148 protein-coding genes, 2 tRNA genes, 1 pseudogene and 2 riboswitches (1 of these 153 only partly in view) are annotated in these 170755 nt (G+C 66.9%); of the genes and pseudogenes, 40 read left to right on the top strand and 111 right to left on the bottom strand.

Annotation, left to right across the window (positions count from 1 at the left end):
- From PV761_RS01755 to PV761_RS01730, 6 genes are all read right to left on the bottom strand, one after another.
- The coding region (locus tag PV761_RS01755; protein WP_347893831.1) for a transposase at positions 1-1046 on the bottom strand (1046 nt) is incomplete at its 3' end.
- A gap of 70 nt (positions 1047-1116) precedes the next feature.
- On the bottom strand, positions 1117-1572 hold the full coding sequence (locus PV761_RS01750) for a molybdenum cofactor biosynthesis protein MoaE (protein WP_028271957.1): 456 nt from the start codon (positions 1570-1572) through the stop codon (positions 1117-1119).
- Positions 1562-2086, bottom strand: coding sequence for a MogA/MoaB family molybdenum cofactor biosynthesis protein (locus PV761_RS01745; protein ID WP_055798383.1), 525 nt, complete (start codon positions 2084-2086; stop codon positions 1562-1564). The genes PV761_RS01750 and PV761_RS01745 overlap by 11 nt, the downstream gene beginning before the upstream one ends.
- Positions 2083-2577 (bottom strand): cyclic pyranopterin monophosphate synthase MoaC, encoded by a 495-nt coding sequence (gene moaC, locus PV761_RS01740; RefSeq protein ID WP_347893828.1) that lies wholly within the window; start codon positions 2575-2577, stop codon positions 2083-2085. The genes PV761_RS01745 and moaC overlap by 4 nt, the downstream gene beginning before the upstream one ends.
- A complete protein-coding gene (gene glp, locus PV761_RS01735; RefSeq protein WP_347893827.1) occupies positions 2565-3794 on the bottom strand; it encodes a gephyrin-like molybdotransferase Glp in 1230 nt (409 codons plus the stop codon). The genes moaC and glp overlap by 13 nt, the downstream gene beginning before the upstream one ends.
- A 137-nt stretch (positions 3795-3931) precedes the next feature.
- Entirely contained in the window at positions 3932-5518 is a 1587-nt protein-coding gene (locus PV761_RS01730) for a molybdopterin-dependent oxidoreductase (protein ID WP_347893876.1), read from the bottom strand.
- Between the two features lie 174 nt (positions 5519-5692).
- Between PV761_RS01730 and moaA the strand changes: the two genes are divergently transcribed.
- Together moaA and PV761_RS01720 are read left to right on the top strand one after the other, a co-directional pair.
- Positions 5693-6814: a GTP 3',8-cyclase MoaA gene (gene moaA, locus PV761_RS01725; RefSeq protein ID WP_028271962.1), complete on the top strand. Its 1122-nt coding sequence runs from the start codon at positions 5693-5695 to the stop codon at positions 6812-6814.
- Positions 6815-6818: 4 nt separating this feature from the next.
- Positions 6819-7085 carry a MoaD/ThiS family protein gene (locus PV761_RS01720; protein WP_055798396.1) on the top strand — a complete coding sequence of 89 codons (267 nt, stop codon included), beginning with the start codon at positions 6819-6821 and terminating at the stop codon, positions 7083-7085.
- A gap of 11 nt (positions 7086-7096) precedes the next feature.
- On the opposite strand, the gene PV761_RS01715 is transcribed toward PV761_RS01720, so the two are convergent.
- Positions 7097-7900 (bottom strand): LuxR C-terminal-related transcriptional regulator, encoded by an 804-nt coding sequence (locus PV761_RS01715; RefSeq protein ID WP_347893825.1) that lies wholly within the window; start codon positions 7898-7900, stop codon positions 7097-7099.
- 29 nt (positions 7901-7929) lie between these two features.
- A complete protein-coding gene (locus tag PV761_RS01710; RefSeq protein ID WP_347893823.1) occupies positions 7930-8214 on the bottom strand; it encodes a hypothetical protein in 285 nt (94 codons plus the stop codon).
- Positions 8215-8330: 116 nt separating this feature from the next.
- Between PV761_RS01710 and PV761_RS01705 the strand changes: the two genes are divergently transcribed.
- Positions 8331-8612 (top strand): hypothetical protein, encoded by a 282-nt coding sequence (locus PV761_RS01705; protein ID WP_347893874.1) that lies wholly within the window; start codon positions 8331-8333, stop codon positions 8610-8612.
- Between the two features lie 16 nt (positions 8613-8628).
- On the opposite strand, the gene PV761_RS01700 is transcribed toward PV761_RS01705, so the two are convergent.
- The 7 genes from PV761_RS01700 to PV761_RS01670 all read right to left on the bottom strand — a co-directional run bounded on the left by PV761_RS01700 (position 8629) and on the right by PV761_RS01670 (position 16762).
- Positions 8629-9090, bottom strand: coding sequence for a DUF1579 domain-containing protein (locus PV761_RS01700; RefSeq protein ID WP_347893821.1), 462 nt, complete (start codon positions 9088-9090; stop codon positions 8629-8631).
- A gap of 71 nt (positions 9091-9161) precedes the next feature.
- The gene (locus tag PV761_RS01695; RefSeq protein WP_028271967.1) at positions 9162-10505 is read right to left on the bottom strand and encodes a pitrilysin family protein; all 1344 of its coding nucleotides are present in this window, start codon (positions 10503-10505) and stop codon (positions 9162-9164) included.
- A gap of 190 nt (positions 10506-10695) precedes the next feature.
- Positions 10696-12936, bottom strand: coding sequence for a polyribonucleotide nucleotidyltransferase (locus PV761_RS01690; protein ID WP_347893872.1), 2241 nt, complete (start codon positions 12934-12936; stop codon positions 10696-10698).
- A 246-nt stretch (positions 12937-13182) separates the two neighbouring features.
- On the bottom strand, positions 13183-13452 hold the full coding sequence (rpsO, locus tag PV761_RS01685) for a 30S ribosomal protein S15 (protein ID WP_028271969.1): 270 nt from the start codon (positions 13450-13452) through the stop codon (positions 13183-13185).
- 201 nt (positions 13453-13653) lie between these two features.
- Positions 13654-14898, bottom strand: coding sequence for a kynureninase (gene kynU / locus PV761_RS01680; RefSeq protein ID WP_347893819.1), 1245 nt, complete (start codon positions 14896-14898; stop codon positions 13654-13656).
- Positions 14895-15749, bottom strand: a complete 855-nt coding sequence (gene kynA / locus PV761_RS01675; protein ID WP_028271971.1) for a tryptophan 2,3-dioxygenase — start codon at positions 15747-15749, stop codon at positions 14895-14897. Before kynA ends, kynU begins: the two co-directional genes overlap by 4 nt.
- Before the next feature lie 29 nt (positions 15750-15778).
- Complete coding sequence (locus PV761_RS01670) at positions 15779-16762, bottom strand: bifunctional riboflavin kinase/FAD synthetase (protein WP_028271972.1); 984 nt, start codon at positions 16760-16762, stop codon at positions 15779-15781.
- A gap of 245 nt (positions 16763-17007) precedes the next feature.
- Here PV761_RS01670 and PV761_RS01665 point away from each other — a divergent pair, with 245 nt between their 5' ends.
- Positions 17008-17832 (top strand): DUF937 domain-containing protein, encoded by an 825-nt coding sequence (locus PV761_RS01665; RefSeq protein ID WP_347893816.1) that lies wholly within the window; start codon positions 17008-17010, stop codon positions 17830-17832.
- Between the two features lie 61 nt (positions 17833-17893).
- On the opposite strand, the gene PV761_RS01660 is transcribed toward PV761_RS01665, so the two are convergent.
- From PV761_RS01660 to truB, 5 genes are all read right to left on the bottom strand, one after another.
- Positions 17894-18481 carry an adenylate kinase gene (locus PV761_RS01660; protein ID WP_347893814.1) on the bottom strand — a complete coding sequence of 196 codons (588 nt, stop codon included), beginning with the start codon at positions 18479-18481 and terminating at the stop codon, positions 17894-17896.
- Between the two features lie 285 nt (positions 18482-18766).
- Positions 18767-20473 (bottom strand): DUF222 domain-containing protein, encoded by a 1707-nt coding sequence (locus tag PV761_RS01655; protein ID WP_347893812.1) that lies wholly within the window; start codon positions 20471-20473, stop codon positions 18767-18769.
- 44 nt (positions 20474-20517) lie between these two features.
- Positions 20518-20994, bottom strand: a complete 477-nt coding sequence (locus PV761_RS01650; protein ID WP_347893810.1) for a hypothetical protein — start codon at positions 20992-20994, stop codon at positions 20518-20520.
- 18 nt (positions 20995-21012) lie between these two features.
- Entirely contained in the window at positions 21013-21366 is a 354-nt protein-coding gene (locus PV761_RS01645; RefSeq protein ID WP_347893808.1) for a hypothetical protein, read from the bottom strand.
- 1 nt (position 21367) lies between these two features.
- A complete protein-coding gene (gene truB / locus PV761_RS01640; RefSeq protein ID WP_347893806.1) occupies positions 21368-22303 on the bottom strand; it encodes a tRNA pseudouridine(55) synthase TruB in 936 nt (311 codons plus the stop codon).
- A 99-nt stretch (positions 22304-22402) separates the two neighbouring features.
- Here truB and PV761_RS01635 point away from each other — a divergent pair, with 99 nt between their 5' ends.
- Together PV761_RS01635 and PV761_RS01630 are read left to right on the top strand one after the other, a co-directional pair.
- Positions 22403-23557 (top strand): aminotransferase class I/II-fold pyridoxal phosphate-dependent enzyme, encoded by a 1155-nt coding sequence (locus PV761_RS01635; protein WP_347893804.1) that lies wholly within the window; start codon positions 22403-22405, stop codon positions 23555-23557.
- Between the two features lie 149 nt (positions 23558-23706).
- Positions 23707-23916, top strand: a complete 210-nt coding sequence (locus PV761_RS01630; protein WP_028272182.1) for a hypothetical protein — start codon at positions 23707-23709, stop codon at positions 23914-23916.
- A gap of 39 nt (positions 23917-23955) precedes the next feature.
- On the opposite strand, the gene PV761_RS01625 is transcribed toward PV761_RS01630, so the two are convergent.
- The 3 genes from PV761_RS01625 to PV761_RS01615 all read right to left on the bottom strand — a co-directional run bounded on the left by PV761_RS01625 (position 23956) and on the right by PV761_RS01615 (position 25420).
- Positions 23956-24294 carry a CU044_2847 family protein gene (locus PV761_RS01625; protein WP_028272181.1) on the bottom strand — a complete coding sequence of 113 codons (339 nt, stop codon included), beginning with the start codon at positions 24292-24294 and terminating at the stop codon, positions 23956-23958.
- Positions 24295-24377: 83 nt separating this feature from the next.
- Positions 24378-24815 carry a thioredoxin gene (gene trxA / locus PV761_RS01620; protein ID WP_156372287.1) on the bottom strand — a complete coding sequence of 146 codons (438 nt, stop codon included), beginning with the start codon at positions 24813-24815 and terminating at the stop codon, positions 24378-24380.
- A gap of 119 nt (positions 24816-24934) precedes the next feature.
- Positions 24935-25420, bottom strand: coding sequence for a nucleoside deaminase (locus PV761_RS01615; RefSeq protein WP_347893800.1), 486 nt, complete (start codon positions 25418-25420; stop codon positions 24935-24937).
- A gap of 205 nt (positions 25421-25625) precedes the next feature.
- Here PV761_RS01615 and PV761_RS01610 point away from each other — a divergent pair, with 205 nt between their 5' ends.
- On the top strand, positions 25626-26741 hold the full coding sequence (locus PV761_RS01610) for a ScyD/ScyE family protein (protein WP_347893798.1): 1116 nt from the start codon (positions 25626-25628) through the stop codon (positions 26739-26741).
- Positions 26742-26809: 68 nt separating this feature from the next.
- Here the strand turns inward: PV761_RS01610 and rbfA are convergent, their stop codons facing one another.
- The 5 genes from rbfA to rimP all read right to left on the bottom strand — a co-directional run bounded on the left by rbfA (position 26810) and on the right by rimP (position 32775).
- The gene (gene rbfA, locus PV761_RS01605) at positions 26810-27319 is read right to left on the bottom strand and encodes a 30S ribosome-binding factor RbfA (protein WP_028272177.1); all 510 of its coding nucleotides are present in this window, start codon (positions 27317-27319) and stop codon (positions 26810-26812) included.
- Between the two features lie 240 nt (positions 27320-27559).
- Positions 27560-30466 (bottom strand): translation initiation factor IF-2, encoded by a 2907-nt coding sequence (gene infB / locus PV761_RS01600; RefSeq protein WP_347893796.1) that lies wholly within the window; start codon positions 30464-30466, stop codon positions 27560-27562.
- A gap of 152 nt (positions 30467-30618) precedes the next feature.
- Entirely contained in the window at positions 30619-30960 is a 342-nt protein-coding gene (locus PV761_RS01595; protein WP_347893794.1) for a YlxR family protein, read from the bottom strand.
- A gap of 217 nt (positions 30961-31177) precedes the next feature.
- A complete protein-coding gene (nusA, locus tag PV761_RS01590; protein WP_028272174.1) occupies positions 31178-32158 on the bottom strand; it encodes a transcription termination factor NusA in 981 nt (326 codons plus the stop codon).
- Positions 32158-32775, bottom strand: a complete 618-nt coding sequence (rimP, locus tag PV761_RS01585; RefSeq protein WP_347893792.1) for a ribosome maturation factor RimP — start codon at positions 32773-32775, stop codon at positions 32158-32160. Before rimP ends, nusA begins: the two co-directional genes overlap by 1 nt.
- 105 nt (positions 32776-32880) lie before the next feature.
- Here rimP and PV761_RS01580 point away from each other — a divergent pair, with 105 nt between their 5' ends.
- The 3 genes from PV761_RS01580 (at position 32881) to PV761_RS01570 (ending at position 35964) form a co-directional block, all read left to right on the top strand.
- Positions 32881-34098 carry a ferritin-like domain-containing protein gene (locus PV761_RS01580; protein ID WP_347893790.1) on the top strand — a complete coding sequence of 406 codons (1218 nt, stop codon included), beginning with the start codon at positions 32881-32883 and terminating at the stop codon, positions 34096-34098.
- An 83-nt stretch (positions 34099-34181) separates the two neighbouring features.
- Entirely contained in the window at positions 34182-34913 is a 732-nt protein-coding gene (locus PV761_RS01575) for a VIT family protein (RefSeq protein WP_055798464.1), read from the top strand.
- Positions 34914-34956: 43 nt separating this feature from the next.
- Positions 34957-35964 carry an aminoglycoside phosphotransferase family protein gene (locus PV761_RS01570; protein ID WP_347893787.1) on the top strand — a complete coding sequence of 336 codons (1008 nt, stop codon included), beginning with the start codon at positions 34957-34959 and terminating at the stop codon, positions 35962-35964.
- 26 nt (positions 35965-35990) lie between these two features.
- Here the strand turns inward: PV761_RS01570 and PV761_RS01565 are convergent.
- The 12 genes and pseudogenes from PV761_RS01565 to dxr all read right to left on the bottom strand — a co-directional run bounded on the left by PV761_RS01565 (position 35991) and on the right by dxr (position 47402).
- Positions 35991-37443: pseudogene (locus PV761_RS01565) on the bottom strand (pyridoxal-dependent decarboxylase).
- 66 nt (positions 37444-37509) lie between these two features.
- The gene (locus PV761_RS01560; RefSeq protein WP_347893785.1) at positions 37510-38304 is read right to left on the bottom strand and encodes a TSUP family transporter; all 795 of its coding nucleotides are present in this window, start codon (positions 38302-38304) and stop codon (positions 37510-37512) included.
- An 18-nt stretch (positions 38305-38322) separates the two neighbouring features.
- Positions 38323-40134, bottom strand: a complete 1812-nt coding sequence (locus PV761_RS01555; protein ID WP_347893783.1) for a proline--tRNA ligase — start codon at positions 40132-40134, stop codon at positions 38323-38325.
- A 451-nt stretch (positions 40135-40585) separates the two neighbouring features.
- Positions 40586-40813, bottom strand: a complete 228-nt coding sequence (locus PV761_RS01550) for a hypothetical protein (RefSeq protein WP_347893781.1) — start codon at positions 40811-40813, stop codon at positions 40586-40588.
- The gene (locus PV761_RS01545) at positions 40788-41084 is read right to left on the bottom strand and encodes a hypothetical protein (protein ID WP_347893779.1); all 297 of its coding nucleotides are present in this window, start codon (positions 41082-41084) and stop codon (positions 40788-40790) included. Before PV761_RS01545 ends, PV761_RS01550 begins: the two co-directional genes overlap by 26 nt.
- 40 nt (positions 41085-41124) lie before the next feature.
- A complete protein-coding gene (locus tag PV761_RS01540) occupies positions 41125-42012 on the bottom strand; it encodes a GNAT family N-acetyltransferase (RefSeq protein ID WP_028272165.1) in 888 nt (295 codons plus the stop codon).
- Positions 41975-43141: a flavodoxin-dependent (E)-4-hydroxy-3-methylbut-2-enyl-diphosphate synthase gene (gene ispG / locus PV761_RS01535; protein ID WP_028272164.1), complete on the bottom strand. Its 1167-nt coding sequence runs from the start codon at positions 43139-43141 to the stop codon at positions 41975-41977. Before ispG ends, PV761_RS01540 begins: the two co-directional genes overlap by 38 nt.
- A 50-nt stretch (positions 43142-43191) precedes the next feature.
- Entirely contained in the window at positions 43192-43485 is a 294-nt protein-coding gene (locus tag PV761_RS01530; RefSeq protein WP_028272163.1) for a YciI family protein, read from the bottom strand.
- A gap of 42 nt (positions 43486-43527) precedes the next feature.
- Positions 43528-44091, bottom strand: a complete 564-nt coding sequence (locus tag PV761_RS01525; protein ID WP_347893776.1) for a hypothetical protein — start codon at positions 44089-44091, stop codon at positions 43528-43530.
- Positions 44088-44762: a MarR family transcriptional regulator gene (locus tag PV761_RS01520; protein ID WP_347893774.1), complete on the bottom strand. Its 675-nt coding sequence runs from the start codon at positions 44760-44762 to the stop codon at positions 44088-44090. Before PV761_RS01520 ends, PV761_RS01525 begins: the two co-directional genes overlap by 4 nt.
- A gap of 105 nt (positions 44763-44867) precedes the next feature.
- Positions 44868-46199, bottom strand: a complete 1332-nt coding sequence (locus tag PV761_RS01515) for a site-2 protease family protein (protein WP_028272160.1) — start codon at positions 46197-46199, stop codon at positions 44868-44870.
- Between the two features lie 18 nt (positions 46200-46217).
- A complete protein-coding gene (dxr, locus tag PV761_RS01510) occupies positions 46218-47402 on the bottom strand; it encodes a 1-deoxy-D-xylulose-5-phosphate reductoisomerase (protein ID WP_347893772.1) in 1185 nt (394 codons plus the stop codon).
- 105 nt (positions 47403-47507) lie between these two features.
- Here dxr and PV761_RS01505 point away from each other — a divergent pair, with 105 nt between their 5' ends.
- On the top strand, positions 47508-48974 hold the full coding sequence (locus tag PV761_RS01505) for a lipase maturation factor family protein (protein WP_347893770.1): 1467 nt from the start codon (positions 47508-47510) through the stop codon (positions 48972-48974).
- Here the strand turns inward: PV761_RS01505 and PV761_RS01500 are convergent.
- Together PV761_RS01500 and PV761_RS01495 are read right to left on the bottom strand one after the other, a co-directional pair.
- Entirely contained in the window at positions 48966-49652 is a 687-nt protein-coding gene (locus PV761_RS01500; RefSeq protein ID WP_347893768.1) for a response regulator, read from the bottom strand. The two genes, PV761_RS01505 and PV761_RS01500, sit on opposite strands and share 9 nt — an antisense overlap.
- The gene (locus PV761_RS01495) at positions 49649-51271 is read right to left on the bottom strand and encodes a sensor histidine kinase (protein WP_347893869.1); all 1623 of its coding nucleotides are present in this window, start codon (positions 51269-51271) and stop codon (positions 49649-49651) included. The genes PV761_RS01500 and PV761_RS01495 overlap by 4 nt, the downstream gene beginning before the upstream one ends.
- Positions 51272-51538: 267 nt before the next feature.
- On the opposite strand from PV761_RS01495, the gene PV761_RS01490 reads away from it, so the two are divergent.
- The 4 genes from PV761_RS01490 to PV761_RS01475 all read left to right on the top strand — a co-directional run bounded on the left by PV761_RS01490 (position 51539) and on the right by PV761_RS01475 (position 55075).
- On the top strand, positions 51539-52546 hold the full coding sequence (locus PV761_RS01490) for a tripartite tricarboxylate transporter substrate-binding protein (RefSeq protein ID WP_028272156.1): 1008 nt from the start codon (positions 51539-51541) through the stop codon (positions 52544-52546).
- Entirely contained in the window at positions 52543-53055 is a 513-nt protein-coding gene (locus PV761_RS01485; RefSeq protein WP_347893766.1) for a tripartite tricarboxylate transporter TctB family protein, read from the top strand. The genes PV761_RS01490 and PV761_RS01485 overlap by 4 nt, the downstream gene beginning before the upstream one ends.
- Entirely contained in the window at positions 53055-54593 is a 1539-nt protein-coding gene (locus PV761_RS01480) for a tripartite tricarboxylate transporter permease (protein WP_028272154.1), read from the top strand. The genes PV761_RS01485 and PV761_RS01480 overlap by 1 nt, the downstream gene beginning before the upstream one ends.
- A gap of 89 nt (positions 54594-54682) precedes the next feature.
- Positions 54683-55075 carry a universal stress protein gene (locus PV761_RS01475; protein ID WP_347893764.1) on the top strand — a complete coding sequence of 131 codons (393 nt, stop codon included), beginning with the start codon at positions 54683-54685 and terminating at the stop codon, positions 55073-55075.
- A gap of 103 nt (positions 55076-55178) precedes the next feature.
- Here PV761_RS01475 and PV761_RS01470 read toward each other — a convergent pair whose 3' ends face one another.
- From PV761_RS01470 to PV761_RS01440, 7 genes are all read right to left on the bottom strand, one after another.
- The gene (locus PV761_RS01470) at positions 55179-56012 is read right to left on the bottom strand and encodes a CoA ester lyase (protein ID WP_347893762.1); all 834 of its coding nucleotides are present in this window, start codon (positions 56010-56012) and stop codon (positions 55179-55181) included.
- 2 nt (positions 56013-56014) lie between these two features.
- Positions 56015-56572: a MaoC family dehydratase gene (locus PV761_RS01465; RefSeq protein ID WP_028272151.1), complete on the bottom strand. Its 558-nt coding sequence runs from the start codon at positions 56570-56572 to the stop codon at positions 56015-56017.
- The gene (locus PV761_RS01460; protein ID WP_028272150.1) at positions 56569-57336 is read right to left on the bottom strand and encodes a CoA transferase subunit B; all 768 of its coding nucleotides are present in this window, start codon (positions 57334-57336) and stop codon (positions 56569-56571) included. Before PV761_RS01460 ends, PV761_RS01465 begins: the two co-directional genes overlap by 4 nt.
- Positions 57337-57338: 2 nt before the next feature.
- Positions 57339-58139 (bottom strand): CoA transferase subunit A, encoded by an 801-nt coding sequence (locus PV761_RS01455; RefSeq protein WP_028272149.1) that lies wholly within the window; start codon positions 58137-58139, stop codon positions 57339-57341.
- Between the two features lie 61 nt (positions 58140-58200).
- Positions 58201-59364, bottom strand: a complete 1164-nt coding sequence (locus PV761_RS01450) for an acyl-CoA dehydrogenase family protein (RefSeq protein ID WP_028272148.1) — start codon at positions 59362-59364, stop codon at positions 58201-58203.
- Between the two features lie 67 nt (positions 59365-59431).
- Positions 59432-61678: a biotin carboxylase N-terminal domain-containing protein gene (locus PV761_RS01445; RefSeq protein WP_347893759.1), complete on the bottom strand. Its 2247-nt coding sequence runs from the start codon at positions 61676-61678 to the stop codon at positions 59432-59434.
- 5 nt (positions 61679-61683) lie between these two features.
- Positions 61684-63291 (bottom strand): carboxyl transferase domain-containing protein, encoded by a 1608-nt coding sequence (locus PV761_RS01440; RefSeq protein WP_347893757.1) that lies wholly within the window; start codon positions 63289-63291, stop codon positions 61684-61686.
- A gap of 215 nt (positions 63292-63506) precedes the next feature.
- Between PV761_RS01440 and PV761_RS01435 the strand changes: the two genes are divergently transcribed.
- Positions 63507-64115: a TetR/AcrR family transcriptional regulator gene (locus PV761_RS01435; protein ID WP_051629016.1), complete on the top strand. Its 609-nt coding sequence runs from the start codon at positions 63507-63509 to the stop codon at positions 64113-64115.
- A gap of 89 nt (positions 64116-64204) precedes the next feature.
- Here the strand turns inward: PV761_RS01435 and PV761_RS01430 are convergent, their stop codons facing one another.
- The 3 genes from PV761_RS01430 to pdhA are packed head-to-tail and all read right to left on the bottom strand — an operon-like array spanning position 64205 to position 67772.
- Entirely contained in the window at positions 64205-65587 is a 1383-nt protein-coding gene (locus tag PV761_RS01430) for a dihydrolipoamide acetyltransferase family protein (protein WP_347893755.1), read from the bottom strand.
- Complete coding sequence (locus PV761_RS01425; protein ID WP_028272144.1) at positions 65584-66594, bottom strand: alpha-ketoacid dehydrogenase subunit beta; 1011 nt, start codon at positions 66592-66594, stop codon at positions 65584-65586. Before PV761_RS01425 ends, PV761_RS01430 begins: the two co-directional genes overlap by 4 nt.
- Positions 66594-67772, bottom strand: coding sequence for a pyruvate dehydrogenase (acetyl-transferring) E1 component subunit alpha (gene pdhA / locus PV761_RS01420; RefSeq protein WP_347893752.1), 1179 nt, complete (start codon positions 67770-67772; stop codon positions 66594-66596). The genes PV761_RS01425 and pdhA overlap by 1 nt, the downstream gene beginning before the upstream one ends.
- A 196-nt stretch (positions 67773-67968) precedes the next feature.
- Between pdhA and PV761_RS01415 the strand changes: the two genes are divergently transcribed.
- Together PV761_RS01415 and PV761_RS01410 are read left to right on the top strand one after the other, a co-directional pair.
- Positions 67969-68442: an Lrp/AsnC family transcriptional regulator gene (locus PV761_RS01415; protein WP_347893750.1), complete on the top strand. Its 474-nt coding sequence runs from the start codon at positions 67969-67971 to the stop codon at positions 68440-68442.
- A gap of 405 nt (positions 68443-68847) precedes the next feature.
- Complete coding sequence (locus tag PV761_RS01410) at positions 68848-69411, top strand: hypothetical protein (protein ID WP_347893748.1); 564 nt, start codon at positions 68848-68850, stop codon at positions 69409-69411.
- A 96-nt stretch (positions 69412-69507) separates the two neighbouring features.
- On the opposite strand, the gene PV761_RS01405 is transcribed toward PV761_RS01410, so the two are convergent.
- Both PV761_RS01405 and PV761_RS01400 read right to left on the bottom strand, forming a co-directional pair.
- A complete protein-coding gene (locus PV761_RS01405) occupies positions 69508-71127 on the bottom strand; it encodes a cation acetate symporter (protein WP_028272140.1) in 1620 nt (539 codons plus the stop codon).
- Entirely contained in the window at positions 71124-71504 is a 381-nt protein-coding gene (locus tag PV761_RS01400) for a DUF485 domain-containing protein (RefSeq protein WP_028272139.1), read from the bottom strand. The genes PV761_RS01405 and PV761_RS01400 overlap by 4 nt, the downstream gene beginning before the upstream one ends.
- A gap of 199 nt (positions 71505-71703) precedes the next feature.
- Between PV761_RS01400 and PV761_RS01395 the strand changes: the two genes are divergently transcribed.
- Genes PV761_RS01395 through PV761_RS01380 form a run of 4 tightly spaced genes read left to right on the top strand, consistent with a single transcriptional unit; the run spans position 71704 to position 75527 of the window.
- Positions 71704-72921, top strand: coding sequence for a histidine kinase (locus PV761_RS01395; protein WP_028272138.1), 1218 nt, complete (start codon positions 71704-71706; stop codon positions 72919-72921).
- Between the two features lie 35 nt (positions 72922-72956).
- Positions 72957-73676, top strand: coding sequence for a LytTR family DNA-binding domain-containing protein (locus PV761_RS01390; RefSeq protein ID WP_028272137.1), 720 nt, complete (start codon positions 72957-72959; stop codon positions 73674-73676).
- The gene (locus tag PV761_RS01385; RefSeq protein WP_347893745.1) at positions 73673-74023 is read left to right on the top strand and encodes a hypothetical protein; all 351 of its coding nucleotides are present in this window, start codon (positions 73673-73675) and stop codon (positions 74021-74023) included. Before PV761_RS01390 ends, PV761_RS01385 begins: the two co-directional genes overlap by 4 nt.
- Positions 74024-74030: 7 nt before the next feature.
- On the top strand, positions 74031-75527 hold the full coding sequence (locus PV761_RS01380) for a cation acetate symporter (protein WP_028272135.1): 1497 nt from the start codon (positions 74031-74033) through the stop codon (positions 75525-75527).
- Positions 75528-75555: 28 nt separating this feature from the next.
- Here the strand turns inward: PV761_RS01380 and PV761_RS01375 are convergent, their stop codons facing one another.
- The 6 genes from PV761_RS01375 to rpsB all read right to left on the bottom strand — a co-directional run bounded on the left by PV761_RS01375 (position 75556) and on the right by rpsB (position 80524).
- Positions 75556-76140 (bottom strand): DivIVA domain-containing protein, encoded by a 585-nt coding sequence (locus tag PV761_RS01375; RefSeq protein WP_028272134.1) that lies wholly within the window; start codon positions 76138-76140, stop codon positions 75556-75558.
- Between the two features lie 77 nt (positions 76141-76217).
- Positions 76218-77138 (bottom strand): phosphatidate cytidylyltransferase, encoded by a 921-nt coding sequence (locus tag PV761_RS01370; protein WP_028272133.1) that lies wholly within the window; start codon positions 77136-77138, stop codon positions 76218-76220.
- Entirely contained in the window at positions 77138-77695 is a 558-nt protein-coding gene (gene frr, locus PV761_RS01365; protein WP_028272132.1) for a ribosome recycling factor, read from the bottom strand. Before frr ends, PV761_RS01370 begins: the two co-directional genes overlap by 1 nt.
- Positions 77696-77803: 108 nt before the next feature.
- A complete protein-coding gene (gene pyrH / locus PV761_RS01360; protein WP_028272131.1) occupies positions 77804-78541 on the bottom strand; it encodes a UMP kinase in 738 nt (245 codons plus the stop codon).
- Positions 78542-78689: 148 nt separating this feature from the next.
- A complete protein-coding gene (gene tsf, locus PV761_RS01355; RefSeq protein ID WP_028272130.1) occupies positions 78690-79526 on the bottom strand; it encodes a translation elongation factor Ts in 837 nt (278 codons plus the stop codon).
- Positions 79527-79654: 128 nt separating this feature from the next.
- Positions 79655-80524 (bottom strand): 30S ribosomal protein S2, encoded by an 870-nt coding sequence (gene rpsB / locus PV761_RS01350; RefSeq protein ID WP_028272129.1) that lies wholly within the window; start codon positions 80522-80524, stop codon positions 79655-79657.
- A gap of 446 nt (positions 80525-80970) precedes the next feature.
- Here rpsB and PV761_RS01345 point away from each other — a divergent pair, with 446 nt between their 5' ends.
- Positions 80971-81543 (top strand): M23 family metallopeptidase, encoded by a 573-nt coding sequence (locus PV761_RS01345; protein ID WP_347893741.1) that lies wholly within the window; start codon positions 80971-80973, stop codon positions 81541-81543.
- 41 nt (positions 81544-81584) lie between these two features.
- On the opposite strand, the gene PV761_RS01340 is transcribed toward PV761_RS01345, so the two are convergent.
- From PV761_RS01340 to PV761_RS01315, 6 genes are all read right to left on the bottom strand, one after another.
- Positions 81585-82775, bottom strand: coding sequence for an acyl-CoA dehydrogenase family protein (locus PV761_RS01340; RefSeq protein ID WP_028272127.1), 1191 nt, complete (start codon positions 82773-82775; stop codon positions 81585-81587).
- A gap of 167 nt (positions 82776-82942) precedes the next feature.
- Positions 82943-83016, bottom strand: a tRNA-Ile gene (locus PV761_RS01335).
- A 136-nt stretch (positions 83017-83152) separates the two neighbouring features.
- Positions 83153-84349, bottom strand: a complete 1197-nt coding sequence (locus PV761_RS01330) for a glycosyltransferase (protein WP_347893739.1) — start codon at positions 84347-84349, stop codon at positions 83153-83155.
- Positions 84350-84457: 108 nt separating this feature from the next.
- Positions 84458-85363, bottom strand: a complete 906-nt coding sequence (locus PV761_RS01325; RefSeq protein ID WP_347893737.1) for a DMT family transporter — start codon at positions 85361-85363, stop codon at positions 84458-84460.
- Positions 85363-85986, bottom strand: a complete 624-nt coding sequence (locus PV761_RS01320; protein WP_347893735.1) for a CDP-alcohol phosphatidyltransferase family protein — start codon at positions 85984-85986, stop codon at positions 85363-85365. Before PV761_RS01320 ends, PV761_RS01325 begins: the two co-directional genes overlap by 1 nt.
- Before the next feature lie 51 nt (positions 85987-86037).
- On the bottom strand, positions 86038-86895 hold the full coding sequence (locus tag PV761_RS01315; protein WP_347893733.1) for a phage holin family protein: 858 nt from the start codon (positions 86893-86895) through the stop codon (positions 86038-86040).
- Positions 86896-87079: 184 nt separating this feature from the next.
- Between PV761_RS01315 and PV761_RS01310 the strand changes: the two genes are divergently transcribed.
- From PV761_RS01310 to PV761_RS01300, 3 genes are all read left to right on the top strand, one after another.
- On the top strand, positions 87080-88303 hold the full coding sequence (locus PV761_RS01310; protein WP_028272122.1) for a multidrug effflux MFS transporter: 1224 nt from the start codon (positions 87080-87082) through the stop codon (positions 88301-88303).
- Positions 88304-88353: 50 nt separating this feature from the next.
- Positions 88354-88533, top strand: coding sequence for a hypothetical protein (locus tag PV761_RS01305; protein WP_347893731.1), 180 nt, complete (start codon positions 88354-88356; stop codon positions 88531-88533).
- An 89-nt stretch (positions 88534-88622) separates the two neighbouring features.
- Complete coding sequence (locus tag PV761_RS01300) at positions 88623-89036, top strand: hypothetical protein (RefSeq protein WP_028272120.1); 414 nt, start codon at positions 88623-88625, stop codon at positions 89034-89036.
- Positions 89037-89095: 59 nt separating this feature from the next.
- On the opposite strand, the gene PV761_RS01295 is transcribed toward PV761_RS01300, so the two are convergent.
- From PV761_RS01295 to PV761_RS01270, 6 genes are all read right to left on the bottom strand, one after another.
- A tRNA-Asn gene (locus PV761_RS01295) sits at positions 89096-89168 on the bottom strand.
- Between the two features lie 68 nt (positions 89169-89236).
- A complete protein-coding gene (gene dnaG, locus PV761_RS01290) occupies positions 89237-91192 on the bottom strand; it encodes a DNA primase (protein WP_347893728.1) in 1956 nt (651 codons plus the stop codon).
- Between the two features lie 16 nt (positions 91193-91208).
- The gene (locus PV761_RS01285; protein ID WP_028272534.1) at positions 91209-92498 is read right to left on the bottom strand and encodes a deoxyguanosinetriphosphate triphosphohydrolase; all 1290 of its coding nucleotides are present in this window, start codon (positions 92496-92498) and stop codon (positions 91209-91211) included.
- A complete protein-coding gene (gene dusB / locus PV761_RS01280; RefSeq protein ID WP_347893726.1) occupies positions 92491-93672 on the bottom strand; it encodes a tRNA dihydrouridine synthase DusB in 1182 nt (393 codons plus the stop codon). The genes PV761_RS01285 and dusB overlap by 8 nt, the downstream gene beginning before the upstream one ends.
- 97 nt (positions 93673-93769) lie before the next feature.
- Positions 93770-95248, bottom strand: coding sequence for a YibE/F family protein (locus PV761_RS01275; protein ID WP_347893724.1), 1479 nt, complete (start codon positions 95246-95248; stop codon positions 93770-93772).
- A 26-nt stretch (positions 95249-95274) separates the two neighbouring features.
- On the bottom strand, positions 95275-96648 hold the full coding sequence (locus PV761_RS01270) for an FAD-binding oxidoreductase (protein ID WP_347893722.1): 1374 nt from the start codon (positions 96646-96648) through the stop codon (positions 95275-95277).
- A gap of 247 nt (positions 96649-96895) precedes the next feature.
- On the opposite strand from PV761_RS01270, the gene PV761_RS01265 reads away from it, so the two are divergent.
- Genes PV761_RS01265 through PV761_RS01250 form a run of 4 tightly spaced genes read left to right on the top strand, consistent with a single transcriptional unit; the run spans position 96896 to position 100587 of the window.
- The gene (locus PV761_RS01265; RefSeq protein WP_347893720.1) at positions 96896-97630 is read left to right on the top strand and encodes an alpha/beta hydrolase; all 735 of its coding nucleotides are present in this window, start codon (positions 96896-96898) and stop codon (positions 97628-97630) included.
- Positions 97631-97632: 2 nt separating this feature from the next.
- Complete coding sequence (locus PV761_RS01260) at positions 97633-98457, top strand: DUF1295 domain-containing protein (protein ID WP_028272538.1); 825 nt, start codon at positions 97633-97635, stop codon at positions 98455-98457.
- Between the two features lies 1 nt (position 98458).
- Positions 98459-99289 carry a lysophospholipid acyltransferase family protein gene (locus tag PV761_RS01255; protein WP_347893717.1) on the top strand — a complete coding sequence of 277 codons (831 nt, stop codon included), beginning with the start codon at positions 98459-98461 and terminating at the stop codon, positions 99287-99289.
- Between the two features lie 11 nt (positions 99290-99300).
- A complete protein-coding gene (locus PV761_RS01250; RefSeq protein ID WP_347893866.1) occupies positions 99301-100587 on the top strand; it encodes a TIGR00366 family protein in 1287 nt (428 codons plus the stop codon).
- Between the two features lie 74 nt (positions 100588-100661).
- Here the strand turns inward: PV761_RS01250 and PV761_RS01245 are convergent, their stop codons facing one another.
- The 3 genes from PV761_RS01245 to PV761_RS01235 all read right to left on the bottom strand — a co-directional run bounded on the left by PV761_RS01245 (position 100662) and on the right by PV761_RS01235 (position 104183).
- A complete protein-coding gene (locus tag PV761_RS01245) occupies positions 100662-101669 on the bottom strand; it encodes a GNAT family N-acetyltransferase (protein ID WP_347893715.1) in 1008 nt (335 codons plus the stop codon).
- 2 nt (positions 101670-101671) lie between these two features.
- Positions 101672-103057, bottom strand: a complete 1386-nt coding sequence (locus PV761_RS01240) for a glycine--tRNA ligase (protein ID WP_347893713.1) — start codon at positions 103055-103057, stop codon at positions 101672-101674.
- Positions 103058-103181: 124 nt separating this feature from the next.
- Positions 103182-104183, bottom strand: coding sequence for a DMT family transporter (locus tag PV761_RS01235; protein ID WP_347893711.1), 1002 nt, complete (start codon positions 104181-104183; stop codon positions 103182-103184).
- A gap of 33 nt (positions 104184-104216) precedes the next feature.
- Here PV761_RS01235 and PV761_RS01230 point away from each other — a divergent pair, with 33 nt between their 5' ends.
- On the top strand, positions 104217-104453 hold the full coding sequence (locus PV761_RS01230) for an RNA-binding S4 domain-containing protein (RefSeq protein WP_028272543.1): 237 nt from the start codon (positions 104217-104219) through the stop codon (positions 104451-104453).
- Between the two features lie 16 nt (positions 104454-104469).
- On the opposite strand, the gene PV761_RS01225 is transcribed toward PV761_RS01230, so the two are convergent.
- Entirely contained in the window at positions 104470-105120 is a 651-nt protein-coding gene (locus tag PV761_RS01225) for an alpha/beta fold hydrolase (protein WP_347893709.1), read from the bottom strand.
- Between the two features lie 149 nt (positions 105121-105269).
- Here PV761_RS01225 and PV761_RS01220 point away from each other — a divergent pair, with 149 nt between their 5' ends.
- The 3 genes from PV761_RS01220 to PV761_RS01210 all read left to right on the top strand — a co-directional run bounded on the left by PV761_RS01220 (position 105270) and on the right by PV761_RS01210 (position 107918).
- Positions 105270-106076 carry an SGNH/GDSL hydrolase family protein gene (locus PV761_RS01220; RefSeq protein WP_347893864.1) on the top strand — a complete coding sequence of 269 codons (807 nt, stop codon included), beginning with the start codon at positions 105270-105272 and terminating at the stop codon, positions 106074-106076.
- Positions 106077-106082: 6 nt separating this feature from the next.
- The gene (locus tag PV761_RS01215) at positions 106083-107210 is read left to right on the top strand and encodes a winged helix DNA-binding domain-containing protein (protein ID WP_347893707.1); all 1128 of its coding nucleotides are present in this window, start codon (positions 106083-106085) and stop codon (positions 107208-107210) included.
- Between the two features lie 135 nt (positions 107211-107345).
- Positions 107346-107918 carry a hypothetical protein gene (locus tag PV761_RS01210; RefSeq protein ID WP_347893705.1) on the top strand — a complete coding sequence of 191 codons (573 nt, stop codon included), beginning with the start codon at positions 107346-107348 and terminating at the stop codon, positions 107916-107918.
- A 56-nt stretch (positions 107919-107974) separates the two neighbouring features.
- On the opposite strand, the gene PV761_RS01205 is transcribed toward PV761_RS01210, so the two are convergent.
- The 4 genes from PV761_RS01205 to mmsB all read right to left on the bottom strand — a co-directional run bounded on the left by PV761_RS01205 (position 107975) and on the right by mmsB (position 112726).
- Positions 107975-109285 carry a DUF222 domain-containing protein gene (locus tag PV761_RS01205; RefSeq protein ID WP_347893862.1) on the bottom strand — a complete coding sequence of 437 codons (1311 nt, stop codon included), beginning with the start codon at positions 109283-109285 and terminating at the stop codon, positions 107975-107977.
- Positions 109286-109363: 78 nt separating this feature from the next.
- Positions 109364-110260, bottom strand: coding sequence for a hypothetical protein (locus tag PV761_RS01200; protein WP_347893703.1), 897 nt, complete (start codon positions 110258-110260; stop codon positions 109364-109366).
- Positions 110261-110308: 48 nt separating this feature from the next.
- On the bottom strand, positions 110309-111793 hold the full coding sequence (locus PV761_RS01195) for a CoA-acylating methylmalonate-semialdehyde dehydrogenase (protein WP_028272550.1): 1485 nt from the start codon (positions 111791-111793) through the stop codon (positions 110309-110311).
- 30 nt (positions 111794-111823) lie between these two features.
- Positions 111824-112726, bottom strand: a complete 903-nt coding sequence (gene mmsB / locus PV761_RS01190; RefSeq protein WP_347893700.1) for a 3-hydroxyisobutyrate dehydrogenase — start codon at positions 112724-112726, stop codon at positions 111824-111826.
- 171 nt (positions 112727-112897) lie between these two features.
- Here mmsB and PV761_RS01185 point away from each other — a divergent pair, with 171 nt between their 5' ends.
- A complete protein-coding gene (locus tag PV761_RS01185) occupies positions 112898-113797 on the top strand; it encodes a LysR family transcriptional regulator (RefSeq protein ID WP_347893860.1) in 900 nt (299 codons plus the stop codon).
- Positions 113798-113817: 20 nt separating this feature from the next.
- Here PV761_RS01185 and PV761_RS01180 read toward each other — a convergent pair whose 3' ends face one another.
- From PV761_RS01180 to PV761_RS01165, 4 genes are all read right to left on the bottom strand, one after another.
- Entirely contained in the window at positions 113818-114936 is a 1119-nt protein-coding gene (locus PV761_RS01180; RefSeq protein ID WP_347893698.1) for a zinc-dependent alcohol dehydrogenase family protein, read from the bottom strand.
- Positions 114937-114941: 5 nt separating this feature from the next.
- Positions 114942-116336, bottom strand: coding sequence for an MFS transporter (locus PV761_RS01175; RefSeq protein ID WP_347893696.1), 1395 nt, complete (start codon positions 116334-116336; stop codon positions 114942-114944).
- A 194-nt stretch (positions 116337-116530) separates the two neighbouring features.
- The gene (locus PV761_RS01170) at positions 116531-117745 is read right to left on the bottom strand and encodes a homoserine O-acetyltransferase (protein ID WP_347893694.1); all 1215 of its coding nucleotides are present in this window, start codon (positions 117743-117745) and stop codon (positions 116531-116533) included.
- Positions 117746-117757: 12 nt separating this feature from the next.
- Positions 117758-117873: riboswitch (SAM riboswitch) on the bottom strand.
- Between the two features lie 91 nt (positions 117874-117964).
- Positions 117965-119281 carry a bifunctional o-acetylhomoserine/o-acetylserine sulfhydrylase gene (locus PV761_RS01165; protein ID WP_347893692.1) on the bottom strand — a complete coding sequence of 439 codons (1317 nt, stop codon included), beginning with the start codon at positions 119279-119281 and terminating at the stop codon, positions 117965-117967.
- A 74-nt stretch (positions 119282-119355) separates the two neighbouring features.
- Positions 119356-119471: riboswitch (SAM riboswitch) on the bottom strand.
- Positions 119472-119631: 160 nt separating this feature from the next.
- On the opposite strand from PV761_RS01165, the gene PV761_RS01160 reads away from it, so the two are divergent.
- A complete protein-coding gene (locus tag PV761_RS01160) occupies positions 119632-120270 on the top strand; it encodes a VOC family protein (RefSeq protein ID WP_028272557.1) in 639 nt (212 codons plus the stop codon).
- 150 nt (positions 120271-120420) lie between these two features.
- Here PV761_RS01160 and PV761_RS01155 read toward each other — a convergent pair whose 3' ends face one another.
- The gene (locus tag PV761_RS01155; protein ID WP_347893689.1) at positions 120421-121188 is read right to left on the bottom strand and encodes a type II CAAX endopeptidase family protein; all 768 of its coding nucleotides are present in this window, start codon (positions 121186-121188) and stop codon (positions 120421-120423) included.
- An 85-nt stretch (positions 121189-121273) separates the two neighbouring features.
- Here PV761_RS01155 and PV761_RS01150 point away from each other — a divergent pair, with 85 nt between their 5' ends.
- Positions 121274-121954 (top strand): histidine phosphatase family protein, encoded by a 681-nt coding sequence (locus PV761_RS01150; protein WP_028272559.1) that lies wholly within the window; start codon positions 121274-121276, stop codon positions 121952-121954.
- Positions 121955-121960: 6 nt separating this feature from the next.
- Here the strand turns inward: PV761_RS01150 and hutI are convergent, their stop codons facing one another.
- Genes hutI through tdh form a run of 4 tightly spaced genes read right to left on the bottom strand, consistent with a single transcriptional unit; the run spans position 121961 to position 126671 of the window.
- Positions 121961-123181 (bottom strand): imidazolonepropionase, encoded by a 1221-nt coding sequence (gene hutI / locus PV761_RS01145; protein ID WP_347893687.1) that lies wholly within the window; start codon positions 123179-123181, stop codon positions 121961-121963.
- Positions 123182-123192: 11 nt separating this feature from the next.
- Entirely contained in the window at positions 123193-124320 is a 1128-nt protein-coding gene (locus tag PV761_RS01140) for an FAD-dependent oxidoreductase (protein ID WP_028272561.1), read from the bottom strand.
- A 40-nt stretch (positions 124321-124360) separates the two neighbouring features.
- Entirely contained in the window at positions 124361-125569 is a 1209-nt protein-coding gene (locus PV761_RS01135; RefSeq protein ID WP_347893684.1) for a glycine C-acetyltransferase, read from the bottom strand.
- Positions 125570-125624: 55 nt separating this feature from the next.
- The gene (tdh, locus tag PV761_RS01130; RefSeq protein ID WP_028272563.1) at positions 125625-126671 is read right to left on the bottom strand and encodes an L-threonine 3-dehydrogenase; all 1047 of its coding nucleotides are present in this window, start codon (positions 126669-126671) and stop codon (positions 125625-125627) included.
- A gap of 146 nt (positions 126672-126817) precedes the next feature.
- Between tdh and PV761_RS01125 the strand changes: the two genes are divergently transcribed.
- A complete protein-coding gene (locus PV761_RS01125; protein ID WP_028272564.1) occupies positions 126818-127726 on the top strand; it encodes a LysR family transcriptional regulator in 909 nt (302 codons plus the stop codon).
- A 100-nt stretch (positions 127727-127826) separates the two neighbouring features.
- Here PV761_RS01125 and gatB read toward each other — a convergent pair whose 3' ends face one another.
- The 4 genes from gatB to PV761_RS01105 all read right to left on the bottom strand — a co-directional run bounded on the left by gatB (position 127827) and on the right by PV761_RS01105 (position 132873).
- Positions 127827-129335 (bottom strand): Asp-tRNA(Asn)/Glu-tRNA(Gln) amidotransferase subunit GatB, encoded by a 1509-nt coding sequence (gene gatB / locus PV761_RS01120; protein WP_347893681.1) that lies wholly within the window; start codon positions 129333-129335, stop codon positions 127827-127829.
- Complete coding sequence (gatA, locus tag PV761_RS01115) at positions 129335-130891, bottom strand: Asp-tRNA(Asn)/Glu-tRNA(Gln) amidotransferase subunit GatA (RefSeq protein WP_347893679.1); 1557 nt, start codon at positions 130889-130891, stop codon at positions 129335-129337. The genes gatB and gatA overlap by 1 nt, the downstream gene beginning before the upstream one ends.
- A gap of 3 nt (positions 130892-130894) precedes the next feature.
- A complete protein-coding gene (gatC, locus tag PV761_RS01110; protein WP_028272567.1) occupies positions 130895-131191 on the bottom strand; it encodes an Asp-tRNA(Asn)/Glu-tRNA(Gln) amidotransferase subunit GatC in 297 nt (98 codons plus the stop codon).
- 176 nt (positions 131192-131367) lie between these two features.
- The gene (locus PV761_RS01105; protein WP_347893676.1) at positions 131368-132873 is read right to left on the bottom strand and encodes a CitMHS family transporter; all 1506 of its coding nucleotides are present in this window, start codon (positions 132871-132873) and stop codon (positions 131368-131370) included.
- Positions 132874-133050: 177 nt separating this feature from the next.
- Between PV761_RS01105 and PV761_RS01100 the strand changes: the two genes are divergently transcribed.
- Positions 133051-134847: an ATP-binding protein gene (locus PV761_RS01100; RefSeq protein WP_347893674.1), complete on the top strand. Its 1797-nt coding sequence runs from the start codon at positions 133051-133053 to the stop codon at positions 134845-134847.
- Positions 134840-135502, top strand: coding sequence for a response regulator (locus PV761_RS01095; RefSeq protein ID WP_347893672.1), 663 nt, complete (start codon positions 134840-134842; stop codon positions 135500-135502). The genes PV761_RS01100 and PV761_RS01095 overlap by 8 nt, the downstream gene beginning before the upstream one ends.
- A gap of 123 nt (positions 135503-135625) precedes the next feature.
- On the opposite strand, the gene PV761_RS01090 is transcribed toward PV761_RS01095, so the two are convergent.
- The 18 genes from PV761_RS01090 to PV761_RS01005 all read right to left on the bottom strand — a co-directional run.
- Positions 135626-136009, bottom strand: a complete 384-nt coding sequence (locus PV761_RS01090) for a RidA family protein (RefSeq protein ID WP_347893670.1) — start codon at positions 136007-136009, stop codon at positions 135626-135628.
- Positions 136010-136056: 47 nt separating this feature from the next.
- Positions 136057-136560 carry a GNAT family N-acetyltransferase gene (locus PV761_RS01085; RefSeq protein WP_347893668.1) on the bottom strand — a complete coding sequence of 168 codons (504 nt, stop codon included), beginning with the start codon at positions 136558-136560 and terminating at the stop codon, positions 136057-136059.
- Positions 136561-136662: 102 nt separating this feature from the next.
- Positions 136663-137475 carry an inositol monophosphatase family protein gene (locus tag PV761_RS01080; RefSeq protein ID WP_347893666.1) on the bottom strand — a complete coding sequence of 271 codons (813 nt, stop codon included), beginning with the start codon at positions 137473-137475 and terminating at the stop codon, positions 136663-136665.
- Positions 137472-139772, bottom strand: a complete 2301-nt coding sequence (gene ligA / locus PV761_RS01075) for an NAD-dependent DNA ligase LigA (protein ID WP_347893664.1) — start codon at positions 139770-139772, stop codon at positions 137472-137474. The genes PV761_RS01080 and ligA overlap by 4 nt, the downstream gene beginning before the upstream one ends.
- A 112-nt stretch (positions 139773-139884) precedes the next feature.
- Positions 139885-140148: a hypothetical protein gene (locus PV761_RS01070; protein WP_028271394.1), complete on the bottom strand. Its 264-nt coding sequence runs from the start codon at positions 140146-140148 to the stop codon at positions 139885-139887.
- Positions 140149-140309: 161 nt separating this feature from the next.
- Positions 140310-144791, bottom strand: coding sequence for an FtsK/SpoIIIE domain-containing protein (locus tag PV761_RS01065; RefSeq protein WP_347893662.1), 4482 nt, complete (start codon positions 144789-144791; stop codon positions 140310-140312).
- Complete coding sequence (locus PV761_RS01060; RefSeq protein WP_347893660.1) at positions 144788-145492, bottom strand: hypothetical protein; 705 nt, start codon at positions 145490-145492, stop codon at positions 144788-144790. The genes PV761_RS01065 and PV761_RS01060 overlap by 4 nt, the downstream gene beginning before the upstream one ends.
- Positions 145493-145525: 33 nt before the next feature.
- Positions 145526-147211 carry a serine/threonine-protein kinase gene (locus PV761_RS01055; protein WP_347893658.1) on the bottom strand — a complete coding sequence of 562 codons (1686 nt, stop codon included), beginning with the start codon at positions 147209-147211 and terminating at the stop codon, positions 145526-145528.
- On the bottom strand, positions 147208-148998 hold the full coding sequence (locus tag PV761_RS01050; RefSeq protein WP_347893656.1) for an FHA domain-containing protein: 1791 nt from the start codon (positions 148996-148998) through the stop codon (positions 147208-147210). Before PV761_RS01050 ends, PV761_RS01055 begins: the two co-directional genes overlap by 4 nt.
- Complete coding sequence (locus PV761_RS01045; RefSeq protein WP_347893654.1) at positions 148952-149992, bottom strand: protein phosphatase 2C domain-containing protein; 1041 nt, start codon at positions 149990-149992, stop codon at positions 148952-148954. Before PV761_RS01045 ends, PV761_RS01050 begins: the two co-directional genes overlap by 47 nt.
- Positions 149989-151752, bottom strand: a complete 1764-nt coding sequence (locus PV761_RS01040) for an RDD family protein (RefSeq protein WP_347893652.1) — start codon at positions 151750-151752, stop codon at positions 149989-149991. The genes PV761_RS01045 and PV761_RS01040 overlap by 4 nt, the downstream gene beginning before the upstream one ends.
- A complete protein-coding gene (locus tag PV761_RS01035; RefSeq protein ID WP_347893650.1) occupies positions 151749-154307 on the bottom strand; it encodes a transglutaminase domain-containing protein in 2559 nt (852 codons plus the stop codon). The genes PV761_RS01040 and PV761_RS01035 overlap by 4 nt, the downstream gene beginning before the upstream one ends.
- On the bottom strand, positions 154304-155635 hold the full coding sequence (locus tag PV761_RS01030) for a DUF58 domain-containing protein (protein WP_347893648.1): 1332 nt from the start codon (positions 155633-155635) through the stop codon (positions 154304-154306). The genes PV761_RS01035 and PV761_RS01030 overlap by 4 nt, the downstream gene beginning before the upstream one ends.
- Before the next feature lie 52 nt (positions 155636-155687).
- A complete protein-coding gene (locus tag PV761_RS01025; RefSeq protein ID WP_028272888.1) occupies positions 155688-156659 on the bottom strand; it encodes a MoxR family ATPase in 972 nt (323 codons plus the stop codon).
- 100 nt (positions 156660-156759) lie between these two features.
- Positions 156760-162864, bottom strand: coding sequence for an Ig-like domain-containing protein (locus PV761_RS01020; protein WP_347893646.1), 6105 nt, complete (start codon positions 162862-162864; stop codon positions 156760-156762).
- A gap of 157 nt (positions 162865-163021) precedes the next feature.
- Positions 163022-169174, bottom strand: a complete 6153-nt coding sequence (locus PV761_RS01015; protein WP_347893644.1) for an Ig-like domain-containing protein — start codon at positions 169172-169174, stop codon at positions 163022-163024.
- Between the two features lie 168 nt (positions 169175-169342).
- Positions 169343-170683, bottom strand: a complete 1341-nt coding sequence (locus tag PV761_RS01010; protein ID WP_347893858.1) for an adenylate/guanylate cyclase domain-containing protein — start codon at positions 170681-170683, stop codon at positions 169343-169345.
- A 55-nt stretch (positions 170684-170738) separates the two neighbouring features.
- Positions 170739-170755: the final stretch of a PH domain-containing protein gene (locus tag PV761_RS01005; RefSeq protein ID WP_347893642.1), read on the bottom strand. 610 nt of this gene lie beyond the right edge of the window; the window shows 17 of its 627 coding nt (coding positions 611-627); its start codon lies beyond the right edge, outside the window — the gene reads right to left on this strand; the stop codon is at positions 170739-170741.

Genomic DNA, 170755 nt, shown 5'->3' with positions numbered 1-170755 from the left:
TAGGCCGAGTCGGCCAGGACGTCCACCCTGGTGCCGGTGATCGTGGGATCCATGCCGATCAGCCGGGCACCGACGGCTCCGTCGCTGTTCTCCGGTCCGGAGGCCTTGGTCAGCTCACCGGCGGTGATCAGCCCGGTGTCGGGTTCGATGACGATGTGTGCCTTGTAACCGTCCTGCTGCCGGGACCGGGTCTTATGCGCGTGCCGGGTGTCGGGGTCCACGGTGGAGATGAGCCGGTCCGGGGCGACCTTGCGGGCGATCCGCCACCGACCGTCGGTCCCGTCGGAGCCCTCGGCCGGTTCCACGTCCTGCCCGGCAACGAGGGCCAGCAACGCGTATGCATCGGCACCCTTGCACTCCAGGGTTTCGGGATCAACCGCGGCCAGCAGCGCCAGCGCGTCGGTGACCAGCGCCGAAACCAGCCCGTCTTTTGCGTCCTGGTCGCCCCATTCGATGTCCGGTTTGCCGGTGCGCGTGTAGTCATACCCCGCAGCGTGGGCGCTCAGCAGTTCCTGGCCGCCGGGGACGTCACGGCCGAAGCGGCGGATCCCCGCGATCAGCTGCGTGATGGTGTCCTGCCTCGCGACCGCGTCGTCCAGGACCGTCGAATCAACAGCCCGCCGGCGCTTGCCTTTCAGGACTCCGGTTTCGGCGACGACTTCGGCGATGGCTTCCATGATCCGGTGCGGGTCCCCGGAACCGGCCAGACGCTTGCGCCAGTACGTCAGCGTGCTCGGGTGGAACGCGGTATCGGTCAGCCCGTACCCGCACGCGGCCTTCCAGCGCAGATCGAAGGTCAAAGCCTCTGCGGTTTCCCGATCAGAGAGCCCCTGCAATGCCTGCAACACCAGCACTGACCCGATGACCGGCGCCGGAACCGAAGGCCGGCCCCGCCGCGACGGGAACAGGTCCTCCATCATCGAATCCGGAAACAGGCGCCCCCGATGCTTGGCCAGAAAAGCAAAGACGCTGCCCGGAGCCAACAGCTCTCCGGCCAGCGCCTCCACATCCAAAAACCCGCGTTGCGCGTCCTCACGTCCCTGCATAAGACCAGTCTTAACCACCAGGCCCACCAGTCCAGTCGACGCGCCCACCCACGACTAATTCAGCAGACTCCTAGGCCCCGGCCCCGACCCATTCGACGGTCCCGTCGCTGAAGAACTGTTCCTTCCAGATGGGCACCTCCGCCTTGATCCGGTCAACGAGCTCCGAGCACACGTCGAACGCCTGGCCGCGGTGCGAGGCGGACACGGCGCACACCAGTGCGGGGTCGCCGATTTCCAGCATGCCCACCCGGTGCGCGGCCCAGATCCGCACTGTTTCGCCGCCGTCGCCCGCGTGTTCGGCCACCAGCCGGGCAACGACGTCGGCCATCACCTGGTGGGCGGTGGGATGCGCACTGTAGCTGAGCCGCTCAACGGGCTTGCCGCCGTCGTGGTTCCTGACCACTCCGCTGAAGCTGACCACGGCGCCCGCCGTGTCCGATTCCACAGCGGCGATAGCCTGCGCCACGGAGATGGGCTCCGCGCTCAACACGGCGTTCACGATCTCGAATCCGGTTTCAGTGCTCATGGCTGCCTTCCAGTTGGTCGCACAGGTGGGTGATGACCGGATCAAGCACGCCCAGGCCGTCCATGACGCCCTTGGGTGATCCGGGAAGATTAACGATGAACGTCCGACCCGCCGCGCCCGCGTGTCCGCGGCTCAGCATCGCCATGGGCGTCTTGGCCAGGCCGGCCTGCCGGATACCCTCCATGATCCCCGGAATCTCGCGGTCCAGCAGGGGCACCGTCATCTCAGGGGTCAGGTCATCGGGGCTGAGTCCGGTCCCGCCGCTGGTGATAATGACCGCGGGGTGCTGCGTGAGGAGGGCGCGCAGCGCGGCGCCCACGGGCTCGCCGTCGGGCACCACCATGGCCGGGAACGTTTCGAAGCCGTGCTCCGTCAGCCAGTCGGTGATCACCGGACCGGTTTCGTCGCGGTAGATGCCCGCAGCGGCCCGGTTGGAGGCAATCACGACGCCGGCCTTCCGGCCGGTGGCCTCTCCGTGGCGGTGCGGTTCGGGCTGCTGTCCAAAGCTGCTCATGCTGTCCAGTCCCCGCTCTTGCCGCCGCTTTTGGCCAGCACCCTGATATCGGTCAAGGCGGCGTGCTTGTCCACTGCCTTGATCATGTCGTAGACGCTCAGTGCCGCCACCGATGCTGCTGTGAGGGCTTCCATTTCGACGCCGGTGACGCCCCGTGTCTTGACGGTGGCCAGCACCAGGACCGAATCGCGGCCCAGTTCAAAGTCAACGGTGACCTTGGAGATGGGCAGCGGATGGCACAGCGGGATAAGCTCGGGGGTCTTCTTCGCGGCCATGATTCCTGCGACGCGGGCCACCGCCAAAGCGTCGCCCTTCGGCAGGTCGCCCGCGCCCAGGAGGGCGAGCACCTCCGCGGTGGTGCGGACCGTGGCGGTGGCTGTGGCCTCCCGCGTGGTCTCGGCCTTGCCGGAAACATCAACCATCTGCGCTGTTCCGTCACGGCGCAGATGCGTCAGCCCGGCAGCATTGTCTTCAGTGTTCACAGCGTCCATACTTCCACTTCTGCGCCCGCGGCGAGCGCAGAAGTCCCCACCGGGACATGGATGAGGGCGTTGGAGCTGGCGAGGGCATGGACCAGGTGCGATCCTGCGCCGCCTTCCAGCCGGACCGTGCCGTCCGGCAGGAGGGTTCCGCGCCGGACCTGGTGCTTGCCCGCGGGTGACTCCACCGGCTCCGCCAGCCGGGCCCGGACGGCTGGCCTCGGCGCCGGCGCCCCGAACAATGAGCTGAGGACCGGACGGAGGAATATCTCGAAGGAGACCAGGCAGCTGACCGGGTTACCCGGGAAGCCGATGAACGGAACCCCGTCGAACCGCCCGATTCCCTGCGGGCCGCCGGGCTGCATGGCCACATGTAGGAATTCCACGTCCTGGTCCGCCGTGGCCTGCCGGACCACTTCGTAGGCGCCCTTGCTGACGCCGCCAGTGGTGACGATCAGGTCCACGTGGGGGGCGCGCTCCCGCAGCATGGCGGCGAGTTCCTCCGGACTGTCTGTTGAGATCGCTGCCCGCTGGACATCCAGCCCGGCCTGGCTCATGGCTGCTTCCAGGAGCGTGCCGTTGGCGTCGTAGATCTTGCCGGGTGCCAGCCGGCCGCCGGGTTCCACCACTTCGTCCCCCGTGGTGGCGAGGAGCACTTTCAGCTTCCGGTGCACGCTGACCCCGGTGACGCCCAGTGCCGCCAGGAGCCCCAGCTGGCCCGGGCCCAGGAACGTTCCGCCGGCGAGCGCCAGCTCCCCTGAGCGGATATCGCTGCCCGCGTTCCGGACGTAGGTGCCCGGCTCCGTTGCCGGCAGCCGGACCGTGGCCGCCGTTCCGGGGTCCGGGAAGGAATCGGGAACGGCCCTCTCAATGGGCACGACGGCGTCGGCTCCGGGGGGAATCATGGCGCCGGTCATGATGGGGGCGGCCGTGCCCGGCTCCAGGGCGGCCGCGGTGGCACCGGCCGGGATGGGCGCCACCACCGTGAGGTTCGCCCCGCCGTCGGCAATGTCACTGCTGCGGACGGCAAAGCCGTCCATCTGGGAGTTGTCGAACGGCGGCAGGTCCACGGGAGCGGGGATATCCGCAGCCAGCCCGCGCCCCAGCGCCGCCAGGAGCGGCAGTTCTTCGGTTCGGCCGGTTCCGGGGAGGTGGGCCAGCAGTTCCCGCACGGTGTCGCGGTGGGCCTCCACAGTGCGGGCCTGATGCCCGTCGTCGGTGCGGTGCATGCGTTCCTTACCTTGGTCCGGGCGTTGTTGTCGGGTTCACTGCGTTGTCGGGTTCACTGCGTTGTCGGGTTCACTGCGGCGTCGGGTTCACAGCGGCGTTCCGCCGCTGCGGTCGTTCCCGCGAAACGTTCGGCCCGTTACGGCGTCACGTCAACTCTAATGGTGTGGAATCCGGTGGCGCCGTCCGGAGCCACCCGGGCACGGTCTTCGATCTGCGGTGCACCGTTCAGGTCCGTGGCCCGGACCTGGATCTCGTACTGCCCGGGCGTCAGGGGCACCGACAGCTGCCACTGGTACCACGTGTCCCGGGATATGCCGGGCGCAAGTTCCACCGCCTGCCAGGGGCCGCGGTTGACGCGAAGTTCCACCTTGCCGATGCCGGTGTGCTGGGCCCACGCGACGCCGCCGAAGGCCACCGTTCCGGCACGAACCGGGCGGCCGGAGCGCGGAACGTCGATGCGCGAGGACGTCTTGATGGGTCCGCGTTCGCTCCAGCCGCGGGGCGTCCAATAGCCGACGTCGTCAGCGAACCTGGTCACCTTGAGCTCAGTGAGCCACTTGGTGGCGGAAACGTAGCCGTACAGGCCCGGCACCACAAGCCGCACCGGGAAGCCGTGCTCAAGAGGCAGCGGCTCGCCGTTCATCCCGACGGCGATCAAGGCATCGCGGTCATCGGTGAGGACCTCCAGCGGTGTGCCGGCCGTCCAGCCGTCCTTGCTTCGGGACAGCACCATGTCCGCACCGCTCCGCGGCCCTGCCATGGCCAGCAGTTCGCGGACCGGCCATCCCAGCCACAGCGCATTGCCGATCAGGTCACCGCCCACTTCGTTGGAGACGCAGGCGATGGTCACGTGGCGTTCAATCATGGGCTTGGACAGCAGCGTGGCGAAATCCAGTTCAATCTCCCGTTCCACCATGCCCGTGACCTTGAGGACCCAGGAGTCGGGGTCCACTGCCGGAACCGTGAGGGCGGTGTCGATCCGGTAGAAGTCCCGGTTGGGAGTCACCAGCGGACTGATGCCGTCAAGGTTCAGCGCAGCGCCCGCCGGAACCGGCGGAGCCGGAGACGCGGCGGCCGGCAGGGCAAGCTTGCTGCGGAATTCGCTGACTCCGGCAGCGGCTCCTCGCAACGCTGCGGCAAGCCCTCCGCCAACGGCCGCGACGACGGCCCCTCCGCCAAGTGCTTGCAGGAACCGGCGCCGGCCGGCCTGGGCAGGTGACGCCGCGGCGGCTGAAGGCGCTGGCGCGGCCGCTGAAGGCGCTGGCACGGCGACTGAAGCCGCGTCCCAGTCGCGAAGGCGCGACATCAGCCACCGGAGCACCAGGATTGCGGCTGCCGCGGCAAGCAGGGGCAGCACCATGGCGTTGCCGGACGCCTGGGCGCGGCCCAGTACCGCCACGAGGCCCACAACGCCAAAGATGGAGATGACCGCAAACCCGGCGTAGCGGCGGCGCCATTCCAGGAGGCCGGCCAGTGCAGCCAGCGCCGCAATGGCCAGCCCCATGCCGACGAGCAGCGCCAACTTGTCCGCGGTGCCGAACGCCGAGACCGCCCAGTCCTTGACGGCTGGCGGAACGGCGTCGATCACGGCACCGCCAACGGCCGTCATGGGCGACAGCGCCGGGCTCACGAGGGCCGCCACAAGCTCGCCGACCACCACTCCCGCGGCCACGGCCACAACACCGGCGGCAGCGGCCCACCTTGCCGCGGCTGTTGCCGGCATGCCCGCCGGGAGCCGGACTGTTGCCGACTGGGACTTGTTCACTACTCCAGCATAGGTTCGGGGCACTCGCGCGGGGCGCCTTTTCCGGCTTCAGTGGCGATCCGCCGGGATTCCGTGAGATCCGCCGGTGTCACGGGCGTGATGGTTGGCCCCAACGTGGCGTAGCCTGAATTTATGAGTGTTCAGCTTGGTATGCCGCAACCCCGGGAGGGGGCAGGTTCGGATCCGGTAGTGCCGTCGCGGCCGGCGGGCACGCCTGCGGGCCTCATGGACCGCTACGGACGCCGCGCCACGGACATGAGGCTGTCCCTGACGGACAAATGCAATCTGCGCTGCACCTATTGCATGCCGGCCGAAGGCCTCGAGTGGCTGGCCAAGCAGGCCGTGATGTCCGCCGAGGAAATCGTCAGGATAGTACGGATCGGCGTCGACCTGCTGGGCGTGCGCGAACTGCGCCTCACCGGCGGCGAACCCCTGGTCCGGGCGGACCTGCTCGACATCATTTCCGCCCTGCGCAAGGCCCACCCGCAGCTGCCGATTTCCATGACCACGAACGCCGTCGGCCTGGACAAGAAGGCAGCGGGGCTGAAAGCCGCCGGACTTTCCCGGATCAACGTTTCGCTGGATTCCCTGCACGAGGAAACGTTCACCAAACTGACCCGCAGGCCCTTCCTGGACAAGGTCCTCGCCGGCGTGGATGCCGCGTGGGCCGCCGGACTCGGTCCCGTGAAGCTCAACGCCGTGCTGATGCGGGGAATCAACGACGCCGAATCCCCGTCCCTGCTGGCCTGGGCGCTGGACCGCGGGTACGAACTCCGCTTCATTGAACAAATGCCGCTGGACGCCGACCACGGGTGGACCCGCCGGAACATGGTCACTGCCGCCGAAATCCGCGAACTCCTGTCCGTCGATTATGTGCTCAGCGCCGATCCCAGGGACCGAGACGGCGCCCCGGCCGAACGCTTCGAGGTACGACGCCGGACGCCGGGATCCGCTGACGCAACCGGCCCCGTGCTGGGCACGGTGGGAATCATCGCCTCTGTGACCGAGCCGTTCTGCTCGGACTGCAAGCGCACCCGGATCACGGCCGAGGGCAAGATCATGAGCTGCCTGTTCTCACGCGAAGAATTCGATCTGCTGGGGCTGCTGCGCGAGGGCGCCACTGACCAGCAGCTCGCCGAACGCTGGCAGGACGCCATGTGGCTCAAGCCCAAGGCCCACGGCATGGACCACGTCGGACTGGACGCCCCGGACTTTGTCCAGCCGGACCGCAGCATGAGCGCCATCGGAGGCTGAGGCATTGAACGTACGTTACTTCGCTGCCGCGCGCGCGGCGGCAGGGGTGGAAGAGGAACGCTTTGAGCTTCCGGCCGGCTCCACCATGGAATCGCTGTTAAGCGCCGTGCTCGACGTCGACCGGCCGGCTCCGCCCGCCGGCACGCCTCCCCTTGGGAGGCTTCTTTCGCGAAGCAGTTTCCTGCTCAACGAAGTGGCCGTCCGCGACCGGTCCGTGGTCCTGGGACCGGACGACGTGGTGGACGTGCTTCCGCCGTTTGCCGGCGGGTAGGGATTCGGCGGTTAGGGTTTCGGCGGCCCGACGTGACGGCCGTGTTCGGTGCCGAGGGCCAAAGCCAGCAAGGAGTTCCTGCTCCGTACCCCGCATGCCGCAAAAACCAGTTTGAACTGGTCCTGCACCGTGTACGGGCTGATGCCCAGGGCTGCTGCCAACGCCGCAGTGTCCAGTCCGCCCGCGGCGAGCTCAAGAATGCTGCGCTGCCGCGGCGTCAGGCCAAAGCACCGGGCGAAGACGTCGAGCCTCTCCCCTGCCGGGCACTCCTGGATGGTCACAGCCAGCCTCGCTGCCGGATCTGTTCCGGCATCCAGGCGGAATGACCGCAGGACAGCCCACCGGCCCAGGCCGATCGGGACGCTGGCGGACGCCGCGTGGGAGTCCACCCCGGCCTCGACGGCCTGGAGTTGGGCCGCCACGTTGTAGACCTCGGCCGGTATGGCCTCGTAAGGGCTGGGCCCCGGCTGCAACAGGCCAAGCCAGTCGCCGGCCGAGGCGCTTCGGCTTGTTGCGGTCAGCTCGGTGTCCAGTGTGAGCACCGCTTGTTGGGGCAGCCCGAACGTCGGCGGCGGGTCGCGGCGGGTCTGGGCATCCCGCCGCATCTGCGCTGCCCTGCTTCGCCGCAGGCCCGCCGCGATGACGGGCGCCGCCGCTGCCAGGTGCATCGTTTCGCGTTCGGTGAATGGTCCGTCGTCGGCCGTCCGCCACAGGTCGAGCCAGCCCCAGCAGCCGTGGCCGTCGGCGAACACCGTGGACAGGACATCCGCTACGCCGTACCGGCGGAGGACACCGTTCCACAGCGGGCTTCGCACCGGGTCTCCCCCGGTTGCCGTTCGCAGCGTCACTGCAGCCCGCCGCCCGCCAGCAGCGACGTCCAGCGGCCTGGTGCCGTTATGTACTTCAGCCTGATCAGGGCGGGCAGTTCCTGCGGGCAGGGAATGCGCGCCATCGGTGAGATGCCGGTGCAGGACCCGGGGTCGGTCAGGGGCCATGCAAACCACCTGAACGGAACGATGCTGCCCAGCTCGGCCAAGAGCGCTGCCCGCAAGCCGTGGTCCTCCAAGGACTCACGGCAGAGCCCGCCGATTCTGTCCAGGCTCCGGCTCACCGCCCAATTCGTGGTCATGGAAACAGTATGGCCCGCGGACCCGCCCAGAATTCTGGGATACCGAGCTCCGACCGGCCGGGCCTAGCGTGAAGCATCCCTAACCACGGGACAGCCAACCGGAAGGAGAGTCTGTGATGTACACCCTGCAGATAGAGCACGGAATCAAGGATTTTAGCCTGTGGAAGACGGCTTTCGACCGGGATCCGGTAAACCGCGCGGCTTCGGGCGTGACCGCGCACCGGATCAGCCGGCCGGTGGACGATCCACACTACGTAGTGGTTGAGCTTGATCTGGGGAGCCGGGAGCAGGCCGAGGCCCTGCTGGCCAGCCTTCAGCAAAAGGTGTGGAATTCCCCCGCGGCGGCCCCCGCCCTCCAAGGTGCTCCGAAAACCCGCATCCTGGAGTCAGCAGGCTGAGGCTACCGGAGGGGCCTCAAGTGCGGCGGCATACGGAGGTCATGAAAGGAGTGAAGGCCGCGGCTTCCGCAAGGCGGACTTCGGAAGTGTGCGTCAGCACGCCGTCGTCCACCCGAAAGGTGTGCCGGGACGTGTCCCGTCCGTTGCGGCGCTCCACGGTGAGTACTCCGTTGTGCAGGCTGCAGCGCGTCGGGGCTTCCCGCGGCAGTCCCACGCTGTCCACGTGGTACCAGACAGTGTCCGGGTGGTCGGCGTCCATGGTGAACATGCCATGCCGCTCGAAACGGATCCCGTCATCTTCCGTGTGGCGGTAGCTTTGCAGCACCGCATACCCGCCGGCAGCCGTGGCGAAGGTCAATTCAGCAGCTGCTGTCCGTGCAGGCTTTCGTTGCGTCGCCTCGATGCGTGTGGTCCCGGTCCAATGCCCGAGGAAAGCGTGCAGCTCTTGCTGTGCAGTCCCCGGGTGCAGCCGGTCCATAGTTCCTCCAGTGTGGCCCCGGCTTCATCATCACGCCCGCGCGTGGACTTGTCCAGTTTCAGGGGCCCGGCCTAGAGGCCGAAGGTTTCGCCTTCTTCGAACGGACCCACGACCGTTACCGTCCGGGGCGCTGCAGCCAGTTCCCGCGCCAGCTCGCGCACCTGTTCCACGGTGACGCTCTTGATCTGCCGGAGCGTCTCCTCGATGTCCTGGTATTCGCCGGACACGAGCTCGGCCCGTCCCAGCCTGGACATCCGCGATCCGGTGTCCTCGAGCGCCAGGACGATCCCGCCGCAGAGCTGGCCCACGGCCTTCTTGAGTTCGTCGTCGGAAATGCCGTGCTCTGCCAGCTTGTCCAGTTCGGCGCCCAGGAGCTCAATCACCTGGCGGACCTTCGACGGTGTGCACCCCGCATACATGCCGAAGTAGCCGGCATCGGCGTAAGACGATGCAAAGGAGTATGTGGAATACACCAGGCCGCGCTTCTCGCGAACCTCCTGGAAAAGCCGGGAGGACATGCCGCCGCCCAGCACCGCATTGAGCACGCTCATGACATAGCGGCGGCCGTCCGTGGCAACGATCGTGGGGCACCCCATGATGATGTTCGCCTGCTCAACGGGCCGCTTCACCACATGGAGTCCGGCCGTGCCGGTAATTTCGGCCCGATCGGTGGAGCGCCGTTCTACGGGAGCGGCACCGGGCTCCAGCGCCCAGCCCGCCTGCTGGAGCGCTTCCACCACAAGTCCGCAGACGACGTCGTGGTCCAGTCCGCCGGCGGCGGTGATGACCAGCTCGTCCGGACGGTAGTAGCGGCGGTAGTGGTCCCAGACGGAATCGCGGGCAACGGCCCGGATGGCTTCCGGGGTCCCGCCAATCGGGCGTCCCAGCGGGTGGGTTCCCAACACCGCCGCGACGAAATGCTCGTGGGCGACGTCCGTGGGGTCGTCGCTGTCCATTGCGATTTCCTCAAGGATGACGTCCCGCTCCTGCTCCATCTCCTGCGGATCCAGGACAGCGCCGGTGATCATGTCCGCGATGACGTCGATGGCCATCGGCAGGTCAGTGTCCAGGACCCGGGCGAAGTAGCACGTGCTTTCCTTCGCCGTGGCGGCGTTGGACTCCCCGCCCACCTCGTCGAAGGCGGAGGCGATTTCCAGGGCGGTGCGCCGCCGGGTGCCCTTGAACAGCAGGTGCTCCAGGAAGTGGGTGGAACCGTGCTGGCCGTGGGCTTCGTCCCGCGAACCCACGCCCACCCAGAAACCGATGGTCGCGGAGCGCTGGCCGGGCATTGCCTCCGTCAGTACACGCACACCGCCGGGGAGCACGGACCGGCGAACAACGGACCCGCCGTCGGCTCCGTGGATCAGGGTGTCTCCGGGATGGTTCTGCACCAGCGGCAGGGGTACGACAGTCATCAAGGCCTTTCAGGAAAACGGTGCCAAATCTGCCTGCCATCGTACCAGCGGACCACTCGCCCGGAACCTCATGGAGGGGCGCGGTGCGGACGGGCCCGGTTTTACGAGGCGGGGCGGCTTAACGGCGGCGGGGCCGGTGGATGATCCACCGGCCCCGCCGTCGTGCTTGAACTACGAAGTGCGTTGCAGACTACTCTGCGGCTGCCTCGACGGTCTCAGCGCTTTCAGCGCCTTCTTCCTCGGCGATAACCGGGGACAGGGACAGCTTTCCGCGGTCGTCGATCTTGGTGATTTCGACCTGGATCTTCTGGCCCACGGAGACGACGTCCTCGACGTTGTCCACGCGCTTGCCCCCGGCGATCTTGCGCAGCTCGGAGATGTGCAGCAGGCCGTCCTTGCCCGGGGTGAGGGAAATGAAGGCACCGAAGGTGGTGGTCTTGACGACCGTGCCCAGGTAGCGCTCGCCGATTTCCGGAACCTGCGGGTTGGCGATGGCGTTGATCGCGGAGCGTGCGGCGTCGGCGGACGGGCCGTTGGTGGCTCCGATGTACACGGTGCCGTCGTCCTCGATGGAGATGTCCGCGCCGGTATCTTCCTGGATCTGGTTGATCATCTTGCCCTTGGGCCCAATGACCTCGCCGATCTTGTCCACGGGGATCTTGACCGCGATGACACGCGGAGCGAACTCGGAGAGCTCGTCCGGGGTGTCGATCGCGGAGTTGATGACCTCGAGGATGTGCAGGCGGGCTTCGCGTGCCTGCTTCAGGGCGGCGGCCAGAACGGAGGCCGGGATGCCGTCGAGCTTCGTGTCCAGCTGGATGGCCGTGACGAATTCGGAGGTACCGGCAACCTTGAAGTCCATGTCACCGAAAGCATCTTCGGCGCCCAGGATGTCCGTGAGTGCTGCGTAACGGGTCTGGCCGTCAACCTGGTCGGAAACCAGGCCCATGGCGATGCCGGCAACGGCAGCCTTCAGCGGCACACCGGCGTTGAGCATCGACAGCGTGGAGGCGCAGACGGAACCCATCGACGTCGAACCGTTGGAGCTGAGGGCTTCAGACACCTGGCGGATGGCGTAGGGGAATTCCTCGCGGGACGGCAGCACGGGCACGAGCGCGCGCTCGGCCAGGGCGCCGTGACCGATTTCGCGGCGCTTGGGCGAGCCCACGCGGCCGGTCTCACCGGTGGAGTACGGCGGGAAGTTGTAGTTGTGCATGTAGCGCTTGCGCGTTACCGGCGACAGCGAGTCGATCTGCTGTTCCATCTTCAGCATGTTCAGCGTGGTGACACCCATGATCTGGGTTTCGCCGCGCTCGAAGATAGCCGAACCGTGAACGCGGGGCAGAACCTCGACCTCGGCGGTGAGCTGGCGGATGTCCGTCAGGCCGCGGCCGTCGATGCGGATCTGGTCCTTCAGGATGCGCTGGCGCACAACGTGCTTGGTCACCGAGCGGAACGCCGCGGACAGTTCCTTCTCGCGTCCCTCGAACTGGCCGGCGAGCGAAGAGGTGACTTCGTCCTTGAGCTCGTCCGAAGCGGTGTCGCGCTCCTGCTTGTCAGCGATCTGGAAGACAGCAGCAAGCTTCTCAGCAGCGGCAGCCTCAACAGCGGCGTAGACGTCGTCCTCGTAGTCGAGGAAGACCGGGAATTCGACGGTCGGCTTGGCGGCGCGGGCAGCCAGGTCGGCCTGGGCGTCGCAGAGTGCCTTGATAAACGGCTTGGCAGCCTCGAGGCCCTCGGAAACAACCTCTTCGGTGGGAGCGGTGGCGCCCTGTTCCTTGATGAGGTTCCAGGAGTTGTCGGTCGCTTCGGCTTCAACCATCATGATGGCGACGTCGTCACCGGCAATGCGGCCGGCTACAACCATGTTGAATACGGAGTTCTCGAGCTGCGAGTGCTTCGGGAACGCAACCCACTGCGAGCCCTGCTCGTCAGCCACGAGGGCAACGCGGACGCCGCCGATCGGGCCGGAGAACGGCAGGCCGGAGAGCTGGGTGGACATGGACGAGGCGTTGATGGCCACGACGTCGTAGAGCTCGTCCGGGTTGATCGCCAGGACGGTGACGACGATCTGGACCTCGTTGCGCAGGCCCTTGATGAAGGCCGGACGCAGCGGGCGGTCCATGAGACGGCAAGCCAGAATGGCTTCGGTGGACGGGCGGCCTTCGCGGCGGAAGAACGAACCCGGGATGCGGCCGGCGGCGTACATACGCTCTTCGACGTCAACGGTCAGCGGGAAGAAGTCGAAACCTTCACGCGGGTGCTTGCCGGCGGTGGTTGCGGACAGCAGCGCGGTGTCTTCGTCGATGTACACCATGGCTGCGCCGGCTGCCTGCTTGGCAAGACGGCCGGTTTCGAAGCGGATTACACGCTTGCCAAAGCGGCCATTGTCAATGACGGCTTCTGAGAACTGGATTTCGGGACCCTCCAAGAGAGTCACCTCCGTTTCTTGGTTAACGGAAGTCCAGCCGCATCAACCCAGTCCAGCATCTGTCTACTGGCCTGCACTGCACCCGGTCATCGATCGAGACCCACGGGCCGGGCTTCACTCTTCGAAGCCGTTCCCGGGAATCACTACCGAGGACCGCGAATGCGTGATGCGGTTGATCCTCCTGTTTAGTTTTTGTACTGCAGGAGGCGGCCCGTCCGGGTGGGATGGGCCGCCCCTTAGAGCTGACTAGCGGCGCAGGCCGAGGCGCTCGATGAGCGCACGGTAGCGTGCAATGTCAGTGTTCTTGAGGTAGGTGAGCATACGCTTGCGACGGCCAACCATGGCCAGCAGACCGCGCTGGGTGTGGAAGTCGTGCTTGTGCTCCTTCATGTGCTCAGTGAGATCCTTGATCCGCTGAGTCAGGACTGCAACCTGGACCTCCGGTGAACCGGTGTCGCCTTCGGACGTTGCGAAATCCTTGATGATGGACTGCTTTACAGCGGCGTCAAGTGCCACAATAACTCCTAGAGATGTGCCGTGAGGCCCGAATCAGTAATTCACTGCCGGGTGTGCCTGCGCGGAAATCCCCGCAAATTCGGGGATTCCATTACATGACAAGAGCCAGCCGCCACGGACTGCAGCCGGATCCAACGTTTAGTTTACCGGCCCGGCCGCAATCTTGTCGAAACCTGCCCCGCGGCCGCCTACGGCGGCCCCTTACGCGCGCGCCAGCAGATCGCGGATCGCGGCAACGCCGCGGTAGACCTCCGTGAAGGATGTACTCAGCGGCGACAGCCCGATGCGGATGCCTTGCGGAGCGCGGAAGTCCGGGATGACGTCCTGGGCCCAGAGCTCTGCGGTCATTTGGCGGAAGTCCGGGTGGTCCACAGTGATGTGGCTCCCCCGCTGCTCCGCCTCCCGCGGCGTGGCCAGCTGCACGCCGGCAGGAGCCAGCCACGCATCATGGAGTTCGAGGGCATACGCCGTCAGCTTCCGGGACTTTTCCCGCAACGCGGACATGCCGGCCTCTTCGATCAGGTCCAGGGTGCCGCGCATGGCGATCATGCCGAAAATTGCCGGCGTTCCGCTGAGGAATCCGCGGATCCCCGGAGCCGGCTCATAGCCGGCGGCCATTTCGAAGGCATCCTTGCGGCCCATCCATCCCCAGATCGGCTGGCTCAACCCGGGCAGGTGGCGGGCGTTGATGTACGCGAAGGCCGGGGAGCCCGGCCCGCCGTTGAGGTACTTGTACGTGCAGCCGGCGGCGAAGTCGACGCCGGCGGCGTCGAGCTCGATCTCCACCGACCCCGCCGAATGGCACAGGTCCCACACCACCAGCGCGCCGGCGTCGTGCACTGCAGCGGTGATGGCCGGCAGGTCGGCGAGGTAGCCGGAGCGGTAGGCGATCTGGCTCAGGACCACGACGGCGGTGGACGGCCCTGTTGCCTCCCGCACCTGGTCAATGCTTACGCCGGCGGCGGGATCGGCGTCGATCCAACGCAGCGTCAGTCCTTCTTCGCGGGCGATGCCTTCCAGGAGGTAGCGGTCAGTCGGAAAGTTGTCCGTGTCCAGCACGATTTCGGTTCTGGCGGGGTCCTTGACGGCGGAGAGGGCTGCGCGGACCAGCTTGTAGAGGACAACGGTGGTGGAGTCGGCGATGATGGTCTGCCCGGGAGCCGCTCCAAGCACCGCCCGGCCAAGCTGGTCGCCGATGGCTTCCGGCAGGGCGAGCCATTCCTCGTCCCAGCCGCGGATCAGCCGGCCGCCCCAGTTCTCCTGGATAAAGGCGCTGATGTCCGCGACGGTCCGCTTGAGCGGGCGGCCCAGTGAGTTTCCGTCCAGGTAGGACAGGTCGGTGTCGGTTCCGACGAAGTGGTCGCGGTAGCCGGCCAGCGGGTCCGCGGCATCAAGTTCGACGGCGCGCTGCAGCAGGGCGTCTTGGGTCCCGTGAACCGTGCTCATTGGCCGATCTCCGTCCGGACGGCGAAAAGTTCGGGGAAGAAGGTCAGTTCCAGGGCCTTTTGCAGGAACGCGGCGCCGCTGGAGCCGCCGGTGCCCGACTTCATGCCGATGGTCCGTTGCACCGTCCGCAAATGCCGGAACCGCCACAGCTGGAAGTTGTCTTCCAGGTCCACGAGTTCCTCGCATGCCTCGTACGCGCCCCAGTTGTCCGCCGCGTTTTCGTAGATGTGCTTGAACACGGGGACGAGTTCGGGGCAGAATTCGTGGGCTTTGGTGACGTCGCGTTCCAGCAGGGATGCAGGAATGGCGAAGCCCTGGCGGTTGAGGTACGCCAGGAATTCGTCATAGATGCTGGGCGCTTCAAGGACGTGGCGCAGCTGCTCGTGGGCCTCGGGATCGGATTCGAACACGGGAAGCATCTTGCGGTTTTTGTTGCCGAGGACGAACTCCACCGCCCGGTACTGGCTGGACTGGAATCCGGAGGAGTTGCCCAGGAAACCGCGGAACTGCGAATACTCGGTGGGCGTCAGCGTGGCCAGCACGGACCATTGCTCAGTCAGGGTCTTCTGGATGTGCTTGACGCGCGCAATCGCCTTGAGGGCGGAGCCGAGGTCGTCGCTGCGGAGCCAGGCCGCGGCGCTGCGCAGCTCGTGAAGGACCAGCTTCAGCCACAGTTCGGTGGTCTGGTGCTGGATGATGAAGAGCAGTTCGTCGTGGTGCTCCGGATCGCTGACCGGCTGCTGCGCACTGAGCAGTGTGGGGAGCTGCAAGTACGACGCGTAGCTCATCCGTGAACTGAAATCCCGGACGATGTCCTTTTCCAGTTTCCTCGTGTTCTTCTCAACGGACACAGCGGTGCCTTCCTTGCCAGTGACTGGGGTCAGCGCCGGAACAGGATGTCGTGGGCCTGGACGACGTCCAGGCGCATCTGTTCGACGAGCGCTTCCGGCCCACGGTACGCCACCATGCCCCGCAGCCGTGCCGCGAACTCCACCACTACTGTCTGGCCGTACAGATCGAAGTTCTCAACCGGTTCTTCCGGGCGGTCGATGACGTGTGCCTCGACCTGCCGGCTGACGCCGTCGAACGTGGGGTTGGAACCCACAGAGATGGCAGCCGGCCATCTCGTGCCGGCCTGGTCCACGAGCCAGCCGGCGTAGATGCCGTCGGCCGGGATGTAGCCGCTGGCTTCGGAGGCCAGGTTGGCGGTGGGGAAACCCAGCGCACGGCCGCGGGCGGCACCGTGGACCACTTCGCCGCGCATCCGGTGCGGGCGGCCCAGCACGGCAGCCGCCGTGGTGACGTCTCCGTCCCGCAGCGCCTCACGCACCCAGGTGGACGAGCAACGGCGGTCCTCACCGCCGTCGTCGTGGATGGGGAACCCTTCGGAGCCGAACTCACTGATGACCTGCACGGTAAAGCCGAACTTCTCCCCCAGTTCCTGCATGGTGGACAGGTCGCCGGAGTTGCCGCGGCCAAAGCGGGCGTCATGGCCGATCACCACATGGCTGGCCTTGAGGCTGTCGACTAGGACCCCGGAGACAAATTCTTCAGGTGTCAGGCTGGCGAGCTCCAGGGAGTATTTCATGACCAGGACGGCATCCAACCCCAGCTCGCCGAGGGCAACGAGCTTGTCCTCGAGGCCCATGATGAGCTCCGGTGCGGACTCGGGCCGGTGCACCTGTGCCGGGTGGGGGTCAAATGTCACTGCGACAGCGCGCGCGCCGTTGAGGCGGGCCGTGCGGATCAGCTGGGAAAGTACCTGCTGGTGCCCGCGGTGTACGCCGTCGAAATTGCCGAACGTGACAACGGTAGGGCCGAAGTCCGCGGGGACCTCGGACGGATCGTTCCAGATGTGGACCATCAACCTCGCCTTTTACTGCCTGCCATTGACTCGTCCGAAAACCGCGCCGGGCCCGGAACTCTCCTAGATTACCCGCATTTGCCTGTGCTAACTGACGCCGATGCCGGCCCCGGCTTCCGCCGCCCCGTCCTTTTCCTTCCCCGGCCTCCCGCCCGGGACTAGGATGCAAGGGCAGCATCCGGCGACGCAACTGCGCGCCGCAGCCAACGATGCCCGCGCTGCCCGCCGGGCTGAAGGAGAGTCCTATGACTGACATCCGCGAGATTTTGGAACAGATTCCTGTTGACCAGATTGCCGGATTGCTTGGCACGGACCGGGAGTCCGCCCAGGCCGCCGTGGAGGCCGCGGTGCCCACCCTCCTTGCGGGCATGCAGAGCAACGCACAGGCGCCGGAGGGTGCAGCCTCCCTGGAGTCGGCACTGGCCCAGCACCAGGACGGGCTCATTGCCGGCGGTGTGGACGTTTCGCAGGTGGACACGTCCGACGGCGAGAAGATTGTCAGCCACGTTTTCGGCGGCCAGCAGGACCAAGTGGCCAGCCAGCTCGCAGGGACAGCCAACCTGGGCGGCGTTGGCGGAGACCTCGTCCGGAAACTCCTGCCCATTCTCGCGCCGATCGTGATGTCCTACCTCGCCAACAAGATCCTCGGCGGACGGAATGCGGGTGGCGTTGCGGGCGGCGACTCTTCCGGCAGCACTGGCGGACCCGGGGGCATCGATCTCGGCGGCATTCTGGGTGGCATTCTTGGCGGCGCTTCGCAGGGCGGCGCCGCGGGCCAGGGCGGACTCGGCGACATCCTTGGGGGCATTTTCGGCGGAGGCGCCCAAGGCGGGCAGCAGTCCAGCAATGCGGTAGTACCGGAGACCGTCAACGACTCGGCCCCGCAGGCTCCGACGGGTCCGCTGGGGCAGCCGATCCAGCAGGGCGGTGCGCCCGTTCCGGGCGAGTTGATCGACGTCGACCTCCCCGGTGAGCGCACCCAGGACCAGACCGGAGAGCGCGCGGAGGAGCGAAAGAACGACGACGGCGGGCTCGGCGGGCTGTTGGGCGGGCTCTTCGGGAAGAAATAGCCTGGCGGCCTGATGCTCCCGCACCATCGTGGTGCGGGAGCATGATCGTGCCTGGTCCGGGTTAGGGCCGGGCGGATTCTCCGGTGGCATCCACGGGCCCTGACGTGGCTGTTGCCACCTGTATCAGCCAGTTGTCCAGTTCCCTGGGCTTGCGAAACACCAGCACCGGCGGCATGTCCGGATCGGCCTGCCATGCCCTGAAGACCCGCTTTTTCCTGGCAAATGAGTTGAAATGCCAGTAGAAGATCGAGTCTTTCGCAAAGAGCCTCGCCAGCGTTTCTACGTTTCCATTGCAGACGGGCTGCCTGGTGACGACTCGACGGACCGAGCGGCGGATCAGCCTGCCAAGCGACAGCCACCGGGGGTAGTCCAGGGCAACAACTAGTTCCGCCCGGGGTACCACGATGTCGCGCCAAACGCCGTAGGCGCTGTCCAGGACCCAGGAATCGCGGGCCGCCACGTCCGTTGCGATCTCGCGTTGCTGTTCGACGCTTCGCTGCTGCCAGCCGGGAAGCCAGCCGATGTCGTCGTCGGCGGAAACCTCCGGGAGCCCGGAAGCAGCGGCATAAGCGTGGGCGGCCGAAGACTTGCCGCTACCCGTAACGCCGTAGAACAGGACCCGGGCTGGAATTGGCGGAATGGATTTCACGGGCTGCTCCCCCTATTTTGCTCGGCACTCGGCCGTCCGTTGACGCCGGCGCACCGCGATTTGCCACGATAGCACCCGGCTGAATCAGCCGCCGTCGGAGAATGCCCCGACCTGCTGCTGCAAACCTCGTCGGTCTGGCGCGCGCAATTTCGGACGACGCCACCATCTGCTACGTACAGGACATCCTGGTCCACCCGACAGTTCAAGGTTCCGGTGCCGGCCGGGCGGCGGGCCAGTGCAGCCGTCATGGGATCTCGACAGCGCGTGGTTTGATGCGCTGTCGCCTCACTCGAGTCGGAAGTACGTGTTTCGTCGTGGGACCTGTCGGGGGTCGATGTGGGGTGGCGGGATGAACCAGGGGATCCCGGTTTTGACCTGGATCTGCCACTGTTCCTTGTGGATCAGGTGGTGGTGGTGACTGCAGAGCAGGGTGCCGTTCTCTGCGCTGGTGGTTCCGCCGTGGGACCAGTGGGTGATGTGGTGGGCTTCGCACCAGGGTGCGGGGATGGTGCAGCCCGGGAACGCGCAGCCCTGATCGCGGGCGGTGAGTGCTTTGCGGATGTGGGGCGGGAAGACGCGGGTGGTGCGGCCGATGTCGAGGATGCGTCCCTGGCCGCCGAGGAGGACGGGGATGATGTCGGCGTCGCAGGCGATCTTCCGGACGGTGGCGGCGGTGACGGGGCCGGTGAACGTGAAGGAGCCCGTGCCCGGGATGCCGGTGCCGTGTTCGAGGTTCTCCAGCCGGGCCAGGAGGTCGCGGTAGTCGATGGTGACCATGACCTGGGGCCGGAGCCCGCCCGCGGCAGGAAGCCCGCCCGTGGTCAAGCCGGCTTTGACCGCGCCGACGAGGCCGTCCAGGAGCTGCTGCGGCCGGGTCCGCTGGTCCAGATCATCCAAGGCGCCGGTGCTGTTGTCGCCGGCGCTGCCCTCATCTGGTTGTGTGCGGGGGTTGGTGGCGATATTCATCGCCGTCAGCAGGTATTCGGATTGCTCGGTGGTGGCGAGGATTTCCATTCGCTGGAGTCCGCGGCGGGGCTGTTTGATGAAGACACCCTGGCGTTGGCGGAGTTCGGTGTCGGTGGGTTCGGATCCGTCCTGGTCGATCGCCTCTGTCCATTGCCGGGCGACGCGGGCGACGAAGTCGGTGTCGTTCTCTACTGCGGCTCGGGTGAGTGCGTGTTCCATCCGGCCGGTAACTTCCGTATCGGCGTGGTGGGCGGCCCGGTCCAGGGCGAGCGTGATGATGGTCGCGGACCGCGAGGCCACGGTCCCGGAGGCCAGAGCCTCGGCGAGCTCGGGCCGTTCCGGTGGTTGGGGGTGCCCGGTGATGCCGGTCCGGGGCAGGACCGCCTCGGCCAGGGCGAGCCGGCGGCTGGCTTCTCCGGCACCGATCCGCAGCCGGGCACGGAGGAACTCGGTGGTGTTGCGGCAGCCGTCATCCGCAGGGTCCGGTTCTGTGGACAGGTTCGGAGCTTCGTTCCGCACGGCCGTCTCGGCAGCCTGGCTGGTGTCGGTTTGGCTGGTGTCGGTTTGGCTGGTGTCCGTTTCACTGGTGGCCCAGCCGATCGGGCCGTGCACGGCGGTTGCTTCGCCCCACCCGGTGGTCCAGCCTCCCGTAGAACTCGAGCCAGCCCGCGCAGCCGCAGAGGCCTCCCGCCGGGTCCGGTCCACGGACCCGGCCGCAAGCACTTGCAGGTATTCCGTCGTCCGGGCGATACCCTCGACAATCGCCGCGAAGTCGGCAGCTTCGCGGAAGCCCATCCCCGCAGCGTCGGTGAGCGCCGTCGAACTCAAAGCACCCAGCAGCGCAAGGATCCGGGCGACATCACCGGACCCGCCGCCGTCGGACGCTAACGCCTGAGAAGGCTGCGCTCCGGCGGGCAGGCTGCGCAGGCCCGGACCGGAAGAGAACCGGACAGCAGAAGCGGCGGCGGGCAATGCCGCCCGCCGCAATGCCCCTCCTGCCACTGTGAGTTCCCCCAAGACCTCCATGGGATGACTCTGCCGCGAGGGTCCGACAATTTACGGCCGCTGAGTCAGGCGGACCGTGACCCTGCAGACTGTGAACTAACTGACGCCCGCCGCCTGTACAGCCACACAAGGCCAAGGATGGGAAGCAGCAGCGGGACAAATGCGTAACCACGGCCGAAGAGGGACCAGACGGTCTCGTGCGGGAAGTTGACGGAGTCGAAAATGCTGAGCGCTCCGACCACCACCACGCCAATCAGTTCCACGAGGACGGCCGCCACGGACACCTTGAACCACGTCCTGCCCGGCCTCGCCAGGGAGATCGTGGCGACGACATAGACGAGTGCCGCGAACGCCGAGAGCAGGTACGCAAGGGGCGCCTCGTTGAACTTGGTGAGAATCTGGTAGCCGGCGCGCGCCGTGGCGGAGATGGCGAACACTGCGTAGACGGCGATCAGCAGCCGCCCGGGCCCGGTGTTCCGGGTGTCCTTGGACTGGGCCTTTGGTGCCGCGTCGGTCTTGTTGACGGGGGTTTGCGGAGTCACGTCTTGTGCTTCTTCCACTCAGTACCAGATCTGGTTCATGCGGGCGGCCATGACAAGGGCTGTGACGCCCACGGCAGCCAGGACAAAGTTGCTCCACCGGGTGCGTTCCAGGATGGACCAGTACACGGCGCCAACGGGCAGGATCAGCGCAGTGATCAAATAGCCCCAGAATTCCCAGGGTTCCCCGGCCATCTGTTCTCCCGACGAAACGCGGACGATGGAGCCGACAAGGTAAACCAGGAGTGCCAGTTCGACGGCGGCCACGGACAGGATGGTGGCGTCGTTCGGTGCTTTGTTCATGATCCCCGCCACGGCGCAGATGATCGTGGACAGCAGGCCGACGGCCAGGATGATGTAAAAGTACGCGTCCACGCTACTTGGCCCGCTCGCCGCTGCCGGGCCGTTCGTTGCTCGGGGCAAAGACGAGCACCGGCTTGGCGTAGCCGCCGGCGTCCGCCAGCAGGGCCACCAGCGAGCCGTCGGGCGCGAAAGCGGCGGCGGGATTGTCGGCGGTAGCAGCGTCCGGCGTTCCGGCTGCCGCGCCCGCGGCTATCCGCCGGCCGAAGGAGATTTCAGTGGCTTCATCCTCGCTGAGCTCCCGGTTCGGCATGAGCGCCCGCGCCGCCCGGGACATCTCCAGGACTTCCAGTTCCTCTGCCAGCTGCTCGAGTGTCCGGGCCTGGTCCAGCGTGTAGGGGCCAACCTGGGTCCGTCGCAGCGCCGTCAGGTGGCCTCCCGTCCCGAGCGCGTCACCCAGGTCGCGCGCCAGGGCCCGGATGTAGGTTCCGGACGAGCACTCCACGGTGACGTCCACGTCGAGGACCTCGCCTTCGCGCTCCGGGCGGACCGAATGGACATCGAAACGGTGGATGGTCACGGGCCGTGCAGCGAGCTTCACGTCTTCGCCGGACCGGACCCGGGCATACGCGCGTTCCCCGTCGACTTTGATGGCGCTCACGCTGCTGGGCACCTGCTGGATCTCGCCGGTGAGTGCTGCGACGCCGGCCCGGATGGCTTCCTCGGTGACCGCCGCGGCAGATTGGCTGCTGACCACCTCGCCTTCGGCGTCGTCCGTCACTGTCGATTCGCCCAGGCGGATGGTGGCTGTGTACGTCTTTGATGTGCCCACGATGTACGTCAACAGCCGCGTGGCCTTGTTGATCCCGAGGACCAGGACACCCGTGGCCATGGGATCCAGCGTGCCGGCATGCCCCACTTTCCGGGTACCGGCCAGCCGCCGCATCCGTCCAACCACATCGTGGCTGGTCCATCCTTGCGGCTTGTCAACTATCACCAGTCCAGAAAGCACGCCTCCCAGTATATCCGCGCCCGCGGCGCTCCCATTTCGCACGACGGCGGGCGGCCGGGTCCCGCGGGCGGCCGGCAGCGGGCCGTTAGGATGGCAGACATGCCCGAGCTTGCCGCCCACGTCCACGACTTCCCCGTCAACCAGATCCGCGAGATCACCGAGGCCGCATGGGCCACCCCCGGAGCCATCGTGCTGAGCATCGGCGAACCAGGCTTCGCCGTCCCCCGCCACGTCCTGGAGGCCGGCATGGCATGCCTGGACCGCGACGAAACCAACTACACGCCGAATGCCGGAATCCCCGCCCTCCGCGAGGCATTCGCCGCGAGGTTCCGTGAGCACAACGGCGTGGAGGTCGGGTCCGAACGTGTCTACGTCGTGGACGGTGCACAGCAGGGCCTCCACTTCGCCATGAGCCTGCTGCTTTCCCCCGGCGACGAAATCCTGATCCCCAATCCGGGCTACCCCACCTTCGCCATGACCAGCCGGCTGCTGCACGCTGTCCCCGTGCGCTACCCGCTGTACCCGGAACACGATTTCCAGCCGAGGATCGAGGACATCGAGGCCCTCATCACGCCGCAGACCAAGGTGCTGATCCTGAACTCGCCGTCCAACCCGCTGGGCGCGGTGCTGGGCGGCGACCTCACCCGCGGCCTCGTTGACATGGCGCGGCGCCACGACCTCTGGATCATCTCCGACGAATGCTATGAGGCATTCACCTACGATGTCCCCCATGTCAGCCCCGCCCGGTTCGACAGCGACATCCCCGGGGAGGCGCGGGTCTTCACTTCGTTGACGCTCTCCAAGACCTACGGACTGACGGGGCTGCGGATCGGCGCGCTCATTTGCCCGCCCGGGCTGGAGCGGAAGATGAACAATGTGATGGAGTCGATCGTTTCCTGCGTCGCCTCTCCGTCCCAGTACGCCGCGCTCGCCGCGCTTGAGGGGCCGCAGGACTACGTGGGCCATGCGCACGCCCACTACCGGGCCAACCGGGACGCAGCCTCGGCAGTGCTGGCATCCAAGGGCATTCCGTTCCTTTCGGCGCAGGGTGCGTTCTACCTTTGGGCGGATGTATCCCACGTCAGCGGCGGCGATGTGCGGTCCTGGGTCCGAAAGTTCCTCGCCGACGCCGGGGTTTCCTTCGCACCCGGCACGGCCTTCGGTTCCATCGGCGAAGGCTGGATCCGGATTGCGCTCTGCGGCGCGCAGGCTGAACTCGTGGAGGGCCTTGGCCGCTTGCCGTCCAGGGCCTGACACCCCCACGTCCAAGGACTGACGCCCCGCGTGCTGCGGCCGAACCGCGAGTCCCGCGGGAACAGCGTCCAAGTGGGGCAATGAGTCCCTAGTGCGAACGCTGTCCGCGCTTTAGTCTGACCGGAGGGGCAGCACCGGAGAGGAACATCATGTGGTGGCAGGACCTGCTGTGGGGCTTCTGGAACGGTTTTACGGCGTGGATCGTGCTCATCGCGCACGTTTTCGGCGCATGGGCTGAGTTCCCCTTCTACAACAACGCGAGGGCCGGCAACTGGTACGACTTCGGTTTCCTGCTGGGCATGGGATCGCCGCTTCTCGGCGGCCTGGGGGCGCGCGGCGGCCGCCGGTCGCGGACATAGCCGCGGACAAAGTTCGATACACCTGGGCCGCAGGGGCCTTTAGTATTCGATTTCCTCCTCGGGCGGCGCCTGCTCGGGCGTCCATGACATCCTGACGATGAAGTGGGCCTCGGCAACGTTCCTGGCGATGATGGCCCCTGCCGCTCCCGCCAATTTCACGCCGAACTGAAGTTCCAGATGTTCCGGCGCCAGGTCCGCCAGGACGTCCGCGGCGGCTTTTGCTGCCGGCCGGATGGCCGCGAGGGCATCCTCAAGCCTGCGCCCGGTGTCCTGGATCCCCTGGTCGTCCCGCGAAGGGTGTTCCACTCCGAAGCTGCTTTCCTCTGCTTCGACGAGGACCATGCCGGATCCGACTTCGTAGCGCAGTATCTCTGTCATGGCTTCCTCCGTGTGCCGAATATGGTTGCGAGAATGTGCTGCAGATTGCTGAGCAACGACTGGGGCCGGGACCGGAGCGCTGCTCAGCTCAGCGTGGACGAAAGCGCGTGCTCCAGCCAGGTCCGCAGGGCCGGCGCCGGCGCGGCGCCCGCCTGCCGGGCAATCACCATTCCGCTGACAATCACCATCAGCGTGGGGATGGCCTGGACTGCGAACCTCGCGGAGAGCCCGGGAGCCTTATCCACGTCCACTTTGACCAGTTTGATCCGGCCTGCCTTCTCCGTTGCCAGCTGGTCCAGGACGGGGCTGACCAACTTGCAGGGGCCGCACCACTCGGCCCAGAAGTCGATCAGGGCAGGCACGGTGGACTGCTCGGCGATGTGTTTGAAGTCAGCGTCGCCGGCGTCGACAATCCATGGCAGGTCGTGGCGGCAGTTGCCGCAGCGCGGACGGCCGGGAGCAGCTGCCGGGATCCTGTTTGTCTTCCCGCAGCCGGGGCACCTGATGAGTCGCGGTTCCACTGCGCCGCGCTGCCTTCCAGCCGCACCTGAGGTCATGGCTTAATCGGACGCCTGCCGACCATTGCCGGATAGAGTCGAAGGTCCCGCCGCTCCAGCAGGCCGGAACCCCCACGCCGAGGTCAGTATTCAGTGCGGTCCGGGTTGTCCCGCCACGCGTCAAAAGGGACGTTCGACGTCGGGACATCGGTTTGGCTGACCGGCATCAGTTCCGGGCGGGTGCCGTCAAAATATTCGTAGAACAGGGCGTCGTCGAACCCGGCAGCCGCGGCACCGTGCCTGTCCGCGGCAAAATACACGCGGCCGATCCGCGCCCACAACGCGGCCGCGAGGCACAGCGGACAAGGCTCGCAGCTTGCGTAGAGCACCGCCCCGCTGAGATCGAAGTTGGCGGATTCTGCCGCCGCCGTGCGGATGGCAACAACCTCGGCATGTGCAGTGGGGTCGTTATCCCGGGTGACCCTGTTGACGCCAAAATGGCTTTTTCCGTCCGCGGTGACCACCAGCGCACCGAACGGTCCGCCGCCGTCGGCCACATTCTGAACGGCGAGGTTGATGGCCTGGCCCAGGAAATCCTGGATATCGGCGGCTGAAGGTTGGGCATCCATGCTCCGATCATAGCCAGCCGGCCTGTTTTTCCGGTGAGCCGGACCCGGCAGTTTGCGTGACCATCGACGGGACCATCGACGGGGGCATCGACGGCGCCGAACACCCGGAATTAGAATATGGGCAGTGGGGGGCGGCCGTTCATTGCGGTAGCCAATCCGTGGTCTCAAGGCTCTTGATATTCATCAAAGGCCATTGGAGAGAACCATGAGAAATCAACGTCGGGTGATTGCGTCCGCGGCAGCTATCGCCGTGCTCCTGGCGCCCGCCACTGCGGCCAGCGCCGCGCCAGCCGAGCGGACCCCCGTAGTCCTCGCGGGCGGACTAGTGGGTCCCCTGCACGTCAACGCCGACCGGGGCGGCTCGGTCATTGTCAGCGAGGAATTCGCCGGCCGCCTGACCCGGGTTCTCGCCGACGGCAGCAAGTCCACCGTCTACTCGGCTCCTGACTGGGACGTGGCGGGCACCGCGGAGCGCCGGTCCACACTGTACCTGCTGGAAAGCCAGGGCGCGGGCCCGATGGACGACCGGCCGCTGGCAGGCCACATCCGGGCCATCAGCGATGACGGTACGCAGTGGACATTCGGGGACTTCGCTTCCTTGGAGTCGAACGAAAACGCCGACGGCGGGACCCGCTACGGTTTCCGCAACCTGCCGGCTGAGTGCGCCGCGCAGCTGCCCGCAGGCATGCCGCCCGCCTCGTACACAGGCGACGTGGATTCCCATCCGTACTCGATCGCCCTGTCCGGCCGCACGGCCTATGTGGCCGATGCGGGAGCCAACAGCGTGGTCTCCGTGGACCTCCGTTCAGGTGACACGGAAACCGTCGCCGTCCTGCCGCCCCAGCCCTACCGGATCACCGCGGAGGTTGCGGCTGCACTGCAACTGCCGGACTGTGTTGTGGGACGGACGTATGCATTTGAACCCGTGCCCACGGACGTGGCAGTCGGGCCCGACGGGTGGCTCTACGTCACCACGCTTCCCGGCGGACCGGAGGATCCGCGGCTTGGAGCACGCGGGTCCGTCTACAAGGTCAACCCGGACAACGGCAGGGTTAGGCTATTCGCCGACGACGTGCTCTCCCCCACCGGGCTGGCATTTGACGACGACGGCGACATCTACGTCGCGTCGCTGTTCGGCGACGGCGTGCTCAGGATTAGCGGCGACGACGGGCAGCGAACTGTCCTGACAGGCAAGCTCACGGCCGACGTCTCCATCAGGGATGACAAGCTGTACGCAAGCACGGATGCCCTCCCGGCGCCGAACCAGGCGCCCGACGGCAAACTGGTGTCCATTGACTTGGACGGCCACTCCCGCCACTGAGGCCGCTCCCTGGACACAAAAGTGGCCGGACCCCTTCCGGGTCCGGCCACAATCATGCATGCGACGTCCTACTTGTTGCCGTCTTCGTTGATTTCTTCGTCGTCGATGAGGTCTTCGTCCTCTTCGTCGAAGTCGTCCTCGTCGATTTCGACATCCTCGGGAATGTCGCTCTTGTAAGGATCGGCGTCGCCGGCGTGCTTGGCGCTGGCAGCCAGGGCGGCAACCTCGGCGTCGCGCTTCTTGGCGGCACGGAGCAGTTCTTCGAGGTTGGAGGCATTCACCGGAATCTGGTCAGCCACGAACTCGAGGGTGGGAGTCAGCCGGACCGTGATGTTGCGGCCCACTTCCTGCCGGAGAACGCCCTTGGCCTTCTCCAGGCCCTTGGCGGCATCCGCGTGCGCCACTTCATCCCCGAAGACGGTGTAGTAGATCGTGGCGTGCTGCAGGTCATTGGTGACGCGCGAATCGGTCACGGTGACGCCCTCCAGACGGGGATCCTTCACCCTCCGGCCCAGCGCCTCCGCAACAACAACCTTAATCCGCTGCGCCAACTTGGCAGCCCGTGCGGGATCAGCCATTTCCACTCCTAAAAATTTTGGATGTACGACGACGCCTGTTGGGCGGGGTCGCTCGTTTCAGTTTTCTGCCACGCACTACGGCGAGTCAACGACGGACTCCCGTTGGAATTTTTCCGGCGGCCTGGGAGTGGCATCGGGCCTGCCGAAGCTGGGCGGCAATGGATCGCAGATCCGTTGCCGCCCAGCGTAGGGGCGGGGCCGCCGGAAAAATTCCAACGGCCCCGCCAGCGAAGCAACACGTTAGACGCGCGGCTTCTCGCGCATCTCGAAGGTCTCGATGATGTCGCCTTCGTTGATGTCGTTGTACGAGCCAAGGCCGATACCACACTCGAAGTCCGTGCGGACCTCGGTTGCGTCGTCCTTGAAGCGCTTGAGCGTCTCAACGGTGAGGTTGTCGCCGATGATCTTGCCGTCGCGGCTGATGCGGGCCTTCGTGTTGCGTCGGATAACACCCGAGCGAACGATGGAACCGGCAATGTTGCCGAACTTGGAGGAACGGAACACTTCGCGGACCTCGGCGGTGCCAAGCTGGACCTCTTCGTACTCCGGCTTGAGCATGCCCTTGAGGGCCAGCTCGATGTCATCGATTGCTGCGTAGATGACGGAGTAGAAGCGCATGTCCACGCCTTCGCGGTCTGCCAGTTCGGCAACACGCTCGGCGGGCTTGACGTTGAAGCCGATGATGACGGCGCTGTCGACCGTTGCCAGGTTGACGTCGTTCTGCGTGATCGCACCGACACCGCGGTGGATAACGCGGAGCTGGACACCTTCGCCGACGTCGATCTTGAGCAGCGCGTCTTCGAGGGCTTCCACGGCACCGGACACGTCACCCTTGAGGATGAGGTTGAGGGTGTCGATCTTGCCTTCGGCGACGGCCTGGTCGAAGTCTTCCAGGCTGATGCGCTTGCGGCGCTTGGCCAGGGCGGCGTTGCGGTCGGCTGCTTCACGCTTCTCGGCGATCTGGCGGGCGGTGCGCTCGTCAGCGGTCACGAAGAAGGTGTCGCCTGCACGCGGGACGTTGGACAGACCCAGCACCTGCACGGGGCGGGACGGGCCGGCCTCGGTCAGGACGCTGCCGTCGTCGTCGAACATCGCACGGACGCGGCCGTGGGCCGTGCCTGCCACGATGGTGTCGCCGACGTGCAGCGTACCGGACTGGACCAGGACGGTGGCCACGGAACCGCGGCCCTTGTCCAGGTTGGCTTCGATCGCGATACCGCGGGCGTCCTTGTTCGGGTTGGCGCGCATGTCCAGGGCAGCGTCTGCGGTGAGCAGGACTGCCTCGAGCAGCTCGTCGATGTTGAGGTTCTGGCGGGCAGAGACCTCCACGAACATGGTGTCGCCACCGTATTCCTCGGGAACCAGTCCGTACTCGGTCAGCTGGCCGCGGACCTTGTCCGGGTTGGCGCCTTCCTTGTCGATCTTGTTCACAGCCACGACGATCGGCACGTTGGCCGCCTGTGCGTGGTTGAGGGCCTCAACGGTCTGCGGCATCACGCCGTCGTCCGCTGCGACCACCAGGATGGCGATGTCGGTGACCTTCGCACCACGGGCACGCATGGCGGTGAACGCCTCGTGGCCCGGAGTATCGATGAAGGTGATCTTGCGTTCGATGCCTTCGTGGTCGGTGGTGATCTGGTAAGCACCGATGTGCTGCGTGATGCCGCCGTGTTCGCCCGCGACAACGTCGGAGTTACGGATGGCATCCAGCAGGCGGGTCTTACCGTGGTCAACGTGACCCATGACGGTGACAACCGGAGGACGTGCCTCCAGTACTTCGTCGCCTTCGGCTTCCAGCTCTGCGTCGAAGTCGATGTCGAACGTGCTGAGCAGCTCGCGCTCCTCGTCCTCCGGGGACACGACCTGGAGCTTGTAGCCAAGCTCCTCGCCCAGCAGGGCGAAGGTCTCTTCATCCAGCGACTGCGTGGCCGTGGCCATTTCGCCGAGGTGGAAGAGCACGGTCACCAGTGCAGCGGGGTTCGCCTCGATCTTGTCGGCAAAGTCCGTGATGGACGAGCCGCGACGGAGCCGGACAACGGTGTTGCCGTCGCCGCGGGGCACGCTTACGCCACCCAGCGACGGAGCACTCATCTGCTCGAGTTCCTGACGCTTGGCACGCTTCGACTTGCGCTGCTTGCCACGGCCTGCGCCGCCCTTACCGAAGGCACCCTGGGTGCCACCGCGACCGCGGCCGCCCTTGCCGAAGCCACCGCCGGCCGGAGCACCGCCACCGGCACCCGGAGCACCACCGGTACCCGGTGCGCCGCCCGGGCGTCCGGGGCCGCGGCCACCGCCGCCGGGACGGCCTGCACCAGCGGGTGCGGGACGTTCGGTGCGGTTAGGCATCATGCCCGGAGTAGGACGGTTTCCGCCGCCTGCACCGGGACGTGCGCCGGGAGCACCGGCCGGACGCGGAGCGCCGGGACGTGCACCCTGGGTGCCGCCGGGACGCGGAGCACCCGGACGGGGTCCACCTGCACCGGCTGCCGGACGCGGGCCGCCGGGGCGTTCGCCCTCGGTGCGGCTTCCGCCCGGACGTGGCATTCCCTGGGAAGGCGCGAACGGGTTGTTGCCCGGACGCGGCGGACGTTCGTTGTCGCCGCCGCGGCCCCGGGGCATGCCCTGGGACGTGGCGAAGGGGTTGTTGCCGGGACGGGGACCGCCCGGACGCGGTGCCGAACCGCCCTGGCCGCCGGAGCGCGCCGGGGCCGCGGGAGCTTCAGCCTTGGGGGCCGGGCGTGCGCCGGGCTTAGCACCGGTGGACGGTGCCGCCGGGGCTGCCGGCGCAGCTGCTGCTGGAGCCGGGGCTGCGGGGGCAGGGGCTGCAGCGGGAGCAGGCGCCGACGGGGCCGGGGCTGCGGCCGGAGCTTCAGCCTTGGGTTCCGGAGCCTTCGGAGCTGCCGGGCCCGGCGCGGGGGCCGGACGGGAAGCCGAGGGGCTGGCGGGCGCCTTGGGCGCTGCAGCGGGAGCTTCGGACTTCGAAGCGCCGGCGGCGGGGTAGGCGTTGCGGAGTTTCCTCACAACGGGGGCCTCAATGGTGGAAGAGGCGGAGCGAACGAATTCGCCCAGTTCCTGCAGTTTGGTTACTGCATCTTTGGAAGTAATACCGAGCTCTTTAGCAAGCTCATGTACGCGGACCTTGGCCACATTTCTCCTGTCTCGGTCCGCACCGAGCCAGGCACGAACCGTCTACTTCTTACTGCGGACCTCCGCCGCGAGTGCAGCTGAAAGGTCCATTGCAGAGCGCAACAAAGTTGTCATCGTTGCGCACTCATCGCTGGGAACTCATCGGGTTTCCATCAGTTTTCTGACCCGCTTTCAGGTTGGACGGTTGTTGCTGCGGCCACCGGAATGTCCACGGCTTGCGTGCCTGCCGTTATCCGGCGTTCGACGGCGGCAATTCCGGTGGTGCCCGGGAGGGCACGTCCGAACGCACGCCGCTTTATAGCCAGCGCCAGGCACGTTTCGCTGGAGTGCAGCCAAGCACCCCGGCCAGCCATCCGGCGTCGTTCGTCCACCACGACAGCGGCGGAACCGCTGCCTTCGGCGACGAGCCGGAGTAGCTCAGACCGCGGACCCTTCTTCCGGCATCCGATGCAGGTACGCTGCGGCTGATCCTCAAGGTGTTGCGTGTGCGCCACGGTGAGTATCTTCCTGCCCTTACAAATCTGCCGCCCCGAACCCGCCCGCCGGTGCTGCGCCCCAAAGGAACGCAGGTTCTGCGGGCACGCTCAAGGCGCACGGATACCGGCCATAAGGCACGGTCAATGTCTATTCTAGCCCCTCAGGTGCCCCGGCCCCGAAACGACGGGTCGAAACCGGGCGGGACAGTCCGAGGGTGCCCTCCGCAACGGCGGGCTAGTTTTCGCGCTGAACCGCGGCGTCGGAGACGATGTCGATCCGCCAGCCGGTGAGCTTGGCGGCCAGGCGGGCGTTCTGGCCCTCCTTGCCGATGGCAAGCGACAGCTGGTAGTCCGGCACCACCACACGTGCGGAGCGGGTCGCTTCATCCGTGATGGTGACGGAATTCACCCTCGACGGCGACAATGCGCTGGCAATGAAGCTGGCCGGATCCTCGCTGAAGTCAACGATGTCGATCTTTTCGTCGTTGAGCTCGGTCATGACGGCCCGGACACGCGAGCCCATTTCACCGATGCAGGCACCCTTGGCATTGATGCCGGGGATGTTGGCCTTGACAGCGATCTTGGTGCGGTGCCCGGCTTCGCGGGCGAGTGCCACGATCTCCACCGAACGGTCGGCGATCTCCGGAACTTCCAGCTCGAAGAGTTTCCGGACCAGTCCGGGGTGCGAGCGGGACAACGTGATGGACGGACCCTTGGTGCCGCGGTGCACGTCGATGACGAAGGCGCGAAGCCTGTTTCCGTGAATGTACTTCTCGCCGGGCACCTGTTCGGGCGGGGGCAGCAGCGCCTCCACCGTTCCAAGGTTCACCTGGATCATGTGCGGGTTGTTGCCCTGCTGGATGGTGCCGGCAACAAGTTCGCCCTCGCGGCCCTTGAACTCGCCCAGGACGTTGTCGTCCTCGACGTCGCGCAGCCGCTGCAGGATGATCTGGCGTGCCGTGCTCGCAGCGATGCGGCCGAACCCGGCCGGGGTGTCCTCGAACTCACCGATGGGGGCGCCGTCGTCGTCGATTTCGGTTGCCCAGATGGTCACGTGTCCGCTCTTGCGGTCCAGCTCTGCGCGGGCCTTCTCGAAGGCTCCCGGAGACTTGTGGTACGCCACCAGCAGCGCCTGCTCGATGGTCGGAATCAGGAGGTCCAGCGGGATTTCACGCTCACGCTCCAGAAGTCTCAGTGCGCTCATGTCAATATCCATCAGGCCTCCTCAGAAGGTCCATTGTTTTCATCTTCCAGACCGACCTCATCGAGGTGGCTGAACTCTATCTCGACTTTTCCATTGCGGATCCTGTCGAAAGGAATCTTCTCCGGTTCGCCCTGCTTGGGCTTCATGCCCTTCTTGGCGGCGATCTCCGGTATCAGTGTCACGCCGTCCTCATCAACGGACTGGATCCTGCCGGTCAGGTTCTCGCCCTGGATGACGTTCACCTTCACCATGCGGCCGCGGGCACGGTGCCAGTGGCGCGGTTCGGTGAGGGGCCGTCCCACGCCGGGCGAGGAAACCTCGAGGTCGTAGGGGCGGCTGTCGTAGCTGGGGTCGCTGTCCAGGATGCCGGAGAGCTCCTTGGAAATCTCCGCAATAACGTCAAGGCTTACTCCGCCGGTCTCCTCCTGCGGCAGGTCCACCACTACGTGGACCACACGGTTTGCACCGGCAACCTGAATGGATACGTCCTCCAGGTAAAGCCGGTTTGCCTGGACCGAGGGTTCCAGCAGCGCCCGGACGCGCTCGGCTTCCGGGTTGTGCACGGATTCGGCCTCAGCCTTGCCCGTCCCGGTCCGGTCTGATGAAGTCGTGGCTTCTGCATTACTCACGATGCCGGCCGCCTCCCGCTAGATGATGTTGTGTGTACTAGCGTAGCCATTTTATGGCCACCGTGGTGCACTCGCTTGCTGCCGGGCATGACAACATGGTCTGTTGTGAAAGACGACACCAAGGAAAAACCCCGGCCGGCACACTATTTCCGGTACGGCATCCTGGCGTCGTTGGCCATACTGGTCATCAGCCTGGGGCTGGCGCTGACACCCGGCCCTCCGCAGGAGGCGCCGGAACCCGCGTTTTCCGAACGGGCACGGACCGCCGCGCTTACCGAAACGATGCAGCTGCGCCTTGCCGGAAGAAAAATGGCTGACTCCTTTTCCGGCGCCGAGCGCCAGGCCCTGCTGCGCACTGTGACTTTGCTGACAACCCAGGCGAGGGCGCTGACCGGGACCGATCCGGAACCGTATGCGTCGGCCACGGGTGCTGCATCCGCATCGGGAGCCGGCACAGCCACCGCAACTCCGGCGGCGCAGGCCGAGGCGGCTGATTCCCCCGCAGCACTCGTTGCCGCGTTGTCCGCCAGCGGCAGGCAGCGCCTCGAAGATGCGGCAGCGTCCGACGGCGGGATGGCACGGCTGCTTGCCGCCGTCGGCACCGCGCAGGTTCTTCAGGCGACCTCGCTGGCACCGGCGCTGGGGGCAGCCGCCCCTGCGGCGCCGGAGTCCCCCGCCGCTTCACCGACAGCCGCTTCACTGGCAACCGCTTCACCGACAGCCGCGCCGGCGGCCCCGTCATCGGCAACCGCCTCGCCTGCAGCTGACGGTTCCTGCCCGCCAGCTTCCACCGAGTCCGGTCCGGCTGATGGATCGGCTGAAGGATCAGCCACCCCGAAGACAGCACTGGCGATGACCGTCAAGACCGAGGCCGAAACGGTCTACGGCTACCAGGTGGCGCTTGCCCGCCTCGACGGAGCCGCCGCCGGCTCGGCGTCGGAGCTGCTGGCCCGGCATGAATCGGTGCTTGCTCAAGCCGAGGCCCTCAGCCGCGCCCTGTGCGTGGACATTCCGCCGCGGGAGGCCGGGTACACCCTTGGCCCCTCGTTCCTCGCATCCCCCGCCGCCGGGCTGGGAAGCCTTGAAGCAGGAACGCTTCCGGTATACGGGGACCTTGTGGCGTTGAGCGGCGGGAGCACGCGGCAATGGGCCATTTCCGGCCTCCTCGCAGCCGCCAACCGCGCCGTACTGTGGGGCTCCGACCCCGGTCCCCTGCCGGGCATCGTGGTGGATACAGCGCAACTTCCGGAGCTCCCCCAGGAAAGCCCGTCGCAGGAAACGACCGCGCCGGGGGCGTCAACTGTGCCGTCGGACGCCGGATAGAACCCGCCTCACCCTAAGCGTGCCTTACCTTTCTTAGCCTTGTATTACTGGCAGGCCGCGGTGGCCGATGGTTTGCTATACGCATGGACATCGCGGGAGCAGCAACGCAGCATGAAAACGAGCCGCACCACAACGACATCGCCCATCGCCTGAACTGGCTGCGTGCCGGAGTTCTGGGCGCTAACGACGGCATCGTCTCCGTCGCGGCAATCGTGGTGGGCGTGGCAGGCGTCACCACGGACTCCGGCCCTATCCTGATCGCCGGTGCGGCCGGCGTCGTGGGTGGCGCGATCTCGATGGCGCTGGGCGAATACGTGTCCGTCAGCAGCCAGAAGGACAGCCAGCAGGCGCTCATCGAAAAAGAAAGACGCGAACTGGCCGAACAGCCCGAGGAGGAGCTCGAGGAGCTCGCCGCCATTTACCAGGGCAAGGGCCTCAGTGCCGCCACTGCCCGCACGGTGGCTGAGGAACTGACCGCCCACGACGCCCTTGGCGCGCACCTTTCCGCCGAACTCCACATCGATGAGACCGACATCGTCAGCCCGTGGCATGCCGCCTTCGCGTCAGCCATCGCGTTCCTGATCGGAGCGATCCTGCCCATGTTGGCAATCCTGCTGCCGCCGGAGGAGATCCGGGTCCCCTTGACGTTCGTGGCAGTGCTGGTGGCCCTGGCATTGACCGGTGCCCTCGGAGCATGGATCGGCGGAGGCTCGAAGTCGAAGGCTGCGTTCAGGGTGGTGCTCGGCGGTGCACTGGCCCTCATCGCGACCTTCGGGATCGGCAACCTGCTGGGTGCCAGCGGCGTGGTCGCCTGACCTTCCGCGTTCTGCCGGCGGCCCAGCAGTTACGCTGGATCCGATGAAAGCACCCGTCGATGTCCCCATCCCGCCTGACCTGAGCCGCCGGTACGGCAGGACAAGCGGCGGACGCGCCTGGCTGGGTTCGCTCCAGGGACTGATTTGCGGACGCCTGGAGCGGTGGCACCTTGAGGTGGATCTGGCGCCCGGTGAGCTGCCATGGAACGGCCACGGAGCCGTGGTTGTCCCGGTAACCCGGAGAGGCGCCCCCGCTGTCCTCAAGGTTGCCTACCCGCACGACGAAGCCCGGGTGGAGCGTTTCGCCCTCCGGCTGTGGGACGGTAACGGCGCGGTGCGGCTCCTGGAATCCGACGCCGGGACGTGTTCCATGCTGTTGGAACGGCTGGACGCCTGCCGCTCCCTCGAGGAGGTACCGCTCGACACGGCCGCAGGCGTCTGGGGCGGGCTGACACGGCAGTTGAGCCTGAGGCCGGACCATCGCCCGGAGTGGCAGGAATTCGACCATGTGGCGGCCCGCGCCGAGCAGTGGAGCGATGATCTTCCGGCGGACTGGGAGCAGCTCGGCCGGCCATTTCCGCGCTGGCTGCTGGAGGCTGCGCTGGAAGTTTGCCAGACGCGCGGAGCCGTGGGCCGCCGTGCCGGCACCGACGTACTGGTCAACACGGACTTCCATTACCTGAACATCCTGGCCCGGCCGCAGGGCGGTTTTGCGGCAATCGACCCGCAGCCGATGATCGGCGAAGCAGAGTTCTCCGTAGCCCCGCTCTTGTGGAACCGCATCCGGGACCTCTCCCGGTCTGATCCGCGGCGGGGACTACTGGCGAGGTGCCGCGACTTCAGCGACGCGGCCGGGATGGATGCCGAGGCCGCCAGGCAGTGGAGCCTTGCCCGCGAAGTTGAGAACGCCTTGTCCTATGCTTCGCGCCCCCACCACGGCGGCGATCTGGCCCGTTCGCTCTGGGTGGCCAGCACGCTGGCCGGACGCACCCTCGACGGATTGCCCGCTGCGCATGACCTTCCGGCGCCGGGTGAAGCCGGACCGGGCTAAGCAACCGGGGGACCTAGCGGCCGGGCCTAGCCGCGAACTGCTGCCAGCGCTTTCCGCACGGCCGCGACGGCTGCCTCGACGTCGGCGTCGTCCGTTGTCCAGTTGCTCACAGAAAGACGCAGGATATCCCGCCCCTGCCAGCGGGAACCGGACATCCACACCAGCCCGTCCTCGATGATCCGGGCCGTCACGGCCCGCGTGGTGGCGTCATCGCCGAAGGCCAGCGAGACCTGTGTGTAGACGACGTCGTTAAGTATTTCCACGCCGTCCAGCGCCGACAGTTGCTCCGCCAGCTGCGAAGCGCGGCTCGCCAGATTGCGCACCTGCGCCGCAACGCCATCCCGGCCAAGGGACTTCAGCGCCGCCCACACGGGAACGCCGCGCGCACGGCGGGAGAGTTCCGGGACGGTCTGGAAGGGATCTGCGGCCGCGCCGGCATCCCGGATGATGTAACTGGGGTCGACGCTCATGGCGGCCTCAAGCGCCTCCGTGTCCCGCACAGCCACGATGCCGCAGTCGTAGGGCACGTTGAGTGTCTTGTGAGCATCGGTTGCCCACGAGTCAGCAAGGTGGAGGCCTGCGGTCAGGGCGGCAAGTTCCGGCACCGCAGCCGCCCAGAGTCCGAAAGCCCCGTCAACGTGCACCCAGGCGCCATGTGCCTTCGCGACGGTGATTGCCTGGAGGAACGGATCGAACGCGCCGGAATGCACATTCCCGGCCTGCAGGCACACAATCGGCGGGGCGGCGGCTGACAGGGCGGTGCCGTCCGATGCCGGGACCAGGGCGCGGTCCAGGGCGGCGCGGTCCAGTGCGGCGCGGTCCAGGGCGCAGTCCAGCTCCGCCGGATCCATGCGGCCCTCCCGGTCCGAAGGCACCACGATGGGGCTTCCCAGGCCCAGGTACCGCAAGGCGAGATCGATCGAGTCATGGCGTTCCTGGCCGACTATGCAGCGCAGTGCCGGTGCGCCGGCAAGGCCACCGGTGTTGACGTCCCAGCCGGCCTTCTCCAGGACGCGCCAGCGGGCGGCGGACAGGCCGGCGAAGTTGGCCATGGTCGCGCCGGTGACAAAACCGACGTCGGCCGTTTCCGGCAAGCCCAGCAGCTCCAGGAACCAGTGCCCGGCTGCGGCCTCGAGGGCCGCCGTGGCGGGCGTGGCGGCACGGAGCATGGAGCTCTGGTCCCAGGCACTGACCAGCCAGTCCGCAGCCAGGGCGGCGGGCAGGGTGCCGCCGATGACCCAGCCGAAAAAACGGCCCGATGGCATGGCCATCAGGCCGGGTTCCGCCTCGGCCGCGAGATAGTCGATCACTTCTTCTGCCGGCATGCCGGCCCGGGGCAGGGGGACCGAAGACGGCCTCCAGCTCCCCTGCCGTGGCCCGGGGCCCTACCCGGCGGGTCTGCTGGCTTGCCAGCCATTCACGGGCGTGCCCGGCTGCTGCGTCCAAGGCGTCGCGGAAAGGCTCGTCCCCTGTTGACATAGGAGCATGGTACGCCCGCGCCCCTCCCGGCCGGGAGGGTCTTTCGCATCCCCGTCGGCTAGCCTGCTAGGCGAAGGTGTCCTGCCAGATGTCGAAGCCGAGCTTGAGGATGAGGGCGCCGACGACGGCGAGGAAAACGTTGCGGATGAAGGTGCTGCCCTGCTTCACCGCGGTCCGCGCCCCGAGGTAGCCACCCGCCATGTTGGCGAGTCCCAGCACCAGCCCCACGCCCCAGAGCAGCGAGCCGTGCGGCAGGAAAAAGATCAGGGCACCGGCATTGGTGGCCATGTTCACGATCTTTGCCTTGGCGCTGGCCTCGAGGAACGCGTAGCCCATCGCGGACACCAGCGCGATGATCAGGAATGAACCCGTCCCTGGCCCGATCACGCCGTCGTAGAATCCGATGGCCGCTCCGATGAGGCAGGCCACCACGTAGTGGGTCCGGCCGTCGTGGCGGAGCGAGGTCAGGTCGCCGATGTTGGGTTTGAACGCCGTAAACAGCGCGACGGCCACGAGCGCCGCCACGATGATGGGCTTGAAGACGCTCGCCGGCAGGGTGGCGGCCAGCACCGCGCCGCCGAAGCTCCCGGCCAGCGCAATGACTGCCATGGGTATGGCGGTCCGCAGGTCCGGCCTGACCCGCCGGTAGTACGTCACGGCGCTGGTGGTGGTCCCGAAAATGGAACCCATTTTGTTGGTGGCGAGAGCCTGGACCGGGCTGATGCCCGGCACCAGCAGCAGCGCCGGGAGCTGGATCAGTCCCCCGCCGCCCACCACTGCGTCAATCCACCCTGCGGCGAAGCCCGCCACGATGATGAGGATCAGCGTGGCGGGCTCCAGCGACTCGAATCCCGAGATCACTCCTTCAGCCGTGCAGGGTTACTTGCTGCGGACGGCGTTGACCACATAGTCAACGGCCTTCTCCACGGCCACGTTCTCCGCCTCACCGCTGCGGCGGTCCTTGATCTCCACAACGCCGTCCGCCAGTCCGCGGCCAACAGCCAGGATGGTGGGCACTCCGACGAGCTCCGCATCGCCGAACTTGACGCCCGGGGAAACCTTGGGGCGGTCGTCGTAGATGACCTCGAGGCCTGCGGCTTCAAGCTCGAGTGAGAGCTTCTCGGCCGCCGCGAAGATTTCCTCGCCCCGGCCCACAGCCACGACGTGGACATCAGCGGGAGCGACAGCGCGGGGCCAGACCAGGCCCTTGGCATCGTGGTTGGATTCGGCCAGGGCCGCGACGGCGCGGGTAACGCCGACGCCGTAGGAACCCATGGTGACCACCACCTGCTTGCCGTTCTGGTCCAGGACCTTCAGTTCAAGGGCCTCTGCGTACTTGCGGCCGAGCTGGAAGATGTGGCCCATCTCGATGCCGCGGGCGGTCTCCAGCGGTCCGGATCCGTCCGGGGCCTCGTCGCCGGCACGCACTTCGGTGCACTCGATCACGCCATCCCAGCCGAAGTCGCGGCCGGCTACGAGGCCGAAGACGTGCTTTCCGGCCATGTTGGCGCCGGTGACCCAGGCGGTGCCGCTGACCACGCGGGGATCCACCAGGTACAGGAGCTTGGCGGCACCTTCGAGTCCGAGGAGCGGTGCGCTCAGCGACATGCCGGGGCCCAGGTAGCCGCGGACGATCAGGGGGTTGCGGGCAAGGTCTTCCTCGCCGGCGGCCTCAACGGTGATCTCGCCGGCGACCGGCAGGTAGGCGCCGATGTTGGCCTCTACCCGCTTCAGGTCGACGCCGCGGTCACCGGGCACGCCGATGACGACGATCTGCCGCTCCCCGGTGGGAAGGGTGATGGCGAGGACGACGTTCTTCAGCGTGTCAGCGGCCGTCCAGGCGCCGCCGTCGTTCTCGTCGCGGGGAACCAGCTGGTTGGCTGCGTCCACGAGCGTGTCGATGGTGGGAGTGTTCGGGGTGTTCCGGATCTCTGCGGCAGGCGCGTTGGTGAAGTCGATCGCCGCGGGCACCACGGTGGTCACGGCCTCCACGTTGGCCGCGTAGCCGCCGGCGGAGCGCACAAACGTGTCTTCGCCGATCTCGGTGGGGTGCAGGAACTCCTCGCTCCGGGAGCCGCCCATGGCACCTGCCGTGGCGGCCACCGGAACCACTTCAAGGCCGAGGCGCTCGAAGATCTTCAGGTAGGCGGCGCGGTGTGCGTTGTAGCTCGCGTCCAGGCCGGCGTCGTCGACGTCGAACGAGTAGGAGTCCTTCATGATGAACTCGCGGCCGCGCAGCAGGCCGGCGCGCGGCCGGGCCTCATCGCGGTACTTGTTCTGGATCTGGTAGATGCTCAGCGGAAGGTCCTTGTACGAGGAGTACAGGTCCTTGACCAGCAGGGTGAACATTTCCTCGTGCGTGGGCGCCAGGAGGTAGTCCCCGCCCTTGCGGTCCTTGAGCCGGAAAATGCCCTCGCCGTACTCGGTCCACCGGTTGGTGGCCTCGTAGGGCTCCTTGGGCAGGAGTGCCGGGAAGTGGACTTCCTGGGCGCCGATGGCGGTCATTTCCTCGCGGATGACTTTCTCCACTTTGCGCAGCACGCTCAGGCCAAGCGGCAGCCAGGTGTAGATGCCCGGCGCTGCCCTGCGGATATACCCGGCACGGACCAGGAGCCGGTGGCTCGCCACCTCGGCATCGGCGGGATCTTCGCGCAGGGTGCGCAGGAACAGCTTGGATAGTCGAAGGACCACGGGTAGGAATCCGTTTCTTGGGAGGTGCCTGTTCAGATGACGGGCGGGGCAAATTCGTCTGGGTACTAATCTACCGTGGCGCGGCGGGTGCCGGGTTCCCGGCCGCCGGGCACCGGAGCCCATGCCCCCTCGTGTTCCCGCGCATTCCCGCACCGGACGGAGAAGAGCCACGCCAGAACTGAAAGGAAGCCCCTGGCCGTTGCTGGCTGGTCATCCTGTTTTGGCGTGGCTCTTACGGCCCGTCGGACCCAGAAGTCCGGAGGAAGCGCTAGGCGTGCCTGCTGGGAAGGTCAACGTCCAGTGCCATCTGCTGATTTCCCCCTGAGACCGCACGCACCCCATCGGCGCGGCTAGGAAGAACCTATGTGATTCACGGCACCATTACAAGAGTCGTCACGCAGTTTTCGACAGTTGACTCTGTGTTACCGCATTCTCCCCGGCGGCCGTTCGGCTAGTCGATCAGGGCGGCTGCCTGGTCCAGCATGGCTTCCGCGGCCGCGAGGTCGGACTCCGTAACGCCGGTCCCTGTGGCCTGCGCCGAGATCAGGACTCCGCCCTTGACGGCGAAGGCCATCACGGTGCTCTGGGTTCCGCCTGTAGGCAAGGTGACGTCCGTTTGCATGGCAATCGCGCCGTCGGTGCCGGCACCGCTGTCAAGCCGGGTGGTCTCGGCTGTCATGGACATTCCCTGCCTGCGAGACCTTGTCGGCAGGCAAGACGGAGAGGGGTACGCTGCCTGAGTCCTTCACGGCTCCGGCGATCTCCGCGAGTTCCTCGGAGGTCAGCATGGTGAATGCCGCTTCCGTTGGCGTGGGGCTGGGGGTGACAGATGCGGCGGACGTTTCCGGGGACGCCCCGGCGCCAGCAGGGGCGGCAGGACCGCCGCAGGCGGACAGGCCAAGCACCAGGAGGGCAGAAGCCCCGAAAAAGCGCACAACGGACGTATTCATTTATCCCCCAATAAGTTCGAACGCCGGCCGTTGGGGCCAGCTAGAACAGAACTGTAGCGAAGGTGCCCACCTGGTGGAAGCCCACCCGCTCGTAGGTGGCCCGTGCCCGGGCGTTGTAGTCGTTGACATACAGGCTGGTGATGGGCGCCAGTTTCTGCGCCAGCATAACGACGGCGGCCATGTAGCCGGCGCTGAGTCCGAGGCCGCGGAAGGAGGGGTTCATCCAGACGCCCTGGACCTGGGTCACCTCAGGGGTGACGGCGCCGAGTTCGGCCTTGAACATGACCTGGCCGTCCCCATCGAGGTGGACAAGGGAATGGCCCTGCCTGATGAGGCCTTCCACGCGCCTGCTGTAAAACTCGCGGCCGCCCAGGAACGGCGAATATCCCACTTCTTCTTCGAACATGGCGGCGCAGGCGGGCAGGATCCTGTCGAAGTCGGCGAGCTGGCCGACACCCAGCTCCGTGTTGGCGGGCACGCCGGGCGGGCCTGCGATGGTCATCAGCGGCTGGTCCGCGCGAACCTCGTGCGCCGGTTGCCCCAGCTGTTCCAGCTGTTCATGCATGGCCAGGACCGTTTCGGCGGGGCCGAAGATGGAAGCGAACCGGCGGCCGGAGCGTTGTGCGTGCTCGGCCACGAGCCCGGCAAGGTCCGGGTCAAGCTGCACCGGAACGAGGTTCGCTCCGGCCCAGCACGCACCCACCAGGGTGTCGCCGTCGAACACGCCAAAGATGCTGGCCCCACCCATGGTGGGCGCGGCTGTTCCCGTGGCCGCCAGGTGGGACAGGATGAAGACGTTGGCTACAACGTCCCTCCTGGCCAACTCCCGCAGCGTGGCAGTGTCCGGACCGGACAGGACCCGGATTGAGATACCGGATCCTGCGGTCTCCCTACGAGACGCTAACCACGGGGCTACCCTTGACAGCATCTTCGCCATCGGCCTCCCCCATCTCTTCAGCGATTCTCATGGCCTCTTCGATCAGTGTCTCAACAATTTCGCTCTCGGGGACAGTCTTGATGACCTCGCCCTTCACAAAGATCTGTCCCTTGCCGTTGCCCGAGGCGACGCCCAGGTCAGCTTCGCGGGCCTCGCCCGGTCCGTTGACGACGCAGCCCATCACGGCAACACGCAGCGGGATCTCCATCCCTTCCAGGCCGGCCGTGACCTGCTCGGCCAACGTGTACACATCCACCTGGGCGCGGCCGCAGGAGGGGCAGGAAACAATTTCGAGCTTGCGGGGACGCAGGTTCAGCGACTGCAGGATCTGGTTGCCCACCTTGATTTCCTCGACCGGAGGAGCCGAAAGGGAAACACGGATGGTGTCGCCGATTCCCCGGGACAGGAGGGCGCCGAAGGCCGTGGCGGACTTGATGGTGCCCTGGAAGGCAGGCCCGGCTTCGGTGACGCCCAGGTGAAGGGGCCAGTCGCCCTGCTCGGCCAGCATCTCGTACGCGGCAACCATGATCACGGGGTCGTTGTGCTTCACGGAGATCTTGAAGTCGTGGAAGCCGTGCTCCTCGAACAGCGATGCCTCCCAGACAGCCGACTCCACCAAAGCCTCGGGAGTTGCCTTGCCGTACTTCTTGAGGATTCCGGGCTCCAGCGATCCGGCATTGACGCCGATCCGGATGGACGTGCCGTGGTCCTTGGCGGCACGGGCAATTTCCTTGACCTGGTCATCGAACTTGCGGATATTGCCGGGGTTGACGCGAACCGCCGCGCAACCCGCTTCGATGGCGGCGAAGACGTACTTGGGCTGGAAGTGGATGTCCGCGATGACGGGGATCTGGGACTTCCGCGCGATGATCGGCAGCGCCTCGGCGTCGTCCGCTGACGGGCAGGCCACGCGCACGATGTCGCAGCCCGAGGCCGTCAGCTCAGCAATCTGCTGCAGCGTGGCGTTGATGTCCGTGGTGGGCGTGGTGGTCATCGACTGCACGCTGATGGGCGAATCCGAGCCGACGCCCACCGAGCCCACCTTGATCTGGCGGGTTTTCCTGCGCGGTGCGAGGACGGGTGGCGGTGCTGACGGCATTCCCAGGCTGACCGAGGTCACGTGGACTCCTATTTAGGTCGAAGTATCGATGGTGGGGTGGTTCCGGCGGGTTAAGCGGCGTGCTCGGCCAGCAGGCCGGTCACCGGGTTCCATTCCGTGGTGCGCGTGCCCGCAATGACCTGGGCGGCAGCGAAAGGATCCTGCTTGAGGATCCCGTTCAGCGCGTTTTCGTCGGCGGCCTTGAAGATCAGCAGGGCACCGGCTCCGTCGCCGTAAGGCCCGCTGGCCAGGAGTGCGCCTTCACCGGCAAGGGCAGCGGTCCATTCCCGGTGTGCCGGGCGGGCGGCGTTCCGTGCTTCGGTGGACTCGGCGGCGTATACGTACTCAACAGCAAAAACAGTCATACGGATACCCTATCGCCCTGCCCGCCGGAGTATGTATCCGGTTCAGCTAAGGAAGAGGATCTTGACGAGGGCAGCGACTCCGGCGGCCCACAGCATGGATGACAGCGTTCCGATGATGAACCTCTCTGCAGCAACAGGGGTCTCTTTCAGTTCCGCGAAGCGCCCCAGACCCTTGATGGCCACGACGTAGGCGATCGCCACGGGCTGCCCCGTCAGGATGGCCAGGCACACAGCCAGCCGTTCTAGGACGCCGATGATGGCTCCTCCGCGCAGGATCCGGGTGGTTGGTGCCGGCGGAGCGCCCGTCGCTGCGGGCACCTTTCCGGCAGCGTCTGCGGCCACGTCTCCGGCTACGGTGATCTCGCCGTCGACGGCTTCCCGGCCCGCTGATTCACTGTCCGCGGCGGCCCGGTCCACTGTGGCATCGGCGGCGGGGTCGTTGGCAGCTTCGTCGGCGGCACGGTCCCGGGCGGCGCGGTCTTCTGCCGCCGTGGCCGCGTCCGCCTTGTCGTCGATGGTCCGGGCCAACCGGAACACCAGCGCGGTGACAGGCCAGCCGGCGAAACCAGCCGTCAGCAGGGCGAGGGTAATCCAGAGGGCGTTCACCTGTTTCCTTCCAGCACGGCGTCATGGGCCACGGCCACGAGCATCTCTGCGGCGGGCCTCGCCGCCCATTCTTCCTGCCAGCCGGACCTCAGGACGGCGCGGCTCACCGACTGCTCCGTGATTCCGAGTTTTGCTGCGGCGAGCTTCTGGCTGCCGTGCCTGACTGACGCGTCCTGCTGCAGTGCGCGGAGGGTGTCCACCACTTTCCACTGGGCCTCCGTGCGGTCCTGCACCAGCCGGCCAATCAGCCGGAGGACTGCCTCGGCGTTCGCGCAGGCCCTGATGCCGGTTCCTGCCTCCGGGGGCGCCGCACCGCCGCGGCGCAGCCCGCCGGGAACCACGGACAAGGGAACATGGGCGGCGGCGGACTTGGCTTTTTCCACTGCCAGCCGGGCGGCGACGAACGCCGCACCCGATCCTTCCCGCGGGCTGGCCGGCAACGGGAGGTCAACTGCCCCCACTCCGATTCCCACGTACCACTGGCCGCTGCGCAGGCAATGAAGGGCGATGTCCACCACTTCCGCAGGCTTTTCCACCACCCCCTGGACTTCGTCGCCGACGGAACGTTCGAACCGGCCGGCGGTGGACTTCCGGTGGAGCTCGGCAAGCAGGCCGGGAACGCGGTCCCTGTCCCCGGTGCTGCCGCGCTGGTCGATGGTGAGAACGTACATACCGCAAACATAATCGACTGATTTCCAAACATCAATCTTTTTCGGCTGATTTACTAATATCAGTCAAAAAGAGCTGATTATGAAATCCAAGCCGGAATGGGCTGATTAGCCAAACAGGTTGACGGGCTTGACGATGTCCGCGTAGATCAGGAGGGCACTCATGCCCATCAGCAGGGCAGCCACGACGTAGGTCACGGGCAGGAGCTTGGCGATATCGAACGCCCCGGGGTCCGGCCGGCCGAACAGCTTGGCCAGCCGCCGTCGGGCTCCTTCATACAGCGCACCGGCAACATGGCCGCCGTCCAAGGGCAGCAGCGGGACCAGGTTGAACACCGCGAGCGCGAAGTTCAGTCCGGCCAGCAATCCCACCAGGGCGGCCAGCCTGGACTGCAGCGGAACCTGCTCCATGGCGGCAACTTCACCGGCCACGCGGCCCACACCAACAACGCTGATGGGCCCGTTGGGATCGCGGGGCTCTTCGCTGAAGGCCGCTTTGGCAACGCCCACCACCCGCGCGGGGAGGTTCAGGACGACGCCGGCAACCTGCTGGATGTTTTCCCCCGCCATGGGCAGCACGGACGACGCCGGCTGGGCCACCAGGGCGGTCTGGGCACCGATCCCCAGGAAACCGACTTCCTGGTACTGCAGGGTCCCGTTCGAATCGGCGGCCTGCCGCCCGTCGGCGCCGATGACCGGCCGCGCCGAGAGCACCGGCGTCACGGTGGTGGTGACGGGCGAACCGTCGCGTACCACCGTGATGCTGACTTCCCGTCCCGCGGAGGCGCGGATCCAGCCTGTCAGTTCCTCCCAGCTGGTCACCGCCTTGCCGTCGAACGAGGTGATGGTGTCATTGGGCTTGAGCTGCGCCGCAGCTGCTGGAGTGAGCTTGCAGTCGGCGGAATCCGGGTCCACCGTTTCCCCGGCCTTGACCTGGCATTTGGAGACGTCCGCGATGGTGGTGGTGGGGGTGCTGATCCCGAAGCCCATCAGGAGCACGGCCGTCAGCGCCACGCCGATCAGCAGGTTCATGGCAGGGCCGCCCAGCATCACGATGACCTTCTTCCACACCGGCAGCCGGTAAAAGACCCGCTTCTCATCGCCGGGTCCCACTTCCTCGTGGGCCATGGAGCGCGCCTCGGTGGCGAGGGTCTGGAACATGCCGGTGCTGGAGGGACGCACCGTGCCGTCGTCCTTGTTTGGCGGGTACATGCCGATCATGGACACGTAGCCGCCCAGCGGGATCGCCTTGATGCCGTACTCGGTCTCCCCCTTGCGCTTGGACCACAGGGTGGGGCCGAAGCCGATCATGTACTTGGTGACCCGCACCTTGAACAGCTTGGCCGGCACGAGGTGGCCCACCTCGTGCAGCGCGATGGAGACGGCGATGCCGATCGCCACAAAGACGACACCGAGGATAAAGAGAATGACGGGACTCATGCTGAGATCTGCTGCTTCCTAGAGACTGCTCACTGCTAAACGTTCGTGGGTGCGCGCTCGTGCCCACGCTTCAGCATCCAGTACGGACTCCACTGTCAGCCCGGAAGATCCTGGGTGTTCGCTGAGCACCGCTTCGATGGTATCCACAATGTCGGTAAACCGGATCCGGCCGGCGTGGAAGGCCATCACGGCCTCTTCATTGGCGGCGTTGAACACGGCCGGGTAGGTGCTCCCCTGCTTGGCGGCGTCCTTGGCCAGGCCAACGGCGGGGAATGCTTCAGTGTCCAGTGGTTCAAACGTCCAGCTGGTTGCCTGGGTCCAGTCGCACGCCGCGGCTGCCTTCGGCACCCGGTCCGGCCAGCCCAGCCCGAGGGCGATGGGAAGGCGCATGTCCGGCGGCGAGGCCTGGGCGATGATGGAGCCGTCCACGAACTGCACCATGGAATGGACCACGGACTGCGGATGCACCACCACGTCGATGCGGTCCAGCGGGATGTCGAACAGCAGGTGCGCCTCGATCACCTCGAGGCCCTTGTTCACCAGGCTGGCGGAGTTGGTGGTGACCATCAGGCCCATGTCCCAGGTGGGGTGCGCCAGGGCATCCTGCGGCGAGACGTTGTGGAGCTCCTCGCGGGTCCTGCCGCGGAAGGGTCCGCCGGAGGCCGTCAGGATGAGCCGGTCCACCTCGTCGGCTGTCCCGGACCGGAGGCACTGCGCGATGGCCGAATGCTCTGAATCGACCGGGACGATCTGGCCTTCCCGGGCGGCAGCCTTCACGAGGGCGCCGCCCACGATCAGCGACTCCTTGTTGGCAAGCGCCAGCGTGGCGCCGGACTTCAAGGCCGCCAGCGTTGGCGCCAGGCCGATCGAGCCGGTGATGCCGTTGAGCACCACGTCGGCCCCGATTTCCGCAATCCTGGTGGAGGCGTCCGGGCCGGTGATGATCTCCGGGCGGTAGCCGGTCACCCCGGCCGCGCGGGCGGCGTCGTCGATCAGGCCCTGCAAGGCGGACGCATCGCCGCTGGCCGTACCGACGGCCCCGGCCTTCGTATGGACCGCCTGGCGGGCAAGGAGGTCCAGGTTCCCGCCGCCTGCACTCAGTGCCACAACCTCGAAAAGGTGCGGGGCGCCGTCGACGACGTCAATCGCCTGGGTGCCGATGGAACCGGTGGATCCGAGGAGAACGATTCTGCGTGGCTGCATCCGTTAAGTATCCCGCACGCAGGCCGTCCCGCCGCCGCCGGACGCTCCGGCGGGCAGGTACCGGGGGTCATTGACGCCGTGCGCGGCAGGCGTAACGTGAACAGCGTGGAGTGGGCCGCATGGTTCGACGCGCCGGAGTATGAATTTGCCCGGCAGGTGCTGCAGCGCGGCGTCGCGACGATCTTCCTTGTGGCGTTCCTCTCCTGCCGCAACCAGTTCCCGGCGCTGCTCGGCGAGCGCGGGCTGCTCCCGGTCCCCGACTACCTGGACAGCTTCCGGCGGCGCCGCCGGCCCAGCCTGTTCCTGTGGCGCTACTCGGACCGCCTCCTGCGGCTCGTCTGCTGGTGCGGCATGGCCGTTTCGGCCACGCTCGTCCTGGGACTTCCGCAGCTGGGACCGCCCTGGCTGCCGATGATCGCCTTCCTGGCACTGTGGCTGCTGTACATGTCGATAGTCAACGTGGGACAGACCTTTTACGGTTTCGGCTGGGAGATGCTGCTCCTGGAGGCCGGCTTCACGGTGGCCTTCCTTGGCTCGGACCAGACACCGCCGCCCCGGACCATCCTGATCCTGCTGGTGTGGCTGCTGTTCCGGCTCGAGTTCGGCGCCGGCATGATCAAAATCCGCGGCGGCAGCGAGTGGCGCGACCTGACCGCCCTGTACTACCACCATGAGACCCAGCCGATGCCCGGTCCGTTGAGCCGGCAGGCGCACCTCCTCCCCAGGCCCCTGCACCGGATAGAGGTCCTGGGCAATCACTTCGCGCAGCTGGTGGTGCCGTTCTTCCTCTTCGCCCCGCAACCGCTGGCCGGCATCGCCGCGGGCATCATCATCTTCACCCAGCTGTGGCTCGTGGCCAGTGGAAACTTCGCCTGGCTGAACTGGATGGCAATCCTGCTGGCCTTCGCCGCAGTGAGCGATCCGGTGGCGCACGCCGTGCTCCCCGTCATTCCGCTGGACTGGCACACCTACGGTGCCGCCGACGGCGGGGCGCGGACCCCGGTGTGGTGGCTCGCCGTCGTGCTTGCCGTGACGGTGCTTCTGCTGGTGCTCAGCTACTGGCCGGTCCGGAACCTGCTCCAGCACCGGCAGCTGATGAACGCCAGCTTCAACCGGTGGCAGCTGGTCAACACCTACGGGGCGTTCGGCACGGTGACCAAACTGCGGATCGAGATTGTGGTGGAAGGCACGCTGGACAACGAACCGGACGACGGTTCAGACTGGCGCGAGTACGGTTTCCGCGGGAAGCCGGGCGATGTCCGCCGGCTGCCGCGCCAGTGGGCTCCGTACCACCTCCGGCTGGACTGGCTGATGTGGTTCCTGCCCCTGCGCACCGTCCACGAGGAGTGGTTCTACGCCTTCCTGGCCAAGCTGCTCGAAGCCGATGGAGCCGTCCTGCGGCTCCTGCGCAAGGACCCGTTCGACGGCGCCCGCCCGCGTTGGGTGCGCGTCCACAGCTACCTGTACCGCTTCGCGACCCGGGCGGAATACCGCGAAACGGGCCAGCGATGGATCAGGACCCTGCTCTACGAGGCCATTCCGCCGCTGTCCCTGCCGCCGGGGTCACGCTGACTTGAGTGCGTAACGGCGCTCCGGACGGCCGGCACCGTACTTGAGGCGGACCTCGACCCTCGCCTCGTCGTGGAGGTATTCCAGATACCGGCGGGCGCTGACCCGCGATGTGCCCAGCAGGTCCGCGACTTCGGCGGCCGAAAAGTCCGCCCCGGCGGACTCGAGCACAGCGACCACACGGCTGAGGGTTTCCGGGCTGCAGCCCTTGGGCAGGCGCGGTTCCGTCCGTTCGGCGCGTTCCGCGCTTTCCAGCCCGAAGACCCGGTTGACGTCGGATTGCTCGGCCACGTCCTTGGACAGGTCGAGTCCCTGGTAGGCGCTGCGGTAGTGCTCCAGCCGTTCCTGCAGGTCCGCCTGCGAAAAAGGTTTGATCAGGTAGTGGACAATCCCGCCACGCAGGGCGCGGCGGACGGTCTCCACCTCGCGGGCGGCGCTGATCACCAGCACGTCCAGTTCCGGCGCCGCTTCCCGCAGCCTGGCCATGAGGTCCAGGCCGTTGATGTCGGGCAGGTGGATGTCCAGGAGGACCAGGTCGGGCTGCAGCCGGGCGGTCTCCGCCATGGCCTGGGCTCCGGTGTGCGCAACTCCGACGACGGCGAATCCCGGCGTGCGCTGGATGAACCCGGCGTGGACTTTGGCCACCATAAAGTCGTCGTCGACGATCAGGACGTTGATCATGGCCGGGCCACCCTTCCCGTAGCCGGCACCCCTTGTGCGGGCGTCCGTTTCAGCGGCGCCCGCTTGAGCCGTGCGGTAAAGACGGCCCCGCCGTCGTTGGCCACAGTGAGCTCGCCTCCGCTTCGTCGGCAGACAACACGAGAGAGGGCCAGGCCAAAGCCCCTGCCGCCGGCCGGGCCGGGTTTCTTGGTGCTGAACCCCTGCCGGAAGATCTCATCGGCAGCTGCCCCGTCGATGCCCGGGCCGGTGTCCCGGACCGTCACCACCACTTCCTCGGGAGTGTCCTCAACGCGGACCCGGACGGCCCCTTCGGCGACTCCTGTGACGGCGTCGAGCGCGTTGTCCACGAGGTTCCCCACCACGGTGGCCAGGTCCCGGGAAAGCTCATCGCCCACCGGCGCCAGCACCGAACCGGGATCCAGCTGCAACGGCACACCACGCTCAGCTGCGAGGCTGGATTTGGCGATCAGCAGGGCGGCGAGCGCCGGGTCCTGGATGCGGCTGGTCACGTCGTCGTTGAGGCGTGTCCGGTCCACGGTGACGCCGTTGACGAACTGCACCACGGAATCGTACTCGCCGATCTGGATCAGGCCCGAGATCACGTGCAGCTGGTTGGCGAATTCGTGGGCCTGCGCCCGGAGCGTGTCCGTGGCAGTACGCGTTGCCCCGAGCTCGCGTTCCAGGGATGAGAGCTCCGTCCGGTCGCGCAAGGTGGCAACCGAACCCATCACGCGGCCCCTGGACCGGATGGGCACCCGGTTGAGCACCACGAGGCGCTCCCCCACCAGCACCATCTGGTCCTGTCCGGGCTGCTCACCTGTCAGCACTTCCTTGAGCGCAGGTTCAACGGGCAGGCCGGCAAGGTCCTTGCCCACGCAGTCCGCGGGCAGGCCCAGCAGCGCCCGGGCACTGTCGTTGGCCACCGTGATCCGGCCGTGGAGGTCCAGCGCCACCACCCCCTCCTTCAGTCCGTGCAGCATCGCCTCGCGGTTCTCCACCAGGCCCGAGATTTCGCTGGGCTCCATGCCAAGGGTCTGCCGTTTGACCCTGCGGGCCAGCAGCAGGGAGCCGGCAACCCCCAGGACGCTGGCCACTCCAAGGTAGGTCAGCAGGTTGGGCACCGCATCCCCCAGCCGCTCCCACGTGGACGGGTAGTTCCGGCTGATGGACGCGATGCCGATCATTTTCCCGGAATCATCAAGGACCGGTACGTGGGCCGAAAGGACCGGGGTGGCTGTTCCGCCCACGACGCCCGTCCAGGCGCGGCCCTCCATCACCCTGCTCGGGCCAAGTTCCAGCGGACGGCCGAGAAGTCCGGGATCGGACGACGCCACCACGGTACGGTCAGTCCGGGCGAGCGCCACCTGCGCGGACCCGGAAACGGTGCGGACCGACTCCGCGACCGCGGACAGGGCCGCACTGCCGCGCGGTTCGGCGGAGGGAAGCAACGCCCTGACGGCGGGATTGCTGCCCAGCGCTTCAGCGGCGGACAGTGCACGGCGCCCCTCGATCCGCTCAAACGCTGCTGCGGACTGGGCGAGGGAGATCGCGACGACGGCGACGAGGACGGCCAGGACAATCAGCAGCTGGAGGACCAGATATTGCCCGGCGAGGGACATTCCTCTTCGTCGAGTCACTGTGGTTCTTTCCTCTGGTGGGTGGGTACCGGAACTATACCCCAGCGCGCCCTGCCGGGCGGATGCACGGCCCGCTCCGCCGTGAGACTGGCAGGAGCTCCGGTTGAGCGCCGGAAACGTGAACGAAATGAACTTAACTTTCTCTGCGTACACAAGAGTGATGCCGCTCACTTCCGCACCTAGCATCAAATGCACCAGTCAGTTTTGCTGACCAGCTTGACCAAGAACTTTACTGAGAAGAGGAACACCATGCGCCAGATCCGCGCATTGCGCATTGCCGCCGTCGCCGCCGGCATCGCCCTGATGGCCACCGGTTGCGGTGCCACCGGCAAGAGCTCCACGAGCGGCAGCTCCAGCGCTGCCGCCGGCCCCGTCACCGGGCTGCAGATCCTCGTCCCCAACACGCCCGGCGGCGGCTATGACACCACCGCCCGTGCAGCCGCGAAGGTTCTCGACGACGAGAAGATCGCCACCAACACCGAAGTCTTCAACCTCGCCGGCGCCGGCGGAACCGTGGGCCTGGCCCGCGTGGTCAACGAAAAGGGCAACGGCGACCTCACCATGCTGATGGGCCTGGGCGTGGTGGGCGCCAGCTACACCAACAAGTCAGCATCGAAGCTGACGGACACCACTCCGCTGGCCAAGCTCATTGAAGAGCCCGGCGCCATCATGGTCAGCAAGGACTCGCCGTACAAAACCATCGACGACCTTGTGAAGGCCTGGAAGGCCGATCCCGGCTCCATCGCTGTCGGCGGCGGCTCCTCCCCCGGCGGCCCCGACCACCTGCTGCCCATGCAGCTCGCAGGCGCAGTGGGAATCGACGCCACCAAGGTCAACTTCGTTTCCTACGACGGCGGCGGAGACCTTCTCCCGGCCATCCTCGGCAACAAGCTCGGCTTCGCGGCCTCCGGCGCCGGTGAGTACCTCAAGCAGATTGAATCGGGCGAAGTCCGTGTGCTCGCCACCAGCGGCGCGGAGCGGCTGGACGGCGTTGACGCCCCCACGTTGAAGGAATCCAACATCGACCTGGTGTTCACCAACTGGCGCGGCATCGTTGCCCCTCCGGGAATCAGCGACGCCGACAAGGCAACCCTCATCGCAGCCCTCGAGAAGATGCACGGTACCGAGGCCTGGAAGGAGACGCTGAAGACGCACAGCTGGACCGACGCTTTCGTCACCGGTGACGAATTCAAGACCTTCCTGACGGAGCAGGACAAGCGGGTGGCGGACGTCCTCACGAAGCTTGGCCTGGCGTGAGCTCTTCACCAACGCTGGCCTCACGGCTCAAAGGCCGCTCCGAGCTGGGGGTCGCCCTCCTGCTCGGGGCGGCCGGGGTGATGGTGTTCCTCGACGCCAACGGCCTGGCGACACCCTATTCCAAGTCGGACCCCGTGGGTCCCAGGACGGTCCCCTTCATCGTGGCCGGCCTGCTCATCGTCTGCGCCGTGCTCCTGGCAGTGAACGTGCTGCGCGGCGGCAAGGGCGAGGCGGAAGGCGGCGAGGACGTTGACCTGGCCCACCCCGCCGACTGGAAGACGGTACTCCCCCTGGTGGGCGCCTTCATCGCGAATATCCTGCTCATCGACTGGGCCGGCTGGGTGATCTCCGGAACCGTGCTGTTCTGGGGCAGCGTGTGGGCCCTCGGCGGACGGCACTACGTCCGTGACGGCCTCATCTCCCTGGCCCTGTCCATCCTGACCTTCTACGGCTTTTTCCTGGGCCTCGGCATCGCACTGCCCGCCGGCCTGCTGGAAGGGATTCTCTAATGGACGTCTTCTCCTCCCTCATGGATGGTTTCGCCACCGCGCTGACCCCCATGAATTTCCTCTACGCCGTCATCGGCGTGGTCCTCGGTACGGCCGTGGGTGTCCTCCCGGGCCTCGGCCCCGCAATGACCGTGGCCCTGTTGCTCCCGGTCACGTATGCCTTGGAGCCCACCAGCGCCTTCATCATGTTCGCGGGCATCTACTACGGCGGCATGTACGGCGGCTCCACCACGTCCATCCTGCTCAACACGCCCGGTGAGTCTTCGTCGGTGGTCACCGCCATCGAAGGCAACAAGATGGCAAAGGCCGGCAGGGCGGCCCAGGCTTTGGCCACCGCCGCCATCGGTTCATTTGTGGCCGGCACCATCGGCACCACGCTGCTCGCCGTCTGCGCGCCGATCGTGGTCCAGTTCGCCGTCAGCCTGGGCTCCCCCAGCTACTTCGCGATCATGGTGCTCGCCCTGCTGGCCGTCACCGCCGTGCTGGGTTCCTCCCGGTTGCGCGGTTTCGCGGCCCTGGGCCTGGGCCTGGCGATCGGCCTGGTGGGCATGGATTCGGTCACCGGCCAGCAACGCCTCACCTTCGGCATGCCGCTCCTGGCGGACGGCCTGGACATCGTGGTGGTGGCCGTGGCCATCTTCGCCGTCGGTGAAGCCCTGTGGGTGGCCGCGCACCTGCGCCGCACGCCCCTGCACGTCATTCCGGTGGGACGCCCGTGGATGGGCAAGCAGGACTGGAAGCGGTCCTGGAAGCCGTGGCTCCGCGGTACAGCCTTCGGCTTCCCGTTCGGAGCACTCCCAGCCGGCGGCGCCGAGATCCCCACGTTCCTCTCCTACGTCACGGAAAAAAGGCTCTCCAAGCACCCGGAGGAATTCGGCCACGGCGCCATCGAAGGAGTTGCCGGGCCGGAAGCAGCGAACAACGCCGCGGCTGCGGGCACGCTGACCCCCATGCTCGCCCTGGGCCTGCCCACCAACGCGACTGCCGCCGTCATGCTGGCAGCATTCACGTCCTACGGCATCCAGCCCGGTCCGCAGCTGTTCGCGAGCCAGGGACCGCTGGTCTGGGCACTGATTGCCAGCCTGTTCATCGGCAACCTGCTGCTCCTGATCATCAACCTTCCGCTGGCGCCGCTGTGGGCGAAGCTCCTCCAGCTCCCGCGGCCGTACCTGTACGCCGGGATCCTGTTCTTCGCCACGCTGGGCGCCTACTCGGTGAACCTGCAGGCGTTCGACCTGGTCATCCTGCTGGTGCTTGGTGCGCTGGGCTTCATGATGAGGCGCTTCGGACTCCCCGTGTTGCCGCTGATCCTGGGCGTAATCCTGGGGCCGCGGCTCGAGGGGCAGCTCCGCAAGACCCTCCAGCTCAGCGCCGGCAATCCGGCCGGGCTGTGGAGCGAGCCGATCGCCGTCGGCATCTACGTCATCGTGGCAGTCATCCTCCTCTGGCCGCTGCTGATGCGGCTCTGGCGCAAGGCCCGCCCGGGGCGCCGCCCGCTGCTTCCCGCCAACTCCGGCGCAGCCGACTACAGCGACTGAACAAGTACAGCGACTGAACAGCCGCCGGGCGTTTTGCCCGCCCCTTACCCGCACTCAGCAGAACCATCCAGCAGAAACAAGGAGCAACCATGACGATCGTGGTGGGATACGTCCCGACCCCCGAGGGCGAAGCGGCGCTGGCCCAGGCCATCGCCGAGGCGCGGAAGAGCAACAGCAGGCTGCTGGTCATCAACTCGTCCAAGGGTGATGCGCTGGTGGATAACCGCTACGCCCAGGAGCCCGAGATCCAGAGCATCGAGGAGCGGCTCGCGACGCAGGGCATTGACCACGTGATCAAGCAGCCGGTCCGCGGGCACGATGCGGCCGCGGAGGTACTGGACGCCGCGGAGGAGCACAACGCCGACCTGATTGTGATCGGGCTGCGCCGCCGCACCCCGGTGGGCAAACTGATCCTGGGGAGCACGTCCCAGCGGATCCTGCTCGAGGCGGACTGCCCGGTGCTGGCGGTGAAAGCCGGCTAGCACCCTGCGGCTCTATCGGGCCGGAGCATCATAGAAAGCCACAGGCCGGGAGTCCAACGACTCCCGGCCTGTGGCTTTGCGCTTTGCGCTTTGCGGGGCGTTCCTAGCGGACGGCGCGCCGCAGGGTGGATTCCGCGTGCTTCAGGATGGGGCCGTCGATCATTTTTCCGTTGAACTGGAACACGCCGCTCCCGGCGGCGGCGGCGGCCTCGAGGAGTTCCTTGGCGGCTGCGACGTCGGATTCCGCGGGAGCGTAGGTGCCCCGGACCACGGCAACCTGGCTGGGGTGGATGCAGGCCTTGGACCCGAACCCCGAGGCGACGGCGTCGCGTGACTCGGCTGCCAGCCCGTCCAGGTCCGGAATGTTGACGTACACCGCGTCGATGGCCTCCTTGCCGAAGGCCCCCGCTGCGAGCAGCACTGTTGACCTGGCGTGCAGCGCCACTGCCCGGTACCCGCCGTCGTCGTTCCTGCTGGAGGTACCGCCGAGCGATGCGAGCAGGTCCTCGGCACCCCACATCAGGCCCACCACGTTGGGTTCGGCGGCGATGGCGGCGGCGTTGATGATTCCGGCGGCCGTCTCGCAGAGCGCAATCACGCTGTAGCCCTCCAGCGCCTTAAGCTGGCCGGCGTTCTCGGCCTTGGCGAGCATCACATGCCGGTACGGGGTGTGCTTAAGGCAGTGCAGGTCCTTTTCGAACTCCTCCGTGCCCGCCGGGTTGATCCGGATGATCGTCCGGCTGGGATCCAGTTCCGGAACGTCGCCGGTGGCGCCGAGCTGGGCGAGGATGGCGCCGCGGGCGCGCTGCTTGTCGGCAGGGGCGACGGCGTCTTCCAGGTCCACGATCACGGCGTCGGAACGCTCTGCGGCCTTTTGGTAGCGCTCGGGACGGTCGGCAGGGCAGAAGAGCAGGGCGGGACCCATCAGGAAAGTCATGCTTAGATTGTCCTCTTTTCGGCGGCTTCGTGCGCCTCGCGCGTCCACATCAGGCAGCTGCGCGAGGCCAGCGCCACCACCACGCCGTCCTGGTTCCGGCCGGTGTGCCGCATGGTCACGATTCCCTGCCCGGGACGGGACGAGGACAGGCGTTTGCCGGTGATGACCGTCTCCGTGTACAGGGTGTCGCCGTGGTACAGCGGGTGCGGGAACGAGACGTCGGTCAGTCCCAGCTGGGCAATGATGGTTCCCTGGGTCAGCTGCGGGACGGACTGCCCCACCACGGTGGCCAGCGTAAACATCGAGTTCATCAGCCGCTGCCCGAACGGCTGCCCGGCGCTCCAGGCGGCGTCGAGGTGCAGGGCCTGGGTGTTCATGGTCATCGTGGTGAAGAGGACGTTGTCCGTCTCGGTCACCGTCCGGCCCGGGCGGTGCGCGTAGACCACCCCTTCTTCCAGCTCCTCGAAGTAGAGGCCCCGCTGTTCGACGACGCGCGGGCCGGCGGTGGTTGAGCCCGTCGAAGCCTCCTCAGCACTCTGTTCCGGCTCAGCACTTGTCATACGGTCAGTTCCTGGTCTTCTTCGAAGAGTTCCGCCCCCGTGGCCGCGGCGACTTCCTCGGCTGTCACGTTGGGGGCCAGTTCGCGCAGCACCAGGCGGGAGGAACCGCCTTCGGTGACGACGTCGATCACGGCGAGGTCGGTGATGATCCGGTCCACGCACCCCTTGCCGGTCAGCGGCAGCGTGCACTGCTGGACGATCTTGGGCTTGCCGCTGCGGTCCACGTGCTCCATCATCACGATCACACGCTTGGCCCCGAACACCAGGTCCATGGCGCCGCCCATGCCCTTGACCATCTTGCCCGGGATCATCCAGTTGGCCAGGTCGCCGTTCTGCGCCACTTCCATGGCGCCGAGCACTGCCACATCCACATGGCCGCCGCGGATCATGCCGAAGGAGGTCGCGGAGTCGAAGAACGCGGCCCCCTTGTTCACGGTGACGGTTTCCTTGCCGGCGTTGATCAGGTCCGGGTCCACCTGGTCCTCCGCGGGATACGGCCCCACGCCCAGAATGCCGTTTTCCGAGTGCAGGACCACTTCGATACCCGCCGGAATGTAGTTGGGGATCAGTGTGGGCATCCCGATGCCCAGGTTGACGTACTGCCCGTTGTGGAGTTCGCGGGCCACCCGGGCGGCCAGTTCGTTGCGTGTCCAGCCTTTCGTTTCGGGGCTGGTGCCCTCGGGATGTCCGACGGCGGACGGCCGGTACTCGTGGCGGACGGCTTCGGGGCGGGGCGGGGCGCCCGGCGTGTTGATCGATTCCACGGTTATGCTCCTGCCTGCTCTGCTACCTGTTTTGGTGCGCCGGCGGCGCCGGCGGACACTGCGACCGTCCGCTTTTCGATGCGCTTCTCGCCCTGCGGTGCGAGGACAACCCGCTGGACGAAGATCCCGGGAACGTGGACGTGTTCGGGATCCAGTTCGCCCGGCTCCACCAGTTCCTCCACCTCGGCGATGGTGATCCGGCCGGCCATGGCGCACAGCGGGTTGAAGTTCATGGCCGTGGCGTGGAAAACGAGGTTTCCGTGCCGGTCGCCCTTCCAGGCGTGGACGAGTCCGAAATCCGGGGTGAGCGACTCCTCCAGCACATAGTCCGCGCCGTTGAACGTGCGGACTTCCTTGGGCGCGGAGGCGATCGCGATGCTGCCGTCGGCGTCGTACTTCTGCGGCAGGCCGCCGTCGGACACCTGGGTTCCGACGCCGGCGGGCGTGTAGAACGCCGGGATGCCGGCGCCGCCGGCGCGCAGTTTCTCCGCGAGCGTCCCCTGCGGGGTCAGCACCACCTCGAGTTCGCCGGAGAGGTACTGGCGGGCGAACTCCTTGTTTTCCCCGACATAGGAGCTGACGGTGCGGCGGATCCTGCCGTCCTTCAGCAGGATGCCCAGCCCCCAGTCGTCAACCCCGCAGTTGTTACTGACGGTTTCCAGGTCCGTGGTCCCGTGCCGGTGGAGGGCATCGATCAGTGCAACCGGGATGCCGCACAGCCCGAAGCCTCCGACGGCGAGCGAGGCGCCGTCGGGGATATCGGCAACCGCGGCCTCGGCACTGGCAACAACCTTGTCAATCATCATCGATCCTTCCTGGTTACACGCGCTGGTTCGGGCCCCTGGTGGCTCCCCGACGGGGAAGCTAAAGGCCGAGTTCGCGGGCGATCAGCATCAGCTGGACCTCCGTGGTGCCCTCGCCGACCTCAAGGATCTTGGAGTCGCGGTAGTGGCGCGCCACGGTGAATTCGTTGATGAAGCCATAGCCGCCGAACACCTGGGTGGCGTCCCGCGCGTTGTCCATGGCTGCCTCGCCTGCGACCATCTTAGCGATGGCCGCCTGCGTCTTGAACGGCTTCCCGGCAAGCATCCGTGCCGCGGCGTCGTAGTAGGCAAGCCGTGCCGTGTGGGCCCGGGCTTCCATGCGGGCGATCTTGAATGCGATGGCCTGGTACTTGCCGATGTTCTGCCCGAACGCGCTGCGTTCCTTCGCGTATTTCACCGACAGGTCCACGCAGCCCTGGGCCGCTCCCGTGGCCAGGGCGGCGATGGCGATGCGGCCCTCGTCCAGGATGGACAGGAAGTTCGCGTAGCCGCGGCCCTGCTCGCCGAGGAGGTTCGCCTCCGGCACGTGGACGTCCTTGAGCGTGAGCGGGTGGGTGTCGGAGGCATTCCAGCCCACCTTGTTGTACGCCTTCTCCGCTTTGAATCCGGGTGTGCTGGTGGGCACCAGGATGGTGGAGATTTCCTTCTTGATGCTGCCGTCCCCGCGCTCGTGTTTTGCGGTGACGGCCGTGACTGTGACCAGCTTGGTGATGTCCGTACCGGAGTTGGTGATGAACTCCTTGTTGCCGTTGATGATCCACTCACCCCCTTCGAGCCGGGCTGTGGTCTTCGTTCCGCCCGCGTCGGAACCGGCTTCGGGTTCCGTCAGGCCGAAGCCGGCGAGCGCCTGGCCCGAGGCCAGCGACGGCAGCCACTCCTCCTTCTGGGCGTCGGTGCCGAAGCGGTACACGGGCATGGCACCCAGTGAAACTCCGGCTTCCAGCGTGATGGCCACGGACTGGTCCACCCGCCCCAGCTGCTCCAGGGCCAGGGCGAGGGCAAAGTAGTCCCCGCCCATGCCGCCGAATTCTTCCGGGAAGGGGAGGCCGAAGAGCCCCATGTCCGCCATCTGCTTGACGACTTCGTACGGGAAGCTGTGTTCCTCGTCGTGTTTGGCGGACACCGGCGCCACCACTTCGTCGGCGAATTCGCGGACGGTGTTGCTGAGGTCCTGGTATTCCTCGCTGAGCTCAAAATCAGCCATGTTGGGACTTCCTTGTCTGAACTGTGAATCGGGTCTGTTTGATGTATTTGGTGTTGAAGCGGGGGTGCTAGTCCGCCGCGCCCATGGCGATGACGGATTCCTCCACCGCGTCCTCGGCTGCGTTCTCCGCCGTAGGCAGTTCGGCGGGGTGGACCGTGGCAAGCACCTGGTCTGCCTTGACCAGGTCACCGGACCTGGCGCTGATGTGGACCGTGCCGTCGAGGGGCGCCACGAGCTGGTGCTCCATCTTCATCGCCTCCACCGAGACCAGGACCTGGCCGGCCTGCACGGTGTCGCCGTTGCTGACGGAGACGGACACCACGGTGCCCGGCATCGGCGAGCGCACCGCCGGATCAGCCGCGCCTTCCTCGCGTTCGATCGCCGCCAGAACCCGTGCCAGCCGGGTTTCGCGGGTGAGGATTTCCAGGCGGCAGGACCAGCCCTCGTTGCCGAGGAAGACTTCCGACAGGACGCGGGGATCGGGCTCGAGCCAGCTCTGGGCGGGCTGACCGGTGTGCACCGGTACAAGCCCATACCTGCTGACTTCGCCGTTGAGGGTGAGCACCGGACGTTGGCGACCCGGGTACTGGAGGAGGGCCGTGAGCTGCGGCCCTCCGTTCACGCGCACAGCGGCAGGTTCCCCTGCCGCAGGCCGGCTCACCTCCACCGTGGCGACGCCGCCGTCGGAGGTTCCCAGACTGATCCGCCGCGGCGCCGATTCGCCGATTCGCCAACCGTTGCGGCGCCGCCACGGGCCGGCCGCAGGTCCGCTCCGGAGCTGTTCTTCCGCCTGGTCCAGGGCGTACAAGGCGGCGACAATAAGTTCGGCGTCGCCCGCGCGCCGGAAGCTGAAGTCCGGCATCTTGCGTTCGATCAGGCCGGTGTCGAGGCGCCCGGCGCGGACGTCGGCGTCGTTGATGAGCAGGCGCAGGTATTCGACGTTGGTGTCGATGCCCAGTGCCGTGTAGTCGGCAAGCGCGCGGTCCAGGGTGTCCAGGGCGGCAGTGCGGTCCTGCCCCCACGCGATGACCTTGGAAACCATGGGGTCGTAGCTGGAGGAGATCTCCAGCCCCTCCAACAGGGCCGAGTCCACCCGGATGCGGCCACCTGCTGTCTCGACTTCGTTGCGGGCGGGGGCGCTGGGGCGCTGCCTTGGGCCCGGCACTTCGTCGAGCTGCAGCACAGTCCCGGTGGACGGCAGGAAGTTCCGTTCCGGGATTTCGGCGTAGACGCGCGCCTCCACCGAGTGTCCGTTGAGAACGACGTCGGACTGGCGGACGGTGAGTTCCTCGCCGGCGGCGATGCGCACCTGCCATTCGACCAGGTCGATTCCGGTGACCATTTCGGTGACCGGGTGCTCCACCTGCAGTCGCGTGTTCATCTCCATAAAGAAGAACTCGTCCGGCGCGTTGTCCGAGACCAGGAACTCGACGGTGCCGGCACCGCTGTAGTGGACACTGCGGGCCGCGTTGCAGGCTGCCTCGCCGATCCGCGCACGGACGGCGGCGCCCTCGGGGAGGGATTCCAGGAGCGGCGAGGGGGCTTCCTCGATGACCTTCTGGTGGCGGCGCTGCAGGGAGCACTCGCGCTCCCCCAGGTGGATGACGTTGCCATGGTTGTCCGCGAGGACCTGCACCTCGATGTGGCGCGGCGTGGTCACGAGACGTTCCAGGAACAGGGTGTCGTCACCGAAAGCGCTGGCTGCGACCCGGCGGGCGGTGGCCAGGGTGGCTTCCAGGTCCTCGGGGCGCTCCACGATGTGCATGCCCTTGCCGCCGCCGCCTGCGGACGGCTTGATCAGCAGCGGGAAGCCCACTCCGGCGGCGGCGTCGATCAGCTGCGCGTCAGTCATGCCCGGCTCGGCGATGCCCGGAACCACGGGCACGCCGTAGCCGGACACGTGGTTCTTGGACCGGATCTTGTCCCCCATGACGTTGAGGGATTCAACGCCGGGGCCGATGAAGGTAATGCCCGCCTTCTCCAGGGCGCGGGCGAAGTCGACGTTCTCGCTGAGGAAGCCGTAGCCCGGGTGCACGGCATCTGCTCCGCTCTCGCGGCAGGCCTGGATGATCGCATCGATCTTGAGGTAGCTCTCGGCTGCCGCGGCAGGGCCAATGCGCACGGCGGCGTCGGCTTCGCGCACGTGGCGGGCACCGGCGTCGGCGTCGCTGTAGACGGCCACCGAACGGATTCCGAGGGCGCGGAGGGTGCGGATCACACGGCAGGCGATCTCGCCGCGGTTGGCGACGAGGACGGTGCCGAAGAGCGGCTTCGCGGCCGGCGCCGGCTGCTGGGGAATTGAAGGAGTAGTCATGGCTGTCACATCCGGAAAAGGCCGAAGGAGGTCTCCGGCAGCGGGGTGCGGGAGACGACGTCGAGCGCCAGTCCCAGGACGGTGCGGGTGTCCGCGGGGTCGATGACGCCGTCATCCCAGAGGCGCGCGGTGGAGTAATACGGGCTGCCCTGGTCCTCGTACTGCTGCTTGATCGGGGCCTTGAAGGCTTCCTCGTCCTCGGCCGACCATTCCTCGCCGCGGGCCTCGTACTGGTCGCGTTTGACGGTGGCGAGGACGCCGGAGGCCTGGTTGCCGCCCATCACGGAGATCCGCGACGCCGGCCACATCCAGAGGAACCGCGGCGAATAGGCGCGTCCGCACATGGAGTAGTTGCCTGCACCGAAGGAGCCGCCGATCACCACTGTCAGCTTGGGCACGCGTGCCGTGGCGACGGCGGTGACCATCTTGGCGCCGTTCTTGGCGATGCCGCCCTGTTCATAGTCCTTGCCCACCATGAAGCCGGAGAGGTTCTGCAGGAAGACCAGCGGGATGCCCCGCTGGTCGCAGAGCTCGATGAAGTGGGCGCCCTTGAGCGAGGACTCGCTGAACAGCACGCCATTGTTGGCCACGATGCCCACCGGGTGTCCGTGCAGCTTGGCGAAACCGGTGACCAGGGTGGTGCCGTAGTTCTTCTTGAATTCGTGGAAACGGCTGCCGTCCACCAGCCGCGCGATCACCTCGCGTACGTCGTATTGGGCGTTCACGTCGGTGGGGACGGTTCCGTAGAGCTCGTCCGGGTCAGCCGCGGGCTCGACGGAGGTGTCCACGTCCCAGACAGGGGCGGCCGGCTTCGGCAGGGTGGAGACAATGTCACGGACGATCTGGAGGGCGTGCTCATCGTTCTCGGCCAGGTGGTCGGTGACGCCGGAGATCTTCGAGTGCACGTCGCCGCCGCCGAGTTCCTCCGCCGTGACGATTTCGCCGATCGCGGCTTTCACCAGCGGCGGACCGCCCAGGAAGATGGTGCCCTGGTTGCGGACGATCACGGTTTCGTCGCTCATCGCGGGGACGTAGGCGCCGCCGGCGGTGCAGGAGCCCATCACGGAGGCAATCTGCGGGATTTTGGCCGCGGACATCTTCGCCTGGTTGAAGAAGATCCGGCCGAAGTGCTCCTTGTCCGGGAAGACCTCGTCCTGCTTGGGCAGGAACGCGCCGCCGGAGTCCACGAGGTAGATGCAGGGCAGCCGGTTCTCCAGCGCGATCTCCTGTGCCCGGAGATGCTTCTTCACGGTCATCGGGTAGTAGGTTCCGCCCTTGACGGTGGCGTCATTGGAAATGACCAGCACCTGGCGGCCGTGCACCAGGCCGATCCCGGCAATAACCCCCGCGCCCGGGGAATCGTCGTTGTACATGCCGTTCGCCGCGAGCGGCGCGATTTCCAGGAAGGGGCTGCCGTCGTCGAGCAGCTGGTCGATGCGCTCGCGGGGCAGCAGCTTGCCACGGGCAACGTGGCGTTCCCGGGACTTCTCCGGGCCGCCGAGCGCTGCTGTGGCGAGGCGTTCCTTCAGTTCGCGGGCCAGCCCCAGCTGGGCCTCGCGGTTCGCGGCGTAGGCGGCGCTGCCGGTGTCCACCAGGCTGGCGATTGTCTCCATTGACTGCTTCCGTTCCCGGACGCCCGGCAAGGCCGTCCTGAGCGATTCGGTTAGTACCGCATAACTGAGATTTAGGTTAGTCTCTATTAACTGTGATGTCCAACACGCGCCCGCATTGCTAGGATTTGCAGTTCCAAGGAGGAAATGTGCCGATCATCGAGCGCGGTCCCGGCAGCCCGGCGGGCGAGCGGGTCCAAACAACCCAGAACAGCCAAATGACCCAAAGGAGCCAGGCAAAGGAAAGCCGGCGGCAGGCGCTGCTGTCCTCCGCTGCCACCCTTTTTGCCGTCAACGGCTTCAACCGCGTTTCACTGGAGGACCTGGGTGCCGCGGCAGGGGTCAGCGGTCCCGCCGTCTACCGCCATTTCGCGGGCAAGCAGGCGGTCCTCGGGGCACTGTTGCTCAGCGTGAGCCAGGAACTGCTGGACGGCGGCCGCCGGGTGGTTGCAGACGCCGGTGATCCCGCCGCGGCACTGGCCCGCCTGGTGCAGTTCCATGTGGACTTCGCCCTGAGCAATCCCGACGTCATCCGGGTCCAGGACCGCGACTTCAGCAACCTCTCCGACGACGACCAGGCCGAGGTCCGCACCCTGCAGCGCAACTACGTGGAGCTGTGGGTTGAGGTGCTGCAGGCACTGCACACGGGCACCGATACCGCCGAACTCCGGATGCGCGCGCACGCCGCCTTCGGCCTTATCAACTCGACACCGCATTCGGTCCGCAGCCATGGCCGGCGGGTCGCGGTCAAGTCGGCCCGCCCCCTGCTGGAAAGCATGGCCCTCGCCGCCCTGCTGGTGGCGGCGACGCCTCAGCCGCTCAGCTGACAGCCGCAGAATCAAACTGCCGGCCGCCGCTTCCGTTCGGAAGGGGCGGCCGGCAGTTTTGCTGGCGTCGGTTTGCCGAGGTCGGCAGACTAGACCATGGCCAGGACCATGCCCGGGTCCGCCAGGATTGCCCCGATATCCGCCAGAAAGCGTGACCCCTGTTCGCCGTCGACCAGCCTGTGGTCGAAGGACAGGCTCAGGGTCATGACCTGGCGGAGGGCCACTTCATCCTTGTATTCCCAGGGCATCTTCCGCACGGCGCCCATGGCGAGGATGGCCGCTTCGCCCGGGTTGAGGATCGGCGTGCCGGCATCGATGCCGAAAACTCCGATGTTCGTGATGGAGACGGTGCCGCCGGAGAGCTCGGCCGGGCTGGTCTTGCCCGCGCGGGCGGTCTCGGTCAGCGCCGTGAGCGCCGTGGACAGCTCAGTCAGGGACATCCGGTCGGCGTCCTTGATGTTCGGCACGGTCAGTCCCCGGGGGGTGGCCGCGGCGATGCCAAGGTTCACGTAGTTGAACTGCACGATCTCCTGGTTCGCTTCGTCCCACCGCGAATTCAGCGACGGCTGGCGGCGGAGGGCAATCAGCAGCGCCTTGGCCACGAGCGTCAGCGGTGTCAGCTTGAAGCCTTCAAAGGCCCGGCTTGCCTTGAGCCGCGCCAGCAGCTCCATGGTGGGCGTGACGTCGACGGTCAGGAATTCCGTGGCGTGCGGTGCCGTGAAAGCACTCGACACCATCGCCGCGGCCGTGAGCTTGCGGACCCCCTTGATCGGCGTCCGCGTTTCGCGCCCGCCCGCGGCGGCGGTTCCCTCTCCCGCTCCGGCCAGGGCCCGGGCAGCCGCAGGGAGGTCTCCCCCGCCAACGAAGTTCCGCACGTCGTCGCGTGTGATCAGCCCGCCGGTGCCGGTGCCGGTCACTGCCGTGAGCTCTACGCCAAGGTCCTTGGCGAGTTTCCGAACCGGCGGCGTGGACCGCGGGCGTTCGGCAGGGGCCGGCGTTTCGACCCGCTCAACCACCGGCGCAGCCGGGGTCCGGGTTTCGACCGGTTCAACCACCGGGGCAGCCGGGGCCGCGGTTTCGACCGGCGCAGCGAACGCACGGGCGCGCCGTGCCGGACGGCCGGAACTTTCGACGACGGCGCCGTACCCCACGAGGTTGGGTTCCCGTTTGGCGGCTCCGGCCGGAGCCTGGCCGCCGCCGGTGGACGGCCCGCCGTCGTCACCTTCAACCTCGAAGGAAACGATCGGCTTACCTACTTCCACCACGGTTCCCGGCTGTTCGTGGAGGGCGGTGATCACACCGGCGAACGGTGACGGCAGTTCAACGACGGCCTTGGCCGTTTCCACTTCAGCAATGACCTGGTTCAACTCCACGGTATCGCCCACAGCCACTTTCCAGCTGAGGATTTCCGATTCCGTCAGCCCTTCGCCGAGGTCCGGGAGCCTGAATTCCTTGATCATGGCGGCGCTCATCCTTCCAGCCCGCTGAGTGAGTTGGGACGGCCCAGGGCACGGTCCACACCGTCAAGGATTCTGTCCAGACCCGGAAGATGATGCATTTCAAGTTTCGAATACGGGTACGGGACGTCGAAGCCGGTGATCCGGACCGGGGCAGCTTCGAGGTGGTAGAAGCAGCGTTCGGTGATGCTTGCGGCCAGTTCAGCACCGAGCCCGCCGGACTGCCCGGCCTCGTGCGTAATCACCAGCCGTCCCGTCTTCCGCACCGAGGCCTCCAGCGTGGCGAAGTCCACGGGCGCCAGCGAGCGCAGGTCGATGACCTCAATCGACACGCCTTCGTCGGCAGCGGCCAGGGCGGCGTCCTTGGCAGTCTTGACCAGCGGACCGTAGGCGACGAGCGTGACGTCCTTGCCCTCGGTCACCACACGGGCCTTCTCCATCGACAGCGCGGTGGCGGGATCGATCGACTCATCCACTTCGCCCTTGTCGTGGTAGCGGCGCTTCGGCTCGAAGAACAGCACGGGATCGTCGCTGGCAATCGCCTGCTGGATCATGGTGTAGGCATCCTGCGGGTTGGAGACGCTGACCACGCGGAGGCCGGACGTGTGGGTGAAGTACGCCTCCGGCGACTCGGAGTGGTGCTCCGGGGAACCGATGCCGCCGCCAAAGGGGACGCGCACGGTGATGGGCATCTTGACGTGGCCCTGCGTACGGTAGTGGAGCTTGGCCACCTGGGACACGATCTGGTCGAACGCCGGATAGATGAACCCGTCAAACTGGATTTCCACCACCGGCCGGTAGCCGCGGTAGGCAAGGCCGACGGCGGTGCCCATGATGGCGGACTCGGCGAGCGGGGTGTCCACCACGCGGTGCTTGCCGAAGTCCTTCTGCAGACCGTCGGTCACGCGGAACACGCCGCCGAGCGTGCCTATGTCCTCGCCCATCAGGATGACCTTGGGGTCGTTTTCGAGGGACTTGCGGAGGCCGGAGTTAATTGCCCGGGCAAAGGTCATCTGGGTCATCAGCGAGCACCTTCTTCAGAGTTGGCACCCTCGGGATCGCCGAAGGAAGCCAGGTAACGGGAGTAGTGGTCCTCCTGGCGGTCCAGCCAGGAGTTGGGGGTGCTGTAGACGTGCTTGAAGATGTCCATCGGTTGGGGATCCGGCATGTTGATGCAACCGGCCCGCAGCTCCCGGGCAACGGCGTCGGCCTTGGCAGCCACCTGGGCCTCGAGCTGCTCGGTCAGGAGTCCCTTGCGTTCCAGCAGGCCCTTCACCCGGGCAATCGGGTCCTTGGCCGCCCAGTCTTCCAGTTCGTTGGCATCCCGGTAACGGGTGGGGTCGTCGGCAGTCGTGTGCGGACCCATCCGGTAGGTGACCGCTTCAATGAACGTCGGGCCGCCGCCGTGGCGTGCCCGTTCGATTGCCTCGCGGGTGGCCGCCATCACCGCAAGCACGTCGTTGCCATCAACCTGGACGCTGGGAATCCCGAACCCGGAAGCACGGTCGGCGATCCTGATGTGGGACTGCAGGCGGACCGGCTCGGAAATGGCCCAGTGGTTGTTCTGGCAGAAGAAGATCACCGGGGACTGGAAGCTGGCGGCGAAGACCATGGCCTCGTTGACGTCACCCTCGCTGGTGGCGCCGTCGCCGAAGTACGTGATGGCCACGGAGTCTGCGCCGTCATTTTGGATGCCCATGGCGTAGCCGGTGGCATGAAGGGTCTGGGCTCCGATGATGATCTGCGGAGTGGCCATGTTGACGGTGTACGGATCCCAGCCCGACGACGCGTTGCCCCGCCACACCGTGAGGATGTCGGCCAGGTCCACGCCGCGGCAGTAAGCGACACCGTTCTCGCGGTAGCTGGAAAACACGAAGTCATCGTCGCGGAGAGCCCTCGCGGAACCGACCTGGGAGGCCTCCTGCCCCAGGAGCGGCGGCCACAGGCCGAGCTCCCCCTGCCGCTGGAGGGCGGTGGCTTCGGTATCGATCCGCCGGATGACCACCATGTCCTCATAGAGGGAACCCAGCTGCTCATCAGTGACATCCCGGACCCAGGCGTCGTATTGCGGATGGCTGACGCGTTCACCCCCCGGGGTGATGAGTTGGACCCGGCTCTCGCCCGTCCCGCTGTGATGTCCTGCACTGTTGTCCGGGCCACCGGCGGCGTTGCCGCCCTGACCCAACTCGTCTGTAAACACAGTTGCACGCAACCTTCATACGTCGTGTCACCGGCGCTCAGGAAACTCGTGATCCCCGTGCACGCCAGCCGCCCGGGCGCCGTTGCCCCGGATAATTGTGACGATACTCACAATGCTCATTGGGTACAACCACCATAGATAATACTGAGCAGAATGCACTGCCCGTGCGGTATCCGTCGTGCTAATCTTGCGCATTATGCAAGCTTTGGATGGCACCGACACGCGACTCCTTTCCGCCCTCGCCAAGGACCCGAAGCGGACAGTGGTGGCTCTGGCCCAGAAGCTCGGGCTCTCGCGCAACACCGTGCAGGCCCGGCTGGCCCAGCTGGAGAAGAAGCACGTCTTCCTGTCCTTCGAACGGCGCATCAGTCCGGCCGCACTTGGATACCCGCTGATGGCGTTCATCTCCGTCCATGTGCAGCAGCAGAAACTGGGCCAGCTGGCGGTGGATCTCGCCGGCGTCCCGGAAATCCTGGAAGGCTACGGACTGACAGGTTCGGCCGACCTCCTGCTGCGGGTGGTGGCGCTGGACGCCGAGGACCTCTTCCGGATCAACGGCAAGATCCTGGCCTGTGAAGGAGTGGACCGGACGGACACCGCCCTCGCCATGGGAGAGCTGATCCCCTTCCGGGTCCAGCCGCTGCTCGAGCGGGGCTACGCCGAGGGGTAACGCGCGCCCGGGCTATGGGCGCGGGGCTATAGGCTGGGTGCAGTTGAATGAATCGCGGCCGTGAACGGCCCGTGCAATCAGGCAGTGGCCAGGCCGGCTGCCGGAAAGCCTTGATCTTGAGCAATCCTCAGGAACCGTACCAGCCTGCCGAACCGGGCCCCGGCGGGGGCCGTCGGCGGCAGCAGCCGCCTCCCGTCCCGCCGCGCGCCGCGCCGCAACAAGGCACCCCGCAGCCGGGCGTCCCCCAACCGGAAGTTCCCGGACAGCCGCCCCTTCCGCCGCATGAACCCTCCGGCCACCAGCCGCCCGCTCCCCATTTCGGGACTCCGCACTACGGGACTCCCGACTACGGGCAGCCGCAGCACGGACAGCCACAGTACGGACCGCCGCCGTCCACGGATCCGCTTGCCGGGCACCCGCAATTACGGAACTGCGCAGTACGGAACGCCGCAGGGCGGGCATCCGCAGTACCAAGGCTCCCCGTACGGCGCCCCTGCCGTCCCCGGGCCTTACGGCGCCCACGGCCAGCAGCCGCCGGCGAGGAACCGCAGGAAACTGTGGATCATCCTGGGCATCGTCGGCGGAGTCGTGCTCCTCGCCGTCGTGGGGGTGGCGCTGCTGGTAAACCTCGTGGGCGGCGCCACTGCCAAGGCCAAAGGGCTGGCGGACGATTTTACGCAGCTCGTCATCGCCGGTGACACCGATGCCGCCTACGACGACTTCCTCGACCCGGCCCTCCAGGACAAGCTCTCGAAGGAAGAATTCGCGGCCGGCGTCCAAAGCCTCGAGCGGGACGGTACCTGCAAACCGAGCTACAACGACCTCAAGGTCAGCACGGAAAACGGCAATAACGCTGCCGACGTCGCCGGGGTCATCAGCTGCGACGGCAAGGAAGTGGATCTGGCCTACCGCTTCGACGGCAACAAGGACATGAAGATGATCAACATCAAACTCCGGCCTAAGGCCTGATCCCCGGGTTTCAGACACAAAACAAGGTTCAGACACAAAAACAGGAGCTCCCGCGGTTTTCGCGGAAGCTCCTGTTTTCGTTTCAACCCGCAGGGGCTAGTGGTCCACGGCCTTCTCGGCACCTACGCCGGTCAGGGAGCGCACTTCCATTTCGGCCTGCTTGGTGGTGTCTTCCAGCTTCTTGTCCAGCACCGAACCGAGCCAGCCCAGGAAGAACGCGAGCGGGATGGAGACGATGCCGGGGTTGCTCAGCGGGAAGATCGCGAAGTTGGCGCCCGGGATCATGGACGTCTTGGCACCCGAGACCACCGGCGACAGGGCAATCAGGATGATCGCCGAGCCCAGCCCGCCGTACATGCTCCAGATTGCGCCCTGGGTGGTGAACTTGCGCCAGAACAGCGAGTACACGATGGTGGGCAGGTTCGCCGATGCCGCTACCGCGAAGGCGAGGGCCACAAGGAACGCCACGTTCTGGCCGTTGGCGAAGATGCCGCCGGCAATGGCCAGGAGCCCGATGACCACCACGGTGCGCCGCGCCACCTTGACCTCGGTGTCGGCGTCGGCCTTCCCCTTGGCGATAACGCTGGCGTAGATGTCGTGGGCAAACGATGCCGCCGCCGTGATGGTGAGGCCTGCGACGACGGCCAGGATGGTGGCGAAGGCCACCGCGGAGATGAAGCCGAGCAGCAGCGGCCCGCCGAGGTGGAACGCCAGCAGCGGTGCGGCCGAATTCACGCCGCCCGGGGCAGCCTTGATGGTGTCAGCGCCGACCAGTGCCGCAGCGCCGTAGCCCAGGACAAGGGTGAACAGGTAGAACAGGCCGATCAGCCAGATGGACCAGACCACGGACTTGCGGGCTTCCTTGGCGGTGGGAACCGTGTAGAAGCGCATCAGGACGTGGGGCAGGGCCGCGGTTCCGAGCACGAGGGCCAGGCCCAGGGACATGAAGTCAAGCTTGGAGGTTTCGGTCTTGCCGTACTGCAGGCCGGGGTTGAGGACGTTCGGGTTCCCGGAGGTTTCCACCGCGCCGCCCAGGAGGTCGGAGAGGTTGAAGCCGTAGATGGCGAGGACCCAGAACGTCATGACGGCCGCACCGGCAATCAGGAGCATGGCCTTGATGATCTGGACCCAGGTGGTGCCCTTCATGCCGCCGATCAGGACGTACATGATCATCAGGGCGCCGACGACGATAATCACCAGGGCCTGCCCGCCCCAGTCGCTGATGCCGAGGAGCAGGGAGATCAGGCTGCCGGCGCCGGCCATCTGCGCCAGGAGGTAGAAGAAGCAGACCGCGAGGGTGGAGATGGCTGCCGCGATGCGCACGGGGCGCTGCTTGAGGCGGAAGGAGAGGACGTCGGCCATGGTGAACTTGCCCGTGTTGCGGAGCAGCTCGGCGACCAGCAGCAGGGCGACCAGCCAGGCGACCAGGAAGCCGATGGAGTACATAAAACCGTCGTAGCCGTTGATGGCGATCGCGCCGGTGATGCCCAGGAACGAGGCGGCGGAGAGGTAGTCGCCGGCGATGGCGGTGCCGTTCTGCGGGCCGGTAAACGAACGTCCGGCGGCGTAGTAGTCCGCCGCCGTCTTGTTGTTGCGGCTGGCCTTGATCACGATGATCATGGTGACGGCCACGAACAGGCCGAAGATGCCCATGTTCAGCAGGGTGGTTTCCTTGAGGTCCGCAACGTCCACGGCTGCGGGAATCATAAGCGTCATTTGGTTACCCCGCTGATTTTGTTGCCTTCCTTATCGAACTCGTGGCCCTCGATTTCGTGGCGGATTTCTGCCGCGATGGGATCGAGCCGCCGGTTGGAGTAGCTCACGTACCAGCCCGTGATGGCGAACGTGGAAACGAACTGCAGCAGGCCCAGGATCAGCCCGATGTTGATGTTGCCCCAGACTTTCGTGGACATGAAGCCGACCGCATAGTCGGCCAGGAGGACGTATGCGAAATACCAGAGCAGGAACGCAACGGCCATCGGAAAGACAAAGCTGCGGTGACGCTTGCGCAGTTCCTGGAACTGCTTGGTCGACTGGACTTGCTTGAAGTCCACGGACGCCGCTGCGTCCGGAGTTGGGGCATCGTTACCCATCATTCCTCCTCATTGAGACTTGCCGTCCACACCTGCTGCCCCTGTCCCCCACAGACAGTCCCAGCCAATGTGACTGCAATCACTGTGCCCCGTGACGGTGCTTACATTCCAGAGAAGCCCGCGGGGCCGTCGCTCAGCGGTCCTGATGCTGCGCCAAACGGTGCACCGCGGCTACGCCGGGCAGGCTACGCTGGGCACCATGCCGGACTCCCCGTTGTTCACCGCCGCCGCGATCGCCGTGATCGCCATGGCGATCGCCGTCGTCGTCGGAGTGGGCCTGAAGGTCCTCCGGTCCTTCCGGGAGCTCGGCACCGACGCGGAACGGGCCACCTACAAGACCCTGCACGCGGCCTCCCGGGCCGGCCAGCACCTGCGCACCGGCCTGAACCCTGCGGGCGCGGCGAAAGCGAGCAAGCAGCTCCGCAGCATCCTGGGCTGCGATGCCCTGGCCATCACCGACACCTCGGGGGTGCTCGCCTGGGACGGCGCCGCCGAAGAACTGAAACCGTCCCTGATGGGCCTCGCCGCCAAGGTGCTTGACGGCGGCCACACGGCGGTGATCCCGGCGGGTGAGCTGCAGATGCTCGCCGGCGACACCGCCTCCGGCCCGATCACGCCCGACGTCGAACGCGCAGTGGTGATTGCCCCCATCAAGGCCGGCGCGCGCGTGGTGGGCGTTGTGGCGGCTTTTGCGCCGTCCGCAGGGGCCGGCCTGGTCAGGGCCACCGGCGAAGTGGCCGACTGGGTGGCTGCCCAGGTTGAACTCGCCGAACTCGATGCCTCCCGCACCCTCCTGATGGAGGCCGAGGTCCGGGCCCTCCGCGCCCAGATCAGCCCGCACTTCATCTACAACTCCCTGAACGCCATCGCGTCCTTCATCAACACCGACCCCGTGCGGGCCAGGGAACTGGTGGTGGAATTCGCCGACTTCACCCGCTACTCCTTCCGCCGCCACGGGGACTTCACCACCCTCGCCGAAGAGCTCCGCTGCATCGACCGCTACCTGCTGCTGGAACGCGCCCGGTTCGGCGACCGCGTGCAGGTAAGCCTGCGGATCGCCCCCGAGGTGCTGAGTACCGTGATCCCGTTCCTCAGCCTGCAGCCCCTCGTCGAAAACGCGGTCCGGCACGGTCTGGAGGCCAAGGAGGGTCCGGGCCACATCACCATTGCGGCGAACGATTCCGGGGCGTTCGCGGAAGTAACCATCGAGGACGACGGCGTGGGGATGGATCCCGAACAGCTGCGGTCCATGCTGGCCGGGCACAGCGACGGGGACCATGTGGGGCTGCGGAACGTGGACGCCCGGCTCCGCCAGGTCTACGGCGAAGACAACGGCCTGGTCATCGAAACGGCACCCGGGGAGGGAACCCTGATCACCATGCGCGTGCCCAAGTCGCAGCCCCACCATGATGCGTGAAAGCGCCATCCGGCACACAGGGATAATCTAGAACCATGATTAACGTCCTCGTCGCTGACGACGAGCTGCCCGCCGTAGAGGAACTGGCGTTCCTGCTTGGCCGGGACGACCGGATCGGGGCCATCCACCGTGCGTCTTCCGGCGCCGAGGCCCTCCGTGTGCTCGATGCCGAGACGGTGGACGCGGTGTTCCTGGACATCCACATGCCCGCCCTGTCCGGCCTGGACATTGCCCGGGCCATCTCCCGAAGCAGCAAGCCCCCGGCGGTGGTCTTCGTGACCGCGGACGAGGACTGCGCGCTGGAAGCGTTCGAACTCGCCGCCGTCGACTACCTGCTGAAGCCCGTGCGCGCCGAGCGCCTGGCCAGGTCGGTGGGCCGCATCAGTGAACTCATGAAGGACGGCGCCGCAACGCCGGAAATGATCACGGTGGACCTCGGCGGCACCACCCGGATGATCCGGCGCGACGACGTCACGTACGTCCAGGCCCAGGGCGACTACGCCCGGCTGCACACGGCGGACGCCAGCTACCTGATCCGTGTCCCGCTGGCCGACCTGGAACAGCAGTGGGCGGAGGCCGGCTTCCTCCGCACGCACCGGTCCTACCTCATTGCGCTCAATCACGTCAGCCACATGAAGCTTGCCGCCGCCCGGCCCACGGTCACCGTGGCAGGTGCCGAACTGCCGATCAGCCGCCGCCACCTGCCGTCGGTCCGGGAGAAACTTGAAGCCACCCGGATCCGGCCGCAGGCATGACCCGCGTCAAGGTGACGGCGCCGCGCTCCGAGGCCAAACCGGTGATGGACTCCCGCGTGGCCGCCGAGGAATCCGACGTGGGCCAGGTGTTCGTCCGGTCCCTGATCCGCTCCCAGCTGCGCCTGTCCCTTGTGGTGGCCGCCGGCTTCCTGCTGATCCTGCTGGCTTTTCCCCTCATGCTGGGGCTGGTGCCGGGCCTCGCGGAGGCCACCATCGCAGGCATCCCCTTCAGCTGGTTACTCCTGGGTGCCGGGATCTACCCCGTGATCGGCCTCAGCGCGTGGCTCTACATCCGGTCGGCCAGCCGCAACGAGGCCCGGTACCGGGACCTGGCGGAGGACAGGTGAGGCGGCGGTGAACCCGGTGGTGGGCATCGCGGCGCTGGTTGGTGTTTCCGTGGCCACCGCCGTCATCGGGTTTTACGGATTGCGGATTTCACGCACCACCGGCGACTTCTACGTGGCGTCCCGGACGGTCCGGCCCTGGTGGAATGCGTCCGCGATCGGCGGCGAGTACCTCTCTGCCGCGAGCTTCCTGGGTGTGGCGGGACTGGTCCTGCTGTCCGGTACCGATGCGCTTTGGTTTCCCATCGGTTACACCGCGGGATACCTGATGCTGCTGCTCTTCGTTGCCGCTCCGCTGCGGCGATCAGGCGCCTATACGCTCCCGGACTTTACCGAGGTGCGGCTGGATTCCCGGGCGGTCCGCCGCGTGACCAGCCTGGTGGTTGTGGTGGTGGGCTGGCTTTACATTGTGCCTCAGCTCCACGGCGCCGCCCTGACGATCCGCATCACCACCGGACTGCCGTCCTGGGTGGGGTCCGTGGCGGTCGTCATTGTGGTGTGCCTGACGGTGGTGGCGGGCGGGATGCGTTCCATCACTTTTGTGCAGGCTTTCCAGTACTGGCTGAAGCTCACAGCCCTGGCGGTGCCCATTGTGTTCATCGCCCTCGTGCTGGCGGGCAACGGGACACCGGCCCTGGCCGAAGCCAACACGAACCCCACCGGGCTGGCCCCCAACGGGCCCTACCAGAACATCTCGCTGCTGGTGGCGCTGCTCTTTGGCACGCTTGGTCTGCCGCACGTCCTGGTGCGGTTCTACACCAACCCGGACGGGCAGTCGGCCCGCCGCACCACGTTGATCGTGCTGGGGCTGCTCTCCGTGTTCTATCTCTTTCCCACCGCGTACGGTCTGCTCGGGCGGATGTTCGCCCCGGGACTGGCCCAGGGCGAACGCTCCGATGCGCTGGTCCTGCTCCTGCCCGGCCGCCTGATCGGCGGCCCGGCCGGGGACATGCTCTCAGCACTCGTGGTGGCGGGAGCGTTCGCGGCGTTTCTGTCCACCACCTCGGGGCTGGTGGTCTCGCTCGCAGGCGTCATCAGCCAGGATGTCCTGGGCGGGAGCGTCCGCGGCTTCCGCCTGGCCGCGCTGATTTCGGCGACCGTTCCCCTGGGCTTTGCCTTTATGACCGATTCCCTGGCCCTGGCCGGCAGCGTGGGCCTCGTCTTCGCGTTCACGGCCTCAACAATCTGCCCCGCCCTGTTGCTGGGGATCTGGTGGCGCGGCCTCACGGACGCAGGAGCGATCGCCGGGATGGTGACCGGCGGCGTGCTGTGCGGCGGCGCCCTGGTTGCGGGCGCCCTGTCCGGTCCGGCGGCGTCCGGCGCCGCGATGCCGCAGTGGCTTGCACAGCCGGCGGCCTGGACAGTCCCGGCGGCGTTCGCCGTGATGGTCCTGGTCTCCCGTGCCACGAAGGGCCGCGTGCCGAGGACGCTCACGAAGGTGATGACCAGGCTCCACACGCCGGAACGACCGCTGGCCACCGAACGGCAGGGACACTCAGACCGCTAAGGACGTTGCGGGCCGCCAGGAGAAGCTGTCAGTCGATGGCTGCCATGAGTTCGACCACGCGGTCCAGGAACGCGTCCACCTGGGTTTCTTCGTAGCCGTCCTTGCCCTTGGCCTGACGGAAGACCGCGCGGCGGACATTGTCGACGCTGAGCGGCTGGTCCGCCTCGAGGTAGCCGATGAGGTCATGGCACAGGTTGTCCACGTCCACGGTGTTGTAGCTCCGGCCCCGGCTGCCTGCGGGCCGGCGGAAGCGCTCACCGTCGCGACGGTGCAGCCTGCCCCGCAGCAGCCCGGACAGCTTGCCGATTTCGCGGAGCCAGGCCTCCTCGCCGCGGGCGCCGATGAGCTCGTCCCGCTCCCGCCGTGCGAAGGCGTCCTCCAGGCGGTCCAGGGCCGCGTCCACACCGGCCGCGGCGTAGCCGCCCTTGACAGGATCGAAGCAGACAGCCCGGACGTCGGCGCTCTTGATGGCCTGGCCGGCCGCTCCCGGATTCTCGAACGAAACCCGCGCCCGCTGGAGGAACTCATCCACCTGCTTGGCGTTGTAGCCGTATTCATTCCGCTGCACGCGGTCAAATGACGCAGGTATCTGCCGTTGAATGTCCACTGTCACTTTGCTTCCTTCAGTGCTGTTCAGCTGTTTTGCTCCGCACCAGTCTAAGGTGCGGATCTGTTGCCGGGCAGGATGCCTCAGGCTCCCGAAACAGCTGTGAACAGGATAAACGCTGCCGGCGAGGCGAAGACGATTGAGTCCAGGCGGTCCATCACGCCGCCGTGGCCGGGCAGGATGCTGCTCATGTCCTTGATGCCGAGTTCCCGTTTGACCATGGATTCGGAGAGGTCGCCGATGGTGGCCGCGGCCACCATGCCCACGGCCAGCACCACGCCGACCCACCAGGGCTTGTCCAGCAGGAAAATGCAGGCCAGGACACCCACGGCAATGGCGCCGGCGATGGATCCGGCGAACCCTTCCCACGATTTCTTGGGGCTGATCTTGGGCGCCATGGGGTGCTTCCCGAAGGACGCGCCGACAAGGTAGCCGAAGGTGTCGTTGGAAACGACCAGCAGGAGCATGGTGGCGATCTGCCACGCGCCGGCCGGAATCACGCCGCCCGGCCACAGGCCCACCGGCGTCACGCTGCCCACCCCGTGCAGCGGCAGGATTGCGAAGCTGATGAAGAACGGCACCCAGGCGAGCGTAAAGACGCCGGCAAAGATGCTGCGGGCCGATCCGGCGGCGCTCTCAATGGTCCGCCACAGCAGGACCGCCACGCTGCTGGCCAACAGCGCAAACAGCAGGCTCTCCAGACCGCCGAAGTAGGCGGCCAGCGGCATTCCCACCGTGCCCACCATCACTGGAACGATGGGCAGGCGGGTACCGCTTACTTCAAGGGCACGGAAGATCTCCCAGACACCGAACACCGCGAAGGTGGTGGTGACCAGCACAAATCCGAGCGGCAGGAACAGGAGACCCCCCAAGACGGCGAAAAGCATTGCGAGACCCACCACGGTGGCGGCCGGAAGATTCCTGCCGGCCTTGGGCGTTGGGTTGGAGCGCTGCTTCCCCCGGGCCCGGACCCTGGGTCCGGGCGCCTGCTGTGCCTGATCCATCAGACCTCGAGCAGCTCGGCTTCCTTGCGCTTGAGCAGGTCGTCGATGCCGTCAACGTGCGATTTGGTCATGGCGTCGAGTTCCTTCTCGCCGCGCGCTCCCTCGTCCTCGCCTGCTTCGCCGTCCTTGACCAGCTTGTCCAGGGTTTCCTTGGCCTTGCGGCGGATGTTCCGGATGGACACCTTGGCGTCCTCGCCCTTTGCCTTGACGATTTTGACGTATTCCTTGCGGCGTTCCTTGGTCAGCTCCGGAATGGTGATCCGGATGACGTTGCCGTCGTTGGACGGGTTGGCGCCCACCTCGGAGTCGCTGAGGGCCCGCTCGATGTCGCGGAGGGCCGTCTTGTCGAACGGGGTGATCAGGATGGTCCGCGCGTCGGGAACGGCGAACGATGCCAGCTGCTGCAGCGGGGTGGGTGAACCGTAGTAGTCCACCAGCACCCGGTTGTAGAGTCCTGGCGTGGCGCGGCCGGTCCGGATCGAGGCGAAGTCTTCCTTGGCTACCTCGACTGCCTTGTCCATCTTGTCCCCGGCTTCGAGCAAGGTCTCTTCGATCACGGTCTCTCCTCAGAAATTGGTGCATTCCGGCTGGCCGGAATGCACGGTTCGTTCCGTCTTTGCGGCCCGCCCTGCGGGCCGGCCTTCCTCAAATCATCCTAGCTGTTGCTAGGGGGTGACTACGGTGCCCAGCTGCTCTCCGCGGATCGCCCGGGTCACGTTGCCTTCGCCTTCCATGCCGAACACCACCATGGTGAGGTTGTTGTCCTTGCACATGGTCATGGCGGTCTGGTCCATCACGCGGATATCGCGGCGCAGGGCGTCGTCGTAGCTCAGCCGGTCCAGCTTTTCAGCGCCCGGATCCTTCTTGGGGTCGGCGGTGTAGACGCCGTCCACTCCGCTCTTTGCCATCAGGACGACGTCGGCGTGGACTTCCAGCGCACGCTGGGCAGCCACGGTGTCTGTGGAGAAGTACGGCAGCCCGGCACCGGCGCCGAAAATCACGACGCGGCCCTTTTCCATGTGGCGGATGGCGCGGCGCGGGATATAGGCCTCGGCCACCTGGCCCATGGTGATGGCGCTCTGCACGCGGGTCTCTACGCCGGCCTGTTCCAGGAAGTCCTGCAGGGCGAGGCAGTTCATCACGGTACCCAGCATGCCCATGTAGTCGGCGCGGGACCGGTCCATGCCGCTCTGGGACAGTTCGGCGCCGCGGAAGAAGTTACCGCCGCCCACAACGATTGCAACCTCGACGTCGGGTACTGCTGCGGCGATCTGCTTGGCGACCCCGCGGACGGTGTCCGGGTCCACGCCCAGCTTTCCGCCGCCGAAGACCTCGCCGGAGAGTTTCAGGAGGACGCGACGCCGGCTCTTCTCTGACTGGACAGAATTGTTGACGGTTTCCATGGTGCCTTCCCGTAAATGAGCTCTGAGCTAGGTTATCGTGCCGGATGGCCAAAGGTGTCATTCCCCCCGGCCATAGGTGCAGCCCTTAAGGCAGCGGTTGCATGCAAAAGGGGCGGCCACCGAAGTGACCACCCCTTTGCGTGCCTAACTAGGAACCGACGCGGAAACGCGTGAACGCGGTGCCCTTGACGCCGGCCTCTTCGAGGACCTGCGCGACAGACTTCTTGGCATCCTTGGCGAATGCCTGGTCGAGGAGGACCTCGCCCTTGTAGAAGCCCGTAACACGGCCTTCCACAATCTTGGTCATTGCAGCCTCGGGCTTGCCTTCAGCCTTGGCCGTTTCCTCGGCGATGCGACGCTCGGATTCGACGAGCTCGGCCGGAACATCCTCGCGGGAGAGGTAGTTCGGGGACATCGCGGCGATGTGGACGGCGACGTCGTGCGCTGCGGTGGCGGCGGCTTCGCCTTCACCGTCGACAGCGAACAGGACGCCGACCTGGGCCGGGAGGTCCTTGGAGGTCTTGTGCAGGTAAGCGTCGACCGTTGCACCCTCGATACGGGAGATACGGCGGACAACAACCTTTTCGCCCAGGATGGCGCCTTCTTCGACGACAACCTCGGACAGCGGCTTGCCGTCAACGTCGGTGGCCAGCAGGGTTTCGAGGTCGGCAGCGCCGGACTCGACTGCAACGGCCAGGACCTTGTCGGCGAGCTGGATGAACTTGTCAGCCTTGGCAACGAAGTCGGTCTCGCAGTTGACTTCGATCATCACGCCGACGCCCCCGGCGACCTTTGCAGCAACCAGGCCTTCGGCGGTGGAGCGGCCTTCACGCTTGGTAGCGCCCTTCAGGCCCTTGATGCGGATGATCTCGATGGCCTTCTCGGCGTCACCGTTGGCTTCGTCAAGAGCCTTCTTGACATCCATCATGCCGGCGCCAGTGCGCTCACGCAGAGCCTTGATATCAGCGGCAGTGTAGTTCGCCATGTGAACCCCTCTGTCTAGAAATTTTATGTGGTGTACGGACTGACAGGACGGCAGCTCACCGAGTGAGCGGCCATCCTGTCAGCAGTTCCGGCGCTGCTGGCAGCACCGGGAGTCCGGATTTATTTGTCTTACTTGTCCGCGTCTGCGGCGGGAGCCTCGGCAGCGGCCGGGGCTTCCTCGGCAGCCGGAGCAGCAGCTTCTGCGGCGGCCGGAGCGGCAGCCTCTTCAGCCTTGCTGCCTTCGAGGAGCTCGCGCTCCCACTCGGCCAGCGGCTCTTCCGGTGCTTCCGTGGTACCGGTTGCGCGCTGGTTGCGGGCGATCAGGCCCTCAGCAACGGCGTCGGCAACAACGCGGGTCAGCAGGTTGACGGAGCGGATGGCGTCGTCGTTGCCCGGGATCGGGAAGTCGACTTCGTCCGGATCGCAGTTGGTGTCCAGGATGGCAACAACCGGGATGTTCAGCTTCTTGGCCTCGTCAACGGCGAGGTGTTCCTTCTTGGTGTCCACGATCCAGAGCACGGACGGTGCCTTGGTCAGGTTGCGGATACCGCCAAGGTTGGTTTCCAGCTTGGTGAGTTCACGGCGAAGGAGCAGCAGTTCCTTCTTGGTGTAAGCGGAACCGGCGACGTCGTCGAAGTCGATCTCTTCGAGTTCCTTCATGCGCTGGATGCGCTTGGAGACCGTCTGGAAGTTGGTCAGCATACCGCCGAGCCAACGCTGGTTGACGTACGGCTGGCCAACGCGGGTGGCCTGCTCGGCGATGGATTCCTGAGCCTGCTTCTTGGTGCCGACGAAGAGAACGGTGCCGCCGTGTGCAACGGTGGCCTTCACGAACTCGTAGGCACGGTCGATGTAGGACAGTGACTGCTGCAGGTCAATGATGTAGATGCCGTTGCGCTCCGTGAAGATGAATCGCTTCATCTTCGGGTTCCAACGACGGGTCTGGTGTCCAAAGTGGACGCCGCTGTCAAGCAGCTGGCGCATAGTTACGACGGGCATGCCGACGCTCCTTCCGGCAGGTCATTCATGAGAGAGCCCCTGGCTCTCTTACCCTGCCAATAGTTGACGGTTGATTAGCTTCGCCCGGGATGGGCATTGCTCCTGGCATCCACTGCGCTTCCCATCCGGGCCTAGGCACGGACCGCAGGAGGCACAGTCCCCCGCAGCAGAAGTTTCAGGCTTCGTCTGTGGAGGGCTGGATACGCGTAGTCAGCCACTGCTCCCCCACACCTCTGAATGAGACGTGCTGACTAAACGGCGTTGAGGACCAAGCGACCAAAAGTGGCTTGAACCGCTAGCCGGGCATAGTTGAGGGCACAGCAAACTGCTCCGTCAAGTGTACTACAGCAGCTCCCCCGAATCTGACCAATTCCGGGACCGCGGCCTTGTCCACATAGCGGTGGAAACCCCTTCCTGCCGCAGCATCGGGATAACAGGCTGGAGGCATGAAATTCCGAGCCATCACGGCCGCCGCCCTGCTCTCCGTCTCGGCCATCACACCCTCCGCCGGCGCAGCGGGCACAATTGGCGCACCGGGCACAGTTGGCGCAGGGGTCATGCCTGCCGCAGCCGCCGCCGGCACCGCCGCCCCCGGCACCTGGGACTGGCCTTTGGCACCCAGGCCGGCCGTACTCCGCGCGTTCGATCCCCCGGACAAGCCGTGGTTGAGCGGGCACCGCGGGGTGGACCTGCAGGCAGCGGCCGACGGCGGCCCGGTCACCGCTCCGGAGTCCGGAACCGTCAGCTTCGTGGGCGTCGTGGTGGACCGGCCCGTGATCACCATCGATCACGGCAACGGCCTGCGCAGCAGTTTCGAGCCCGTCGAAAGCAGCCTGGCGGCCGGGGCCGCGGTGTCGAAGGGCGACGTCGTCGGGACGGTGGTGCAGGGACACTGCGCGTCACTGCCCTGCATTCACTGGGGAGTGCGGCGGGGCGAGGAGTACCTCAACCCGCTCTCCCTGGTGACAGACCTGCGGCCCTCCATCCTGCTTCCCGTTGGTGGAGGGGGCTCAGGATGAAGGGCCGCGGCGGACCAGCGGCGGGCGGCCGCCCGGACCGGCTACACGATTGCCGAGATCCCCGTGATTGCACGACCCGTCACCAGCGTGTTGATCTCATGCGTGCCCTCGTAGGAGTAGATCGCTTCGGCGTCGGAGAAGATCTTGGCCATCTCGAAGTCCGTGACGATGCCGTTGCCGCCGAGGAGGCTGCGGCCGATCGCCACGCTTTCGCGCATCCGTGCCGTGGTGAAGGCCTTGGCCAGGGCCGACTGCTCATCCCTCGCCTCGCCGGCGTCTTCAAGCTGGGAGAGGCGGACCATCATGCCCATGGAGCTGACAGCGTTGCCAAGAATCTGCACGAGCTGGTTCTGGACGAGTTGGAAGGATGCGATCGGACGGCCGAACTGGCTTCGTTCCACGGCGTAACGGCGGGCGACGTCGAAGGCGGCGAGCTGCTGGCCCACCGCCTGCCAGGCCACGGCGAGGCGGGTCACCTTCAGGACCTTGTTGGTGTCCCGGAAGCTGTTGGCGTTGGCAAGCTTGAAGAAGTCCGGCACCACGACGTTTTCGAGTGTGATGTCGGCGTTCTGGACGGTGCGCAGCGAGATCTTGTTTTCAATCTTGGTGGCGCTGTAGCCCTCGGTGGTGGTGTCGACGAGGAAGCCCTTGACCTGGTTGTCCGCGAGGTCGCGGGCGTAGATGACCACCCAGTCGGAGAACGTGGCGTTGCCGATCCAGCGCTTGGCGCCGTTGAGGATCCAGCTGTCGCCCTCGCGGCGCGCCGTGGTGCGCGTGCCGCCGGCAACATCGGAACCGCCCAGCGGTTCAGTGAGACCGAAGGCGCCGATCTTCTTCAGCGAGTAGATGTCCGGCAGCCAGGCTTCCTGCTGTTCCTGTGAAGCGAGGGCCTCGATGGAGCCGGTGAAGAGTCCGTCGTGCACACCCAGGAAGGTGGCGATGGAAGTGTCAGCGCGGGTGGCCTCTGCGTGCAGGATCCCGGCGAAGAGGTTGGAGTAGCCCTGGCGCCTGACGGGGCTGACGAGGTCGATCTCGGCAAGCTTGGGGATCAGGTCCATCGGGAATTCGGCCCGGTTCCAGCAGTCAACGGCGATCGGCTTGACCTCGCGGGCCAGGAACTCCCGGACCTCGGCCAGCCGGTCCTGCTCCTTGCCGCTGAGCAGCTGCTCAAACGCGAAGAAGTCGCCATCGGCGTACGGCAGGTTGTTGATGTCGATTGCAGCTTTGGACATGTTGTTCCTTCACGTGTGATCAGCAGCGACCACGGGCGCGGACGTCGCACCGGCGGCTAAGTTACTCACGAGTAACCTACCGCAGGACGAGGTGCCGGGCAAGCGCAGGACAGCAAAAAGGGAGCCGCGGCCGATGTCATCGCATCGGCCACGGCTCCCAGTGGAGGTAGGGCTACTCGGACTTGAACCGAGGACCTTAGGATTATGAGTCCCGCGCTCTAACCAGCTGAGCTATAGCCCCGTGCGCCCCGCGGACTGGCGGCTCCGCAGGGAGCCTCCGCAGTTCCGGGGCAAAAACACTCTAGCAATAGTAGCGGCCTGATTTGCGCACCGGCCTTCCGGCGGCCGGCGGCGCAGCGGGATGACCCATCCGGGGATTACACCACTTTGTCGTCGTAGGTGGCCCCGCGGTAGAGGTCTTCAAACGTCTGAAGGGTCCCCTGGATGCTGTGCGGCTCCACCATGCAGCGGCTGGCCTTGCCCATCGCCGCAAGGTCCTCGGCCGGGAGCTCCAGCACCCGGGTGATCTTCGCGGCGAGGTCGTCGCTGTCGTTGGGCGTGAAGAGGTAGCCGTTCTCACCGTCGCGCACCAGGTGCGGCAGCGCCATGGCGTCCGCCAGCAGCACCGGTGTTGATGCCGACATGGCTTCCAGGGTGACCAAGGACTGGAGCTCGGCGGTTCCCGGCATGCAGAACAGGTCTGCCTTGATGTAGGCCTCGCGCAGTTCGTCGTCGCTGGCCAGGCCCAGGAACTTCACCCGCGGTTCCAGCCCGAGCCGTGCCACCTGGGCTTCCAGGGCAGCGCGGACCTCGCCTCCGCCGACGATCTCCAAGTGGACGTTCAACTCGGCAGGAGTCTTCGCCACGGCATCGATCAGGACGTTGACGTGCTTCTCCTCGGCAAGGCGGCCTGCGAACAGCACGGTGGGGTGCGGGTGGCGCTCCATCACCTCGCCCTCCCGGAGTTCATAAGCGGCCGAATCGATGCCGTTGGAGAGCGGCAGGACCTTGCGCAGGAAGGCGTGCTGGTGCATGGCCTTGGCGGCAAGCGGCGTCGGCGTCGTGACGACGTCGGCCCGGCCCATGACCTTGCCCATGTCCTTCCAGGAGATGCGCCCGACGATGTCCTTGAACCACTGCGGAAACGGCAGGAAGGGGTTCAGGTTCTCCGGCATGAAGTGGTTGGTGGCCACGATCCGCACTCCGCGCCGTTCGGCTTCGTAGAGCACGTGTTCGCCGATCATGTAGTGGCTCTGGATGTGCACGACGTCCGGCTTGACGCGGTCAAACAGGAGGCTGATCTCCTTCTTGATCTCCCAGGGGAACGTGATTCGGAAATACTCGTGCGTGGGAACTGAGTGCGAGCGGATCCGGTGCACGGTGCCCTCGGTGCGGAACTCGGTGAAGCTCTTGCCCTTGTCCGGCCGGCACGCGAGCACATGGACGTCGTGTCCCCGTGCCGTCATGCCCTTGGCCAGGCGGTATCCGAATTGAGCGGCTCCGTTGACGTGGGGCGGGTAGGTGTCCGCAGCAATCAAGATGGTGAGTGGTTGCTGGCTGTCGGGCATGGTCACGTGGAGAGCTCCTGGTGGTCACGGTGCGGTCAGCGCTGGCTGTGGCGGCCGGCTGTCCCTCGGCGCAGTAGCGCCGGGACTTCTGGTGAAGTCTGGGTATCACCCGCCCTAAGACACCCGCCCTGCGGCCTTGCGCGCGTCCTTCTTGCGCTTGGTCACTTCGGGATGGTGCCGCGAGAGGGCGATTACCCCCACGATAGCAAGGGAAGCGGCCGCCCCCATGGCAATCGCCAGCACGGCGTGGACATCGGGCCGCAGTTCGCCGAGGATGGCGATGCCGATGGCGATGCCGACGATGGGGTCGATGACCGTCAGCCCGGCGATGACAAGATCCGGCGGGCCGCCGGAGTACGCCGACTGGACGAACCATGAGCCCAGCCCGCCCGCCGCGGCGATCGCCACCACCGAATACCACTGCACGTTGAGCAGGGCCAGCCCGTTCGGGTCGAGCAGGTGCTTGCCGATGATGCGGGTCAGCACTGCCACGAAACCGAACAGCACTCCGGCCCCGAGGATGTAGATGAAGGCGCTCATCCGGTGTTTGAACACCAGGGCCAGCGTGCCGAAGAGGCCCACCGCAAAGGTGAGCAAAAGCACAATGGTGAGTTCGTCATCGAAACTTACGCGATGATTTTCCTGGGTCACGTTAACCGCCAGCAGGACGAATGCGGCCGAGCCGGTGACGCACGCCGAGATGGCCACTACGGTGGCCCGGTTGATGCTTAGTCCCTGATCCTTGGCATTGACGATAGTGGTGATCACCAGGGCGATGGCCCCGATCGGCTGCACCACAGTCAGGGGCGCCGACACGAGGGCGACGGCGTTCATGGCCATGCCGGCGCACAGCAGCAACAGCCCGAAAACCCACCGCGGATTGCGGATCAGCCGCAGGAGACCGTGCGAGCTGAGCGCAAGGCCTCCGGTGTCCGCCTTGACGGCGCTGCCCTGGCGCTGCGCACCGATGGCCAGGCAAAATGCGCCCAGCACCGCCAGGAAGACGGCGAGCCAGACCATCAGCCGCGTCCGCCGTCGTTCGAGATCCTGAGCCGGCCCTTACGGATGATGGCGCGGAAATAGGTGTAGCCGGCCACCCAGTGGCCGAGCAGTCCCAGGCCGAGGAAGATCCATGCCGCCACGAAGTAGACGTCATTCAGCGGGACGGGAAGTTTGGCGAGCACCAGCAACGGGGTGCCCACCAGGAGCAGCGCAGTACGGATCTTTCCGATCCGGCTGACCGGGAGGTCCGGGTGGCTGTGGAAGTAGTACAGCGAAACGGCCATCAGGATGGCGTCCGGGACCACCAATGCGGTCAGGTACCACCATTCCACGAGGTGGGCGATCACCAGGGTGACGGCCACGGCAATGAGCGCCATCCGGTCGGCAATCGGATCCATGATCCGGCCCAGCCTGGAGGTCTGGTTGAAGCGGCGGGCGATATACCCGTCCACCCAGTCGGTGCTGCCCATGACCACCAGCACGATCGTGGCCAGGGCGTACTCCTTTGGCCCCAGGACCAGCCAGATGAAGAGGGGCACACCCATGAAGCGGACCACCGTCAGGATGTTCGGGATGGTGAAGACGGCGTCACTGTCTACGTGTCGCTGGCCCGGACGCGCACCTGCATTAATGAACTTCATCCCCCACCTCCTTCCCTTCCGCTATGGCTACCTGGGCAGTGCCGGTAAGTCCTAGCCCTTGAGGAGCTTGCGGAGAAGGACGGCCAGGACGGCGGCCGATGCGACCAGGGCAGCCAGCGGCTTCCAGCGGGTTCCAAGCTCGCTCTCGCCGGCGCGGTTCAGGAGGCTGGAAGCAGAGCGGCTGAGGGATTCAGCCTGGTGGCCCGCGCGTTCCTTGCCGGCTTTCAGCTGCACTTCGGCGGCACCCAGCAGGAGCTGGGCCTGGGTCTTGACGTCAATCTCCTCGCCGAGCTCGTCGCGGACGCCCGTGAGGTGCCGGCGGCGCTTGTCGAGGCGGCTCTTCAGTTCAGCTTCGGTGGGGGCGGGACCAAGGTCCGGCTTTGCCGCTTCCTTGGCTTCCTTCTCCGCCTTCTCCCGGGCTGCCTTCGCTTCCTTGGCGGCCTTGGCAGCCTTGGCCTCGTCGGAGGCCGGATCCAGGACGGCCGGGTTGAATTCCGAGCCTTCCTTGACGATGCCGAGATCGTGCTTGAGGCCGCGGATCGTCTCCTCGGGCACCAGCGGCATGGCCTTCTTGAATTTGCGCATTCCGATCAGGGCTCCGATGAGGGCGATGACAAGGAACACGGCGCACACCAGGAGGGCTGCAAGCCAGGCCGGCATGATGGTGGCGAGCCCCATGATGGCCGCCACGATGAGCCCGGTGACGAGGAAGGCGAGGAACACCAGTGCGACGGCGAAAAACGCTGCAGCCACCCCGACCTGGATGCCCTTGCGCTTGATCTCGATCTTCGCGAGCGCGATTTCGTCGTTGAGCTGCCGTGGTGCCAGCTTGGCAACAAGCCTCAGAGTTTTGGGCAGCGCCGCAATACTCAGTCCGCCTGTTGTCCGGCCGCTGTGTCGTCCGCTCATCGATCCCGCCTAACTGGTTCCATCTTTGATTCGGATTCCGGTGGATTCCGGGGGCCTGCGCGGCTTCACACACTCCCCGTTGTCAAAACTATCATTCAGCTTCGGCACCTCCTTCGGGTAATAAGCCGTGGCGCGCCCTCCAACGCTGTAAAAGTATGATCCAAGGGCCCTAGGATTGGTCCCTGTGAGCATTCCCGCCAATCCGGGCGACTCCCTGAGCCGCAACCGGAAACTCCTGTACATCCTCCTGCTCGGCGCCCTGACGGCACTGGGCCCTTTTACGATCGACCTCTACCTGCCTGCCTTTCCGGCGCTGGAGGCGAGCCTCGGGGTGTCGGAGGCGGAAGTCCAGCTCACGCTGACCGGCACCACCATCGGCTTCGCCCTGGGACAGCTGGTAGTCGGGCCGCTGAGCGACAAGTTCGGCCGGAGGCTCCCGCTGATCCTTGCCACCGCGTTGCACATCACCGCCTCGCTCGGCGCGGCGCTGTCCACGGACCTTGCCACGCTGGGACTCTTCCGCGTGCTGATGGGCATCGGTGCGGCCGGCGGCGGCGTGGTGGCCATGGCCATGGTGCGGGACCTCTTCACCGGGTACGCCATGGTGCGGATGTTCTCCCGGATGGCTCTGGTCAACGGCCTGGCTCCGATCCTGGCGCCCGTGATCGGCTCCCAGCTGCTGCTGATCATGCCGTGGCCGGGCATTTTCTATTTCCTGGCCGGCTACGGCACGCTGGTGATTATTGCCGCCATCCTCCTGGTGCGCGAAACGCTCCCCCGCGAGCTCCGGGGCACGTCCGGCCTGACGGCGGGCCAGCGCTACAAGCTGCTCTTTTCGGACCGGATCTTCGTGGGCCTGCTGCTGCTGGGCGGCATGAACTTCGCCGGCCTGTTCGCCTACCTGTCCGCGTCCCCGTTCCTGTTCCAGGACGTCTACGGGTTCACACCCCAGCAGTACGGCCTGCTCTTCGGCATCAATTCGCTGGGCATCGTGGCCGGCGTGCAGACCAGCTCCCGGGTGATCCGGCGCGTGCCGCCGCAATGGATCCTGGCTTGTTCGACGGCGTGGATGTTCGTGATGGCCGTGCTGATCGTTATTTTCGACCAGCTCGGCTTCGGGCTCTGGGGCGTGATGGTGCCGCTCTGGTTCTACATCCTCGGCACCGGCTTCACGTTCCCGTGCGTCCAGGTCCTGGCATTGTCCAAGCACGGCGCCCAGGCCGGAACCGCGGCGTCACTGCTGGGAGCGGCAACGTTCATGATGGCCGGCATCGTGTCCCCCGTGGTGGGCTGGTTCGGCGACATCTCGGCGACCGTCATGGGCGGGGTCCAGGCCACGAGCATCCTGCTGGCAGCGGCTGCCCTGTGGCTGGTGGTACGCCCGCGCACGGTGCCCTCGATCCACTGAGCTCTCGCCATCCACCGAGTGCCCCCGATCCACCCCGGTAGGCTGGAACCATGGCCAAGAGACCGCACCGCAACCGCAGGGGACTGTTCCTCGGCGCGGTGATCGGCGGCGTCGCCGGTTACTTCGCCGGCCGGGCGATGGGGAACCCGGCAATGGGCATCAGCCTGGGGGCGATCGCCGGCTCCGCGCTGCTCTTCCGGGTCAACCCCGGTCCGTGGAACCGGCCCTGACGAACGCCCCGGCGGGCAATCTCCTCCAGAGGCAGGGCACGGGCTGAGTGGCCCTGTTCCGGCAATTGCCCGCGCGATAAAGTTGTTCTGTGCCCGATTGGCAGAAGCATCACCCGCCCCTTCCGGCCACATGGCAGCGTTGCGACGACGCCGGCATCCTGCCCCTGTGGTGGGAACGGCTATGCTCCCAGACAAGCCCGCAGTCGGCAGCGCTGTATGCCGCCGGGCTCTTCACGGAGGACCGGCGCCGCCCCATCGCCCAGTGGTTCAACCCGGCGTTCAACGCCGCGCTCCTGGTGGCCCCTGAGACATCCCCTGAATGGCCTGTGCAGCGGTTTGGCATCTTCTACGCCCCGCCCAACAGCGGCTTCACCAGGGTGCACTCAGCGCCGCACGAATGGCACCCGCGCGAGCCGCGGAAGTCACCCACCGAGGACGAGGCCTTCCGGGCCGCCATCGCAGAGGCGGAACGCTTCCTGCAGGTGGAGATGGACTTCGTCTGACTAACCCGCACTAAAAAAGGCCCCGCAGCCGGCTGTTCGCCGGCCGCGGGGCCTGTCCGCTCCTCCTGCTGGACTTGAACCAGCAACCCTTCGATTAACAGTCGAATGCTCTGCCAATTGAGCTAAGGAGGAATGAAGCGGGTACTAGCCTAGCAAGCCCCCGTCAGGAAGTGAAATCGGGAAGCGGGGCCGAGACGAAGCTAGGCATCGGAACGCAGTGAACGGCGCTCCATTTCCAGCATCATCAGTTCCCGGTTCAGCCGCTGGAACTCCTCCGGGTGCGCCGAGGCATCCAGCCTCTGCAGCTGCCCCATCTTGTCCGCCTTGACCCTGGTGATCTGCAGTTCGAACAGCCGGGCCAGGATGTCACGGCAGTACCTGAGCACGCCTTCCGCGTTGCTTGCCGGCAGCGGCACCACCGCCAGCTCGGAGACCAGCGGGCGGAGCGGCTCCGGCACCTCGTTCATCACCTGCTCCACCCAGCGCACCGGATCGCCGGTCAGCCCGGGCCCGGAGGCGCGCATGGCGTCGTGGACGGCCTGGTAGGCGGGGGTCCTGAACCCCGCGGCACTGAACCGGTCCCAGGTCCCGCCAGCAAGCATGGAGGGCTCCTGAAGCGCCACCTCCAGCGCCTGCCGCTCCATGGAAGCCACAGGGTCCCGGGGGTCCGGCCGGTTGAAGGACGGCACCACGCCCGACGCCGGGAGCTCGGCAATGCCCGGCGCGGCACCCTGGGCGGGGCGTCCGGGCTGCCCGGCGGACAGCCCGGTTCCGGCACCGGCGCGCTGCGGCCCCGCGCCGTTGCCGGCTGGCGTTTCGCCCTGGGCGGCACGTTTGGCAGCCACGGCCACTGCGCGGCTGACCTCTTCCACGGGCATGCCCAGCCAGCCTGCCAGCTCGCGTGCGTAGGCGGGGCGGATGCCCGCGTCCCGGATCTGGGCCACCACCGGAGCGGACTCCCGGAGCGCGGCAATGCGGCCTTCCACCGTGTCCAGGTTGTGCCGCTTCAGCGTTGCCCTGATGGCGAATTCGAACAGCGGACGGCGGCTGCTGATCAGGTCCCGCACCGCTGAGTCACCCCGGGCCTGCCGCAGGTCGCACGGGTCCGCGCCGGTGGGTTCAACGGCGACGTAGGTCTGCGCGACGAATCTCTGGTCTTCCTCGAAGGCGCGGAGGGCGGCCTTCTGGCCGGCGGCGTCGCCGTCGAACGTGAAGATGACCTCTCCCCCGGTGCCGTCGTCGGACAGCAGCCGCCGGGCGATCTTGATATGGTCGGCGCCGAACGCGGTACCGCAGGTGGCCACCGCCGTCGTAATTCCGGACAGGTGGCAGGCCATGACGTCGGTGTACCCCTCCACCACCACCAACTGCCGATCCTTGGCGATGTTCCGCTTGGCGAGGTCGATGCCGTAGAGCACCTGGGATTTCTTGTAGAGCGTGGTTTCCGGAGTGTTGAGGTACTTGGGGCCCTGGTCGTCCTCGTAGAGCTTCCGGGCGCCGAAGCCGATAGTGTCGCCGGCGATGTCGCGGATGGGCCAGATCAGGCGGCCGCGGAAGCGGTCGTAGATTCCCCGGTTGCCTTCAGAGAACATGCCTGTGAGTTTCAGCTCACCGTCCGTGTAACCGCGGCCGCGGAGGTGCTTGAGCAGCGCGTCCCAGCCCTGCGGGGCGTAGCCCACACCGAACTGTTCGGAGGCGGCACGGTCGAAGCCGCGGCCGTGGAGGAAGTTGCGGCCCTCGGCGGCCCCGGGGGTCAGCAGCTGGGCGCGGAAGAACTCGTCAGCCACCTTGTGGGCGTCCAGGAGGCGCTGGCGTTTGCCCACTTCCTCGCGGTTGGGACCCGTGCCGCCGTCTTCGTAGCGGAGTTCGAAGCCGATCCGGGCGGCCAGCTTTTCCACGGCCTCATGGAACGAGGTGTGGTCCAGTTTTTGGACGAAGGAGATGACGTCGCCGTCTTCTCCGCAGCCGAAGCAGTGGTACCTGCCCACCTGGGGGCGCACAGTGAACGACGGCGAGCGCTCGTCGTGGAAGGGGCACAGGCCCTTGAACGATCCCAGCCCGGCGCCCTTGAGCGTGACGTAGCCGTCGACCACTTCCTTGATGTCCGTGCGCTGGCGTACTTCGTCAATATCTTCGCGTTTAATCAGCCCGGCCACAGAGCCATCCTAGTCCTTACCAAAGGGATGGCAGGCTGCCCACCAACCGCTCGTACATGGCCAGCGCGGATCCGTCGGTGAGCGAGGCGACCTGGTCGATGACGACGCGAAGGCGGGCGCCGTCGTCGGGTGCGTCCCTCCAGTCAGCGGCGAACATCGGTTCCAGGTGGCGGTCTCCGGTGGCGTTCAGCGCCGTCACCAGGGCATGCAGGACCTCGCGCTGGCGTTCGTAGATGGGCTGGCGGTGCTCGGTGGTCATCACGAAGGTGGTGGCCAGGCCCTTCATGACTGCGATTTCCATCACGGTATCGTCCGGCACCATCAGCTCGGCGTTGTACCGGGTCAGGTCTTCGGGGCCGTAGACGGCCCGCGTGGTCTCCAGGGCGCTCTGGCAGAACCTGCCGATCAGCTGGCTGGTCATGTTCTTCAGTGCGGCCATCGCCTTACGGCTGCCGTCGGCTTCGCGCACCCAAACGTCGGTGGCCTCGAGCCGGGCCAGGGCGGCGTCGATGGCGGCGGGGTCGTTGTGCGGCAGGTACCACTGCTTGGCGTATCCCACCACGCGGGCGCGGTGGTCCGGGTTGTCCATCCAGCGCAGCTGGAAGTGGCCCGCGACGATGGCGTCCTCGACGTCGTGGACCGAGTAGGAGATGTCGTCCGCGAGGTCCATCACCTGGGCTTCGAGGCATGACCTGCGCTCCGGCGCGCCCTGGCGGATCCAGTCGAAGATGGGCAGGTCGTCCTCGTATGCGCCGAACTTGCTGGTCCGCTGGCCGTGGATCACCGGGGCGTTCAGCGCGGACCACGGATACTTGGCTGCGGCGTCGAGGCTGGCCCGGGTCAGGTTGAGCCCGGCCGGGGTTCCGTCCGCGGCCAGGACCTTGGGTTCCAGCCGGGTCAGCAGCCGGAGGGTCTGGGCGTTGCCTTCAAAGCCGCCGATGGCGTGGGCCATCTCGTTCAGGGCGGATTCACCGTTGTGCCCGAAGGGCGGGTGGCCGAGGTCGTGGCTGAGGCAGGCGGTGTCCACGACGTCAGGGTCGCAGCCCAGCGTCCGGCCCAGTTCGCGGCCCACCTGGGCCACTTCCAGGCTGTGCGTCAGCCGGGTCCGGACGAAGTCGTCAGTGTCCGGGGCAACCACCTGGGTCTTGGCGCCGAGCCGGCGCAGCGCGGACGAGTGCAGGACCCGTGCACGGTCCCGTTCGAAGTCGGAGCGGTAGGTGGTTTTGGGCGGTTCCTCCACCCAGCGGGCGGAGTCGTGGGCTTCGTAGCCTGGCAGCACGGGCGCGGTGGTCCGGGTTTCAGCCACCTGAGACGTCCAGTTCCGCAGCGGCGATGTCGCGCGTCTGCTCGGCGTCCATCTGCCGGCTTACCAGCCAGTCCTTGGGCAGCGCGGGCTTCTTCGGGGAACCGGCACGTCCGCGCGGCCCCTCCGCATCGACGCCGGGGTACGGGGAGTCCTGATCCAGCTCGGCCAGCGTTTCGCGAAGGACCTGCAGGCTGGTCACCAGGGCCAGCCGCGTCCGCAGTTCGCTGCCCACGACATATCCCTTGAAGTACCAGGCCATGTGCTTGCGGATTTCGCGGAGTGCTTTGCCTTCATCGTTGCCAAAGGTTTCGACCATAAGCTCAGCATGGCGGTACACGCCTTCGGCGACCTGCCGCAGGTTGGGCTTGTGGCGCTTGTCGCTGCCTTCGAACGCGGCCTGCAGGTCGCCGAAGAGCCACGGGCGTCCCTGGCAGCCGCGGCCCACCACCACGCCGTCCACGCCGGTCTCGCGGACCATGCGGACCGCGTCCTCGGCGGACCAGATATCACCGTTGCCCAGCACCGGAATGTCCGGCAGCGCCTCGCGCAGCCGGGCGATGGCGGACCAGTCGGCCTGGCCGGAGTAGAACTGGGAGGCCGTGCGGCCGTGGAGTGCGACGGCGGCGACGCCCGAATCGCGGGCAATCCGGCCGGCGTCGAGGTACGTCAGGTGGTCCTCATCGATGCCCTTGCGCATCTTGATGGTCAGCGGGACGCCGCCCTTGGAGGCCTCCTTCACCGCGGTCTGCACGATCGAGGTAAAGAGGTCGATCTTCCACGGCAGGGCGGAGCCGCCGCCGCGGCGGGTCACCTTGGGCACGGGGCAGCCGAAGTTGAGGTCGATGTGGTCCGCCCGGTCCTCCTCGACGAGCATGCGGACGGCCTGGCCCACAGTCACGGGGTCAACGCCGTAGAGCTGGACGGAGCGGACCTTCTCGTCGGGGTCGTGGGAGATGATGCGCAGTGATTCGGGGGTGCGCTCCACGAGGGCACGCGAGGTGACCATCTCCGCGACGTACATGCCGCCGCCGTACTCACGGCACAAACGGCGGAAGGCGGAGTTGGTGATGCCCGCCATGGGAGCCAGGATCACAGGGGTGTCCACCGTGATGGGGCCCAGCTTCAGGGGCGGGAGTTCCAGCTTGGGGGCGGGAGGCGTTGCTACAACAGTCACCCGTTCATTGTCTCAAAGCCGGGCAAATCGTCTCAAAGCCGGCCAAACCGGCGAGCCGGCGGCCGAAAACACGGGTTAAGTTGCAGTCCTCCCCCTGCTACTCCCCTTCCGCGGCCCGCCGTGCCCGCCGGCTGCCGGGCAGGGGATCCCGGGAGCTGTCCCGGGCTTCAGGGGTGCCGGCCGCGCGCGTCCGGCCGCTGCGGGAGAACGCCGTTGCCGCCGCCAGCGCGCCGGTGTCCCCGACGTCGTCGGGCGCTACGGGTGCCCGTCCGGAAGAGGTGCGGCCTGTTTCCGGGACGGACGCCTGCCTAATCCCGGTGGCCTTGACCACCAGCACCGCGATCAGCGTGGTGACGGGGATGGCCAGCACCAGGCCCACGGACCCGACGAGGGTCCGGATGACTTCCTCGGACAGTTCGGCGCTGGTCAGTGCTTCGCCGAGCGGACGGTCGTACAGCATCACGATGATCAGGATGGGCAGGGCGGCGCCCGCGTAGGCGAAGGCGATGGTGTAGACGGTGGAGGCGATGTGGTCGCGGCCGATCCGCATGGCTGACGAGAAGAGCTGGCGGGCGCTGGTCTCCGGCGCGAGTTCGTACAGTTCCCACACCGCGGACGACTGGGTGATGGTGACGTCGTTCAGCACGCCAAGTCCGGAAATGATCAGCCCGCACAGGATGATGCCGGAAATGGAGATGTTGTCCGAGATGTTCGCCAGCGTGGCGGCGTCATGGCTGCCCACGCCCGCCAGGTTGGCCGCGTCCGTGGCCGAGGCAGCGAGGAGCGCCGTGATGCCCAGGCCGAACATGGTGCCCAGCAACGCCGTGGAGGTGCGGGCCGAGAAGCCGTGGGCGAAGTAGAGGACGCCGATCATGATCACAGTCGATCCCACCAGGGCCAGCAGCAGGGGCGGCTTCCCTTCCACCAGCCCGGGCAGCATGAACGTCACCAGCACCCCGTAGGCTCCCACGAGGCCGATCAGCGCCCGCAGACCGCGCCAGCGCGCCACGGCGATCACCACCACCGCGTAGAGGACGGCCAGCAGGATGATCGGCAGGGTGCGGACGAAGTCCACGAAGATGTAGGCCGGTGCTCCGCCCTGGCCCGCCGATGCGCCCTGCGCGTTGGACAGGTTCAGGTATCGGATGTCGTCACCCACCTTGACGCCGTGGGACTTCACCACGTCCGGGTTGATCACCACCTTGACCGGGTTGCCGCCCTTGTCCGGCTCGGTAAAGGCGAAGGTGCACTCGCTCCCCTGCGGGGCGGCGTCCTGGCCCGTGCCGGGCTGTGCGGTGGCGTTTTGGCCTGCGCTTCCCTGGATGCAGCTTTCCACCACCACCCGCTGGATGTTGCCGGTGTCGAACGTCACGCCCGGGGCTGCCGCATACGGGCTGGCGAGCTTCAGGTCCTCCTTGTTCCCGGACGGCCACATCATGGCCATGGCCGCCAGGGTCAGGAGCGTCAGCGGAATCAATACCGCCGCGAGGAGCCAGTTTGCCCGTTTGCGGGCAGCGAGGGCCCCGGGTGTCGGATCCGAATGATCTGTGTGACCGTGGGAATGTCCGGCACCCATCAGCAGTAAAACCTCATGCCTGCACTTTATTGGGGCTTGATGTTCTGGTTGACACGGAACAGGTTCCCCGGATCGTATTTGCCCTTGATCTCCTGCAAGCGGCCGTAATTGGGTCCATAGTTTTCCGCGACCTTCGACAAGTCATCGCCGTCCATGAAGTTGATGTAGCCCGCAGTCTCGGAGTAGGGCTGCAGCGCCGCCGCGAAGTCCCGCACCCAGGCGATGTTCGCCTCGCTTTCGGCAGGGTCCGCCCAATGGCACGCAATGACCGGGGAGAACCTGGCATTCCGGTTGGGGAAGGCTGTGTCCGCAATCCCCACATCGTGCACGGCTCCGTCAATCGGATAGATGTGCACTGCGGTCTGCACGCTGGGCACCCGTTTTCCGAACTCCGCATGGGCGTTGATGGCGCCGTCGTTGAGTTCCGTGAGGAAGGCCGCCTTCCAGTAGGCGAGCAGCCCCTTGGGATACATTCCGTCAAAGGCAGAATTCAGGGCCGGGTAGGGCATCGGCCCCACCATGGACCCCGCTACCGGCGCGGCATCGAGGAACGGCTGCCAGCGGGCCGGTCCTTCCGCCGGGTCGCCTGTCCACATACCCACGACGATGCAGACCGGCTTCCCGTGCCACTCCTCGGGAAGGAACGGAACCGGCGGTCCCTGGTGGAAGGCGAGGAAAGCGCCGAACTCGCGTGGGGCCGCCGCGATGTTCTCGCGGTAGAACTTCGCTACGGTTTCGGCGTGCTCCAGCGGGTAGATGATGATGCCGGCGTGGACCATATCCACGGGATGCAGGCGGAATTCCAGGGACGTCACGACGCCGAAGTTCCCGCTGCCCCCGCGCAGCGCCCAGAAAAGATCCTCGTTCTGGGTTTCACTGGCCGTGAGGAACTTCCCGTCCGCCGTGACGACGTCGGCGGAGAGGAGGTTGTCACAGCTGAGGCCGTATTTCCGGTCCAGGTAGCCGATCCCTCCGCCGAGGGTCAGCCCCGATACGCCGGTTGAACCGACGATGCCGCCGGTGGTGGCCAGCCCGAAGGCGTGGGTGGCGTGGTTGAAGTCGGCCCACGTCGCGCCGGCCTCGGTCCTGGCCGTGTTGCCGGCCGGATCGACCCGGACGCCCCTGGTGGCGGAAAAGTCGACGACCACTGCATCGTCCGCCGTGCCAAACCCGGGCCCGCTGTGCCCGCCGCCCCGGATGGCGACGGGCATGCCGTTGTCCCTGGCGTAGTTGACGGCAGCGATGACGTCCGCCACCTGGGACACCCGCACCACGGCAGCGGGGCGCTTGTCGATCATTCCGTTGTGGACGGCGCGGGCATTGTCGTAGTCCGCGTCATCCGGTGTGACCACTTGCCCGCGAACCTGTTCCCGCAGGGCATCGAGCGATGTTGCGTTCATTTCCAGTACCGCCGATCCTCTTCGACCTCGGATCCGGCCGCCCACTTCGCATCCCATCGGGCTAACGACCGGAGCTTACGCGTCCGGCCTACTCCTCTCGGCAGGCGCCGTCAAGGGATTTCAGGAGCGCCCGCAATCTTCCGGCCCGGCGGCTCCGAATGCCCATTGTGATCCCATAAGGGCCGGTTGGAAGGATCGCCGGGACCCTTGGGTTTATAAATGTAGGACGAGGAGTCTGGAGGCCCGCATGGGTAATCGCAGGAATGACCAAGGCAACAACAAGCCCGTACTAACGGTGCGCGAGGCGGCGGGCGTTACCCGCGGCGTGGCCCTGGTCCTGCACGGCGGCCGTTCGCACAGCTATGAGCCGGTGGAAGCCCGCCACCTGAGCCCTGCCCGCATGGTGCCCTTCGCCAAGCATCTGCACCGCGCCGGCGGCAGCCACGGACTGGCCGTCTGGACGTTGCGGAACAGCGTGCGCGGCTGGAACGGCGCGGACATGTCACCGCTGCAGGATGCCCGCTGGGCGCTGGCCCGGATCCACGCGCAGCACCCCGGAGTGCCCGTCTACCTCCTGGGGCACTCGATGGGCGGACTCACCGCCATCTGCGCGGCCGACGATCCCCAGGTGGGTGCCGTAGTGGCCCTGGCCCCCTGGCTGAGCGCCGAGACACCGGCCGAAAACGTGGCCGGCCGCAGGGTGCTGATTGTCCACGGTTCCCGGGACCGCTGGACCAGCCCGGCCCAATCGCTGAAATTTGCGCGGCGGGCAGCGGATCTGGCCGACGAGATGCGCTACGTCTCCTTGGCCGGGGCAGGCCATTTCATGTTCCGCAAGGTTCGGCTGTGGCACACACTGGCAACCGGCTTCGTCCTCAAGTCGTTCGCGGAAAACACCGGTATGGAACTCGAAGGCGATACGGCACGCTTGGATACCTTGCTGCCCGCCGGCGCCGCCCACGGCATTCCGGTGGTGTTGTGACCATGGCCGGATTTCCCGTCAACGAATTCCTGGCCAGCCTGCCCTGGACGGCGCTGGCCGTGGCGGGTGTCCTGGCGGTAACCTTCGCCGTGGCCGTGGCGCAGAGGCGGCACTCCGTCATGGACGTGGCCTGGGGACCCGGCTTCGTTGCCGTCGCCCTGGCCTCGTGGCTGCTGTCCGCCGGAACAGGCGACGACGGCAGGCGCCTCCTGCTGTTGCTGCTGACGGGCGTCTGGGGCCTCCGCCTCGGAACCCACATCGGCTGGCGCGCCCGTGGCGGCCATGAAGATCCCCGTTACGAGGCAATGCTGGGCGATGCCCCGGGCTCCCGCGATGTGTACGCACTGCGCCGTGTCTACCTTCCCCAGGGCCTTGTGATGTTCTTCGTGTCCCTGACGGTTCAGGTGGGGATGTTCGCCACCGGCGCCGTGGGCTGGGTTGCCCTCCTCGGTGTGCTGCTGTGGGTCATCGGCTTCGTGTTCGAAACGGTGGGTGACTGGCAACTCGCACAGTTCAAGAAGAACCCGTCCAACAAGGGAACAGTGCTCAAGACGGGACTGTGGCGGTACACCCGGCACCCCAACTACTTCGGCGACGCCGCCGTCTGGACCGGCCTGTTCCTGGTTGCCGCTGACTCCTGGCCCGGAATCCTGACCATCCTGTCCCCGGCCCTGATGGTCTGGGCGCTCGCGGGCAAGACCGGGAAGCCGCTCACGGAGAAGGCGATGTCCGCCCGGCCGGGCTACAAGGAATACGTCGAGTCGACGTCGGGCTTTATCCCATGGCCGCCTCGCCGTTCGGCTGGCGGTCAGCCGGGCAGGCGCTGAAATGGCCTGGCGGCCGCAGCCCAATGACCGCTTCTACCGTTTCATCGTAGGGACCGGACTGGCGCTGCGCCGGTTCTTCCGGATACGCGTCATCGTCACGGGCCGGGAACACCTGCCGCCGCCGGGGCCCCTCAACGGTCCGTCGCGCCAGGTGGTGCCGGGTGAGGGAGCCGTCGTCGCCATCACCCATTTCGGCTACCTCGATTTTGCTTTCGCCGAGATGCTCCTGTGGAACCACAACCGGGCCGAGCTGCGCTACCTGGTGACCCAGGGCGCGGCCGACCACTGGCTCGCCGGTCCGGCCATCAGCGCTGCCGGGCATGTGGTGGTTCCGTACGGTTCGGGCAGCGGCGCGTATGACGCCGCCGTCGCGAAACTACACGCGGGCGAGTACATCGCCGTCCTTCCCGAGGCGGGCGTCAGCCGCAGCTTCACGGTCCGCGACTGCAAAACCGGAGCCGTCAGGATGGCGGCGGAAGCCGGCGTGCCGATCATTCCCGTTTCGGTGTGGGGAGCGCACCGGCTGATGACCCGCCGCCACGGGTTCTCACCGCTTCGCGCCTGGCGCGCGCCCGTCCGGATCCACGTGGGCGAGCCCCTGCTGCCGGGGGATTTGCCCGATCCCGTCCGTGACGCCCAGCCTGCCACCGAACGGTTGCGGAGCATCCTGCAGGCCGGAATCGACGCCGCCATTGCGGACTTTCCGCTCGCGCCCCGGCCCGGCGCCTGGTGGATGCCGGCGCACTTGGGCGGCGGTGCTCCCACCGACGCCGAACGCCAGCGGCTGGATAAGGCGGAGGGTCCCCGGCGCGCGGGTGGGCGGCGCGCTTAGGCAGGCTCGCGATCGGCGCCTCACCGCAATCCATCGCCGATTCCTTCGGCAACGGATTCTGGGACCTCACAGCATTCACGCTGCAGATGTCCATGGTGGTCCTCACCGGCTACGTGGTGGCCACCTCTCCCCCGGTGGCCAAGCTCATCGACCGGCTCGCGCTGGTCCCGTCCACCGCCCGGACCGCCGTGAGCTTCGTGGCGATGCTGTCGATGTCCGTGTCCTTCCTGAACTGGGGCCTTAGCCTGATCTTTGGCGGCCTGCTGGCGCGTGCCATCGCGCGGCGCAAGGATCTGTCCGTGGACTACCGGGCGCTCGGTGCGGCCGCCTTCATGGGCCTGGGCGCCGTGTGGGCGCTGGGGCTGTCATCGTCGGCCGCCCAGTTGCAGGCGACCGCAGCTTCCCTGCCGCCTGCCCTCCTCAAGATCACCGGGGTCCTGGATTTCGGCACCACCATCTTCACCTGGCAGTCACTGCTCACCCTGGCCATCCTCATGGCGCTGACCACGGTGATCGCCCATTTCTCGGCTCCGCGCGGCGCGGCGGTGCGCACGGCCGCGGATCTCGGTGTGGACCTCGACGACGAACCCAGCGAACCCGAGCCGCGGTCCCGGCCCGGGGAATGGCTGGAATACAGCGTGATCCTGCCGGTCCTGGCGGGGATCCTGACATTGGGCTGGCTGGTCTCCCAGTTCCTCACGAAGCCGTTCCTGACGGTGGTCAGCAGCCTCAACGGCTACCTGCTCGTGTTCCTCATCCTGGGCCTGGTGCTGCACCGGACCCCGCGGAACTTCCTGCAGCCAGTGACCAAAGCGGTTCCGGCGACCGCAGGCATCCTGGTGCAGTTTCCGCTCTACGCAGCCATGGCCGCCATCCTCACGAAGGCCACCGGCCACGGGGGCATGTCATTGTCGGCACATTTGGCCGAATTCTTCTCGGACATCGGCGGCGGCGGTGCGTTCGCCGTCGTCATTGCCCTCTACACGGCCCTGCTGGGACTGTTCGTGCCCTCCGGCGGCGGGAAGTGGCTCGTGGAGGCGCCGTACGTGATGCAGGCGGCGACGGATGTGAACATGAACCTGGGCTGGACCGTCCAGATCTACAACATCGCCGAGGCGCTGCCCAACCTGATCAACCCGTTCTTCATGCTGCCGCTGCTCGCCGTGCTCAAACTGCGGGCCCGTGACCTGGTGGGCTTCACGTTCCTGCAGTTCGTGTTCCACCTGCCCGTGGTGCTCCTGCTGGTGTGGCTGCTGGGAATGACGTTCGACTTCGTTCCTCCGGTGATCCCCAAGTAGCTGGCCTTAAACCACATTGACCCGCAGCTGACGCCGATTTCGACGGCGCCCGCTGCGGGTCAGTTGGTTGGTGCCTAGGCGGGGTCGGAAACCACCAGGGTTTCGCTGCCCCGGAGGCTGGCCGTGCCGCTCTCCAGCAAAGGCTCGACGACGGCACGCAGGGCAGTCATCGAATCGTCCAGTTCCAGCACCACGGGGTGCTGGAACGCGATGAGCGCCAGCAGGTCCCGGATCGCGGCCCGGGCTTCATCGTCGGACAGCTTCGGATCGTGGCCGACGAACACATCCGTGGGCTGGCCCGACGCGGACCCCTCGCCGCCCGCCGCGCTCTCCCCGCCGGGGACAAGTTCCGCGTAGCTGATGGCGAAGGCCTCGAGCCGTCCCTTCCTGCTGGCCGGGACGCCTTGGCCGAAGGCGCTGGCCTTCGGTGCCCGGAGCACGATCGCGCCGTGCGCCCCGCTGAGTTCGTCGAGGAACAGCCGTTGCACGGTGCCGATGCTGAGCTCGCCGGGGCTGTCCCAGGTGTGGACGGCCGTGTAGTAGCGGCCCACCACGTCGCTGAGCTCCACCGAACCGGTGGCGAGGTCCTCGATCTGTTCGGACGCCGCGGCCTCCGAACCGTCGCCGAAGACCGGCAGCTTGAGCGCCCCCGGTGCCACCACGACCAGGCGTGAACGCTGGATCGGCACCAGGCCGGCAGCTTCGGCGAACGCGGCGCCGGGCGTGCCCGGCTCCACCTTGGTCCGCAGCCTGGAAACGCCCGACGGCGCCTGGCCGGTTTCGTGCCGGAGCATGGTCAGCAGGGTGGAGCCAACGCCGGCGCGGCGGTGGTCCTTTGCGACCTCGATGTACATCCAGAGGCGTTCGGGGTGCAGCGATGCTTCGTGGACCACTGCCGCCGCGACCGGGATGGCCACGCCGTCCACGACGTCCTCGGCCACGATGCAGCGGCGCCACGGGGAGTTGCCCGAGGGCGCGAGCGTGCCGCGGAACTGCCGTGCCTGTTCGGTCTCCGGGCCGCCCCAGAGTTCGAGCAGGGCAAGGTCGTCGCCCTCGCGCCATTCGCGGTATTCGATGGCCATGCTCAGGCGCCGATCAGCCGCGCGGCCAGGTAGCCCTCCACATTGTCCAGGGAGACCCGTTCCTGGCTCATGGTGTCGCGTTCGCGGATGGTCACGGCCTGGTCCTCGAGGGTGTCGAAGTCCACGGTGATGCAGAACGGGGTGCCGATTTCGTCCTGGCGACGGTAACGGCGGCCGATGGCGCCGGCGTCGTCGAAGTCGATGTTCCAGTTCTTGCGCAGCTGGGTGCCCAGGGCCTTGGCCTTCGGGGACAGGTCCTCGTTGCGGCTCAGCGGCAGCACTGCGGCCTTGACGGGGGCCAGGCGCGGGTCCAGCTTGAGCACGGTGCGGACGTCCACGCCGCCCTTGGCGTTGGGGGCCTCATCCTCGGTGTAAGCGTCGATGAGGAACGCCATGAAGGAGCGGGTCAGGCCGGCGGCGGGTTCGATCACGTACGGGGTGTAGCGCTCGTTGGTGGCCTGGTTGAAGTAGCTCAGGTCGTGGCCGGAAGCCTTGGAGTGCGTGGAGAGGTCGAAGTCCGTGCGGTTGGCGATGCCTTCAAGCTCGCCCCACTCGGAGCCCTGGAAGCCGAAGCGGTATTCGATGTCCGTGGTGCCCTTGGAGTAGTGGCTCAGCTTCTCCAGCGGGTGCTCGAAGAAACGCAGGTTCTCGGCTTTGAGGCCCAGGCCGGTGTACCAGTCCATGCGTTCCTTCATCCAGTACTGGTGCCACTGCTCGTCCGTGCCCGGCTCGACGAAGAATTCCATTTCCATCTGCTCGAACTCACGGGTGCGGAAGATGAAGTTTCCGGGCGTGATCTCGTTGCGGAAGGACTTGCCGATCTGGCCGATGCCGAACGGCGGCTTCTTCCGGGAGGTGGTGAGCACGTTGTTGAAGTTCACGAAGATGCCCTGCGCGGTTTCCGGGCGCAGGTAGTGCATGCCTTCCTCGCTGGCCACCGGGCCGAGGAAGGTCTTGAGCAGGCCGGAGAATTCCTGGGGCTCGGTCCATTCGCCGCGGGTGCCGCAGTTGGCGCAGGCGATGTCCTTCAGGCCGTTTTCGGCCGGACGGCCCTTCTTTTCCTCGTACTCTTCTTCGAGGTGGTCGGCGCGGTAGCGCTTGTGGCAGGAGAGGCACTCCACCAGTGGATCGGAGAAGACCTCCACGTGGCCGGAGGCTTCCCAGACCTGGCGGGGCAGGATCACGGAAGAGTCCAGGCCCACTACGTCCTCGCGGCCGCGGACTACCGACTGCCACCACTGGCGCTTGATGTTTTCCTTCAGCTCGGCGCCGAGGGGCCCGTAGTCCCAGGCAGAACGGGAGCCACCATAGATTTCACCGGCCTGGAAAACGAAGCCCCTCCTCTTGGAGAGGGAGATGACCTGGTCGAGAACGGATTTTGCTGCCATGGGGAACTCCAATTTCTACAGGGCCGCTGGGTGCGGTCCGCGCGGTTTCTAGGCCCCTGTACCCGGCTGGTTGCCGGGCGGGGCGGTACGAAGGAAAGATGTGCAGGAAGCTGCGTGTCCTAGCCTACCGGCCCGGGTGCCGCTTGAGGGCGCCGCGCGGCCACGGAAGGGTGGCCAGGACGATCGCACCGAGGGTCAGGACGGTGCCGAGGATCGTGGGCAGGGCCACCACCGTGCCGGGCGCGGGAAAGGCGAGGTCCAGGCCCAGTGACCCCAGCAACTGGCCCGCGATCATGCCCAGCCCGGTGACCAGGACCCCCAGGCTTCGGACCAGCAGTGCGCCCAGCCCGATGAACGCGCAGCCCATGGGACCGCCGAGGTAGTACCACCATTCGGCCGGCAGCCCGTTGCCGGGCCCGGCGACCGCCAGCTTGATCAGCAGGGCCAGCCACAACACCGTGGCGCCGGAGATGAAGTTCACCAAGGTGGCCGCGATGGGGGTGCCGTAGTGCACCGTGGCCGTCCCGTTCATGGCCTGCTGGAAGCTCATCAGGAACCCGGCGATAACGGGCAGGAGCACCGGGAGGAGCAGCTGCGCCGGGTCGGTGCCGGCGCCACCGGAGCCGGTGCCGGAACCCCCGAACCGCGGGGACACGGCCCACGCGACGGCGGCGATGGTCAGCACTGTGCCGATGACGCGGATGGCGGTGACGGACTTCTTGCCGGCGGGGCCGATCCCGAGCCGGTCCACGAGCAGCCCGCTGAGCGTCTGCCCGGTGACGGTGGCTACCGTAAACAGCGCCACGCCCAGCAGGCCAACGGTGAAGGTCTGCGCGAACACAAAGAACGCGCCGATGCCGCCGGCCATTACGTAGATCGGGGGAAACCGGCGTTCCCGGACCGCAGGAAGGATCTGGGCGAGCCCGCGGCGTCCCCGCGGCAGGACCAGCGAGACCAGGACCATCACGATCAGTCCGGTGGTGAAACTCACTACCGCGGCGGCAATGCCGTCATCCAGCCGGGCGCCCAGTGCGCCGTTGATCCGGCCCTGGACGGGGATGGCGAGTCCGGCGGCTACGGCAATCGGCAGTCCTGCAAGGAGGGGCAGACGGGGTGCATGGGTCACTGGATTCACCTTACGTCAGGCATCATTGCTTGTATGAGCAACCCGGAAATCGAAGACATCCCCATCCGCGACGACATGATCCGCCTGGGCCAGCTCCTGAAGCTGGCCAGCCTCGTGGAGGACGGCGTTGAGGCCACGGAGCTGATCAAGAACGGACTGGTCAAGGTCAACGGCGACATCGACGACCGCCGCGGCCGGCAGCTTCACCACGGCGACACGGTCACCGTGAACGGCCGGACCGTGCGGATTCTGACTCCCGCCGGTTCCTAGCCGTTACTGCGCTGGACTACTTCTTCAGCACCTCGTGGGTGAGGAACTCTGAAACGTGGCCGATCTCCTGCTGGTTGATCCCGTGCCACATCCCTGTGTAGAGGACCTTCGTCAGCTTCACGTGCTTCCGCACCCAGCCCATGGTGTATTCGATCTTGTCCTGGGTGATGACGGGGTCCTGCTGGTCGCGGCCCCAGAACAGCGGGACGCTGCCGTCCAGTTCGTCGTCCCGGAACGTCGGGTCCCCTCCGGCGTTCACTGCAAAGCCGGAAAGCCCGACGACGGCGGCGAAGTCCGCCGGGCGCTGCCTCAGCAGCGTGGTGGCCATCGCCATTCCCATGGAGAACCCGAGCAACGTGACGGACGGGTGGTCACCTTTGACGCCGTCGAGCCAGTCCAGCACAAAGGCGGAGGCGTCCTTAACCGCGTCGAGTGAATAGTCGGCGGAGTCCGTCAGCGGGAACCAGGTGAACCCCGGGCCCATGGCGATGGGGGCGCGGACCGACGCCACCGCGAAATCGCCGGGCAACAGATCCGCAAGGCTGAGCAGGTCCTGTTCGTTGGCACCGTAGCCGTGCAGCAGGACCAGGAGTGGCTTACCCGAGCGCTCATCGTCAGGAGTGGACCACAGGACAACAGGGGCAGTGGAAACGTCGGATTCAGTCATGGGTTCCATTCTTGCAGTTACCTCCGGGTAACAACCTACGGTGGCGTAGCTTGTTACCTACGAGGCAGGATGGAAGCGTGAGCGAAACTGAAGCCATTCCGAACCCGCAGGACACTGTTGATAGCCACCCCTGGGGCCGCTACGTTGCCATGGGCGATTCCTTTACCGAGGGCATCGGCGACCCGGAACCGGGAAGTCCCGGAGGGCACCGTGGCTGGGCGGACCGCGTGGCCGAGGAACTGAGCCGCGGGCACAGCGATTTTGCCTACGCCAACCTTGCCGTGCGGGGACGGCTCCTGGAACAGATCGTGGACCAGCAACTGGCACCGTGCCTGGCCCTCAAGCCGGACCTGGTAACCCTCTCGGCCGGCGGCAACGACCTCATCCGGCCCGGCGGCGACCCTGATGCGCTGGCTGAAAAGCTGGACTCTGTGGTGCATATCCTCAGCCTGGGCGGCGCCACCGTGGTGTTGTTCAACGGCCCGGACACCGGTTCGTCCGTCCTGGGCAGGGTCCGCAGCAAGATCGCCATCTACAACGAAAACCTTCGCACTGTGGCCGCCCGGCACGATGCCGTCATCGCGGACATGTGGTCGCTCCGCCAGCTCAGCGATCCGCAGATGTGGGACCAGGACCGCCTGCACTTCTCGCCGTTGGGCCACCACACCATAGCGGCGATGGTGCTCGATTCACTGAACATCCAGCACACCCTGGAGCCGCTCTCCCCCAAGCCCCTCCCCCAGCGCAGCTGGCGGGAGGCGCGGTCCGGCGACCTGGTGTGGGCACGCGAATACTTCGTTCCGTGGGTTGTCCGCCGGCTCCGGCACCAGTCATCCGGGGACGGCATCACGGCCAAGCGCCCCACGCCAGGCCCCGTCTTCGGGCCCGGAATGCCGCTGGGCTCGGGCGAGGCAGCGGGACTAGGGGCGGCGGGACTCGAGTCCGACCGGAAGTAGGCGCAGGTGGACGCTGACGACGTCGTCAGGCTGCGGCTCAGCCAGCAGCAGCTCCGCCGTCCCGGCGCGGTTTCCGCCGAGGCTGCGCTGAAGAACCTCCTCGCCGTCCAGGCGCAGGAGTTCCCGTACGCCCGCTGGTCGCTGGCGCAGCGCACGGCAGGAGCCTCTGCTGCCGACGTCGAACAGGCAGTGGCCGACGGCCGGATCCTCCGGACCCATATCCTCCGGCCCACCTGGCATTTTGTGCACCGGGACGACCTTCGCTGGCTGCTGATGCTCTCGGCGCCCCGGCTGCACCAGGGTAACGGGGGCATGTATCGCCAGACCGGCATCGACGCCGAAGCCGCATCCCGAAGCGCCCGGATCCTGGCCGCAGCCGTTGCCGGCGGCGCCCACAAAACCCGTGAGCAGCTCGCCCTCGAACTGCAGCGCCACGGATTCCCGGCCAAAGGCCTGGGGCTCGCCTACCTGATTATGCACGCCGAGATCAGTGGTGTCCTGACCAGCGGCATACCCGTGCGCAGCACCGGCGGCGCGCTCAAGCAGACCTACGCGCTCTTCGACGAACGTGTTCCGGCAACAGCCGGCGGCCACGATGACCGCTCCGAGGCGCTGGCCGAACTTGTCCGCCGGTATTTCCTCAGCCGCGGTCCGGCCACGGTCAAGGACTGTGCCAACTGGTCCGGGCTCACAGTGACTGATGTCCGGCTGGGGCTGGGCCTGGTGCTGGAGGCCGATCCCGGAGTCCTCACCGCTTCGGCACTGGACGGGCTGGAGTTCTACTTCAGTTCCGCCGCGCCCGGGCCTGCTGCGATACCCGCGGCTGGTGCGGAGCCCGGAGACGAGCCCAGGATCGACCTGATCCAGTGCTACGACGAATACGTCATGGGCTATTCGCGGTCACGGTATTTCCTGGGCGGCACCGCCCCCGCCCTGCCTGAGCGCGACACGCCCATGCATGTGGTGCTGGGCGACGGCCGAATGATCGGTTCGTGGCGCCATGACCTGGCCGGCGGACGCTGTGAGCTGGATATCCGCACCCGCTCCGATCCCGGCCGGGCCGGCAATCGTGCGATCGATAAAGCTGTTGCCGCGTACGGACGGTTCCTGGGCATGCCCGCCGTACGGAAATGATCAGACGGATCCGACAGGACGGAAATTGATCGGACGGCCATGAACGGATGGCAATGCTCAGACGGCAATGCTCAGACAGGGCAGGTTGGCTGCCGGGGGTTAAACTGAAGGGACACTTCTGAGAGGCCCTCCACTGTGAGCAACGTGTTCTTCTGGATCATCATCCTGTCGTTCCTGATTCCCTTCGCCATGCGTATGTACCGGAAGTCCGTCCGGGGCAGGAACCGGAACCAGGATTACGGACAGTACCCGGGCCAGTTCCCCGGGCAGTTCCCGAACCAGTTTCCTGGCCAGCAGCCGGGCCGGCCCAACAACCAGCCGCGTGACGGCTACACCCAGCAGGACTACTTCGGCGGCGGCTTCCGGCAGCTCGGCGGCGGCGGTCAGCAGCCCCCGCTCGACCAGCCGTACCAGAACCCCGGCTATCCGGCTCAGGATTTCCAGAACCCCGGCTACCCTGCCCCCGGCGGCCAGAACAATGGCTATCCTGCCCCCGGCGGCCCCGGACAGGTGCCGTACGAGGACAGCCCCGAGTATCCGGCCAACCAGTCACGCCAGCAGCCGTCCGCCCCGGTTACTCCCCCGCCGCCGTCGGCCCCTCAGGGTTTCCGCGCGCGGAAACTGGCGGAGCTTGACCAGCAGTACAGCAACGGCGAAATCGCCATGGAGGAATACATGACCCGGCGTGACGAGATCATGAAGGGTTAGCCGCCCCTTCCCGTTACCTCCCGGCGCTGACGTTTCCCTTCGGGCCGCCGGTTCCCTCAAGCAGCCTGTCCTCCGGCAGCCAGCGAGCCCCCTGGCCGGGAGCGTTTGAGAATCTTGGCGCGGTGAAGCAGCTGGCGTCGGTTCGTAGGCGGCGATGTCCCGCCAAAGGCCGTCCCGGGCGGCGATGTCCCGCCCAACGCTGTCCCGGGCAGTGGAGGCGCCGTGGATTGGTAGCTGTGCCCGGTCGGAGTATGGATTTCAAGCGTGTGCCGAGGACCTGGCCGTGGTTCTGCGTGCCAGCCTGGCGACTCCTTGGTGTGGTTGCAGGATTCGCAGAGCCCGCTGCCGTTGCCAAGGCTCGTGGGCCCGCCGTGCTGCCATGCGACGATGTGGTCGTGGTGGCGGATCGGCGCATCGCAGTAAGGCATGCGGCAGGTGCCATCGCGTGCCTGGATGAAGCGGAGGAGACCGGCAGGGAAGAGCCTTGCCCGGGAATCCATGGCAAGCAACTCTCCAGTGCACGGGGCGGTGTAGAGCCGCCGCAGCCAAACGTTCAACGGCCGGTCACGGTCGTGGCTCAGGCCCTGAGCCTGGCTCATGCCCTGGCCCTGGTCCTGGTCCTGGTCCTGGACACAGATCTCCCTGGCCCACCCGGCGGGGACCACACCGTGGCCCGGAAGCCTCGCCGGTTCGCTGTCGCCCTGGAACAGGGTGCAGTCGGTCATGATGAGCTGCATTTCAATCCCCGCGATCCCGCCCGCTGTCCCCGTGATGCGTTCGACCAGGTCATCAGCCATGATTTGTCCGCGGGACCGGCTGTCTCCCGCCGAGCGCTGCGCATCGGCCTGCCGGGTAAGCGCTGTATGAACGGCCACGCCGGCGGTGACCGGGAGCAGGGCGGTCAGGTACGTCATGGTGTCCGGTGCAGGGCGAAGGCTCACATGCCGGTCCGCCACGGCCCGGCGGGCACGATTCACCACGGAGTGGGGGTCCAGCCGATACGCCGCCGTCCGGGCTGCCGCGATAATGGCCCGGTCACCCGCGCCCGCAAGGGTCCCAATATCTGCGGCAAGTTCTTCGTCGACGGCGCACCGGTCCGCCGCGGACAAACAGGCAGTCTCCTTCACCAGCAGCGTGGCGCGCCACTCATTGATCTGGCCGGTGCGCAGGGCCGTGAGGGTGTGGGGCATCTCCGTGACCAGGGCCTTCGCCAGTCCAAGCAGCCGGCCGCCGCGGGCCGGAGATTCACGGCGGGCCAAAGCGATCTCAGCCGCGACGCCTTTGCCCAGTTCATCAGCAGGCAGCCCGGACTCAGCCTGCGCACGGCGCTGCTGGACATCGAACGCCACCGAGGAGCGGGCCTGCATCGAGGCCAAGCTGAAAGTCTGGCAGTGACCTCCGACGAAAAGCGGCGGGCGCACCGGCGCCAGGCGTGCGCACTGGTGTTAGAGGATGCTGGCGAGCTCGTCGGGGACGAACAGGTGGACGTCTTCACCGTCGTGGCCGGAAATCGGTTGCACACTGGAGCCATCCCACCAGTACAGCAGCGGGCTGAGCGCGGAGGGGTGCTGGGCCTGCATCAGCCCGGTGACCCGGAGCATGGCCGAGATGTCGTTGATGGTGGTGGCCTCGGTGACCAGATGCAGGCACAGGATATTGGTCGCCGGGATGCTGAGCAGTGCGCCGAGTGGTCCGGGCTTGTATCCGAGCAACTCCACGAATTTGTCCGGGTAGGCCAGCCATGAGGCCTGGTAGACCGATTCGGTCTCGAAAACCAGAAACGATCCGTCGTCAAAACGCATCTCTTCCGCGTGCCCTGGACCGTCTGCGATCAGGTTCCTCAACGCAGCGTCCCACACGATGCCGGCCCCGCCGGCGGCCTCCACCTTGGTTGATGCCACGTAGGTGACGGACTCCGGGGAGTCCAGTGCCACGAGCAGCGGGACCATCGCGACGTCGCGGGCGTAGGCGTACAGGGAAGGATCACTCTGTTGTGAGTGTGCAAGCACTCCCGGGGATATGAACTTCGGGTACACCCGGCCGAGGATTTCCTCGGGCGCTATGTCCGAACGTCCCGCCGCGTCCCCGATGACTGCGCCGAAGTGCTGCTCGACCATGCCCGGCCACTCGCGTTCAGGCAGCTGCGCGGCCTTTCGTCCAACAGCAAACAGCCCGTACTGGTGGTTGTGCGATGCGGCCAGATGGTCCCCGGCCGCTTCGGCGGAATCGCCGAGGCGGCCGAGGGCGGCGACGGACAGGTCACGCAGTCTGTCAGCCTGCTTGATGCTCAGTTCAGGCAGGTACGGATCGGCGCTGCGGGACTTGCGGGAGAACAGGCTCATGGGTGCGTCTCATCTCGAAGAAAGTGACGGTGACCGTCAGGGACTGCGCTAGTCCACCTGCGGGAAGCCCAGGTCGATCACCGACGTCGAGGGATCCGGCCAGCGTGTGGTTACCACTTTTCCGCGGGTGTAGAAGCGGATGCTGTCCGGGCCGTACATGTGCGTGTCGCCGAACAGCGAGTTCTTCCAGCCGCCGAACGAGAACGTCCCCACCGGTACCGGAATGGGCACGTTGATGCCCACCATACCGGCCTCGACGTCGAACTCGAACTGGCGCGCCGCGCCGCCGTCGCGCGTGAAGATAGCCACGCCGTTGCCGAACTCGTTGTCGTTCACCAGCTTGACGGCGTCGCTGTAGCTGTCCGCGCGGACCACCGACAGCACGGGCCCGAAGATTTCGTCGTCGTACACCTTCATACCCGGCTTGACGTGGTCCACGAGGCTGACCCCGATGAAGAAGCCGTCCGAGTCAAAGGCCTGCTCGCGCCCGTCCACCACAACCGTGGCGCCTTCCTCGGCTGCCCCGGCCACGTAGGACGCGACCCTGTCCCGGTGTTCCTTCGTGATGAGTGGACCCATCTGCGACGCCGGGTCTGTGCCCGGACCGATCCTGAGGTCCGCCATGCGCGTGGAAATGGCCTTCACCAGGTCGTCGGCAATGCTGCCCACCGCCACCAGCACGGACACCGCCATGCACCGTTCCCCCGCCGAGCCGTAGGCCGCTGACACGGCGGCGTCGGCTGCCATGTCCAAGTCCGCGTCCGGCAGGACAACCATGTGGTTCTTGGCGCCGCCCAGTGCCTGGACGCGCTTGCCGTGGTCCGCCGCACGCTTGTAGATGGACTGCGCGATCGGAGTGGACCCGACAAAGCTGACAGCCTTGACGCCGGGGTGTTCCAGCAGGACGTCCACGGCTTCCTTGTCGCCGTGGACGACATTGAGGACGCCGGGTGGCAGTCCCGCCTCCGCGAATACCTGGGCGATGAAAACAGCCGACGACGGGTCCTTCTCGCTGGGCTTGAGGAGGACGGTGTTGCCGCAGGCGAGCGCACTGCCGATCATCCACAACGGCACCATGGCCGGGAAGTTGAACGGGGTGATGCAGGCGACCACGCCGACCGGCTGGCGCACTGAGTGGACGTCCACGCCGCTGGAAACCTGCTCCGAGCGTTCGCCCTTGAGCATGTGGGAGAGCCCGGTGGCGAATTCGATGTTTTCGAGGCCCCGGGAGATCTCGCCTTCGGCATCGGAAAGTACCTTGCCGTGCTCGCTGGTGAGGATGGCGGCCAGCTCGGATTTCCGCTGCGTGAGGAGTTCGCGGACCCTGAAGAAGATGTTGGTGCGCTTGGCCAGGCTCGTGGCCCGCCAGCCCGGCAGGGCGGCCTGGGCGGCAGCGATGGCCTCCTCCACGCGTGCGGCCGATGCGAGGGCAACCTCTTTGTCCTGTGCTCCGGTGGCGGGGTTGAAGACGGGGCCGAAGCGCTCGGCGTCGCTGATCAGGGCACCGTTGATGAAGTGCGGAATGCGTTCCATGGAAAGTCCTATTCGTGAAGCAGGCTGCGGTTAGTTGGAGGTCTCGAACGAGCCGTCGACGAGTTTGATGATCATGGAGCAGTCCTTGCCGGACTGCCCGGAGTCGATGAGTCGCTGGAAGAGCGTCTGCACGTGCTCGCCGATTTCCAGCGGAGTGCCGGTGTCCCGGGCGGCGCTGATGGCCAGGCCGATGTCCTTGTTCGCCAGTTCGGTGGTGAACGTCGGCGCGAAGTCGTTGTTGGAGGCAGCTGTGGGAACGACGCCGGCCACCGGGTACCAGGTCCGCAGCGCCCAGCTGTCGCCGGAGGACACCGAGGCAATGTCCCAGAAGACCTGCTTGTCCAGGCCGAGGCGGTCGGCGAGTACTGCACCTTCGGCGGTGGAGGCGAGGTTGATGAAGAGCATCAGGTTGTTGCAGATCTTCGCAGCCTGCCCCGTGGTGGCGCCGCCGGTGGGAATGATGTTGGCGGCCATGGGACGGATGTATTCGGTGGCGTCGGCCACGGCGCCCGCCTCGCCGCCGATCATGAAGGTCAGCGTCCCTGCCTTCGCGCCGCTCATCCCGCCCGAGACCGGGGCGTCCACGAAGCGGAAGCCGGCGGCAGCGGCGGCGTCGTGCAATGCCTGGGCGGAGGCGATATCGATGGTGGACGAATCCACCAGCAGGGTCCTGGTGTCGGCATGGGCCAGGACGCCGTCCTCGCCCAGGTAGACGGCACGGGCATGCTCGCCCTTCGGCAGCATGGTGAAGACGACGTCGGCGCCGTCCACGGCCGCGGCGATGCTGGCCACGGGCTTCACGCCGGCTGCTTCGGCAGCCGCCACCGCCTCGGGATTGAGGTCGAACCCGCGGACGTCGTGACCGGCCTTAGCCAGGTTTGCCGACATGGACCCACCCATGTTTCCGAGACCGATCCAGGCGATAACTGCCATGGCGAAAGCTCCTTTGCTTCGTGTACCAGCCCAATTGCTGGAAGTTCCGTGTCCACCATCACACCCTGTTACAGTGCAATCAAGGGGAAAAAATACAGACGGTATGTGCATTGATGCACACACCTCCGAACAGCCGTTCCGCAGATTGAGGGTGGAAGTGAAAAAGTGGATTTGAACCGGCTGCCGAGTCCGGATGACCTGCTGATCCTGCTGACGGTGGCCAGGCTGGGCCGGTTCAACGCGGTGGCGGAAACCCTGGGCACAACGCACACCACCATTTCCCGGCGGGTCATGGCGCTGGACAAGCAGCTGGGCGGACGGACGCTGGAGCGCAGCCCGCACGGCTGGGAACTGACCGAACTGGGCAGCCAGGCCGTTGCCGCCGCCGAGGCGATCGAGGCAACGCTCGGCTCCCTGACCGGCGCCCTCAGCGACGGCGAAGATTCGTTGTCCGGCCTGGTCAGGATCAGCACCTCCGACGGCTTCGGGGCGGAATTCGTGGCGCCGGCACTGGTCCGCCTGCAGCAGGACAATCCGCTGCTGAATGTGGAGATGCTCAGCGCCACCCGCAAGGTCAGCCAGAACCGTTCCGGCGTGGACCTGGAGGTGGTGGTGGGCCGGATGGAGGTCACCACCATGCAGCCTGTGTTCCTCACGAACTACTTCCTGCGCCTCTACGCGAGTCCGGGCTACGTCCGGTCCCGCGGATTGCCGGCCGCCCTCGACGACATCAGGGCACACGGCTTTGTTTCCTACGTCGAGTCGGCGCTGCAGGTGGCGGAGCTGGGGCACCGGTCTTCGCAGCTGCCCGCTCCGAAATCCAGCTTCCAGGCCACCAGCGTCTTCGCCCAGGTGGAGGCGGTCCGCTGCGGCGCGGGCATCGGCCTGTTGCCGAACTTCATGGTGGCGGACAACCCGGACTTTGTTCCGGTGCTGCCTGAGCTGTTCCAGCGGCAGCTTCCCATCTGGGCGGTGGCCCGTCCGGAGTCACTGCGCTCCGCGTCCGTCCGGGCGGTGGTGGAAGCGCTCAAAGCGGAGGTGTCAGGCCGCCAGGACATCCTGGCAGCCTGACAGCGGGCCCTGGCATTTAGCTACGCCTGGAACAGCCGGCGAACCACTTTCCCGGCCGCCAGGGCATCGAGGCCCTCGTTGATTTCCGCGAGCGGCCGCGTGTCCGTGTGGAGCAGTTCCACCGGGAGCCGCCCGGCGCGCCAGTGGTCAAGATACAGCGGAATGTCGCGCTCCGGCACGGCATCCCCCATGTACGAACCGAGAAGCCGCTTCCCCGCACCGGCGAACTGGAGCGCTCCCACGGTCAGCTCCGCTGAGGGCTTGGGCAGCCCGACCGAGACGACGGCGCCGCCGCGGGTGACGAGGTCCAGGCACGAGCCGATCACCCCCGGGGAGCCCACCGCCTCAACGGCGACGTCCACGCCGTCGCCGGTCGCCTCAGCGACCAGGCGCGCCGCGTCGTCGGGAGTTCCCACTGCCGTCGCACCGCAGTCCAGGGCCAGCTGATGCTTGCCCTCGTTGGGGTCGATGGCAATGACCGAGGCAGCACCGGCCAGGGACGCCGCCATCACGGCGGACAGCCCGACGGCTCCGAGACCGAAGACGGCCACCGACTGACCGGCGGTGACCGCCGCGGTGTTCAGCACAGCGCCCATGCCGGTAAGCACGGCGCAGCCGAACATGGCCGCGACGGTGTCCGGGACGTCGTCGCCGATCACCACGACGGATTCACGCGCCACCACTGCGTAGTCAGCAAAGGCGGATACCCCGAGGTGGTGGTTGATCCGCTCCCCCGACGGTGTCCGCAGCAGAGCCTCCCCGTGCAGCAGGTCACCCGAGCCGTTGACCTCGGCGGCACGGTGGCACAGGGCCGGGCGGCCGGAGCGGCACGCGCGGCAGTCGCCGCAGCTGGGGACAAAGACGAGCACCACATCGTCCCCCGCCGAGACGCCCGCCACTCCCTCGCCGACTGCCACGACCCGGCCCACGGCCTCATGCCCCAGCGCCATGGGCAGCGGCCGTACCCGGGATCCGTCCACCACCGACAGATCCGAATGGCACAGGCTGGAGTAGGTGATGGCCACACCGAGTTCGCCGGCGCGGGGTTCGGGCCGCTCAAGTTCCTCCACCACGAGCGGGCGGACTTCCGTATAGCTGGTGCCCGCAGGGACAGCGGCGTAAAGGACTGCTGCTCGCATCGAAACTACTTCCTGGCGGAGACTTTGGACGCGGCCAGCAGGTCCGCCGTGCCCTGCGCGTCGGCAGCGTCGACATCATGCAGTGAAATTCCCCGGGTTTCCTTGAGGAAGTACACCGCCACCAGCGTTACCAGGCAGGCGCCCAGCAGGTAGAACGCCACCGGGACTGAGGACTTGAAGTTGCTCAGCAGCGCCGTGGCGATGATCGGGGCCAGGGAGCCGGCAACGATCGAGGTGACCTGGTACCCGAGTGACACGCCGGAGTAGCGCATCCGGGTGGGGAACATTTCAGCCATGATCGCCGGCTGGCCGGCGTACATCAGTGCGTGGAACAGGAGTCCGATGGTGATGGCGGCGAGGATGACGAGGTCATTCTTGGTGTCCATCATCGGGAAGGCGAAGAAGCCCCAGGTGCCGCCGAGGATGGCGCCGGCCATGTAGACGGGCTTGCGGCCGAAGGCATCCGAAAGCTTGCCGACCATCGGCACGGTGCAGAAGTGGATGAAGTGCGCCACCAGCAGGAGCAGGAGGATCCTGGACGTGTCGGTCTGGACTACAACCTTCAGGTAGGTGATGGAGAACGTGACCACGAGGTAGTAAAGGATGTTTTCCGCAAACCGCAGGCCCATGGCGGTGAAGACACCGCGCGGGTACCGGCGGAACACCTCGGCCACGCCGTAGCCCTTGTTCTCAACGACCACTTCCTTGCGTGCCTCGAGGAAGATGGGGGCATCCTGGACCTTGGTCCGGATGTAGTAGCCCACGATCACGATCACTGCGGACAGCCAGAAGGCGACGCGCCAGCCCCAGCCGAGGAAGTCGGCCGAGGACAGCGTGGAGGACAGCGTGAACAGCACGCCGGTGGCGAGCAGGTTGCCCAGGGGCACGGCGGACTGCGGCCAGCTGGACCAGAATCCACGGGACTTGCTGGGGCTGTGTTCAGCCACGAGCAGCACGGCGCCGCCCCATTCCCCGCCGACGGCGAAGCCCTGAACAAACCGCAGGAACACCAGCAGGGCGGGAGCCCAGTAGCCGATCTGCGCGAAGGTGGGGAGGCAGCCCATCGCAAAGGTGGAGACGCCCACCAGGATGATGCTCAGCTGGAGCAGCTGCTTGCGGCCGAACTTGTCACCGAAGTGGCCAAAAACGATGCCGCCGATGGGACGGGCAACGAAGCCCACCGCGTACGTGACGAAGGCGGCAATGATCCCGTCCAGCTCCGTGCCGGAATTGGGGAAGAACATCTTGCCGAAAACCAGTGTTGCCGCCGAGGCGTAGAGGAAGAACTCATACCACTCAACAACAGTGCCGGCCATCGAGGCCGTCACTACCTTCTTCAGGCCGGAGGCCTTGACGTCAGTCTCATCTACGCGCCTTGCGGCGGAGTCTTGCGTGCTCATTTGTGAACTCCTTCGGCGTCTCCGTCGACGCCATGTGGACCATTCCGTAGCGGCCGCGTGTGATGTGCACCACCAACGCGCGCCGGTCCCCTAGAGTATGGACTCACATTGCCGCAGGCTCAACGCCATTTTCTGCAGGACTGCTCTGCAAAAATGCACATTGGGCCAGCGGGCGATATGCGAAGAAGCGCGGCCTAGGCGAAGAAGTTCTGCCGCAACTGCGTGCTGAGCTGGCCGATCTCGGTCAGGAAGCCGTCATGGCCGATGGGCGCTTCGATGACGTGCACGGGCACATCCCCCGGGAGCGCCGCCGCGAGTTCATAGGACTGCGCCGGAAAATACAGCCGGTCCGTATTCACGGCGGCTATAAAGAACTCGGCCGTGGCCCGTGCCAACGCGTCCTTGAGCGGACCGCGCCCGCGGCCCACGTCGTGGCTCATGAGCGCTTCGGTGATGGCGATGTAGCTGTTGGCATCGAAGCGCCGGACCAGCTTGGTGCCCTGGTGGTCGAGGTAGCTCTCCACCTGGTAGCGGCCGCGGCCCCCCAGCGACACCGCTTCGAGCGGGCTCTCGCTGCTCTGCGCGTTGCGGCCGAACCGGGTCTCCAGCTCGTACGCGGACCGGTACGTGATGTGGGCTATCCTGCGCGCCAGGGCCAGGCCGGCTTCCGGCTCCGGGCCGCCGTAGTAATCGCCGTCGTTGAAGTTGACGTCCTGGCGGATGGCGAGGGTCTGGGCCTGGGCAAAGGCGATCTGCTCGGCCGTGCTGCTGGCGCCGATGGATATCACGGCACAGCGCCGGACGCGGTCCGGGTAGCTCACGGCCCATTCCAGCGCCCGGGCTCCGCCCAGGGAGCCGCCCAACACCGCGTACCAGCTCTCGATCCCCAGTGCATCCGCCAGCCGGGACTCGGCCGCCGTCGTGTCCCGCAGGGTCACCAGGGGGAAGCGCGAACCCCAGGGCTTGCCGTCCGGGGCCGGGGTGGACGGGCCGGTGGAGCCATAGCAGCCGCCCACGATGTTAATGGAGACCACGAAGTACTTGTCCGTATCAACGGGGGCGCCGGGGCCGGCCAGCTGCTCCCACCAGCCTTCCTCGTCGCTGGCACCCCTGGTGACGTGCGTGGTGCCGGTGAGGGCGTGCTGCACCAGCACGGCGTTGGAACGGTCCGCGTTCAGCGTGCCCCACGTTTCGTAGGCGAGCGTCACGTCCGGAAGAAAGCCGCCGGCCTCCAGTTCCAGCCCGCCAACGCTGAGGAACTTGACGGTGCCGTCAGGGGCGTTGGTGTCCACTGTGTTGATATCTGTCCGGGTTCCCGCCGTGCCGGCGCCTGTGCTCTTATCCGCGTTCTTTTCCACTCCGTGGACATTTGTTTCGGGTACACCGCTGCGGGTGACGGCAATCGTCATCTGAGGACCTCTTCTTCGCGCTTGCCCGCCGCCAACTGGCCGGCAGGCCAGGTCTTCACCCGGGGCACCCCGCCGCGAAAGGAGGGTTGCCGGCCAGCAAGCCGGGGCTGTCGCTGGCACTCATGACCTTCAAAGAGTCTACGAAATGCGTCGCCGCAATGGCTAAGAATGTGACATCAATATGACTCCCGGCGTCGCGGACGCCGGGAGTCATAGTCCTCAGTCGCCTTTGGCGGCGCGGAAACCGGCATCCAGGTCGGCGATGATGTCGTCGATGTGCTCCAGCCCCACCGAGAGGCGGACCAGGCCGGGGGTCACGCCGGCAACGGCCTGCTGCTCCGCCGTCAACTGGCTGTGCGTGGTCGACGCCGGATGGATGACCAGGGAGCGCACGTCGCCGATGTTTGCCACGTGGGAGTGCAACTCCAGGGCGTCCACGAACCGCTTGCCCGCCTCGGCCCCGCCGGCGATGTTGAAGGACACGATCGCACCGGTGCCCTTGGGTCCGTACTTGCGGCCGCGCTCGTACCAGGGGCTGGACGGCAGGCCCGCATAGGCGACGGATTCGACGTCGTCCCTGGACTCCAGCCACTCGGCGACGGTCACCGCGTTGGCCACGTGCCGTTCCACGCGCAGGCTCAGGGTTTCCAGCCCCTGGGCGATGAGGAAGGCGTTGAACGGGGATACCGCCGAACCGAGGTCGCGCAGCAACTGGACGCGGGCCTTGAGGATGTAGGACAGGTTCGCGCCCAGGGCACCGCCCGCCCCGAGGTCGCGGGCGTAGACAAGGCCGTTGTAGGTGGGGTCCGGCGTGTTAAAGCCCGGGAATTTCTCCGGGTCCTTTCCGAAGTCGAAGTTGCCGGAGTCCACGATCACTCCGGCGATGGCGCTGCCGTGCCCGCCGAGGTACTTCGTGGCCGAGTGGACCACGATGTCGGCACCCCATTCCAGCGGCCGGATGAGGTACGGCGTGGACAAGGTGTTGTCCACGATCAGCGGGACGCCGGCCTCGTGGGCAACGCGGGACACGCCTTCGATGTCCAGGACATCCTGGCGCGGATTGGAGACCACCTCGGCGAAGAAGAGCTTGGTGTTCGGCCGGACGGCATCCTTCCACTGCTGGAGGTTGTCCGGATCCTCGACGAACGTCACGGAGATGCCGAACTTCTTCAGGGTGTGGGCCAGCAGGTTATAGGTTCCGCCATAGAGGCTGGGGCTGGCCACCACATGGTCGCCGACTTCGGCCACGTTGAGGATGGCGAAGGTTTCGGCAGCCTGGCCCGAGCTGAGCAGCAGCGCCGCCAGGCCACCTTCCAGGCTGGCAACGCGCTGTTCCACCGCATCCTGGGTGGGGTTGCCGATGCGGGTGTAAATGGGCGCCAGTTCGGCCAGCGCGAAGCGGTTGGCGGCGCTTTCGGCGCTCGGAAACACGAACGACGTCGTCTGGTAGATGGGCAGTGCCCGGGCACCGGTGGCGCTGTCCGGCACCTGGCCGGCGTGGATCTGGCGGGTTTCGAATGACCATGCGTTGGACATCTGGGAGCTCCTTCTAAGGAAGGGCACCTCGGCCGTGCCGGACATGCCGTACTGGACATGCCCTGGCAGGACTGGTGCCGCGCTTGCCGCCCGGCGGTTGCCGGCAGGCCAGGTCTTCACCCGGGGCACCCCACCGCGGAACGAGGGTTGCCGGCCAGCAAGCCGGGGCTCGATGCTGGCGCTCATGACCTGGGCCCAGTCTAGGAAGGGCGGATCGCCTGTGAACAGCTTTGTGACGAAGGACGTCAGCGGCGTGATTTCACGGGCCTTGTGCGGGTCCGCGATGACATCCCATCTTGGTTAGGCCACCCTTAGCTGAGAGCTCCATCACAAAGTGCCAAGATGAGGGCATGCGCATGGATCACGTCTCTTACGCCTGTGAACAAGATGGCTTGGCTGCCACCACCGAACGTATTGCAACCGCCCTCGGCGTCGAAGCCGTGAAGGGCGGGGTACACCCCCGTTTTGGCACCCGCAACATGATTATCCCGCTCGCCGGGCACAAGTATCTGGAGGTGGTGGAGGTCCTGGACCACCCGGCCTCCGACAAGGCTCCGTTCGGGCAGGCTGTCCGGGCACGCTCCGCAGCCGGCGGCGGCTGGATGGGCTGGTGCGTCGAAGTGGACGACCTGGCACCGTTCGAAGAACGCCTCGGCCGCTCGGCTGTCAACGGCAACCGCAAGTTCCCCGACGGCCGCGAACTTGTCTGGAAGCAGATCGGCATCCTGGGCCTCATTGCAGACCCGCAGGTTCCGTACATGCTTAAGTGGGAAGGCGACCCGGAACTTCACCCGTCCAACGCCTACCCAAGCAACGTTAAGATGTCCAGCCTCACCATCGCCGGCTCGGCCGAACGCGTCACGGAATGGCTCGGCCAACCGGTGGAGAAGCCCCTGGAGGATGTGGCCGTTGAATGGGTCGCCCCGAAGGGAACACCCGGAATCCTCTCGGTCACCTTCGAGACCGCTTCCGGGGCAGTAACCATCTGAGCCTGTTCCACAAGGTGGTCCCCCAAGGGACCACCCGGCAGCCTGCTGCCCCCGATCTTCGGCCGCTATCAGCGGGTGCCAACGACGCCACCCACCGATAGCGGCCGAATCCTTTTAACCCGGCCGGTTCGGCTAACCCGGCCCGATCGGCTAACCCAGCCCGATCGCCTTGCCGAACAGGCTGAAACCGACGAACGCAACGATGTCCAGCAGCGCATGGGCGATCACCAGCGGCATCACGCGGCGCGTCTTCGTGTAGATCCAGGCGAACACGACGCCCATGACGGCGTTGCCGATGAACGGGCCGAAGCCCTGGTAGAGGTGGTAGCTGCCGCGGAGCATGGAACTGGCGAAGATGGCCAGCGGCATGCTCCAGCCGAACTTCCCGAGCCGGTCCAGCAGGTAGCCCACCACAATGACTTCCTCGACGATCCCGTGCCGCACTGCGGAGAGGATCAGCACGGGAATGGTCCACCAGTAGGCATCCAGCGCGCTGGGGATGATGGCGGTGGTGATGCCCAGGGCCCGGCCGGCCGCGTACAGCCCCAGGGACGGGATGCCGATCAGCGCTGCCAGGCCCAGCCCCTGCAACAGGTCCTTCCCCGGTCGGACGAAGTTGAAGCCGAGTTTGCGGAACGCCGAAGCGCCGGACTCCCCCGCCCCCCGGTGTTCAGTGAGGAAATAGATGACCAGGACCACCGGCACCAGGGCGAACAGAATGTCCAGCAGCTGGTAGGTCAGGTCGAAGTATTCGCGGCTGCTCTGCGAGCGGTTGAGGGTGGACGTACCTTCCGCCAGGGGCGCCCGCGTCAGCTTGTCGAGCAGCTGCACCACCGAATACACGGCGGACTGCCCCAGCGACAGACCCAGGACAATCCAGACTTCGATCCGCAGACGACGGCGGGAGGGAACCAGCATGTTCCTATCTTGCCTGCACTTGCTGGTTCTTTCCTGTCCGCCGCCTCCCTGAAGCCCTGCGGCCCGGGGCCTATGCTAGGAATTTATGAGCGCGCCCGACAAAATCATCATGATCCGGCACGGCCAGTCCGCCGCCAACGCCGACACCTCCATCTACAACAGGGTGCCGGATTACCGGATACCGCTCACGGAACTCGGCGTGGCACAGGCGCAGGCCGCTGGCGAGCAGATCCGCCGGGAGCTGGACGGGCAGCAGGTGTGCGTTTACGTCTCGCCCTACCTCCGGGCCTACCAGACCCTCGAGGCGCTCAACCTGGGCCCGCTCATTGAACGGGTCATCGAGGAGCCCCGGCTCCGGGAGCAGGACTGGGCGAACTTCCAGATCGCCGGGGACATCGAGGACCAGAAGGAACTCCGCAACGCGTACGGCCATTTCTTCTACCGGTTCCGTGAAGGCGAATCCGGCTCGGATGTCTACGACCGGATCTCCTCCTTCATGGAAACCCTGCACCGGCACTGGGCCAGGCCGGACTACGCCCCCAACGCGCTCTTCGTGACGCACGGGCTCACCATGCGGCTGTTCTGCATGCGCTGGTTCCACTGGTCCGTGGAGTATTTTGAGTCACTGAACAACCCGGACAACGCCGAAGTGCGGACCCTGGTGCGCACCCGCGTGGGCAAGTATGAACTGGACCAGCCGTTCAGCCAGTGGGTGGACCGCCGGGTGGATGAAACCGTCCTGGATGCGCCGCCGATGGTCTTCTGAGGCACCCTAGCGGGCGCGGACGCCCGCACGCCAGACGGCGTGGGTCAGCGGGATGCCCGGCCGGTAGGCCAGGTGGGTGGCTGACGGGGCGTTCAGCAGGTGCAGGTCCGCACGGTGGCCGACGGCGATCGACCCCACCGCCCGTTCGCCGTCGACGTCGTTCCCCACCTCCCGGTGCAGCGCCAGCGCGCCGCCGTATGTGGCGGCGCGGACGGCCTCGTGGACGCTCAGCCGCATCTGCAGCACTGCGGTGGTGACACAGAACGCCATGGAGCTGGTGTAGGAGGTGCCGGGGTTGCAGTTGGAGGCCAGGGCCACCGGCACGCCGGCGTCGAGCAGTTCGCGGCCGGGAGCCAGCGGCTGGCGGGTGGAGAGGTCGCAGGCCGGCAGGCACGTGGCCACGGTCCCCCTGCCGCCGGCGGCGAGCCCGCTGCCCGCGCCCTGCCACCTGTACCAACTGCCCGCCAGAGCGTCCACGTCCGCGTCCGACAAATAGTTCACGTGGTCCACGCTCGCCGCCCCGAACTCCACTGCCAGCTGCACGCCGGGTCCTTCACCGAGCTGGTTGCCGTGGACGCGCAGCCCCAGTCCCGCTTCCTTGCAGGCCTGCAGCACGCGGCGCGACTGTCCTTCGTTGAACGCCCCCTGCTCGCAGAACACGTCCGCCCAGCTGACGTAGGGGCGGACGGCAGCCAGCATGGGTCCGCACACCAGGTCGGTGTAGGCGTCGGCATCGGCGCCGGCAGGGACCAGATGGGCGCCGAGGTAGGTCACTTCGTCAGCCACGGTGGAGGCGATGCGCGCACTGCGCGCCTCGTTCTCCACGTCCAGGCCGTAGCCGGTCTTGGTTTCCAGGTAGGTGGTTCCCTGCGAGACCGCTTCCGCCACGCGTCCCAGGGCCAGCCGGGTGAGGTCGAAGTCGCCCGTTTCCCGGGTGGCGCCCGTGGTCACGGCAATGCCGCCGGCGCTGTAGCTCTCGCCGGCCATCCGCGCCTCGAACTCGGCGGTGCGGTCACCGGCGAAGATCAGGTGCGTGTGCGAATCCACCCAGCCCGGGAGCAGGGCGCGGCCTCCGGCGTCCACGGAATCGTCAGCGGCCGGGGCCGCCGACGACGGTCCGATCCAGGAGATGCGCTCCCCCTCGATCACCACGGCGGCATCCTTGAGGACGCGGTGCTCCGCGTCCTGGGTCATCAGCTCGGCAATGTTGGTGATGAGGGTGCTCATGAGTCCATTCTTCAGTGCCGGATGGACCAGCGGGTCGCGGCCAGGGCCGCCGCTGTCCGGGATGCCGGACTGAGCCCGGCTTCCTCGCCCCAGGCACGCTGACCCACGGACGGGCCGGCCAGGATCAGCTCCGCAGCCAGTTCCGCGATGCCGGACGACGTCTGGAAACCGTAGCCGCCCTGCCCGGCGAGCCAGAAGAATCCGGTGGCTTCGGCGTCGAACCCCACTACCGGGACGCCGTCGGCGGCTTCCGTTCGCAGGCCGGTCCACGCGGACTTCACGTTCCTGATGCCCAGCGTGGTCACCGCATTGAGCCGCGACACCAGCGCCTCGACGTCGCCCGGGTAGGGCTTGGCGTCCTCGGGGCCGCTCGGCACGGATTCCGACGGCGAAATCAGTACGTCGTCGCCTTCCTTCCGGAAGTAGAACGATTCGTCCGCCGCCGCCACCATGGGGCAGGACTCCGGGAGGGAACGTTCGACGTCGACAATCGCCGCCGTGCGGCGGTACGGCTGGAGGCCGAGCTTCTCCACGCCGCTGATCACGGCCAGTTCATCGGCCCAGGCACCGGCGGCATTGACGACTACGCCGGCCTCGAAGGCTTCCTGGCCGGCCCCGAGCTCCCAGCCGGAACCCAGCCGCTGTGCGGAATGGACCTTGGCGCCGGTGATGATGTCCACACCGCCCGCCTCGGCCCGCTGCCGGTGGTCCTCCAGCAGCACCGGCGCGTTGCAGGCGAACGAACCGGTGTCCAGGCCGGCCGCAGTGAAGAATCCGGGATCCAGTACGGGGCACAGCGCCAGGGCCTCGTCATGGGAGATCCGGTGCATGTGGCCGCTGGCTTCTTCCCGGACCGAGTCCTCGTCGCCGATCAGCATGAAGCTGCGCGGCGACAGGACTGGAACCTGCAGTTCCGCGTCCCGCGCCGCGATCAGTCCAAGGGTGCGGAGGGTCAGCTCCTGCACCACCACCGGGCCGTAGCTGGGGATCAGTTGCCGGGCCGAACGGGCCGACGTGTGATACGCCAGGGACTGTTCGGCCTCCACGAGCGCCACGCTGCATTTACCGGCCAGGGCGGAGGCCAGGGACAGCCCGGCAATGCCGCCGCCCACAATCACCACATCGTAATTTGCTGACATGACTACATCCTTGCACCCGTCAGGACGTCACGTCAGTACCTCAGGCTCCCACCGCGTCGCGGCTGTCCACGAACGCCCTGACGCACGCCTCCACATCCTCGGCGCTGTGCGCTGCGGAGAGCTGGACCCGGATCCGGGCTGCCCCCTTGGGCACCACGGGATAGCTGAAGGCGGTGACGAACACGCCGTGCTGGAGCATCCGGTCCGCCACCTCCGCCGCCATCACGGCGTCCCCGAACATCACCGGCACAATCGCGTGCTCGCCGGCCAGAAGCTCAAAACCTTCTTCCGTCATACGGGTCCGGAACAGCTCGGCGTTGGCGAACAGCGTGGAACGCAGCTCGGCGGAGTTCTCCACGAGGTCCAGTGCCTTCAGCGTCGCTGCGACGATGGCCGGCGCGAGCGAGTTGGAGAACAGGTAGGGGCGCGCCTTCTGCCGGAGCATGGCCACCACTTCGGCGCGGCCGGAGACGTAGCCGCCGGAGGCGCCGCCCAGTGCCTTGCCGAACGTGCCGGTGTAGATGTCCACCCGGTGGCCCACGCCGGCGTGCTCGGGGGTGCCCGCGCCGGTGGATCCCATGAAGCCCACGGCGTGCGAATCGTCCACCATCACCAGCGCGTCGTACTTCTCGGCCAGGTTGCAGATGGCTTCGAGCGGGGCCAGGTAACCGTCCATGGAGAACACGCCGTCCGTCACGATGATCTTGCGGCGGGCCGGCTTCTCCTGCGTGGTGGCCTCGATCAGTTTCGCTTCCAGGTCCGCCATGTCGCGGTTGGCGTAACGGAACCGCTGGGCCTTGCAGAGCCGGATGCCGTCGATGATGGACGCGTGGTTCAGGGCGTCCGAGATGATGGCATCCTCCGCCCCGAAGAGGGACTCGAACACACCGCCGTTGGCATCGAAGCAGCTGGAGAACAGTATGGTGTCCTCGGTGCCCAGGAACCTGGAGACGCGGGCCTCGAGTGCCAGGTGCAGGTCCTGGGTGCCGCAGATGAAGCGCACGCTGGCCATGCCGAAGCCGCGCTCGTCCATGGCTGCCTTGGCAGTGGCGATGATGTCCGGGTGGTCCGCCAGGCCCAGGTAGTTGTTGGCGCAGAAGTTGAGCACGTTGGCCCCGGCTTCGCCGATCTGGCCGGCCGTGATGTGGCTGGCCTGCGGCGAGTCGATGTGGCGTTCGGTCTTGAACAGGCCTGCGGTGCGGATCTCGTCCAGCTCGTTCTGCAGCTGGTCCTTGATGGCTGAATACATGGGGGTTGCTCCTCAGCTGGGTGAATTCGTGGGTTGTAGCGCCGGGCGGTGCGGGCTAGAAGACGGTCCAGTCGAGGACCACTTTGCCACCCACACCGGCGCGGGCAATCTCGAAGCCCTTCTCCCAGTCCGTGGCGGGCAGGGTGTCCGTGACCACCGCCGAGATGTTGGCGTGCAGCACCGGGTTGGAGGACAGCATGGCGCTCATCGCGTACCAGGTCTCGAACATTTCCCGGCCGTAGATGCCCTTCATGGTCAGCATATGCGTGACCACCTTGCCCCAGTCGATATCAATGGACTGGCTCGGCAGGCCCAGCATCGCAATCCGGCCGCCGTGGTTCATGTTGTCGATCATCTCCGGCAGGGCGGTGGGGTGGCCGGACATTTCCATGCCGATGTCGAAGCCTTCGCGCATGCCCAGTTCGCGCTGGGCGTCCTTGACCCGCATCTTCGAGACGTCGATGGCGAGGTCCACGCCCAGCTGGCGGGCCAGCTCCAGGCGCGGGGCGGAGACGTCGGTGATGGCGATTTTCCGGGCTCCGGCATGGCGGGCGACGGCGATGGCCATGAGGCCGATGGGCCCTGCGCCCGTGATCAGCACGTCCTCGCCCACGAGCGGGAAGCTCAGGGCCGTGTGGACGGCGTTGCCGAAGGGATCGAAGATGGCGCCCAGTTCGGGGGTGACGGAGGGATCCTGGTGGACCCAGACGTTGGTCTCGGGGATCACCACGTATTCGGCGAAGGCGCCGTCACGCTGGACGCCGACGCTCACGGTGTGGATGCACATCTGCCGCCGGCCGGCGCGGCAGTTCCGGCAGATGCCGCAGACAATGTGCCCTTCGCCGGAGACCCGGTTTCCTACCTTGACGTCGCGGACGTCCTCGCCGATTTCCACTACTTCGCCGTAGAACTCGTGGCCGGCGATCAGGGGCGCCTCGATCATGCCCTGTGCCCAGGCGTCCCAGGACTGGATATGAAGGTCCGTGCCGCAGATCCCGGTGGTCATCACGCGGATCTTTACGTCGCCCGGGCCGGTTTCCGGCTCGGGGCGGTCCACCAGCTCAAATCCGGCGTGTGCGCCGGCTTTGTACAGAGCCTTCATTGGCTTCCTAACTCTCGGTGTTGCGTCGTGCGGTGCCCGCGGTGTGTCCGGGCTGGCTCCCTTCATTAGAACCACAAAGAAGCATTAGCACAACCGAATTCTTCTCAATCGACGATTTAGGTTTCGCTAAGCAATAGACTCGGGGCATGGAAATCCATCAGCTGGAAATGCTCCGGGAACTCGGCGCCCTTGGCAGCGTCAAAGCGGTGGCCGAAACGCTCCTGGTCACCCCGTCCGCCGTATCCCAGCAACTGGCTGCACTCCAGCGCAGCGTGGACGTGCCGCTGACCCGCAAGGAGGGCAGGAACCTGGTGCTGACCGAAGCCGGCCAGGCACTGGCCGACGCCGGTGCCGCCGTCGTCAGCGCGATGGCCGATGCGCGGATGGCGATCGGGGCATACCACGGTTCCACGGTGGCGCCGGTGACGGTGAGCGGTTTCCACAGCGCCGGGCAGGCGCTGTTCGCTCCACTGGCACGGCTGCTCGACTCGCCGGACAAGCCACGAGTGCTGCTCTCCGACGAGGACGTCGCCCAGCAGGACTTCCCCGCATTGACCGCCCGGTATGACCTCGTCCTGGCGCACCGCATGGACCACAGCCCCCGGTGGCCGGAGGAACGGGTGGCCGTCATCCCGCTCGCGCACGAGCCGCTGGACGTGGCGCTATCCGCCGGGCACCGGCTGGCGGGCAAGGAAACGCTCACGGCGCACGACGTCGTCGGCGAACCGTGGGTGACCAGCCACACCGGCTACTCCCCCGCGGACGTGCTGTCCGCCGTCGCCGCCGTGTCCAGCAGGGAACTGAACATCGTCCACCGGATCAACGACTACTCCACCGTGGCCGGGCTGGTGGCCACGGGCAGCGTGATCGGGCTGCTGCCCCGGCACACCGCGCGGCCTGTGTTGAACCCGGAAATCGTGCTGCGGCCGCTGCAGGGCATCAGCACCCGGCGCCGGATCGACATCCTGGCCAGGCCGGAAAACCTCAAGCGAACCTCGGTGATGATGGTGTGCGAGGCCCTGGAGGACATCATGGCCGGGCTGGTCTCCCCGTAGCCTCGGCCCTCCCCTTAAACCCCAACTGGGTCGCAGTAGATGTCGTTATGAGCGTTCTAAACGACATTAACTGCGACCCAGTTGGGTTAAATCAGGGAACTTAGCCTTCGACGCCGAGGCGCTCCAGGATCAGCTCCTTGACGCGGCCGGCGTCGGCCTGGCCGCGGGTGGCCTTCATGACGGCACCAACAATGGCACCGATCGCCTGCAGCTTGCCGCCGCGGATCTTGTCCGCGACGCCGGGCTGCGCAGCGAGGGCAGCGTCGATGGCTTCGAGGAGGGGCCCGTCGTCGGAGACCACGGCCAGGCCGCGCTTCTCCACGATCTCCGCCGGGGTGCCTTCGCCGGCGAGCACGCCGTCGAGCACTTCGGCGGCCATCTTGTTGTTGATCTTGCCGGCCTCCACCATGTGGTTCAGTTCCACGATGGTTTCGGGCTTGACGCCCAGCTGGCCGGGGTCGACGTCGGCGTTCTTGGCGCGCCCCACGATCTCGCCCATCCACCATTTGCGGGCCACGGTGGCCGTGGCGCCGGCGGCGATGGTTTCCTCGATCTCATCCATGACGCCGGCGTTGACCACGTCGCGGAATTCCAGGTCCGAATAGCCCCAGTCGGCCTGCAGGCGCTTGCGGCGCTCGGCCGGTGGCTCGGGCAGGGTGGCGCGCAGTTCCTCCACCCATTCACGGGAAGCCACAATCGGAACCAGGTCCGGCTCCGGGAAGTAGCGGTAGTCGTCGGCGTCGGACTTGGCCCGGCCCGACGTCGTCGAGCGGGTGTCCTCGTGCCAGTGGCGCGTTTCCTGGATGACCGGCTCACCGGAGTCCAGGACGGCGGCGTGCCGCTGGATTTCGTAGCGGACGGCGTGTTCGACGGCGCGCAGCGAGTTGACGTTCTTGGTTTCCGAGCGGATGCCGAAGCGTTCGCGGCCGTGCGGGCGCAGCGACACGTTGGCGTCGCAGCGGACGTTGCCGCGCTCCATCTTCGCGTCCGAAACTCCGAGGTTCTTGACGATCTCGCGGACCGCGGCGACGTAGGCCTTGGCCAGTTCCGGGGCACGGCTGCCCGCGCCCTGGATCGGCTTGGTGACGATTTCCACCAGCGGAACGCCGGAGCGGTTGTAGTCCACCAGGGAGTAGTCCGCGCCCTGGATGCGGCCTGCGGATCCGCCCATGTGGGTCAGCTTGCCGGCGTCCTCTTCCATGTGGGCGCGTTCGATTTCGACGCGGAACACGGTGCCGTCGGAGAGTTCAATGTCCAGGTAGCCGTCGTACGCGATGGGCTCGTCGTACTGCGAGGTCTGGAAGTTCTTCGGGGTGTCCGGGTAGAAGTAGTTCTTCCGGGCGAAGCGGCAGGTCTCGGCGATCTTGCAGTTGAGCGCCAGGCCGATCTTGATGGAGGACTCGATCGCGGTCTTGTTCACCACAGGCAGCACACCCGGCATGCCGAGGTCCACCTCGTTGACGTTCGTGTTGGGCTCGTCGCCGAAGACGTTCGGGGCGGAGGAGAACATCTTGGTCTTGGTGTTGAGCTCCACGTGGACCTCGAACCCCAGGACGGGATCGTACTTCTCCATGGCCTCTTCGAAGCTCAGGGTTGCGTCAGTGCTCATTATTTTGCCTCCTGGGTTTCGATCGAAGCGGCCAACTCCGGGGCCTGGGCCAGCAGCGGGCCGCCCCACTGCGCCTCGAGCAGCGATTCAAGCACCGCACCCACGCGGTACAGGCGCGCGTCCTGGCGGGCAGGGGCCAGGAGCTGGATGCCGACGGGAAGCCCGTCCTCATCCGCCAGGCCGCCCGGCAGGGACAGTCCCGGGACGCCGGCCATGTTGGCCGGAATGGTGGCGACGTCGTTCAGGTACATGGCCAGAGGGTCGTTCAGCTTCTCACCGAGCTTGAAGGCCGTGGTGGGGGCCGTCGGGGAAATCAGCACGTCGGCCTGGGCGAACGCAGCCTCGAAGTCACGCTGGATCAGGGTGCGGACCTTCTGGGCCGAACCGTAGTAGGCGTCGTAGTACCCGGCGCTGAGCGCGTAGGTGCCCAGGATGATGCGGCGCTTCACTTCGTCGCCGAAGCCTGCGGCGCGGGTGGCGCCCATGACGCGTTCGATGGTGAGCGGCGCGTCCTTGGGCAGCACGCGCAGGCCGTACCGGACGCCGTCGAACTTTGCCAGGTTGGAGGAAGCCTCCGAAGGCATGATCAGGTAGTAGGCGCCCAGCGCGTACTTGAAGTTGGGGCAGGACACCTCAACGATTTCCGCGCCGGCCTGCTTGAGCAGTTCGAGCGATTCGTTGAAGCGGTTCTCCACACCGGCCTGGTAGCCCTCGCCGTGGAGTTCCTTGATGATGCCGATCTTCATGCCGTCCACGTTGCCCGTCCGTGCGGCGGCTACGAGGTCCTCCAGCGGGTCCGGCAGGGAGGTGGAGTCGTGCGGATCGTGGCCGCCGATGACCTGGTGCAGGAGGGCCGAGTCCAGCACGGTGCGGGAGACCGGGCCGATCTGGTCCAGCGAGGAGGCCATGGCGATGGCGCCGTAGCGGGACACGCTGCCGTAGGTGGGTTTGACGCCCACGGTGCCGGTGACGGCGCCGGGCTGGCGGATGGATCCGCCGGTGTCCGTGCCGAGGGCCAGGGGCGATTCGAAAGCGGCGACGGCGGCAGCGGAGCCGCCGCCCGAGCCGCCCGGGATCCGGTCCAGGTCCCACGGGTTGCGGGTGGGGCCGTAGGCGGAGTGTTCCGTGGAGGACCCCATGGCGAACTCGTCCAGGTTGGTCTTGCCCAGGATGGGCATCTTGGCGTCGCGGAGGCGCTTGACCACCGTGGCGTCGTACGGGCTGTGCCAGCCTTCGAGGATCTTGGAGCCCGCCGTGGTGGGCTGGCCGACGGTGACGATGAGGTCCTTGACGGCGATGGGCACGCCGGCGAGTTCATGGAGCTCTTCGGCTGCCGCGCCGCCGGCGGCGCGGATGGCGTCCACCTCTGCGGCGACGGCGAGCGCCTCCTCGGTGTTGACGTGCAGGAAGGCGTGGACGCCCCGCGGTCCGCCGTCAACCGCTGCGATGCGGTCCAGGTAGGCCTGGGTGACTTCTACGGAAGTGACCTCGCCGGCCGCGAGCTTTTCGGCGAGCGCGGCGGCGGAGAGGCGGATCAGAACGTTGTTCTCAGTCATGTATCAGTCCTCATCCAGGATGGCCGGAACCTTGAAGCGGCCTTCGTATGCGTCAGGGGCGCCGCTCAGGGACTGCTCGGCTGTGAAGGTGTGGCCCACAACGTCCTCGCGGAACACATTCGTCAGCGGAATCGGGTGGGACGTGGCCGGGACATCATCACCGGCGGCTTCACTTACGGACTTCACTGAATCGACGATAACGGCGAGTTCGCCGGCCATCCGGTCCAGCTCTTCAGCACTCATCTCGATGTGCGCGAGACGCGCGAGATGCGCGACGTCGTCGCGGTTGATCGCAGCCATGGATCTCCCCTGCAATGTAGTTTTGGTTTCCCCCATAGTCTACGTTGCAACAGTGTGCCCGCCTGACGACCCCCAGCGGGCGTCAGACGGGCAACACTGACCTGCGGCCCTGCCGCAAGAAGCCAGGCTGCAAGAAGCCAGGCTGCAAGCAGCCGGCAGCCGCAGGCAGCTTTACCCTAGCCGATGCCGATGGCTCCCGTCAGCATTCCAATACCGAGCATTACGAGGGAGACGACGGCGCTGCGCCACAGCACCTTTTTGTGGTGGTCCCCCAGGTCCACCTTGGCCAGGGAAACCAGGAGCAGGATTGCCGGGACCAGCGGGCTCTGCATGTGGAACGGCTGGCCGGTGATGGAGGCACGCGCCATCTCGGCGGCACTGATGCCGTAGTGCGCGGCCGTCTCGCTCAGCACGGGCAGTACGCCGAAGTAGAAGGCATCGTTGCTCATGAAGAACGTCATGGGGATGCTCAGTACACCGGTGATGACTGCCATGAGCGGTCCCATGTCAGAGGGGATGATCTGCACGAGCCACGCGGACATCGCCTCAACCATTCCGGTGCCGGTCAGGACACCGGTCAGGACGGCGGCGGCCATGACCATGCTGACCACGGCCACGATGGACTGTGCGTGGGCCACGAGCTGGGCACCCTGGTCCTTGACGTGCGGGAAGTTGACCAGCAGGGCGATGGCCGAGCCCACCATGAACACGTAAGGCAGGGGCACGAGGTCGGCGATGAGCATGCCCATAACGGCGACGGTGAGGCCCAGGTTGAACCACTGCAGCTTGGGGCGCAGGGTCTTGCGGTTCGGATCCAGGGCGGTGCCCGCCATCGCGGAATCGCGGTCGTCCGCAGTGCTGTCCAGCAGGGTTTCGGTGCGTTCGAGGACAGCCACGCCCGTGGATGGCGCCGAACCTCCGACGGCGGGGCCGCCCGTTGCGGGAACGGAGCCGGAACCCCTGCGTCCGCGGCCGGTTCCGGAAGCGCCGGCGGTGCTGCCGCCGTCGAACCCTTCAGCGGTGAACGGCTCTGCCGTAGACGGCGTTCCCCAGATTTCGGGCTGGGTGGCGCGGAGGCGGTTGCGTTCCTGCAGGCCCAGCACCCAGGCGAAGACCAGGACGACGGCGAGGCCGCCGATCAGCGACGGAATCATGGGGACGAAGACGTCATTGACGTCGATCTTGAGGGCGCTGGCGGCGCGGGCGGTGGGCCCGCCCCACGGGACGATGTTCATGGTGCCGTTGGCGAGGCCGGCGACGCAGGTGAGGACCACGGGGCTCATCTTCAGCCGGAGGTAGATGGGCAGCATCGCCGCGGTGGTGAGGATGAAGGTGGTGGAGCCGTCGCCGTCCAGGGACACTGCGGCGGCCAGGAGTGCGGTGCCCAGGACCACCTTGGCGGGGTCGTTGCCCAGCTTGCGAAGGATGAACCGCACCAGCGGGTCGAACAGCCCGACGTCGATCATCAGGCCGAAGTAGATGATGGCGAACATCAGCAGCGCGGCGGTGGACGTCATGGACTTCATGGAGTCCAGCACCATGTCCCCGATGCCCAGTCCGGCCCCGGCAAACAGCCCGAAGACGGTGGGGACGATGATCAGCGCCAGCACTGGCGTCAACTTCTTCGTCATGATCAGCACCATGAATACCGCGATCATGGCGAATCCAAGTAATACCAGCACGGCCGGCTCCTTTGTCAGTCAATGGCACCACTCCGGTGTGATGCGCACTACAGACGTTAGAGTGGCCCGCGTCACGGCCGTGCCTTTGGCTCAATTGATTGGCATACTGCTTATTGGGAGCATTTTGCTCATTTAGCTCAGCAGCTCCGCTCCGTCACAAAACCCCTCAGGAGGGCAATGAAGCGTCCGGCACCGAGGCAGCCCCTGCGGTTTTCCACCCAGACCCTGCTGCTTCAGCTCGGGGTGGTTCTGCTCGTTGTGCTGCTCAGCGGCGCCGTGCATGCGTGGCTCACCTACGAGCGGCTGGGCCGGGAAGCCGAAAACCAGGCGCTCACCCTGGCCCGCACGGTCGCCTCGGATCCCGCGGTCCGCCGCGAGGTCCAGGCCATCAGCCGCGAGGCGGGCACTCCCCCGGCGCCGGTGCTGCTGGCCGGCCCCCTGATGGCGGTGGCCGAGGGGGCCCGGACCCGCACCGGGGCGTTGTTTGTGGTGATTACGGATGAAACCGGCCTGCGGCTCGCCCACCCGGACGCCGAACGGCTCGGCGAAAAAGTCAGCACGGATCCCTCCGAAGCCCTCTCGGGCAAAGAAGTAACCACCCGGAACACCGGAACGCTGGGACCCTCGGCAGGGGCCAAGGTACCGGTCTTCGCGCCGGACTCGGACACCGTGGTGGGCGAGGTCAGCGTGGGGTATTCCACCGAGAACGTGGTCCAGAGCCTGGCCCGCGACATCACGCCCATTGCGCTGACGGCCGCCGGCTCGCTGCTGGCCGGAATCCTGGCCTCCTTCCTGCTGCGCCGCCGCCTGCAGCGGCTGACGCTCGGCCTGGAACCGGAGGAGATCAGCACGCTGGTCCACGACCAGGTGGCCGTCCTCCAGGGCGTTGACGACGGCGTGATCGGCGTCTCGGCCGATGGCAGGATCAGCGTCTTCAACGCCGCCGCACAGAGGCTCCTGGGACAGCCGGACCTTGCCGGCACGCCGTGGAAGCAGGCTCCGGTGCCGCAGCAGCTGAAGGCGCTGACGCTGCCGGACGCGGCCGAGGCCGACGCCGTCGAAGTCATCGCCGGTGCCCGCGTCCTGGTGGCCAGCGCCCGCAAGGCGCTGCACCGGCAGGAAGACCTGGGCTGGGTGGTGATGCTCCGCGACCGCACCGAGCTGCAGCACCTGACGCGCCAGCTGGATGCCGTGGGAACCATGTCCACGGCGCTGCGGGCGCAGCGCCACGAATTCGCCAACCAGCTGCACACCATTGCCGGGTTCATGAGCATCGGGCAGCACCAGCAGGCCCGCGACTACCTGGCGCGCCTGGCGGCCACCGGTCCTCTGAAGTTCCCGGTGGACCAGGCCGAACTGCTCCAGGACCCGTACCTGCAGGCCTTCGTCGGTGCCAAGGGCGTCGAGGCGGACGAACGCGGCGTGACGCTGCGCATCGGCCCGGAAACCCTGGTGCGCGGCCAGGTCACCGAGCCGCAGGACGTCACCACGGTGCTGGGGAACCTGATCGACAACGCTGTGAACGCCGCCGTCGCCGGCTCCGCGGCGGAGCGCTGGGTGGAAGTGGAACTGCTGGACGAACCGGGGCCCGACGGCGGCACGCTGCATATCGTCGTCGCGGACTCCGGCGACGGCCTGGCCGCTGTCCCGCCTGGCGGGGCGGGCTCGCCAAGCGGAACCGGGGCGGGCGCCGCCGTGGCGGACGCGGTGTTCGCCGAGGGATTCACGACGGCGGCACGGCCGGCCCGTGCCGGCGGCGGGCAGGGACTGGGGCTGGCCCTCGCCCGGCAGCTCGCGCGGCGGCGCGGCGGGGACGTTCGGGTCCTGGAAACCGGCTCCCCCGGCGGCCCGGGCGCCGTATTTATGGCGACGCTGCCGCGGACCACCGCCGACTCGTCCGGGCCGGGGACCGGGACAGGGCCAGTGGCAGGAACCGCGACCAAGAACACAGTTGGAGAGGACAACCATGCCTGAAGATCTCAGGGTGCTGATTGTGGATGACGATTTCCACGTCGCCAAGCTGCACGCTGCCTACGTGGATTCGGTGGCGGGTTTCATGGCCCTCCCGCCCGCGGGGTCGGCGTCGCTGGCGCTGCAGGCCATCCACAGCCTGCGCCCCGACCTGGTGCTGCTGGATGTGTACCTGCCGGACGCGTCCGGCCTTGACCTGCTCGGGCAGCTGGATGTGGACACCATGATCCTGAGTGCGGCGTCGGACGCGGCGTCACTTCGGGTGGCGTTCCGCCGCGGCGCCCTGGGCTACCTGCTGAAGCCGTTCACGGCCGAGTCCCTGTCGCAGCAGCTCCGCTCCTATGCCCGGTACCGGCGGATCCTGGCCCAGCCGGGTGCGCTGGACCAGGACACGGTGGAACGCGCCAAACGCTCGCTGATCCCGGGGGACGTCACCCCGTCCACCAAGCCGCGCTCCGCCACCGAGGCGGCAGTGCTCGAATCGCTGGAACCCGGTGAGCAGTACTCGGCGGCCGAAGTGGCCGGACGCGTCGGGGTGTCCCGGGCCACCGCCCAGCGGTACCTGTCCTCGCTGGCCGACGACGGCGCCGTCGACATCCAGCTGCGCTACGGAACCACCGGCCGCCCGGAACACCGCTACGGACTGCCCGCCAAATAATTCCCCGACGCGGCACGTTAACCGCCGAATGCCGCAAGGCGGAACAGGCATCCGGAAGCGTGCGTCTAAGCGAGGGACCAGCGAGCACGCGGAGGATGTCGGTTCCGCCTTGCGGGGAGCTGGCTAGCTGGCGCTCTTCTGGGCCACGAGTTCGATTTCGACGAGCATTTCGGGGTCGAGGAACGGCAGCACATGGACCAGGGACAGCGTGGGGCGGATCTCGCCGAACACTTCACCGTGCGCGCGGCCGGCGTCTTCCCACTTGCTGATGTCCGTCAGGTACAGCTTGGACTGCACGACGTTCTCGTAAGCAAACCCGGCTTCTGCCAGGACGGCGCCAAGCTTTTCAAGGATGAACTTTGTCTGGGTGTAGAAGTCCTCGCCCACGATGCCGTTGTCGCCGCTCGCCGCAGTGGCGGAAATGTACAGGGTGTTGTCCACCTGGACGGCCCGGGAATAGCCGAGGGTCTGCTCCCATGAGGAGCCGGAGCCGAATGTCTTGCGCATGGGTGTGCCTTTCGATGGTGCCTGGAGTCGGCACCACTTTAGGGCGCCTACACGTCGAGCCGGTAAACCAGCAGCTTTATGTCGGTGTCCGACACGAACCAGTCGCGTTCGGGAACGCGCTGGAAGCCTGTTTTCCGGTACAGCCCGTGGGCGCTTTCCCAGGTGCGGCCGGTGGTCAGCGCCACGGCCTTGACCCCGTCCAGTGACTTCGCATGCGCAATGATCGCCTCGACCATGGCCTTGCCGGCGCCGCTGCGCTGCACCGACGGATCCACCACCAGCATGCGGAATTCGAGTTCGTCCGGCAGGGCGATGTCCGCAAACGGTTCACCGGCGACGGCGAGAGTCACCGAACCGACGATGCGCCCCGCCCGCTCGGCTACCCAGATGGTGGCCTGCCGTGCCCGTGTGGCGACATCCTGGATCTGCTGCATGTACGGGTGGTCGGCACTCGCGAAGTAGCCCGCGGCGAGGTAGGCGTCCCGTGTAATGCGGGCCACGGCGTCGAAATCTGCCGGGACGGCCGGGCGAATGAGGATCTGCGAATGCACTTATCCATGGTAGTCGCCGGCAACACCCGGGCCGCCCGAAAAGGCCCTTTCCGTGACTGAACTATCAGTATGCGCGGAACGGGGCCCCTCACGGCGGGTGGCTCAGAGCGGGAACTTGCCCGACAGCTCAAGGGTCCCGGCGCACGTCCACGCCGCGAGGCGTTCATCGTCCGACGGTCCGCCGTCCAGGGGACTCGTGAGGCGCGGCCGGCGGACCCAGCATCCGGCCTCCTCGGCGATGAGCGCACCGGCCGAAAAGTCGTGCTCGTTGAGCCCGCGTTCGCCGAAGGCATCGTGGGTTCCGTCGGCCACAAGGCACAGGTCCAGCGCAGCCGAGCCCAGCCGGCGGATGTCGGCGAAACCCTCCATGAACCCGCCGAGGGCCTCGGCCTGTTCGGCACGGATGCCGGGATCGTAGCTGAAACCGGTCGCCAGGATTTGACCCGCACGGCCCGGAACGGGACCCGTGAGCTGGGTCCGCTGCCCTCGCTCCTCCAGCCACGCCCCTCCGCCGCGCGAGGCGTAGTAGACGCGGCCCAGTGCCGGGGCATTCACGACGCCGGCCAGCCAGGTGCCGTCGGGATCGGCCACCGCCACTGAGGTGCCGTAGTAGACGATGTTTCGGATGAAGTTGGTGGTGCCGTCCAGCGGGTCGATGGACCAGCGGTATCCGCTGGGATTGGCCCGGCTGAGGGTGCCGTGTTCCTCGCCGGTGACTGTGTCCAGCGGCCTGACGCGGTTGATCACCTCGCGCACGGCGTTCTCGGCGGCGACGTCGAAGGCCGTGACCCAGTCCCCGGAGGCTCCCTTGTTGCTGACGTCCAGGGCTTCGGCGTTGCGGGTGGCGAGCACGGCGGCCCCGGCGGCGGCAGCCGCCTTTGCCACCGCCAGCAGGTCGGCGGGGGTGATGCTCATTCCGACGGCGCTTCCTGGTGGTCTTCCGCTGCGCCGGTGTTGTGGGCCTCATCCGACGCGTCGTCGGCACCTTCCGGGCCAGCGGGGCCGTTCGCCAGGAGCGCGCGGAAGCCGTCCTCGTCCAGCACCGGCACACCGAGCTGCTCGGCCTTGTCCAGTTTTGTGCCGGCGTTCTCGCCCGCCACGACGTAGCTGGTGTTCTTGGAGACGGATCCGGCGGCCTTGCCGCCACGGATGAGGATGGCTTCCTTGGCCTCGTCCCGGCTGAAGCCTTCAAGGCTTCCGGTCACAACGATCGTGAGGCCTTCCAACGTACGCGGAGTGGATTCGTCCTGCTCATCCGCCATCCGCACACCGTCTTCGGCCCAGCTGTCCACAATTTCACGGTGCCAGTCCTCGGCGAACCACTCCTTCAGGGCAGCGGCGATCACCGGACCCACACCGTCGACGTGGGCGAGGTCCTCCTCCGAGGCCTGCCGGATGGCGTCCATCGAGCCGAAGGCCGTGGCGAGCGCCCGTGACGCCCGGGGCCCGACGTGCCGGATGGACAGCGCAACAAGGACGCGCCACAGCGGCTGGGTCTTGGCCTTCTCCAGTTCGCTGAAGAGTTTTTCCGTAGTGGCTGTGGGCTTGGACGGCGACTTGGCCGTGCCCTTGCTGTAGAAGTACGGCACGAGTTCGAATTCCCCGGTGGCCACGCCCTTGGACCGCTTCTCGCGGCGGATCCGGACGTCGGCCAGGTCTTCTCGGGTGAGCCGGAAGAGCGTGGCTTCGCTCGTCAGCGGCGGCGTTTCGGGTTCGGCCGGCTGGGTCAGGGCTATCGCGGCTTCCCAGCCCAGGGCCTCGATGTCGAAGGCACCGCGGCTGGCAACGTGGAAGACGCGTTCGCGCAGCTGGGCAGGGCAGGACCGCGAGTTGGGGCAGCGGATGTCCACGTCGCCCTCTTTCCCGGGGGCGAGCGGAGTCCCGCAGGACGGGCACTCGGTGGGCATGACAAAATCCCGCACCGGCGGGTCCTGCTGGTCCCTGAGCGCAAGCACCGGGCCCACGATCTCCGGGATGACGTCCCCGGCCTTCCGGAGGACCACGATGTCGCCGATTTTCACGCCCTTGGCTTTGACGACGTCCTGGTTGTGCAGGGTTGCCATTCCCACGGTGGATCCGGCCACCTTGACCGGTTCCATGATGCCGAAAGGGGTGACCCGGCCGGTGCGGCCCACGTTGACTGCGATGTCCAGGAGCTTGGTGTGCACTTCCTCCGGCGGGTACTTGTAGGCCACAGCCCAGCGCGGCACCCTTGAGGTGTACCCGAGCGCGCGCTGCGTGGCGAAGTCGTCCACCTTGACCACGATGCCGTCGATCTCATGCGTGAGGCTGTGCCGCTTGTCGCCGTAGCGTTTGATGAAGTCGAGCACTTCCTTGAGGCTGCCGAGAACCTCGAAGTACGGGCTGGTGGGGAGGCCCCACTCGGCGAGCTGGCGGTAGGTGTCCGACTGGCTGACGGTATCCAGCCCCTCCCGGGCGCCGATGCCGTGCACGTACATGCGCAGCGGGCGCTTGGCGGTTTCTGCCGGGTCCTTCTGCCGGAGCGAGCCGGCGGCGGCGTTGCGCGGGTTGGCCAGCGGCGCCTTGCCCGCCTCGATCAGCGCTTCGTTGAATTCGGCAAAGGCCTTGGAGGGGATGAACACCTCGCCACGAACCTCCATCTCAGCCGGGTAGTTCCCGCCGGTCAGCTGCTGCGGGATCTCCTTGATGGTCAGCACATTGTGGGTGATGTCCTCGCCGGTGTAGCCGTCTCCCCGCGTGGCTGCGCGGACCAGCTTGCCGTCGCGGTAGAGCAGGTTCACTGCCAGTCCGTCGATCTTGAGTTCGGTGAGCCAGGCGGGTCCGGCCGTGCCGTTTCCGAGTTTGGCGACGGATGCTTCCGCCTTGGCGATCCAGGCTTCGAGTTCCTCGAGGGAAAAGACGTCCTCGAGGCTGTACATCCGCTGCAGGTGTTCGACGGCGGTAAAGGCGGCGGACACTTCGCCGCCCACCTCCTGGGTGGGCGAATCGTTGGCCACCAGCTCCGGGTGCATGGCTTCCAGGGTTTCGAGGCGCCGGAAGAGTTCGTCGAAGTCAGCGTCCGAAATGATGGGCGCGTCCTCCTGGTAGTACGCGAAGCGGTGCTTGCGGACCTCTTCGACCAGGTTTTCGTATTCCTCGCGCACTGCGCCGGAGGGGACTTTTTCCTGCCCTGTACCTGCCGCGGTGGTGTCCTGCGTTTCCGTGTCTGCTGCCGTGTTCCCTGTGCTCACAGACCTATCCTGCCTTAGATCGCCGACAATGTCTGGCTCCCGGCGCGCAGAAGCCCCGGACGCAATGGTGCGTCCGGGGCCTCTCTTCGGGCGTTACAAGGGCCGGGCGTTCCTAGCGCGAAGCCTCTTCCTGCTGGGCGGCGTTCTTGGTTGCCTGCTTGCCGGCTTCCTCCAGCGCCTGCGCCACCTTGGCCAGCGCCGTCACGTGCGAACCGGACCATTCGCTGCGGAACTTCTCCGCGTCCGGGCCCTTCCAGTCCGTGCCGTTGAGAGCCTTCGTCAGCAGGGACTTCTGCTTCTCAAGCTCCGACGAACCAGCCTGAAGCTTGGTTCCGAGCGCCTTGAGCTGAACAATGTCTGCACCCCAAATAGCCATTAGTTTTCTCCTTCAGTCAACGGATCCGATCCGATCGGCATCCCCAGCGGCCCCCGGCTCATCCGGAAGATCCATTACCTAGAAACTATCCCGCGGCCGACGCTCCGTCGATGGGCACCGCTCCCCATGCACCGCTCCCCATACGGCACTTGCCGTGCCGCTCACCTCGCCGCTCCGGCCCGGCTCAGGTCCGGATCGGCCTGGCTGCGGTTTTCCGGCGGCAGCGCAATCTGCAGCTTGCGGACCTTGCCGCGGCCCACAATGTAGCCGCGGCCCGGGATGAAGTCGGAACTGATCTTGCCCAGCGATGTGCTGAGCAGGCTGTCGCCCTCGATGTCGCCCGGGTTGATCAGCAGTCCGCGCCGGCCGGATTTGAACGGCTGCGACAGTGACCACGCCGAGGACCAGGTGGAGGTCTCGGACTCGCCCACCACCCACTGGTCGGCCTTGATGGACGTAGTGACCAGCTGCTCGATGCCGGACTCGGCGCCCGTGTCAGTGAACTCGGTCAGGCCTTCGATGAAGATGGCAAGCCGGCCCGGGTTCTCCGAGGAGTGGTCCACCAGCGCGTCGATAGCCTCTTCGACGTCGTCAGCGCCCACAAGCGTCCGGTTCCAGACCTTCAGCGATGCGACGGCGGACCTGCGGGAGCCGATGTAGATCAGCTCGGTACCGGGGTTGGACCGGCGCAGCGCATAGGCCATGGTGACCAGTGCCACCGTGCGGCCGGCACCCGGCGGACCCGCCACGAGCAGCGGTCCCTTCGCCATGATTTCGGCCGGCTGGAGGGTCTCGTCGTCCACACCGATGACCGGCAGGTCCGGGCTTCCGGCGGGAAGGATGTCCAGGTCCACCTGCTCGGGCAGGCGTTCGATCTGGGGCGCCTTCTCCACCCCCTGGCGCAGCATGGCGTCGCTGAGCTTGTGGACTTCGCGGGCCTGGAGGGCCAGGTTCGAGTCGCCGCCGAGCACGGCAAGCTGGACCTCGTGCGTTCCCAGCAGGCCGCGGCCCGGGGGCGAAGCCTGGTTCAGGACGTCCTTGGGCACGTCCAGCGAAATGTAGTCGTCTTCGGAGGAGAGCCGCAGGACCAGGCGCCGCTGGATGGAAGCCAGCAACGACGCCGGGACGGAGTTGGGGCGGTCACCGGTGACAACCAGGTGGATGCCCAGCGGCCGTCCATCCGTTGCCAGCTGCAGGAAAATGTCCCACAGGGCGGACAGGCGGCTGTATTCGTAGGCCTCGCGGAAGCTGGACATGCCGTCCACCAGGATGAAGATCCGTTTCTCGTCCGGATCGTTGGCCAGCTTGCGGTATTCCACGATGGTGGAGGCCCGGACGTCGGCGTAGCGGGCGGCGCGGTCGTCTGCCACATCGCGCAGCCACCGCAGCAGCCTGCTCACGCGTTCGACGTCGTCTCCGTTGATGATCTCGCCCACATGCGGGAGTCCGTCGAGCATCTTCAGCCCCGAGGAACCGCAGTCGATGCCGTAGACGTGGACCGGGCCTCCGCGCGGGGTGACCGCAGCAGCGATGGCGATGCCCCGCAGGGCGGCTGACTTGCCCGAGCCGCCCGTTCCGTAGATCGCCATGTTGCCGTCTTTGTCCGGCTCGTAGAAGACGGTGGGCTGGTCCTGGCGGGCGGGGTCGTCCGCCACGCCCAGGAGGAGGCGCTCGTCCGTCCTCGGATTGGGGAGCTTGGAGAAATCGTAGGTCTTGGCCAGCTCGTTGAGCCACGGTTTCCGCGGCGGAGCGATGGAAAGCACCTCCGCTGCCTTGATGATGTTCGCCGTCATGCGGGCGATGTCGTTAGGCCCGGCAGGCTCCTCCCGCACCGGCTTCTCAGGCGCCGGTGCGGCCCAGCTGGGTCCCGAGCCGAAGGCCATCTCCACAATGTCGATCTGCGGGGTCTGCGGCTTGTCCGTGGTCCAGCCGCCCGCGTAGCCGGTCTGGAAGCCCTGGATCCGGCCGGGCCCGGTCTTGGCGGCGCCGCGGCCCGGGATCGACGGGTCGAAGTAGGCCGCGGTGGGTACGCCGAGGATGTCCGTGGCGTCGTCCTCGTCGGCCATGCGCAGGGCAACCCGGAGGTTGGTGTTGGCGCGCAGGCTTTCCTTGATCACGCCGGCGGGCCGCTGGGTGGCAAGGATCAGGTGCAGGCCAAGCGACCGGCCGCGGGCGGCAACATCCACCACGCCGTCCACGAACTCCGGGACTTCGGTGGCCAGGGCGGCAAATTCGTCCACGATGATGATGAGGTAGGGCGGAGCTTCGGGGTCCGCCTCCCGCTGGAGGCCCAGCAGGTCCTTGGCCTTCTTCCGGTTGAGCAGGTGCTCCCGGTAGTGCAGCTCCGCCCGCAGGGACGTCAGCGCACGGCGCACCAGGTGCTGGGAGAGGTCCGTCACCAGGCCCACGGTGTGGGGCAGGTGCAGGCAGTCGGCGAAGGCGGCACCGCCCTTGTAGTCGACGAACAGGAAGCTCACGCGGTCCGGGCTGTAGGCGGCGGCCATGCCCATCACCCAGGACTGCAGGAATTCGGACTTTCCGGCGCCGGTGGTGCCTCCCACCAGCGCGTGCGGCCCCTCGTTCTTCAGGTCCAGGTACAGCGGTTCGATGCCTTTGGATCCCACCAGGGCACGGAGCGTGCCGTTGTCCTTGCGGTTTGCGACAGCGGTGGCGTGGACGGAGTTGTTCTCTTTCCAGCGGTCCGCCACCGCCTGGGGGTTGTCCATGAAGTCCTTGCCGATCAGGCTCACGTAGGACACCGCGCGGGGAAGGTCGGAGTCGTCGTCCACGGGTTTGCCCACGTCGATCACGGGAGACAGCATCCGGGCCAGCTGGGCGGCCAGTTCGGCGTCGAGGCTTTCGCAGCTCACCGGGTACGTGTGCCGGCCAAGCCGGACCTGGCCGGTGGTGGTTCCGTGGTCGCCGTCCACCACCATGAAGTCGCGGCACGCGGCCGGGAGGGACTGGACGCTGGTGGCCACCCACATGACGTGGACACCCGAATCCGGGCCGCGTTCCACCAGCCGGGTCAGGCGTCCGCGGTCAACGGGAGCGTCGTCTTCGACGATGACCAGGACGGAGGGCAGCACGGGTCCGGGGATGTCGCCGTCCTCTCCCTTGATGCCGGGCCGCGGCACGGGACGCGGTGTCCGGGCGCCTGCTTCGCGCTGGTCGATGAGGTCCTCGAGCCGGGCCAGCAGCGAGGAGCCGCCGGCCGGTCCGGCCGCGAGGTGGTCGCCGCTGAGCGGGCTGTGGCCGGAGCCGACGTGCGGCAGCCACTGAAGCCAGTTCCAGCGTTCCCTCGATTTGGCCGACGTGATGGCTGTGACCACCACTTCGGCGGGGGAATGAAGCCCCACAGTCTGCAGGACCATGCCACGGGCAACGTCGTCCACGAGGCCGCGTGAACCTGCGAGCCCGAAGGCGCCGGCGGAGCGGAGCTGGGAGACGACGGGAACGCCTTCAATGTCCCGGAACTGTTTGAGGCAGGCCTGGATTTCCTGCATGTACTCGGCTTCGGTTTCGTTGTTGCCGGGCTCTTCGAACGGGATGCGGGACGGCGCGGTCCCCAGCCCGAAGCGCAGGCCCAGGAACCCGTTGTGCTCCGGCCGGTGCGTCCAGAGCAGCGGTCCGAGCTTGTAGATGGAATCCACGGTGTCGCTGACGGAGGGTGCTTCCTGGAGGCGCACGGACCGTTCGATGTGCTGGAGCTCGGTGATGTCCTTGCGGAAAGCCGCCATGGCTTCGCGGAACTGCTTGAGCTGTTCCTTGCGTTCCCGCTTGCTTTGCATCTTTTGGTCCACGTAGTGGCCGATGATGAACAGCGGCATCATCATCATGAAGAGCACGGACAAAATGTTGCTCGTGACGGCGAACAGGATGGCGCCCATCATAAGCGGCGCGATCAGCATGATGTAGGGGAACGGGTGGTGCTCCTGGCGCTTGGGCCCGGCCGGCAGCACCCGCTTGGGCGGGGCGAAGCGCGGCACCACGCGGGGCGAGCGGTTGAAGTCCACCAAGGGCGACGTCGGCGCGCCGCCGTGGTGGCCAAGGCCCACCACGGAGACGGTCGTGTCGCCCAGGGTCACCGTGTCTGAGGAGTTCAGTGTTGCCCGGGTGACCGGCAGCCCGTCCATGATCAGGCCGTTGGCGGAATTCGTGTCCACGATTTCCACGGTCTCCCCCACCGTGACGCGGGCATGCCGCTTGGAGGTCATGGGGTCCGAGAGCCGGATATCGACGTCCCGGTCCCGGCCGATGTAACTGGTGCCGGTGGGCAGCGAAAATTCCTGCCCGACGTCGGGCCCGGACAACACCCGGAGCGTCGCAGCGGCGGGTCCGCGGTTGGCGCCCGGTGCCGCAAACTGCTCGCTGACCTGGGTCAGCGAAACTATGGACCCGGGCCGGAGCCCCGATTCCAGCAGGTTGTCCGTGCGGTTGAGGATGTTGCCGCGCATCCCGCCGGCCACGAAGGCTTCATCGATGCAGAGCGACAGGTTCTCCGGCGGCCGGGTGCCCCGGCGTTCCGGATCGGCGGCCCACAGCTGGGTGGCGATGTCCGCCACAGTTGCCAGGCCGTCCACGGTTACGGCGAGGTCTTTGGCGTCGGCCGGGTCCCGGCGCAGTGTCAGGCGGATTTTCACCCTTCGTCGACCCCCCTCATTTTTTCGATCAGGTACAGGTCGTCAGCGGTCACAAGGTGCGACGTCACGGCGTGTTCGACCAGCCGCGCGCGCCGGTTGGTGGCCAGCTTGCCGCCGCCGCCGCGGAGGCCGGCGACGCCGACGCGGTCCAGTTTGTCGCACACGTTATCCAGCTTTCTGTTGAACCGGGTCAGTGCCCAGCCCAGGGTCTTGGCGGCAGACGCCGATGACGGGATGGCACTGAACCCTGTGCCGTCCCGCCGCAGCATGGGCTCGGCCAGGGCAACGATCAGCGCCTTTTGGGAGTCGGTGAAGACGACCGGTCCGATGGTTGTATCCCCGCCGCTCTCGTCTTCGGGGGCCTCCTGCCGGAACGAGGGCGTCTTGAGGTGGACGGCAAACTCGTAGGTGGTGGGGCCTGCGGTGAAAATTACGTTGGTCTGGCTGAAGACGAGGGGGATGCGGGCGCCGGGCGAGAGCCAGGCCTGCATCCCGCCGGTTCCGTCCGCCACCGTCGCCGAGAGCATGCTGCCCACATTGCTGAGCCACCAGATGCCGTCGTAGCGGGCGATCTGGAGGAACCGCCGGTGCAGGTACGGGTTATCGTCGACTTCCAGGTCGCCCTCGCGTCCGATGCTGAAGACGTCCTCGTCCGACGGCTCGTACCATTCGCCACAGAAATCTACTGCTAGATCCCCCATATTCCGTGCCTCCTCAAAGGGCAATGCTTACTATCACTGGGCACACTCATACGACGCGTCGTCTCCCATGGGAGATGCCGACCCATCGCTGCGCACGATCATCACCCAGATGCAGGCAAATTTCCCCGGGCCGGGAGTAACCTCCGCCTCCGGTGTTTTGGTGGCCTGGAAACCCTCCCCCGGCGCAGAGGTCGACATTTGCCACTTGTAGCTGTCCCCGGGTCTGGGGTCCGGGTTGGTCCACGTGAACCGGGCTTTCCCCGATTCCGTGAACTTACCGACGAGGTTGGTCACGTTCGGAACAGAGCCGTCACCCAAGGCGTCCGGCGGTGGCGCAGAAACCTTCTCCGTGGGTTTAACAACCGGCTCCGGACGGGACGCCCCCAGCACCAGCCCCAGGATCACAGCGACGACGAGGACCGCGCCGCCGGCCACCGCCAGCCAGAGGTTGCGCTTGCTGTGGTCAACCGGAGCTTCCGCGGACGCTTCCTGCACGGCCTGCGGCCTGTTGACCGTGGCGGCGATGTCGGCGTCGCCAGGTCCGCCGGGCCGCGACTCCGTCGCGACGCTCCCCCGCAGCATGGTGCCCTGCGACCAGTCATCGTGCTGCTCCGGGCGGGCCCCCTGTCCGGGGACAGGGCCGGGGACCGGGCTGGGTGCCGGACCGCGGGCGGGACCAGCGACCGGTGCCGCAGGCACGACGGGCGTAAACGCGGAAGGAGCCGCCGGACGCACCCGCGCCGGGAACGTCGGGGCGTGTCCTGTCTGGTCGGGGTCCACGGAGGCGATGCTCCGGACCCGGGTCTCTTCGAAGCCGTCGTCCGGGTGGCTGTCCTCGGCGTGGGCGTCCTCCAGGACCTCGAAGGGGGTGACGGACAGGTTCAGTTCCGCCTGGATCCGCTGCAACGCCAACGCGAAGGCATGGGCCGAGGAGTATCTGGACGCGGCCGACTTGGCCATCGACGTGGACAGCGCCAGCTCCAGCGATTCGGGAACATCCGCCCGCCCCAGCCGCGGCACGGGCGAGTTGGTAATCCGGGAGATCAGTTCACGCTGGGAGTTGTCGGCCCCCGGCAGCACGAACGGCGACCGTCCGGCCAGCAAGGTGTAGAGCGTCGCACCCAGGGCCCAGACGTCCACCATCACGCCGTCCACCGGGCCGTCCCGGAACTGTTCGGGCGGGGACCACGGAATCGACAGCCCGGCGTCTTCGTCGGTGTCGCTGCCGAGGGTGCCGGAAATGCCGAAGTCGGTCAGCGCCGGACGGTTGTAATCGGTCACCAGGATGTTGGCCGGCTTGATGTCCCGGTGGGCAATGCCGGCACGGTGGGCGGTCTCGACGGCGGACGCCACCTGGATCCCGACGGCCAGGACTTCGTCCACGCTGAACCGCTGCCGGCGGTAGCGGACGTCCAGGCTGGGCCGGGAGCAGTACTCCATGGCCAGGTAGGAGTGTCCGTCCTCGGTGACCTCGGCTTCGAAAATGGTCACAATGTACGGGTGCGAGGACAGCTGGGCCATGAGGTTCGCTTCGGATTCAAAGCGTCGCCGGGCACCTTCGGTCTTCAGGTCCGACAGGAGTACCTTGACGGCCACCTTTCGCCGCGGCCTGTCCTGCTCATAGAGGTAGACGTCGGAGAACCCGCCCGAACCGAGCAGGCTGACATACGTGAAGCCGGGAATCGGCGGCGGCGGGGCTACGGGCCGCTTGGAACTCATAGAATCTCCTCGAACCGCAGCGACACATCATCGCCGAGTTCTGCAATATCACCGTCAAGAAGGATGGCCATCTCGTTCTGGGCAAGCCGCCTTGGCGGCTGGCCTTCCCGGACCAGGACTGTTCCGTTGGTGGCCTTGAGGTCGCACAGCATCACATGCCAGCCTTCCAGCCGGACCTCAATATGCGACCGGGAAATGTCGCCGCTGGGGCTTGCCACCTGGACGAGCCGGGGCATGCCGCCGCCCTGGACACGGGACACCGAGGGCTGCCGGCCGATCACGAGTGACTGGTCCAGGTCGATCAGTTCGCCGGTGGACACCCGGACGCGGCCCAGCCGCGGCCGCCGGACCTGCACGGCGTCGGACGCCAGCGCCATGCCGCAGCCGGCGCACTGCGAATGCGTCGGCGGGTTGGCGTGGCCCTGCGGGCAGACGCGGGCCAGGACCATGGGGCCGGTGGCCGGGTCACTTCCGCCGGGCGCGCCCTGCAGTTGGGGGGTGGTCCCGAGTCCGGCGAGGTCGCTCTTCATGATCGTTTCGCCGTCGTGGTCGCCTTCCGGCACCGGAGGCACTGCCGACGGGCTGCCCCAGTCGGGCATGTCACCGGACAGGGGTGAAGCGGATGCGGGAGCGAACGACGGCGGCCCGGACGGCCGCGCGGGCTGCTCACCGCCGGTGTTCCAGGGGACGGAGTCGATCAGCCCGCCGTGCCCGGCGGGGATGAGCGGTTGCGCGGGGGCGAAGGGCTGCGCAGGAACGGCCGGCTCAGCGGCAGGAAGCTGCTCGGGCGCGGCTGCTGCAGGGGATTCGCCTTGCCCGTCGGGGGCGCCTTCCGGGTTTTCCGTTTCCACTGCAGGCTCTTCTTCAGGCTCGTCCCGGACGGCGGCATCCTCGATGCGGCGCATGACGGTCTTTTCCCACAGGTGGTCGTAGCTTCCGGTCAGCTCGTTCGCAGCAACGGGTTCCTGTCCGTCCGTCTCCGGGGAGGCCCCGGGCGCGGACGTGCCGGCCTCTTCCGTGCCGGCCTCTTCCGTGCCGGGCTCTTCCGTGCCGGGCGTGGCGGCGGCCGTGTACTCGAGGTCGTCGTCGGGGAGGCCCATCACCGTCTCGGCCGACGCACCGTGTTCAGCAGGCACGTCGTGGACGGGTTCGGGGACCGGCTCGGGTGCCGGCTCGAGGACCGGCTCGGGTGCCGGTACGGGGACCGGCTCGGGTGCCGGTTCGGGTGCCGGTTCTTCGTGGTGCACGGGCACCTGTTGGGGTACCGGCACCTGATTGAGCACCGCGGCCTCGGCCGGGGCAGGCAGTGCGCCCGCAACGCGGCCCACCGTGAGGCTCTGCAGCAGGACGACCCCCTCCCCCAGCGGGAGTTCGGCAGCGCCGGCAGCGTCCCCAGGAACCGTGACTGTGTACCATTCCGGTTCGCTGAGCCTGCGCTCGGTCCACGTGGTGACGTCGCTGCCGTTCAACTCCACCGGTCCTGCCGCAAGGTGCGCTGTCAGCTCGATGTCGCCGCGGAGGAACACCCGCAGCGAATCCCGCATGTCCACAATGCCGAACCACGGAAGTTGCGCCAGGGAGCCCGCGGAGGCGCTGGTGACCGCGTGAAGCACGTCGTGGACCTCAGGTTCGCCGCCCAGCAACTCCCACAGGGAGTCCACGAGCGCGGGCGGAGTCGCGGGCGCCAGCAGCACGGCGGTCCCGGCCCGGACTACCCCGAGCCAGGTCCCCGGGGTGTAGCTACTTGAGACCATCGCGGCGGCCCTCATCGTCGGTGCCAGCGTCATTCACGGATTCCTGACCCTGAACTGCGTCCGGCTCAGCCGCGGGCCCGGCGGATTCCGGCGAATCCGCGGGCTGCACGGCAACGGCGGCCTCGGGAAGTTCCTCGGTATCCACTTCAGTGCTGTCCTGCACTTCGGCACTCTCCAGGACCTGGGTGCGGGGAAGCGTATCCTCGTCCTCGACGCCCGCGGCGGGCCGGGGCGCAGTGTCTGTTCCGGCGTCGTTCATCACGTTCTTGGCATCCACAACGATCACGGTGACGTTGTCGCGTCCGCCGCTGCGCAGCGCCGCCTGGATGAGGGCGTCCACGGCATCCTGGGGGTGGCCCACCGTGCTCAGAATGCGGAACATGTGGTCGTCGGTGAGCTCCGCATTCAGCCCGTCCGAGCAGATCATGATGCGGTCGCCTTCCTCCACGGGCAGCAGCCAGTAGTCGGCCTCGGTTTCGTCACCGGTTCCCAGGGCCCGGGTCACCACGTGCCGGCGCGGGTGGACGGCAGCCTGCTCCCTGGTGATTTCACCGGAGTCCACGAGCTCCTGGACCTCCGAGTGGTCCACGCTGACCTGCGCGAACTCACCCTGGCTCAGCCGGTAGGTCCGCGAGTCTCCGATGTTCACCACCAGCCAGTACGGGACACCCATCTGTTCCACCAGCACCACGCCGGCGAGCGTAGTGCCTGCCCGGGACCCGGTGGCGGTGCGGATCCGCTCATCGGCGCTGACCAGGTACTGCTGGACGAGGGCGGCCGTGGCCGTCCGCTCTCCCGTAGCCAGCTGCGGCATTCCGGCAAGGGTACGGACGCAGATTCCGCTGGCGATCTCGCCCCCTTCATGGCCCCCCATGCCGTCAGCGACGGCGAACACGGGATCGGAGGCGATGAAGGAATCCTCGTTGAGCTCCCGGCGCAGGCCGCGGTCAGTGCCGTAGCCGCAGCTCAGTTGGAGTCCGGGCTCCCGGCCCGCTTCGGAGGTGGCGGCTGCCTGCTGGGAATTCATGCCTGTCCTAGGTGGAAGGTGCGGTCACCGAAGTGGACGGTGGACCCTGGTCGTACAAAGGCGGGCTCTCCGGCCTGCAAGGCGGTGCGGATGCCGTCCGGCGTGGTGACGGCGCTGCCGTTGGTGGAGTTGCGGTCCGTGACCCAGACTCCCCCGTTGTCCTCACGCAGGTGCAGGTGGGTCTTGGAGATGGAACGGCCGGGGTCCGCCACTGCCAGCAGCTGTGCGACGTCTTCGCCCGGAAAACCGCTGGGGTTCCTGCCGATGAGCGCGGTCCGGTCAAGCTGGAATTCGCGGCCGTCATCGAGCCTGATGCGCAGCACGGCCACCGGTACCGGAACGGTTTGTCCGCGCATTTGGGTGCGGTCGTGGTCGTCGTCGGGGTGGAGGGCCCAGGCCTGGGCCGGGGCCTGGGACGGGGCCTGGGGCGCCGGGTCCTGCAGGGGCTTGGTCTGCACCGGCGCGGGTGCCGGCTGGAAGTGTGTCGGGACGGGCGCGGCCTGGGGCTGGGCCTGTGCCTGGACGGGGACGGGCGCGGAGACGGGCGCGGGGGCCACCGGGGGCTGCCACTGGTTCGGGTTATGGGGTGGCTGCGGGATGGCGGCAGGCTGGCTGAAACCCTGGCGCGGATCCGCGGCCTGCGCGGTGACCGTCTGGCCCGGCCTGACGGCTGCGCCGGCAATCGGTGATGACACCTGCTGCACGGGCGGGAGGTCCAGCGGCGCGAAACTGTACGGGCCCTGGACGCCTCCGGTGGCTACGGGGTTCCGGCCGGCGTTGACATCGAACATGAGCGTCTTGGCCGCTTTGTCGTGCCAGCCCCTGAGCTTGGCGTTCTTGTCCCAGGAGTTGGACACCACCACGAGGAAGGCCCAGGCGATAGCGAGCACGGCCAGCGGCGCGATGATCCACAGCGCGGCCCCGAACCACTTGAAAACCACCACGAGCACCGTGGCAAGCACCAGCAGGAGGATGCCGGCTCCGGTGATGAGGCCCCGCAGGAACAGGGCTCCGGCACCGGGGGCATAGCCGTCCTGGTCCGTGCTGCGGATACCCATGAGCTGGTTGCCGATGGTGTTGCCGGAGCGGCCCTCGATTCCGAGGAGAACCAGTGTGTAAACCACGGCGATGCCCGCCGCAATGCTGCCCAGCAGCACCAGCATGGCCGTGTCGTAAATGATGAAGCCGCCGCTCTGGGTGCGGGTGATGCTGGCAAACCCGATGGTCAGCATCACCACCAGAACCGCTGCCGGCCCCACCCAGTCGAGCACCGCGGCGCCGAGCCGTCGTCCTGCCGCTGCGGGAACGATGTCCAGTTTGCCGCCCATTCCGGTACCTCCCCCTTGTACGTGCGAGCCGTGCGTCTGCACGCCGGCCAAGCGGCCGTCCGGCACAAATACCCCCCGTCCGGGGGCACCCTGCCCATCGGGACCATGTCCGTGGACCACCTGCCCGTGGACCGCCTGCCCCTGGCTCGCTTGCCCGGGCACCGATTGTCCTTGCACCGCTAGTCCAGGCACAGTTTGTCCCCGGAGGCCCGGCCCGGCGGCTTCCGCCCCGGCGTGCGCTACGGGGATACTACCGGGAATCTGGCCGCCGTGCGCGGCGGCCCGCTCCATCAGCTCCCGCTGCGAGTGGTCGATGTTCCGGTCATTGCGGGCGGCCCGGTTGCTGAGCGGCGCGCCGCAGGACGGGCAGAACGCCGCTCCGGGACGTATCAACTGCTGGCAGCGCTGGCAGCGCTCGGCGTCATGCGTCATGGTTCGTTGCGGTTCTCTCGTAGGGTGCGCCTCAGCACGGTCTGTTCAGTGTCCGGACCGGAAGTGTCCGGCCCGGAAGTGGCCGGACCGGAAGTGGCCGGCCCGGAGCCACCGTCCACCCTACCCGCGGGCTCTGCTTTGGCCGTCCGGACCAGCCGGGGTCCCTTGAGCTTGAGCGCTGTCCGGCCGTCAGCCAGGAGTGACCGCGGCGAGAACCGCGCAGCCTGGCGCCGCCAGAATCCCACGGTGGCGGTCATTTCCTTCAGCGAGCCGTCCACAATCGTCCAGTACTCCTGGACCTCCGCCTCGCTTGGCTGGCCGGCGCCGAAAATGGAGGCGTCGGCGCGCCGCGCCAGCAAAGTGGTGGTTCCGGCAGTCGCGGGAAAAGCTTCACCGAGGACGACGGCGGATTCCCGGCGGGTTGCGCGGGTGTCCAGTGCGGCACCCATGTCCGTGGCGAGGCTGACCACTTCATTCCAGCCGCCGCCCACCCGCTGGGCCGGGTGCCCGTCGGAGAACCGGGCCTTGCGGCGACGGCTCTTGAGCAGCGCGATGAGCAGCAGCGGCAGCGCCAGGATGGCGACGGGGATCAAGGCAACGCCGATTGCGGTGAGGATCGGTCCCCAGAACAGCCACGGGTTGTTCTTCTTCTCGTCGGCGTCCAGGGCGTCCGGGGAAGAGTCCGGCGGCAGGTCGGCGGGTTCCTGCGGCGGCGGCGGGGGCTGCAAGACCTGGGGTTTGGGCTTGGACTTGTTCTCGGGATCCGGCGGAATGGGCACGTTGTCCTTGGGCGGGGTGGGGTCGAAGGAGACCCACCCGACACGGTCGAACGCCACCTCCACCCAGGCGTGTACATCCTTGCCGGTGATTTTCACTTCGCCGGCGCCGTTTTCCGGGCTCTTCGGATCCGGGTAGAAGCCCATCACCACCCGCGACGGGATGCCCAGGTGCCGTAGCATCAGGGACATCGCCACGGCGTATTGTTCGTCGTCGCCCAGCATCTGCTTGGCGGTCAGGAGGCTCCGGATGCGTGCCGAGCCGTGCCCTGAGACGCTGGGCAGCTGGCCTTCGTCGATCAGGCCGTTGCTGAAGGCGCCCTTCTTTTGGAAATGCGCCTCGATCTGCCGGACGCGGTCGATCGCCGTGGGGGCGTCGACGGACAGATCGTTGGCCTGCGAACCGACCACCGGCGGAACTTCCTGGGCGTCCGGGAGCGCCACCTTGGCGAAGTCGTACTGAGTGAGCTGGCCGTGTTCCAGCTTCGCGGGGTCGGATACCTGCACGCTGTAGGCATCGCCCTTCGTGAGGCCCTTCGTGGTCACAGCGGTGTCCGTTCCGGAGTTGAAGTAGAGTCCGGAGGCGGCTCCCGAAGACTCCCCGGTGAAGCTGATTCCGGTAGTGCGGCGGCCGCCGGGCAGGAAGTACCCCTGGTAGTCCTCGATGGTGACATCCAGCGTGTAATCGTTGCTGGGGACGACGCCGTCGGAGTCGGCCAGGGTGTTCAGGGACTTGGCATCCCCCACCTTGCTGAAATTGCCGGAGCTATCCGGGTCCATGTTGTAGTTGGTGCCGTTGAAGGCATCCAGGGCCGCCAGGCGGACGCGCCCGTCCCGGGGCAGGCCGCTCACCACAAACAGGTTGTCGTCTTTCTTGTCCTTGACGAAACTACGGAAGCTCGCCAGCGGGGTGATGTAGTCCTTCGGGTCGAACGGCGGAACGATCGTGTTACGGAGAACCGTCCTGTCATCGCTGGCCGTCACGAGCGGCGACGCCACCGCCGTGATGGCCACGCAGGCCGCGATAACGCCCGCGGCGGATCCCAGCCGGCGGACCTTGGCGCGGCGTGCGGTGGCGGCATCGGCGTCCGGGCGGTTGACGGACACCTTGCGGGTGTCGTTGCGCCGGTGTGCGTCGCGGCGGAAGGTTGCCCAGGCCACCGCCACCACCGTCAGGGAGATTCCGCGCTCCACGTTGAGGAAGCCGGCGTTGGTGCTGAAGGCAATGCCGGTAACGAAGAGCACCAGCACCGGCAGGAGCGGCCAGTACGGGCTCTTCAGCCGCCAGGTCATCAGTCCTGCGGCCAGCGCGGTGATGAGTGAGCTGAGGAACGGGACAATGAGCATTCCGCCGGCTGTTCCCACCGGCACACCCACGGTCAGCATGTCCTTCCAGGCAAAGACGACGCCCAGCAGGAGGGTGCGCAGTGACTCGAGAGTGGGAACAAAGCCGGCGACGGCGGCATCAGGCACGGCAAACAGCGTTCCGAGAACGAGGTAGGCGCCCAGCGTCGCCGCGGCTGTGATGAGGGCTCCGAGCCGGAAGTGGGCGTTGGCCGCGGCAATGCCCAGGCCCAGCAGGATGCCGCCGAATCCGGCAATCAGATAATAGGGGTCGCCGCCGAAGCTGAGGCTGAAGCCGAGGACTCCAAGCCCCAGCAGGACCACCAGGGCACCGGCGTCGAGCACGAAATGCCAGGCCGGCTGGCCGTCGCTGAAGGCGGACGTCCGCGACTGCGCGGGCTGCCGGCGCGGGCGGAATGCGGGCGCGGAGCTCATGCAGCCGCCTTTCTCAGGATGATGGCGAGGTCGGACAAGTCCCCCAGCGTCAGGACGGTCAGGTCCGCGATGTTCGCGCGGGCCGGCGCGGCGCCGGTCTCGAGGCGGACGGCGAGGCTGCGCACTCCCGGCGGCACCGAAGCCGCTGCCGAACGGAGCTGGGCCAGGGTGACCCGGCTGCCCATGACAAAGAAAACCACCGAAGCGTTCGGGACGGTGTCCGCCAGCGTCCGGGCAAGGTCGACGGCGGTCTTCCGCATCGGGAAACCGACGATCCTGGTCATGTCGTCGAGCATGTTCCGGCCGGTCTCACAGCGGAGCGGGCCCTTCTGGGTGAGGACGTCGAGTTCGCGCTGTTCCCGGATGGCCTGGCGGCCGATGGACGCGGCGGCGGAAACAGCGAGCTCGAATTCGTGCTCGGAGTCATACTCGTCCGTGTTGATGGAAAGCGAAATGGCGAGGTGGGCGCGGCGCGTCTCCTCGAACTGGCGCACCATGAGTTTGTTGGTCCGCGCGGTGGTCTTCCAGTGGATGTGGCGGCGGTCGTCGCCCGGCACATAGTCACGGAGGGCGTGGAACGACACGTCGGCGCTGGACAGGTCCGTGGTGGGCATGCCTTCGAGGTCGCGGATGAAGCCGGCGGCGGAACCGGCCAGGGCTACGGTCCGCGGGTGCACGTAGAGGTCCTCCGGCTCAGTCCACAGCACCTGGCGCCGCAGCAGGTGCAGGGGGTCGGCCCGGACGGAGCGCACCGGGCCAACTACAATGACGGCCCGCCGCGCGGTGGGGATGGTGAAGAGATCCTCATGGACCTGCTGGGGTTTCATCCGCGGCAGGTGGAAGACGGCGGTGGCTGCTCCCACGGGAAGCTCCAGCGCGGCCGGCAGGAGGGGACGCGCGGAGGTATTGGAGACGGCGATGCTACCGACGGCACTGTCGCCGACGGCCACCCGGGTCCTGGCGAGGTCCAGCACCACGCCGTAGGAGGAGCGCCCCAGGATGAATCCGACGGCAAGGACGAACAGCACGAAGGCGGCCACCGCGGCGGCCTTTGCTTCCTGCCAGCCGTAGGCCTGGCCGACGCTCCACAGCAGGATGGAGGCGGCAAGGACGGACCAGCCGAGGACGCTGACCACCGAGAGGACGGGCCAGGCATACGTCAGCCAGAGTTCCCGGACTTTCGACCAGGCGGGCGCGAGCACCAGGCCCGCCGTGCTGACGGCTTCGGACCACATGGCGGCCGGGTGCAGGCGTGAGGCCTTCCCGTCACCGGAAAACGGCCTTTTCAGGCGGTCAGCAAGCCGGGTCAACGGAGTGCTGCTGGACATATCTGTGCCTTTGTTCGCGCGGTGGATGTGCCGGAATGGTGGGCGGGCACCGCTAGACGGCGGCGCGCTGCTGCGGGGCAGCGACATCGGACAGCACGCGGGCCAATACGGCTTCGGCGGTGGCACCGGAGAATTCCGCTTCCGGGTCCATCACGAAACGGTGCGTCCAGACGACGCTGGCGAGGTCCTTCACGTCGTCGGGCAGGACGAAGTTCCGTCCCTGGCTCGCAGCCCAGACCTTTGCCGCCCGGACCATGGCCAGTGCTCCACGGACCGAGACGCCGAGCCGGGTCTCGGGGGCGTTACGGGTTTCCTCGCACAGCCGTGAAATGTATTCCAGCACGGCGGTGTCCACGTGCGTGGTGGCAGCGAGGTCGGCCATGTCAGCCACCGCCTGTGTGGTGATGACCGCGGAGAGCTCCTTGGACCGGTCCTTGAGGTTGGCGCCTCCCAGCAGCTGCACGGTGGACGCGTGGTCCGGGTACCCGATGGACGTTTTGATCAGGAACCGGTCCAGCTGGGCTTCGGGCAGCCGGTAGGTACCCGCCTGCTCGATCGGGTTCTGCGTGGCCATGACCATAAACGGACGGCCGGCTTCATAGGTTGTGCCGTCCACCGTGACCCGTGACTCCTCCATGACTTCCAGGAGAGCGGACTGCGTCTTGGGCGAGGCCCGGTTGATCTCGTCCGCCAGCACGATGTTGTTGAAGATGGGTCCCTTGTGGAACTCGAACTTCTGGGTCTTCTGGTCGTAGATGGTGACACCCGTGACATCCGAGGGCAGCAGGTCCGGGGTGAACTGGATCCGGTTATTGGACCCCTGCACGGTGGCGGCCAGGGCACGGGCCAGTGAGGTCTTGCCGGTACCCGGCGCGTCTTCGAAGAGCACGTGCCCTTCGGCCAGCATGGCGGTGAAGGTCAGGCGGATGACGTGCGACTTGCCCAGCACAGCCTGTCCTACGTTGGCAACGAGCTTCTCGAACGTTCCTGCAAACCAGTCGGCCTGCTCAGTTGTCATGGTCATGGGTCAATCCTCTTCCGGGTGTCGGCTGACGCGGCGGGCCGATGCCCGCTTCGTCCAGCGATTAGTCTAATTGTTTGCTTGGGCCCTGATTACCCCGGCATTACCGCTTGGGCATGCCGGCCGGCGGGTTTGTGCCCAGGGACGTGGTGTCGCCGCGGGCGAAGTTGCCGCTGGCGGCTCCTGAGGTGAGGTGGTACCAGATCCTGGTGCCCCACTGCACGTAGTAGTCGGCCTGCGCCGTATAGCCGGTGTCGAACCACCGTCCGGGGCTGAGGCACTGGTCCGGGTTAGTGTTCCGGTAGCTGTTCGTGCTGCTATTCGCCTCCGTGCAGGTCCTGACCGGGGTCGCCCTGATGTCCCACGACGTCGGTGCCGGCGGTGGCGGCTCCGCCCCGCTGCGCGAGGTATCGCTGCCGATGCGCCCCGCCTGGCCCGCGCTGATGGCACGGACCCGCAGTGTGTGCGTCTCGCTGAAGCCGACGGTCTTCGAGAACGACCGCTGCCCGGTGTCCTGCCAGCCTCCGCCGTCCAAGCTGTACTGGTAGCCGGTTACGGCCCTGCCGTTACCGCTCGGCTGGTTCCAGTTCCAGGAAACGGTCCTGTCCCCGACGCCGCTGCTGTTGCTGCCCGTCACGGTCGGCGCGAAGGCGAGCCCGTAAGGGTTGACGGTGTTGGACGCAGGGCTTGCGTCACCGGCCGTGGAACTGCGGGACGAAACGGCCCACACAACGACGGCGGTATCCGTGCCGTTGGCAGCCGGGACGACTGCTCCGCCGGCAGCAATGTTTCCGCTGCCGCCGCCCGACGTCAGACGGTACTTGTAGGTGATTTCACCAGGAGTCGATCCGTTGCGCTGGGCATCGGTCAACACCGGGAACCTCACATCGATCCTCCCGCCGTCTCCGCCGGTGTCGACGAGGGCCGCGGTGGGATTGCCCACCATGTCCGGCTTGCCCACCGCCCGGACGGCCGCGGATTGCGCGCTCGTGCCGGAGGTGCCCGCCTTGTTGGTGGCCGACACGGTGAAGGTGTAACCCGACTCGGAGTTGTCCACCGTGACGTTCTGCGACGTCCCGGCGACCTGCTGGGTGGCGACGACGGCCCCGCCCCTCAGCGTGGTCAGTGTGTACGCCGAGATGGCATCGCCGTTGTTGTTCGGCGCCGTCCAGGTCACCCTGAGCTGGCTCTGAGTACCGACGGACTGCGCCGCTGCCGCGCTGGGCGCGGCCGGAGTAACCGGGACGCCGGCAGGGATTTCCGCAGCGGAGTAGGCACTCCACTCGGAGGGTTCCTTGGCATCGTTCCGCGCGAGGACACGCACCTTGTAGGAAACGCCGTTCTGCAGCCCCTTCCACACATAGCTGAGCGAAGTCAGGTTCTGGATCTGGGCGTTCTGCCCGGCCGGAGCAGGTGAGATTTCCAGGTCGTAGGACTTGACGGGCGAGCCCTTGCTGGCCGGCGCCGTCCACGTCACGCTGAGCTGCTTGTCCCCGAACTTCAGCGCAGGGGCAACGGGGGTGTCGGGCTTGACGTCCGGGCGGACTTCGGCCGAAGCCGGGGACCGGTCGGAGTCGCCGAACTCATTCGTGGCCGTCACCTGGAAGTGGTACTTGGTGTTGTTGGTCAAACCCGTGAGCGTGCACGAGTTGGCCGGGCAATCCTGCTTGTAGCCGCCCTCGCCGTAGACCGTGTACCTGGTAATGGGTGAGCCTCGGTCCGCCGGCGCGGTCCAGTTCAGCAAGGCCGTCTGATCGCCGACGCTCTGCGCCTGCGGCGTGGCCGGGGCCAGCGGCTTGTCCTTGACCGTCAGGCGGATGCGCGCCGTGGCATGCCGGGAGGTCTCCCCCGTCTTGTCCTCCACGGTGTAGGCCACCACGAGTGTTCCGGTGAAACCGGAAGCAGGCGTCACGTTCACGTCACCGCCAGCCACCTCGACGTTGCCGAGTCCGGTTTCGACGCCGGCCTCCACGATTTTCAGCGGCGTCTCCGGGAACGGGTTGGAGTCGTTTGCCAGCACGTTGATGGACACGGTCTTGCCCGCCGCCGCGTTGGGTTCAACGTCGTCACTGGCCACGGGCTTGGGCCGGTTGGAAGAGATAACGGCCAGCTGGAACGCGGCAGTGGTCTCGAGTCCCCGGGGATCCTTTGCCCTGACCTGCACGGTACCGCCAGTGCCTGTGGCCATGGCACCGTCGACTGACGCTTTGAGGGCCTTGCCGTCAATGCGGGCGTTGAAGCCGGCGGGGCCGTCGCCCACCAGCTCATACTTCATGTTGTCCACGTCGTCCCGGTCGGGGTCCGAGGTCAGCCGGCCAAGGTCCAGCTCCGCGGACTCCCCCTTCGGCACGTCCACCGAGCTTCCCAGCAGGGTGGGCGGGTTGTTCCGGTTCGGGTCCGGCAGGACCTTGGTCCGGATGCTGAGGGTCGATTTCAGGCCCTGCGGATCATCCGGGCCGGTGCCGTCCGTGACTTCAAAGCTGATGGAGCCGGGCCCCACATAGTCCTGGCCAGCGGTGTAGCTGATCGCAGTGCCGTTGCCGGCAACAGGGTCGCCGCCGTCGGATCCGATGAGCTTGATCCGGTCTGTCTGGGTCAGTCGCGGGGACTTTCCGTCGCGGACCTTCACCCATTCCTTCAGGTCGACCGTTACCGACTGGCCGGCAACGACCTCGAGCACCTCGTCCTTGGCAAGCGTCGGCACTTGCTGGCCGATGCCCGGCACCCAGATGATGGCGGTGGATTTCTGGCCGTCCACGTCCTCCACCGTGTACGGAATCAGCTGTGGCTGCTCGGTCAGCTCCACCACCATGTTTCCGTCGGTGCCGGGCCGGGCGGTGGTGGCCTCCGTGGCGATCTTCAGGTTCTCGCCCACGCCGTCCGGATCCTCGTCGTTCTTCAGTACGGGCACGTCAACGGCGGTCTTGCCCAGGGTCTGCGCGGAGGTCACGCGGTCGTCCCGTGCGATGGGTGCCTGGAGCGGAACGTCACCGCGGACGTTCACCCGGATGGTGGCCTGGGCCGACGCTCCGCGGTCGTCGACGATCGTGTAGCGGACGTTGACGGTGCCCTCGCTCGCCGGAGCCTGCAGGAGGATTCGTCCGCTGGCCTTGCTCACGGTTGCCTGGAGTTCCGCGGGCGCCTCGATGCCGTCGGCCACAATGCCGATGGGGTCGCCGTCGGGGTCTGTGTCGTTGCCCGCCGCGTCCACCGCGATCTGGCGCCCCGGACGGACCTGGACGTCGTCGTCAACGGGGGTGGGTTTCTGGTTCGCGTCGCCCCGCGGGGCAATGCCCACGGTCACTGTGCCGGTATTGACGGCCCCCTGCCGGTCCACCACCTTGTAGCGGAAGGTGTCCGTGCCGGCGCCGTCGCCGGCAGCGGTGAAGTCGATGAAGTTGCTGCCTACGGTCGCGGTGCCCATGTTGGGGGTGCTGTCGATTCCGGTCAGCTGCACCGAGTCACCGTCGGGATCGATCCCGTCCAGTTCCACCGGGATGCGGACCGAGCCGGCCGCCACCACCCTCGCCGTCAGGTTCTTCGGCTGCGGCCGGGAGTTCTCGGCGCCTTCCAGCGGCAGGATGTGGATGGTGACGGCCGCGGCGCTCTTCTGGCCCTGCGGGTCGACCGCGTTGTAGATCGCACGGACCGTCTTGGGCTGGGACCCGGCGATGAAGCGCAGCGTGTTTTCCGAGACGAAGCTCTTGCCGTCCTCCGCCGGTACTGCCTGCGGCAGCACCGGGTCCACAGTCAGTTTCTGGCCCTGCGGATGGGTGTCGTTGGCCAGCACTGGAATGGTCACGACGTCGTTCACGCGGACGTTTACTTCGTCCGGTTTCGGTTGGGGCGCTTCGACGACGGCGGGCGCCGGCACCGGTACCACGGAGACACTGCCGGTGGCGGACTTCCGTCCGTTGGACATCGTGTACTGGAAGGTGAACGGTTCCTTGGTGCCCAGCACGTCAGTAATACGAAGAACGCTGTGGTCGATCACGCTCACCGATGCCGTGGTGTTCTCCGGAAGCTGGACCGACTGCAGCACCAGCACGCCGCCGGAGGGGTCGGAGTCGTTGGCCAGGGGGTCCAGGAGCACGCTTCCGCCGGTCGGCATCAGCGCCACGTCATGGACAGCCACGGGATCGCCGGTGTCCTTGCCGGACTCCACATCCACGCGGATGAGTCCCTGGCTGCTTTGTGGGCCGTTGCTGGCGATGTAGGTCAGGTACACGGGGCCGGCGGTCTCGCTGCGGAACGTGAAGGTTCCGCCGTCGGTGACGGGGCCGAGTTCGGCCGGTCCGGAGGCTTCCACCTGGGCGAGCCGCAAGGCGCCGCCGTTGGGGTCGACGTCGTTCTTCAGCGGCGCGATCAGCAGGTCCTGGCCGACGACGGCCGTGACATGGTCCGCGTTGACCACCGGCGCGAGGGCGCCCGGCGGCTGGACGTTCACCACTACCTGTCCGGTGGTGGTGTCGCGGCCGTCCCACACGGACACCGTGACGGTCTTCTTGCCGGGTGCGGCCCCCGAATCCTGGTAGGTGAGCAGCCCGTCACGGCGGACCTTGACCTGGTCCTGCTCGTTGTCTGCCTTGGCGTCCAGCAGCACGAGGTCGTCGCCGTCGGGGTCCGCCCAGTCGGTGAGGATGTTCTGGCTGACGGTCTTCCCCTGCTCCACCAGCATGGTGGTGGGCTCGCCGCGTTTGAAGACGGGGGGCTTGTTTTCGTCGGGACCCACGACGTTCAGGGAGACCTGCCCGCCGGCGGAGAGGCCCCGGCCGTCGGCCGCGTTGTAGCTGAAAGTTTCGGAGCCGGGCTTGGCGTCGGCCGGAACCGTGATCTGGAAAGCCGTTCCGCCGTAGATGTTCTGGAGCGTGCCTGAAGCGGGCCCGGAGCCCCCGACGGACGCCGTCAGGACGTCACCGTCGGGGTCGGAGTCGTTGTCCAGGACGGGGAGGATGGTGGTTCGCCCCGGCCGGACGCCGACGGTGTCAGCCTTGGTTTCCGGCGGCCGGTTGGGCTTGGTCCGGTCCGGCAGGATGTTGATGGTGTTGTTGTCCGCCGATTCCTGGTCCTGGTCATCGGACTGGTTCTTGGGCGGGATGACGTCGTCCCAGTTGTTGACCAGCTGCATGTTCTGGTTCACCAGCCACACATTGCCCGAATTCACATCGTTCAGCACCACCAGGTCCCGGTTCACCCGGAACACATACGACGGCGACGCACTCGCCTTCGGCACCTCAACATTCTTATCATCAGCATCATTCACACAGTCCCGGACATACTTATTCGCCCCCGACCACGCCGCATGCACACACCCGCCCAGCTGCACCGGAGCCGCCGGAACACCCTCACCACCAAACGACACCGTCTTCGCCGTCGACCCATCCAACGGCTGCTTCAACAACGCCTTCCGCGTCGCCACCGCCACCACATCCGACTCCGGACCCGACAGCTGCAGCTTCGCCTCCTGCGCATCCGCCACATCCAGCGCACGCCCGCCCGGCAGGAACAACTTCCCCCGCCCGGCATCCAGCACCACCGGCCGATCCCCCACCACAGCCAACTGCAGATCCCCCGCACCCTTCAACCCGTCCCACGTGGAGGACTCGGTGGAAGTCACCACACCATTGGCATCAACCACCGTCACCGTCACCGCACCGGTCTTCGGATCAGCACTGTAAATCCGGTCATCCGCACCCACAGCAGACACCAGGCCCTCCGAACCGGCCAGCACCGGCTCCGTGGACTCCTCATCAAAACCATTAACCGTCGAGGGCGACAACGCCCACACCTTGCCCTTGGCCGGATCCGTCACCGAAATAACCCCGGAACCAAAACTCACCTCAGCCGCACCCGGCAACTGCTTATCCCCGCCCAACTGCATATTCGCCGGCGACACCTGATTCAACGTCGAACCGGTCTCATCATCGACAAACACATCACCGGAATTCTGCAGAATATCGAACGTAGTACTCGCCGGAGTCACCGCACCATCCAGCACACGCGACGGATAATTCAACCGCCCAACAGCATTCCTGGCCTTACTCACCACCCACACACCGCCGTCGTTCAACTCCACCTCAGTGGTCTTAAACCCCGGATAAATCACCGCACCCGCCACCAACGCAGCACCGGCCACCGCAAAAACCGTGCCCGAAACCAACTTCCTGCGGCGTTCCCTGAGACCCAGCTTGCCGAACAGAGTTGTCACAAGTTTTCAAATCCCTCAAAATCGCAGCCGCCCCCAGGGCAGCGTTTCCAAAGACCCGGTACCGGGCTCTCTGTTTCCCGCGACAGCCTACCCAACCATCCGGCGGACCGCGATGGGGAGCTCTCCCCGGCGGCCTGACCTGCGGTTACGCCCGTCATCAACATTGCGGGATGCCGTGACTCTCGGGCTCACCCAGGGTGGTGTTGCCAACCTGGATGGTGCGGCCCACGAAGCGGCCGTCGGAGTGGGAATTGATGCGGTACCACTTGTAGGTGCCGCGGGCGTCAGGCACGGTGCGCCACATGAAGCAGTTGACGGTAAAGGACGGACCGGAGCCATAGATCCAGGGATAGTTGCGGATGACACCATCGCAGGTATGCTCCGCATTCGTCGGCGACCGCCAGGAGGTTTGCCCCGAGGCAGGCGCATCAGTGCACGTCCGGTAACCGTTGACCGCAGCGTCCCAGTTCGTCTTCGCCGGACCGGAACGAGCCGTCGCCTGGGCGACGGCTCCGCCGGTCCCCACGGAATTAACGGTCTGCACCTGAATTGAGTGCGGTTCGTCAAAGCCGCCGGTGTTCACCGTCCGGCTTCCCGATGCCGCGACGGTTTCCCAGCCCCGGCCGTCAATGTTGATCCGGGTGGAGGCGACGTCGTTCGTCGCCGTCGACGGTGAAGTCCAGCTGAAGCTCAGCGACTTCTGGTTCTGCCCGCCGTTCTGCCCTGAAGCAGAGGGCGTACCGGGCGCACCGTGCGGTGTGGCGCCGGCTGCGGCGCTGGCGTCCGAGCTGGGCGCCACAGTGGAATGCGCGATCACCGTAATGGCGGTCTGGGCGCCGTTGGTGAAGCCGCCCACGGTCTGCCCGGGCTTGATCGGACCGTTCTGGCCGGTGCTGGCGTTGTAGCTGTAGCTCACCTCGCCGTAGGCCGAGCCGTTGCGTTCGGCGGCGGTCAGCTCCTTGAAATTGATGGTCACCTGCCGCCCGGCTCCCCCGGTGTCCGCCGCGGTGGCGCTGACCCCGGAGACTTGGCCGAGCTTGCCGGTGGCGCGCCGGGGCGCCGACGGCGGACTGACGGCGCCTTTCCCCGCTTTGTTTTCGGCCTGGACCGTAAAGGTGTAGTCAGCTTCGGAGTTGTTCGCCGTGAAGTTGGCGGTGCGCACTGTTCCCGCGATGGCCTGCGTTTGCGGTGCGCCGCCGCCTCCGCTCATGGTGACGTAGTAGTTCTTGATGGCGTCCCCGTTGGTGTCGGGTTCGGACCAGTTCACGCGCAGCTGGTTGGTGCTTCCCACCGCCGACGCCACGGCCGACGTCGGTGCCGCCGGAGCCGCGGGCACGCCGGCCGGGTTGTCCTCCGAAGAGTAGATCCCCCACTCGGACGGGCCAAGGTCGTTGACAGCCTGGGCGCGGACCTTGTAGCGCACGCCGTTGGTCAGGCCGGGCCACGTGTAGGTCAAGCCGGTCACCCCGTTCTTCACCGCGATACCGCTGGCCGGCGGCGGGGAGATCTCCAGGTTGTAGCTTTTGACGGCTGAGCCTTCAGTCTTCGCCGCGGGCCATGCGATCACCATGTCCTTGTCCCCTGCTTTGACCGTGGGTGCCTCCGGCGGGGACGGTTTCTCGTCCGGCCGGATTTCGTTGGATGCCGCCGATGCTGCTGAAACGCCGACTTCGTTGGTGGCCGTGACGGTGAAAACGTATTTGACGTCATTGGTCAGGCCGCTGAGCGTGCAGGTGGTGGTGGGGCAGTCCTGGCTGAAGCCACTGGACGTGACGGTGTATTTGCTGATGGCAGCGCCGTTGTCCGACGGCGGAGCCCACTTGAGTACGGCGGTTCGGCTGCGGACGTCGGTGGCGGACGGCGCCGAGGGGGCGTCCGGTTTGTCCCGGACGGTGATGCGCACGCGGCCGCTGGCCTGCCGCGAGGGGTCCCCGGTCTTGTCCAGCACGGTGTAGCGGATCACCATGACACCCTTGGATCCTTCGGCGGGCGTGACCGTGATGGAGTCCCCGGCTACGGCGGGAGTACCGGCAGCGGAGCCGGTTTCGACTGTGGCCGAGATGATCTTGAGCGGGGTTTCGCCAAACGGGTTGAAATCGTTGGCGAGGACGTTGATGGTCTCGGTCCGGCCGGCATTGGCCTTGTCGATCACGTCGTCGTTGGCGGCAGGAAGGGGCCTGTTGGAGGCGACGACGGTGGCAGTTACCGCGGCCCTTACGAAACCGGAGCGGCCGTCTGTCACCTTGAGCGGGATGGTCCCCTTGCGGCCTGCCGTCAGGCTGGACTCTGCACCGACCTTCAGCGTCTGCCCTTCGATGGTTGCGTTGAAGCCTTCCGGCAGGGTCCCGTCGAGCTCAAATTTGAGCTTCTCCTGGTCCCCGTCATCCACGTCCTTGGCCAGGTTGCCCAGTTCCAGGCTTGCGGTTTCGGCCAGGGGCACGTCGAGGTCGGTGCCGCTGAAGGTTGGCTCGTGGTTGGCGTTGGGGTCCGGGACCACCCGGGTGATGATGGTCAGGGTGGACTTCAGGCCCTGCGGGTCGTCCGGACCGGAACCGTCCGTGACTTCGAAGGTGAGGGAGCCGGGCCCCACATAGTCCTTGAGCGCCGCGTAGCGCAGGACGTTTCCGTTGCCGCCAATCACGTTCCCGGCATCCGCCCCCTGCACGCTTACTTTGTCCGCCTGGGTGATCCGCGGGCTGCGTCCGTCCCGGACCCGGACGTACTCGTTCAGGTCGATGGTGGCTTCCTTGCCTGCCATGACTTCCACGACGTCGGTCCGTGCCAGTGAGGGGTGCTGTTCGCCCTGTCCGGGAACCCAGATGACCGCCGTCGAGCTTTGGCCGTCGACGTCGGTGACGGTGTACGGGACCAGCTGGTCCGCGGGAGCAAGGCTGACCACTACGTTGCCGTCACCTCCGACGCGCGCGTTGGGGTTGCCGTCCGGCAGGCTGATCTTGAGGTCGGCGGCGACGCCATCGGGGTCGGAGTCGTTTTTCAGGACAGGGACGTCGACGGCGGACTTCCCCAGCGTCTCGGCCTGGGTGATCACGTCGTCCTGGGCGACCGGGGCTTTGAGCGCGGCGTCGGGGCTGACGCGGACCCGGATCACTGCGGTCCCTTGGGCCTTCTTGTCGTCCTGGACCTTGTAGCTGACGCTCTCGTTCGCGGCAGCGCCGGGCGCCGTGAGCAGCACCTTGCCGCCGTCGGCGGACTCGACGCGGAGCTCCGGGCGGGCCTCAAAAGCGTTGGTGACCAGGCTGATCGGATCCCCGTCGGGGTCGGAGTCGTTGCTGAGGGCGTCCACGGCGATCTGGCGGCCGGGCCGGACGTCGACGGCGTCGTCCACTGCAATGGGCTTCTGGTTGGTGGCTTCCGGCGGGGCAATGCCCACAATCACCGTGCCGGTGTTTTCCGCGCCGATCCGGTCCCGGACACGATAGGTAAAGGTGTCTGTGCCAGCGGCCGTTCCCGTGGCGGTGAACGTGAGGTAGCCGTCCTTGACCACGGCCGTTCCCATCGCGGGTGCTTTATCCACGCCGATCAGTTGCACGGAGTCGCCGTCGGAATCGATGCCGTCCAGGGGCACGGGGATCCGCACTACCATTCCGGCGACGACGCGGGCGGTCAGGTTTTTCGGCTCGGGACGGGTATTCCGTTCGTCATCACGGGCACGGATGCGGATGGTGACCTGCTGGGAGTCCGACTGCCCGGATTCATTGGTGACCTTGTAGATGGCATAGACCGTTTTGGGCACGTCCCCGGCGATGAAGCGCAGGGTGCCGCCGGAGCGGAACATGCGGCCGTCGGCGTCGTCCGGCTTCTGCGCCAGTTCGGGTTCCAGGGTGAGCTTGCCGCCGTTGGGGTCGGTGTCGTTCTCCAGTACCGGAATGGTGACCACGTCGCCGGCCCGGACCGAGGCCTCGTCCGGCTTGGCCTGCGGAGCCTGGAGCTTGGCCGGGGCCGGTACCACCAGCACCGCGATGTCTCCCCCGGCCGAGGCCTTGCCGTTGGAAATCGTGTACTTGACGTTGAGCTGGCCCTCCGCCCGGATGTCGGTGATCCTGACGACGGAGTGGTCCAGGACTGACGCGCTGACAGGTTGGCCGTCGGCGGCCGTGACGGACTGGACCACCAGCACGCCGCCGGAGGGGTCCGAGTCGTTGCCGAGGACGTCCACCAGTACGCTGCCGCCGCTGGGCAGCAGGGCGGTGTCGCGGACGGCGACGGGGGCGCCGTCTCCATTGCCGGGAACCACATCCACGCGGACCAGTTGCTGGGCGCTGGCCGGACCGTTGGTCACGAGGTAGGACACGTAGTGGGCGCCCTGGGCCGCGGAGTTGAAGGTGAAAGTCTGCTGGTCCGCGCCCATGGTGGCGGTGGAGTTTCCGTCCGGAGCGACCTGGGCAAGCCGGAGGGCTCCGCCCTGCGGATCGGAGTCGTTCTTCAGGGGTGCGATGACGGTGTCCACGCCGGCGACGGCGACGATGTGGTCCGCGTTGGCTATGGGCGGAAGCGCACCGGGTGCGCGGACGTCCACGGTGATTTTGCCCTCCGCGGTGGATTGGCCGTCGGACACCGTCACGGTGACCACTTTGCGGCCGGCCTCCGAGCCGGCGTCCTGGAAGCTGAGCAGGCCGTCCGGCCGTGCCCTGACCTGGTCGCGGGGGTCGCTGCCGCCGGCACTCACCACGTAGAGGTCGTCGCCGTCCGGGTCGGTCCAGTCGGTGAGGATGTTCTGGCTGACGGTCTTGCCGGACTGCACCACGAAGGTGGTGTTCCGGTTCGGCTTCTGGCGCGGGGCAGAGTTCTCCCCAGGCGGGATGATGTTGAGGGTGACGTCGGAGGAGGCACTCAGTCCGCGGCCGTCGTCCACCGAGTATTTGAACGTCTCGGAGCCGGTCTTGTCGGCCGGGACGCTGACCTGGAAACCGGTGGAGCCGTAGATCGGCGCGAGGACCCCGGAATTGATGGCATCCGGAGCGCGGACGGTGAGGATGTCGCCGTCGGGGTCGGTGTCATTGTCCAGGACGGGAAGGATGGCGGTCTTGCCCGCCCGTACGCCGAAGGTGTCCGGTTTGGCGACCGGGGCACTGTTGGGCTTGGTCCGGTCCGGCAGCACGGTCTGCTGGACTTCATCCGCGGAGTCCTTGTCGGCATCATCAGAGGTCTGCTGTGGCGGGATGACGTCGTCCCAGTTGTTGACCAACTGCATGTTCTGGTTCACCAGCCACACATTGCCCGAATTCACATCATTCAGCACCACCAGGTCCCGGTTCACCCGGAACACATACGACGGCGACGCACTCGCCTTCGGCACCTCAACATTCTTATCATCAGCATCATTCACACAGTCCCGAACATACTTATTCGCCCCCGACCACGCCGCATGCACACACCCGCCCAGCTGCACCGGAGCCGCCGGAACACCCTCACCACCAAAGGACACCGTCTTCGCCGTCGAACCATCCAACGGCTGCTCCAACAACGCCTTCCGCGTCGCCACCGCCACCACATCCGACTCCGGACCCGACTGCTGCAGCTTCGCCTCCTGCGCATCCGCCACATCCAGCGCACGCCCGCCCGGCAGGAACAACTTCCCCCGCCCGGCATCCAGCACCACCGGCTGATCCCCCACCACAGCCAACTGCAGGTCACCGGCACCCTTCAACCCGTCCCACGTGCCGGACTCGGTGGAGGTCATCACACCATTGGCATCAACCGCCGTCACCGTCACCGCACCGGTCTTCGGATCCGCACTGTAAATCCGGTCATCCGCACCCACAGCAGAGACCAGGCCCTCCGAACCGGCCAGCACCGGCTCCGTGGACTCCTCATCAAAACCATTGACCGTCGACGGCGACAACGCCCACACCTTGCCCTTGGCCGGATCCGTCACCGAAATAACCCCGGAACCAAAACTCACATCCGCCGCACCCGGCAACTGCTTATCCCCGCCCAGCTGCATGTTCGCCGGAGACACCTGATTCAACGTCGAACCGGTCTCATCATCGACAAACACATCACCGGAGTTCTGCAGGATATCGAACGTGGTACTCGCCGGAGTCACCGCACCATCCAACACCCGCGACGGATAATTCAACCGCCCAACAGCATTCCTGGCCTTGCTCACCACCCACACACCACCGTCGTTCAATTCCACCTCAGTGGTCTTAAACCCCGGATAAATCACCGCACCCGCCACCAACGCAACACCGGCCACCGCAAAAACCGTGCCGCGGAGGATCCTGGCACGCCGATAACTCGGCGTCGGTTCCAATTTGGGCGTCACGGATCGAAGTAGCCGTTTCATTGCCAGATTTCCCCCACAAAAATGCATTCCGGGCACGCTAGGGCCCCATAAAGCGACATACCGGGTCAGTCCGACTATGTCATAAGACCATCAATTTTAGAAACCCGCCCCTCAGTCCGCTCATGCGGGGAGTCCGGCGGAGCTCAGGTGGAGCAATACGTGTAGATATCAGTCCAGGACGAGTCCCCGCCCACTGCCGCGCTGCAACAGGACGGGGTGTATTTCACCGAAGCCACGAACCTCTTCAGCCGCCTGCGGGACCAGCACAAAGCGTTCGTCGTGTTCCAGCGCAGCGGCCGTCATCGAATCGACCAGCACGGTGCCCGGATCCGCCAGCGCAGTCAGCCGCGCAGCGAGATTAACGGTGGGACCGTAAATGTCGCCCAGCCGCGACAGGATCCTCCCCCACACCATGGCCACCCTGGCCTGGGGGAGGATCTCATCCTCAGTAAAGGCCTGGCACAGGGCGAGGGAAATTTCCGCACCCGCTGCCGGTGTCTCGGCAATATAGAGGACTTCATCCCCCACGGTTTTCACCAGGCGTCCGCCGCCGACCGAAATGATCTCGGCGCATTTGTTCTCAAAACGCTGCACCAGCTGCGCCAGAGTCTTCTCGTTCATGCGACGCGAAAGGCTGGTGTACGACACCAGGTCGGCAAATCCTACGGCCCGCGCCAGTGGCAGCGGTGCGTCATCCTCGTCGCCCTCGCGGCCCTCTTCACTGGCCTGCAGTCCTGCCTCGGCCCGCACGGCGAGGCGCTGGACCCCCGCGTTGAGCTGCCTGCGCCAGGAGTAGACCAGCATTTCCTCGAGTGCGTCCACCAGGGACGGCAGCTGGTTGACCAGCCTCTTGCGGGCGACGGCGTCCGATACACCCTGCCGGTGCACCATGTCCTCCACAAGGGCTTCGATTTGCCAGACCACCATGCGATCGGTCATTTGCCCGATGGCCCGGGTAACGGAAATAGCCGCTTCCTCGGTGAGCTTTCCCGCCCGGACCAGGTCCACCACGGTGGACAGTGCCGCCTGGTCCCGTTCGGTGAAGGCAACATCTTCGTCGCCAAGGTTGGGGAAGCCCAGGGCGCGCCACAGCTTGCGGGCCGACAGCAGCGACAGCCCGGCACCGGCCGCCACCTCACGGCGGCGCAGCTTGCGCTCACCGCCGAGAAGCCGGGCCTCCAGCGCCTTCGCTGCGAGCCGTTCGGCAGAAAGGGTTCCCGTGGGAGTGGCTTCACTCGAGGACGGTCCCGGCGAGGACGGGTCATACTGGGCGGGGTCGTGGGGTATTGGCTGGTGGGCTGCTGCCGGGGTGGCTGCGGGGTCGCCTGACACCAACGACTCGGGCAGGGACGCTCCAAGCGGGGATACGCCAAGTACCGGCGCCTCCAAGGAAACGGGCGGCTCCACGGATACCGTTGCCTCCAAAGAAACTGGATCGAGGGTGGCCGTTTCCAGGACAGCGGCTTCGAGGGTGGCGGTCTCCACTACGGCGTCCGGCGGAGAGGGCAGCTCAGACGGCCCTGCCTGGTCCAGGGTTCCAGTGTTGTCCACGGGTCCGGCATTCTCAGCGCTCATCTCTTC

The sequence above is a fragment of the Arthrobacter sp. CC3 genome (assembly GCF_039907775.1).
GTDB lineage: Bacteria > Actinomycetota > Actinomycetes > Actinomycetales > Micrococcaceae > Arthrobacter.
The sequence above is the reverse complement of the archived record's forward strand: the minus strand, read 5'-3'. Positions and strand labels throughout refer to the sequence as shown.

Excerpts from the sequence above, each read along its gene's own strand:
- PV761_RS01750 (WP_028271957.1), bottom strand. The coding sequence starts at position 1,572 with ATGAGCACTGAAACCGGATTCGAGATCGTGAACGCCGTGTTGAGCGCG.
- PV761_RS01745 (WP_055798383.1), bottom strand. The coding sequence starts at position 2,086 with ATGAGCAGCTTTGGACAGCAGCCCGAACCGCACCGCCACGGAGAGGCC.
- moaC (WP_347893828.1), bottom strand. The coding sequence starts at position 2,577 with ATGGACGCTGTGAACACTGAAGACAATGCTGCCGGGCTGACGCATCTG.
- glp (WP_347893827.1), bottom strand. The coding sequence starts at position 3,794 with ATGCACCGCACCGACGACGGGCATCAGGCCCGCACTGTGGAGGCCCAC.
- PV761_RS01730 (WP_347893876.1), bottom strand. The coding sequence starts at position 5,518 with ATGCCGGCAACAGCCGCGGCAAGGTGGGCCGCTGCCGCCGGTGTTGTG.
- moaA (WP_028271962.1), top strand. The coding sequence starts at position 5,693 with ATGAGTGTTCAGCTTGGTATGCCGCAACCCCGGGAGGGGGCAGGTTCG.
- PV761_RS01710 (WP_347893823.1), bottom strand. The coding sequence starts at position 8,214 with ATGACCACGAATTGGGCGGTGAGCCGGAGCCTGGACAGAATCGGCGGG.
- PV761_RS01705 (WP_347893874.1), top strand. The coding sequence starts at position 8,331 with ATGTACACCCTGCAGATAGAGCACGGAATCAAGGATTTTAGCCTGTGG.
- PV761_RS01700 (WP_347893821.1), bottom strand. The coding sequence starts at position 9,090 with ATGGACCGGCTGCACCCGGGGACTGCACAGCAAGAGCTGCACGCTTTC.
- PV761_RS01695 (WP_028271967.1), bottom strand. The coding sequence starts at position 10,505 with ATGACTGTCGTACCCCTGCCGCTGGTGCAGAACCATCCCGGAGACACC.
- kynU (WP_347893819.1), bottom strand. The coding sequence starts at position 14,898 with ATGAGCACGGTTCACGGGACCCAAGACGCCCTGCTGCAGCGCGCCGTC.
- PV761_RS01670 (WP_028271972.1), bottom strand. The coding sequence starts at position 16,762 with ATGGTCCACATCTGGAACGATCCGTCCGAGGTCCCCGCGGACTTCGGC.
- PV761_RS01665 (WP_347893816.1), top strand. The coding sequence starts at position 17,008 with ATGACTGACATCCGCGAGATTTTGGAACAGATTCCTGTTGACCAGATT.
- PV761_RS01655 (WP_347893812.1), bottom strand. The coding sequence starts at position 20,473 with ATGGAGGTCTTGGGGGAACTCACAGTGGCAGGAGGGGCATTGCGGCGG.
- PV761_RS01635 (WP_347893804.1), top strand. The coding sequence starts at position 22,403 with ATGCCCGAGCTTGCCGCCCACGTCCACGACTTCCCCGTCAACCAGATC.
- PV761_RS01630 (WP_028272182.1), top strand. The coding sequence starts at position 23,707 with ATGTGGTGGCAGGACCTGCTGTGGGGCTTCTGGAACGGTTTTACGGCG.
- PV761_RS01625 (WP_028272181.1), bottom strand. The coding sequence starts at position 24,294 with ATGACAGAGATACTGCGCTACGAAGTCGGATCCGGCATGGTCCTCGTC.
- PV761_RS01615 (WP_347893800.1), bottom strand. The coding sequence starts at position 25,420 with ATGGATGCCCAACCTTCAGCCGCCGATATCCAGGATTTCCTGGGCCAG.
- PV761_RS01610 (WP_347893798.1), top strand. The coding sequence starts at position 25,626 with ATGAGAAATCAACGTCGGGTGATTGCGTCCGCGGCAGCTATCGCCGTG.
- rbfA (WP_028272177.1), bottom strand. The coding sequence starts at position 27,319 with ATGGCTGATCCCGCACGGGCTGCCAAGTTGGCGCAGCGGATTAAGGTT.
- nusA (WP_028272174.1), bottom strand. The coding sequence starts at position 32,158 with ATGGATATTGACATGAGCGCACTGAGACTTCTGGAGCGTGAGCGTGAA.
- PV761_RS01575 (WP_055798464.1), top strand. The coding sequence starts at position 34,182 with ATGGACATCGCGGGAGCAGCAACGCAGCATGAAAACGAGCCGCACCAC.
- PV761_RS01570 (WP_347893787.1), top strand. The coding sequence starts at position 34,957 with ATGAAAGCACCCGTCGATGTCCCCATCCCGCCTGACCTGAGCCGCCGG.
- PV761_RS01550 (WP_347893781.1), bottom strand. The coding sequence starts at position 40,813 with ATGACAGCCGAGACCACCCGGCTTGACAGCGGTGCCGGCACCGACGGC.
- PV761_RS01545 (WP_347893779.1), bottom strand. The coding sequence starts at position 41,084 with ATGAATACGTCCGTTGTGCGCTTTTTCGGGGCTTCTGCCCTCCTGGTG.
- PV761_RS01540 (WP_028272165.1), bottom strand. The coding sequence starts at position 42,012 with ATGCTGTCAAGGGTAGCCCCGTGGTTAGCGTCTCGTAGGGAGACCGCA.
- PV761_RS01530 (WP_028272163.1), bottom strand. The coding sequence starts at position 43,485 with ATGACTGTTTTTGCTGTTGAGTACGTATACGCCGCCGAGTCCACCGAA.
- PV761_RS01520 (WP_347893774.1), bottom strand. The coding sequence starts at position 44,762 with ATGTACGTTCTCACCATCGACCAGCGCGGCAGCACCGGGGACAGGGAC.
- PV761_RS01515 (WP_028272160.1), bottom strand. The coding sequence starts at position 46,199 with ATGAGTCCCGTCATTCTCTTTATCCTCGGTGTCGTCTTTGTGGCGATC.
- dxr (WP_347893772.1), bottom strand. The coding sequence starts at position 47,402 with ATGCAGCCACGCAGAATCGTTCTCCTCGGATCCACCGGTTCCATCGGC.
- PV761_RS01500 (WP_347893768.1), bottom strand. The coding sequence starts at position 49,652 with ATGATCAACGTCCTGATCGTCGACGACGACTTTATGGTGGCCAAAGTC.
- PV761_RS01495 (WP_347893869.1), bottom strand. The coding sequence starts at position 51,271 with ATGTCCCTCGCCGGGCAATATCTGGTCCTCCAGCTGCTGATTGTCCTG.
- PV761_RS01490 (WP_028272156.1), top strand. The coding sequence starts at position 51,539 with ATGCGCCAGATCCGCGCATTGCGCATTGCCGCCGTCGCCGCCGGCATC.
- PV761_RS01480 (WP_028272154.1), top strand. The coding sequence starts at position 53,055 with ATGGACGTCTTCTCCTCCCTCATGGATGGTTTCGCCACCGCGCTGACC.
- PV761_RS01475 (WP_347893764.1), top strand. The coding sequence starts at position 54,683 with ATGACGATCGTGGTGGGATACGTCCCGACCCCCGAGGGCGAAGCGGCG.
- PV761_RS01470 (WP_347893762.1), bottom strand. The coding sequence starts at position 56,012 with ATGACTTTCCTGATGGGTCCCGCCCTGCTCTTCTGCCCTGCCGACCGT.
- PV761_RS01465 (WP_028272151.1), bottom strand. The coding sequence starts at position 56,572 with ATGACAAGTGCTGAGCCGGAACAGAGTGCTGAGGAGGCTTCGACGGGC.
- PV761_RS01455 (WP_028272149.1), bottom strand. The coding sequence starts at position 58,139 with ATGATTGACAAGGTTGTTGCCAGTGCCGAGGCCGCGGTTGCCGATATC.
- PV761_RS01450 (WP_028272148.1), bottom strand. The coding sequence starts at position 59,364 with ATGGCTGATTTTGAGCTCAGCGAGGAATACCAGGACCTCAGCAACACC.
- PV761_RS01445 (WP_347893759.1), bottom strand. The coding sequence starts at position 61,678 with ATGACTACTCCTTCAATTCCCCAGCAGCCGGCGCCGGCCGCGAAGCCG.
- PV761_RS01440 (WP_347893757.1), bottom strand. The coding sequence starts at position 63,291 with ATGGAGACAATCGCCAGCCTGGTGGACACCGGCAGCGCCGCCTACGCC.
- PV761_RS01435 (WP_051629016.1), top strand. The coding sequence starts at position 63,507 with ATGACCCAAAGGAGCCAGGCAAAGGAAAGCCGGCGGCAGGCGCTGCTG.
- PV761_RS01430 (WP_347893755.1), bottom strand. The coding sequence starts at position 65,587 with ATGAGCGCCGCCATGATCAAGGAATTCAGGCTCCCGGACCTCGGCGAA.
- PV761_RS01425 (WP_028272144.1), bottom strand. The coding sequence starts at position 66,594 with ATGACCCAGATGACCTTTGCCCGGGCAATTAACTCCGGCCTCCGCAAG.
- PV761_RS01415 (WP_347893750.1), top strand. The coding sequence starts at position 67,969 with ATGCAAGCTTTGGATGGCACCGACACGCGACTCCTTTCCGCCCTCGCC.
- PV761_RS01405 (WP_028272140.1), bottom strand. The coding sequence starts at position 71,127 with ATGACGCTTATGATTCCCGCAGCCGTGGACGTTGCGGACCTCAAGGAA.
- PV761_RS01400 (WP_028272139.1), bottom strand. The coding sequence starts at position 71,504 with ATGGGTAACGATGCCCCAACTCCGGACGCAGCGGCGTCCGTGGACTTC.
- PV761_RS01395 (WP_028272138.1), top strand. The coding sequence starts at position 71,704 with ATGCCGGACTCCCCGTTGTTCACCGCCGCCGCGATCGCCGTGATCGCC.
- PV761_RS01390 (WP_028272137.1), top strand. The coding sequence starts at position 72,957 with ATGATTAACGTCCTCGTCGCTGACGACGAGCTGCCCGCCGTAGAGGAA.
- PV761_RS01385 (WP_347893745.1), top strand. The coding sequence starts at position 73,673 with ATGACCCGCGTCAAGGTGACGGCGCCGCGCTCCGAGGCCAAACCGGTG.
- PV761_RS01370 (WP_028272133.1), bottom strand. The coding sequence starts at position 77,138 with ATGGATCAGGCACAGCAGGCGCCCGGACCCAGGGTCCGGGCCCGGGGG.
- pyrH (WP_028272131.1), bottom strand. The coding sequence starts at position 78,541 with ATGGAAACCGTCAACAATTCTGTCCAGTCAGAGAAGAGCCGGCGTCGC.
- tsf (WP_028272130.1), bottom strand. The coding sequence starts at position 79,526 with ATGGCGAACTACACTGCCGCTGATATCAAGGCTCTGCGTGAGCGCACT.
- rpsB (WP_028272129.1), bottom strand. The coding sequence starts at position 80,524 with ATGCCCGTCGTAACTATGCGCCAGCTGCTTGACAGCGGCGTCCACTTT.
- PV761_RS01345 (WP_347893741.1), top strand. The coding sequence starts at position 80,971 with ATGAAATTCCGAGCCATCACGGCCGCCGCCCTGCTCTCCGTCTCGGCC.
- PV761_RS01340 (WP_028272127.1), bottom strand. The coding sequence starts at position 82,775 with ATGTCCAAAGCTGCAATCGACATCAACAACCTGCCGTACGCCGATGGC.
- PV761_RS01325 (WP_347893737.1), bottom strand. The coding sequence starts at position 85,363 with ATGGTCTGGCTCGCCGTCTTCCTGGCGGTGCTGGGCGCATTTTGCCTG.
- PV761_RS01320 (WP_347893735.1), bottom strand. The coding sequence starts at position 85,986 with ATGAAGTTCATTAATGCAGGTGCGCGTCCGGGCCAGCGACACGTAGAC.
- PV761_RS01315 (WP_347893733.1), bottom strand. The coding sequence starts at position 86,895 with ATGAGCGGACGACACAGCGGCCGGACAACAGGCGGACTGAGTATTGCG.
- PV761_RS01305 (WP_347893731.1), top strand. The coding sequence starts at position 88,354 with ATGGCCAAGAGACCGCACCGCAACCGCAGGGGACTGTTCCTCGGCGCG.
- PV761_RS01275 (WP_347893724.1), bottom strand. The coding sequence starts at position 95,248 with ATGGGTGCCGGACATTCCCACGGTCACACAGATCATTCGGATCCGACA.
- PV761_RS01270 (WP_347893722.1), bottom strand. The coding sequence starts at position 96,648 with ATGAACGCAACATCGCTCGATGCCCTGCGGGAACAGGTTCGCGGGCAA.
- PV761_RS01265 (WP_347893720.1), top strand. The coding sequence starts at position 96,896 with ATGGGTAATCGCAGGAATGACCAAGGCAACAACAAGCCCGTACTAACG.
- PV761_RS01260 (WP_028272538.1), top strand. The coding sequence starts at position 97,633 with ATGGCCGGATTTCCCGTCAACGAATTCCTGGCCAGCCTGCCCTGGACG.
- PV761_RS01255 (WP_347893717.1), top strand. The coding sequence starts at position 98,459 with ATGGCCTGGCGGCCGCAGCCCAATGACCGCTTCTACCGTTTCATCGTA.
- PV761_RS01245 (WP_347893715.1), bottom strand. The coding sequence starts at position 101,669 with ATGGCCATCGAATACCGCGAATGGCGCGAGGGCGACGACCTTGCCCTG.
- PV761_RS01240 (WP_347893713.1), bottom strand. The coding sequence starts at position 103,057 with ATGGCAGCAAAATCCGTTCTCGACCAGGTCATCTCCCTCTCCAAGAGG.
- PV761_RS01230 (WP_028272543.1), top strand. The coding sequence starts at position 104,217 with ATGAGCAACCCGGAAATCGAAGACATCCCCATCCGCGACGACATGATC.
- PV761_RS01225 (WP_347893709.1), bottom strand. The coding sequence starts at position 105,120 with ATGACTGAATCCGACGTTTCCACTGCCCCTGTTGTCCTGTGGTCCACT.
- PV761_RS01220 (WP_347893864.1), top strand. The coding sequence starts at position 105,270 with ATGGGCGATTCCTTTACCGAGGGCATCGGCGACCCGGAACCGGGAAGT.
- PV761_RS01205 (WP_347893862.1), bottom strand. The coding sequence starts at position 109,285 with ATGCAGGCCCGCTCCTCGGTGGCGTTCGATGTCCAGCAGCGCCGTGCG.
- PV761_RS01200 (WP_347893703.1), bottom strand. The coding sequence starts at position 110,260 with ATGAGCCTGTTCTCCCGCAAGTCCCGCAGCGCCGATCCGTACCTGCCT.
- PV761_RS01195 (WP_028272550.1), bottom strand. The coding sequence starts at position 111,793 with ATGGAACGCATTCCGCACTTCATCAACGGTGCCCTGATCAGCGACGCC.
- mmsB (WP_347893700.1), bottom strand. The coding sequence starts at position 112,726 with ATGGCAGTTATCGCCTGGATCGGTCTCGGAAACATGGGTGGGTCCATG.
- PV761_RS01180 (WP_347893698.1), bottom strand. The coding sequence starts at position 114,936 with ATGCGAGCAGCAGTCCTTTACGCCGCTGTCCCTGCGGGCACCAGCTAT.
- PV761_RS01175 (WP_347893696.1), bottom strand. The coding sequence starts at position 116,336 with ATGAGCACGCAAGACTCCGCCGCAAGGCGCGTAGATGAGACTGACGTC.
- PV761_RS01170 (WP_347893694.1), bottom strand. The coding sequence starts at position 117,745 with ATGACGATTGCCGTCACCCGCAGCGGTGTACCCGAAACAAATGTCCAC.
- PV761_RS01165 (WP_347893692.1), bottom strand. The coding sequence starts at position 119,281 with ATGTCCAACGCATGGTCATTCGAAACCCGCCAGATCCACGCCGGCCAG.
- PV761_RS01160 (WP_028272557.1), top strand. The coding sequence starts at position 119,632 with ATGCGCATGGATCACGTCTCTTACGCCTGTGAACAAGATGGCTTGGCT.
- PV761_RS01155 (WP_347893689.1), bottom strand. The coding sequence starts at position 121,188 with ATGCTGGTTCCCTCCCGCCGTCGTCTGCGGATCGAAGTCTGGATTGTC.
- PV761_RS01150 (WP_028272559.1), top strand. The coding sequence starts at position 121,274 with ATGAGCGCGCCCGACAAAATCATCATGATCCGGCACGGCCAGTCCGCC.
- hutI (WP_347893687.1), bottom strand. The coding sequence starts at position 123,181 with ATGAGCACCCTCATCACCAACATTGCCGAGCTGATGACCCAGGACGCG.
- PV761_RS01140 (WP_028272561.1), bottom strand. The coding sequence starts at position 124,320 with ATGTCAGCAAATTACGATGTGGTGATTGTGGGCGGCGGCATTGCCGGG.
- PV761_RS01135 (WP_347893684.1), bottom strand. The coding sequence starts at position 125,569 with ATGTATTCAGCCATCAAGGACCAGCTGCAGAACGAGCTGGACGAGATC.
- tdh (WP_028272563.1), bottom strand. The coding sequence starts at position 126,671 with ATGAAGGCTCTGTACAAAGCCGGCGCACACGCCGGATTTGAGCTGGTG.
- PV761_RS01125 (WP_028272564.1), top strand. The coding sequence starts at position 126,818 with ATGGAAATCCATCAGCTGGAAATGCTCCGGGAACTCGGCGCCCTTGGC.
- gatB (WP_347893681.1), bottom strand. The coding sequence starts at position 129,335 with ATGAGCACTGACGCAACCCTGAGCTTCGAAGAGGCCATGGAGAAGTAC.
- gatA (WP_347893679.1), bottom strand. The coding sequence starts at position 130,891 with ATGACTGAGAACAACGTTCTGATCCGCCTCTCCGCCGCCGCGCTCGCC.
- gatC (WP_028272567.1), bottom strand. The coding sequence starts at position 131,191 with ATGGCTGCGATCAACCGCGACGACGTCGCGCATCTCGCGCGTCTCGCG.
- PV761_RS01100 (WP_347893674.1), top strand. The coding sequence starts at position 133,051 with ATGAAGCGTCCGGCACCGAGGCAGCCCCTGCGGTTTTCCACCCAGACC.
- PV761_RS01095 (WP_347893672.1), top strand. The coding sequence starts at position 134,840 with ATGCCTGAAGATCTCAGGGTGCTGATTGTGGATGACGATTTCCACGTC.
- PV761_RS01090 (WP_347893670.1), bottom strand. The coding sequence starts at position 136,009 with ATGCGCAAGACATTCGGCTCCGGCTCCTCATGGGAGCAGACCCTCGGC.
- PV761_RS01080 (WP_347893666.1), bottom strand. The coding sequence starts at position 137,475 with ATGAGCATCACCCCCGCCGACCTGCTGGCGGTGGCAAAGGCGGCTGCC.
- PV761_RS01070 (WP_028271394.1), bottom strand. The coding sequence starts at position 140,148 with ATGGCTATTTGGGGTGCAGACATTGTTCAGCTCAAGGCGCTCGGAACC.
- PV761_RS01060 (WP_347893660.1), bottom strand. The coding sequence starts at position 145,492 with ATGGGGGATCTAGCAGTAGATTTCTGTGGCGAATGGTACGAGCCGTCG.
- PV761_RS01055 (WP_347893658.1), bottom strand. The coding sequence starts at position 147,211 with ATGAGTTCCAAGCGGCCCGTAGCCCCGCCGCCGCCGATTCCCGGCTTC.
- PV761_RS01050 (WP_347893656.1), bottom strand. The coding sequence starts at position 148,998 with ATGACGCTGGCACCGACGATGAGGGCCGCCGCGATGGTCTCAAGTAGC.
- PV761_RS01045 (WP_347893654.1), bottom strand. The coding sequence starts at position 149,992 with ATGAATTCCCAGCAGGCAGCCGCCACCTCCGAAGCGGGCCGGGAGCCC.
- PV761_RS01040 (WP_347893652.1), bottom strand. The coding sequence starts at position 151,752 with ATGACGCATGACGCCGAGCGCTGCCAGCGCTGCCAGCAGTTGATACGT.
- PV761_RS01035 (WP_347893650.1), bottom strand. The coding sequence starts at position 154,307 with ATGAGCTCCGCGCCCGCATTCCGCCCGCGCCGGCAGCCCGCGCAGTCG.
- PV761_RS01030 (WP_347893648.1), bottom strand. The coding sequence starts at position 155,635 with ATGTCCAGCAGCACTCCGTTGACCCGGCTTGCTGACCGCCTGAAAAGG.
- PV761_RS01025 (WP_028272888.1), bottom strand. The coding sequence starts at position 156,659 with ATGACCATGACAACTGAGCAGGCCGACTGGTTTGCAGGAACGTTCGAG.
- PV761_RS01015 (WP_347893644.1), bottom strand. The coding sequence starts at position 169,174 with ATGAAACGGCTACTTCGATCCGTGACGCCCAAATTGGAACCGACGCCG.